Genomic DNA, 230,026 nt, shown 5'->3' on the forward strand with positions numbered 1-230,026 from the left:
CCACTGGCTGACGCGCCGTCGGGTCACGTCGGGTAGCGGGCGGCCATTGGCAAGCCAGCGGAAGGGCGCCCGGCCGCCCTGGAGCTTCAGCGTCAAGGGCGTGATCTCGCCGTCCCCATGCGCGCCAAGCTCCACGCGGGCGCCTTCCGGCGGGAACACGATCCGCGGCGCCGCTTCACGGGCCGAGGCCGAAAGCAGCCCGTTCGCCGTGACCGAGAAGCGCCGCTGGCTGATCGGCAGATCGGCCTGGACAAGCCGGACGGCGCCCGCGGGCGGGCCGGGCAGGGGTGTTATCGCGATCCCCGCCTTGGCAAATCCTTCGAACAGAATCGGCGCCGCCGCACCATAACCGGTCAGGCCGGGCACGGCGCCATTGTCGGCCCTGCCGACCCAGACACCGAGCACATAGCGGCCGTCGAAGCCTACGGACCAGGCATCGCGATAGCCGTAGCTGGTGCCGGTCTTATAGGCGATGCCGTGCCGGCGGCTTCCCGCCGGTGGCAGCACGTCGGAGAGTATGTCGGCGACATGCCAGGCGGCGACCGTCGACAGGAGCGGTTCGCCGTCGATAGGACCGGGGACGCCTTCGATGCCGTTGCCGAGGCGCACCGGCCAGCCCTGGTTCGCCAGGCCCGCATAGAGCTGCACGAGCTCGCGAAGCGTGATGCCGACGCCGCCGAGGCCGATCGCAAGCCCCGGCGCCTCGTGCGGCGGCAATTTCGGCCTGACGTCGGCGCGCCGGAAGCGCACCATCAGGCGCGACGGACCGATGGCATCGAGCAGGCGGATCGCCGGCACGTTCAGGGACAGTTGCAGCGCCTCGCGCACGCTGACGTCGCCCTGATAACTCATGTCGAAATTGCGCGGGCGGTAGCCGAAGAAGTCCGCCGGCCGGTCTTCGATGATCGTCTCCTGGCTGACGAGACCCTCCTCGAAGGCAAGACCGTAGATGAAGGGTTTCAGCGTCGATCCGGGGGAGCGGGTGATCCGCGTCATGTCGATCCAGCCCGAGCGGCTTGCGTCGAAATAGTCGGCCGAGCCAACCTCGCCGACGATCTCGCCGGTCCTGCTATCGGCCATGACCATGGCGACCGACACCTTGGGGCCGAGCCTTGCAGCACCTTCGCGGGCGACGCCTTCGAGGCCGCGTTGGATATTGCGGTTAAGCGTTGTCGGATGCCGGCGCCCCGCCGGATGCTTCCGTCGTGCCGCCTCGGCGAGATGGGCAGCATGGGCGGGAAGCTGCAGCCGGCGCGTCGGTATCGCGGTCATCGCCGCCCGCTCCGCTTCGCCTTCGCCGATGACCCTGGCGACAGCGGCGCGGGCGAGCACGCGTTTGCGGGCTGCTTCGGCAGCGGCAAGATTGCGGTCGGGCCGGCGCCTTTCCGGCAGTTGCGGCAACGCGACGAGCAGTGCTGCCTCTCCAGCCGAGAGGCGGCGCGGCTCCTTGCCGAACCAGGCGAGGCTTGCCGCGCGCACGCCCTCGAGATTGCCGCCATAGGGCGCATGGGTCAGATAAAGATCGAGAATCTCGTCCTTGCCGAGGCGCCGTTCGATCTGGATGGCGCGCGCCACCTGCCGAAGCTTCGCCGCCAGCGTGCGTCTCTCCCGCGGCTCGATAAGCCGCGCCACCTGCATGGAGAGCGTGGAAGCGCCGGAAACGACATGGCCGCTGGTGATGAACTGCAGCGCGGCACGAGCGAGCGCCAACGGATCGACCCCGTGATGTTCGCGAAAGCGCTGGTCCTCATAGGCGATCAGCATCGCGATGAAGCGCGGGTCGACGTCCTGCGCGGTCGTCTTCAGCCGCCAGAGGCCATCCTTGGTCGCGAAGGGGCGCAGGAGGTGGCCGTCTCTGTCGAGAACTTCGGCCGAGACCGTTTCGGCCTCGGAGAGCGGCGGCGGAAAGGCCCTGTCGGCCCATTCGAGGGTGAAGACTGCGAGAGCGGACAGGATCACGACAAGGGATATGGCGACGATCGCCCGGCCGCGTCTGGATGGGTCGCGTGGGGCTGCTGCCACAATGCCTTTGCGGTTCGACTTTCGCCGAGAGAACATCATCCTGCGTCCTACTGGGCTGCCTGCACCTCCATGCGGCCCGTCGCCGTGCGCGCCGAAAATTGCGGCCGGTACATGTCCTCGACGCTCGCGGCCGGATGGTCGTATGTGCCGGGCGTCACCGCGCGTACGACATAGGCGAGGGTGATTTCGCGGTTGTCGCCAGCCGAACGGTCGAAGGCGGCCACGAAGCGGTCGCTGCGGAATTCGGTATGGGCAGCCTCGACCTGGCCGATCCATTCGAAATTCGAAAGCTGGGCACTGTCGACGAGGCTTGGGTTGTCGATCTCGAATCCGGCGGGCAGGAGGTCGGTGATAAGCACCCGGGACGGCCAGTCGTTGCTCTCGGTCACCTTCAGCACCGCGACATAGCGCTCGTTCTGCCGGGCCTCGCTGACATTAGCCGCCGTTCCGTCGAGCGTGTAATAGCTCCGCTCGATGGAAAAGCCTTCGCCGCCGGCCGAGAGCGGCTGGGCTGGCGCCGCCACCGTCGTCACAACGGCGGAGACCATGTCGGTGCCATCGTTGCGGATAACGACCGGGTGCTCGATCAGCGCATCGCCGGTCATGCGGGCGGCGTAACTGCCCGTGCGCGCTGCGCCGTTGACCTCGATCCTCATGTCTTCGTCGCCTCCCTGGATTGCGCGTGCGGCCAGGAGCATCCAGGTCTGTTCCTGAGTGCTCGTGTATCTCGCCTGCTGCCATTCGCGGGCGACGACCCTGGAAAGCTCGGGAATGATCGGCGGCACGGGCCGGCTCTCGGCTGCCAGCGCAAGCACGGCCGCGCCGTCGCGAAGCGAAGAGCCGTAGTCGGAGCGGGCGAGGCTGACATTGACGAGCCCAGTCGACATGTTGGCCGCGGCCGCGAAGATATCCTGCGAGCGCCGGGCGTCGCCATAGAGCGCGAGCGCCGCGGCGATATGGGCCTTGGCGAGCGGGGTCGGGAAATCGCCGAGCATCGTGTCCGCATAATAACGCAGATCGCTGATCGCGGCCTTGCGGTTGCGCGCCAGGACATAGAGCGCATAGGCGATCTCGTTGCCGCGGTCCTTGACGTTGGTCTCGTAGCTCAGCGCGTTCTGCAGGTTTTCGAGCGCCTGCACCATCGATTGTTCCGGCACGTCGAACTTCTGCTCCCGCGCGCGGGTAAGGAAATCGGTGACGTACGCATCGAGCCAGAGATCGCCGGAGCCGGGGCTCCAAAGGCCGAAACTGCCGGTGGAGGATTGATAGGCAAGGACCCGATAGATCGCCTCCTGCACGCGCTTCTTGACGCCCTCGTCGTCGGCAAGCCCGGCTTGCTTGGCAAGATCGCTGAGATAGAGCAACGGCAAGGCGCGGCTCGTCGTCTGCTCGGCGCAGCCATAGGGATAGCGGTCGAGCGTCATCAGAAGCGCCGGGACGTCGAAGGCGGCCGAACGCGTCACGTTGAGGCTGACCGAAGCGCCCTGCAGCAGGCTGTCGGCGAGCAATTGCTCGTCCACCGTGAGGCTGCTGCCGGCGGCGACATTGACGACATGACGCTGAGTGACCGGCAGGGCTGCCGGGCGGACAGGAATGTTCAGCGTCTGCTCCAGCGACAGGCCCGAGGCGTTTGAGAGCCTGACGGTGACGAGACCCTCTCCCGGATACTGCCCGGCGAGCGGCAGGGTAAGAGCGGATTTGCCGCCGGCGCCGAGGTTCACCATTTCGGCCGCTGTCTGTTCGACGGTGACCGGGCCGTTGGTCGTGACCTGCAGTTGATAATCGCCCGCCGGCCCGTCGGTGTTGGCGATATCGAGCCGCAAGTCGGCCCGGTCTCCCGGCGCCAAGAACTTCGGCACGCTTGCGGTCACGACGACCGGATCGCGGATGACCACGTCCTTCACGGCATGGCCGACGCCGGACTTCGTCCAGGCGACCGCCATGATCCGCGCCGTTCCGTTGAATTGCGGAATGTCGAATCGGACATTCGCCATGCCTTCGGCGTCGAGCTTGATGGCGCCCGAGAAGAAGGCGACGAGCTTTTCGGTCGGGGGGCTGCCCTGGAGCGGCATTTGTCCGCCGTCGCCGCCCGTGCGCAGCCGGCCGGTCGCGCCGAGCGAGCCGTCGATCAATCGTCCGTAGAGATCGCGCATCTCGAGCCCGAGCCGCCTCTGGCCGAAATACCATCCGTCCGGGTCCGGAGCCTCGTAGCGCGTCAGGTTCAGGATGCCGACATCGACTGCGGCAACCGTGACATAGGCGTCATCGTTGGCGCCGGCGCCCCGTACCTGAAGGCCGATATCGAGCGGCCGGCGCGGCTCGGTCTTCTCGGGCGCGTCCAGGCTCACGGCGAGCTTTCGCTCCGCGGAATCGACGGCCAGCCACTTGATGCCGATCGCCCGCATGGGCATGCGGCTCTCCTGCGCTTCGCCCGGGCGGTAAAGCGTCGCGGTGACATAGGTGCCCGCACCCCAGTCGGCCGTCACCGGCAGTTCCACCTCGCCGCCGGTTTCGGCAATGGCCGCGGTCTTCGTCGTCACCAGGGTTTCCGTGCCGACAGTCACCAGCAGTTCGCCGGCAAAGCGCGGCGAGACCTTGAGCTTCGCCGTCTCGCCGACCGCATAGTTTTCCTTGTCGAGTGCGATCTCCAGCCCGTCCGGGGTCTCCGTCGAGGTGGCCTCGACATACCAGCCCGCATCGAACTCAACGCTCGAAGCCGGCCCGTCGAGGGCCGCCGCCTCGATCTCCAGCCGATAACGGCCCCAGCCGACCGGGACGGAAATTTCAGCCCCGTCCTCCGTCACGTCGGCCGAGCCGCTCGCCACCTGTTTCGTGGAGACGACCGGCTCGTATTTCCAGGCGGTGCCGTCGCGATACCACTGGTAGTTTCGTTCGACGCTGATCAGCTTCCAGGGGAGACCCGGCATCGCGGTCCTGGTGCCGTCCGCGCCGACGGCGATGACGTGGAATTTCCCGACAGAATTTTCGGCGAGGTCTCCGGAGAACTCCGGCTTGATGCCGATCATCGGTCCCTCGGGTTTCACCGGCAGGGTCAATGTGCGCTCGACCGCGCGGCCGCCGGCCTCGCGCATGCGAACCGTCACACTGGCGTTGAGCAGCTGCGTCGTTCCGGGGACCTCGGTCAGATCGACGTCGAAAACCGCCTTGCCGTTTTCATCGAGCGGCTCCAGACCTTCCAGCGGCAGGCGCGTGTCCTCGCTTGCCTCTTCGTCGGCGAGGCCGAAGAAATAGCCGTTGAACGCTTCGCTCCGGCGCGTCGGCCTGACGGCAATTTCGCCTTCCAGCGTCAGGCCCGCGGCGGGCGCGCCGTAGAGGTAGCGTCCGTCGACGGCGACTTCGACCGGGGTGCCGACCTCGATCGCCTTTGCTTCGCTCGTCAGGTCGAACTCGGTGCGGTCCGGCACGAAATCGTCGACGAGGAACTGCTTCTCGGCGATCGCAGATCCCTTCGGATCGGTGAATATCTGCATCGTCCAGGTGCCGCGCATCGCATTTTCTGGGACCGGCAGATCGAGCGTGTGCCCGCCGAGCTTGCCGCCGTCGCTGACGAGGCGGCGGTCCTCGACGCCGTCCGGGCGCAGGAAAACGAAGGTCAGCGGCAGCTTCTCGATCGCGGCACCGTTGACGTCGCGGGTGAGCGCTGCGGCATGAACGGTTTCGCCCGCGCGATAAATGCCGCGTTCCGTCCAGGCGAAGACGTCGATCGCACCCGGTGCGGCGCGTCCGGTGACGCCTCGGTCGGAAAGGTCGAAGCCGGCGCGCGTCATGTCCAGGAACACGTAGTCGTCGCTACCCTTTCGGGCGGTGATCGCCGCCGGCGTCATGCTGGCCGTGCCGCGGATCAGTCCGGCGGAAAAGGTTGCGCGCCCTTCCGCATCGGTCGTCGCCGTCCCGAGCACCTCATTGTTCTTGGCGACCAGCTGCAATTCGACCTCTGCAAGAGGCTTGGCGCTCGCAAGCGAACGCGCGAAGACGGTAAGCCCATCCGTGCCTGCAAAGGTCGATATGCCGATGTCGGACACGACGAACCATTGCGTGGCGCGGGCGTCCCAATCCTGTGTAAGCCCGGTTCCGGAGCTCGCCGTCAGCACGTAGACGCCGGGCTTGCGCTGCGGCAGAGCCTCGTCGACCGGAAAGCTCGTCACCACTTCTTTGTTAAGCTCGGTGGCGATGTCGATGCTGCCCTGCCAGACCAGCTCGCCGCTCTCGTCCTTGATGCGCTCCTCGCTGTAGCCGTCGAGTTGGGTCAGGAACTGGGAGCTCGTGAGCAGCGAAGAGATGTTGCGGTCGCCGATACGGTAGAGCTTGAGCTTGGCGCTTTCCGTATTGACCGAGACGATCGGAATGCCGCGCCGCGCAGTCGAAGGCAGAACGAAGCTGTCGCCGGTGAAGCGGACCATCGGCCGGCGGTCCTTCACGTACACGTCGAGGCTGATGGGGATCTCGATGACTTCCTCGACGGAGGAGGGCAGGCCCTGCCTCAGCACGAGTTTGTAACGTTTGCCATGCGCCAGGCCTTCGACGCAGATTTCGCTGCCCTTGGCTTCCACCGCCTTCGGCGCGGCGCCATCGAGGGTTACGAAGGAGGAATAATCGGGACCGTTCTTCAGTAGCGGCTCGGAGAATTGCACGCAGGCGCGGGGGCTGGCGCTGTCTGCATCGACCGTGTGGCCGGTGACCCGAAAGCCCTGCCGTGCCTTGAGATCGAGATAAGCCGTCTCGACCGACTTTGCCTGCACGAGTTCGAGGCTCGCTTTGTAGGCCCGGAGCGCGGCACGATAGTTCTGCAGCTTGTCGAGCGCCTGGGCGAGAATAGCCAGCGCATGCGCGCGACTTTGCGCGGTCCGCGTCAGTTGATAGCCGTTAAGCGCGGCAAGGGCGGCTTCGCTCGCCAGGTCCGTGCCGCCCGTATACCGGTTGGCGGCCTCAGCCGCCTCCAGCCACAACGCGCTGTCATCCGGCGTTACCGCAAGCGCACCGCGGAAGGCCTGGAGGGAGGCGACGAAGTTGCCGGCCGTCAACTCGCTGCGCGCCGCCTCGATGAGGCCGTTGACCCCGAAACCCTGCTGCTCGTCGGCCAGAACGAGATTCGCCTTTACATCGCGCGCCTGCTGAAGGAGGTCGTCCGAGACGAAGTCAAGGCGCGGCGGTGCCCCGATGTCGGCTTCGCCCGCGGCGGTTTCGACGACCTTGCCGGCGAGGGCCCCCGGGAACGTGTTCAACTGGTTGAAGTCGGACTTGAGGAAGCACCACTTCACCTTTGGATTGTAGGTGAAGGCCCTGCAGGAGCGGTCGGCGATGCAGGCACTCTGGCATTGGTCGAGCGATACGTTCTGCTCGGTGCGCAGATCGAAGCCGAAATAGTCGGCATCATTGGTAATCTCGATCCGGCGTTCCGGCTCGGCCGCTGCGATCGGCATCCCCAGGGAAACGAGTGTGAAGAGAAGAGTGGAAAGACCGAGAAACGCGCGCATAGACAAAAGTCCCCCCGACGCTGGCCGCTTCGATTGTACATCACTCTTTCAACCTTCGCCGGGCGTTGTCAATCGAGGAAACGGCGAGTTCAGGGGACACCCTATGGCTGTGCGGCGCCCGGTGTGCCTTGAAGCACGAGCCCATAGGCCAGCTCGTCCGTCCAGCTTCGCCCCGGCGGATCGCTTGCGGGCCGAGGCAGTCCTGTGATATTTCTCACAGATTAACATTGCGCAAAATGCTTTCTTTATAAATTGGAAGAGCCATGGCCAGCCGCAGGGAAACACGCATCGCCACCTTGTCCGACGCGCTTTCGGCGCGGCGCGTCGTGCATCTGAAAGAGGCGGCGGCGCTGCTCGGCGTATCGGAAATGACCGTCCGGCGTGATGTCGCCGACCATCCTGGGCTGTTCGGATATCTGGGCGGCCATATCGTCCCGGCCGCCGAGATCGAGAGCGATGCGCCCTACGAACTTGCCCGCGCGGCCGACAGTCACGCCGCCGCCAAGCGGCAGGCCTGCATTCATGCCGCCCGGCACATTCGCCCGGATGAGACGATTTTCATCGATTGTGGTACGACGCTGGAATATCTGGTCGAGCTGATACCGGACGATTACGCAGTTACGGCGATCTGTTATTCCCTGAACACGGCCGACAGGCTGACGCGGAAGAAAAATCTCCGCATGGTAATGCTGGGCGGCGTCTATCACCCGTCGTCGGCTTCGTTTTCCGGTGCGCCCGGCATCGAGACGCTCGACCAGCTCGGCATCAATGTCGCCTTTCTTTCGGCGGCCGGGATAGACCCGGCGAGGGGAGCGACCTGCGTTCATTTCCACGAGGTGCCCGTCAAGCAGAAGGTGATTTCGCTGGCGCGCGAGAATTACCTCGTCGCCGACAGCAGCAAGCTCGGCAAGCTGAAGGCGGCTTTCTTTGCTCCACCCGGTGCTTTCCGGTCGCTTATCACGGAAGACGGCGAAACCGCGCTGACGCCTGTGCCTGGAAAAGTATGAGCGCGCGCAACCAGCCTTGACAGGCGGCGGAAATGATGAAAGTTTAACAAATATCGTGTTAGAAAAATAACATTCTGGTGTTCGCTCTTGAAGCGCGCCGCCGGTGGTCCGGGTAGAGGGGAGAAATCGGTTGGAAGACCTTGCTCTGAGAAGCGCGGCGGTGCACCCCGCCGGCGCGGGCCACAACTGGCCGCGCAATGACGGTGTCGAGCTCGACCTGTCCTGGGTGCTCGATCAGCGCGTCAATCTCTCTGCGGCAGAGCGCCGCGTTCAGACGCTGCCTGGCCGGCGCACCGTCAAGAAGGATGCGCAAGCCGCCTGGCTCTTGAAAGCCGTCACCTGCATCGATCTCACGACGCTCAACGGCGACGATACGACCGAGCGCGTAAAACGCCTCTGCGCAAAGGCGCGCCAGCCGGTGCGTCAGGACATTCTCGAAGCGCTCGGCATGGGCGATCGAGGTATCACGACCGGCGCAATCTGTGTCTATCATCGCTTCGTTTCGACCGCGGTGGAGGCCCTGGAGGGCTCCGGAATTCCGGTGGCGGCAGTGTCCACGGGGTTTCCGGCAGGTCTCGTTCCCCATGACGTCAAGCTCAGGGAGATCAAGGCCTCGGTTGCCGATGGTGCTCGGGAAATCGACATCGTCATTACCCGCGAGCACGTACTGACCGGCAATTGGCAGGCGCTCTACGACGAAATGCGCGATTTCCGTGCGGCCTGTGGCGATGCGCATGTCAAGGCCATCCTCGCGACCGGCGATCTCAAGACGCTTCGCAACGTCGCGCGGGCTTCGCTCGTCTGCATGATGGCGGGCGCCGACTTCATCAAGACGTCGACCGGAAAAGAAGGGGTGAACGCGACCCTGCTCGTCACGCTCGCCATGCTCAGGATGATCCGGGCCTATGAGGAGCGAACCGGAATCAAGGTCGGCTACAAGCCGGCCGGCGGCATCTCCGTCGCGAAGGACGTGCTGAACTATCAGTTCCTCATGAAGGAAGAGCTTGGGCGGGAATGGCTCGAGCCCGACCTTTTCCGCGTCGGTGCATCGAGCCTGCTCGCCGATATCGAGCGACAGCTCGAACATCATGTCAGCGGCGCGTATTCGGCCCTCAACAGACACCCGATCGGATAATCAGATGAGCGTTGCCACTTTCTTCGACGATATGTCCTATGGCCCGGCCCCCGAAGCCGACACCGAGGCGCGCGCCTGGCTCGCTCGGCATGAAGGCAAGTTCGGCCATTTCATCAACGGCGCCTCTGTCGGATCGGTTTCCGGCAAGACGTTCGACACGTTCGAGCCGGCGACGGGCAAACTGCTCGCGAAAATCGCACATGGCGGGCGCGACGACGTGAACGCGGCGGTGGAGGCGGCGCGCAAGGCGCAAGGCCCGTGGGCCAAGCTCTCCGGACATGCGCGCGCCCGACACCTTTATGCGCTCGCGCGAATGATCCAGCGCCATGCGCGCCTGATCGCGGTCGTCGAAGCGCTCGACAACGGCAAGCCGATCCGGGAAACGCGTGACATCGACATTCCGCTTGCCGCTCGCCACTTCTATCATCATGCCGGCTGGGCACAGCTGCAGGAGACGGAATTCGCCGACCAGGTGCCCGTGGGCGTCGTCGGACAGGTCATCCCCTGGAACTTCCCCTTCCTGATGCTCGCCTGGAAGGTTGCCCCGGCACTGGCGCTCGGCAATTCCGTCATCCTGAAGCCTGCGGAGTTTACGCCCTTGACGGCGTTGCTCTTCGCGGAGTTTGCCGCTGCAGCGGGTCTCCCCGCAGGCGTGCTGAACGTGGTGACGGGCGAGGGCGAGACGGGGGCGCTGATCGTCGAACACGAGGATATCGACAAGATCGCCTTTACCGGCTCGACCGAAGTCGGACGCCTCATCCGCGAGAAGACGGCGGGGAGCGGCAAATCGCTGACGCTGGAACTCGGCGGCAAGTCGCCCTTCATCGTCTTCGACGATGCCGATATCGACGCGGCGGTCGAGGGCGTCGTGGATGCGATCTGGTTCAACCAGGGCCAGGTCTGCTGCGCCGGTTCACGCCTTCTGGTGCAGGAGGGCGTGGCGCCGGTCTTTCATGATCGCCTGAAGCGGCGCATGGAGACGCTCCGCGTCGGTCATCCGCTCGACAAGGCGATCGATATGGCGGCGATCGTCGCGCCGGTGCAGCTCCAGCGCATCGAAGAGCTGGTGGCGAAGGGTGTCGCCGAAGGCGCTTCGATGCATCAGCCGACGATCGAACTGCCGAAGGGCGGCAGCTTCTTTCGGCCGACGCTGCTGACCGGGGTCCAGCCGACTTCCGTCGTCGCGACCGAGGAAATCTTCGGGCCGGTGGCCGTGTCGATGACCTTCCGCACGCCGGAGGAGGCCATCCAGCTTGCAAATCATAGCCGCTACGGCCTTGCCGCCAGCGTCTGGAGCGAAACGATCGGTCTTGCCCTGCATGTTGCCGCCAAGCTTGCGGCCGGCGTCGTCTGGGTCAATGCGACCAACCTCTTCGATGCATCGAGCGGCTTCGGCGGAAAACGCGAGTCCGGCTTCGGCCGCGAGGGCGGGCGCGAAGGCTGCTACGAATATCTGAAGCCGAAGGCCTGGATGGGGCGCAAGCTGCGCGCCGAGTACGGCTTGCCGCCCCGAAGCAGGCCGCCGGTGATTTCGCCGTTCCGGCGCTCGACCGCACTGCCAAGCTCTTCGTCGGCGGCAAGCAGGCTCGGCCGGACGGGAACTATTCGCGGCCTGTGCTTTCCCCGAAAGGCAAGGTGATCGGCGAAGTCGGCGAGGGCAACCGCAAGGATATCCGCAATGCCGTCGTTGCGGCGCGGGGCGCCACGGGCTGGTCTTCGGCAACTGCGCATAACCGCGCCCAGATCCTCTATTACATCGCCGAGAACCTGAGCAGCCGCGGGGCGGAATTCGCCGACCGCATCGCCGCCATGACCGGGGCTTCGGCAGCCAATGCCCGAGCGGAGGTCGAAGCTTCGATCGCGCGGCTCTTCAGCTACGGAGCCTGGGCGGACAAATACGAAGGCACCGTGCACCAGCCGCCCTTGCGCGGCGTCGCGCTGGCCATGCCGGAACCGCAGGGCGTCGTCGGCGTCATCTGCCCCCCGGAAGCACCGCTGCTCGGACTTGTCAGTCTCGTTGCACCGCTGATTGCGGTCGGAAACCGGGTGGTCGCCGTGCCGAGCGAAGCGCATCCTCTGGCTGCGACCGACTTCTACTCGGTCCTCGAGACCTCGGACGTGCCGCCGGGCGTCATCAATATCGTCACCGGATCTGCGATCGAACTCGCCAAGGCACTCGCAGCGCACAACGACGTGGACGCGCTATGGGCGTTCGGCTCGCCGGAGCTTTCGACACTGGTCGAGAAGCTGTCCGTCGGCAATCTCAAGCGTACCTTCGTCGATTACGGCAGGGCGATCGACTGGACGAATCGCTCGGCCGCCGAAGGGCAGGCGTTCCTGCGGCGAGCGGTCGACGTCAAGAATATCTGGATTCCCTACGGCGAATAGCATCCCGCTCTTGGATGAGCGGGTGGTCGTCCCATCGAAGCGTGGAGAAAGAGCAACAGGCTGTTGACGGCGCGCGCCAGAAACGGCCTGATGCGACCGCGCTTTGCAGTGGAGGAGGACAGGAATGCTCAAGAATATCGACCCGGCTCTCAATGCCGATGTGCTGCACGCGCTGCGATCGATGGGCCATGGCGACACGCTGGTGATTTCCGATACCAATTTCCCATCGGATTCCATCGCGCGGCAGACCACGCTCGGCAAACTGCTGCACATCGATAATGTTTCGGCGGCGCGCGCGGCAAGGGCGATCCTTTCAGTCCTACCCCTCGACACGCCGCTTCAGCCTTCGGCCGGGCGCATGGAAGTCATGGGGGCGCCGGACGAGGTCCCGGCAGTGCAGCGGGAGGTGCAGGCCGAGATTGACCGCGCCGAAGGGAAGCCCGCTCCGATGTACGGCATCGAGCGCTTTGCCTTCTACGAGGAAGCAAAGAAGGCCTATTGCGTCATCACCACCGGCGAGACCCGCTTCTACGGCTGCTTTCTTTTCACCAAGGGCGTCGTTCCGCCGGAAAACGTCTGAGCCGCGCGAGGTTACGCCCATGGCCGAGCTCAAGGTAAGGACGCGGGAAACTGGCGCGACCGCCGTCGTCGGCCGCACCGGCTTTCCGCATGTGAGATCGCTGACCGGCGGCGAACTCGATATCGTCACCAGTCCTTCGCAGCCGGGATTCGGGCCGCTCGACCTTCTCTATGCATCGCTCGCGAGCTGTCTGGTGCTCAGCGCCCGCATCGCCGCGAGCCGTTTCGGCGTGCTCGACCGGCTCGCGGAAGTTTCGGTCAAGGTGACCGGTGAGAAGGCCCATGACGAACCGTCGCGGGTCGCACGGTTCCACATCGCCTTCGTTATCACGGGCGAATTCGACGACACCGTACGCCACGCCATCATGGAGGCGGCGGAGGAGGAGATCTGCACAGTCAGCAACACGTTGCGCGGCAGTCCGGATTTCGTAAGCACTGTGTCGGCTTAAATAAAAGTCAAACTGAGGGAGAAGAGTCCGCAATGACGCGTCCGGCCTATCGATTCAATTCCATCATCGTGCGTTCGCCGTCACGATCGGTCGTCAACGGCTTGCGCGCGGAGGATCGCGGCAGCCCCACCTATGAGGGAGTGAAGGCCGAGCACGACGCCTATGTCGAGGCGATGCGCGATGCCGGCGTGAAGGTCACGGTCCTGCCGGCGCTCGAGACCTTTCCGGACTCGATTTTCGTGGAGGACCCCGCTCTGGTCTTCACAGAGGGGGCGGTCCTGCTTCGGCCGGGAGCGGCCACGCGCGTCAAGGAAGTCGAGGAAATCGCGCCGACGCTGCGTGACATGTTCGAGACGGTGCTCGAGCTGCCGCAAGGCTATGCGGACGGCGGCGACGTGCTGACGACGCGGGAAAGCGTGATGATCGGCCTGTCGGCGAGAACCGACAAGGCGGGCGCGGCGGCGCTGCAGGCCTGCCTCGAGAAGCTCGGGCGCAAGAGCGAGGTCGTCGCGACCCCGGAGGGCGTCCTGCATTTCAAGACCGACTGCTCGCTCCTCGACGACGAGACGATCCTCTCCACCGATCGTCTTGTACGATCCGGCGTCTTCGGGAAGTTCCGGCAGATGATCATTCCGGAGGGCGAAGAGCCGGCGGCCAACGCGCTGCGCGTCAACGACGTGGTCTTGGTCGGCTCCGATTTTCCCAGGACGATCGAGATGCTCGACAAGGCGGGCTACAGGGTCGTGCCGCTGAAGACCACGGAAATAGGTAAGATCGACGCGGGGCTTTCCTGCATGTCGCTGAGGTGGTTCAGCGAAAAGGCTTGACGGGAGCCGGCGAGGACCGCGTTCCACATAAGATCGATAGGCCGGATGCTGCCCCTCATCCCGCTGCCGCGACCTTCTCCCCGTCCGAAACGGGGAGAAGGGACAAGCGGCGCGGCCACAGTTTTCCAGCGGAGTTGAAGCATGAGAAGGGACCCAAGGGTCCCTTCGCCCCCGCTTGCGGGGAGAAGGTGCCGGCAGGCGGATGAGGGGCAATCCCCCGACGCTACGCCGGCGACAGATCTCCGAACACCGTGGGGATGAGTTCCGATACGGTCGGGTGGATATGCACCGCGCGGGCGATCGTCGTGTAGGGCTTCTTCGCATACATCACGTCAAGAATGCTCTGGATCGCCTCGTCGCCGCCCGTTCCGAGAATCGATGCGCCGAGGATGTCCTTGGTTTCCGCATCGACGATGACTTTCATGAAGCCCTGCGTCTCGCCCTTTTCGACTGCGCGGCCGACCCGTGTCATGGGGCGCGTCCCGATCAGGAGCTTGTGACCTTTCTTGCGGGCCTCGGTTTCGGTCATGCCAGCGCGGCCGAGCGGCGGGTCGATATAGAGGGCGTAGGTCTGGATGCGATCGCTCACCCGGCGCGGATCGTCGTCGATGAGATTGGCGGCAACGATCTCGAAGTCGTTATAGGACGTGTGCGTGAAGGCGCCGCGGCCGTTGCAGTCGCCCATTGCGAAAATATGGGGAACATTGGTGCGCAGGCTGTCGTCGACCTCGATATAGCCCCGTTCGTCGGTTTTCACGCCCGCCTTGTCCAGGCCGAGATCATCCGTATTAGGGTGGCGGCCGGTTGCAAGCAGCACATGCGAGCCGGTCACCTCGGGCTCGCCCGACGTGCAATCAACGCCCACGACGATGCCGTCCGCATGGTTCGAGAAGCGGATGCATTCCGCATTCGCGCGTATTCGAATGCCCTCGTTCTCGAGGATCTCACGGATTGCGTCGGAGACCTCCGGATCCTCCCGCCCGATCAGCCGCGGGCCCTTTTCGATGACGGTGACGTCGGAGCCGAAGCGGCGGAACATCTGGGCGAATTCGAGCCCGATATAGCTGCCGCCCACCACGACGAGATGTTCAGGCAGCTCGTCAAGGTCCATGATCGAACTGTTGGTGAGATAAGGAATCTCGTTCACGCCGGGCAGATCGGCAACCGCGGCGCGGCCGCCAACATTGACGAAGATCCGCTCCCCCGAAATCAGTTCGTCGCCGATGCGGACGTCACGCGGACCTTCGAAACGGGCGTGGCCCTCGAAGACGGTGCAGTTCTTCATACCCTTGAGCCACTTCTCGACGCCTGAGCGGGCATCGAGCCGGACTTTTTCCTTTCGCGCCATGACGCGACCGAAGTCGACCGAGACGGGTCCTGTCGTCATGCCGTATTCGGCTCCGCGTCGGGCCGTGTGGATCGCATAGGCGCTCGCGACCATCGCCTTGGTCGGCATGCAGCCGGTGTTGACGCAGGTGCCGCCGAAGAGCTTGCGCTCGATGAGCGCGACGGTCTTGCCCGTATCGGACAGCCGTCCGGCGAGTGAAGGTCCCGCCTGGCCGGCACCGATGATGATCGCATCGAAATGCTTGTTCATGACAACCCCCGAGGAGATGCTGGCGCCGGGCGGAAGAGTGGTCCACATTACGTCCGATTGCAATGCGCATCGACGGCGACGCGCGCCGCCCGATCCGGAGGGCGCCATGGAACGGATATCAAGTGCAGACAGCTTAAGCTCGATTTTTTCCGGAAAGCTGACATATATGGAACGTCTTGGCCGGACGCAGCGCGGAAAGCGTGATCAAAATTCGAGGTCAAAACCGAGGGAGACAATCATGCGACTGAACTTCACCAGGACACTGATCGGTGCCGCCATTGCGCTTGCACTCACCACCGCGGCTGCCGAAGCCGACGTCGTCGTTTCCTCGAAGATCGACACGGAGGGCGGCGTTCTCGGCAACATCATCCTCTCGGTCCTGAACGCCAACGACATCAAGACGACGAATCGCGTGCAACTCGGCGCCACTCCTGTCGTGCGCAAGGCGATCATCGCCGGCGAAATCGACATCTATCCCGAATATACCGGCAACGCCGCCTTCTTCTTCGAGAAGGCCGACGACCCGGCCTGGAAGGATGCGGCGAAAGCCTATGAAGAGGCGAAGAAGCTCGACTATGACGCCAACAAGATCGTCTGGCTGACGCCGTCGCCGGCCAACAACACCTGGGCAATCGCGCTGCGCAAGGACGTTGCCGAGAAGAACAACCTCAAGACCCTCTCGGATTTCGGCAAATTCGTTTCTGACGGCGGCGAGGTCGTGCTCGCGGCTTCGTCCGAATTCGTCAATTCCGCCGCCGCCTTGCCTGCGTTCCAGACGACCTATTCCTTCAAGCTGAAACCGGAACAGCTCATCACGCTCTCCGGTGGGGATACCGCCGCGACGATCGCGGCTGCGGCAAATCAGACGAACGGCGCCAACGCGGCAATGGTCTACGGCACCGATGGAGGGATCGCGCCCTCCGGGCTCGTGGTTCTCGAGGATGACAAGGCCGTCCAGCCGGTCTATCAGCCGGCGCCGATCATCCGCGAGGCGGTTCTCAAGGAAAATCCGGCGATCGAAGAGATCCTGAAGCCCGTCTTCGAAAAGCTCGACCTCACCACCCTGCAGGAGCTCAACGGCCGCGTGCAGGTCGGTGGCGAGTCGGCCAAGGCCGTTGCCGAGGACTTCCTGAAGGCGAACGGCTTTCTGAAATAGCTTGACGCCGGGGAAGGGCGCTGGTCCGATAAGCCTTCGACCGCGCTCTCCCTCATCCTGCGTCGAACGGACGGCTGAATGGCGATTGGCATCATCCAGAAAAAGGAACGCTTGGCCTTCCGTTTCGACAAGCTCGGCCTGATCATCGCGATCCTCGTTCTCTATGGCGCTTTCGTTGCGCCTTTCGCGACGTTTCGTGCAAACCGGATCATTCAGGGCGAAGCGCGGGCCATCCTGGAGGCACTTCCGCCGCCGCTCGGCTACGGGCTCCTCGCCCTCGTGGTCGCCGGCGCCGCCGTCGCGTTTATGAGGACGCCGCGCCTCTTGCGGATGGGCGTGGCACTGGCTGCGCTGGCAGCTCTCGCCCTTCTGATCGGGGTGGCAGCCGATCACCTGACGCCGCCCGACAACAGCTTTGCACGCGTGTCTCCGGCTTCCGGCTTCTGGGTCCTGGTCTTTGCCTTCTCATTGTTGCTCGCGGACGCCTTGACCCGCCTCAACCCGGGGCCTGGTCTGCGACTTTTCGTTTTCGCGGGCGTCCTCGTCCTCGCTGGAGGAATGCTCGTCACCGGCCGCTGGGACGACCTTTCGATCATGAAGGAATATGCCAACCGCGCCGAACTGTTCTGGACCGAGGCGGGCCGTCACGTGACGCTGGCGCTCGGCTCGCTTGCCGCGGCGACCGTCGTCGGATTGCCGCTCGGCATTCTCTGTCACCGCGTCGAACGGTTGCGGGCCGGCGTGCTCAATGTCCTGAATGCCATCCAGACGATCCCTTCCATTGCACTTTTCGGCATTCTGATCGCGCCGCTCGGCTGGGTCGCGGCGAATGTTCCCGGCGCTGCGGCGATCGGCATTCGCGGCATCGGGGCCGCCCCTGCATTCGTCGCGCTCTTCCTCTACTCCCTGCTGCCTGTCGTCGCGAATACGGTCGTCGGGCTTGCCGGCGTGCCGCACGCGGCCACCGACGCGGCGCGAGGCATCGGCATGACGGATCGGCAGCGCCTGGTCGCGATCGAGTTTCCGCTGGCCTTTCCCGTGATCCTGACCGGCATCCGCATCGTGCTGGTGCAGAACATCGGGCTTGCGACGATCGCCGCCCTTATCGGCGGCGGGGGTTTCGGGGTTTTCGTCTTCCAGGGGTGGGTCAGACGGCGATGGACCTTGTGCTGCTCGGTGCCATTCCTACCGTCGTACTGGCCTTTACCGCCGCAATCGTGCTCGACGCCCTGATCGAGATGACCATGCCGAACCGCAGCCGAGGCAACGCCGCATGATCGAAATCGAGGGAATAACCAAGCGCTATGCCGATACGGCAGTCGTGAGCGACGTGTCGCTGACGGTCGCGCCGCATACGGTCACCGTCGTCGTCGGAACCTCCGGCTCCGGCAAGACGACGCTCCTCAGAATGATCAATCGCCTCGTCGAGCCGACGGCCGGGACGATCAGGATAGACGGGGAGGACAATCGGTCGATTCCCGGTTTCGAGCTGCGCCGGCGCATCGGCTACGCCATTCAGGGCCATGGCCTCTTCCCGCACAGGACGGTCGCGCAGAACATCGCGACAGTGCCGACGCTGCTCGGCTGGGAAAAAGCCCGCATCGATGCCAAGGTCGAGGAGCTGCTGAAGCTGTTCCAGCTCGATCCCGCGGAATTCGGACCGCGCTACCCCCACGAGCTTTCCGGCGGGCAGCAGCAGCGGGTGGGCGTTGCAAGGGCACTGGCGGCGGAGCCCAACGTGCTCCTGATGGACGAGCCCTTCGGCGCGCTCGATCCGATCATCCGCGCCAAGGCGCAGGACGACCTCGCCGCCATCCAGAAACATTTCGGCACCACGATCATCCTCGTCACGCACGACATGGAAGAGGCCTTCCATCTTGCCGACAGGATCGCGGTGATGGACAAGGGCGAGGTGGTGCAATATGCCACGCCCGCCGAAATGCTCGTCAGGCCCGCCACACCTTTCGTCGAGACGCTGGTCGGCGCCAGCGAGCGTCCATTCCGGCTGCTGGGCATCGAGACAGTCGGCGAGGCGGTCGAGCCCGGCTCGGCCGAGGGTCGGCCGGTCCCGGAGGTTCTCAGCCAGCGTGACGCGCTGTCGGAGCTTCTGTGGACGGGCCGTTCGGCACTGCCGGTCGCCGCGGCGGACGGCGCGATCCTGGGCAAGATCACGCTCGAAGCGATCGTGAAGCGTGCGGCGAGGCGGCAGTGATGGTCACCCTGCCCAATCTGTTTCGGCTGACCGTGCTCGCCGTATTGCTGGCTTTCCTGCTGCAGCCCGCCTGGTTCGAGCCGCTGCTTAAACCTCTGGTGCAGGAGAACGCGCCGGCCGTCTACAACCAGGGCAGCCTGTTCTGGCTGACGGTCCTGCACTTGCGGACTGTATTCGTCGCGACCGTGGCCGCGACCCTCGTCGCTGTATCACTGGCCATCATCGTTACGCGGAAGGCCGGCGCCGAGTTTCTGCCGCTCTCGCGCAGTCTCGTGAACATCGGCCAGACGTTCCCGCCGGTGGCGGTCCTCGCGCTTGCGGTCCCGATTTACGGCTTCGGCGAGAAGCCGACCCTGATCGCCCTTTTCCTCTACGGCCTTCTGCCGATCTTCGAAAATGCCCTGACAGGTCTGACGACGCTGCCGCCGACGGTGATGGAGGCCGCACGCGGCGCGGGAATGACCGGGCGCCAACGCCTCTTCAGGATCGAACTTCCGCTGGCGCTGCCGGTGATCCTGACGGGCATCCGCCTTTCCGTCGTGATCAGTCTCGCGACGGCGACGATCGGCTCGACCGTCGCGGCCAAGACGCTTGGCGAGGTCATCATCGCAGGGCTTCAGTCCAACAACCTCGCCTTTGTCCTCCAGGGCGGCTTGATCGTCGGCGCGCTTGCCGTCCTCATTCACGATGCGCTCCAGGGGCTTGAACGGGCATTCGCCGGTCGAGCGCACATCTGAAGCGCCTCGCGTTCGGTTGAATTGACGGGATGCGTCAGGCCGCTGCGCTAAGCTTGACGCCCGACGATGAAAATGAATTTCACAATCTGCCGCAATTTCCGATTTTTTATTGACGAGGTGAAAATTCTGTCCCAGTCTACGAAAATAATTACGCCGAGACAAGGGAACAGCGCGAGCATGAAAGTCGGGATAATCGGACTCGGATTCCGTCTGGGGTATCTGGGCTATGTCTTCAAGGCGATCGACGAAGCGTTCGAGATCGCGGGATATGTTGATCCCGAACCAGCCGGCCTTGCCACGCTTACCGAAAAAGGCATTTCCGCCGGCAGGACCTACGCCACGCCTGAAGAGCTGATCGCCGGCGAAGAGCTCGATCTCCTGATGATCGGCTCGCCGAACCACATGCATCTCGATCATATCCGCATCGGCCTCGAGGCCGGCATCAAGGTCTTCTGCGAGAAGCCGATCGTCAGCACGATCGAGCAGAGCCTGGAACTTGCGGCGCTGCTTTCGAAACACGGGCCCGACCGGCTGATGGTCGGTCTCGTGCTGCGTTATGCGCCGCTCTATCGTGACCTGCGCGCTGCGCAAGCCGCGGGAACGCTCGGCGACGTGGTTTCGATCGAGGCCGCCGAGCACATAGAGCCCTATCACGGCGCATTCTTCATGCGCGACTGGCGCCGCTACGGACGTTATGCCGGAAGCTTCATGCTCGAGAAATGCTGTCACGATCTCGATCTCTACAATGGCGTGGTCGGCGCGCGCCCGGAACGCGTCGCCAGTTTCGGCGGCCGCAAGAGCTTCATTCCGGCCAATGACCCCAGCCGCGACGGCGTCAACGACCTGCAGCTTTTCCACCGAAAGCCGAGCGGCTGGCTCGGATCCGACAAGGTCTTCGACAGTGACGGCGATATCATCGACTATCAGGTCGCCATCGTCGAATATGCCAACGGCGTCGCGATGAACTTCCACACCAACCTCAACGTGCCGGATCAGTTCCGCCGCTTTTGCGTCGTCGGTTCGCGCGGCATGGCGGAAGGCGACTTCATTCGCGGCTATCTGGACGTGCACGAGGTGCTGTCGGGCAGGAAGGTCGTCGAGAAGCGCTACGCCAAAGAGACGGCGCTTTCGCAACACTACGGCGCCGACGAGCAGATGGCAGCCGAGATCATCGCGCATGTGCGGGATGGCGGTCCCCTGCCGGTCTCACCGCTCGACGCGCTGGAAGCGGGCATACTGGCGCTGTCCATGGACGAGGCGCGGATGAAACGGACGGTCGTCGATCTTCGGCCCCTCTGGGACCGCTTCGACGAAGCCCTGCATGCCCGTGCGGCTTGAGAGGGGGAGGGGATGAGCGTTCGGCGCAGCACGATCATCTTCGCCTGGATCCTGCTTCTTCCGGCCGTTTTCTACGTGACGGTTATCGTCGCCTATCCGCTGGTCGATACCTTCATCCTGTCCTTCACCGATGCCTCGCTGAAGAAGACGACCAATTGGGTCGGCACAGCCAATTACGACAAGATCTTCAACGCCACCTTCGCGGAAGTGATCCTCCGCACCTTCGTCTGGACCGCCTTCTCGGTGACGATCAAGATGATCATCGGCACATTCGGCGCCGTGATGCTGAACGCCGCAGTGCCGGGGCGGGCGCTTTTTCGCCTGCTCACCATGCCGCCATGGATCGTGCCCATGGCGATCGGCATCTTCATGTGGGGCTGGATGTATAACGGCCAGTTCGGGATGATCTCCGGTATGCTCCAGAACTGGGGGCTGGTGGACGGTCCGGTCGCCTTCCTGGCGCATGGCTCCACCGCCTTCTGGGCGACCATCGTCACCGACGTCTGGATCGGCGTGCCTCTGGTAACGCTCTATATGCTCGCCTCGATGCAGGCGATCCCGCAGGATCTCTACGAGGCCGCCTGGACCGACGGAGCAGGGCGCTTCTACCGCTTTCGCCGCATCACCCTGCCGCTCCTCGTGCCGTCGATGATCACCATGTCGATGCTGTCGCTGATCGCCACCTTCAACTCGTTCGACATCATCTGGATACTGACCCAGGGCGGGCCGAACGGCGACACGACCACGATGATCATCGACACCTACCGCACCGCGATTGGTTCGAAGAAGTACGGGAGGGCGCGGCGCGCGCCGTGCTGATCTGCATCTTCCTGTCGATCTTCTGCATCGCCTATTTCCGCGTCACGCACCGCCTTGCCACGGGAGAAAGCCGATGAGCCAGCCCGCAATGATCAACCGCTATCGCTGGTACGAGCTCGTCGGCATCTATGCGGGCATCTTCGTCTTCCTCACTTTCATCCTCGCGCCGTTCGTCGAAGGCTTCCTCGTATCTCTGAAGCCGCTGAGCCGCCTTTTTTCCTCTCCCTACCGCTTCTGGCCAGAGGACGGCTCCTTCGAAGCCTATCGCACCATGTGGGTGAGCGTGCCGGGCTTCGCCCGCTATATCTTCAATTCCTTCTTCATTTCCATCATCGTGACAGCCGTCGTGCTGGTGCTGGTGGTGCCGGCGGCCTATGCCTTTGCGCGCTTCAGGTTCCGCGGCAGCGGGGCGCTGCTTGCCGCTTTCCTGGCGGTCAACATGTTCTCGGGCGCCGTGCTGCTCATCCCCCTCTTTCGGCTGATGCGCAGCTTCGGCGTGCTGAATACCTATTTTGCCATGATCGTGCCGGGTGTTGCCTTCCTGATCCCCTCTGCTATCTGGCTTCTGCGCACCTACATGATGCGCATCCCGCGCGAGCTGGACGAGGCAGCCTTCGTCGACGGTGCGAGCCATTTCTACACGCTTCGCCGGGTGATCCTGCCGATCGCCATGCCGGGTATCACCGTTGTGGCAATCACGACCTTCATCGGCTCCTATGCCCAGCAGTTCATTTTCGCGCTGACCTTCAACTCAAAGAGCGAGTACATGCCGCTGCCCGTGGGCCTTTTCGCCTATTTCGGCCGGCAGGAGGTGGTCTGGAATGAGCTCATGGCGGCGAGCTTCGTCGGCATCGCTCCGGCCGTGATCGTGATTTTCTTCCTTCAACGCTATCTCGTCAGCGGCCTGACCGCCGGCGCGGTGAAACAATAAGCAACCATTAAAACAGGGGAGTTCATCAGTGACTATTGCTTGCAAAGCTACCTTTTTCACGCTTGCGCTGCTCGGATCGACCGCTCTCGGCAGCATCGCCGCACAGGCCGCGGACCAGGAAATCAGCTGGATCTATTGCGGCGACACGATCGATCCTATCCACGAGAAATACATCAAGGAATGGGAGGGGAAGAATCCCGGCTGGAAGGTCACGCCCGAAGTCGTCGGTTGGGCCCAGTGTCAGGACAAGGCGACGACGCTTGCCGTGGCCGGGACGCCGGTCGGCATGGCCTATGTCGGATCGCGCGCGCTCAAGGAGTTCGCCGAGAACGAATTGATCGTTCCGGTCCCGATGACCGAGGACGAGAAAAAAGGCTACTATCCGAATATCGTCGACACGGTGACATTCGAGGGAACGCAGTGGGGTGTCCCTATCGCGTTTTCCACCAAGGCGCTCTACTGGAACAAGGACCTTTTCAAACAGGCCGGTCTTGATCCGGAAGTCCCGCCCAAAACCTGGGCCGAAGAGATCGCCTTCGCCAAGCAGATCAAGGAAAAGACCGGTATTGCGGGCTACGGACTTCCGGCCAAGACCTTCGACAACACCATGCACCAGTTCATGCACTGGGTTTACACCAATAACGGCAAGGTCATCGACGGCGACAATATCGTCATCGACAGCCCGGAAGTCCTTGCCGCCCTGCAGGCCTACAAGGACATCACCCCCTATTCGGTCGAAGGGGCGACGGCTTACGAGCAGAATGAAATCCGCGCCATCTTCCTTGACGGGAAAGTCGGCATGATCCAGTCGGGCTCCGGGGCTGCCGCCCGACTGAAGGAAACGAAGGTCAATTGGGGTGTAGCGCCGCTGCCGCTCGGCCCTTCGGCCAAGGGTGAAGGCACCCTGCTGATCACCGACAGCCTTGTGGTGTTCAAGGATACGGGTGTCGAGGAGAAAGCGATCGAGTTCGCCAAGTTCATCACCTCTCCCGGCCCGCAGGGCGAGTACGAGTTGCAGGGCGGTGCAGGTCTGACGCCGCTTCGGCCGTCTCCGAAGGTGGACGAATTCGTCAAGGCCGATCCGTCCTGGAAGCCGTTTATCGACGGGATAGCCTATGGTGGTCCGGAGCCGCTCTTCAAGGACTTCAAAGGTTTCCAGAACACGATGATCGAGATGGTCCAGTCGGTGGTGACCGGCAATGCCGAGCCGGCGGATGCCTTGAAGAAGGCGGCCGCCGACCTAGAACAGTACAAATAAACCCGCCGGGACCGCAGGGCCTCGGCTCGGCGGTCCCGCCTTCCCTATTGGTGGAAATGCCGCTGCGCCGGTGGCCGGAGACAGATTATTGGGACAGCTCACTCTCAACAAGGTTCAGAAATTCTACGGCACCTACGAGGTGCTGAAGAGCATCGAGCTCGAAGTCGGGAATGGCGAATTCGTGGTCTTTGTCGGACCCTCCGGCTGCGGCAAGTCCACGTTGCTCAGAATGATCGCGGGGCTTGACGAGACGACCGCCGGCGACATCGTCATCGACGGGAAGCGCGTCAACGATCTGCCGCCGGTCAGGCGGGGCATCGCAATGGTCTTCCAGTCCTATGCACTCTACCCGCATATGAGCGTGTTCGAGAATATCGCCTTTCCGCTCAGGGTCGAGAAAATGCCCGAGGAGAAACTGAAGGCGAAGGTCGAGCATGCCGCCCGCATATTGCATCTCGACCAGCGGCTGGAGCAGAAGCCCGGCATGCTTTCAGGCGGCCAGCGCCAGCGTGTGGCAATCGGGCGGGCGATCGTGCGCGAGCCGAAGATTTTCCTCTTCGACGAGCCTCTGTCGAACCTCGACGCGGCATTGCGCGCCGACATGCGCATCGAGCTTGCGAAACTGCACCGGCAATTGAAGGCGACGATGATCTACGTCACGCACGACCAGGTCGAGGCGATGACGATGGCGGACCGGATCGTCGTGCTGAACGCCGGTGAGATCGCCCAGACGGGAGCGCCGCTCGAGCTCTATCACAAGCCCGCCAATATATTCGTCGCCGGCTTTATCGGGCACCCGAAGATGAATTTCCTGCCGGTCGCCTGCACCGGCGTCACGGAGGCCGGCGTGGAAGTGGACTACAAGGGGCAGACTGTCCTTGTGCCGGTCATGCCCCGCGCAGGCATGGCCGGCCGAACCCTGACGCTCGGAGTCCGGCCGGAACACATCCAGATGGGTGCCGCCGACCTGACGCTGACGGTCACCCCATCGGTAATCGAGCGTCTCGGCGCTCACACCGTGGCCTATGTGGCGCTCGACGGGGAGGGCGAGAACTATTGTGCCATGCTGCCGGGAACGCTTGCGATCCGTGCGGACGAAACGATCAGGACCGGCATCCGCGCCGCCGACTGCCATCTCTTCGACGAGAACGGGGTCGCCTTCGAGCGCCGGGTCGAGATGACCGACATCGACATGGCCCTCTTCGACCCGGCGGCGTGATCGTGAGCACGACGATCAGACTGCTTGTTATCGACGATGTCGCGACCTTCCGCAGCATTCGGCTGGAGGCGCTTCGGACGGAGCCGGCCTCCTTTGCCAGCAGCGCCGAAGATTGGGAAAAGCTGCCGGACGAGGAGTGGCGGCGCAGAACCGTCGGCAACCCCGTCTTCGTTGCTTTCCAGGACGATGTCCCAGTCGGCATCACGGGGCTGATGCGTCAGAGCGCCAGCAAGATGGCGCATCGCGCGACGCTCGTCATGGTCTATCTGCGCCGGGAACATCGCGGAACCGGGCTAGCGAGGCGGCTTCTGGATTCTGTCGCGGATTACGCACGAAATGAGGGCATCAAACAGCTGGAGCTTGCCGTCAGCGCCGACAACCCGACGGCGATCCGATTTTACCATCGCGAGGGCTTTTCTGTAGCCGGCCGCATTCCAGGCGGTTTTCTTCACGAGGGCCGGGAGATTGACGATGTCATCATGGTGAAACGCGTCGCCGATTGAGTGCCGGCCCGCCTCGCGTGCGGGCCGCCCCCTCGCGCACGAGGTGGGGACCAGCAGTCGCGAAAGGGACATTGACGTCGCCAATAATCGCGCGAAAATCGGTGGCGTATTCGGGCTGTTTTGGTGAACTCGGATCGGGAGGCGGGAATGTCGGAAACAACCGTCAACGTGCGTTATATGGTGGACGACGTCGAGGCTGCGGTCGAATGGTACACGAAGCATCTCGGCTTTTCGCTTCTCTCCAACCACGCTCCCGCTTTCGCGGACGTCAGGCGGGGTGCCCTGCGGCTGTTGCTGAGCGGCCCGTTGAGCTCTGCGGGACGGCCGATGCCGGACGGCGAACGTCCTTCGCCGGGCGGCTGGAACCGGATTCATCTCATCGTCGACGACCTGACTGTCGAGGTCGAGCGCCTGCGCGTCGCCGGCGTCAGGTTTCGCAACGACGTCGTGACCGGACCCGGCGGATCGCAGATACTGCTGATCGATCCCTCCGGCAATATGGTGGAGCTGTTTCAGCCAGCGGCTCGCTGACCGCTGCGGGTTCCGAGTCGAGAGCGGTTCACTGTTCCTGTGAAACAGTGAAACGCTATAGCCCTTAGAAGCTACGTGCGCCCGAAAGATGCCGTATCCACGGTCCCTGTCGAGAGGGCGAATGGCACGGTGCGCCCACTGCATGTTTCCTTTGATCGTAGCCGATCAATGGACAAAAACATGCAGCAGCTCAAAGTGCTACAGCGACCTTTGCGTGTCTCGGAAGGCGCGACGCTATAGGAAAACTTTTCGGAGGGCTGCAATCTCTCCTCACCTCATCCTTGTGCTCGTCACAGGGATGAGAGTAGCGCCGCGTCTGCGGCGCGGGAAGCGTTCTTTCAGCCCAAGGACTTGGTCTGGCTGGATTCCTGTGACAAGCACAGTAATGAGGGATTCAACAAGCGGCGGCGGGTATTCGGTCTCAACAGGCCTGAGGGCCGTGCAGTCGGCAGAGCTAGGCCATAGGTCGTTATCGGGATTCAGCGATCCTTTGGCTTTGCGGAGACGGTCTCGTTGTCCTTTTCTGATCGGCTATTCGCCCTGCGCGGCATCCAGAGCGTCGATGATGGTCTTGAATGGCAGGATCAGGCTAAGGGGGCTGCTGTCGAGCAGCGGCATTGCGCCGAAACGCTCGTACCAGCACGCCGCCTTCTCGTCCTTGGCGTCGATGGCAAGCGCCACCCCGCCGACCTGCGCGGCAACGGCAAGCGCTCGCGCACCGGCTGCCAGCAAAAGATCGCCGCCAAGCCCCCGACCCTGCAGCGGAAGCGCCACCGCCAGACGGGCAAGCCGATACACGGCGACCTCGTAGCGGCCCAATCCTTTGGTCAGGGGGGCGGGGACTTTTGCGAAGGCAATTGAAGCGGGGCTGATGGAATAGTAGCCGAGTATGGTTTCGGGCGCGGTTGGAGCCACCGCCACGAAGGTCTTGGAGCCGCCGCCTTCGTGGTTCTGACGGGCGTGCCGGCGTAGATACTCGTTCAGTTCCGGCGTGCCGCAATCGAACGCCTTGCGGTCATGGTGGCGCCCGATAGGTTCCTCCCGCCAGTCAAGCACTCTTGCCGTCTCGTGCGATACGGCGGCGGGCTGCGGCGAGCAGAGCCGGCGTCGGGGCCGGCGGATTTTCCAGAAGATCGAGCACGCGCAGGGAATCCCGCTCCGACAGCGAAATACGTTCCGCGTTCTCAACCACCTCGCGCGCGGCCGGCAGGACAGCGCGCATGATGAAGCTGGTTACGTCCAGCCGCTCATGGGCGGCGGCGGCGGTGAGAAGCCGCTTTTCGTCGCGCGTGGTGCGCAGTTCGATGCGGTCGTCACGATTAGCTTGCATCTGGGCCATAACGATCTCCTATATGTACGGATAATAGCCGTACCATAGAAGAATATCAAGATGACGCTCAACGGCCCTAGCCCGTGCAGTCGGCGGAGCCAGGCCATAGGTCGCTCCAAGGACGCACGGTCCGACCTGAAATTATCGGGATTCAGCGATCCTTTGGCTTTGCGGAGACGGTCTTGGTGTCGCCTTCGCGAAGCGGCTTCGCCAGCTCGTCAACCTCGCTCTGGCGTTTTGCCGCAACCAAAGGGTCCTTCGATTTGAGCGAAGGCACGAAGATCGCCGCCAGAACACCGATCGGCCCGAGAAGACAGCCGATGAGCAGCCAGAGCAGACTATGGCCGCCTCTGACCGCCGCGACGACGGCGGTAACAATGGCGCACAGTATCCAGAATTCTAAGATCATTGGCTCTCGTTTGCAGCCTTCAACAATTCGGCTTTCGGTTTACCCGGCCGACGCGCGCCGCGCAGGCGTGTTCGGGCTGTGCGCGCCAGATTCCAGCGCCGTTCGATTTGGCAGTTTGCTGCGCGGATGCATAGAGGCCTTTGTTGTCCGTGTCGCGATCGACTGCATTCCCGGACTCGATCAACCAGCGGTTCACGTCCTTGCCATCCGCCCGGAAACACGTTCCGACGAAGCGGCCGTAACGATCCCGTCCGGCAAACTCGCAGCGGGTCGGACGGGATGCCGACAAGAATGCATCCAGGGCCGAGGCCGATTCCTTGCCGCACCGATAATCTGCTCCTCTTTCATCGAGGCAGACCTGCCACTCTTCCGGCGCGTCCACACTGTTAAGTTGGACGCGTTCGCCCGCGATTTCAATAGTATCGCCGTCGATCACCGAGGCGTGACCAATGATCGGATCTGCGGCCTCGGCGTTATGGGTCATAAGAAGCGTCGCCAGAGCGGCGCCGAGTGCCCGCGCGCCGGCAGAGACCGGTCGTGCCGAGTGCGGTGCGCGCCTGCCGCCGGCAGCTACCGCGCTTTTGATGCCGATCATGCCCCATCCCCGTCCAGCCGAAATACCCGAACAGGCTAACCCAGGTGGGTGCCATTCACATCCTTCAAAACTATGGGTGAATGCCACCGCGGCGTGCATAACGGCGTGACTGAGCGCGTGTAATCGCGCGACTTTTGCTCGTCAGGCGGATGATTCGCGATGCCGCGCGGTCAGAAGACGAACATATAGAGCAGGATAATGACGATGAGGGGAACGCCCATCAACCAAAGAATAATGCCTTTCATCTCGACCATCCATGTTGTTGCCGTCGAACTGTAACGCGGCGTGCCGCAAACCGTTCCCGCGGCCGCGCCCTGGCGGTAACAAAAGGGCGGGACGACTCGTCCCTTTTCTCAACAGTCGGGCTCGTCTGACTATTCGGCGGCTCCTGCGGGAGCGGCTCTCGGCTTGCGTGCTCGCGCCATTTCCAGGAGCCTCCGCAACAGCGATCGCTCCGTCAGAAGGACCAGAACCGTGTAGATCACGGTGCCGATGACCGTTCCGGCGACCAATTGCAGAACGGCGTTCGGCACATGGGCGCCGAAATGCTCGAGCAGGAAACGGACGACGAGCGCCATCAGCAGCGCCGCGATCATCGGCCGGCTGGATAGGAACAAGCCCTTGACGAAGGGTGTGCTGTCGGCACGAAACACCACCCAGGAGTATCCGACAAGCGTTACGGCATTGACGATGCACAGCCAGATCATCGCCTCCACCAGCGAGCCGTCGATGGCTCCGTAGGCGACCGCACCCGTTGTCGCAATCGCGCGAATCAGCGCCCACCAGAACAGGACGGCTCCCTGGCCGACCCCCTTCAGATAGGGGATGAATGTGCTGCAGGGGGTGAGAATCCCTTTCGATAGCGCGAGAAGTCCGAGGACCGGCCAGGCATAGGCCCATTGGCTCCCGAAAAGTACGAGCATCGCCGGCTCGGCAAGTGCCCAGAGGCCGAACATCATCGGCGCCAGCAGAACGGTGGTCACCTGAGTGCTAAGCATCAGCGCCTGTGATCGCCGCTCGCGATCATGCATCATCTGGCCGAAGGTTGGGAACAGCACCCCCATGACGGCGGAGAGGACGACCTGGTTCGGGATGCTCGCGAACCGGTTTGCCGCCGAATAGGCGCCGGCGTCGGATAGCCCGAGATAGCGGGATATGACGACCATCGGGGATTGGAAGGTGATGAAGTTCGCGATCTCGGAGCCCATCATGCCGAAACTGAAGCGGCTGAGCGCCAGAACGCGTTGCAGCGAGAATACGAAGCGCGGTGCGTAGCGGGAAACGGCATAGAGGCCGGACAGGCGCACCAGCGCGGAGACGAAAAGCTGGGCGAGCAGCGACCATATGCCGAAACCGAGCAGCGCCAGAAGGACGGCAATGACGGCACCGAGCGATTCGGAGATCATGCTCCAGACGGCGTCCTTGCGGAAATTCATCCTCCGGACAAGCAGCGAATAGGCGACGTCGCCGCCCAGCTGCAACGGGATCAGCAGGCTCATGATCCTTAGCAGGTAGGCAGCCTCCGGCGCGCCGAGCAGCGTGGCCAGAGGCTCGGCAAATACGAACAGTCCGAGCGCCATCATGAGCGCGATGGCGAGGTTTGCCCAGAAAACCGAGTGCACGGTTTCCATCTCCTCATCCTGTTGGATGACGAGTGCGGAGGTGAGGCCGGCGCCGCCGATCATGGCGAGGAACTGCACCACGGTGAGCGCAACGGCGACGGCGCCGAACTCCTCGGGAGACAGAATGCGGGCCAGAATCGGCACCGTGACAAATTTAAGCCCGAATGTCCCTGTCTTGGAAAGAACGCTCCAGCCGACGTTGCGCGTTACGGTTTTTGCGTTAACGGTTGGGGTCATTGGCGAGGATTCCGTGAAAGTCCTTTGAAGGAGGAATGCAAAGGACAAACTCTAGATATACGGCCGCGACCCGGTGGGAGGAGACCACGCAGACTCTTTTAGAGAAACCGCAGGGGCGAAAAGATGGCGAAGCTCACAGTTGTCATTCCGTACTACCAGAAGGAACCCGGAATTCTCCGGCGCGCGCTGGCATCCGTTTTTGCTCAGACGCTCGAGGATTTCCACGTTCTCGTGATCGACGACGAATCCCCTATCCGATAGCGGACGAGCTTGCCGGGCTCGCCCAGGAAAAAGGGAGCGCATCACCGTCATCCGCCAGCCTAACGGCGGGCCGGGTGGCGCGCGCAATACCGGTCTCGATAATGTTCCTGCCGACAGCGACTTCGTCGCTTTCCTCGATTCCGACGACGTCTGGACGCCGGATCATCTCCTGAACGCCTATCAAAGCATGACGCGTTTCGACGCCGACTGCTATTGGGCCTCGATCACGGGCGGCGACGCCTTCTACTATCATTTCGGGGTCGCGGATCTCGAAAAGAGCGAGACGGTCACGCGCCTCTCGGAAAGTCCGCTCGTCGTCGAGCTCCCCGAGCTTCAGGACGTCATGCTGAAGAACTGGAGCTTTCTTCACATGTCCTGCATGGTGATCGGGCGCAAGCTCTTCGAAAAGGTGCGCTTCGAGGCCACGCTCAAGCTTGCGGCCGAGGACGTGCTCTTCTTCTGCGACTGCGTCCTCGCATCCAAGCGCGTCGTTCTTTGCGATGCAGCGGGCGCGGTGCGCGGCGAAGGGCTCAACATCTTTCATTCGATCGATAACGACTCGCCTCAGTTCCTGAAGCAGCAGTTCAACACCTGGGTTGCACTCGACACGCTCGAAGGCCGATATCGTCACCGGCCAAAGGCGATGGAGGCGATCCGATCCTACAAGCATACGGCGCGTCGGCAGGCGCTATGGAGCCAGGCACGCCGGATAAAGCGCAGGAAACTGCCGCAATTCGATCTTCTTGCCCGCTGGCTCTGGCGAGACCCGCGATTGATCGGCAGCGCCGCCGAGTTGGCGGTTGGAAAACTATCCCGCTAACTTCCTTCGGCCCGATCGGGCACGCGCTGCTTGCGCTGACAACACCCGGAAATCAAGCGACGACACTCGCCGCGGCGCGTGTCGGGTCGCCTCACATTACAAACGGAGACGGTCATGAAGCCGTATTATTGGGAATCCCAGCACGGAAATTTTGGTGACGACCTCAACCTGTGGCTTTGGGATTTCCTGCTGCCCGGTTTTCGCGAGGTCCACCCGGAGACGCTGCTCGTCGGGGTCGGAACGGTCTTGAACCGCGCACTGCTGCCCGAGGCCACCCATAAGCTCGTCATCGGCAGCGGTTTCGGCTACGGCACACTTCCCGACATGAGCGACCCTAAGGAATGGGATATCCGCTCGGTCCGCGGCCCGCTGACGGCTGCGAAGGTCGGCGTGGCTCCCGAGCTCGGCATCATCGATCCTGCGGTGATGGTCGCTGACCTTCCGGAGTTTCAAGACCTTCGAAAGATTTATAAAAGAAGCTTCGTACCACACTGGGAATCGGCGATCGCCGGATTGTGGCCGGCGATCTGCGACGCGGTCGGGCTCAACTATATCGACCCGCGTGGCGAGGCCAAGGACGTCATCCGAAAGATCGGCCAGTCGGAGCTCATCGTCGCCGAATCCATGCACGGCGCCATTCTGGCCGACGCGTTCCGCGTTCCCTGGACCGCGGTCAGTACGTCGCACAGCATCAACAGTTTCAAGTGGAACGACTGGGCCCAGACCCTCGGTGTCACCTATCGCCCCCGCCGGGTGCCGGTGTCGACGCGGGCGGAAGCCATGATCAAGGGTGCCCGTTTCTGGGGCATGGATTTCCAGGCGAAAGAGCCGCAGCCGGAGGACCCGAACCGCCGGCAGATCGACGGAGACCTGGCCGTCGCCGAGCGTGAACCACGCCAGACTTCATTGCGCGCTGCCGCCAAGCGAGCGCTCGCTGCGCCGGCGACGCTGGCGCTGTGGCAGGCAAGCCGCGCGGCGCCGCAATTGAGCAGGGACAGTGCGCTGGCAGAGCGCAAGGAGCGTTTCCGCACTGTGCTCGACGGCATACGCCGGGATTATTTTTGAGGCTGATCCACGGCGAGAGTCTCGAGCAGATAGCGCACTTCGCCCTTTCCACCGAGAGCGAGGGGCGCGGGCGAACCGGACGGACGAAAACGTTCGGTCTTGTCCGCAAGAATTCCGCCAACGATCGCCGGCAGTGCGGCCGGATGGGTCAGGGCGTAGCCGATTGCACGACCAAAGCCCTGCTGATTCTTGAGATCGAGAAAATGCCGTAGTTCGTAGCGGTCGCGAATGTGCCGCTCATGCCGGCGGACCGCCGCTTCGCCGTCGCTGCTCAGGCGGCTCCCTGCGAGAATTGCACGGTCCGCCTCATAGAGACGCTTGAGGTCGATCGTCCGGTGACTGCCGCTCAGCGAGTTGCCGCGGACGACGGCGGCATAGCCGCAACTGTGGATGATCTTGTAGCGTGCGCCATTGGCGAGGGCGCGAGCGTACAGATCGTAATCTTCACCGAGGCGCAGTGTCTCGTTGTAGCGCAGGCCGTGCTGGTCGAGGAAGGCGCGCCGCATCAGCGGTTTCAGAAAGCCGATTTCGCCGCGCCGCAAGCCGCGCCGCGAGATGTTTCCTTCGACGAAGCCGACAAGATCGATGAGCCGGGGAGTAGGGTCGAATCGGTCGATCCTGCCGTGCGCGTTTGCCGCCTGCGCGGCATCGATGAAGGCGATGTTGTCGGCGACGAAGTCCCAGCCGTCCTGCGAAAGCAATTGGCCCAGACGTCCCGGAAAGAAGAAATCATCCGCGTCGAGCACACCGATAAGCGGAGAATGCGAGATCGCAATCGCATGATTGCGCGCGGCCGCGGGGCCGCGGTTTTCTTCGAAGCGAACGACATTCAGCCGCCCCGTTCCGTCATCCGCAGCGCGTGCCACCGAAGCGGTATCATCGGTCGAGCCGTCATCGATGACGACGACTTCTGCCGCCTCCGGTTCGGCAAGCGCCGAAGCAATCGCGCGTGCGATGGTGTCGGCGGCATTCTTTGCGGCAATGATGATGCAGACGTCCGTCGGCGCGGCTGCGGTCATGTGAGGCCTCCAGCAAGTTATCGGCTGCCGCGCCTCAAGGGCGCGAAGGTGCCGAACCATGCCGCGCGATCATGTCGCAAACGCGTCAGGCGAAAAATTTTTTGCAAGTGCGAAGGAGAGCAGCGTCAGCCGCTCAGGAATTGAGATGATGAGGCCGGTTCAGTCTGCGCAACGAGACCTTCCCCGGTTGCTTCTCATCGTTGGCGGCTTCGGCCGTCACGAACTGCTTCTGAGAAGAAAGCCTGCGGCGCTCCCGTGCCTCTTTCCATACGAGGAACAGGACGGCGACGAAGTAGCCGACCTGAATAAGGACTGCGCAGATCAGGGTCTGAATCGCCGTCGAGGCGAGCGATCCGTTGAGGTAATAAGTTGCAACGGCAAAAGCCGCCAACGCGCCGATCATGCTCAGAAAAACACGCGGTGCGAACATGGCGCTAACCTACCTTCGGGTCTGCGATTGGGAACCTCATTAGAGTTGTTGCCCTCTCCTCCTGCCCGGCCACTATATTAGCGCCCGCTTTTCTCTTCAACCAGGAAACGCTACTTTGTTGCAGTCGAGCATACATCGGAAATCTTTCCGCCGTCTTTAAGCATTGGCTCCATTTCGCACAATTCAAACGGGTGTGATCACGGATAAGTTCCCCATTTCGAGGGCAGTTTGCCGCATGGAATGGATGCGGAGCGAACGCGGTCGCCGTGCCCCTAAAATTGCAGGGCCTTTCGTAAAGCTGTCTTGCACGCTGCCTCTAACGGCGTGTAGCCGGCCCTTTTTTCCAATCAACTTTTGTTACACCTGTTTGGGCGGGTAGCCCGAGCAACTGTGCGCCGCAATAAAATGTTGCAATGCAAAAACTGTCGAGGAAAGTTGCCGCGCGTCAATTTCGGGCGCCAGTGGTCCGCCGTCCGCCAGTGCAGAATGATGCGTCTATTAACAATACTTTATAATCCGAAATAACTAGCCCTCGATGATGTTTCCGGTGTGCGATGCCGCGGGGAACTATCCTGACCCTGATTTGCGCTCTCCGAAATTAACTCTTCGTAATATTTCGCGACTTTAGCTGGCTTGAAGCCTCTGGGGGAAGGGCGCCGGAGGGCTGCCATCATTCCGCCTTTAAAAAACAAATTCTGACCACACACTCACGTTAGATGAGCCCGCGTCCCACGGGACCGACAATCGCCAACGTAAATGGAGTCACCTCTATGAAGTCCGCGACTCGCTCGGCCAGTTCGCCGTTTTTTATCCCCGAGGAAACCGGGGCAGTCCGACCGATCGGGGGCATGGCAAAACGCAGTTTCGACATTCTTGCCGCCTCCGTGGCCCTCCTTCTCTTCAGCCCGCTCTTTTTGCTCATCATGGCCCTCGTCAAGTTCTCGGACGGCGGCAGCGTCTTTTATGGCCATCGTCGAATCGGTCACAACGGCCAATCCTTCAAGTGCCTCAAATTCCGTACGATGATGGAAAAGGGCGACCAGGTCCTGGAAGAGTTTTTCAGGAACAATCCCGACGCTTATGAAGAATGGCGTACGACACGCAAGCTTCAGAATGATCCGCGTGTCACCGTTGTCGGGACAGTCCTGCGTAAGCTCAGCCTCGACGAGTTGCCGCAACTCCTCAACATCATTCGCGGTGAAATGAGCGTCGTCGGCCCCCGTCCGGTGGTCGAAGACGAACTCGAACTCTATGATTCGGCCGCCGTGTTTTATCTGCGTTCGCGTCCCGGCCTGACGGGGCTCTGGCAGATCAGCGGCCGCAACGACGTCTCCTACGCCACGCGCGTCGCTTTCGACACGCAATATGTCCAGAACTGGTCGCTTTTCGCCGACCTTGTCATTGTCTTCAAGACGATCCCTGCCGTCTGCCTCTCCCGCGGCAGCTACTGAAATCTTGGCGCCGGCCCGGCACGGGCAACGTCGAGCAACGGAAATATTCAAAAATGCAATCGAATAGACGATCAGCGAAATCCGCTGGTTCCCGCATGGCTTCCTATTTTACCCGCCTGGCGCTCCTTGCTGCACTCGCAGCCTCAGGGGCGTCGCTGGCGTCGGCCGATGAATACCGGCTCGGCGTCATGGACAAGCTGCGGGTTCGCGTGGCCGAGTGGCAAACCGCCGAAGGAACGGTCCGCGACTGGTCTGCCGTCAGCGGCGACTATACGGTAGGCCCATCCGGCAACCTTTCCCTGCCCTTCGTCGGCGATCTGCGTGCCTCCGGCAAGACGACGCAGGAGGTGGCCGAAGAGATCGGCGTCAAGATGCAGAAGCTTTTCGGCCTCAGGGATCGCCCATCCGCGTCGGTGGAGATGGCGCAATATCGTCCGATCTATCTCTCCGGCGAGGTGCAGACGCCGGGAGAATACCCCTATGCTCCCAACTTGACGGTCTTGAAGGCCGTCAGTCTCGGGGGAGGGCTGCGGCGGGCTGATAACGGCCAGCGATTCGCGCGCGACTACATCAATGCCAGCGGGGAATCCGCGGTGCAGGTTGCGGAACGCAGCCGCCTGCTCATTCGCCGCGCGCGACTGCTTGCCGAAATCGGCAAGCGCGACACAATCCCCATGCCCGAGGAGCTCAAGAACGTTCCGGACGCCGACAAGCTGCTCGCCAGCGAGATCGCGCTTATGGAATCGCGTGACAAGCGCCAGAAGCGTCAGCTCGATGCGCTTGCCGATCTGAGATCCCTTCTTCAAAGCGAGATAGAAGCACTCGCAAAGAAAGCCGAAACGCAGGCGCGCCAGCTCGAACTTGCCACCGAGGATCGCGACAAGGTCGACAGCCTTGCCGAAAAAGGGCTGGCGCTCAGCCAGCGCAAACTGTCCCTCGAGCAGCGGGTCGCAGACGTTCAGGCGTCACTGCTGGACATCGACACCGCATCCCTCAAGGCAAAGCAGGATGCGAGCAAGGCGGCGCAGGACGAAACGAATCTCCGCAACGACTGGGATGCTCAGCTCGCTCAGGAACTGCAGAACACCGAAGCCGAGCTGGACACGCTGACGTTGAAGCTCGGCACCAGCCGGGATCTCATGACCGAGGCGCTGCTGCAGTCGGCGGATGCCGCCCAACTCGAAGATCAGGCCGCCGAGATTACCTATTCGATCATTCGCGACAAGGACGGCAAGCCGACCGAAATCGCCGCCGACGAGAACACACCCGTGCTCCCGGGCGATGTCATCAAGGTGAATACTGCCTTGGCAATGCGGTGAGGCAGGCATGAGGATATCCAAGGCGAGCCTTGTCAGACCTGGAGCGAATGAAGTCTACGGCATCTTCGCCTTGGCCTTGTCGCTCTTCGTCTTTGCCTATTCGGCGCGCTTCGGACAGGTTTCTATCCTCGCCTATTATGGCCTGTGGCTGCCGCTCGTCCTCGTGGACTACCGCAAGGTTCTCGGCAACTACGCCAGCTATCTCTGGATATTCGCTTTCACCATCTTCGCCTGCATTTCGATCTTCTGGTCTGCGGCCGCGTCCTTGTCGCTGCGCACCGGAATACAGTATCTGAGCCATGTCGTCTGCGCGCTCATCGCGATGCGCACGATCGACATCCGCACGCTGACGCGCGGCATGATTGCGGGCGCCGCAATCGTGCTCCTCTATTCGCTGCTCTTCGGTACCTATCATTACGATCCGCTGGACGGCACCTACAGCTTCGTTGGCGCATTCGCGTCGAAGAACCAGTTGGGCTTCTACGCCTCGCTCGGCATCTATTTCGCCTTCGCGGCCGTCTTTGTGCTCGGGGAAAAGGGGCTGTGGATGGGCGCAGCAGGGGTTGCCGGATTGCTTGCCGCCTATTGCCTGCTGACGTCGCAATCGGCGACCTCCGTGTTGACGACCGCGGCCGTCATCGGTCTTTGCCTCGGGATGCGGGCGATCACGGCTTTGCGTCCCGCGAGCAGGAAGCTCCTCTTCATTGCCGCGTCGGTGTTCGGCGGCGTTGCCGCCGTCGCGATGATCTATGCCGGCGGCGTCGATCTGATCCTCGGCGCCTTCGGCAAGGATTCGACGCTCACCGGGCGCACCTATCTTTGGCAGCAGGGCATCGAGGCGGCGAAGGCGTCGCCGCTCTTCGGCGTCGGCTACCAGGCCTATTGGGTGCAGGGCTTCTCCGAGGCCGAGCGTCTATGGGAGGAGTTCTATATCGGTTCGCGCGCCGGGTTCCATTTCCACAACACCTTTATCGAAGCGGTCGTGGAGACGGGCCTGGTCGGCCTGATCCTGCTTACCATGGTGCTGGTCATAGCGCTCGTCGGCCAGTTGAAGCGCCTGCTCGCCGAGGATCGCGACCCGGAGGCGATGGTGCTCTTCGGTGTCGGCGCGCTGCTCTTCGTTCGTGCCTTCGTCGAAATCGATATTCTCACCCCCTACCACGTCGGATCCTTCCTTTTGTACTTCACGGCGGGGAAACTGACGATACCGCGTCGCCGGCAGGCAGCGACCCTGCTCTGGCCGGCAGGATTCCATCCGGCGCCATACGGGCGGTCTTTCGGCCCGATGATGCCGCGGCCGGGAGACGGCCATTGAAGACGATCTACGGTATTCAGTATCTTCGCGCGGCTGCGGCAATCGCCGTCGTGCTCTTCCATGCTGCGGAAAAGACAGGCTATCATTTCACGATCGGAGCCGCCGGCGTCGATGTTTTCTTCGTCATCAGCGGCTTCATCATGTGGGTCATCAGCGACCGCCGATCCGTGACCCCGGTGGAATTCATCGCCGATCGCTGCCGCCGCATCGTGCCGGTCTATTGGCTCGCGACCGCCGTGATGGTCGCCGGGGCACTGGCGGGTCTGTTCCCCAATCTGGTGCTGACACTGGAACATGTTCTGGCGTCGCTGTTCTTCGTGCCCGCGCGCTCGCCGAGCAGTGGAGAGATTTGGCCTGTGCTGGTGCAGGGCTGGACGCTCAATTTCGAGATGCTCTTCTACGCGGTCTTCGCCGGCTCGCTGTTAATGCCGCGCAACTGGCGGCTGCCCGTCGTCACAGGGCTGTTCCTTGCCTTGGTGATCGCGGGCCGCGTGGTCGCCTTCGACGATCCGGTGATGCTGACCTATACGCGACCGGTCATTCTGGAATTCGTCGCAGGCATGATCATCGGGGAATTCTGGCTGAAGGGCAGGGTACCGCCGCTCGCCGTCGGATCTGCGCTGCTCGCCTGCTCGCTCGGCGGCTTCGCTCTCATCGGTGTGCTCGGCCTGCCATTCGACGAACTGACGACCGGGCCGCTGGCGGTTCTGCTCGTCACCGGGGTGCTTTCGCTCGAGGTGAACGGCTGCGTGCGGGCGCTGCCGCTGCCGGGGCTTCTAGGAGACGCCTCCTATTCGATCTATCTGTGGCACACATTTGCGATTTCTGTCGTGGCCAAGGCAGGCCTTGCGATCGGTCTCGGCGCACCCGCAACGATGTTCGCGGGGGTTCTTTCGGGAACGCTCATAGGGATCGCTGCCTATATGATGCTCGAACGCCCGTTGCTCCGGCGCGGCCGCGCCCGGCGTGTCACGGCGGGCCCGGCACGCCGGGCGGCCGAATAGAGCAGCTCCAGGAAAAGCCCGAACGGTTTACCTGGAGGACCGGGCTGCCCCCATCGTTTCCGGCAGCCACGGTCGCTGGTCGGGAAGATCAGCCGCCCTGATTTCTGCGCGAGTGCCAGTTCCAGGCCAATTCGGTGATCGCCGCGAGATCATATCGCGGCTCCCAGCCGAGAACCTGACGCGCCTTGTCATTGTTGGCGACAAGCGTGGTCGAGTCGCCTTCCCGGCGCTCTGCGTAGCCGATGTTGAACGGTCGCTTGGCCACTTTTTCGATCGCGTCCAGCAGCTCCTTCACCGTGGTACCGGTGCCGGTCCCGAGATTGAGTGCGACGCTCTCGCCACCCTCCAGGAGATAGTCGACCGCCCGCACATGGGCATCCGCCAGATCGAGGACGTGGATATAATCGCGGACGCACGTTCCGTCGCGCGTGTCGTAGTCGGTGCCGAAGACCTTGAAGCCTTCGCGCCGCCCAAGTGCCGCATCGATGGCGAGCGGGATCGCATGGGTCTCAGGCTCGTGCCATTCGCCGATGCGGCCCTCGAAGTCTGCGCCCGCGGCATTGAAATAGCGCAGGATGACCGAGCGAAGGCCCTTGTAGAGACCGTAGTCCTTCAGCGCCTGCTCGCAGATCCACTTGGTGCGACCATAGGGATTGATCGGCGCCTGCTTATGGCTCTCGTCCATCGGCACGCTGTCGGGTAGTCCGTAGGTCGCGCACGTCGATGAGAAGACGAAGGCATCGATGCCCGCGGCAAGCGCCGCAGACAAAAGGGTCAGCGTGCCGATGACATTGTTGTCATAGAAGGCGGCCGGGTCCTTGACCGACTCGCCCACCTCGATCATCGCCGCGAAATGCAGGATCGCCCGCGGCTTGTGCCGGGCAAGAACCTCTTCAAGACGCTGCCGGTCACGAATGTCGCCCTTTTCGAGGACGCCCCATTTGACGAATTCCTCATGGCCGTTGGAGAGGTTGTCGTAAACGACGGGTTGGTAACCCTTTGCCGCAAGCTGAAGGCAGGTATGCGAGCCGATATAGCCGGCGCCGCCGACCACGAGAATGTTGTTGTTCTGCACGGGCAACCTCTGAGGATGATTTCTGAAATTCGACAGGGCAGGCTTTGCAATGAATAGCGGCGAAATTTCCAACACATTATGAAAGTTCTGCAAAATCGCGGCATTTTCAACAGCTTCGCGGCGGGGACCCCAGACTGAACCGACGTTCGATCCCGGATGCCGCGGGCAATTGGCCGCATGACGCGCCGTGATCGGCAAACTGTTGCAAACTTGCAGCACGCCGGCTCTGCTTGCAGGAAAATACAATATTGGCGCTTGGCGCGCGCCGCGTCCTCAACTATAAGCGGTCCTCCGGCAATCAGATTAGGGAGGTTACGATGCAGGCATTTTCTTCTCCCTACGGGGCGGATCCACGATCCTGACCTTCTGACGCAAGCGTTCGCGCTTCTTCGCAGCAGGCAGGAATTGTCATCGCCCCACCGCTTCTTCTTAGAAGCCGGCGATCCGCTGATGCCGTTCTGACCCTTTCCCCAACGGCATTTTCACGCTTTCGAAATATTGAGGCCGGTGCGCTCGTCACCGGGCAACACCTATGGCATTTACTCGTTTCACGGCGCGCAACCGCGCCTTCCGTAGCGTTTTTCGATTCTCCTGGGCCCATTGGAAGAAGCAGCCGGTGCGGCTCGCGGCTCTACTGTCAACCGTGCTGCTTTCGACGCTCGCCGATGTGCTTACGCCGCTCTACTCCGGCCGGCTGGTCGACGCGGTGATTTCAGGTGCGGCGAGCGACGAGGTTGCCTGGAACGCGGCGATGGCGGCCTTCATGATGCTGATGGCCCTGTCGTTCGGAGCCATCATCCTCAGGCATGTGACCTTCATGGGTATCGTCAGCCTCACGCTGAAGATGATGTCGGATATCGCTGCGGCCGCCTTTCATCACATCCAGCGGTTCTCCAGTGACTGGCATGCCAACAGCTTCGCCGGTTCCACGGTCCGCAAGGTCACGCGCGGCATGTGGGCGCTCGATCTCTTGAACGATACGCTTCTCGTCGCGCTTTTCCCTTCTATCGTCATGCTGGTCGGGTCCACGGCGCTGATGGCCTGGTACTGGCCGATGATGGGGGTGATCATCGGTCTCGGCTCGATCGCCTTCATCGCCGTTACCGTTTCCCTGTCGCTCGGCTATGTGGCGCCGATGGCGAGCCTTGCCAACAGCTGGGACACACGGCTTGGCGGGGCGCTCGCCGATGCGGTCAGCTGCAATACCGTCGTAAAGGCCTTCGGTGCGGAAGGGCGCGAGGACGCGCGTCTCGCCAAGGTTCTCCGCAAATGGGAGAACCGGACGCGTCGTACCTGGTCGCGCGGCACGCTCAACGGTACGGCGCAGGGCGCAATGCTGCTCGTCCTGCGCGCGGCCGTGATCGGCTTTGCCCTCCTGCTCTGGGCGAGAGGGCAGGCGACTGCAGGCGACATAACGTTCGTGCTCACCTCGTTCTTCATCCTGCAGGGTTATCTGCGGGAGGTGGGGATGCATATCCGCAACCTGCAGCGGTCGATCAACGACATGGAGGAGCTCGTCGCCATTCACGGCCAGCCGCTCGGCGTCGAGGACCGGCCGGGCGCAAAGCCCATCCGCATCACCGAGGGCGAGATCGAGTTCCGCGATGTGACGTTTCACTACGGGGCCCATCGCGCACCCCTCTACGAGGGATTCTCGGTCAATATTGCGGCCGGCGAGCGTGTCGGTCTCGTCGGGCATTCCGGTTCCGGCAAGACGACGTTCATCAAGCTGATCCAGCGGCTCCATGATTTGAATGCCGGCGAGATCCGCATCGACGGACAGAATATCGCCGACTTCACCCAGGCGTCGCTGCGCCAGCAGATCGCCATCGTGCAGCAGGAGCCGATCCTGTTTCACCGCTCGCTTGCCGAGAATATCGCCTATGCACGGCCGGGAGCGACGCAACGCGACATCGAGGAGGCGGCAAGGCTTGCCAGCGCGCATGACTTCATCGCCGCCTTGCCCAAGGGCTATGGGACGCTGGTCGGCGAACGTGGTGTGAAGCTCTCCGGCGGCGAGCGCCAGCGGGTGGCGATTGCCCGCGCCTTTCTGGCGGATGCACCCATCCTCATCCTGGACGAGGCGACGTCGAGCCTCGAACTCGGAGTCCGAGGTGCTGATCCAGCAGGCGATGGAGCGACTGATGACGGGGCGCACCACGCTCGTGGTCGCACACCGGCTTTCCACCGTGCGTGCGCTGGACCGGCTGCTGGTCTTCGATCGGGGCCGCATTGCGGAAGAAGGCGATCACGGGGCGCTCATCCGCGTCAAGGGCGGCATCTATCGCAGTCTCTTCGAAAGACAGGCACTGGAGCTGACGAAGGGGCTCATTCTCAGCGAGGGATGAGGCCACAAGCCCGGGCAAACGGCCGGTCGACCGCTGCGAGCAAAGATGCAGCGATCGACCGGTCGTGTAGACAGGCGCACGGCTCGGCAGGCAGGGCCGCGCCAATTTCAACGAGTTACAAGGTCTTGGGCCAGCCTGAGGCCCGAATGCCGCAGTCACTCTTGCGGCAACGGAATCAACGTATTCGTCGTGCTTTTGGTCGGCTTCTCGCCCGGAACATGGGACATGGTCTTCGTCCGGCTCTGCAGTCCGTCGTCCGTAACCTTGGTCTTGGTCTGTGACTTGCTGAACGTTCCTTTGTCCATGGCCTGAGCCTTGGACTGTCCCTGCAGCTGGGAGGGATTCTCGTTTACCTTCGTCTGGCTCTTTGCCTTTCCTTGCGAGGTTGCTGCGCTTCCGCCGACGCCGATCGACGATGTCGTTCCGTCATCGGTTCTGCATGTGCCGGCCGTTCCCAACGTGCTGGCTGAGGTGCCTCCGGCCGCGGCACTTCCGCCAGATCCGACAGTTCCGGCGACATCGCAGTCCTGAGCGTGCGCTGGTACGAAGGCAGCCGTTGCCGACATCACGACGGAAATTGCGAGTATCGTTCTTCGAAGCATCACAGCTCCTTTCATTTTTTCGGCTGGATGATTGCGCAGGTTCCATCCGACCGGCGCGTAATGGTGGTGCCATCGGGGCGGGTCACGCTCGCGGTCGCAAAGCTCTCTCCGCCGGAGGATCCGCTCGTCGCCGACGATGCGGAACTGCTACTGGCAGACCCACTGCTCGCTGACGCGCCGCCGCCAACCGTCGTGGACGAGGATACGCTGCCAGACCCCGCTGTGACCGACGACGAAACGCCGCCCCCTTCCGACTGTTCTTGTTCGATGACCATGCATGTCGAACCGTCATCGAGTTTGATCTCTTTCGCCACGGCATGGTCCGGGGCGACCATAGCAGCCGCGAACAGTGCCGTGACAGCCGGGATTAAAAATGAACTGGAGGTCATCGGAGCTCCTCCTTTTGAAAAACGCTGGCTTCGGAGGGCGCTCCGAAGCCAGCCGAGTTGACGTCAGCAGGACGGTTTGTTGCCCTTGGAGGCGTCCTGCTTGGCGAGGCCAGGAGGACAATTCTTGTTGCTCTCATCATCCTGGGCGGCGTCGCGGGCGCTGTTTTCATCGCCCTGGACACTGCCGGTGGTCTCATCCGATGTTCCGCCACCCGACCCAGCGGCTGAACCACCGGTTCCAACGGAGCTGCTGGAGCTTCCGCCGCCTGCGGAAGAGCCGCCGGTGCCAAGGGTCGAAGCGGAGCCGGCGCTACCCGAGCCGGCGGCCGATCCGCCCGTCCCGACCGAGCTGCTTGACGTACCGCCGCCGGCCGAAGATCCGCCCGTTCCCAGTGTCGATGCAGAGCCGGACTGGCAATCGCTGGTGTTCGGATCGCAACCGCCACCAGCCGAACTTCCGCCCGTTCCGACGGTGCTGCTCGAGGTCCCGCCGCCGGCGCTGGTGCCGCCGGTGCCGATCGTTGTGCTCGATTGCGCGAACGCGCCGAGGGTGGTGCCCGCGAGAAGGCCCGCCGCGAGGGCCGTCCTGATGAAATACCGCATTGGAGTTCCTTTCCTGACGTTGATGTCCTTGAGGCTGCAACCTGCCTACCAACCCAAACCCGCGTAACGTGTTCCGGGCTGGGACTTCGGACCGAAGGGATGCCGGCACATAGTCTGGAAGACGATCGGACCTTTGTCGGTTCGGCGCGTGCATAGGTCCGAGCGGCGCTTGCGAATGGAACCGGGCTGGCATGCGGTTCGTTTTGTGCCCTTGGTTTTCGGGCAACCCTTTTCAACAAACTGACAGTGCTTGCTCCCGGGGGGAGCCCTGTGGCTCTGTTTTTGATTTTTGGCCGTTGGACAATCCGTTCCTTCCATACCGGTCGGCCATTCACAAACGGTCCTCTATGGCCTAGAAGGCGCGCAGTAGAACTCCGGTCGCAGCCTACCCGGTCAAAACAAGGACACCTGTCATGAAGACAATTGTAATCTGCTCAGGCGGATTGGATTCCGTTTCGCTTGCGCACAAGGTCGCGGCTGAACAGTCGCTTTCCGGCCTCCTGTCGTTCGATTACGGCCAACGGCACCGCAAGGAACTGGATTTCGCCGCCGCCTGCGCCATGCGCCTCGGCGTCCCGCACCAGATCATCGACATCCGCGAGATCGGCCGCCATCTCACCGGATCGGCGCTGACCGACGATTTGGACGTGCCGGACGGGCACTATGCCGAAGAGACGATGAAGGCGACGGTGGTGCCGAACCGCAACGCCATCATGCTTGCCATCGCCTTCGGCGTCGCTGCAGCCCGCAAGGCGGATGCGGTCGCGACCGCCGTGCATGGCGGCGACCACTTCATCTATCCCGATTGCCGGCCGGGTTTCATCGACGCTTTCCAGGCGATGCAGAACCGCGCGCTCGACGGATATGCGGATGTTGCGCTCTATGCGCCCTATGTGAACGTCGCCAAGGCCGACATCGTAGCGGACGGAGCCAGGCACGGCACGCCTTTTGCCGAGACATGGTCCTGCTACAAGGGCGGCGCGCACCATTGCGGGCGCTGCGGCACCTGTGTCGAGCGGCGCGAAGCCTTTCACCTCGCGGGTGTCCCTGATCCGACGAAGTACGACGATCCGCTTTTCTGGGTCGCGGCGACCGGCTCCTTCGTTGCCGAAGAGGTGAAATGATGTTCCGCATCACCAAGGAATTCCATTTCTCCGCCTCGCACCAGCTGAAGAGCCTTCCGGCCGAGCATCAATGCGCCCGGCTGCATGGGCACAACTACATCGTCGAGGTCGAGCTTTCCGGCGAAAGGCTGAACGAGCATGGATTCGTTCGCGACTATCACGAGCTCGCACCGCTGAAGGAATATATCGACGAGTGCTTCGACCACCGCCATCTGAACGACGTGCTCGGGCACGATCGGGTGACGGCGGAATGCCTGGCGCAGCATTTCTACGAATGGTGCAGAGCCCGGCTACCCGAGACGACGGCCGTTCGCGTCAGCGAGACGGCAAAGACCTGGGCGGAGTATCGCCCATGATCCACACCCGATCCGACGAAATCCGCGTTAGCGAGATCTTCGGACCGACGATCCAGGGGGAGGGGGTGCTGATCGGCCTGCCGACGGTATTCGTCAGGAGCGGCGGCTGCGATTTCCGTTGTTCCTGGTGCGACAGCCTCCATGCCGTCGACAGCAGCTACCGGCATGAATGGCAAAAGATGTCGACCGAGGAGGTCTGGCAGGAAATCGTTCGGCTTTCGGGCGGAGAAGCTGTGATGGTGTCGCTATCGGGCGGCAACCCGGCAATACAGCCGTTCGGCGATCTGATCGCCCGCGGGCTCGAAAAGGGCTATCGATTTGCCCTGGAAACGCAAGGTTCGCTTGCCCGCGACTGGTTCGCCGCTCTCGACGTTCTGGTGCTCAGTCCCAAGCCGCCCTCGAGCGGGATGGAGACCGACTGGGAAGCCTTGGACGACTGTCGCCGCAGTGCTGGGAGCAAGCCGCAGACGGTGTTGAAGTTCGTGGTCTTCGACGAGACGGATTATGCCTATGCGCGGGCCGCCGCCGCGCGCCAGCCGGATCTGCCCGTCTATCTGCAGCCCGGCAATCATACGCCGCCGCCCGCGGACCAGGCGGACGCGCCGATCGATATCGACGGCGTGATGGAGCGGATGCGCTGGTTGGTCGACAGGGTCGTTGCAGACCGCTGGTTCGGGGCGCGGGTCCTGCCGCAACTGCATGTCCTCATCTGGGGCAACAGGCGGGGTGTTTGAAGCAGCAGTCGCGCGTCTGGTCAGGCCGCAGCACGGCTGATCCGACTTCAAGGCGCACCGCGTGCGGCCACCTCCAGGCCCGAAACGCCACCGCCGAGGCGAACCGGCTTCAGGGCCGGGCCTTCGGCGTCCTTGACGAGATGGAGCACGCGAGAGAACTGCACTCCGTTCCGCGGCGTTCGGCCGATCTTGATTACCGCGGTCTCCCGCAGGTCGGCCTCGAAGATCGAAAGTGCCCGTTTCAGGGCATCGGCGTCCATGGTCTCCAGCGCTTCGTCGATGACGACCCAGCGGGGTTTCTGCACGAGAAGCCGGGCGAAGGCCAGGAGGCGCTGCTCGTCGTCGCCGAGTTCGCGTTCCCAACGGGCCTCGCGATCGAGCGAAGTCGCAAGGTGGTCGAGCCCGACCTTCGAAAGCGCAGTCACGAGCACTTTGTCGGGAAAACTGTCGGCGTGCGGATAGGCAAGGGCGTCGCGCAGCCGGCCGCGGGGGAAATAAGGCGCGCGAGGAATGAAGGCCACGGTTTCGCCGGCAGGCATTCCCACGCGACCGCTTCCCCAGGGCCAGAGCCCGGCGAGCGCGCGGAAGACCAGCGTCTTCCCGGCACGCGGATCGCCGATGATGTTGACCCGTTGACCGGGGGCTATCTCGATACGAGACTCTGCCAGCCTGGTTCGCCCCGAGCGGGAGACCACCTCGAGGTTCTCGAACGTCATGGTGGCAGTGTCGTTCTCGACGAAGTCGATACGCTTTTCGTCGCCATGCAGCGTGTCTGCGGTGATCAGCGCGCGGCGGAAGGCGGCAACGCGCAGCAGCGTTGCGCGCCAGTCCGTTATCGCACTTACATTGGCGACGAACCATTTCAGCGACGAATGCACCTGATTGAACGCCCCCACCGCCATCATAAGGCCGCCGAAGCTGATGTTTCCCGCGAAATAGACGGGCGCCGCAACCAGAATCGGCGCGACGACCGTGACCCAGCCATAGCCGTCCTGAACCCAGGCAAGATTGATTTCGGCTCGGAATATGTTGCGCGTGGCGTCGAGCACGGAGGAGAGGTCGAGTTGCAGACGCCGTCGCTCTCCAGCCTCGCCGCCAGCAAGCGAGATGCCGTCGATATGCTCGTTGGCGTGCATCATCGAGAAGCGAAGATCGGCCTCGCGGGCATAGCGCTCGCCGTTCAGAACGATCAGCCGGCGGCCGACGAGCCAGCTCAGCCACGACGCGGAGCCGGCGTAGAGGATTGCAGCCCACACCATGTAGCCCGGAATTTCGAGCGATCGTTCGCCGATCTGGAAGGCAAAGCCCGCTGAAAGGGACCAGAGGACGCCAACGAACGAAATGAGCAAGATCGACGATTGCAAGAGGCCGAATCCGAGGCTGGTCGTGAGATCGGCAAGGTGTCCGGCATCCTCCTGCATGCGCTGATCCGGGTTCACGCCGATCGTGCCGGCATTGGCCAGTCGGAAGGCACGTCGCGGCCGCATCCACTGGCCGATCAAGTCCAATGTCAACCCTTCGCGCAGCTTCAAGCGCACCATCTGATTGAGCCATTGCTGGGCGACGTTGAACACCAGAAGGACGCCGGCGAGCAGGACGAACAGCATGAGCTGATAGAAGAAGCTGTTGAGATCACGCCGCTCGATCGCGTCGAAGAAGGGCCGGTACCAGCGATTGAGAACGATCTGCCCGATGGCGGTGACGATGATTATGGTGAAGCTGCCGGCCGCGAGCCACAGGATAGGCTTCAAAACCGGCGAGTCGACGAAGGCGTGCCGCATCATCTCGAACTGCTGCCAGATACTGCTGCCTTCCGGTGGGGCGGTGGGCGTTCGGGCCTGAGCCTCATTACCGGTTTGGTTCTTCATCTCCAATTTCTCCTCGGCGCACACGGCATCCCAGTCTAATCCGCGAAAAGCGCGAACGGAAAAGATCCGGGACGTTGTGTTTACGGTCGCCTCTGTGGCTTGAACAATCTGCCGGCCGGAGCAAGTGCCGTATGGCAGCGCCCGGTTTCATGCTCGGCGGCGGCGGTCCGACAAGTGGAGATTCAGTGCCGAGCAACAGTCGGTACGAAGCAAATAGGCCGTTAAAAATCTGTAATAGAGCTAAATTAGAAATCCCCATACTGCTCAATGTATGGACAACGGCGCCGCCTGAAAACCGGATTTTGATCCGTTCCTGAGACAGTCGGACCCCACCCGTTTCCGGAACGGCATCGCTGAGCATGCAGCCACGACGTGCGACCCTTTGAATGTATTCGAGATTTTCTTCTGCAACTGTCGCATGGGAAGTACCTGACAGCTCCCACCGCCTATACAGTAAACTTTTGTGATCTACGAGGCCTGACCGTTATCGCCGCCGGACATTTGCCCGTCGTCAGCAATATTTGAGCGCGGTTCTCGGGCCGGTGGCCGAATCGGGACATCGCAACCCCACGATGCCGAAATCGACATTCCGGTGCTCGACTGGCGCTTCCGGTGCACAAGAGCGATTTCGGCTTGTCCATGTTACAGCGATGACATAAAACGTTACCGCCGTCCTGCAGCGCCGCGCGTCTCACGCGCACAAAGGTTGCTGCAGCACTTTTATCTGTTGCATGTCTTTTCCCTTGAATTGCGGTTCAGGGGGCATGCAGTGACGCGTGTCGACCCGTACTCAACAGCAAAATTCGTAAGAATTTTCATGCCAAGAGAAGGAGACATTTATGTCTATTTCACCCTCCAACATTGGCGACAAGGAAGCCGCTCCGATGCCCAACGGCGACATCGCCGCTCGCGTCAAGGCCGCGCGTGAAGCGGTCGGCTACAGCATCGAGGATCTCGCGGTCACCTGCGGCCTCGCCGTCGTCGAAATCAACGATATCGAGAACGGCACGGAGTTCAGCCCGGCGAAGCTCAAGCGCGTCGCCGGCGCACTGCAGGTGCCGCTTTCCCATTTCCTGCCCACGGAAATGTGAGATCGGCAGAACGAGGTGCGCGGTTCCGCCACCCTCTGCCGGAAGCGCTCAGCACCGTGACCCGTTGTAATCTGGCCCGGCCGGCTCATACGCCGGCCGGGCTGCCATGAAACGGGTGAAGGCCTTTTATCTTCTGGATGAGCTGCGTGCCGTTGAAGGGTTTTGCCAGGCGAGGCAGGGCACGAAATCGTTCAGGCAAGTCAAACACGGTGTAACCGGTCAACAGAAGCACCGGCACCTCGCGCTCCATGAGTTCATCGACAAGTGGATAGGCGAACTCGCCTCGTAGGTTCAGGTCAAGGGTCGCGATATCGAACGGGTGTGCGCGGACTGCGGAAATCGACTGTGCGAGGCTCGTGAATGGGCCGATCACCGAATAGCCCGCCGCGACGAGATCGTCTTCAATCTGAAGCGCGACAAGAAACTCGTCCTCGACGACGAGCACACGGCATCGGTCGCCGGGGTTCATCCCGGAGCTCCGCGCGGATAAGGAACGTCGATCGTACAAACCAGGCCTTGCGGCGCAAACTCGAGATGCACTTCACCGCCAAGATCAGAGGCGAGGATCCGCTCGAGCAACAGACGCCCGAAACCGTTGTGCTTGGGCGCAACAACCGCCGGTCCGCCCGTCTCGCTCCAGCATATCCGCAGCCGTTCACTTGCCACGTCGATCATCCACTCGATATCGACTTTTCCGCTCTTGACGGAGAGTGCCCCATGTTTCGCGGCATTGGTTGCAAGCTCGTGCGCCGCCATGCCGAGGGTGAGCGCATGCTTGGGCGGCAACATCGCCGGCGGCCCCGCAAGGGTCACGTTGGTCCTGCCGTCGTCCTGATAGGGTGCCAGTTCGTCGAACAGCACGGTTTTCAGGGAAACTCCAGACCAGCTCGCCTCCGCCAGGCGCGTATGCGTCTGCGCGAGCGCCCTTATGCGCGCATCGAAGGAACGGTGCGCCGCGGTGGCGTCCGGATTGGTCGAGAAGGTCTGTCGTGCGATCGAGCCGACGATCGCCAGCGTGTTCTTCACGCGGTGGCTGAGCTCGGCGACGAGGAGATTGCGCTGCGCTTCGGCCTCCCGGCGCTCCGTGATGTCCATGCAGACGCCGATCAGACGCCTTTTGGGGCCGTTGCGCGGCGAAAGCTGTCCGAAAGCCTCGATCCACCGGATGGCCCCATCGGGGAACTGAGCACGGTAGACGACGTGGTAGTCTCCCTCTGCTTCGATCGCCCTGGCCATCTCGCGCTCGATCAAGGGAAGATCGTCCGGGTGTACGTCGCGCTTGAAGTCGGCCAGCGTTCCACCGAACGATCCGGGCTCGATACGGTGAAGCGCCTCCAGCCCCGGCGACCAGATCACCTCACCCGTTTCGAGGTTCCACTCCCAGGCGCCCATATGTCCGGCATCCAGTGCGAGCTGCAGGCGCCGTTCGCTTTCCTGGAGCGCCTCCTCGGCCTGCTTGCGTCCGGTGATGTCGACAGCGGCAGCGACGGCTCCGACCACTTCGCCTGTGACGTCGCGCAGCGGAGTCGCGTTGCCGAAGATATGACGGGAGCTTCCGTCGTCGAAGCGTATTTCCTGCTCGAAGTTCTGCACCTCTTCGCCGCGCGCCGCCCTTTGTACGGGCATCTCCTCCGGCGACAATGCGCGCCCTTCCGAGAAAACGCGGAAGTTGGTGGGGTGCTCGCCGGGAGGCGCCGACATCGAAAGGTTGCTGTCGTGCGGTAGCCGCAAAATCTCGTAGGAGCTGTTATTGCCGCTGATGACGCGGCAATCCGGCGTGCGCGCCATCCAGATCAAAGCCGGGACGGCCTCCATGATCGCGGCCAACTCGGCCGCGCGCGCCCTTTCGTTCGCCTCGTTGCGGCGCAACTGCTCTTCCGCCTGGCGCCGCGCATATTCGGCTCTCATGCGCTGAATGCTGAATCCGAGTTGCCGCGCGATGGTAAGCGCCATGCCGATCTCGGTTTCCGCAAACTGATGTGGCCGGTCGTAATAGGTCATGAATTTGCCTATCAGCCTGCCTTCCGTGACGAGCGGGAAAAAGCCGAGCGCGCCAATACCTTCGCCGACTATGCTCTCCTTCAGCTCTCGCGAGATTTCCGTCTCGTCGATATTCTCGACGAAGATCGGCTCGGGTTCGTTCGCTCCCGTATGCCAAGGGGAGTGTCCGTCGACGGCGCGCTGGTAATGCTCTGAAAGGCCGCGGGCGGCGACGAACCGCATGGTCCCGGAATCGTCGAAAAGCAGAATCGACGCACGGTCGCAATTCAACGCGCCCTGGATGGCGTCCAGTGTCGCCTCGTAGACTTCTTCTATCCGTTTGGTACGCTGAACCCTTTCGGTCAGACGATACAGTGCGGCCTGCTCACGAAAGCGCGCAGCCAATGCCTCTGCCGCGCTTTTCGTCTCGGTGATGTCGCGGGCGATCTTGGAGGCGCCGATGATACGGCCGGTTGCATCCCTGACGGGCGAAACGGTGAGCGAAATATCGACGAGAGTCCCGTCCTTGCGCCGGCGCTTGGTCTCGAAATGGTCGACCAGTTCGCCTCTACGAATGCGTTCGAGAATGCCGGGCTCCTCGCTCAGACGTTCCGGTGGTATGAGGAGGGTGATCGACTTGCCGATAACTTCTTCCGCCGTATAGCCAAAAAGCCGCTGCGCGCCGCGGTTCCAGCTGGTGATGATCCCGTCCAGGTTCTTCGCGACGATCGCATCGTCGGAAGATTCGACGATCGCGGCGAGATAGCGGGAACTGCGCTCCATATCCTTCGCGCCGCTGAGGTCCACGAGAAGATTGACGGCTCCTGTCAATGCGCCCGTGTCGTCGAAGATCGGCGTCGGATGCGGGAGAAGCGGGACCGAGGTGCCGTCCGGACGGACCGCGATAAGTTCTTCGCCCCTTATCGGCCGCCCTTCTTTCAATGCGCGCGCCATCGGGCACTGGTCGTGCGCAAGAGGCGAGCCGTCCGGCCGCCTCAGTTGCCAACTGACGCACCAGCGATCCTTACCGAGCTCCGGCTCGCGCCCCGCAACGGCCACCGCCGCGGCGTTGCAGTAAGTGACGATACCTTCAGCGTCGGTCGCGTATACCGGCACCGCGAGTGCGTCGAGCACGGCCCGATAATCGGTCGCCTCTGAAGTCGTGACATCGTCGATCGTCGTTTTGGGTAGAATTTCTGCGCCGTGCATGTTCCCTCCGCAGCCGCCGCCAACTTCAAAGAACGCAGCCATCGCTGCTTTGTTCCGCGCCCGTCCCCAAACTCTTGGGGGTTATTAAAACGGCAGCCCCGTCTAGATTAGGCCTGAGGACGCGATCAGCGCCGGGGTGAGCGGAGGAAACCGAACATCAAACCGGAGACATTTCGATGAGCAAAACCGTATTGAACGCCGTGGGAACGCCGCTTTACTACAGCGGCAGTTCGACTGCTTGGTTCTCCGCCACCGGCTCTGGCCCCACGCTCCATGGCACTGCCGGCAATGATTCCATGTGGGGCGACAGCTCCGTGAACGTCACCATGATCGGCGGCAGAGGCGACGACATTTACTACCTATATTCGTCGATCAACCGGGCATCGGAAGCGGCCGGCGAGGGCGTCGACACGATAAGCACGTGGATGAGCTACACCCTGCCGGCGAACTTCGAGAACCTCACGGTTACCGGAAGCGGTCGTTTCGCATTCGGCAACGATACGGACAACATCATAAAGGGCGCGTCGGGAACGCAGACGATCGACGGGCGCGGCGGCAACGACGTCCTGATCGGCGCGGGCGGTGCCGACACCTTCGTGTTTGCGCGAGGCAACGGAAGCGACCTGATTACCGATTTCAACTATGACGACATCGTACGCCTCGACGGCTACGGCTTCACGTCGTTCGAGCAGATTCTGTCCAATGTGGCTCAGGAGGGCGCCGATCTCCGGCTCCATCTCGCCGATGGCGAGAGCCTGGTATTCGCGAACACCACCGCCGACGAATTGCAGGCGCACCAGTTCAGGCTAAGCCTCGACCGCTCCGTCCTGTCTCAGAGTTTCTCGGACGAGTTCAATACGCTTCAGCTCAGAAACGGTACAAGCGGAGTCTGGGACGCCAAATTCTGGTGGGCGCCGGAAAAAGGAGCGACGCTTTCCAGTAACGGCGAGCAGCAATGGTACATCAATCCGAGCTATGAGCCGACCGCTTCCGTCAACCCCTTCTCCGTCCATAACGGCGTGCTGACGATCACGGCCGCGCCGGCGTCGGAGGCGATCCAGGCCGAGATCAACGGCTATGATTACACGTCCGGAATGCTGACGACCTACTCGTCCTTTGCCCAAACCTACGGCTATTTCGAAATGCGCGCGGACATGCCGGACGACCAGGGCGTCTGGCCGGCCTTCTGGCTGCTGCCCGCCGACGGTTCCTGGCCGCCGGAACTCGATGTCGTGGAAATGCGCGGACAGGACCCGAATACTGTCATCGCCACGGTGCATTCCAACGAAACGGGCTCGAGAACGAGCATCGAAAATGCGGTGAAGGTCGCAGATGCGAGCGGGTTTCACACATACGGGGTGCTTTGGACGGAAGAAGAGATCGTCTGGTATTTCGACGATGCGGCGATCGCGCGCGCCGATACGCCTTCCGACATGCACGACCCGATGTACATGCTCGTCAACCTGGCGGTCGGCGGCATCGCCGGCACGCCCAGCGACGGTCTCGCAGACGGGTCCGAAATGAAGGTCGACTACATCAAAGCCTATTCGCTCGACGCGGACTGGCAGATCTGAACCAGGGAGTGCGAAGGCCGGCAATCCTGCGGCGCTGCAGGCTGCCGGCCTTCGACTAACTATTTCTGGATGCAGGTATCCGCGGTCTCCTTGGTGCACTCGTCGAGGCCGGTGAAGACCGGGTCTTCGACCGGTTTGCCGGCGATCAGGTCCAGCATGACCTGCGGGGCCTTGTAGCCCATTTCGAATGGCCGCTGCCCGACGAGAGCGGTGACCAATCCTTCCCTGGCGATGGCGACCTCCTCGCCGATCGTGTCGGCAGCGCCGATGACGAATTCGTTCTTGGCGATCTTGTCGGCCATCGGCTTGAACAGATCGCGATAGGGCTGTGGCGCGCCGAACAGCGGCCACCCGCCCATGATCCCGAAAGCATCGAGGTCGGGATTGGCGGCAAGGATGTCGGTCATCGCCTGCACGCCCTTGGCGCCGTCGTCATTGGTGAAGACTGGGCAGCCCGCCACTTCGGTCCAGTTGCCTTCGCCCTTGAGTTCCGCCAGGCCTTTCTGGCCGGTCAGGGCGTCCCGCATGCCCTGGGCGCGGCGCAGAATGTTGTCGGCGCCGGGATTGCCCTCGATGGTGCAGATCTTGCCGCCATCGGGCTTGGCCTTCTTGATGTACTCGCCGATGCGGTAGCCCATCAGATAGTTGTCGGTCCCGAGATAGGTCTTGCGCAGGGCAGAGTCTTCGGCGGCGAGATCCGCATCCACGGTCATGACCGGAACCGATGGATTGGCGGTCTTCAACGTCTGGGCGATGAGCTTCGCATTGGATGGCGAGATGGCGATTGCGGCGGTTTCAGCCTTGCCCAGCATGTCCTGAACGATCTGCGCCTCGCCGGCCTCATCCGAGGTCGAAGCCGGACCCGTGTAGAAGCACTCGTATTCCGAGTCCGGATTTTCCTTGTTCCACTTCTGGCAACCCTGGTTGATCGCTTCGAAGAAGGGATTGTCCAGCCCCTTCACCACGATGACGAGCTGTTTCTTCTGGGCCATGGCCGTTCCGGCGCTGAGTGCCAGAGCGGCAACGGCAAGCAATAGTGCCTTCCTCATTCCTTCCTCCCTTGAAACAAGCGGACACGCGCGTGCCCGCGCCTTGAAATATCAGAGTTTCGGGTAGGCGGCGGCGTCGCGCAGCCGTCGATCCATCGAGGCATTGAAGAGCGGCCGGTCGCGCGCGGATCGTCAAGCAGCGCCGCGATGAGGTCCGCCTGACCCTGTCCGTGCCCCGGGGACAAGGATCAGCATGCTCTCCTCCCAGCACCAGCTAATATCCGCGCGAACGGCACGTCAACGACTATTTGTATGACAATATGCGTTTCAGCGTATGTGCGGAGCGATTTGTAGGACTATTGATTGACGCTTTCCCGCGCATTTGCGTAAATGGAAGCGGTCGCCTTGCCGGGAGAGCGCGAGAGCGGGGGCAAGCGACCGAGGAGGCGGCCCGCTGCTTCGGGAGGCTAAACGGCTGTGGCAGTTCTCGAACTCGTCAATATTTCCAAGCATTTCGGCGCCATTCAGGCGGTCAGCGACGTGTCGCTCTCGCTCGACCGCGGCGAGGTGGTCGGGCTCATGGGCGACAACGGCGCCGGCAAGTCGACACTGGTCAAGATGATGGCCGGCAACTTCCGGCCGAGCCATGGAACGATCCGGCTCGACGGTGCGGAACTCGTGATGCATCGCCCGGTCGAGGCACGGCAGCACGGCATCGAGATCGTCTATCAGGATCTGGCGCTTTGCGACAACCTCACGGCTGCTGCAAATGTCTTTCTCGGGCGGGAGATCAGGCGCGGCATCGGGCCGCTGCGCATACTCGATTACAGGGCGATGTACCGCCGCGCCGGCGAGATTTTCAAAGAACTGAAGTCGGAGACGCCGCCGCGCAACCTGGTCAGGCAAATGTCGGGCGGTCAGCGGCAGGCGGTTGCAATCGCGCGGACGATGCTTTCAGAGGCCAAAATCGTGCTCATGGACGAACCGACGGCGGCCATTTCGGTGCGGCAGGTGGCCGAGGTGCTGAACCTGATCCGCGAGTTGCGCGACCGGGGCATCGCCGTCGTGCTGATCAGCCACCGTATGCCGGACGTCTTTACCGTCGCCGACCGGGTGATCGTTATGCGGCGGGGCAGGAAGGTTGCCGACAAGCCGATCGCCGCGAGTTCGCCGGAGGAGGTGACGGGCCTGATCACCGGCGCCATCGAACAGGTGTGAACCATTCGGAAAGAAAGCGAAGGTCGACAATGGCAATTACGCTCGATCGAGCAGTCGGACAGAGAGACCGCGGATGGCTCTCGTTCCTGTTGGCCAGCCAGGCATTCTGGGTCCTGGTGGCGGTCATCCTCGCCTGCCTCTTCCTGTCGGTTGCCACCGACTCCTTCGCAACGGCCAAAAACCTCTACAACATCACGCGCAACTTCACCTTCGTCGCGATTATCGCGCTCGGAATGACGCTGGTCATCATTACCGGCGGCATCGATCTGTCGGTGGGGTCGGTTCTCTGCCTGTGCAGCATGGTGCTGGCCGTGGTTATGCATGCCGGCTACGGCATAGAGGTGGGTATTGCCGCCTCGATCGGCACGGCGCTGGTCGCCGGCGCATTCAACGGGGTCATGATAGCCTATCTCGGCTTTCCACCTTTCGTGATCACCCTCGGAATGCTCTCGATCGCGCGAAGCCTGGCGATGGTTGCCTCCAACAATACGGTCGTATTCGAGTTCGGCCCGGACCACGACACGCTCCTGGCTCTTGGCGGCGGCGCCTGGTTCCTCGGCATCGCCAATCCGGTGCTCTACATGATCGTCCTGGCGCTCCTCACCGGCTTCGTTCTGCGCTGGACGAAGTTCGGCCGCTACGTCTTCGCCATCGGCGGCAACGAGCACGCCGCGACGCTCACCGGCGTTCCGGTGAGAAGGATCAAGGTTGCCGTATACATGATCTCCGCGCTCGCGGCGGGGATTGCCGGCATCATCCAGACCGGCTGGCTCGGCGCCGTGACGACCAATATCGGTGCAGGAATGGAGCTTCAGGTCATCGCTGCTGCCGTCATCGGCGGCGCCAATCTTGCCGGCGGCGCCGGCACGGCTTCCGGCGCCCTGATCGGAGCTGCGCTGATCGAGGTGATCCGCAACAGCCTCGGCTTGCTCGGGATTAACGCATTCTGGCAGGGCGCCTTCATCGGCGGCGCCATCGTGCTCGCGGTGCTTTTCGACCGGATCCGAAACTTCCGGCAAAGCGAATAGACGAGGGAAGGCGGGCCGACGCGGCCCGCATTCAAGAACCGGTTCGCCGGCTCAGCCCTTGGCGAGGATTCGCCGCATCTCTTCCATGGCGGCTTCACGCTGGGGGTCGCGTCCGTCGGCATAGGGCAGGGGAAACGGAACGGTTACGTCCGGCTCGACGCCGCGCCCCTCCAGCCGTACGCCGTCATCGATCACCGCGTCGGAAACCGCAAGCTCCAGAATGCTGTCGTCCGGCAGGATATAGGCGCGGCCTGCGAGAAGCGCCCCCGCCGTGCGCGCCCCGACGAGCGGGATTCCGTTGGTCTTCAACGCATAGGCGAAGAGTTCGAGGCCGCTTCTCGATCCCTCGTCTATGATGGCGACGATCGGGCGTCGCCAGCGGACATTGGCGAGCATATCCTTGCCGTTGCGGGAGATCAGCCTGAAGTTCGGCGTATCGCCGACGAAGAGCTCCGCCGCGTCGGGCGGACCGCCGCCCCAGCGTCCGCGCAGATCGACGACGACGCCATCGGCGTCCTTGAGACGGCCGGTCGCCAGTTCCCGCGCCGCGATGTCGAGACCGTCGGGACTTGAAAGGGTCCAAAGACGCAGATAACCGATGCGCCGCCCATCGCTCTCGTTGACGGACACGCTGTTCTCGATCGCCTTTTCGAATGTGGGCAAGGGCCGCAGCCGTTCGACCGCGACACTGGCCGTGAAGGGCTGTGCGTCGCGATTACGGCGCAGGCGGATCTCCACCTCTTGTCCGATCCTGTCGCGGAAGGATTCGATTTCGCGATACGGCGCGCCATCCACCGACAGAACCTCGTCGCCCACCCGGATACCCGCCTTGTCCGCAGGCGAACCGTCATAGACGTCGCTGACGAACAGCAGGCCGTTTTCCCTTCGGGCGACCATGCCGACCCCGGCATAGCTGGCCCGGCCATCCGGCGGGAACAGCCGCTTCATGTCGTGGCGGATAGCGTAGCGGAATATGTCGGCGAGTTCGTAATAGGCAATCGTATCCCGCGTGAAGCGAGCCGTATGCGACGCGTTGAGGCTCGCGAGGACTCTCTCGACCGCAGCATCGACCCGGGGCTCCGTGCTCTTCTCGTTCAGCGGGTCTACGCCATCGAGTTCCTGCCGTACCGCTGCGCCGAAGCCGTCGAGCGCTGCGGAATCGTGAAAGTTGTCGACGACAAGCGTGACGACACGGTCGAATATCGGATGACCCGAGCGCGGCAGGTCGAGGCCGAAGCCCTGGGCAGGAACGAGGAGAAGCAGGAACCCGGCCAACAGGCCCCCGGGCATCTTCGCGTGCATGGATCGATCTCCGTTCTCCGGGGATCATACCGGCACATCGGCGACTGCAGTGAGGCCTCTCTCAACAACATTCCGTGAGGTCGGCGAGAGCGGCATAGTCTCTCCTTTTCATGGAACACTTGCCCATCGCCAAAGTTGTAGGCCAGGCTGCCGATGACATACGTAAAGGCGGGGAAATGGTCGTTTATCTTACAGGCCTGGTATCGCTGCTGCTCGCCGCTCTCAGCCTCGGCCCCTCCTTCGCCCATGTATTGGAGGCGCCGCCCCGGCTGTTCGTCTGGGCGCCGGAACTGTGGCGCGAGGCGACCGTCTTCAACGGCCAGTTCGCGCTTTTTGCAAAGGTCGGCGCGCCGCTCGACGTCACGACGATACTGGCGGCGTGCTTTCTTTCCTACCTGCTCGCCAATGAGCGGCCGGCGTTCTGGTTCGCCCTCGCCGGCGCGGTTTTCTTTGCTGGAGCGCTGGCGGCGTGGTTCACGCTGGTCGCTCCGGCAAATGCGATCCTGGCCACCTGGAAACCAGGCCCGATCCCGCCGGACTTCGAAGCGATACGCCTCAGATGGGAGACGGGCCACATGGCCGTCGCCGCGTTGAAGGTCCTCGCCTTCGGGTCGATTTCTATCGCCCTGCTGGCACCGCGCCTTGGCAGTGGCACATAGCGCAGTCCTCAGAGAGCTATCGCCGTTGCGAGCAATACGAGGCTGGCGAGGCCGAGAACGGCCCGTACGACATGGGATCGCTCCCAGCGGTCCCGCAGGACGGTCCAGTCCGCGTTTTCCGCGGCCGTCGAAGCGCGTTGCGCGCCGAAAGCGAAAAAGCGCGCACCCGTTCCTCCCAACTGCGTATCCTTGAGCCAGAAGTTGTTCACGGGGTGCGTCAGGATCCAGTACGCCGCGTGCATCGCCAGCAGCCCGGCGAATGCCCCGGCCGTCAGCCAGAATGCCGTCGTCCCGCCGGGCATCAGGAAGAGGAGAGCGGCAGTAAGAAGCAGGGCCGCCGGCTCTGCTGCGCCCCCGATGGTGAAGCCCGGATAGTAGATTGCCTGCATCGCCAGATATTGTTCTTTAGGCAATCGCAATTTGCCGGGCAACTCGAGTGCATGAGCAAGGGCCAGTGCCGTTGCTATCGCGACCAGGACGATCGTGAGAACTTCTACCGTCACGAGCATTAAGTCGATCCGATTTGCCTGCTGCAGGTTCCTCGACTTGCGTGTTTCCCCAAGACGCGCAGCGCCGCAGGGTTGTGGCCCGAACCCCGGAGCGCCGATTCGGTTCCATCAATCCTCGGGCTCGAAGTGGCCGGCGGCATCGACCACCGGAAATTGCGCTGCGTGGTGGCAAGCAGTGTGTCGATGGCGTCGTCGATGGTCCCCGATCGGTTAAGGGTCGCGAATGGCTTCACCAGTCACAAAAGCTTCAGGGAGCCTTCACCAAACTGTCGTGCCCCTCCGCTATCTGTCGCCGAAGTAAATGCAATTTTAAATGCAGGAGAGGCAGAGCATGTCATCGAAATTGCAAACCATTCTGGCGGCCAGTGCGGTCGCGCTTTTCTCCACCGTCGGGATGGCCTATGCCGACACCAAGGTCACCTTCTGGCACAGCTTTAAGAACGGACAGGGTGAAGCGCTTGAGAAAGTCATAGCGGGCTTCGAAGCCGCCAACCCGCAAATCGATATCCAGGCCGAATTCATCGGCAATTACAACGATATCGTTGCAAAACTTCAGGCTGCTATCCCGGCAAACCGCGCGCCCGACGCCGTCATTCTCGAAGTGACCCGCTACGGCCTGTTCGCCAACAGCAACATTCTGACGGACCTTACCCCCTATTTCGACGCCGATCCGCTGAAAGACAAGCTTTACGACTACGCCCGCGAAGTCGGCGTGATTAACGGCAAGACCTATATCGTCCCGTTCAACTCCTCGACGCCGGTCCTTTACTTCAACAAGGATGTGTTTGAGCGCGCAGGGCTGCCGGCCGATACGCCGCTCAAGACGTTCGACGATATCCTGGCGGCGGCCAGGACCATCAAGGAGAAGCTCGGTTCCGAGGGAATTTCCGGCATTGCGGCTCCTGGCCAATTCGCCCGCTGGGGTCTGGTCATGGCCAATGACAGCGATCTCGTCGATTCCAAAACCGGCGAAATCATGCTCGACAAGTCGAATACGATCGAAGCCTATCAATGGATGGCTTCGCTCGTACATGAGCACAAAGTCGCCTCGCCCGACGGCGTGACTGAGGAGGACAACGGCCGTGACGCCTTCCTCGCCGGCAAGGTCGGCATCATGCTGAACTCGACCGGCAATTACACCAGTTCGAAAAAGGCGCTGGGAGACAAGCTCGCCGTGCGGCCGATGCCTTGCAATAAAGTTTGCGCCGTTCCGATCGGCGGCGCCGGAATTGGTATTTTCGCCAAGGCCGATCAAGACGTGAAGGATGCCGCTTATAAGTTCGTTAGCTACGCCGCCTCGGCTGAATCCAATGCGGTCTGGTTCGCAGCAACAGGCTATATGCCGCTCAACAAGGACACGCCGAAGCAGCCGGTCGCGATAAAGGCGCTCGAAACCCAACCGGGCATTGATGTCGCCATTAACTCGCTGCCTTATGCTCGCGGCCGCGCCCGCACCACCGTCGTCACCTGGATGCGCTCCACCGAATACAAGATGTGGGAAGCCATGGCGCTCGGTCAGCGCGGCGTCGAAGAGACGATGAAGGACTTCGCCGAGCAGACGCGTAAGCAAGACAAGCGCCTCAGCAACTGATCGTTTCTCCAGCTAATGCCGGCGGGCTTCCTCTCACAGTCCGCCGGTCCGGTTTCATCGCCATGCTCCGCAAAATAACGCCTTATCTCTTCGTCGCGCCGCTGATGATTTTCATCGCGGTCTTTACTTATATTCCGATCGCCACCAGTCTTAATCTCAGCGTCCGGGAATGGAATTTCCTGTCGCCGGACATGCCCTTCGTGGGACTGAGAAATTACGAAGCGCTTTTCAATTCCCGCGAATTCTGGAACTCGCTCTGGATCACGACGCTTTTCGCCGTCCTCTCGGTGCCCATCAGGCTGGCGCTGGCGCTTCTCATCGCAAGCTATCTCATCTCGGAAACATTCGTTTCCAGACTTTTGCGTGGCGCGATTTTCCTTCCTTACGTCACGTCGACCGTTTCCATCGCGGTGATCTTTTCCTGGGTCTTCTCCACCGATTACGGCCTGGCGAATGCGCTGCTCGTGAAACTTGGCTTCGAACGCCTGCCCTGGCTTCAAAATCCGTCCCTCGCACTCGGCGTTCTCGTCCTCGTCAACACCTGGAAACAGATCGGCTATGACATCGTCATCTATATCGCCGGTCTTCAGGCAGTGCCGCGCGAGCTTTACGACGCTGCCGCCGTCGATGGCGGGCGGCGGCTCCATGTCTTCCGCCGCATAACTCTGCCGCTCGTCATGCCCACCACCTACTTCCTTCTGGTGATCTCGGTGATCGAGGCGTTCCAGGTCTTCACTATCGTCAGCGTCATGACCCATGGCGGGCCTGCCGGAGCGACTGATCTTCTTGTCCACCAGCTCTACCGCATCGGGTTCGTACTGTTCGATATCGGCAAAGGCTCGGCGCTCGCCGTACTGCTCTTCATCATCCTGATCGCCCTGTCGCTGATCAAGTCCCGCGTCATTGGCCGGAAGGTGCATTATGAAGCCTGAAAACCCTGTTCTGCTCGGACTCGCACTCGCGATCGGCCTTCTTTTCCTCTCACCGGTCTTTTATTCCATCTGGATTTCGTTCCAGACGGCGGACGCCTATTATGCTGGCGGGCTGGACTTCACATTCGCCAATTACACGCTCGCGATCGGCCAGTATAATTTCGCTCGTTATCTGTTTAACAGCCTTCTGGTTTCGGGCTTGGTGACGGTGCTCAGCATCGCCTTTTCGACACTCGCCGCCTTCGCCTTCGCACGATACCGCTTTCGCGGCGGCGATATTCTCTTCGCCGCAACGGTGGCGACGCTGATGATTCCGAGCCATATCAGCCTCATTCCCAATTACCTGACGCTTGCCAAGGCCGGACTGCTCGACACCTATGCCGGTCTCATCCTGCCGGCGATCTCCAACGGCTTTGCCGCTTTCTTCCTGCGGCAATATATCCGGGGCATCCCGAAGGCGCTGGACGAAGCGGCCTATATGGACGGGGCGACACCCCTGCAGGTTCTGTGGCGGGTGATCGTGCCGATCTCTCGCCCAGCGATCTCCTCAATGGCGCTCTATGTCTTCATTACCGAATGGAACAATTATATCTGGCCGCTGGTCGCGGTCGGCAAGGAAGATCTCTTCACCCTTCAGGTCGGGCTGGCGCGGCTTTATCGGATCAACCCCGGCGAGGGGCTGGTGGACTGGCCACTGGTCATGGCCGCCTCGACGATCACCATCCTGCCGGTGCTTCTGGGCTTCCTGCTGGTCGAGCGCCATCTTGTGCGCGGCATCACCATGGGCGCGGTAAAATGATCACGGATATGAAAATGACACGCATCGCTTCCCATCGCGGCGGCACGCTGGAATATGGCGACAGCACGCCGCAGGGCTTCGCGGCTACGGCGAAAATGGCGCTGGAAGAGGTGGAATTCGACGTTCATCCCACGGCCGACGGGGCAATCATCGTCCATCACGACGCAACGCTCGACCGCACCACGGATCGCTCCGGGGCGATCGCTTCTCTCAGCGAGGCCGAGGTGCGGGCGGCGGTCATCGATTACGGTGCCGGCGGCCATCCTCTCACGCTCGAGGAGCTTTGCACTCTTTACCGCGACAGCAGCGTGAACTTTCGATGCGAAATCAAACCCGGCGCAGATGGCCTGCCTTATGCCGATTTCGTGCCGCGCGTGGTCGAAACGCTTGCCCGCGGCGGAATGCTGCCACGGACCGGTTTTTCCTCCTTCCTGGTGGAATCCGTGGACACTATCGCCGCTGCGAGCGAGCGGCCGCGCCTATGGCTGGTGAGCCCGCCGGTGCTGCGCCAGATCGGCGCCGACGCCGTCATCGAAATCGCGAGGCTGCATCATATCCCGGAAATCGGCGTGCATGTGGACACCGCCGATGCCGCGCTGATGGCTAAGACCAAGGCGGCTGGACTCGATTTCGGCTGCTGGGCGGCGCACACGGCCCATCAGATCAAAAAAGCGCTCGACCTCGGCGTCAAAGTCCTCACCACCGACCGGCCGACCCTCGCCATCGCCATTCGCGAACATCACCAGAAGGAACAGGGCCGATGAGCGGCATTTCGCTTCGTAACATCAAAAAATCCTATCCTTCCGGCCCGGAGATCCTGCACGGGGTTTCCATGGACATCAAGCCGGGAGAATTCGTCGTCATCGTCGGGCCGTCCGGCTGCGGCAAGTCGACGTTGCTGCGCCTCATCGCCGGGCTGGAGCGATGCGACGAGGGAGACATCGAAATCGGTGGCAAGCGGGCGAACGACCTTGCGCCGCAGGATCGTGACATTGCCATGATCTTCCAGAATTACGCGCTCTATCCGCATATGACAGTGCGCGAAAATATCGCCTTCGGACTGGAACTGCGCGGCATGCCGAAAGCCGAACGCAACGCCCGCGCCGAAGACGTGGCAAAGACACTGCAACTGACTGACTATCTCGACCGCAAACCGGCCGCGCTTTCTGGTGGCCAGCGTCAGCGCGTTGCCATGGGCCGCGCCATGGCGCGCAACAGTTCGGTCTTTCTGATGGACGAACCGCTGTCGAACCTCGACAATGCGCTGCGCGTCGCCATGCGCACGGAAATCAAGGAGCTGCACCGCCAGCTCGGTGCCACGATCGTCTATGTCACCCATGATCAGACGGAAGCCTTGTCGCTGGCTGACCGCATCGCCGTGCTGAAGGACGGCGACCTGTTGCAGTTCGACACACCGGAAGCGATCTACGACCAGCCGCAAAACCGCTTCGTCGCAAGCTTCCTCGGCGCGCCGGCCATGAACTTCCTGCCGGTGGAGCAATTGCCCGTCTGGAAAGGCAAACCGGGGATCACTGCGGGGCTGAGGCCGGAATTCATGACGGTCTTCGCCGAAGAACCGCGCCAGGCCGCCCTACCAGCAAGGCTTGTCCTGTCGGAAATGACCGGATCGGATGTCGTTCTTCACTGCGAAAGCGCGGCCGGCAGACTGACGCTGACAAGCCCCCGCAAAGATGTGCCGCGTGGTGCGACAGAACTCTGGGTCGGCTACGATCTTGACCGGGCCGTATTTTTCGATTCCCAGAGCGGGAAACGCGTGGATCTATCAATCGCCGGTCGCGAGACCGTCTGCTGAGCACGAAAGCCAATTCATGGACAAACAGGGGGCATTTCCACCGCCTCTGGGCGACCTCATCAGCCGCAACGCCAGCAGGCTGACGGCTGCGGATACGCGCCTGCTTGACGTTCTGACCGGCGATCCCGTTCGTGCCGCCATGGAAAACGGCAAGGAAGTTTCCTTGCGGGCCGGCGTGCATCCGGCCTCGGCGGTGCGTCTTGCCCGACGCCTCGGCTTCAAGGGCTACCCCGAATTCCGAAGTTTCCTGCAAGGCAATCTGATGGAAGGCGGCGGGGAGGATTTCGAGAACCCGGCCGCCCGCATGGCCGCCCGGCTGATGCGAGCCGAAGAGGGTGGCATTCTATCTTCCTTGCTCGACAGCGAGATCGCCGCTCTTCAACGGGCGCGCCACAGTGTTTCGGATGCGGATATTCGCGGTTTTTCCGAAACACTGCGGGACAGCCGCCGCGTTTTTGTCTTTGCGCGCGGCCATTCGGCGGCGCTGGCGGCGCTGATCGCGCTGCGGCTCAACCGTTCCGGCTACCGAACCGCGGACCTCAGCAGCCAGATGCACCAGCTCGCCGAAGCGCTCTCGATACTCGAAGAAGGCGACGCACTCTGGCTGCTCGCTTTCCGCAAGGCCTCGCCACTCATCCAGCAAGTTTGCGAAATTGCCGCCGCGAAAGGGGCCAAGGTGCTGGCGTTGACCGATCTGCGCGGCGCCCGCATCGAGCCTCCACCCCATCGCCAGATCCTGATCTCGCGCGGCGCACCGGGCGAATCCCAGTCGCTGGTCGTGCCGATGACGATAGCAAATGCAGTGATCCTCGATCTCGCCGCCATAGACGAAGGGCGCTCGCTGGCCGCGCTCGCGGATTTCAAGGCATTCCGCGCTCAATCGCCGCTTTCGCAAGCGCTTTTGTAAACGCTCCGATGAGCACCAAAGGCGCGCGGAACGCGTTCCTCGACCGTCGGAGCGCCGATTCGGTTCCATCATTCTTCGAGCTCAGCCTCGGCTTCCGGTCTGCCGCAGGTGGCCGAACCGGAAGCGGCCCGGGGCGGCCGCGCGCACCATCATCATCTCGCCGATCGTTTCGTGCGTCATCAGCCCGACGAGGCGGTCGGAGCCGTCCAGGACGGCGAGGGCCGGCGAATGGGATTCCTGCATGAGCCGCAGGCTTTCCTCGAGGCGTTTGCGATGATGGATCGTCGGCAGGTTGCGGCGCATCGCGGCGACCACCGGTGTCGATGGGCCTTTCTCCTTCAGAGCGCGGATCATGTCGTCGCGCGTCAGCAATCCCTCGAAGTGGCCTGCGGCATCGACCACCGGAAATTCGCGCTGCGTGGTGGCAAGCAGCGTGTCGATGGCGTCGTCGATGGTCGCCGACCGGTCAAGGGTCGCGAATTCGGTGATCATCACGTCTGAGATCATCACGCTGCCGGAGATCTCGCGGATCTGGGCGTTCTGGGCTTCCGCCGTTGCGGCCAGATAGACGAAGATGGCGATGAAGATGAGAAGAGGATTGTAGAACAGACCGACGAAGCCGAAGACGAAGGCAAGGCCCTGGCCGATCGTTGCGGCGATCTGGGTCGCACGCGACCAGCTCAGCCGCGAGGCGAGAGCGGCCCGCAATACGCGGCCGCCGTCCATCGGGAAGGCGGGGATCATATTGAAGAGCACGAGGAAAACATTGACGCCGGCGAGCCGTGCCAGAAATCCGCTCTGGGGGTCTTCGACGCCCGCTATCTGCTCCATGCCCGCCGAGCTGCCGAGGATTGCGATGAGTACCGCGGCAATCGCCACATTGACCAGAGGACCGGCGATGGCGATCACGAATTCCTGGCCGGGCTCTTCCGGCATGCGCTCGAGTCTGGCGACGCCGCCGATCGGCAGCAGCGTTATGTCCGGCGTCTTGATCCCGAAACGGCGTGCCGCGGCGATGTGGCCGAACTCGTGGAGCACGACGCAGACGAAGACGGCGACTATGAAAGCAATCCCCTCCATCGCAGCCGGCGTGCCGCCGATCCGGTAGTGCATCAGCCATATCCAGATCAGAAGCAGCGCGAAGGTCACGTGCACGCGAATTACCGTGCCGGCAATCGTTCCGATACTGAAGGACCAAGCCATGAGCGATATGCTCCGTCCAGTTCTCAGGCCCGCTGAGGAAGCGCCGTTCCATCATGACAGTTGCTGCCGCGCCACACAATCGCAGGTGCCCTTAGCCGTCTAATCGGTTGGCCGGGGGATCGTTCCGCAGGCGGTGGCGAGACGAGGCCAAGGGCGAAAAATCGAGGGAGGCGTTCGCGTCTGTATCGGATATTTTGATATAAAACAAAACTCTTGAAATAAAAAATCATACAATTTAGCTTCATCCAAAATCGACTTCAATAAACGAGGAAACACCATGCGAGCGAAGGCTACCCTTAATCGGGAATATACAATCTCGTCCGTCGACAAGCGGGTCTACGGCTCGTTCCTGGAGCATATGGGCCGTGCCGTTTATACGGGGATCTATGAGCCCGGCCACGAAAATGCGGATAAGGACGGCTTTCGAACCGATGTTTTGGATATGGTGCGCGATCTCGATATGCCGATCGTCCGCTATCCCGGCGGCAACTTCGTTTCCGCCTATCGCTGGGAGGACGGTATCGGGCCGCGCGAGGAGCGTCCGGTGCGCCTCGATCTCGCCTGGCGCACGCGCGAAACCAACCAGGTCGGCGTCAACGAGTTCGCCGATTGGGCAAAGCTTGCAGGTACCGAGATGATGCTGGCGATGAACCTCGGTTCGCGCGGTCTCGACGACGCACGCAACTTCCTCGAATACTGCAATCATCCCGGCGGCACCTATTGGAGCGATCTGCGCGCAAAGCATGGCTACAAGGAGCCGCACAATGTACGCATCTGGTGCCTCGGCAACGAGATGGACGGACCTTGGCAGGTCGGCCACAAGAGTGCGGCCGAATACGGCCATCTCGCCAACGAGGTGAGCAAGGCCTTCAAATATTTCGACAAGACGCTGGAAACCGTCGTCTGCGGCTCCTCGAACGACAAGATGAAGTCCTACCCGGAATGGGAGGCGACGGTTCTCGAAGCGAGCTACGACAGCGTCGACTACATCTCGCTGCACAAATATTTCGGCAACGAGGAGCAGGACACCCTCAATTATTATGCCAAGGCGATCGAGCTGGACCGGTACATAGTCACGATCGGCGGCGTGATCGACTACATCAAGGCGAAGAAGCGTTCGAAGCGCGACGTCAAGATCTGCTTCGACGAGTGGAACGTCTGGTATCACGACCGCAAGGAGGACGGCGAGCGGATCGCCAGCTGGGACTGGCCGGAAGCGCCGCCGCTGCTGGAAGAGCTCTACAATCTCGAGGATGCGATCTTCGTCGGCTCTCTGCTGAACGTCTTCATCCGGAGATCGGACCGCGTCAAGATCGCCTGCATGGCACAGCTCGTCAATGTCATAGCGCCGATCCTCACCAAGGCCGGCGGCCCCGCCTGGCGGCAGTCGATCTACTATCCACTTCAATATGCCTCGAAATACGGCCGCGGCACCGCGCTCACCGTGGCGCAGTCCGGCCCCACCTACGATTGCGAGGTGGCTCAGGACGTGCCCTATCTCGACCTGTCGGCGGTGCTGCACGAGGACGGCAAGTCGATCGCCGTCTTCGCGATCAACCGCAGCCTCGACGAGCCGCTCGGCCTCACCCTTGATCTGCAGGGCTTCAAGGGGCGGAGATCGTCGAGCACCAGATGCTCGCAGGCGACGACCTGAAGGCGCGTAACTCGGTCGAGGATCAGAACCGCATCGTTCCCAAGGCTGGCAGGGAACTCGCCATCGACGATGCGGGGACGCTGGTCGGTTCGCTGCCGCCGCGCTCCTACCACTTCGTCCTTTTGTCCGTCGCTTCTGCATAAGCCTTTCCGGCCCGGGCGGCCGGGTGACGCCCGGGCCGGAATTCACTATCGGGGAGGTTCAATGTCCGGAATCAAATTGACCGGCGTCAGCAAGTCGTTCGGCGCCGTGAAGGTGATCCATGATGTCGATATCGAAATAGGGCAGGGCGAGTTCGCTGTCTTCGTCGGGCCCTCGGGCTGCGGGAAGTCGACACTCTTGCGCATGATCGCGGGGCTGGAGGAGACGACCGGCGGCGAAATCAGGATCGATGCCGAGGACGTCACCCACAGGGAGCCATCGAAGCGGGGCGTCGCCATGGTCTTCCAGTCCTATGCGCTTTATCCGCACCTCTCCGTATTCGACAATATGGCGTTCAGCCTTTCCATCGCCCGCCGGCCGAAGGCGGAGATCGAGCAGAAGGTCAAGGCAGCCGCGGAAATCCTTCGGCTCTCGGACTATCTGAACAGCAAGCCGAGCCAGCTTTCGGGCGGCCAGCGTCAACGGGTCGCAATCGGGCGTGCAATCGTGCGCGAGCCGCGGGTCTTCCTTTTCGACGAGCCGCTTTCGAACCTCGATGCCGAGCTCAGGGTCAAGATGCGCATGGAGATCGCCAGGCTGCACCGCCAGATCGGGGCGACGATGGTCTACGTCACCCACGATCAGGTCGAGGCGATGACGCTGGCGGACAGGATCGTCGTGCTGAAGGCCGGCGTCGTTCAACAAACGGGTGCGCCCCTCGAGCTTTATCGTAATCCGGACAACATGTTCGTTGCGGGCTTCATCGGCTCGCCTGGCATGAATTTCCTGAAGGCACGCGTCGTTCCCGGCGGCGGCGACAGGCTCACGATCGAGCTCCACGACGCCCCCGGAGTTCCGTTCGAAATTCCGGCTCGGGCGGGTGTCGCCGCGGGCGAAGAGATTTTCATCGGGGTGAGGCCGGAGCACATCACGCTCGGCGAACGGGAGGGCGGCGTCGGCCTGGACGTGACGGCCGAGTTCATCGAGGAACTCGGCGGGACCGGTTACCTGCACGCCCTCACGACAACGGGGGAGGAAATGACCATCGAGTGCCGCGGCGATGAGCGGCCGCATCCCAAGCAGGCGGTCCGCCTGACCTTGGCACCCCAGGAGATGTTCGCCTTCGAGGGAAGCGGCGATCGGCTCCGTTGAAAGCGGTTCGGATGGGACCCCATCCGGGCGAGGAGCAATGCGGCGCAAGCCGGTGGATTGAACTTCAAAACAGGAGGAGAGAGACGTGAAGAAGCTACTGAAACTTGCCCTTGCGGGTGCTCTGGCGATCCTGCCTTCGGCAGTTGCCCATGCACAGACGGACATTACCTGGTGGGACTTCCTGAGCGGCGGCGACGGCGTCCGCATGAAGGCGCTCATCAAGGAGTTCAACGACACGCACCCGGACATCCGCATCAACGCGACCACGCTCGAATGGGGCGTACCCTTCTACAGCAAGGTCCAGACGGCGGCCGCCGTCGGCCAGCAGCCCGACATCATGACCTATCATCTGTCACGCTTCCCGCTTGCCATACCCTCGGGCGTTCTGCGGCCACTGGCACCTGAAGAACTCGAGGCAGCCGGAATCAAGAAGGAAAACTATGTCGAAGCGAGCTGGAACTCGGCTTCTGCCGACGGCAAGACCTATGGCATTCCCTTCGACGTGCATTCGGTTGTCCTCTACTACAACAAGAACATTCTGAAGGAGGCGGGCCTGCTCGGGGACGACGGCCTGCCGAAGGGCCTGGACGGGCTCGACAACTTCAACGCCGCCCTCGAAAAGATCAAGGCGACCGGCAAGGTCCAATATCCGCTTTCGCTCCACACCGACGAAGGCGGCTCGATGTGGCGGGTGTTCTACACGCTCCTTTCCCAGCAGGGCGCCAAATTCATCGAAGGCGAGGAGATCCTGCCCGGCGAGGCCGGCGTCAAGGCGCTGACATCGATGGCCAACTGGGTTTCGTCCGGCTATTCGCCGGAACTCATATCCTATGAGGCTTCGATCGCTCTTTTCACCTCCGGCAAGGCGGCCATGCACATCAACGGCGTTTGGGAAGTGCCGACGATGGTCGATCTCGAGAAGAACAACGATCTCGGTTTCGAATGGGGCGCTGTCCAGATCCCGGTTCTGATGGGACAGCCTGCAACCTGGGCGGACTCCCATGCCTTTGCCGTTCCGAACAGCGAAGAAAAGCCGATCTCGCCGGAGAAGCTGAAAGCGGTTCTCCAGATCATTGCCTGGATGAACGAACACAGCATCTCCTGGGCCGGTGCCGGCCACATTCCAGCCTATAAACCGGTGACCGAGAGCGCCGAATTCAAAGCGATGCAGCCGAATTCGACCTACGTCAAGCTCGCCGACACCGCGGTCTTCGATCCCGTCTCTCCGCTGGCCGGCGTTGGCGGACCGATCTACGAGGCGACGCAGAATTTCATCGTGCCTGCCTTGAACGGCCAGCTCGATCCGGCGGATGCCATCGAGCAGATGCGCGAAGAACTGAAGAGCCAGATGTAACGCGAAAATCAACGAACCGGCCGGCCACTGCGCCGGCCGGTGGTTCGTACATTCGGCAACGGGGAGGACTATTTCGGTGATGACGAGCGAGAGACGGAGCAAGACTCTGACCGCGGTTCTGATGATCACACCGTTCGTGATCACCTATCTGACGGTCTTCGCGTATCCCGTCTACAAGATGTTCGCCTTGAGCTTTACCAACGCGCCGCTGATCGGCGAAGGCGAGTGGGTCGGCTTCGACAATTATCTGAAGCTGCTCAACCAGAAACTGTTCTTCACATCGGTGTGGAACACGGGTTATTTCGTCGTGCTCACCGTCGTACCCAACACGCTGATCGGTCTCGGTCTGGCGCTCATGGTCGTGCGCCTCAGAGGTTGGCTTCAAAGCCTCATCCTGGTGCTGTTCTTCCTGCCCTATATCCTGCCTGTCTCGGTCGTGACGCAGATCTGGGAGTGGGTGCTCGACCAGCAATTCGGGATTGCGCAACATGTCATCGAATTCGTCACCGGCAGGCGCATCAGTGTCTTTCGCGACCCTCTGTGGGCAATGCCTATGGTGGCCCTCGTCACCGTCTGGTGGACCAACGGCTTCAATCTTCTGCTTTTCATAGCCGGCCTGCGCAACATTCCAGCCGACTATTACGAGGCGGCAATGCTCGACGGCGCGACGCGGTGGCAATGCTTCAAGCGCATCACGTGGCCGCTGATCTGGCCGGTCACCGCGCTCGTCCTGACACTGCAACTCATCCTGCAGCTCAAGATTTTCGATCAGGTCTATCTGATGACGGAAGGCGGTCCCTTCAACTCGACCTACGTCCTGCTTCAGCTCGTCTATCGCGAGGCGTTCCGCCTCAACCACGGCGGGCTCGGCTCGGCTGTGGCGGTCTTCCTGTTCCTGATCATCGTGACCGTATCGGTGCTTCAGTACCAGCTTCTGCGCGTGAGGGGGCGCTGAGCGATGCAACGGAAATCCATCGGCAATATCCTTCTTCTGCTTCTTACCCTATGCGTCGCGTGCATGTGGGCGTTTCCCCTCTACTGGGCGGCGGTGACGTCGATGAAGCCGGAACAGGAGGTCATCAGCAAGACGACCTTCATCCCCGACGTCTTCAACTTCTCGGCCTATTATTTCGCTTTGTTCGAGACCAATCTCGCAACCTGGTATGTGAACTCGCTCGTCACCTCGATAACCGTCACCGTGGTCGTCATCCTGATCAGCGTAATGTGCGCCTATGCGCTGTCGCAGATCGTCTTTCCGGGCCGGCGGCTCCTCTACGGGATCATTCTCGCGAGCTTCATGGTTCCCTCCCAGGCCCTGGTCGTTTCGCAATTCGTGCTGATGTACCGCTTTGGCCTGATCAACAGCTGGGGCGGCATCATCCTGCCGCAGCTCATCGTCCCGGTGGTCGTGATCGTCTACAAGCAATTCTTCGACTCCGTGCCGAAAGAGCTGCGCGAGGCGGCGAAGCTCGACGGCTGCGGCGATTTCCAGATCCTGTTCCGCCTTTATCTTCCGCTCAACTGGGGGATCACGACGGCGCTGGCGATCATCACTTACATCATGGCCTGGAACGCCTTTCTCTGGCCGTTCCTCGTGACGAATTCGGAGGAGATGATGACGGTGACCGTCGGTATCACGCAGGTCGACGACGCCTTCGGCGTGAAATATGCACGCGACATGGCCGTCGCAATTCTCGCGGCGATGCCGGTCGCGCTCGCCTATCTGCTCTTCCAGAAGAGGGTGACGCAGGCGCTGATGCTGTCATCCGGCATCAAGGGCTGAGCGGGCGATCCGCGGCGGTTTCGACCGCCTCGGATCGGCATTCGTGAAACGAAACAGTGCGACAATTGGCGGAGGGGCGTGTTATCAGCGCAGATCACGCCTGAGCCGGAGCGGCAGTAGCAGAGTATGGAGACGAAGCTTCTTACAGTGGACCCGATCAAGGATGCGGATGTCGTCCAGGCATTGGGCTCGGCAACGCGCATCGAGATGCTCAACCTTCTGCGCCTGAAGGGGCCTCTGAACGTCAACGAGATCGCGACCCATATGGGCCTGCCGCAATCGACGACGGCGACCAACCTCAAGTCTCTGGAGAGAGCCGGCCTCATCCAGACGCATACGATGAAGGCGACCAAGGGCAATCAGAAGATCTGTTCCAGCATCTACGGCGAGATCCTCATCCGTTTCGACGACCGCACCAATCTTGCGGACGACGTCGTGACCGTCAGCATGCCGATCGGCCTTTTCACCGAATTCGAGGTTGAAGCGCCCTGCGGACTCTGCTCGGTCAACAACGTCATAGGCATGCTCGACGTCCAGGAAGTCTTTCTCGATCCGCAGCGCATGCAGGCCGCACTGCTCTGGTTCACGCGCGGCTATGTCGAATACAAGTTTCCGAACAATGCCAAGGTCACGGGACGGACGGTCCGGAAGATCGAGTTCTCCGCCGAACTGAGCTCCGAGACGCCGGCCACCAACGCCAACTGGCCCTCCGATATCTCCATCTGGATCAATGGCATCAAGGCCGGCTACTGGACGTCGCCCGGTGATTATGGCGACCGGCGGGGCATGTATTCGCCGGCCTGGTGGAAACTCAGCGGCTCGCAATACGGCAAGCTCAAGACCTGGTCCATCGACGACCGCGGTACATGGATCGACGGCGCGATGGTGTCGACTCAGACGATAAATTCCCTCGGCATACCGGATCATCATTCGATACGGTTCCGGATAGGCATCGACGAGAAGGCGGAGAACCCCGGAGGGCTGAACATCTTCGGCAAGGGTTTCGGCGATTTCGATCAGGACATCGTCATGACGATCTATTTCTAGGATCGCGGTGTCGGGCAAAGGGTAGCGCCGGTTCGTGGCCTCGACATGCCGGTCCCGGAGGCGACCACATGCAATGCGATGCCCAAGTTCTTCTAATGGCTCGCGCAAGTTCTTGTCGTTTGTGAAATGCGCACAGGGCTCATAAGCATGTCCCGTCCGTTTGCCTCGTCCGGTTGCTGTGCGCCGGGCATGCGCCGCAGCTTCGGCGCGCCCGGCCTGACGGACGGCCGCACCCGCCATGCGGGAGATCCAAACGAACACGAGGCTAGACACCTGTCATGACAAAGATTTCCGCGACGAAATTCGCAATGGCTGCGGCTGCTTTGCTCTGCTGCGGAGCCGGTGCACACGCTGCCGAGCGAAGCGATGAAGAACAGCTTGCACGCGTAGTGGACGAGACGATCCGGCCGCTGATGAAGGAGAATGGCGTTCCGGGAATGGCGGTCGCGGTAACCGCCCGCGGAAAGAGGTACATCTTCAATTACGGCCTCGCGTCGAAGGCGAGCGGGCAGAAGGTCACCGACGAAACGCTGTTCGAGATCGGCTCGATCAGCAAGACCTTCACGGCGACGCTCGCATCCTATGCCGAAGCGCGTGGGGATCTGGTCCTGTCCGATCCTGCCGGCAAATACCTGCCGGCGCTCGCCGGAACGAGCTTCGACGAGATCAGCCTTCTCGATCTCGGGACCTATGCCGCCGGCGGACTGCCCTTGCAGTTTCCCGATTCCGTTGCCGATCAGAAGAGCATGATCGACTACTACAGGGGCTGGCGCCCGACCTATGCCGCCGGCACGTACAGGCGCTACTCGAACCCGAGCATCGGCCTCTTCGGCTATCTCGCCGCAAAGAGCATGGGCGAACCCTTCGCCGATCTGATGGAGAAGAGGATATTCCCGGCCCTCGGCCTGACGAGCACCTTCATAGCCGTGCCGCAGGACCGGCTGGACGACTATGCCTATGGCTATTCGCAAGCCGGCAAGCCCATCCGCGTCACGCGCGGCGTTCTCGACTCTGAAGCTTACGGCGTAAAGACGACCGCGGCCGATCTGATCCGCGTCGTTGAGGCGAACATGGATGGCACGAGCCTGGACGAGACGATGCGGCGCGCGATCGCCGCAACGCACACGGGATATTTCGAGGTCGGCGCCATGACGCAGGGACTCGGTTGGGAGATGTATTCCTATCCCACGAAGCTCGACGATCTGCTTGCCGGCAATTCCAGCCAGATGGCGCTCGAACCGCACAAGGTCACCAGAACTCGTTCCACCCGCGGCGCCCCGGGAAAACGTGTGGATCAACAAGACCGGCTCGACCAACGGGTTCGGCGCCTATGCAGCCTTCGTCCCGGCCGAGCGCATCGGCATCGTAATGCTAGCCAACAGGAACTACCCGATTCCTGCCCGCGTGAAAGCCGCATACCGAATCCTGTCGACGCTCGAGAGCGACCCCGGATCGGCAGACGCCCGCTGACGCCGGCCGCCATCGTGCCGCGCTCCGATCGGGCGCGGTGCCAGACCCGCATGACGAGAAGTGCGGTTCTCGACGCCTCGGTTATTCAATAACCCCTCGGGGGTACAAACAGGCAGATCGTCTTCCCATAGGCTTTGCCCGCCGCAGAGCACCAGTGGTACTCGCCGTCCGGCGACATTCGGACCCTGCTGTCGGCATAGGGGAGGACTTCGCCAGTTGCTCTGACGATATAGCCTTGCGGTCGCTCGCTGATCGCGGTCTGCGCGACCTGGCGGCAATCCATTGTTGAACAGCAGGCGCTCGGATACTGCCAACCGCTTGGAGCGTCGTGGGCAAAGGCCGTCGTTGCGGACAGCCCGGCGAGTAGGAAGAAAAATCCGCGCATGGGGTCTCCTTTCAGGAGCAGTCACCGATCCGGACTGCAGCCGGCAGGTTCCTACGGCGGCGTGTGCCCAAGCGCAGAACCCGCCCAGCACTTTGCGTGCTCCATGACATTGCCCCGCAATCTGCTCGGATTTAAGGAATCATGCAGCAAGCTTCAAACCTGCGGATCGGTAAAATGATCCACCTCGGCGGGGCTTATGTCAGCCACGACTTTCGTCGCCATTGACGAGAAAGCCGTCGCTTTCGCCCTCGACCAGTTCCATCGGCCAGACCGCGTTTACCGGCGCTTGCGGATAATGGTGCTTGAAGGCAGGCATCGTCGACAGAAGCGTTTCCGCAAGCGCTATGCCTAGGTTGCGCAGCGACAAGCGAAAGCAGGTGAGCGGCGGCGAGAGAAAGTGTGCATGCGGGCTGTAGCGCCCGATCACCGCAATGTCGCGGCCCGGCCTGACGCCCGCTTCGGAGAGGCCCTGGTAGAAACCGATGGCGATCGTCTCATTGACGAGCAGGGCCGCCGTCGGTCGGTCCTCGAGCGCCAGGAGCTCGCGCGCGATCTGATAGCCGCCGGTCTCGTTCGGCGTCGATCGGAAGATCAACTCTTCCTCCAAGGGAAGGCCATGCGCGGCAAGCGCTTCTCGGCAACGGTCGACGAAGATGTAGCCGAGGTTGGCATCGTCGTGCGGACGGGTGACCGCGATGCGGCGATGTCCGCGCGCAACCAGACGGTCGATGGCGATCTGCGCCATCCCCTCGAAATCGAGGTCGAGCCAGGGGCGGCCGGCATCCGTCAGGCTTCGGCCGAGCGTTACGAAGGGGATATTGCGTTCGGCCAGAAACTCTATGCGCGGGTCGTGGCGCCGCGTTGCCGAAAGGATCAACCCGTCGGCAAAACCGCGCGCGACGACGCGGCGCAGGTAATCGGTCGGATCTTCCTCCGACGAGCAGAGCAGGGCAACGAGGTCAAGCTTGTGCCTGGCGAAAACCGCCTGCACGCCGTCGAAGACGCTCATGAAGAACGTGTCGCCCTGGCCGGTGATCTCCGTTCCGGTCTGCATCATGAAGCCAATGATGTTGGTGGTGCCCTGCCTCAGGCTGCGGCCAGACTGGTTCGCCACATAGCCGAGCCTTTCAGCCGCCTCCAGAACACGCCTGCGCGTCTCCTCATTGACGTCGGGGCGGCCGTTCAGTGCGCGCGAAACGGTTCCGATCGAAATATCGAGATGTTGCGCCAGGCGCCGAATTCCCTTCATGCGAAGCGCTTTTCCTCTCTGGTCACCGGTGACTCGACCGGCAATCGACACGAGCGAGATACTGTGCAGTTGAACCGGTCAGGCGGCCATAAGCAGTCCGCCATTTCCCGGCGCCGGCCCAGTTTTCCGAATCCCTATTGACATGTTTCGGAAAGTCCGCATAGTTCCGTAAACGTTTACGGTGGCTGAAACAAGCCGGAAACGCAGGTTTGCGGGAGGAGAATGGTGATTTTGCGCGCAGTTCTGTGCGGGTGCGGAGCTATGGCCAAAGGTTGGCTCAAGGCGATCGCCGCGGACCGCGAACTCCAGTCGGCAATCCGGATCGTCGGGCTTGTCGACGTGAACCCCGAAGCGGCTCGTGCGCTCGCGGCGGAGTTCGAGATCGAAGACGCCGTTATCGGTTCGGACCTCGATAGCGTGTTGACGGAAGCGGCACCCGACATCCTCTTCGACATTGTCGTACCGACGGCGCGCCGCGACGTGGTCGCCACCGCGCTCAGGCATGGCTGTCACGTGCTGAGCGAAAAGCCGATGGCGGCCTCGCTCGAAGCCGGCCGCGAGCTGATCGAACTCGCCAGGAATGCGGGCAGGATCCATGCAATCGTACAGAACCGCCGCTTCATCTCCGGCATACGCCGCATCCGCCGCTTTATCGAAAGCGGCGCGATCGGCGATCTGACGGGCATCCATTGCGACTTCTTCATCGGCGCGCATTTCGGTGGTTTTCGCGAAGAGATGGAGCATGTGCTGCTTCTCGACATGGCGATCCACACCTTCGATGCCGGCCGGTTCATCGCCGACAAGACGCCGCTCGCCGTATATTGCCACGAAGAAAACCCGCAGGGCTCCTGGTACGCGCACGGCGCGGCCGCCACCGCGATATTCGAGCTTTCCGACAATGTGACCTTCACCTATCGCGGTTCCTGGTGTGCCGAAGGAGCCAATACGAGCTGGGAAAGCGAGTGGCGGATCATCGGCACCAAGGGCACGCTGCTCTGGGATGGCGCCGAGGCGCTGAGCGCCAACCGTGTCGCCGGCAGCGAGGGCTTCTTCCGTCCACTCCTACCGGTCGAAGTTCCCGAACCAGCCGATCCGCTTGAGACGCACGGGCATGCCAGCGTCATCGCCGATTTCGTCGCTGCGGTCCGATCCGGCACCAAGCCGGAGACGGCGGGCGACGACAATATCAACAGCCTTGCCATGGTCTTTGCGGCGATCGAAAGCGCCCGCACCCGGCAACGCGTGACAATCTGAAGTGAGGCATCTGATGAGCAATCCAGCCAAATCCATCCGCGTCGGCACCATGATCAGCGCCACAAAGGGCGAAGCCGCGAAGCGCATAGGCGAGATCGCCAATCTGGGTTTCGAAAGCTTCGAACCCTTCTTCTGGCAGACCACCAACGGCCAGGACCTTGCCGAACTCGGCAAGCGCTGCCGTGAGGCCATCGGCGACCGCGACATCACGATCTCGACGCTCGGCATGTTCGGCAATCCGCTGGAGGAGACCGACATCGACCTCCAGAGCCTGCAGGGCTGGAAGGACTGCATCGACAACGCTCACCATTTCGGCGCGACATGCGTCGCCGGCTTTACCGGACGCATCCGCAACCGGCCGCTGACCGACAGCCTGCCGCGCTACCGCAAGGTCTGGCGCGAGCTCGCCCAGCGCGCCGCCGACAAGGGCGTAAAGATCGCCTTCGAGAACTGCGCCATGGACGGCAACTGGGCGACCGGCGACTGGAACATCGCTCACAATCCGGACGCCTGGGAACTCATCTTCAACGAGACGCCGGACGATAACATCGGCCTGGAGTGGGAGCCTTGCCACCAGATGGTCTATCTGATCGATCCGCTGCCGCAGATCCGCAAATGGGCGCACAAGATCTTCCATGTGCACGGCAAGGACGCGACGATCCGCTGGGACGTCATCCGCGAGCACGGCATCTTCGGCAAGGAGAAGTTCGTCTTCATGCGCACGCCCGGGTTCGGCGACAGCAACTGGACCGACATCATCTCGGAACTCCGGCTTGCCGGCTGGTCCGGTTCGATCGACATCGAAGGCTGGCATGACCCGGTATATCGCGATGCGCTGGAAATGACGGGCCAGGTGCACGCTCTGAATTATCTGAAAGGCTGCCGCGGCGGCGACTTCGTCGCCGATCCGGCCTGAGACATGCCCGACGGCCGGCACGGGGGCGCCGGCTGCGGAAAAACCCGAAAGAGGAGGAGTCCATGGGTATCCGTAAATTTGCAATGCTGGGCGCGTTCGCCCTTGCCAGTGTTTCCCTGCCGGCGTTTTCGGCAAGCGCCGAGGACGTCACGATCAGCGTCTGGTCGCTCGACCGGGACATCCAACCGGCGCCTAACTTGATAAAAGATTTCAACAAGCTGAACACCGGCATTAAAGTGGAATATCGGCAAATCCAGTTCGACGACGTGGTAAGCGAAGCCATGCGCGCCTATTCGACGGGGCAGGCGCCGGACATCATCGCTGTCGACAATCCCGAACACGCGCTCTTTGCGTCCCGCGGTGCATTTCTCGATCTGAGCGAGATGATCGCGAAGTCCTCGGTCGTCAAGCCGGAGAACTACTTCAAGGGGCCTCTCGCCTCGGTGACCTGGGACGGCAAATATTACGGCATTCCAAAGGCCACCAACACGATCGCCCTTTACTACAACAAGGACATGTTCAAGGCGAAGGGCCTGGACCCGAACAAGCCCCCGCAAACGTGGGACGAGCTCGTCGAGGCGGCGCGCAAGCTGACCGACCCGGCTCAGAACGTCTACGGCATCACCTTCTCAGCCAAAGCCAACGAGGAGGGGACATTCCAGTTCCTGCCCTGGGCGCAGATGGCCGGTGGCGGTTACGACAACATCAACGCCGAGGGCGCGGTCAAGGCGCTCGACGTCTGGAAAACGATCATCGACGAGAAGCTCGCCTCGCCGGACACGCTGACGCGTAGCCAATGGGACGCCACCGGTACTTTCAATTCCGGCAACGCGGCCATGGCGATCTCCGGCCCCTGGGAAATCGATCGCATGCTCGAGGAAGCGAAGTTCGATTGGGGCGTAGCGCTGCTACCCGTACCGGAAGTCGGCGCCGAACGCTCTTCGGCCATGGGTGATTTCAACTGGGCGGTCTTCGCAAATACCGAGCATCCGGAGGAAGCCTTCAAGGTTCTCGAATATTTCGTTTCTCAGGACGACCGGATGTTCAAGGACTTCGGACAGCTGCCGCCGCGCTCCGACATCGCTATTCCGGCGACCGGCGAACTGAAAAAGGACGCTGCACTCCAGGTCTTCGTGGAACAGCTGAAATATGCGAAGCCCCGCGGCCCCCATCCCGCGTGGCCGAAGATCTCCAAAGCCATTCAGGACGCCATCCAGGCGGCGCTTACCGGGCAGATGAGTTCCAAGGAAGCGCTCGACCAGGCGGCCGAGAAGATAAAGGCGGTTCTCGGCTGATTGTCGCGACGATCCGCCCAGGATTTTCTCCCGAGAGAGGCGATCCCCGGCTTCGGCCGGGGTCGCCGCTGCACAGGCCGCGCGAGACTCGGCCCAAGGGACAGGTGATCGCCAATGAAAAGAATTCTATCGAGCATAACGGATGGCAGGGGCTTCGATATCGGTCTTGTGAGCTTGCCGCTCGCATTCCTGTTCATCCTCTCCGGGCTGCCGCTTGTCTACAATGTCGTGATGAGCTTCCAGGAAGTCGACATGTTCAGCCTCGGCAGCTTTACGCGGCCGTTCGTAGGCTTCAAGAATTATATCGACCTTTTCGCTCAACCCGAAACCTGGCCCATTCTCCTCAACACGGCCATCTTCGTGACCGCCTCGATCGCCGGACAGTTCCTCATAGGCTTCGGTCTCGCGCTCTTCTTCTGGGTCAATTTCCCCGGTGCGTCGTGGCTGCGCGGCCTCTTCCTCGTCTCCTGGGTCATGCCGGGCCTCGTTGTCGGCGCCATCTGGAACTGGATTCTCTCCGGCGATTTCGGCGTTCTCAATTTTCTGCTGCGGGAAACAGGCGTGATTTCCGGCAACATCTTCTGGCGTTCGGACCCGAACTATTCGCTCTGGGCCGTGATCATCGCCAATATCTGGCTCGGCACCTCATTCAACATGATCCTGCTTTCGGTCGGCCTGTCAGGTATTCCGAAGGACCTCTACGAGGCGGCCGAGCTCGACGGTGCCAATGCGTTCCAGCGCTTCTGGACGATCACTCTGCCGATGATGCGCTCGACGATCGGTGCCATTGTCGCGCTGGGGCTCATCTTCACTTTGCAGCAGTTCGATCTCTTCGCCGCCATCACGTCCGGAGGACCGAACAACACGTCCAATGTCACGCAATACTGGGCCTGGGACCTTTCCTTCCGTCAGTATGATTTTGCCAAGGGCGCGACGATCTCGGTCATCATGATCGTCTTCGTGATGTTCGCCTCCGTCGTCTATGTCCGCTCGACGCGTCATGAGGTCAGAGGATGAGTGACACTTTCCGCAACCGGTTGATGCTGGCTGTCGCGCTCGTGCTCGCCGCCATCTATCTCTTCCCGCTCTACTGGATGTACATCACCGCCCTGAAGACCGGCTCGGCGATGTTTGCGACCCCGCCGAAATTCTGGCCGAGCGAACCGCAATGGAGCATCTACGCCTTCGTCTGGGAGAGCCGCAACATGGCGCGGTATCTCTGGAATTCGCTCGTCATCGCTTTCGGCTCGGTGGCGCTGATCGCCGTGCTCGGCGTCGGTTGCGCCTATGTGCTTGCGCGCTATCGCAACGTCTGGGTGGACATCGGACTGTTCCTCATCCTGATGCTGCAGGTGTTGCCCGCTTCCCTGATGGTGACGCCGATTTTTGTCGGCTTCTCGCAAGTGGGCCTCCTCGATACGCCGCGTCTTGCCGTGATCTTGGCGATCGCTGCCAAAAGCATGCCCTTCTTCGTGGTTCTCGTCCGCGCAACCTTCATGAGCGTGCCGATGGAGCTCGAAGAGGCAGCGCTCGTCGACGGCAATTCGCGCATCGGCGCCTTCTTCAACATCGTGCTGCCGCTCGCCCGCAACGGCATTCTCGTCAGCGCGATCCTGATCTTCATGCAGGCCTTCGGCGAATTCGTCTATTCGAAATCGATGATCCAGGCCGTCGAGCTGCAGCCCGCAAGCGTTGGCCTTAACACCTTCATGGGCCCGAACACCAATGAATGGAACAATATCATGGCGTATGCCACGATCTATGTGACGCCCATCCTTGCCGCTTTCATCCTCTTGCAGCGCCGCATCGTTTCCGGCCTCACTTCAGGAGCCCTCAAATGACCCTTCAGATCGAGCTCAACGGCGTCAACAAGTTCTACGGTTCCTACCACGCACTCAAGGACATCGATCTCGCGATAGAGGAGGGGACCTTCGTCGCCCTTGTCGGGCCTTCCGGCTGCGGCAAGTCCACGCTCCTGCGGTCATTGGCCGGGCTCGAGAAGATTTCGGCCGGTGAGATGAAGATCGCGGGGGCGCGGATGAACGACGTTCCGCCGCGCAAGCGCGACGTCGCAATGGTCTTCCAGTCCTATGCGCTCTACCCCCATATGACGGTGGAGGAGAACCTGACCTACAGCCTGCGCATACGCGGCGTGAAAAAGGCCGACGCATTGAGGGCGGCGGCCGAGGTGGCGACGACCACCGGCCTTTCCCATCTCATGAAGCGCTATCCTCGCGAACTTTCGGGCGGGCAACGCCAGCGGGTCGCGATGAGCCGCGCCATCATCCGTCATCCCAAGGCATTCCTCTTCGACGAGCCCTTGTCCAATCTCGATGCGGCGCTGCGCGTGCATATGCGCAAGGAGATCCGGGCGCTGCACGACCGGCTGGGGGCGACCTCAGTCTATGTGACGCACGATCAGATCGAGGCAATGACCATGGCGGACCATGTCGTCGTCATGCGCGACGGCGTCATCGAGCAGCAGGGCCGCCCGCTCGATCTTTACGACAGGCCGGCCAACCGCTTCGTTGCCGGGTTCATCGGCTCGCCGGCGATGAACTTCATCCCCGCGGTCGTGCAGGACGACGGCGGCCACCTGGCTCTGGACCTCGGCGCAACAAAAGCGAGGCTCTCGCTCATCGACCCGGTATCGCCGGGGGCGTCGGTCACCGTCGGCATTCGGCCCGAACACATCCGCATCGTCGGCGCGGGGCAGGGTGCCTTCGACATTCCCGTCGGCGTCGTGGAGTCGACCGGCTCGGCCACCTACATAACTTCGGCGACCCAGCCGGAACTCATGGTCGTGGAGACCGGACGCTCCGCTGCATCGGGCGGGGAGCTTATCGGTCTGGCGATAGACCCGAAGCAATTGCATCTCTTCGATGCGGAAACGGGCAAGCGCCTCGAACCCAAAAGAGCGCAATTGGACGCCCAAATTACGCCTCGCGCCGCCCCTCATCCCGCTGCCGCGACCTTCGCCCCGTCTTGACGGGGAGAAGGGGCAAGCGGCTGCGTCACAATCCTCTCAGCGGGTCGCAAGTGAGGCGGAGAGTCCGCGAGTCCCCTTCGCCCCGCCTGCGGGGAGAAGGTGGCCGGCAGGCCGGATGAGGGGCCATCGCGTCGCTAACTCTCCCGCCCCTTCAGATCCATGATCAACCGCTCCTGACCGACGCGGATCACATGCTCCATCGCGCTGCGTGCGCCTTCCTCGTCGCGGCGCCGGATCTCCTCGACGATGCGGATGTGCGCGATCGCGACCCGGTCGATCTCCGTTTCATCGGCTGTCGGGCTGGTGAGCTGAAAAACGCCCATCAGCGCCGCCTCGATCAGGCTGCCGACCGTTCGCATGAACGGATTGAGGGAGGCCTCCAGGAGGCGGAGGTGGAATTCGAGATCGGCGAGCGCCAGCGTGTGGGGGCTGTGGCCGGCATCGCCCATCGCGACGGCAAGCCGCATCATCCGCGCAATGTCCGCGTCGCTCGCGCGGCGTGCTGCCAGTGCCGCCGCATAGGGTTCGAGGGCCAGCCGCACCTCGCTCACATGACGCAGGAAATCCTCGTCGACACCGGCACCGAAATGCCAGGTGAGCACGTCGCTGTCGAAGAGGTTCCAGTGAGTCCGGGGCAGCACCCGGGTGCCGATGCGGGCGCGGGCGACGACAAGGCCTTTGGCGGCGAGCGTCTTCATCGCTTCGCGCAGCACGGTGCGCGATACGTTGAAGCGCGCAGCGAGATCGGTGTCGCCGGGTAGCGTGTCGCCGACGGAAAACTCGCCGCTGACCACCGCCTGGCCGAGTTCGTCGACGACGAGCCTGTGGCTCGTGCGTTTGCCCCGTTGGCTACCGAAGATTCCCGGCATGGCGCGCGGACCCCGCGGCTACGCCCGCTGCCGTTCGGGGCGCGACAGGTGGATGATCCCCTTCTGCAGCAGGATGAAGGCAAAGAGCAGGAGTCCGATCAGGATCTTCGTCCACCAGCTCGAAAGCGTGCCGTCGAACGTGATGTATGTCTGGATGAGACCCTGGATGAGGATGCCGACCAGCGTTCCGGCAACGAAGCCGGATCCGCCGGTGAGCAGCGTCCCGCCGATAACGACGGCGGTGATTGCGTCCAGCTCGACACCGACGGCGGCCAGCGAGTATCCGGCGGAGGTATAGAGTGAGAAGACGATCCCCGACAGGCCGGCCAGCAACCCGGACAGCGCGTAGATACGGATCGTGGTGGCAGCGACCGGAACGCCCATGAGCTTCGCCGTCGCCGTGCCGCCGCCGAGCGCGTAGATATTCGTGCCGAAGCGGGTGCGGTGGGCGATGAGAACGCCGACCGCGAAGACGAACAGCATCAGGCCGCCTATGAGGGTGATGCGCCCGCCGCCGGGCAACTTGAAATAGAGGCTCTTCAAGGTCGTGTAGAAGGGATGCTTGATCGGAATGGAGTCGATCGACAGTACGAAAGCCATGCCGCGGGCGAGAAACATGCCGGCGAGCGTAACGATGAATGCCGGCATTTCGAGATAATGGATGATCGCGCCCATCAGCGCTCCGAACAGCGTCGTGATGGCCAGCAGCAACGCGAAGGCGACGAGCGGATGCATGCCGCCTTGCTCCAGTACGACGGCCAGAAAGACACCGGCAAATGCGATCACAGCGCCGATCGACAGATCGATGCCGCCCGAAAGGATGACGAAGGTCATGCCGACGGCGGCGATGCCGAGGAAGGCATTATCGGTCAGAAAGTTTCCGATCACGCGGGTCGAAAGCATGTTCGGATACTGCGCGACGCAGAGCGCGTAACTTAAGACAAAGATCAAGATCGTTGCCGTAAGTGGAAGATATTTCTGCTTCATTTCGCTTCTCGCTCGGTCGGCTTGCCGGCTGCCTTCGGGATACTCAGAAACGAGACCCCCGTGCGGAAGCGCGGTGACTGGAGCACCAGGATGAAGATGATGATCGCTGCCTTGATGATGAGGTTGAACTCGGGCGGGAAGCCGGACAGGAGAATGCCGGTATTGATCGCCTGGATGATGACGGCGCCCAGCACAGACGCCGCAATGCTGAAGCGGCCGCCGAGCAGCGACGTGCCGCCGACGACCACCGCAAGGATGGCGTCGAGTTCCAGCCAGAGCCCGGCATTGTTGGCATCGGCACCGCGGATGTCGGCGGCGGCGATGATGCCGGCGATCGCGGCGCAAAGGCCCGAGAGCACGTAAGCGGCCACCAGGAGGACGGGCGTGAGCACGCCCGAGAGCGTGCTTGCCTGGCGGTTGATGCCGATCGCCTCGACAAGCATGCCGAGTGCCGTGCGTCGAACGAGGAGCGCAACGATGAGGCCGAAAACCAGCCAGATGACGATCGGCATGGGCAGGCCCGCAAAGGAACCGCTACCGATGAAGATCAGACCGGGGTGGTTGAAAGTGAGAATGGTCCCCTCGGTGATGAGTTGGGCTATGCCGCGCCCAGCCACCATCAGCACGAGTGTCGCGATGATCGGTTGGATGTCGAGGAAGGCGACCAGAACCCCGTTCCAGATGCCGCAGATGATGCCTACCGCGAGCGTGGCGAGGAGGGTCTCTGCAAGCGAATGCCCGGACGTGATCAGCGAGGCGGCAACCGCGCCGCAGATCGCCATCACAGCGCCGACGGAAAGATCGATCCCCTTGGTGGCGATGACCACGGTCATTCCGATCGCCAGAAGAACGACGGGCGCGCCGCGGTTGAGGATGTCGATCATGCTTCCATACAGCCGGCCATTTTGGATCTGCAGGTTTAGAAAACCGGGAAAGACAATTGAAATCGCTATGACAATTGCCGTCAATGCGATGAGCTGCGGCAGCAGGCGGCCGGCGTAGGTCCGCATAATCGGAATCAAGACGCTTCCCTCCCGTTGGTCGCAGCGATCGCTTCGACGATCCGATGTGCAGTCAATTGAGCGCCATCGAGTTCGGCGACGTGGGCGTGGTCGCGAAGGACGACCACCCGCGTGCTGTAGGCGACGAGTTCTTCTATTTCAGAGGAGATGACGATGAGCGACATGCCCTTCTCGCGCAGGCTCTCGATGAGCCTGATGATTTCCGCATGCGCCCCGACGTCGATGCCGCGCGTCGGCTCGTCGAGGATGAGCAGCTCCGGTTCGGTCGCGAGCCAGCGCGCCAGAATGGCCTTTTGCTGATTGCCGCCGGAAAGCAGCCTGATCGGTTTCTCGCGATCCGCGGTGCGGATATCGAGTGCCCGGATGTAGTGGTCCGCGAGACGGTTCTGCTCCGCGCGGGGGATCGGGCGGGTCCAGCCGCGCCTTGCCTGAAGGGCGAGCACGATATTCTCGCGCACGGACAGATCGCCGACGATGCCGGCGGTCTTGCGGTCCTCCGGGCAGAAGCCGAACTTCTGCCGGATTGCAGCACGCGGCGAGGAAAGATCGACGGTCCGGCCTTCGATCTCGGCGGTACCGCTATCGGCACGGTGGGCGCCGAAGAGAATTTCGGCGGTTTCCGTCCGCCCCGAGCCGAGCAGGCCCGCCATGCCGACGACTTCGCCGGCGCGGACATCGAGATCGAAGGGGTCGATCTTTCCGCGGCGGCCAAAGTTTCGAAAGCGGTAGCGTGGCTCACCCGCGACCGGGTCGGAATGGGCGGAATGGATCTCCGTCGCCAGTTCGCGACCGATCATCATTGCGATCAGCTCGCGCCGGTCGAGATCGGCCGCGTTGCGCGTGCCGACCAATTGCCCGTTCCGCAGAACGGTGATGCGATCGGAGATGGCGTAGACCTGCTCCAGGAAGTGGGTGATGAAGATGATGCCGAGCCCGCGTCCCTTAAGGCGCCGCACGATGCGGAAGAGCATCTCCACCTCGTGTGCGTCGAGGCTCGCAGTCGGCTCGTCCAGGATCAGAACCTTGCCGGAAAGATCCACGGCCCGGGCGATGGCCACGACCTGCTGTATCGCTACGGAATAGCTCGCAAGATCACGGGTGACGTCGATGTCCAGTTCGTATTCCGCGAGCAGTTCCCGCGCCTTGCGGTTCATGGTGCGCGTGTCCACCATGCCGAAGCGGCGGGGCTGCCGTCCGAGAAAGAGGTTCTCGGCAACGGTGAGGTTCCCCAGCAGGTTGACCTCCTGGTAAACGGTCCCGATGCCCAGCCTCTGGGCATCGAACGTGTCGCGCGGGTCGGCCTCGGTTCCGTCGAGCAGCATGCTGCCGCCATCCCGGCGATAGGCGCCGGTCAGGCATTTGATGAGCGTCGACTTGCCGGCGCCGTTCTCCCCGAGGAGCGCGTGAACCTCGCCGCGCCGCAGATGAAAATCCACCTTGTCCAGCGCCTTCGTGCCGGGAAAGCCCTTTTCGATCCTTGTGGCCGAAAGGATATTGTCGCTGCTGGTCTGCATGGCTGCCGTCTCTGGAATGCCGCCTGACGAACGAGCGGGCGTCCGTTCGATGGGAATGGCCCGCGGCGGCTGCCGCGGGTTCTAGCTCAGTGCGCTCGGCCCGATAATCGGTGCCGATTTTTCGGGCCGAGCACTGGCGGGATCAGTAGCCGAGGCCCTTCTTTTCTTCGTAGACCTTCATCGGATCATCGGCCTGCGTGTAGAGCTTCGATTCCGTCTGGATCCATTTCGGAGGCTCTTTGCCGTCCTTGAGGAAGGCGGCAAGCGCGTCGAAGGCGGGGCCTGCCATGTTCGGCGTGAGCTCGACCGTCGCATTGGCTTCGCCGGCAGCCATCGCCTGGAAGATATCCGGAACAGCGTCGATCGAGACGACGAGGATGTCCTTGCCGGGCTTCAGACCGGCTTCCTTGATCGCCTGAATCGCGCCCACCGCCATGTCGTCGTTATGGGCGTAGAGCGCACAGATGTTCTTGCCACCGTCCTCGGCCTTCAGGAAGCTTTCCATCACTTCCTTGCCCTTGGTCCGGGTGAAGTCGCCGGTCTGGCTGCGGACAATCTTCAGGTTGTCGTTGCCGGAAAGCGCCTGCTCGAATCCCTTCTTGCGGTCGATCGCCGGCGAGGAGCCGGTGGTGCCCTGAAGTTCGACGACGTTGCACGGCTTGCCCGCGACGGTATCGACAAGCCATTTGCCGGCCACGCTGCCTTCGTGGACGAGATCGGAGGTGACCGCCGTCAGGTAGAGATCGTCGGAGGCGTCGACGGTCCGATCGAGCAGGATGACCGGGATCTCCGCGTCCTTGGCCTCCGCCAGGACTTCATCCCAGCCGGTGGCGACGACCGGAGCGAGAAGGATGGCATTCACCCCTTGCGCGATGAAAGAACGGATCGCCTTGATCTGGTTTTCCTGCTTCTGCTGCGCGTCGGCGAATTTGAGGTCGATGCCGCGCTCTTCCGCCTGCTGCTTCGTCAGGGTCGTTTCGGCTGCACGCCAGCCGGATTCCGATCCGATCTGAGAAAAGCCGACGACCAGTTCGGCGGCCGAAGCGCTGCCGAAAGTGCAGGCAGCAAGGATCGTTGCACTCGCAAGTGCCTTCACGATTTTCATGATTTCCTCCCAAAGAAAGCTGCTCTTCCATGCAGCTGATCGAGAAAAAATCATACTATATTACTTTTGTAAACTCACTTTTGCTGACGACGGGACGCGCCGGTGGATTCGCCCACAGATCGTGCAGTGCGCGAGACCGGAAGTGCATGCCGGCGCGCGGTCAAAGGACCGCTAACGTGCGGTTCGGAATGGTCCCGCGGTAGAGTTCGTGGATTCGCAGTTTGTTTTCCAGCGCGATGATGATCTCTTCGCTGAAGTCCACACCGCAAAGCGCCGCTATCTCGGGGAGACCGCCCGGCGTGAAGACATTGGCTTCCAGCACCTTGTCACCGACTATATCGAGCCCGACCAGGAACATGCCGTCTTCGATGAGCTTGGGGCGAAGCCGTTCCGCGATCTCGAGAATCTGAGGCGTAACGGTCGCGGCTTCCGGCTTGCCGCTCACATGCATGTTCGAGCGTACGTCGCCCTCGGCGGGAACGCGCCGGAAGGCGGCGTAGACGCCGTCGCGCTCGAGCGGCCTGCCATTCAACAGGAACAGACGAATATCCCCGGCGACCGCGTCGGGAATGTAGTTCTGCGCGATCAGGTAGCCGCCGCCGCTGGCGACCTCGAAGATCTGGTTGAGATTGGCCTCGTCCTTGGAGTTGATCTTGAAGACGTTCTTGCCGCCGGAGCCTTGCAAGGGTTTCAGGATAGCCCCGCCCGGATGATCCTCGATGAAGCTGCGGATCTCCTCGATGCTTCTCGAGATCAGGCTGGTTGGCCGGATGATCTCGGGGAATTCCTGAAAATAGAGCTTGTTCTGCGCGAGCGACAACCCGTCCGGGTCGTTTACGACCAGAATGCCGCGCGCCGCGGCGAGCCGCCCGAAATTCGTGCCGACATAGACTGCCCAGGGCCGCGTGTCCGCGTCTTCGGAAGGGTCGTTCCGCAGGAAAAGCACCTGAACCTCACGCAAATCGAGCGTGGTGATCTGCGCCTGCTCTCCCTTGAGCGCTGTGAGCAGCGTCTCCGGCTTCTTCGGCTTCGTGCCTTTCAGCGTCGTTGCGCGGATCAGGAGGCTGTCGTCGGGGCGCAGCACGAAATCGCCCGGCGTGACGTAGCAGACCTCGTGACCGCGTGCGAGCGCCGCGAGCGCCAGCCATGTCGTCGTGTAATAGGGGGCTTCGCCTTCGATGGAGTTGACGAAAAAAGCGATGCGCATGTGAGCCGCTCCTATTGCCGCAGCATATCGAGTGGAGCCATCCGCTCGCGCGCTCTGGCAAGCCGCGACGGCGCTTCCGGACCATCCAGAAACATGGGTCGAACCGAAGGACCGCCGAGCAGACCACGGGCATGAAGTTCCTGCATGACGGCAAAATGGGAGGCGGCGATCTTGCCCATCCAGAAGGGCTCAAGCGCGCCCCCGGCTGCGAGATGATCGAGGAGTTCCAGAAGGCCCCGCAGGTAGATCGCGTCCTTGACGAGGCCACCGCCGCGATATACCCGCAGAACGACGTTGAAGGCGTCCGCCCTCTGGAATCCGTGTTCCTTGACGAGCAGGCGGTACACCTCCGGCAAGGACGCGCCATCGATCATCGCGGCGCAGGCGAGCACACGGGCGGCGAGGAGACGCAGCCGCTCGCCGGTCATTCCCCCGAAAGATATTCCGCGAAGACCGCAAGGCCCTCCTGCATTCCTTCATACCCGGCAAGACCGGAGCGAAACAGGCGAAGCCCCTGCGCCGATCCATTGAAATAGGTCAGGAGGTGAACGCCGATTTCGTGGCTGAGGATCGGATCGACACGACCGGGCTCCATGACCGTGCTGCGCGCGATCAAAAGCCGCCTTCCCGAAACCAGCAACCCGGCGGGAAGATCGTCCCGCACCTCCACGAGCGCTTCGAAGCCCGCATACTGCCGGGCATATGCGGCGATCATCTCGCCCGCCCGCATTTCGACGAAACGGCTGTCGGCACGGCGTTCGGCGGGCGCTTTCGGGTGCGCGGCGATTTTCCGGGTGCGGGCGAGGATCTCTTCGGCCGCGCGCAGGAGGTCCGGCTCGACCGGACCGTACAGTGCACGGCCGAACTCGATGAACTTCTTCGTTTCACGGGCGGAGAGCATCGTCAGCTGCAGATCGACTTCCTGCTGCTTTTCACGGTAGAGCTGATAGAGCACCGGGTCTTCGAGGTGATCGAAGGGGATCGAGAACAGCGTCTTCTTTGCGGCTTCGATCTCGATGATCAAAGGCCGGTAGAGGAAACGCGGCGCGCGCGCGAAATCGCTCGCCGCGAATTCGCTCCAGGCGGCTTCCGCGTTTATCGGCGTGACGGCGAGAAGAAAATCGAAGCTCGAGGCGACTTCGTCGACGCTGCGGTCGGTGCGCTCCACGGCATCGATGAATGCCTTTCTGCCGAGGGCGCGATGGGTCGGGAATTCGAGGCTGCGCGTCGACCGGGCGAAGGCGGCGAAGGCGTGCAGGGCGGCATCGAAGATGCTCGCGATCAGCCGCTCGCGCACTTCCGGGAAGATCCGGCCGGAATTGCGCTGCCGGTAGACCGGAGCGAAACGAACCCGCATCGAGGGGAATGGCAGATCGAGCGTCTCTCCCTCCAGTGCGGAATCCTGCGGCCGTTCATGGAGCTCGACCCGCGGCGTTCGGAACTTCGCGGGGATCGCTTCGACGGCCTCGACGAAGGCCATTGCTGCGGCTCGGATATTTGCCTCGGCCCCGGCCATCACTTCGACCTTGAAGGGCGGCAGCAAAGGCGCATGGTCGGTCAGGAGCTCATCCTGCGCGAGTTCGTCCATTTCGAGCACCATGAAGGCGCCGAAGCGACGCTCGAGCAGTTTTCCGATTGCGGCGACGATAGGTTTCGCCGTGGCAGCATCCGGGGCGAGCAGGTGGGAGGCGTTCGCGCGGACCACTTCGCGCGCAACGGGTGCCCCGTCGCTGCCGGCCAAGTGCACGCAGAGAAAGGGCAGGGCGCGGTCGATGTGGAGGCGTCCGCCGCCTTCGAACTCCTTGCGCACGGCCCTGCCTGCCTCGATTGCGACCAGCGCCTCCGCCAGCCAATCGGGAGGATCGACCCCGGCCTCGATGGGTATGCGCGCAAGCTTCATCGACCCTGCTCCAAAGCGTCGTTGAGTGCCGGCAGCGTCGAGGCGAGCAATCTTCTGAGCGCTGCGAGCACTTCGGGGCGCGGCTCGCCCGTCCACTCCTCCATGAAGACCTTCTTGAATTCGACGGCGATGGCACAGCCCGTGTCGGGGAAGTGCTCATGGATGAAGCGCGTCTGTTCGCCCCGCCCCTGAAAGGCGATGTTTTCGCGCACGTCCAGTGGCCGGCCGGGAAAATCGAAGGAGCGAAGCGCCGCCATGAAGCTGTCGACCACGTGCGCCCATTTTCGGCGGTCCATCGAGATTGTGCCGATATTGATGTCCGGCGCATCGGTCGAAAGCGTCGGCTCGGCTTCCGGTCCGGCACGGCGATGATTGTAGCTGTGAACGTCGATGACGACAAAGCGTCCGTGGCAGCGTTCGATACCGGCAAGGAACGATGTCAGCATCGCATAATACTCGTCGTGCATGGAAAGGGATGCATCGACGAGGGTCTGCGGCGGTTCTTCCGCCCACAAGTCCAGGCCCCAGGCCTGTTCCGGCCGCAGGTAGACTGCGCCGCCGCGGGGACGATTGATGTCGACCTCGAACCGCGAACGATGGACGATGATCCGATTGGCGAAGTCGCGGATCAGGAACTCGGTGAAGGGATCCTCCTCCCGCAGACGTTCTTCTTCGGAAATCGCGAAGATGCGCCGCACCGCGGCACGCGTGGCATGGCCGTCGTGAATGGCGGTCGCGACGACAGGCGTATCGCCACGGTGCTGGGTCCACCAGGCGGATGTGGCGGATGGCGTCAGATCCAGCAACTGTTCAGAGGCAAGATTCATGTCCGTCGCTTCCGCGGGCGCGTTCACGGATTAAAATTCCGGATCGCGATTTCGGTTCCAGGCGCCTCAGGCACGATTGATCGTCGGAAGGAGGAGTTCCACTTCGCGCTGCATCTGCGGCGACAGCGTCTCGATGTTCGTCCTCCAGAAGTCTTCCGCCTCCTTGGGCTCGTTCTCCCAATTCCTGACCGATGTCTGGTTATCGTCGATGACCACCCGGCGATGGCCGCCGAGGCGCAGGTACTCGGTCGCAAGTTTACGCGCGTTCGTCAGTTCCATGGCTCTACTCCAGGTCTTGAGTTTCGCGACGCCAGCCGGCTGCCACATATTCGAAAACGCTCCGGGCTTCTGGACGTTCCCGGTCCATTGCGACTTTGATCCTGCTCCCGATTCTACCGGTCCGGAGGCAAAATCCGGTTTGACGCCAACGACTAAGCCATCAGTCTCATGACGTCAGAAGCCGGTAGGCCAGATAGGCGACGGCGAAACTTGCAGCAAAGCCGAGCGCCACGAGGAACCCGTTTCGGAGCAACAGGAGCGAGCCCTTCATGAACGGATAATGCCTGACGCGATGGCATCCTTCGCGTCAGGCGTCTTTCGTCAAAGGCCGCAGAAAAATCTTATCCGTTGTCCGATGCGTTCCTCATGCCGCCTCGAGGCCGACTTTCTTGGGCTCGCCTTGCGGGGTGGGGGCGGTCTGCCTCAGGACACCCGGAAGGTTCTGGTAAATGTCGAGATAATCGCGTGTCATCCGTTCGGTAGTGAACCGTCTCTCGAAGCTTTCGCGAACCTTACGCCTGTCGAGTTCCAGCACCCGTTCGAGGCTTTCGATCGCTTCGTCGACCGTGTCGACCAGGATCCCCGACACGCCGTCGTCGATCACCTCCGGCGCCGAGCCATAGCGGAAGGCAAGCACCGGAGTGCCGCAGGCCATCGCCTCGATCATCACGAGGCCGAAAGGTTCCGGCCAGTTTATCGGAAAAAGGAGTGCTGCCGCATTGCCGAGGAAGTCCGCCTTCTGGTTTTCGTCTATCTCGCCGATGTATTCGACGTTGGAATGGCTTGCGACGAGAGGTTCGACGACTGCTTCCCAATAGGCGCGATCCTGGGCGTCGATCTTCGCAGCGATCTTCAGAGGCATGCCGGTCCGTGCGGCGATTTCGATCGCGCGGTCGGGACCCTTCTCCGGTGCAATGCGCCCGAGGAATGCCAGATACGCGTCAGATCGTCTTTCCCGCAGCGCCAACACCGTCGGGTCCAGTCCATGCAGCACAGTGCCCCTCCAGTTGACCGGCGGCATCGGCGCTCGCTGGTGCTGCGATATCGAAACCAGGGGGATATCGGGGAAGGCGAGATAGAAGGGTTGCAGATCGGGCAGATCGAGGCGTGTATGAAGTGTCGTCACCGTCCTGTCGGCGAAATCTCTGATCAGGGGGAAATGCAGGAATTCGATATGGAAATGCAGAACGTCGAACTGAGGCGCGCGGCGGCGGACCTCTTCCAGCATTGCGATGTGATGGGGAAGGAAATCTTGAACTTTCGGATTGAGCCTGAGCGCGACATCGCAACAGGGCACCAGCTCGGCACTTGTAAGCGAATCGCCGCTGGCAAAAAGGGTCACGTCATGGCCCAGCCTTACGAGTTCTTCGGTCAGGCAATGGACGATTCGCTCCGTGCCTCCGTAAAGCTTCGGCGGGACGCGTTCTGCAAGGGGTGCGATCTGCGCAATTTTCATCGCTCAACTCCTGATATCGAGGGGCGTCGGCAGGACGTACCTCGGCGATAAAAAGGATGTTCTCACCCCTGCACAATTGTCGGAGAGCCGCTCTTGTTCCGGAGTGCCGGCTGTGTTTGCAGAGTTGGACCGCGCGCACGCACCTGCGGCTGCATGGCCGTCCGCCTTACAGCCGCAGGGAAGCTGTGCGCGCCACTTCTGGTAGCGATGGCGTGACGATAATAACCAGGGGTTTTATGATGATGTCGACCAATGAAGAGACCTGAGAACCCATGACCGCAGCTTACGCCGGCCTCTTCCTCGTCGCCTTCGGGGCAGCCACCGTCCTGCCGTTCCAGTCCGAGCCGTTGCTGGTGGGGCTGCTCGCTTCAGGCAAGTTTTCGCTCGTGGCACTTATCGTCGTGGCTAGCCTCGGCAATATCCTCGGAGCCGTATGCAATTGGTTCCTCGGGAGGTTCATCGATCGTTTTCACGACAGACCATGGTTCCCGGTGAAGGAGGCGTCGCTTGAAAGGGCAGGCGGATGGTACCGGCGTTACGGCCGCTGGACCCTGCTTCTCTCCTGGATGCCCGTTTTCGGCGACGCCTTCACCGTGATCGCCGGCGTCTTGCGCGAGCCGCTCTGGTCCTTCCTGATCCTCGTCGCCATCGCCAAGACGGGCCGATACGTCTTCCTTGCCGCGGCCACTCTCGGCGCCAAAGCCGTTCTCGGTTTCTGAGGCGCTCGCATTTGCTATATCCGGACGCCTCTCAGTCTCAGTGAATTGGCGATTACGCTGACCGACGAAAGGGCCATTGCCGCCGCTGCGATGATCGGTGAGAGCAGGAGGCCGAAGCTAGGATAGAGAATGCCTGCGGCGACGGGGACTCCCGCAGCGTTGTATATGAAGGCGAAAAACAGGTTCTGGCGGATGTTCTTCATCGTCGCATGGCTTAACTGCCGTGCCCGGGCGATTCCCTGAAGGTCGCCTTTGATCAGGGTCACGCCTGCGCTCTCGATTGCCACGTCCGTCCCGGTCCCCATGGCAATGCCGACATCGGCCGCGGCGAGCGCGGGGGCGTCATTGACACCGTCTCCAGCCATGGCGACGATACGTCCGTGCTGGCGCAGGCGCGCGACGATTTCGCTTTTGTGATCCGGAAGCACTTCGGCCTCGACTTCTTCGATCCCGAGTTTGCGTGCGACGGCTTTGGCGGTGGTCTTGTTGTCCCCGGTGAGCATGACGACACGGATGCCCTCATTGATCAATGTTCGCATGGCATCGGGGGTTGTCGCCTTGATGGGATCGGAAATCGCGAAGAGACCGCCCGCGCGGCCGTCGATGGCCACGAAAATGACGGTTGCTCCTTCGCCGCGAAGACGTTCGGCTTCTTCCGCAAGGGCTGACACATCGACGCTTTCTTCTTCCATGATCCGGTGGCTGCCGATGATCAGCTTCCGGCCATCGACCGAACCCGTGACGCCTTTGCCGACCGGGCTGTCGAAATCCTCCGCCTTGCCGAAGGTTAGACCGCGCGCCGCCGCGGCGTCGACGATTGCGTCTGCCAGCGGGTGCTCACTCCCCCTTTCGAGGCTTGCGGCCAATTGGAGAAGCTCATTCTCGCCCAGCCCTTCGGTCGCGACGATCGACGTCACCCTGGGCTTGCCCTCGGTGAGCGTTCCTGTCTTGTCGACCACCAGCGTATCTACTTTCTCGAACCGCTCCAGTGCCTCGGCATTCTTTATAAGCACGCCCAAACGCGCGCCGCGCCCTACGCCGACCATGATCGACATCGGTGTGGCGAGACCGAGGGCGCAGGGGCAGGCGATGATGAGCACCGCGACAGCAGCGACAAGGCCGTGAATGAATCGCGGCTCCGGTCCGAGCCACATCCAGGTGGCGAAGGCGGCGACGGCGGTCGCGATGACGGCGGGAACGAACCAGCCGGAGACCTCGTCGGCCAGACGCTGGATAGGGGCGCGCGAGCGCTGCGCTTCGCCTACCATCCGCACGATCCGCGACAGCATGGTATCGCGTCCCACCTTGCCCGCCTCCATGACGAAGCCACCCGTCTTGTTCACGGTGCCGCCTATAAGGTGATCGCCGGCTTCCTTGGTGACCGGCATGGATTCGCCGGTGATCATCGACTCGTCCACCGAACTGCGGCCTTCGATGAGCTTGCCGTCTACAGGCACTTTCTCGCCCGGCCGCACGCGCAGCCAGTCACCGACGGCCACGGCTTCCAGGGGTACGTCCACTTCGTTACCCTCACCTTCGATGCGGCGAGCGGTCTTGGGCGCAAGGTCGAGCAACGCTCTTATGGCGCCGCCCGTCTGTTCCCGGGCGCGCAGCTCCAGAACCTGGCCGAGCAGGACCAGCACCGTAATCACGGCAGCCGCTTCGAAATAGACCGCAACCGCTCCGCCGTCGGAACGGTACGTTGCCGGAAACTGGCCCGGCGCTGCTGTTGCGACGACGCTGTAGACCCAGGCAGCTCCAGTGCCCATGGCGATCAGCGTGAACATGTTCAGGTGCCGCGCGATGATGGACCGCCATGCCCTTTCGAAGAACGGCCAGCCACCCCACAGGACCACCGGCGCGGCAAGGACGAGCTGCAGCCAATTCGACATTTGCGGCGTGAGGAGCATGTGTAGATCGACGAGATGGCCGCCCATCTCCAGTATCAGCACAGGCATTGCCAGGACGAGACTGATCCAGAACCGCCGACGCATGTCGGCGAGTTCCGGGCTCGGTCCTATTTCGTTAGTCGCGATTTCCGGCTCCAGCGCCATGCCGCAGATCGGGCAGTTCCCGGGGCCGACCTGTCTTACCTGCGGATGCATGGGGCAGGTGTAGATCGCTTCCTCTGTCTGAGCGGGGACCGCGCGCTTTTGCGTGCGGGCCTGGTTCTCGTCCTGCGCATTATGGCGGTGATGGTGGTGTCGATCCCCATGATCTTTTTGATCTGCCATCGAAGTCTCCGTTCCGAGTTGGACGCTATTTCAGCGACGCGACGCCGAAGCGGGGATTGACCTCGGTATTCACCCGGGCGGACCCGTTCGCGATTTCTTCGATGATCGGGCAGTCCGGCCGATCGTCGCCGTGACAATGGCCCGCGAGATGCTTGAGCGTCCGCGTCATTTCCTGGATGGCGGCTATCTTGCGTTCCAGTTCCGCGATGTGTTCCAGGGCGACCGCCTTGACGTCGGAACTCGCCCTGGACCGATCGCGCCAGAGGGCAAGCAGTTCCTTGATCTGCTCCACCGAAAACCCCAGATCGCGTGCCCGGCGCACGAAGCGAAGCGTATGGACGTCGTTGTCGCCGTAAGTCCGATAGCTGGACGCGGTTCGAAGGGCGGGACTGATAAGCCCGATCTGTTCGTAGTAGCGGATCATTTTGGAGGAGACGCCGCTGGCCTTGGAGGCTTCGCCGATATTCATGTGTTTCTCCTTTTCTGCGAGCGTCGATTGCGGCCGCCCGGTCGCCCTCGCACCTGCGCCTTCATGCCGGGTTGACCGATTTCAGCCGCAACGCATTGCCGAGGACGAAAACGCTCGACATCGCCATGGCCGCTGCCGCGAAAATCGGCGAAAGCAGGATGCCATTCACCGGATAAAGCACGCCGGCTGCGACCGGTATGAGACTGACGTTGTAGGCGAATGCCCAGAACAGATTCTGCTTGATGTTCAGGATCGTCGCCTTGCTGAGCGCGATCGCCTTCGCAACGCCGTTCAAGTCGCCGGACATCAGCACGACGTCGGCGCTTTCTATCGCGATGTCGGTTCCCGTCCCGACGGCGATGCCGACATCCGCTTCGGCGAGAGCCGGCGCATCATTGATGCCGTCGCCGATGAACGCCACCGAGCGGCCGTCCTGTCGAAGCTTTCTGATCGCCTCGACCTTGCCTTCCGGCAAGACCTCGGCGACGACTTCGTCAATGCCGAGCTTTCTGGCGATCGCCTCTGCAGTGCGGCGGTTGTCCCCGGTGATGATCGCCACTTTGAGGCCGAGCTCATGCAGGGACTTGATCGCCTGAGGCGTCGTTTCCTTGACCGGATCCGACACTGCGATGATCGCCGCCAGCCGCCCGTCGATGGCCGCATAGAGCGGCGACTTGCCACTGGCGCCGAGCCGCTCGGCCTCGGTCGAGAAACCGGAAACGTCGATCCCGTTCGTGGCGAGCGCTCGGTCCGCGCCGATCAGCACCTGCCGCCCGGACACCGATCCGCTTACGCCAAAGCCGGGCGTCGCTTCGAAGCCGGCGACCGCGGCCGTCGCGATCCCCTTGGACTTTGCCGCCGACACGATGGCCTCCGCGATCGGATGCTCGGAAAGCGTTTCGAGACTCGCGACGAGGAAGAGCACTTCGTCGGCCTCGAAGCCCTCTGCAGCGACGAGGTCGGTCAGTTCCGGGCGGCCCTTCGTCAAAGTCCCGGTCTTGTCGAGCGCGACCACATCGGCGTCGCGCAGGCTCTGGAGAGCCTCTCCCTTGCGGAACAGGATGCCGAGTTCGGCGGCGCGGCCGGTACCGACCATGATCGAGGTCGGGGTCGCCAGGCCCATCGCACAGGGGCAGGCGATGATCAGGACCGCGACAGCATTCACGAGGGCGAATGAGAGCGCAGGCGAGGGGCCGAAGGCGTACCAGGCGGCAAAAGTCAGCACGGCTGCGAGAATCACGGCCGGAACGAACCATCCGGTAACCCTGTCGACCAGGGCCTGGATCGGCAGCTTCGAGCCTTGGGCGGCTTCGACCAGTTTGATGATCTGCGCAAGCAGCGTGTCATTGCCGACCTTGGTGGCCTTGAAGGTGATGGACCCGGTCTTGTTGATCGTGCCGCCGACCACCGCGCTCTCGGTTGTCTTCTGGATGGGAAGGGGTTCACCGGTGATCATCGACTCGTCGACATAGGAGCTGCCGTCGATAACCATGCCGTCCACGGGGATCTTCTCACCGGGCCTAATGCGGATGACGTCACCGGCCACGACCTCGCTGATTTGCGCCTCGACGAATTCGCCGCCGCGCAGCACGAAAGCCGTTTTCGGCTGCAGGCCGACGAGCCGCTTGATCGCCTGACTCGTGCGACCCTTCGCCCGTGCTTCGAGATAGCGGCCGAGGAGGATCAGGGTGACGATCACGGCAGCGGCCTCGTAGTAGACATTCGCCGTTCCCGAAGGCAGAACGCCGGGGCTGAAGGTCGCCACGACCGAATAACCCCATGCGGCGGTGGTCCCGAGGACGACCAGCGAGTTCATGTCGGGCGTCCAGCGCAGAAGGTTCGGCACGCCCTTCCGGAAGAACCGCAGCCCCGGTCCGAAGAGGACGAACGTGGCGAGTGCAAACTGAAGGTACAGATTGTTTCGCATGCCGATCGTACCCATGATCAGCTCATGGACGCCTGGAATGAAATGTGACCCCATTTCGACCAGGAAAAGCGGAAGGGTCATCAGCGCCGAGATCGTCACGGCGTATCTGAGAGAGCGGAGCTCGGTGGCGCGGTGATCCTCTTCGCCTGCCGAAGCCTCGGCGGCCTTCGTCTTGCGAAGCTCGTATCCGGCACCGCGGACTGCAGCTTCGAGGGCGGACATGTCGACGGTTCCGGAAAGCAGGCGCACGGTCGCCTTCTCCGTCGCAAGGTTAACGGCCGCATCCGCAACGCCGGGGACGGCCTTCAGCGCCTTCTCCACGCGAGAAACACAGGAGGCGCAGGTCATGCCTTCGATCTGGAGTTCCTCGGTGGCGATCCTCGGCGCGTAGCCGGCTTTCTCGATCGCGCGCAGCACCGCAGGCGTGTCCGGCTCTCCATCGAACCGAACCGTTGCCCGTTCCGTCGCCAGGTTGACATTCGCAGAGGCCACGCCCGGCACCGCGGTGATCGCCTCTTCGACGCGTCGGACGCAGGAGGCACACGTCAGGCCCTCAATGCCGAAGTCGGTGGGAATCGGAATCGGTGTGGATTTTTCAATCTTTTTCAGTGCAGTCATCGGAAGGTCCTTTCCAAACTGCACCCTTCATAATCCTTCCAATAATGGGAAGGTCAAGCACCTTTGCGTGTTTTCTTCCCTCCACGGCAAGCAGCAGCGGGAAGTGCGTAGGGTCTTCGGCTCGGAAGGACGCCGTATCAAATACTCGGAGCGGTTCGGTGAAACACCGAACCGCTCCAACCTCCGGCCTTACGGGGCATTCAGATGCCTTGGCCGCAGCAGGCATTGCCAATGGAAGCCTTGTAACCGGCATTCTCAATGGCGGCGACAAAGGCAGCGGGACCAATGTCGGACTCGATCGATGCGATTTTCGCCCGGAGATCAACGGTGACCTTGGCGTTCGGATCGACTGATTTCACCGCCTTTTCGACGGTGCCGGCGCAGTGGCTGCAGGTCATATCGGATATGCTGATATCGTACATGGAACACCCTTGCTTCACGAAACCGCCACAGCATGCATCTTCCAACGATGTCAGGGTCAAGGGAACGCCCGGACTTTATTTTCGGGCGCTACGGCCCGTTCACCGCCACTTCAGCGGTGTTGCCGCTTCCCGCCAGCCGTTGCCCTCCATGCAAGGGTCGGCTGGCCGGCATTCATCTGCGACAGCGGCAAGCCAGCCGGGGTGCTGACATCGAACTTGCGCGCAGCCCTTATCATCCGGGCCGCCCCGAATGGCCGCTGGCTTCATTCGACGACGCAATCGTCAGCCTTCGCGGCGGCTGTCTGCTCGCCTGACTGCTGAGCTTCGGCATCCTGCTGCGACGTGGCGAGGTTCTCGTCTCCTCCGCCCTGTTGGTTAGCCAGAGGCATCGTCTGACCGTCCTTGCTCGCAGCATTGTTCCCGGTTTCCAGCGGGGCTTTGGTTCCGTCCTTTGCTATCCCCGGCTTTTCGGCATTGATGGAGGCGGTGGTGTCCGCCGAAGTACCATCTTTGCAGGCGGCCGTGGCTGTACCGGATGCGAGGCCCGCAATCGAAATTGCTGTAAGGATCGTAGCGAGTACCTTCATTGTAATCTCCTTTATCTCGGAAGCAGATGTGTGAAAACCAATCGGCAGGCCGATCGTTCCATCGCTTGCGCGGACCAGGGATTTAAAGCTCAGGAAGCGTGATCTCACTTCGGACTTGCCGATCCGCGTCAGGTCGGCTACCCATCAATTTGATTATTGTAGGAAGATTGAAATATGGAAGAGCGACAAGCCCGATCGTCCTTCGCCGCCCTGTCGCAGGAGACGCGCCTGGGAATTGTGAGAACACTCGTCGTTGCGGGGCCGGGGGGCATGGCTGCGGGCGCGATAGCAGAAAAGATGGGCGTCTCGCCCTCGAACGTCTCCTTCCACCTGAAGGAACTGGAACGGACCGGATTGATCGCGCAGAGGCGCGAATCACGCTCGATCGTCTACAGCGCCAGCTACGAAACCCTTGCCGATCTTGTGAAGTTCCTGATGGAGGACTGTTGTGTCGGACACGCCAGCGTACGTGCATCCTTGAACGGGCCCAAACCGTGTAGCGTGGCATCCTCCGGGCCGGCCGAAGGCGGGAACGGCTGATATGAAGTCCGGGATCCCCGCAGGCATCGTCGCCGCACTCGGCCTCACCCAGATCATCGGCTATGGCACGCTCTATTACAGCTTCAGCATTCTAGCGCCCGGAATGGCACGCGACCTCGGCCTGACCGTCGAGCAAGTGTTCGGCGTGTTTTCCGCTTCGCTGCTGGTGGGTGGCCTTTCGGCTCCTCTCGTTGGGGGATGGATGGATCGGTTCGGCGCCGCGACGATTATGACTTCCGGCTCGGCCGTCTCCGCTCTGGCTCTTTTGCTGTGCGCCTGGTCTCCCTCGACGGCCGTGTTCGGCATTGCCATAGTCCTCCTGGAAGTGGCCTCCGGCATGGTGCAATATCAGGCGGCCTTTGCGGCACTTGTGGAAATTCGCCCCAAGGCGGCTTCACGCAGCATCACCTATCTGACGTTGATCGGAGGCTTCGCTTCGACGATCTTCTGGCCGATTGCCGCAACCCTTGGAGAGTTTCTCTCGTGGCGCGAAATCTACATCGCTTATGCGGCGTTGAACCTGCTCGTCTGCCTCCCGCTGCATCGCTGGATCATGCGAAGCCGGACGTCTGCAGCGATCGAATCTGCCGGCCTGGACCGGGAAGCGATTGCCGGCGCGCTTCCGGCACAGGCCAGACGGCGTGGCATGCTTCTCGTATCGTTAGCCTTTGCCCTACAGGGATTCACACTTTCCGCGATACTGACGCATATGGTTCCGATGCTGGGAACGATCGGCTTCGGTGCGGCAGCCGTGATGATCGGCTCGCTCTTCGGACCGTCGCAGGTTCTGAGCAGGCTCATCAACATGACGTTCGGCGCAAACTTGCTGCCGCCCATGCTCGCGACCCTGTCCGCCACGCTCATCGTAGCGGGTGTCGTCATCCTCGGTCTTTCCGGAACCTGGCTGCCCGGGGCTGTGGTCTTCGCGATCTGTCTCGGTCTCGGATCGGGCATCAACAGCATTGCGCAGGGATCGCTTCCGCTCTGGCTTTTCGGATCGGCCGGTTACGGTGCGATAACGGGAAGAATGGCCGCCGCACGGCTGGCGGCGGGCGCGATGGCACCCTTTGTCTTCTCCGTCCTGATGGAACGTTTCGGCACTGATGTCGCCTTGTTGGCCAATGCCGGCCTCGGCGCGGTCGGCATGGGCGCCTTCGTGGCGGTGGCATCGGCCGCCAAGCGTCGGCCGGATGCTCTCACTCTTTGACGCTGCGTTGCCTCAGCCGGGTTCGGAGTCGACTGAGGTTCAGTCGGTGAATTCGGCGACCACCCCCGGCTTGACCATCGCCGCCAGTTCCTCGGCGTCCCAGTTCGTCAGACGAACGCACCCGTGTGACTGGGCTTTATCGATCAAGGACGGTTCGGGCGTGCCGTGGATTCCATAGGTGGGCTCCGTCAGATCGATCCAGACGGTTCCCACCGGATTGTTGGGGCCTTTGGGAAGGGTCAAGGGCTTGTTGTTGTCGCCCTGCTTGAAGTTGACATCGGGGTCGTATTCGTAAGGGGGCATTCGCGCGACCCCCTTTACCTTGTGGATGCCCGTGGGGGAGGGGGTCCCTTCGCTGCCGATGGAGGCGGGATAGGCAGCGAGCGGTGAACCATCTTCGGCGAATGCCAGAACTTGCCCCGTTCGTTTGCGCACTTCTATCCTTTTGACCGCGCCTTCCTTCGCGGCGCCGGGCTTTGCAACCCAGACCGTCTCCCCGACGGTAAACGACGCACCTGGATTCAGCGCCTTCAGAAGGTCGACGTCCATGTGAAACCGTTCGGACAACCTCTCCTCGACGCTCGTATAGCCGAGGTGATCCATCTTGGCCTGCTTGGAATAGTCGTCGGGAATCTCATCGACGAGATCCTTGGCATCCTCTTTCGTGATGACATAGGACTGGATGACAGGCTGATCCTGCGAAAGCCGGCTGACGACTTCAGGGTCCAGCCTTCCATCGACGGGAAGACGTTGCATGGCCTCGAATCCCGCAACGGCCTTGGTTACATTCTCGCCGTAGTAGCCGTCGATTACCCCGGGAGAGGCCCCCGCGCGATCCAAGAGGATCTGGAGATGGACGATGGCGGGATCCGGGTCAGGCGGCTCTTTCGGCGGCCTTTCCGGCGCGATCCCGGCAATCGGCGCGTTGTTGACGGCTTCCGGCTGAAGGTCTTCAGCGCTGGCGGTGGAATGGAGGCCCAATGACAGGGCGGCTGCGACAAGGATGATGTTCTTCATGAACATCAAATGGCCAGCCGGCCCGACTTGTTCCGCCCGCTGATTTCCTTGCCCTTGGCAGTGGATGCGGCGTGCGTCTCGCACGCCGCACGGGCACAAGGCCGTCAGAGCGCCGCTTTGATCTTCTCGGCGGCTTCAGGCGAGACCCACTTCGACCACATGTCTTCGTTCTCTTCGAGGAAGCGCTTCGCACCTTCTTCACCGCTGGCCTGATTGTCGGTCATCCAGGCCATGAGCTGGCTGACGGTATCGTTGCTCCAGGAGCGCTTGGTCAGATAGTCCATGACCTCGGGACCGACCCGCTCGGAGAAGGGCTTGGCAACCAGCGTCACGATCGTGTCGACCGGCCATGCATTCGGCTTGGGGTCGGAGCAATCCGCTACTGTGTTGCAGCGCTTCCATTCGGCCGCGTCATGGGGCACGCCGGGGTCCAGCTTGACCATCTTGTATTTGCCGAGCAGGGCGGTAGGAGACCAGTAATAGGTAAGAAGACCCTCCTTGCGTTCATAGGCCTTGGCGATAGCCCCGTCCAGGCCGGCAGCAGAGCCGGTGTCGACCAGGGTGAAGCCCGCCTTCTCGCCGTCGAACGCGCTGAAAAGCTGCGTCGTCACCACCGTGCCGCCCCAGCCTTGCGGTCCGTTCAGGATCGCGCCCTTGCTGGGATCCTCGGGGGCCGGAAAGAGCTCGGGGTGCTTCAGCGCGTCGCCTATCGTCTTGATGTCGGGGTGTGCGTCGGCGAGGTATTGGGGGATCCACCATCCCTGGACGCCGCCGTCGGGCAGCGGTGAGCCGACTGTGATGATACGACCGTCGTCCTGGCCCTTCTTGACGACATCGGGCAGGAGGTCGATCCACGCCTCCGGCGCGATATCGGGCTGGCCCTTTTCGGCCATGGAGGTGATCGTCGGCACGGTGTCGCCGATCGTGATCTCGGCACTGCAGCCGTAGCCTTCATTGAGAATGAACTTGTCCAGGTTGGAGAGGACCTCGGCACTCTGCCAGTTCATGCTGGCAATGGTGACGCTCCCGCACTCGGCGGCATTCGACGCCGATGCTCCTACGATGAGGCCAAGCATCAGACATGTCGACGCAAGCAGCTTTCTCATTACACTGTTCCCTCTTCTTTTTTTGCGGCGTCTTATCGGAAGAGCAGGGTGCCGCGTCTGCCCGCTCCTGCCTCGCTCGTTCTTTATCGCCCTCTATCGCTATCCGGAGTAGCCGTGCCGGGCGAAGAAGCGATCAAGCTCTCTCTGCTCCGGAGCTTGTCCGGTGAAGATCTCCACATATTCCGGAATGCGCTTCATCCGCACGGATACGTCTTCCTTCGTCTGCATCGAGATGTAGCCGATCTGCACGAGATAAATCGTGCGCGCACGCACATCGGCCCGCGCCTCGCCATGCCCGAACCGCAGGAACATGCGCGTGAGCGCGTCGAGTCGCTGCTGATCGGCGCTTTGGACTTCCGCAAGAATTTCAGGCGACTGCAGGGCCCAGCTTCGCACCGCGAACTCGAACTGAGAATCGAAGAGACCGCCATCAAGCCAGCAGTCGAAAACGTTGAGCATCGCTTCGGCAATCGTCTCGGCATAGGCCTCGGACTGTCTTACCAGATTGCCCGTGTTCTTTTCGCGCCAGCGCGAGACGAGCCTGTCGAGCAGTTCCTCGCGGTCCTTGAAAAACCAGTAAAAGCTCGTCCGCGACAGATTGAGCTTCTTCGCAAGCGGCTGGATCTTCACCGCATCAATGCCGGCATCGAGCAGGGATTCGTAGGCTGCTCCAAGCCAGACATCCGGGGAACCGCGCCAGCCGCTGTCGCTCGTGATGTGCTCCATCGTCGCTATTTAGCAGATCGACGGGTACCCCCGCAAGAAAAATGTACATCAGTGTCTCCGACCCTGACTTCAATGCCTGTTTTGTTGACACATGTGTACATTTTCCCTTACGCTGCCGCCACGTCCAAGCCGGAGCCCCGCAAATGCCGAACGATCCCCTCCTTCAACCGTACCAGCTGAAGCACCTGACGCTGCGCAACCGCATCATCGTAACGGCGCACGAGCCGGCCTATCCGGAGGACGGCATGCCGAAGGAGCGCTATCGCGCCTATACGGTGGAGCGCGCGCGGGGCGGCGTGGCGATGACGATGACCGCCGGTTCGGCGGCCGTCTCGAAGGACAGCCCGCCGGTCTTCAACAATCTGCTTGCCTACAAGGACGAGATCGTGCCGTGGATCCGGGAGATGACCGACGCCGTGCACGAGGAGGGGGCGGCGATCATGATCCAGCTCACTCATCTCGGCCGGCGCACGCGGTGGGACAAGGGAGACTGGCTCCCGGTCGTCGCTCCCTCGCATCATCGCGAAGCGGCGCATCGCGCCTTTCCCAAGAAGATCGAAGACTGGGACATCGACAGGATAATCAAGGATTTTGCCGATGCGGCCGAGCGCATGAAGGCCGGCGGTATGGACGGCGTCGAACTTGAGGCCTACGGTCACCTCATCGACCAGTTCGCCTCGCCATTGACGAACGAACTCGATGGTCCTTACGGCGGCTCGCTCGACAACCGCATGCGCTTCTGTTTCGACGTTCTGAAGGCGATCCGGGCACGTGTCGGAGACGAGTTCATCCTGGGCGTGCGATACACGGCCGATGAATGCCTTCCCGGGGGGACGGACAAGGCGGAAGGTCTTGAGATCTCGAAACGTCTCAAGGGAAGCGGACTTATCGACTACCTGAACATCATTCGCGGCCATATCGATACCGACCCCGGACTGACGGATGTGATCCCTATTCAGGGCATGGCCAATTCGCCGCATCTGGACTTCGCCGGCGAGATCCGCGCAGCGACGAATTTCCCGACCTTCCATGCAGCGAAAATCCCCGACGTCGCGACCGCGCGCCACGCGATTGCGTCCGGCAAGGTCGACATGGTCGGGATGACCCGCGCCCACATGACCGACCCGCACATCGTCCGCAAGATCATCGAGAAGCGGGAGGACGACATTCGCCCCTGCGTAGGCGCGAACTACTGTCTGGACCGCATCTACCAGGGGGGCGCCGCCTATTGCATCCACAATGCTGCGACCGGACGCGAGCTGACGATGCCGCACAGCATCGCGAAGGCACACTGTCGCAGGAAAGTGGTCGTCGTCGGGACAGGACCGGCCGGTCTCGAGGCGGCACGCGTGGCGGGGGAGCGTGGCCACCAGGTGGTTGTGTTCGAGGCGGCAAGCGACCCCGGCGGCCAGGTCCGCCTGACTGCGCAGAGCCCGCGCCGGCGGGAAATGATCAGCATCATCGACTGGCGCATGAGCCAGTGCGAAAAACTCGGCGTCACCTTCCATTTCAATACCTGGGCGGAAGCGGAGACCATTCAGGCGGAAAATCCTGACGTCGTCATCATCGCCACCGGGGGGCTTCCGCATACGGAGGTGCTGTCGAGGGGCAACGAGCTGGTCGTGTCGGCGTGGGACATTATTTCCGGCGATGTGAAGCCGGGCACCAACGTCCTGATCTTCGATGACGCCGGCGACCACGCCGCTCTGCAGGCCGCTGAATTTCTCGCCAATGCCGGCGCAAGGGTCGAGATCATGACGCCCGACCGCTCCTTCGCGCCGGAGGTCATGGCGATGAACCTCGTGCCTTACATGCGTTCCCTGCAGAAGCTCGATGTGACCCTTACCGTCACCTACCGTCTGGAAGCGGTCGAAAAAAGCGGCAATCAACTGGTCGCCCATGTCGGCAGCGACTACGGGGGTATCTCCAAACAGCGGACCTTCGACCAGGTGGTCGTCAATCACGGAACCATCCCGCTCGACGATCTGTACTTCGAGCTGAAGCCCTCCTCCAGCAATCTGGGCGAGATCGCGCACGACCAGCTGATCGCCGGGGAACCGCAATCGGTCGTCCGCAACGCCGAGGGCAAGTTCCAGCTCTTCCGGATCGGCGATGCGGTCGCGGCGCGCAACACCCACGCCGCGATCTACGACGCCCTCCGCCTTCTCAAGGATATCTGACGCCACGCAGATCCACCGGCGTGTTCCCACCTTGAGGCGGGGACTGGAATCTCTCCTTTTCCTCGTCTCTGTGCTCGTCACAGAGATGAGAGCAGCGCCGCGTCCGCGGCGCGGGAAGCGTTCTTTCAGCCCAAGGACTTTGGTCTGGCTGGATTCCTGTGACAAGCACAGGAATGAGGAAACCAAACAAGCCGCGGCGGCTGTTCCAAATCTCAATAGGCCTTGGCGCGGGAGACGCAAGTGCCCTTTCAACGCCGGAAATCAGTGAATGTTGAATTCGCCATCCACCTGCCGCCACTCGTTCGGGCCGATCAACCGTTTGTGGGTGAACCGCACGGAGTGGAGCGGCCCGTCCAGATTGGTCTGCCAGAAATCGAGGAACTTTCGCATCTGGGGAAATTCCGGTGCGACGTCGTAATCCTGCCAGACATAGGTCTGCAGGACGGATTCGAAATCGGGAATGCGGTAGAGGATATGCGCGGTCGTGAGACCGTAACCGTTGAGCTGGCGCTCGAGATCCGATGAAAATCGCATACTTCATCTCCGTTACATATCATTGGCCGGCTCCCGGCCGATCTTGCGAGGCCCCGGCATGACCTTAACGTCACAGCGAAATTCAGGTTCCTTTCCAGTCTGTTAGCAGCCGCGTCGAAGCGCTGCTGATTTTTTTGCAGGGACCTCTTGAAATCCATTTTTTGCCCAACCAGATCAACCCGCGCGAAGTGCTCGAACGAGGCTTCGCACCCGTCCGGATTGGTCATCCGGTCCGGGATGGGGAACAAGATCATCAATGTTTGTCCATGGAGGAAAACATGGCGTTTCGACCGCTTCATGATCGTATTCTCGTCCGCCGCGTCGAGTCCGAAGAGAAGACCAAAGGCGGCATCATTATCCCCGACACTGCCAAGGAAAAGCCCCAGGAAGGCGAAGTCATCGCTGTAGGTCCTGGCGCGCGCAGCGAACAGGGTCAGATCCAGCCGCTCGACGTCAAGGTGGGCGACCGCATCCTGTTCGGCAAGTGGTCCGGCACCGAGATCAAGATAGACGGCGAAGATCTGCTGATCATGAAGGAAAGCGATGTCATGGGAATCATCGAGGCCCAGGCCGCCGAGAAGATAGCCGCCTGAAAATGCGAAGATACAGTCAACAAGCTGCCTATTGAGGAGTGAAGAAATGGCTGCGAAGGAAGTCAAATTTCAGACCGACGCACGCGAGCGCATGCTGCGTGGTGTCGATGTGCTGGCCAATGCCGTAAAGGTAACCCTCGGCCCGAAGGGCCGTAACGTCGTCATCGACAAGTCGTTCGGTGCGCCGCGGATCACCAAGGACGGCGTCTCCGTCGCCAAGGAAATCGAACTCGAGGACAAGTTCGAGAATATGGGCGCGCAGATGCTGCGCGAAGTCGCATCCAAGACCAACGACCTTGCCGGGGACGGAACGACGACTGCAACCGTGCTCGCACAGGCAATTGTCCGGGAAGGTGCCAAGGCCGTCGCCTCCGGCATGAACCCGATGGACCTGAAGCGCGGCATCGATCTCGCAGTCGATGCGGTCGTGAAGGAATTGAAGAACAACGCCAGGAAGATCTCCAAGAATTCCGAGATCGCCCAGGTCGGCACCATTTCCGCCAACGGCGACACTGAGATCGGACGCTACCTCGCCGAGGCCATGGAAAAGGTCGGCAATGAAGGGGTGATCACGGTCGAGGAGGCCAAGACGGCCGAGACTGAACTCGAGGTCGTCGAGGGCATGCAGTTCGACCGCGGCTATCTCTCGCCCTATTTCATTACCAATCAGGACAAGATGCGCGTGGAACTGGAGGATCCCTATATCCTCATCCACGAAAAGAAGCTTTCCAACCTGCAGGCCATGCTGCCGGTGCTCGAAGCCGTCGTCCAGTCCGGCAAACCGCTCCTTATCATCGCCGAGGATGTGGAAGGCGAGGCGCTCGCCACCCTCGTGGTCAACAAGCTGCGCGGCGGCCTTAAGGTTGCGGCCGTCAAGGCGCCCGGCTTCGGCGACCGCCGCAAGGCCATGCTGGAAGACATCGCCATCCTGACCGGCGGCACCGTCGTCTCGGAAGACCTCGGCATCAAGCTTGAAAGCGTCACGCTAAACATGCTCGGCCGGGCCAAGAAAGTCTCGATCGAAAAGGAGAACACCACCATCGTCGACGGTGCGGGTTCGAAGACCGAGATCGAGGGCCGTACCACGCAGATCCGCGCCCAGATCGAGGAAACGACCTCCGACTACGATCGCGAGAAGCTGCAGGAGCGCCTTGCCAAGCTCGCCGGCGGCGTCGCGGTGATCCGCGTAGGCGGCTCTACCGAAGTCGAGGTGAAGGAAAAGAAGGACCGCGTCGACGACGCCTTGCATGCGACGCGGGCGGCAGTCGAGGAAGGGATCCTGCCCGGCGGTGGCGTCGCATTGCTGCGGGCGGTCAAGGCTCTCGACGGCCTTAAGACCGCCAACAACGATCAGCGCGTCGGGGTCGATCTCGTGCGCCGCGCTATCGAAGCCCCCGTCCGCCAGATTGCGGAAAACGCCGGAGCCGAGGGCTCTATCATCGTCGGCAAGCTGCGCGAGAAGGCGGAGTTCTCCTATGGCTGGAATGCCCAGACCAACGAATATGGCGATCTCTATGCCATGGGCGTCATCGACCCGGCCAAGGTCGTCCGCACCGCGCTTCAGGACGCAGCGTCGGTCGCCGGTCTTCTCGTTACGACCGAAGCCATGATCGCAGAAAAGCCCAAGAAGGAAGCCGCACCGGCGCTTCCGGCGGGGGGCGGCATGGACTTCTAAGCGATCGGTCAGGCCCGCCCTTGCCCTCGGGGGCGGGCCTCCCTTCCGGGTGGAAAACATACTTTTCCTCATACCGCTCGAACGTATCGGAGAACTGCAATCTCTCCTCTTCATCATCTCTGTGCTTGTCACGGAGATGAGAGCCGCGCCAACGTCTGCGGCGCGGGAAGCGTTCTTTCGGCCCAGGGTCGCCCCGATCTAGTCCTGGTTCCGGAACGCCGCCTCTCCGGCGTCCGACACCTCGACCCACTTCTTGTCCGGCTCGGCGTCTTTGACGTAGCTGTCGTGCCAGTTCCACCACTTGTAGGTCGGGGTCTGCGGATAGCCCTCGGGCGAATCCTCCCAGACTTCCTGCCGGCCGAGCGGCGTGATGTCGAGGTAATTCCACGTGCTGCCCATCTGCTCGTCGCCGCGATTGTTGATGAAGTAGGTACGGAAAACGCGGTCACCGTCGCGATAGAACACGTTCGTGCCGTGCCACTCGTCCACCCCGAAATCGGCGTCGAAGCTGTCTGTCACCGTAAACCACGGGATCTGCCATCCCATGCTCGCCTTCAGTCGGGCGATATCCGCCTGGGGCGCCCGCGAGACGAAAACGAGAGTTGTGTCACGGGCGTTCAGGTGGGCGAGGTGCGCCACCTGATCGGCCACCATGGAGCAGCCTCTGCAGGCGTGGTCGGGCCAGCCGAAAACGCCCGGTTCAAAGAAGGCGCGGTAGACGATCAGCTGACGGCGACCGTCGAACAGGTCGACGAGGCTGACCTTCCCCGCGGGGCCTTCGAACGCATATTCCTTCTCTACAGCCATCCATGGCATCCGCCGGCGCTCGGCGGCCAGCGCGTCTCGCGCCCGGGTCAGTGCCTTTTCCTTGACGAGGAGCTGCTCGCGCGCAGCCTCCCAGGCCTGCGGCGGGACGACGGGTGGCGTGTGCATCGGTTTCGTCATGGCTCGGCACCTCCAGTTTGTGCGCTTTGGCAATCTGTACGCATTGGCGCCTCTTGAAGGCGCGATCCCGACCGCGCCATCGCCTGGCCGTCGGGCTCGAAGTAGTTTGGCACCGGAACGCCGATGGTGGGAGTAACAAGTGTGGCGCCATTCCATCGGAGCTGCTGGCGGCCGCGTGGCATTCCGACATATCGCGTGAGATCCCCTGGACATGTCGATCGAGCGGGACTGACCTAGATTACGTTGGTGCATTGGAAGAACGTGGCCGCGAATGATCGTATTCCTGGATTTCGAAGCATCGTCTCTGAACAAGAAAAGCTTCCCCATAGAGGTCGCCTGGGTCTTCCAGGACGGCTGCTCGCGTTCCTATCTGATACGGCCGGCTCCGGATTGGATCGACTGGGACGACGAAGCCGAGGAAGTCCATGGCATATCGAGGGAACTGCTTCGGGCGGAGGGGCTCCCTGTCGCGTTCATCGCCGAAGAAATGATCCGTGAGCTTGCCGGACACCAGCTCTATGCCAGCGCACCCTCCTGGGACGGCAAATGGCTGAGCGTGCTGTTGAGAGCCGCCGGGCTGCCAAGGCACGCTCTACGGCTGAAAAGGTCCGACGAGGCCTTCCTCGATGCGGCACGGCGCAAGATGGGCGAGAGGTTTTCGGATAGGGAGATATCGGACCTGGTCCTCGGCGTCATCGGCGCAACCGGACCGTCGCCCGTCCATAGAGCGCTTCCCGATGCGCGCCTCGAGCTGGATCGATTGAGGCTGGTCGCCGAGGCGGCGGCGGAGCGTGCCGGATCGGTGTAGCTCGTGCTCGCGTCCTCCAGTTTATGGCGCAGCGGCTTTACATTTCTTTACATTCGCCCAGAACGGTCGAAACGTTGTCGAGTTAGCTTTTCTCCATCGCAGCAGGTGCTGCGGAGCAAAGGAGACTGGCAATGGACAACGAAGAAAAGGACCTGTCGGGCCCGGGCGCCGGCAAAGCCGTTTCGAAAGGATGGGGACGGCACGCGGCGATCGGCGGCCTCGCGGCCGTCGCGGCCGTCAGCGCGGTGGGATTTGCAGCCGCGCGCAGCGACGATTTCGGCTTCGGCATGGGCCGTTTCGGCATGGGCGGCCATGTAATGCAGGCGCATATGGGAGGTGGCGGCTTTATGGAACACCGGATCGGCACCATGCTCGACGAGCTCGATGCGACACCCGAACAGGAAGACAAGCTTTGGGACATCATCGATAATGCCCGCGCCGAGATCAGGCCGACTTTCCGGGACTTCCGCGAGACGCGCGAGGAGGTTATCGAACTCTTGGGCGCGCCGGGCATCGACCGGGCCGCCGCCGAGAAACTTCGCAGCGAACGCATTGCAGCCATTGACGAGGCCTCACGCAAGATGACGACCGCGCTGCTCGACGCGGCCGAAGTGCTGACGCCGGAGCAGCGCGTCAAGCTCGTCAAGCATTTGAAAGAGCGCAGGGGCCACGGCCGGTGGTAAATATGAGTCGGGCAGAAGATTGAGCGGAGCGCAGGGATGGCGGAACGGGTCTTGATTGTTGACGACGACACGCGCCTGTCCGCCATGCTCTCCGACTATCTCTCCGGAAACGGCTACACCGTCGATACCGCGGCGACCGCCACGGCGGGCATCGCCGAGCTCGGGCGCCGCAACCCTGACGTCGTCATCCTCGACGTCATGCTGCCGGATTTCGACGGCTTCGAAACCTGCCGACGCATACGCGCGGTATCGGACGTCCCCATCCTGATGCTCACGGCCAAAGGCGAGGAGACGGATCGCATCGTCGGGCTGGAGCTCGGGGCTGACGATTATCTGCCCAAGCCCTTCAATCCGCGCGAGCTTCTGGCACGGCTGAAGGCTATTCTGCGCCGCCGAAACGGCAGCGCCGCGGTTACGCGGTCCCTTCGCTTCGGACGGCTGGAGATCGATCCCGGTTCTCGCTCCGTCAGGATCGACGACCGCGAGTGTACGCTGACGAGCTACCAGTTCGACCTGCTTGTGGCCCTCGCCGAAAATCCCGGCCGCACGCTCTCGCGCGAACAGTTGATGGATGCGGTCAAGGGCGAGGAGCTGGATGCTTTCGACCGCTCGATCGACGTTCACATCTCGCGCATCAGGGCGGCCATCGAGAGCGATCCGAAACATCCGAAGCGCATCATAACAGTGCGCGGCGCCGGCTATGTCTTCGCCCGCTATCAGGACGATATGAGATAGAGCGATGCGCAGCCGGCTATTCCTGAAAATCTACCTGACACTGCTCGCGAGCCTTGCTGCGGTTGCCGTCGCCAGCGCCGCATTCGTATGGCTCGGGCAGGGCGAGGAGGAATCCGGTTGGCAAAGCCAGCGCGCCCGGTTCGTCGCCGCGCTCATTCCGCCGGACATGGACAACCGGACCGTCGAGGCGACCATTGAGCGGTTTTCACGCACCTTCAATGCCGACATTGCCGTATTCGACCCGCGCGGCGGGCTGATCGCAAGCGCCGGCAGCCCGCTTCCGCGCGACATTCTCGACCAGGCTTGGCGCCACGGCCCGGGCAATTTTCACACCATGGTGACCGAACTGCCCGACGGCCGTACCGTGGCTGCGCGCATGGAACGGCCCTTGCGTCCCTCCGGCCGCAATCCGCTCGCCTACCTCGTTTTGATCGCCGGTGTCATCGGGCTGGCCGCCTATCCGATGGTGCGTCACCTGACCCGCCGGCTGGAGCGGCTGCGCGTGGGCGTGGATGCCTGGGGCAAGGGCGATCTAGTGGCTCGCGTGCCGGAAGACGGCAGCGACGAGGTGGCGGCGGTGGCCAAAAGCTTCAACAGAGCCGCCGACCATGTCGAGCGGCTGATCAAGTCGCACCGGGCGTTGCTCGCAAATGCGAGCCATGAATTGCGCTCGCCGCTTGCGCGCCTGCGCATGGCGATCGACCTCTACGAGCAGGCGCCGAATGAGGATCGTAAGCACGAAATCATCCGTAATCTTTCCGAGCTGGACACGCTGATCGAGGAGATCCTGCTGGCCAGCAGACTGGACCACGTCGAGAACCTCGATGCGCTGGAGTCCGTCGACCTTCTGGCTCTCGTCTCGGAAGAGGGCGCGCGCAACGATGTCGAGGTTTCCGGAATGCCTGCGATCGTCGCAGGCGATGCTCGCCTGCTTCGCAGGCTCGTGCGCAACCTTCTGCAGAACGCGCTGCACCACGGCGGTCCACCTGTCACAGCCGCTGTCGCGCCGGCGGACGGTGCTGCGATCCTCAGGGTCCGCGATCACGGGCCCGGCATAGCGGATAGCGAGAGGCACCGCGTTTTCGAGCCATTCTACCGCCCTTCGGGACGCAGCGAGGCTGCGGGCGGCTGGGGTTTGGGACTGGCGCTGGTGCGCCAGATCGCCGAACGTCACGGCGGCGCCGTCCGCTACGAAGCTCCGCCGGACGGCGGCGCCTGCTTCGTCGTGACGCTGCCGGTGCAAAGCAGGCCTGCGAGGGATCGGTAAGGCGCCGGAACTCTTTCGAAAGATCCGCGTACCTCGACGCGGCAGTTGGAATGCGGCAAAGTGGCGTCACGCTGAGCCGTTGACCGCCTCGTGCAAGTACGCGCTACCGCCAATACAAGCCGTCACTTCACCAAACTGTATATTTTGCAAATATTCGAGCAATGCTAGCGTTCCCGAAGCTTGGGTCAGCTGTAGATTGAAGAAGAGGGGACAGCCATGGGCGGGAAAGCGCTTGCGGACACGGCGGCCCACATTCGTCGTTTGCAGCGGGGCTTGTCGCCACCCCTTGTTCCGGAGGTGTTTTCGGATGATACGCGACTGGTCGGCCGGTGGTGGAACAAACCGTTCGAGTATGATCTGCCGCCGCTGAAGGATCATGTGCTCTCTGCGAAATACTCCGGGCAGGGCATGGCCTCGGTGAAGATCGGCGGTCAGACGATTTCCGCTCCCGCGGCGATGGGGACGATCACGTTGGCACCAAGAGGCCACGGTGGATTTTGGCGCGCCGACGGCCCTGTCGAGGTCTCGAACATTTTCCTGGGTCACAAGCGCCTTCTGGCCAGCGCGGATCAGGTGGGAAATGGCCGAGAGCCCGAGCTGCTTGACCGCGTCAACTTCAACGATCCCAAACTGTTCACCATCATGGCCTTGATCAACGACGAGATAAATTCGGGAGACGCGATCTCCCACTTGTACATCGATCAGCTCCTCGACCTTGTCTGTCTTCAGCTCCTCAGGGCTCATTCCGCAACTTCAATGCCTATCTCGCCTGGACCGCAGCGTGGTCTTTCGGGTTGGCAGGTCAAGCGCGTCACCGGCTATATGCGCGAGAATATGGCGGAGGATATCCGGATTCAGGAACTGGCGGACCTGGTAAACTTGAGCCGATTCCACTTCTGTACGGCCTTCCGTATGGCCACCGGACAGACGCCATACGGATGGTTGACTCGCCAGCGCATCGCCTACGCCAAGACGCTGCTGAGAGATATGAAGCTGCGCGTCAACGATATCGCTCTGGCCGTGGGCTATGAAACACAATCCGCTTTTGCCGCTAGCTTTCGAAAAGCGGTGGGGATCACACCGACCGAGTTTCGCCGTCGGCTCTGACAGGCTTCCACCGGTCTCATCGGCGGAATGCCTCAGCGATGCCTGTATTTGCGCAGCTTGACGGCTGATGGCTGACTCACGCCGCAGTCCTTGATCGTCACAGCAAGATCCGAACAATTCCGAAAGACCGGAACAGTGAAGCCGCGGCGCACGTCCTATCCTCTATCGCCATTACTGAGCTGAAGGGGACCTTTCATGACTGACGAAACAGCAGACACGCATCCGCCAGGTCTTGCCATGTCACGCCGAGAAGCGCTTCAGGCAACCGCCGGAGCCGTGGCCTTTGCGGCGCTGCCGCTCCCAGCCGAGGCAGCTGCGGGTTCAACCGCAACGCCCGCGCCTGACACGCACACGCTGCCGTTGGAAGTGACCGTGAACGGTCGCGTCCATCAGCTGGTCGTCGATCCCCGCTTGTCGGTTCTGGATATGCTGAGGGAGAGGCTCTCTCTGACCGGCACCAAAAAGGGGTGCAACCAGGGTGCGTGCGGGGCCTGCACGGTGCTGATAGACGGCCAGCGCGTCAATGCCTGCCTGGCGCTCGCCGTCATGCATGACGGCGCGAAGATCACGACCATCGAGGGCGTCGCGGAAGGAGAGGCGCTGCATCCGCTGCAGGAGGCCTTCATCGAGCATGACGCCTTTCAATGCGGCTATTGCACATCGGGACAAATCATGTCGGGGCTCGGCTGCATCAGCGAGGGTCATGCGTCCTCGACCGAGGAGATCAGCTACTGGATGAGCGGCAACATCTGTCGCTGCGGGGCCTATCCCGGGATCGTGGCGGCCGTCGCCCAGGCTGCCAAGGAGGATCGTACATGAGACCCTTTGAATTTCAACGGGCGGCCAGCGAGTCCGAAGCGATCGCCGCAGCCGCTGCCGGAGCCAGATATCTTGCCGGCGGGACGACCCTCGTCGACCTGATGCGCGAGGAGGTGGAGACGCCGGAAAAGATCGTGGACATCAATCGGCTGCCGCTGAATTACATCCGGGCTACGGATGAGGCGATCGTCATCGGCGCGCTGGCGCGCATGTCCGAGGTCGCCGCCAATCAGGACGTGCGCAGATTGCAGCCGCTCATTTCGGAGACGTTGATCGAGGGTGCATCGCCGCAGCTCCGCAACGTGGCGTCGATCGGCGGCAATCTGCTGCAGCGGGTCCGCTGTCCCTATTTCCGAATGCTGGACGCGCCTTGCAACAAGCGCGTACCGGGCTCGGGATGCTCGGCAATCGACGGCCTGAACGCCGGCCATGCAATTCTCGGCACCAGCGAGCACTGCGTCGCCACACATCCATCCGACCTGGCCGTTTCTCTGGTCGCGCTGGGCGCGACGCTCTCCTTGAAGGGGCCGCGCGGTGAGCGAACCATTCCGGTAGAGGAGCTCTTCCGGCTTCCGGAGTCGACGCCTCATCTCGAGCACACGCTTGAACCAGGCGAACTCATCGTGGAGGTCCAGATCCCAAACGGCCCCTATGCGAGAAAGGCGCGCTACCTGAAGGTCAGGGACCGATCCTCCTACGAGTTTGCCCTCGTATCGGCGGCGGCGGCTCTTCATGTGGAGAACGGAACAATCCAAGAGGTCCGCATCGCTGCGGGGGCGTGGGCACCCGCCCGTGGCGCATGAACGCTGTCGAGCAGGCGCTGGTGGGAAAACCCGCCGCTCGCGCCAGCTACGAGATCGCGGCGGCGATTTCGACCGAGGAGACGCGTCCTCTCTCCCAGAACGGGTTCAAGGTGAAACTCCTTCCCGCAACGATCGTACGAGCACTCGAAATGGCAGGAGATGAGGCATGACGACGGCTATCGGTAAATCCTTGTCGCGCATCGACGGCCGCCTGAAGGTCACTGGCCAAGCCACATACGCGGCCGAGTTCAACCAGGAAGGCCAAGCCCACGCAGTCATCGTGGGCAGTACTGTCGGGCTCGGTCGAATGAGAATCGATTAACAGCGCAGCAGTCGAGAAAATGCCGGGCGTCGTGGCTGTCATAAGCCACATCAACGCGCAGCGGCTTGCCTACAACGAACACCGAGGACCTATCGACCCGCCGGCGGGAGAACGGCTTCACGTGCTGCAGGGCTCCGAGGTACGCTTCTTCGGAGAACCGGTCGCCATCGTCGTCGCCGAGACGCTCGATCAGGCGGAGCATGCGGCCAACGCCCTCAAGATCACCTACTCCGCCCGCCAGCCGCAGGTCGATGCACATGCCGGCGAGCGGGTCATCCCGGCCGTCGCGCGCCGGCCGGGTGCCCGGGCCGAAGCCGATCTCGCCCGCGGAGATGCCGACAAGGCGCTCGAAACCGCGGCCGTGAAAGTCGAGGCCGAATATGTCATTGCGCGTGAGAACCACAATCCGATGGAGCCGCACGCGACGATCGCCGCCTGGAACGGCGACCGCCTGACGCTCTGGAGCAAAAGCCAGTTCGTCGTCAACGAGCAGGCGGAGATCGCCGCCATTTTCGGGCTTCCGCCGGAGAACGTGCAGGTGAACTGCCCGTTCATCGGCGGCGCGTTCGGCACCAGCCTGAGAACCTGGCCGCACGTCACCCTGGCGGCTCTGGCCGCGCGGCACGTCAACCGTCCGGTAAAGCTCGTGCTCACCCGTAAACAGATGTTCTTCGCAACGGGGCATCGGCCTTACACGCTACAGCGCATCGCCCTGGGGGCGCAGGCCGACGGCAAGCTCATCGGTATCGTCCACGAAGGGGCAGGGGAGACGAGTCGTTACGAGGAGTTCATGGAGGCGCTCACGTCCGTGACGAGCTTCATGTATTCCTGCCCGAACGTGCGCACGAGCTATCGTCTCATTCCCCTGGACGCCAGCACACCGACCTATATGCGGGGCCCCGGCGAGGCGAGCGGTATCCACGCGCTCGAATGTGCGATCGACGAACTGGCCTACAAGCTTCAGATGGATCCGATCGACTTGCGACGGATCAACGAGCCGCAGATCGACGAAGGGCGGCAGGTTCCGTTCTCCAGCCGATCGATGCTGAAATGCTACGATCTCGGAGCCGAGCGCTTTGGCTGGAGTCGCCGGACGCCCGAGCCAGGCTCGATGCGGGACGGGCGCCTTCTGATCGGTTATGGAATGGCCAACGCCTCTTATCCATGCCTGTTTGCCCCGGCAAACGCCCGAGTAAGACTTCTCCCCGACGGGGCGGTGGAGGTGGAGGCGGCGGCAAGCGACATGGGGCCGGGCACCTACACCTCGATGACGCAGGTCGCCGCGGAATATCTGGGAATTCCCGTCGAGCGAATCAGGTTTTCTCTTGGCCGCTCCGATTTTCCGGCGACGCCGCCCCATGGTGGGTCGATGACCATGGCGTCTGTCGGCTCCGCGATCAGAGCCGCATGCCTCGATCTTCAGGCGAAGGCGGCCGTGCTTGCCGCAAAAGCCGGAGGCAATGCGGGGCTTGCCGGGCAATCGCCGGAAGCGCTGGAATGGCGCGATGGCATGCTGTTCGTGAAAGGCCGGTCCGATCGAGGCGTCACCTATGCCGAGCTCGTGTCCTATGGCGGGGAGAGCCCGCTCGTCGGGGAGGGGACTGCCGCCCGTGACGGCGAAACCGGACAGAAATATTCCATGCATTCATTCGGCGCGGTCTTCGCCGAAGTTGCCATCGATCCCGACGTGAAGACGATCAAGGTCAGGCGAGCCCTTGGCGCCTACGGAGTGGGCCGGGTCGTCAACCCGAAGCTTGCGACGAGCCAGTGTATCGGAGGCATGATCGGCGGCATCGGCATGGCCATCATGGAACGAACGGTGCTCGACAGGCGCAACGGGCGTCCGATCAATGCGCACATGGCCGATTATCTCGTGCCGGTGAACCTCGATACGCCGCAAATCGAAGCCCACTTCGTCGATGAGGAAGACACGATCGTCAACCCGCTGGGGGTAAAGGGGCTCGGTGAAATCGCGCTTGTGGGAATGTCGGCGGCGGTTTCGAACGCCATTCATCACGCGACCGGAAGGCGGGTGCATGAACTGCCGACAATGATCGAGAGCCTGCTGTAGAATGTAGCCGCTTTCTTCTCCTCATTCCTGTGCGCGTCACGGGAATGAGGGTCGCCGCTTCGGCGCTGTCTCTTGCTTCCTTCACGCCGAACCACCAGGCGGCACCACTTCCACCGGCTCCAATTTGCCGCTGAAGAGCGGCCGCCCGGCATAGAGGCCGCCGACCAATTCGAGCTCGAGCCGCTTCTCGTCCCGTTGCCGAACCTTCTCGATGATTTCGGCGACCTCGGGCAGATCCGCTCCCAAGGCCTCCAGTGTTTTCTGCCCGAGAACCAGCGAGGATTCGAACGTCTCACGAATGTGGAAATCGGCGCCCGCGCCGATAAGATCCAGCGCGTGCCGCCGGTCCGAGGCACGCGCGAGAACCGGGACGAGAGGGAACTCGGCCTTGATGAGCTCTACGATTTTCGTGGCGTCGTCCGCCTTGTCCACGCAGACCACGATCGCATTAGCGCGCTCGGCGCCCGCCGCATGGAGGATGTCGAGGCGCTTGCCATCACCGTAATAGACTTTGAAATCGAATTCGCGGGCTGTGTTGATCATCTCCACGTCGGTATCGATGATGGAAATGACGTGACCTCGTGTAAGAAGGATCTGGCTCACGATCTGGCCGACACGGCCGAAACCGATGATCAAGACATTGCCGCTGAGGTTCTCGGGCCGCTCGACGCCATCCGTCGACAGCGGAATGTTCCTCTCCACGAGGCGCAGCGCCGCGATCAGCAACGGCGTCACCATCATCGAGACGATGATGATCGCCGTCAGTATGGCGTTCTCTTCGCCGCTGATGATGCCGGTGCCGAGGGCCGCGGCGTAGAGCACGAAGGCGAACTCGCCGCCCTGCGCCATGAAAACCGCACGCTCGATCGCCTCCCAGTTGGACGCCCTGAAGAGCCGCGCCACCAGGTAGATGACGATGGCTTTTACGACCATGTAGGCGGCCACGTAGAAGAGGATCATCGCCCAGTTGCGAGCGATGACGCTAAGATCGAGCGACATCCCGACCGCAAGAAAGAAGAGGCCGAGCAGAATGCCCCGGAACGGTTCCACATCAGCCTCGAGCTGATGCCTGAACGTCGACTCCGACAGCAGGACACCGGCGAGGAACGCACCCATCGCCATGGAGAGACCGCCGAGCTGCATGACATAGGCCGACCCGAGCACAACCATCAGCGCTGCCGCCGTCATCACCTCCCTGGCCTCGACGCTTGCAATGAGGCCGAAAAGCGGATTGAGCAGATAACGCCCGGCGAGGACCAGGCCTGCAATCGAAGCAAGCCCGATCGCGATGGAAAGCCAGTCGATCCCCCCGGACGCGGCAACGCTTCCGGGCACGATCGGCGCGAGGAACGCGACCAGCGCAAGCAAGGGCACGAAGGCCATATCCTCCACGAGGAGAATCGACACGATGCGTTGTCCCTTCGGAGCCGCCATCTCTCGGCGTTCCTCCAGCAACTGCATGACGATCGCAGTCGAGGTGAGCACGAAGCCGGCGCCGGCGACGAAGGAGGGGGCCACCGGAAAGCCGGTCAGAACGCCGACGCCCGTCAGAAGTATCGCGCAAAGGGCGACCTGTACGATGCCCAGCCCGAAAATCTCGCGGCGAAGCCCCCAAAGGCGAGAGGGCCGCATCTCCAGTCCGATGATGAAGAGGAACATCACCACGCCCAATTCGGCGACGTGAAGAATGGATGACGGCTCCTGGAGCAGCCGAAGGCCGAAGGGGCCGATGGCAATCCCGGCGGCGAGATAACCGAGAACAGAGCCGAGCCCGATACGCTTGAAAAGCGGAGCCGCGACGACGGCCGCTCCAAGCAGGGCGATAACCGGCAGCAGGTCTATGCCGTGGAACTCAGCAGCCATATTTCGCTCCGAATTTCCAGATGACGGGCGCCTCGTAGAGCGGCACCAGCGACCGTTGAGGCCGGGACATCCTTCCACTCAACCGGGTTTGAATCAAGCGCGAACGCTTTCGACAGAACCTCAATTCGCTGCACGTCACGCTCGCTCAATCTCCCACGCCGTCAGCCGACGTCCGCCTTGAATTCGGACGTCGGCACGATCACCTCAGACGGTCGGAACGGTGCCTCCGTCGATGACGAATTCGGCGCCGTGGATCGCGGCCGCACGGTCCGAGGCCAGATAGGCGATGAGGTCGGCGACTTCGTGGGGGTCGGCCGGACGACCGATCGGGATCCCGCCAAGGCTGTCGAGGACTAGCTGCCGTGCTTCTTCGATCGTACCACCATTGGCCGCCTGTAGACGTTTCAGCAGGTCGACGGAGGACTCCGTCATGATCCAGCCGGGGGAGACGACATTGACCCGAACCCCCTTGGGACCAAGCTCCTTGGAGATGGACTTGCTGTAGGTCCTGAGCGCCGCCTTGGCGGAAGCGTAGGCGGTGGTGGCATCGGGCAGGGGAAGCACCGACTGGATGGAGGTAACGTGAACCACCGCGCCGCTGCCGCGTTCGATCATCTGCGGGATCAGAAAACGATCGAGGCGGACGGCAGCCAAGAGGTTGAGGTTCAGTTCGGACAGCCAGTGGTCGTCTGTAAGGGCAGTGAAGCCTCCGCCTGGTGTCGACGATCCACCAAGAACATGAGCCAGGACGTCGATGCCGCCAAAGCGCTCAAGGGCGGCCTTGGCCAAGGTTGCTGCCCCCTCGGACGTCTTCAGGTCTGCCCGGACGAACTCGACGCTGTCGACGGACTCTGGTGTTCCGCGGGCTGAGGTAATCACGCGGGCGCCTCCTGCCAGGAAGCGGTCAACAGTGGCGCGGCCCGCGCCCTTGGTGCCTCCGCTGACCAGCACACGCTTCCCCGCAAACTCGGTTGGATCCACTTTGCTGTTCATGCCGTGATCTCCAAAGCCTTTATCCCGTCGTTCTCGAGGGAAAACCGATAGGTGAAACGGATCGGGCTGCCTTTGAAGTCACCGTGGACGGGTCCTTCAACCACGACCTGAAGGTTTTCATGACGCACACTGTCCGGAGTGAAGATCGCCTTCACACCTGCAGCCTCGACGAGCAGGTTCCGCAGTTCGGCATGGCCTTCGTAACGACGTCCGTTGTCCAGCACGACCGTATCCGCGCTGAATGGCTTCAGCATGCCGTCAACGTCGAGAAGTGCGTTGGCTTTGACATAGTCCGCGATGGGTCTGGGTAATGGCGGGATCATGAGTGTCTCTCCTTTGCTTGCAGAAAATCTAGCACTCAGATATTGGTCACATAAGTGGGATTAACTTGCATGCGCTGATGAAGGGATCGGGACAATGGAGCAGGCCAGCCTGAAGGAACTGGAAGCTGCGGTCGCCATCGCCCGGCGCGGGACGTTCCGCGCCGCTTCGATCGATCTCGGTATCTCGACCACCGCGCTGAGCCATACGATCGGCAGGCTGGAGTCGGCACTGGGAGTCAGGTTGTTCAACCGCACCACGCGGAGCGTTTCGCTGACGGATGCGGGGCGCCTGTTCATTCAACATGTCGCTCCGTCGTTGCAGGATCTCCACGCCGCACTGGAAACCGTGCGCGAGCAGCGCGAAACACCTTCCGGAACGATCAGGATCAACGCGGCACCATTCGCCGCGCGCGCGATCATCTCGCCGCTCGTGCTCGAGTTCGTGCGCCGATATCCTGACATGAACGTTGACATCGTCACGGAGGGTAGGATGATCGACATCGTCCGGGACGGGTTCGACCTGGGGGTCAGAGTCGCAGGACTTGTTCCCAGCGACATGATCGCCGTTTCGCTCGGTCGGCCTCAACGGCACGCTGTCGTAGGGTCTCCTGCATATTTCGAGAGGCACTGTGTCCCTGTGGTGCCGCCGGATCTCCTTACCCACAAGTGCATCCGCGTCCGGCTACCTGACGGCTCGACGTACCGTTGGCGGTTCGAGAAGGACGGCGAGCAGGTTCAGATCGACGTCGAGGGACAGATCTCGCTCGATGAAGCCAGCCTCACGCGGGCTGCTGTGCTCGCAGGTGCGGGCATCGGCTACCTGTTCGAACAGGACATTCTTCCGGAGATCAAGACGGGGCGGGTCATCCGAGTGCTGGAAGACTGGACACCGCCGTACCCGGGTCTCTGCTTGTACTACCCCGGAAGGCGGAATCTTTCGGCAGGTGTTAGAGCTTTTCTGGAACTCGCTCGTGAGCTTGCGCGGCGAGATAGTGATTAACGAACCCGAGTTGCAGTGATCAGGTGCAAGGCAGAATTACCCCTCGTGACCGCCGCTGCTGAGAGCTTGCGATCGAATGTCGCCAGTTGCCCCCCACGCGCCTTGGCGAGCGCAAGGAGATAGGTATCAGTTACCTGCCCCGAAGTTAGGATTTTCGTGGGAGCGATATCACCTGAGCCGACAAGGCTCACATCGTCCGGCCAAAAACTGTGACCGGGGAGCGACCGCATTTTGCCGACGATCTCCATCACGAGTGACGGTGAACCGGGAGAATTCGGATATTTGGGATTGCCGACAATCCGGATGACGCCGTTTTCGGTAATGGGGCAGGTAGCCCACGCGGTCTGACCCGTCGCCGCGAACCATTCGTGCGCATCGTCATGGGCAACATGGCCCGGATCGATTAAGGCAATCAGCACATTGACGTCGAGCAGGAAAGTCACGGCAGTTCGTCACGCAAGGCGTTGACGATCTCGAGCGTCACTGGCGGAGCATCCGGCTGAGGTGATAAGAGAGGAATTCCATTGCGCTCGCCGCTGCTGCGCGGTCTGCGCAAAGAACGTCTAGCCAGTTCGGAAATGACTTCGCCGACGCTCCGGTGCTGCTGGGCTGCCATCGCCTTTGCGGCGATCAGTACATCGTCGTCGATTGCCAGGGTCGTTCTCATACCGGCCTCATTGCGCATCAGTCATCACGCATCATATAAAGGACGAGGTCGGCCTTCTCAAGGTGGAGGCGAAGGGACGCAGTCATTGGTCCGATCCGCTCACGGCGGAAAAAATCACAGTCTCACCTCTCTGCGCGAAACACGGGTCTCCGCGTGAGGCAGCGCTCCCGGCGGTTCGGTTGGTGAGTATGTTTTTGCGTTACGCTTCCGATTGGCGAACGTAATAACATCACCCATGCAGTCGCTGTCGATCACCGAGGACGCGATGACCAACACTTGTCTGGAATTCAGGAACCTGACGCTTGGCTACCTTGGCCACGCGGCCGCCGTCAAACCGCCGGGAGAGTGACATTCTTACTTTGCAGAAACAGGACACTTTAACTTTGCGGCTACATGCAATGTCACAGCTATTTAAAGATGAGACAAAGTAGTCAACTTAGAAACGCGACAACATCCTATCCATTATTACTGCATTTGCAAGTTGCTATATTTACAAAGTACGGAGACGCAAGCCGCCGGCCGGGTGGAGCTGGTCAGGGTTGCGCAGCCCGGTCGGCGGCGGATGGCTCCAGCTGCAAGATAAACTTTAGCTTTGACATCCCGATCACTCCGCCGCTTTCAGCTGCGCAAGGGCTTGCTGGCGCTTGGCGATGACCACCGGATCCTTGGTAAAATCCGTCTTCCGGCCAGGCTTCGTGCCGCGCTTTTGATAGCCATTGCTCTGGCTGCCGTCGCGAATGCCGAACATATGGTCCGTTTGGCCGGTGCGGCGCGGCCCGCCCTTGCTGCGCTGTTGCTCTCGTCCGGCCTGCATTTCGGCCACCACCGCCAGCATGTCATCAAGGCGCTTGTTCTCAACCACCTCGCAGCGGTGCACCGAGCGCAGCGTGTCGAAGGTTCTGTAGGGCAGGGACGTCCCCTCATGGGTGACCTCGAGGCGACCGTCGGGATAGTCGCAGACAATGACCTTCTTGCCGGCCAGCGCCGTGGCGAGGTCGGTCGGATCGAGGATGAACATCACCTTGTCATACCGCAGCGTCAGCGACTGCGACAGCTTGCGGATCTCCTTGCGGCACATCGCGCCATCGAGGTTCTCATGCGCGGCAAACGGCCGGTGCATGTCCTTCGGATTGCGCGGCGCCTTGCCAAAGCGGCGATTGAAGTCGGCCATGAACTCCGGCGCATAGGCATTCGCCGCGGCGATCGTGTCGATGCCGCGCAGCCGCAGTTCCTTGACGAGGCGATCCTGCAGCGTCTGGTTGGCGCGCTCGACGCGTCCCTTGGCCTGCGGGGTGTTGGCGCAGATGATGTCGATGTTGAGTTCATAAAGGGCTCGTCCGAACTGCGTCAGGCCACTGGTTCTGTCCTTCTTGGAAGCATGGGTGGTGCGGAAGACGCCATGCTTGTCGCTATAGAAGGCGATCGGCTTGCCCCATTGCTGCAGGTAGGCCTTCGTCGCGTGCAGATAGTCGAAGGTGTTCTCCGATCCGGCGAAGCGTAAGTGCAACAGCTTGCCGGTGGCATCGTCGATATAGACGAGCAGGGCGCATTTGGGACCGCGGTTCTCGAACCACCAATGAAGCGAGCCGTCGATCTGAACGAGTTCGCCGAAACAATCGCGCCGGCCGCGCGGCTGGAAAACCCGCTTCTTGCGCTCGCGTCGCGACACCCAGAGGCCGACTTCCATCATCCACTGACGCAGCGTCTCCTTGCTGACGGCAATCCGGTGGCGTTCCAGCAGCTTCTCGGCGGCCAACGTAGGTCCAAAATCCCCGTAATGCTCACGCACCAGATCGAGCACCAGGTTGCGGAAATCCTCGCTATGACGCCGGTTGCTCGGACGGCCGCGCTTCTTCGACACGAGACCGTCGGCGCCGTCCAGGTCATAGGCCTGCAACAGCCGGTGGACCTGACTGCGGCTGAGACGAAGCAACGCGGCCGCCTCGACGACGGTCAGGCTGCCACCGCGAATCCGCTGTATGAGTTCAAGACGATGCAATTCCTTCTGCGACATGGTGATCAAACAAGACATGACGACTCCGAACGCTCATGGTCTCAACCACGCTTCACGTCGCCAGTCTTCCTTCCAAACGTTGACGTTTGACCAGCATCCCGAGAGGCGACGACTGTCGCATCTCTAACTGGCTCATATGTCGCATCTCTAAACTGCCGCTACATGCAAAAATCAGATAATCTATCTTATGGAACACAACGCAGGTTTTGTTTCCGTTGCTTTGCTCAATGACAACAAGATGCTTGGACCTGATCCGCATCTTCACGACGCGATAGCGCGCGCAAGACAAATCTTGAAATGCTGAAGCGAGTCCACGCACCAAGTCCGCCTCAGGGATTTACGCAACAGAAGGCTATCCTGGGCCGCTTCTCTGACTGGACGCACTTCGCTGCCAGCTCGTACCTTTCCGATCCGCACGGCACATTGTACCTTCGGGTCGGTAGCAACGATTCCATAGAACGCCTGTGATTACAGGCGTTTCCAGTCACTCACTCACCCAGTTTCGGAGCCGAAACCGCACTCTTTGGAGCTTTGGTATGGTTAACGGGATCTGCTTGATCCTCGTTCGCCACATGTAGCCACCCGAAAGCTTGAACTCCGAAGCTACCTCCAGCGCGCGGTCCTGGCGCGCTTCGACGCCTTCAGGCTGGCGGTGTGTGAGCAAGGTGCGGTCACGCTCGCGGATCAGTTCGGTTATTTGCGGCTCGTAGGCGGCGAAAATTGCCGTCAGCCAACGGTTCACGAGATAAGACGGCCGCGGCATCTGCACGTCGAAGCGCGGCAAAAGAGCGATCGTGCCTTCCGCGCCGAGCCAGTCATCGCCGACCACCCACTGGTTCACCGTGAAAAGCCGCAGGAGGCGTCCGTGAGCGTCGACCCCCACAGCCGCAAGATGGTGGATCGGCCCTTGCGGTCCTTGCGGTCGCAAGAAGCAGTGGAAATGGCCGTGTTCTTCCGCTCCCTCTTCAGCCGGGTGGCAGTGATAGAACCATTGAGCGCCGCTCGTCGGGTCGAACACATCGCCTGTCGGGTAGTGGTCCCAGGCCTTGATTTCAGCCGTGTCGCGAAAGGTCTCGCTGAGCACGTTGAGACCGCCCTTGGCGAGCAAGGTTTCGCAGTAGGCGATCTCGCGGCGCGCGAGTTCTATGGCTTGCTCAGCCATTTTCCCGGTCCGGCAAGGGAATGGGCGGCGGAGGCGGCGGAAGCTTCTTGCTCTCGGTCGGGAGGGGAACCGGCGGCGGCGGCGGCGCGAGCTTGGGTGCCGCTGCCGTGCAGGGTGCCCCGGCGGCACAAGGCGCGATGGGCACTGGCGCGGGCGGCGGAGGTGGTGCCGCGAGCGGAGCTCCGGCGGCGCAAGGCGCACCGGCCGCACAAGGCGCGGCAGCGGCGCACGGGGCACCTGCGGCACAGGGCGCCGCCCCTCCCGCCGAACCGGAGGCCGCTGCCGGCTGGGCGCGCGGAACGGGATGACTGTGGTGATCGACTGCCACAGCGGCGGTCGCTGCCGCCAGCGCTGCACCGAAAAGAAGCGTGTTCCTTGTCGTCATTTCTTCTTGAACCCGTCGAGACCGAAAAGCGGACGCATCCAGACGCCGACGAACGAGCCGACAAAGGCAGTCGCAAACCACAGCCAGCCATGCAGGCTGCCCGAAGCGATGCCTGAGAACAGCGCGCCTATATTGCAGCCGAAGGAAAGCCGTGCGCCATAACCCATCAACAGACCGCCGACGACGGCCGCGAGCATGGAGCCAAACGGAATTTTTGCCTTCGGCGCGAATTTTCCGGCAAGACTCGCGGCGGCTGCCGCGCCAAGAACGATACCGAAATTCATCACCGATGTAACGTCGGCGAGGACGCTTGCATTGAGCGCCGCTTGCGGCCCCGGCCAGCTCCAGAACTCCCACGTCGCGACCGGAACGCCGACCGCCTGCGCCGCCTTGGCCCCCCACAGACCGAAGCCGAACGTGACCGACCAGGGATGGCCGGCAAGCAGCAGCGTGGCGACGTTGAGCAAAGCCATGAGCAGCCCTGCCCCCACCAGAGGCCATGGACCGTAAAGCAGCCAGGCCCAACCCGCACGCGACGGTTCCGGCTCCCTTTCGATATTGCCATGCGCGCGCCACTCGATCAGCGCCGTCGCCAGGGCAACGAGGCCGAGCCCTGCGAGCGTCGCGAGGATGGCAGTGCCGGTCCCGAGCTGCCGGCCGAGATCGATCGTGCCGAAGGATGGAAGGGTCAGCCACCACGGAAGATGCGCCGAGCCGATGAGCGCGCCGACGATGAAGAAGGCAAGCGTGACGAGCATGCGGGCCGAACCGCCGCCGACGGTGAACAATGTGCCCGAACCGCAGCCGCCGCCAAGCTGCATGCCCAACCCGAACATGGCAGCCCCGACGAGTACGGAGACCCCGACCGGCGCCAGCGCGCCGACGAGCGGCTGGCCACCGAGGCTGCCTGCCGAGATCAGCGGGATCATGGCCAATGCCGCCACGCCGATCATCAGCATCTGGGCGCGGATGCCGCGCCCGCGACGTTCGACCACCATCCGGCGCCACCCGCCCGTGAAACCGAAGGAGCCGTGATAAAGAGCGACCCCCAACATGCCGCCGACGACGAAGAGGGCCGCCTGCCGCAGATCGATCAGTTGCGCGATGACGAGGAAGCCTATCAGCAGTGCGCCGCCGGCTACGAGCGCCGGCCCACGGTCGACAATCGCCGGCGGCAAATATCGCGAACGATCAAAGGAAATGTCGGTCATTTCGAATTCCTGCCGCTTGTGCGGCATTGGTCAAATCGCGAATGTCCGCAGCTTGCGGACATTCGCCTGTTCTTCCGCTACAGCGGATCGGTCCCGGTCCGCTGGCGTCAGGTGCCCGACTTGTTTTCGACGGGGCGCGCCGGGTCGGCCGTCCATTCGGCCATCGAGCCGTCATACATGGTGGTGTTCTTGTTGCCTAGCACCTCGGACAGGGCGAACCATGTTACGGATGCCCAGTGCCCCGTGTTGCAGAAGGCTATGTTTTCCTCTTCCGCAGCCAGACCGGCGGCCTCGGTCAGGGCCTTCACAGTTTCGGGTCGGGCGAAAAGCGCGTGGTCCTGACTGTAGAGCTTGGAGTGCTCGATATTGATCGATCCAGGAATAGTGCCGTTGGCGCGCACGACCGGGCTCTTGGACTTGCCCTCGTGCTGCTCGGCCGGCCGGCCATCGATGAGCTTGACGCCGGCCTTAAGCGCGGCAGCGACTTCCTCGGTCGTCGCCAGCAGTTTTTCCTGCGGCTCGGCGTGGAACGTCGCCGGTTCGGGCTTTACTGCCTCGGCGGAACGGGCCCCGCCGGCGGCGTCGTACTGCCGCCACCCGCCGTCGAGGATCGAGACTTCCTCATGGCCGAGATATTTGAACGTCCAATAGACGCGGGTCGCGCCACCGAACTCAGTCGAATCCGTACCCCAGGGCACGATGACGACGTGATCGTCATCGTCGATGCCGAGATCGCCGATCAACTTGGTGATCTGCTCCAGCGGCGGCAGCATGCCGGGGACGCCACCCACCTCGGTACGCCAACCGGCGCTCGCATAGGGGGCGACCACCGCGCCCTGTATATAGGGCTTGTCGCCAAGTTCTGTCTCGGCGACCTTGTCGCGGATGTCGAGGATGACGACGTCCTTATCGCCGGCATGCGCCTTGACCCATTCGGCATCTACGAGTGGACTGATGTCGGCAGCCAGCGCTGAAGAGGCGAGGAAGGACAGCGTGAAGGCAAATGATGCGATGCGCATTTCGTGAGGCTCCCGAATTCATATGTGAACCTCATCTATCCCGCGATGTACGTCGAGTCAGGACATGGTTTGGCTGGAGATCCGCCAACTCTTGGAAAATCTTTCTGTACGGTACCAGCGATGCGGTAAGCCGCGTCGAGGACGCCCCGCCGGGAGCGTCCGCTGCTCCTGTGCAGCTGCATTGTCTCCAGTCGTTTCCTTAGAACTTGTGGCTCAAGCGCAGCGAACCGGCATGACTGTTGTAGGTGTCCGAGAATGAGCCGTTATATTCCACGCGGAGACCGAAGCCGCTATCCGTTGCAAGATCGATGCCCGCGGTTACCCGCCCGACCACGTCTGCCAGCGGCACCTCGCTGTCGAACATGCCGATCCCGGCCGGAGCACCGGCCAGCCGGGCCGAGGTATCCCAGCTGTCGACCGTGCTGAAGCTCACTCCTGCGCCTGCAAACGCCCGCATCACCGTCGTTTCGTTCACCTCGACCCGCGTGCCGACCTCGACAGCCGGGGTTGCGTGGAAGCTCCATTGGCCGGCGTCGTCGACCAGAAGGTCGAGCGCGCCGGTTCCCGCCTCGCGATAACCGCTGGCATGCGAGTAGATCAGATCGAGATCGATCAGAGGCCGCACATAATAGGGCTCCTGCGCGAAGGTATAGGCGGCGCGTACCCGGGTGCTGAGGTTGTAGATCTCCGGATCGCCCTCGGCCTGGCCGGCGAAGCCCGGAATGCGGATCGTGCGCGTGTTGTCGTACCAACCATAGCTGCCGGCGACGGCGCCAGACAGCAGCCATGGGCCGATCTCATGCTTCAGCGAGGCGCCGGCATAGATGATGTCGCCGTCGGCGTTGACCCGGCCGTCGTCGCCGCGAATGGAACTGCGGTCATAGCCGCCGGCGAAGCCGACGAACCAGTCCGGCGACACCTCCACCTGGGCCCCCGCCCGAAGAGCGTAGGTCGTCGTATCGAAGCCCGACACGCCGCCGCCGGCCTTCTGGTCCAGTGTTTGTGCGCCGGCCTGGCTCCACATGCAACTCGTCTCGACCAGAGCCGAGGTGCCATCGGCAAACATCGGGCAGCTCAATAGCAGGTCGAGACGCTGCTGCGTCATGGCGATGCTGCCGGCCGCGGCCGCGCCTGAAATGCCGGGCGACATGTCGGAGAGAGCAGCCGCGTAGTCGCCGGAATCGTGGTCGGCCAGAGATCCGAGCGTGCCGAAAAGCGTGCCGAAGGAACCGCCGCCGGCGTCCCAAACCTGCTGCAGATGACCGGCGACGTTGTTCTGGTCTTCGTTCAGCACGGCACCGGGATCGGTGAAGTGAGCCGAATCCGCTGAAACCGACAGCTCATTTCCCGCCCGGCTGATGGAATAATCGAAGATCGACAACTCGGCGCTCAACGAATGGTCCAGGGCGCCTTCGACAGTGAGGAACGGCAGGCTGATGTCTGGCAGGACGCTGATGGCGTTCACCGTCAACTTGCCGGCGAGCGTGGCGTCGCCGTCGATGATCAGCCGGTCCATACGGAAGCCGGCGAAGTCGGCGGTGATCCCCAGCAGCCCACCTGCGTCCTGCGTGAGGTTGCCTGTGATCCGGGTGCCGTCGATACCGCCGGAACGACCGATCGTGAGGCTGCCATGATTCATTACGTCAGCCTCGTAGATCTCCGCATCCGCCAGCAGGCCGCCTGCCTCGTTGACGACGGAGACCGCCGTGTCGCCGCCCAAGCGGGCCACCCTCGACATTTTGGCCGCGACGGGCAAGGCTCCTTTCACACTGCCGCTGATCGTACCGGCGTTGTTCACCATCAGGGTGCTGTCTCCGGGCGAGTTTACGCCGGCGGTATATTGAACGGCGACGCCCGAAGCGGCCGAGACGCTGCCTCCGGAGTTGACGGTCAACACGTTGTTTTTACCGGCCGAAACCCAGATGCCGGCGCCGTTGTCGCCGGAACCGCCGGTGACAGTACCACTGACGGTCACATCGACCGTGCCGTTGTTGTCCGTTCCTGCATCGCTCTGCGCGAATATGCCGATCGAGTCCTTGCCGGACGCCTGAATAGTCCTGCCGGCAGCGAGGCTGACGGTAACATTGCCGCTCTTGCCGTCCGAGGAGAGATTTCCGTTGGAACCGATAAAGGCACTCGTCGCATTGCCGCCGAAGCCGCCGCCGCCCCCGATCGACTGCGCCAGCACGCCGAAGGCGTAGTCGCCGCGCGTGAAGATGCTGCCGTCGGCCGTGACGGCGACGTTGCCACCATCACCGTAGCTGCCGGGGCTGTTGCCGGTGAAAGAGAGCGGTGCACCAGAGGCGGCGCCGCCAACACCGCCGCCGCCGCCGATCGACTGGCCGACAAGGCCATGGGCGGCTATGCCCCGCGTCGTGATCGAGCTCTGGCTCGTCAGGTCGACCGTGACTGCGCCGCCGTCTATTGTTCCACCGCCCGAGCCGCCCACCACCAGCGAGGCAATGCTGTCGGCCTCGCCAGCGCCGCCGATGCCGCCGCCGCCGCCGATCGACTGGGCGACGAGGCCGAATGCCCGTGCGCCCGAAGTGTTGAGAGTCGTGCCGACGCTGAGATCGACTTCGCCGCCGCTGCCGCCGACACCGCCGCTGCCGCCGACAACGAGATCGATCGTGTGGCTGTGCTCTTTTTCGGCGGCGGTGCTGCTTCCGGCGCCGCCGACGCCGCCGCCGCCGCCGATCGACTGCGCTACGATGCCGTGCGCGTCATCGCCGCTCGTCGAAAGGTTGATCCACCCCTTCGCAGTGACCGTACCGCCGCTGCCGCCGGCACCGCCGCTGCCGCCGAAGCCGCCGCCGACCGTAATCCTGCCTGCCGCCTGGTCGGAACCATCGCCGCCCTGCCCGCCGCCGCCGCCGATCGACTGCAGCAGCACGCCATAGGCGCTGTATCCCGCGGTGCTGATGCTGTTGCCATGATTGTCGTCGAAGGTGACGTCGACCGCACCGCCATTGCCGCCCGCACCGCCACTGCCGCCGACACCGACGGTGATGTTTGCCGTTGCCTGGCTTCCGGACGCGGTGGAGGTGCCGCCCGCACCGCCGCCCCCGCCGATCGACTGGGCGACGATGCCGTCGGCCCAGTCGCCCAGCGTGGCGATGCGACCGGCATGCGTCAGCGTGACCGCGTTGCCGTTTGCGGCCGTCCCGCCAGTGCCGCCGTCGTCGATGGTCGCGCCGACACTGACTCCGAAGCAGTAGCCGGATTCACCATCGCCGTCGATGCTGGAGCAATCGCTCTCTCCCTCGTCGTCGAGCGGCTCGGAACCGTCGGAAGTAGCCTGCCCCACCGAGCCGCCCAGCCCGCCGCCACCGCCGATCGACTGCGCCAATACCCCGTCGGCATCGGCGCCAAAAGTAGTGATCTTACCTGCGGTGGTGACGTCGACCGTGCCGGCCGAGCCGCCGCTGCCGCCGGTGCGGCCAAGCGAAACGTCGACAGATGCGGAGAAAGCGCCGCTGCCCTCTTCCGATTCTTCGGCTTCCTCGCCGCCGCCGGGCAGACTGGCGCTGGCCGACAGCCCGACGCTGGCGCCCTGCGAAGTCCCGCCGCCACCGCCGATCGACTGAACGAGCACGCCGCGCGAACCGGACCCGCTGGTCTGCAGGCTGGTTCCGCCGTCGAGCGTCACAGTCGCGTTCCCGGCGCCGGCGCCGCCGCTGCCCGATCCGCCGATCCCGACTTTTGCCGTCAGGTTGAAGCCGCTGCCGATCTGCTTGCTGTTGACACTGCCGACGCCGCCATTGCCGCCGCCGCCGCCGATCGACTGCGCCACGATCGCATTGGCATAGTCGCCGACCGTCGCCACCGAGGCGCTGTCATCGAGATCGACCGTGACGGTACCGCCATTGCCGCCGCCGCTGCCCGAGCCTCCGACCGAGACGCCGATGTCGGCGCTGACCGTGTCCACCGTGCCCGCCGTCGCGGCCATCGACGACGCGCTGCCGCCATTGCCGCCGCCGCCGCCGATCGACTGCGCCACGAGGCCATGCGACGAAGCGCCTTTCGTGGAGACCGCGGTGCTGCCGTCGAGCGTCAGTGACACCGCGGCGGCGTCATGGGACGATCCACCGCTGCCTCCAACCGCCGTGGAGACGCTCATCGCCAGGGAGACGTCCTCACCGGTCGGCACCGCCACGGTGAGGGCGTCGGCAATCGAAGAGCCGCCACTGCCGCCGCCGCCGCTGATCGACTGCGCGAGCACGCCGATGGCATCGGTCACGTCGCCGTCGTCCTGTCCGGTCCAGATGGAACTGTCGGTCAGATGCACTGTAACCTTGTCGCTGTACCCGCCGTTGCCACCGGTACCGCCGACGGCGACCGACGCGGTGAAGCCGAGACCTGCGGAATAGGAGCTCGCGGTACCGCCGGTGCCGCCGCCGCCGCCGATCGATTGCGCCACGATGCCCGCGGCGTGCGAGCCGCCGGTCATCAGGCTGAGGCCCTGGAAGCCGACATCCACGGTATTTGCATAGCCGCCACCGCCACCGCCGCCCCCGATCTGGAAGCTGCCGAACCCGGCATCGCCGCCCGTGGCGTTGCCGCCATTGCCGCCGCCGCCGCCGATCGACTGCGCGAGAATGCCGACCGCTCCGGAACCCCCGGTCGCGATCGTGACGGGCTGCGGCGCTCCGGAACCTGCGGAGCAATCGCTGCTGGGATTCGCATTGGTGACGCAGACCCATCCGCCGCTACCGCCACCCGAGGCACTGCCGCCGACGCCCAGCCCCGGAACCGCAACCGACATATCGATCACATTGCCGCCATTGCCGCCGCCGCCGCCGATCGACTGCGCCATGATCGCATGCGCCATTTCTCCCTGCGTGGTGACCGAACCGCCGGACAGCAATATGTTGGCATGAGTACCGTAGCCGCCGGCGCCGCCCGAGCCTCCGACGCCCGCGATGCCTTCAGCACCGCCACCTGAACCGCCGCCGCCGCCGATGGATTGCGCCATGATGCCGATCGCCGCGTCGCCGGCGGTGCTGATGGCACCCGAGCTCCGGACCTCGGCAGTACCGCCGTAGTTGGCGGCGCCGCCGGTACCTCCGATAGACAGCACCCCGCCCGCCGTGCCGGCAGCGCCGCCGCCGCCGCTGATCGACTGCGCGATGATGCCGTGCGCGGAATAGCCGGTCGTGGTGATGATTCCGGTATGCTGGACGCTGGCCGTCTCGGCCTTCCCGCCGTCGCCGCCATCGCCACCCAGCTCGAGCGTCAGCCCGTCGGCGATGCCGCCGGTGCCGCCGCTGCCGCCGATCGACTGTACCAGGATGCCATAGGAATGGTCGCCCGAGGTGTCGATCGTCCCGCCAGCATTGTTGATGGTGGCCGTATTGCCATCGCCGCCATTGCCGCCATTGCCGGCACCGCCGCCGAGCACGTCGGTGAAATCGCCGCCCGTGCCGCCGCCGCCGCCGATCGAATGCAGGGTGACCGCAGCCGAAAAGTCCCCTGTCGTCGTGATCCTGGAGCCAGCAGTGACATACGCGCCGACACCGCCGGCATTGCCACCGTAGCCGCCGCCGCCGCTCGTTCCGACAAGGGCCGTGTCGTCGCCGCCATTGCCTCCCTGACCGCCGATGCTTCCCCCAGCAGGCCGTAGGCCTCGAGGCCGTCGGTCTCGATGGAACCGCCATAGACGTTGATCTGAATCTCGCCGACGTCGCCGCCTTTACCGCCGGAGCTGTCCTTCTCGCCGCTGGCGCCGTCGCCGCCTCTACCGCCCTGGGCCAGCCCGACGACGCCGGCGACATAATCGCCTTTCGTCGAAACCGTGACACCCGATTGGACGCTCAGGGTCGAGTTGAACGCAGAGCCGTTCCCGCCACGACCTCCGGTCGTTGACTTGGTGCCGGCGCCGCCATCACCACCCTGACTGATGGCAACGATGCCGCCGGACAGGTCGTTCGGGCCGGAGCCGGTGGCGACCACGGTGATGTCGGAATAGGTGTCGATGCTGAACTGGTCGCCGTCCGCGCCGGCGCCGCCATTGTCGGATGAATCCTGAGAGGCCGTGCCATAGGAGCCTTGGCTGAACGCATAGATGCCGCGCACGCTGTCGGCACTGTTCGAGTAGATGTTGATCGCACCGACCGAGGCATTTCCGCCGGTTGATCCGTTGGTGATGCGGATGGCGCCACCTGCCCCACCCGCGCCATTGTCGTGCCCCCCGCCTGGCCGATGGATTGGGCGGCGAGACCCCAGACATAGTCCAGCCCGTTCAGCGGGTTGGTCGCGCTGCCGAGATTCACCTGCCCGGTGTTGGTGATGCTGATGCTTCCGCCGCTACCGCCGCCCCCGAACTGGTCGCCTGCCGCGCCGCTGTTCTGGTTGCCGCCGGTGCCACCCTTGCTCACGGCATGGATGCCGGCCATGCCCCTGGCCGTATTGGAGCTGAGCGACTCTACGCTCAGCGCGCCGTAGTTGGTGATCGTCAGCGCGCCTCCGGACCCGCCTGCCCCACCATTGGACTTGTAATTGTCGTTATCCCCGTCCCCCGAGCCGCCGAAGCTCGTTGCGGAAATCAGGCTGCCGATCGAGCCTGGATCCGTCGAGGTGGTCAGGGTTATGGGCCCGTAATTGGTGATCGTCACGGCGCCCCCTGCGCCGGCGCTTCCCTCGTCGACGCCAGCGCCTCCCATCGTGTATGTCATGATGACACCGCCGACGGAATCCCAGGGCATGGTGTAAGGGAGACTGGCGCCGGCCGTGTACGAGGCCTGGGTGTCGATCGTTATGTTCGCTCCGGGATCGCCGTTCTTCTCATCCTTGTCATCGACACCACTGTCGCCCCAACAGGCCGACCATGTGTATCCATAGTCGACCTGGCCGATCGTCTGGGTTGCACTTCCATTGCAACCCGCATACGCCTCGCCGGCCAGGGCCGCCCCGCCGAGACCCACGGCCAGCACGAACAAAAAATGCGAGGTGTTCCGCTCGGACGGAAGCGCCGCTTGGTCGCCGGGCCGGAATGCTGTGAGCGAAGACCTCGGCCGGGCTTTCCTGCTTCTGGTGGCGTGCTTCATCCGATGTATCCCCCGAAAATGGCGCCCGTACAGCGAGACACGGCGGCAAGCCTTGCACCGCCATGTTCAACGTGCGAGTGTGCGACGCACTGAATATGCGACTCCTCATAGGTATTAATGATGCGCTCTCCGCGCATGGACACGCCCTATTCGATGAACCGGTCGATCTACTCGGTGAAGAGACCAATCCAGCCCGGGGATGACGGCAATTAGGGAATTACAGCTTCGATGGTTGTCATTGCCGAGCCCGATCCTCGTCGCGAGCTGAGTGGAGGCCACATCGCGGATCCGAGCTCCGGGCGGAGCCGGATGACGCGAAAAACCGACAGGTCGGGCACCGTTCTGGTGGGTGCGCTCGGTTCGTTCTGGCGGGCGCAGACGGCCGGCTGGCTCTTCGGCGCGCTGTTTGCCGTCGTGAGCCGTATTCTCGCATTCGAGGACGTGGCGTTCGCGTTTGCATTGACCGCCGTTCTCGAGCCGCTCGGCTTCGCGCTCACCACCCTTGCTTACCGGGTATTTCGCCACCGGATCGGCGGCGTCACGCTGACGGTCGTCGCGGTCGCCCTGGCGCTCTCGATTGCCGGTGGCCTGCTGCAGATGCTGATCGCCAACGGAATAAAGGACATCCTGCAGCCGAACATCGATCCGGACTACGGCGCCAACGGCTCGGTGATCCCGGCGATCTACTATACCCTGATCTTTCTGGGATGGTCTCTTGCCTATCTCTGGATCAAGGCGGATGCCGACGCGAGAAAGCAACGGATCCGGCGCCACCGGGCCCGCGAGGAGGCGCTGCGGGCCGAGCTTCACCAGTTGCGCCTGCAACTCGATTCGCACTTCCTGTTCAACGTGCTGAACACCGTCGCGATGGAGATTCCCGAGGAGCCGGACACGGCGCTCGAGATGATCCACCGGATCACGGCCTATCTGCGCTATTTGCTCGAGAACCAGACGCGTCGCATCTGTCCGCTCTCGGACGAGATCGAAGCAATGCTCGCCTACATCCGTATCCAGGAGCTGCGGTTCGAAGGCCGCCTCGATTTGATGGTCGAGGTGGACCCCGCGGCCCGGTCGATCGCCGTGCCGCATCTCATTCTGCAGCCGCTGGTGGAGAATGCCGTGAAGCACGGACTGCGCTCGTCGGCCAGCCGTTTCGCGGTCGGCATCACCGTGGAGCGTCGAGACGCCGACCTCGTCATCGAGATCAGCAATCCCGGCAGGCTGGAAGCGGGCGAACGTGACCGCCCGGCCATCGGTCTCGCCAACATTCGCCGCCGGCTGGAACTGCACTATCCGCTCGGTCACGCATTGACACTGATCCAGGCCGGCGACAACGTGATCGCGCGCCTGATGCTGAGGGGGGATGCATGCTTCGCGTGATGGTTGTCGACGACGAGCCGCCGGCCCGGCGAGGGCTGAAACGTCTGATCCAAGCGCACCCGGATGTCGAAGTCATCGGCGAAGCCGGTTCGCTGGACCAGGCGCAGCAACTGACGCATGCCCTGCGGCCAGATGCGATCTTCCTCGACATCGATCTTGGCGACGATAACGGATTCGGCCTAATCAAGCGGCTCGATCAGGTGCCGGCGATCGTCTTCGTGACCGGACACGGCACCTACGCGCCGCAGGCGTTCGACGTCGCAGCGCTGGATTTCCTGCTGAAGCCCGTGGAGCGGCAACGTCTGGCATTGACCCTGGACCGGCTGCGGCGCTATCGGCGCGCGCACGACCTTGACGGCAAGATCGAGGACACGGCAACAGCGCCGGTAGCCACGCCCGACAGGAGACGCCTGCACATCAGGATGGCGGGCCAAACAGTCGTCCTGCCGACAGACGGGATCGCCATGCTCGCCGCCGAAGCGGACTTCACGCGCATCGTGATGGCGGATGGGCGGGACTATCTGGTGTGCCGGCTGCTCGGCCAATGCGGCGCAGACCTTCCGACGCCGCCATTCTTCCGCGTCAGCCGCTCCCTGATGATAAATCTGGATCGGGTGGTACGCGTGAGAACGCACGACAAAGGGCGCTCGCTCCTGTCGCTCGGGCGGTCCCTTGCGCCCATCATGCTCGGTCGAGTCGCCACCACGCGCTTGCGGCGTGCGCTCGACGGAGTCCAGCGAGTGAAAACTGTATCTGACGGGAATGACGCTCCCGCTTGACCGATCAGACCGGCGCCGTCGGAGACTGCTGCCGGCCTTCAATAAATGACTGCATTGAGTGTTACGTATACAGGCGAGCCCGCCTCCAGCTGTGTGCTGCCGCGCGCAATCAGCCAGCCGTCCGCACGCTCCAGACGCGCCACGATCCGCCGCGTCGGAGAAGGCGTCGCGCTTGCAGGCGACGGCAAGGAAAATGCTATCGACTTCGATTTTCCGTCGCTTTTGATACGCGTTTGCGTGGCGCGACGCCGCGTCTCGTCCTGAATGGCAGGGTCGTCGAGATAAATCTCGAGATGACCTTCCGGGATGACCGCGCTACCCTCGAAGGTGACTGCACCGCGGATATCCGTCGATTGCGCGGCGACCGGCCCGGCGACGGCGGCGACGGCGGCAGCTCCGACGGTCAAGAGTACCGTGCGGCGGTCGGTAGGGCGCTTCATCACACACTCTCCCTGGAAGCCCCGCGAAACGCGGCGCTGCGGATGGGGCGCCTGAGGCGCCCCCGTCCGTGCGTCAGATGATAATGAAGTCGGAGGCCGAAAGCCTCAGATTCGTGCTCAGCTGCGCAAACTGAATGGCTGCAACGTCTCCGCCGCCATCGGCGTCATAGGACAAGGCGCCGCTGTCCGTGTCGTATATGATGCGGTCGTCTGCGTCATGGGCGACACCTCCCGCGCTTCCGTAAAATGCGCCCAGGGCGAGAGTGCCTTCGCCACCCACGCTTTCGAAAACGAGGTTGTCCAGCAGGATCGTGTCGTCGAGGACATCGAAGTCCTTGATCCAGTCGACATTGCCGTTCCCAAGCGCCGTCGAGAAGCGGAATGTATCCTCTCCCGCGCCGCCGGTGAGCATGTCTGCCGCCAGTCCGCCATCCAGCAGATCGCTGCCTGCGCCGCCGATCAGGGTGTCCGATCCCGCGACGCCCGGCTGGGCCGGAGCCGGAGGGAACTCGACCGACACATTAAGCTCGTATGACGAGCCTGCCGGCACGGCTTCTGCCCAGCCGTCGCCCGGCGCCGTGGGCGACCAGCTGCCTTCCAGTATGTAATAGGTTCCGGTCTCCTGAGCCACGAATACCAGGCTCGAATCCCGGTTGCTGGCAGAGCCCGGATCGCCGCCGCCGTCATCGTTCTGAGCGACGATGTTGCCGGCGCTGTCGAGCAGCCTGACCCAACTGTCATGGACGTTCGGATCGGCGATACCGTCGATGTCGATCGTAATCACCGTACCGGCCGCCAGATCGATCTTGTAGTATCCGCCCTGGCCGTTGCCGGTGGCGTTGACGGTCGTATGAAGGACGGTGGTCGAGTCGAAGATATCGGGGTCGCTGGTCAGGGAGAAGTTGTCGGAGATGTCGAACGCGGCCGCGATCGAATTGTTCGTCGCGTCCGGTCCGAGCGTCGCGTAGCCGGTTCCCATACCCGGGCGTGGCGGCGCGTCCCCCTGATAGGCAAAATCGCCGAGCAGGGTGTCGTCGCCGCGGCCGCCGTCGATCGTGTCGTTGCCGCCCTGGCCGGTCAACACGTTGGCCGCACCATTGCCGGTCAGCCGGTCATTGAACCCCGATCCTGCGAGATTCTCGATGGAGATATACGTGTCTCCGCCGGACCTGCCTCCAGTGAGACTGAGCCTGACGCCGCTCGCCGCATCGGCGTAGTCTGCCGTGTCGCTGCCGGCGCCGCCGTTCAATCTGTCGGCGCCGCCGCCGCCGGTCAGCGTGTCGTCGCCAGCACCGCCGGCGAGATCGTTGGCCTGCGCATTGCCGATGAGATGATCGTCAAAGGACGAGCCGACGGCATTTTCGAACCCGACCAGCATATCGTGCCGGATAACCGCGCCTCGCCCGACGATCTGCACCGGCCCATCACCGTCGCCGCCGCTGGCAGTGCCATTGGCAAGATCGATGGTGACGCCGTCAGGGCTACCCGCATAGACGACCGTGTCGATACCGGAACCACCATCCAGATAGTCCTGACCGGCGCCGCCGATGATCGTATCATTGCCGGCCTCGCCATACAGGATGTCGCCATCGTTGCCGCCATCCAGGGTGTCGTTGCCGCCGCCGCCATTGAAGTAATCTCCGCCGCCCTGGCCCCAGAAGTGATTTGCGGCGGATGTGCCGATGAAGCGGTCGATGCGGTCATCGGAACCGATCAGGTTTTCGATGCTGTAGAAAGTGTCGCCCGAGGCGGTGCCGCCGCTGGCGACGTTCGTGGCAAGATTGACGAGCAGCTGAAACGGACTTTCTTTGCTGAAATCGACGGTATCGATCCCCGCGCCGCCCCTGAATATATCGACTCCGTCCTGGCCGCTTAGCGTATCGTCGCCGGCGCCGCCGTCGAGAATGTCATTGCCCTGGCCGCCGAGGATCGTGTCGCTGCCGGCTCCGCCGTAGAGCGTATCGTTGCCGTCATCGCTCTCGGTCTGGTCTTCGAGGTCTTCGACGTCGATCGTATTGTTGATGTCGCGGCTGGCAAGCGAGTCGCGGCCCCCGATAATCAGGTCGTCACCACCCTGACCAAAGATCGTGTCGTCGCCGGCGCCTCCGTCGAGGGTATCGTTTCCGCTGCCGCCGAAAATGATGCTTGTCATCGTGTTGTCGCCGACGCTGGGCGGGGACGCGCCGCCCCCGCCAGGCTGCGTCGTCGACTCGTCGGCATAGATGATGTTTTCGACGTTGGCGATTTTCCTGATTTTCAGGTTCCTGGACAGGAGGATGACGGTGTCGTTGCCGCCGTTCACCTCCTCACGAACGATGTCGTCAAGCGAATCGACGAAGTAAGTATCGTCGCCGCCATTGCCGGCCATGCGGTCGCCACCGCCCCGGCCATCGAGCGTGTTGGCGCCGTCATTGCCGATCAGAATGTCGTCGAAGCTGCTGCCGATGCCGTTCTCGATGTAATAATCGGTCCCATCCGCATTGTGGCCGGCGAAGATCGACACGTTGTTGCTGTGACCGTTGACGCTGGAGAACTGACCGGCGCGCAAGTCGAGGATCGTACCCGCGGTCGAGCCGGAGAAGTCGATCGTGTCGGTTCCGCCCGTATCGTGGATCGCGAAGCCGATGTCATGCTGCATGCCCGAGGAGGTCAACTGATAGCCGTATTGCGTGCTCCCGAAGCCGTAGACGTTATCCCCCGTGTTGAGCTCGATGTGCTGATAAGTGCGCAATCCGTTCTCGTCGACGGTCGAGAAAAAGCGGCGGATGACCGCCTCTATGTCGGCCATGAGGGGCGTCGAGGCAGACCAGCGGCTGGTTTCCCCGACATCGATCCCGTCGAAATAGGACATCACGCTGTATTGCTGGCGATCATAAGTCCAGGTCGCATTGTTCAGATAGTTGATCTGCACGCCGCCGGGACCGCTGTAATTGTAAAGTCCGGGATGGTTCAGTCCGAATTCATGGCCGAACTCATGGATGAAGGAATCGAAGACATAGCCGCCGATGTCCGTCTTATTGGGTTCCGTGTCGTGGAAACGCTGCCCGATGCTGACATAGCGGTTGCTCGAATAGGCGCTGCCATCGTCCTCCTCGCCGAGCTCGGGGCTGACGACCTCCATCCAGTCCGTCGTGCTGTCGAACGGTGCGTCGTCGACGATCTCGAATTTTAGAGGGGTGACGGACGCCCACATCTGCAACGCGCCGATCGCGGCGGCTTTGTATTCGGGGTGATCGTTGAGCTCGTAAACGTTGATCCTCAGCGTTCCCGCAGCCAGTTCCGGCGTCAGACTGCGGGGCAACGCCCCAAGGTAGTCGAGAAAGGACTCATAGTCCTCGCTCTTGCCATAAGGGTTATCCGGCGTCTGATCGTTGATCCACCAATTGTCGCTGGTCTGGCTAGGGTTCGGCATCTTAAGCTTCCCTCTCTGACGATTGTGCGCATTTACGGCTTTGCCGTTCTGCAGCTGCCAATTTTCCACCCCGCACGCTTGGCGTGCGCCTGCCCGTCAGCCCCACCTGAAATAATGAGATTGGAAACGTCGACTTGTCACCCCCACAAAGCCGGGGGTGACGTCACCTTAGCCGGTGCGGCGGTCAGTGCGGAGCGGCGGCCGCCGCACTCTGCGATACACGCCGCCAGCCCTGTGTGCGGGCAAGAAGAAGCCGCGATACAAACGCATGAAGAAGTTTTGCCGCCACATTGGTGTAGAAGATCATCATGCCCATCGCGGCCGCCGGCGCTATGTCGCCCGCGTCATCCATGTTCAGGATGGCAACCGAGGCGAGCTTGGTGTCCGTGGCATAGAGGAACACCACTGCGGAGACCGTCGTCATGGCGTTGACGAAGAGATAGATCGCGATCTCCAGCACGGCAGGAAGGCAGACCGGCAGTGTGACCCGGAAGAAGAGCTTGTAGAAAGGTATCTTCAGAGAACCCGCCACAGCCTCGAACTCCGGATCCAACTGCTTCAGCGCGGTGAGCGCCGTCAGATGGGCGACGGTGTAGAAATGCGTGACCGTGCACAGCACCAGAATGGTCATCGTGCCGTAGATGCCGTGAAGCGGGTTTGCGGCATTGTTGAAGAAGAAGATATAGGCAAGACCCAGCACCATGCCCGGCACGGCCATCGGGAGCATTGCGAGCATATGAAAGGTCGCCCGGCCGAGCCCGAAGCCCTTGGTCTTTTCGACCATGTAGGCGCCGGTGAACACGATCAGCGAGCCGATCACAGCCGTCATGAGAGCGAGCCGGATCGAATTGTAATAGGCATCCCAGCCGCCGCCATCCATAAGGTCGAAGGCATAGTTGCGCAGCGACGGGCTGAGGTCGTATGGCCAGAATTTCACGATCGCCGCAACCTGGCACATGCCGATCATCCCGAGGACGAAGACCGCGACCAGGGAGCAGAATGCGAAACAAGCCGCATCGAAACCGCGCCGCGGCTTCGGCTCGTAGGGGACGGCGCGCGCGGAAAGCAAAGCCACCTGCCGGCGCTGCGTCATGCGATCGACGACGAAGGCCAGAAAGGCCGGAACGAGCAGGATGACCGACACGACGGCGCCCATTTCGAAATTCTGCTGACCGATCACCTGCTTGTAGATGTCGACGGCGAGCATCCCATATTGCCCGCCGATCACCTTGGGCAGGCCGAAATCGGTTATGACCAGTGTGAAGACCACGAAAGCTGCGGAGATCAGGCCGTATCGGGCACCGGGCACGGTCACCGTCCAGAAGGTCCGCCACTTGCTTGCGCGAAGCGATGTCGCCGCCTCGTAGTGACGGGCATCGGCGACCGAGAGAGCCGTCGATATGATCAGAAATGCGTGCGGCAGCGTGAAAAATACCGAGCCCACGACGATTCCGAGCGGGCCATAGATCGAATGGCCGAACAACAGATCGTTAAAGACGCCCTGATTTCCGAACAGGTACACGAGCGCGATGCCCGGCAAGAGGGACGGAACAAGGATCGGGATCGTGACGATGAGCTTGAACAGCCCCTTCCCCGGCATCCGGCTCCTGTTCAGGGCATAGGCGAGCCCGAAGGCGACGGCGAGCGTGACTGCGGTGCTGATCAGCGCCATCGTCACCGAATTCCTGATCGAACGGACGAGCGAAGGTGTTGAAAAATACTCGGCGAAATTGGAAAGTCCGATCGAGCGCGAGGGCCGCAGCATTACCCTGCGGAAATTGTTGCTGTCATATTCCTGCCACTCGGTACCGCGCACCAGCTTCGAACCGGCAAGAAAGTGCGCCTCGTCGCTCGTGCCGCGAATGCGATATCTGACCGGGCTGCGGAAGCTGAAATCCGGGAAGAGCTTCGCCGCCTGCAGCCGCCCATCGGCGCTGGCCTTGAGCTCGCTTTCCGGGAAGGCGGCGACGGCGGCATTGAGCGCCGCAGCGGTAACGGCATCGCTCCACCCCTGCCCGCTTTGGTCGCTCACTTGGAACTCGAACTGGCGGAGATCGAACGTGTAGGTGGAGAACGATTTCGACAGCATCACGAAGAGCGGTAGTGCAAGAGCGACGACCAGATAGATGCCGACGACGAGCATGACTGCGCGTTTGAGCCTGTCGTCGCCGGAAATCTGCTGGCGAACGGCTCGGCCGGGCGGAAGGAAATCGACAGCAAGCGTCATTCGCGTCAGGCCTTTGCAAAAAGGAGCAGGCGTTCCTGCGGGATTTCGACCTGGATGGCGCTGCCGATCTCGATGCTCAGGCGGCGAACCGCGTTTGTCGAGAAATCCGCGACGAGCGCCTTCTCTTTCAGGCGCGGGGCTGAGAGCCGTGTGCGCCAGAACATGCCGAGAAACTCCATATCCTCCACATGGGCGTCGATGAGATTGTCCGCATTGCCGACGGCATCGAGCCCGGTCGCCCGATGGGCGGCGGCGCCGTGCGGGATGATATCGGCTGGACGGACAGCGGCTACGACCGCCGAACCCGGCGGTAACCGATGCTCGGCACAGGCAAATCGCGTGTGACCGATTTCGACTTGCGCGCCCTTCCCGACCGTTGCGGGGAACTGGTTGGTCTCGCCGATGAAGTCGGCGACGAAGAGTGTCCTCGGGTGGCGATAGATCTCGGTCGGCGTACCGACCTGTTCGATGCCGCCATGATTCATGACGACGATCCGGTCTGCCATGGAGAGCGCCTCTTCCTGATCGTGCGTAACCATGATCGTGGTGACGCCGAGCTTGCGCTGCAGCTCCTTGATCTCGTGTCTCAGATGCACGCGCACCTTGGCGTCGAGCGCCGACAGGGGCTCGTCGAGAAGCAGCAGGCCCGGCGAGATCGCCATGGCGCGGGCAAGTGCCACGCGCTGCTGCTGTCCGCCGGATAGCTGGGCCGGATATTTCCGGCCCTGACTGCCCAAGCCGACGAGTTCCAGAAGCTCAGAGACGCGGGAGGCGATTTCATGCCGCGGGCGGCCGATATTCTCGAGCCCGAAGGCGATGTTCTTTTCGATGGTCAGATTCGGGAAGAGCGCATAGAACTGGAAGACGATGCCATAGTCCCGCTGCGCCGGCGGCAGCCTGGAAATGTCCTGCCCACCTTGCCAAATGGTGCCCCGCGATTGGATGTCGAGGCCGGCGATGGCCCTCAGAAGCGTGGTCTTTCCGCAGCCGGAAGGTCCGAGGAAACAGATGAATTCGCCCTCCTTTACCTGAAGGTCGATGTCGCGCAGCGCGACGAAATCGCCATAGGCCTTCCAGAGGCCGCCGATTTCGAGGAATGGCCGTCTTTCGATCTGATGGATAGCGGAGGCGGGCATGGCCGGCTCCGCGGGGGCTGTTGCATGTTTCATCCGCAAGCTCCTGGGCAATAGGCATTCGATGAGGCTTGACGGGAACGCCCGCGGCTAAGCGCCGAACATTCCCGTGAGATGCATGCGGATCAGGACTTGGGCTCGGATTTCGCGTCGTAGCGCTTCTGCCATTCCTTCAGAATGCGAGCGCGATTGTTTGCGGCCCACTCGAAGTCGTTCTCGATCATCTTGTCGGCGACGTTGGCGGGAAGATTTTCGATCGGCTTGGCGACGCCGGGATAAGCCACGACGGCATAGCCGACATTGTACATCTCGTTGGCTTCCTTGCTGACCGACCAGTCGACCAGCGTTTTCGCCGCCTCGAGGTTGGCCGTCCCGGCGATGATCGCCGTGGCCTCGGCTTCCCAGCCCGATCCTTCGGAAGGAAAGATGATGTCGATGGGCGCGCCCGACGTCTTCGCCTTGGCACCCGGGAATTCGAAGGATACGCCGATGACGGTTTCGCCTGATGCCGCCATCTTGCAAGGCTTGGAGCCCGAATGGGTATAGGCGGCGATGTTCTCGTGCAGGGCGTCCATGAAAGACCAGGCTCCCTCTTCGCCGAACGTCTGAAGCCAGGCGGAGACGTCGAGGAAGCCTGTGCCGGAGGAATTGGGATTGGGCATCACGATATGGCCCTTGTATTCGGGCTTCGTGAGATCCTTCCAACTGGTTGGCGGTGTCAGGCCGAGCTTCCCTGCCTCCACCGTATTGTAACAAAGAGCCGCCACATAGGCGTCCATACCCACCCAGCTCGGCGGCTTGTCGCTATCCACGAAACGGGTGTCGAGCGCCTCTACGTTCTTCGGAGAATAGGGTTCGAGCATGCCCTCGGACTTCAGCAGCAGCAGCGATGTCGCAGCCACGCCCCAGACCACGTCGGCCTGCGGATTGTCTTTCTCCGCCAGAAGCTTGGCCGTCATCACACCGGTTGAGTCGCGGACCCAGTTGATCTTGATGTCCGGATGAGCCTTTTCGAATGTCTCCTTGTAACGGTCGAGGTCGACCGCTTCGATGGACGTGTAGACGGTGAGCTCCGTCTCGGCATAGGCGGAAGATGTGAGGATGAGGGCAGTCGCTGCGCCCAGGAATATCTTTGAAAACGGCATGCTAATTCCCCTTTTTGTTGGCATTCGAATTGGCAAGCTCTTGTGGCGGTATCGGCGACTTGCGCGCCTGGAAATCCGCCCTGCCTGGGAAATCTGCGGGGGATAGATCGATAAGTAGAATCTATTTATTTTATATAAGTATTGTCTCAGCTTATATAGCTTCGCGTGTGCTCTCGAAATGGAAGGAGCGGCCATCGGGCCGCTCCTTCCTCTGCTACGGGGGCAGATTTCCTTACGGCCAGGGCAGCGAGAAGGTCTTGACGTTGGTGAAGCTTTTCATCGCCTCGATCACGCCTTCCTTGTAGCCGTTTCCGGAGTCCTTGATGCCGCCGAAGGGCGACATTTCAATCCGATAGCCGGGCACTTCCCAGATGTTGACCGTTCCAACCTTCAGACCGGCTATGTATTTCTGCATCCGGCGGTAATCATTGGTGCAGACGCCGGAGGAGAGGCCGAACGCCGTGGAGTTCGAAAGGGCGATCGTTGCCTCGTCGTCGTCGGGAACCCGCACGATCGGTATGATCGGACCGAAGGTCTCCTCCAGCACGAGGTCCGACTGGTGCGGCACCCGATCGACGACGATCGGCGGCAGGAGCGCGCCGCTTCTCCCGGGATGGTAGAGAATGTCGGCTCCCCCCTCCGCCGCACGCATCACCCTCTCTTCGAAAAGTGCCGCCGCCTTTTCGTGAATGACGGTCCCGAGATCGGTAGAGCGATCCATCGGATCCCCGAAACGCAAGCGCTTCGCCCGTTCGAGAACCATCGGCACGAAACGGTCCGCGACGCTCTCCTGGCAGAGAATGCGTTTGACCGCCGTGCAGCGCTGGCCGGAATTCTTCGTGGCCCCGGCGACCGCAAGCTCGGCCGCCCTGGCGAGGTCGTCGTCGGACAGGTCGTTGAGGATGATCAACGGGTCGTTGCCGCCGAGTTCGAGTACCTGGCGCTTGTAGTGCGCGTTGGCGGCGATCAATTTCCCGACAGGAACGCTGCCCGTGAAGGTGACGAGATCGACATGCGGATTGGTGATCATTTCCATGCCGATATCGCCAGGCCAGCCGGTGACGACCGAAAGCATTTCCGGCGGCAGGCCGGCCTCGTAAAGAATGTCGGCGAGCAGCAGCGCCGTCATCGGCGTGAGCTCGGTCGGCTTCACCACCACGCAGTTATTGGTGGCAATCGCCGGTGCGACCTTGTGCGCCACCATGTTCAACGGGTGATTGAACGGGGTGATCGCCGAAATTGCGATCAGGGGTTCGCGCATCGTAAAAATCTTGCGCGCCTTCCCGTGGGGCGTGAGGTCGCAGGAGAAGATCTCGCCGTCGTCGCGGATGCACATCTGGCCGGCAAGCGTAAAGACGTCGAAGGCGCGCCCGACTTCATAGAGCGAGTCGGCCTTCGAGATGCCGAGTTCCAGCGTGATGACGTCGGAAATCTCCTCCTTGCGGGCGGCCAGCGCCTCGGCGGTCGCCAGCAGGATTTTCTGCCGCTCGTAGCGCGTGAGCTTCGGCTGATAGGCGGCCGCGATCGCAAAGGCTTCTCTTGCGTGTTCGGCGCGGCCGGCGGGTACGGTGCCGACGACAGTGTCGTTCCAGGGATAGCGGACTTCTATGCGATCGTCCGTGTCGATAAGGCGCCCGGCTATGCGCATCGGTTCGTGGCGCACTGCGATTGTGACCTCCGCCTTCGTCATAGCGCGCCCTCCGCACCGGCCTCAGCCGCCGCCGTGACCGCGTAGAAAAACGCATCGAAGTTGCGAAGACGGGGCGCGTTCGGGAGTTCGGGCAGCCCGCGGTTGACGATGAAGGGAACCTCCTGCTCTGTCAGCCCTCCATGGGAGCGCAACGGTTCGTCGAGTGCGGCCAGGTCGTGCCGGTGCTCGCTGGTGCCGAGCGTCTTGTTTTCGGATGAAACGAGGACGATGTCGCCGATGCGGTCTTCCGGCAGCTCGAAGCGCCGGCACGCCTCCGAGCGGTCGAGCACGACGTCGATGCCTTGGATCGCTTTCAGCCTTGCCATGATCTCGCCGCGGTCGCATCCGTCCGGAAGATAGGCGGTGGCAAAGGACCCGAGCGCGCCGTGATGCACGACATAGGGGTCGGTGATCGGCAGGATGACGCGGGCCGCATCCTTGCCGAGCCATTCGTCGAGCAGCTCCTGAACATAGATGACGTCGGGTGAGCCGTCCGCCTTGTGCTTCGGCTTCATGCCGTGATCGGCGGTGACGACGATGGCTGCTCCGAGCCCGTCCAGTTCGGCGAGATACCGGTCGAACATTTCGTAGAAGGAATTGGCTTCGGGAACGCCGGGGGCATATTTATGCTGAACATAGTCGGTCGTCGTCAGATACATGATGTCGGGGCGAAACTCCCTGAGCAGCTTGACGCCCGCAGCGAAGACGAATTCCGAAAGTGCTGCCGAATAGACCTCGGGAACGGGCCGGCCCAGCCAGGCGGAAGCATTGTCGATTCCGTGCTCCGCGCGGGTCGCCTTGTCCGATTTTTCGGACGAGAAGCAGACGGCGCGCTCTTCGTCGAAACGGAGCCCTTTTCCGAGCAGCGCCCGCAACTTGTCCTTCGCCGTGACGACCGCGACCCGGGCACCTGCATCATAGAAAGCCTGGAAAATGGTGGGCGCGCGCAGGAACTTCGGATCGTTCATCATCACCTCTTCGCCCGTCGACGGCTCATAGAGGTAGTTCCCGCAGATCCCGTGGACCGCCGGCGGGCTGCCGGTTGCGATCGAGAGATTGTTGGGATTGGTAAAACTCGGGATGACGCTGTGCGCCAGCCGCACGGCTCCCCGTTCCTTGATGCGCTTCAGCGCGGGCATCAGCCCGGCGTCGATCGCTGCATCGAGATAGGCGGGCTCGCATCCGTCGAGGCAGATCGCAATTGCGGGCACGCGGGGCCATGGATAGCGGCGGCCATTCACCGTCACCGAAATCTTGGACATCTGGTTCATCTGTTGTGCTCCTGGAGGGGGATCGGTCAGGCGGCGAGGCGGGCGCGCTCGGCGAGCGCAAGCGCCGGTGGGGTGGCGGTGTCGACGCCCATTTCCGCAAGGCTCTCGGCGGCGGCGGCAACCACCTTTTCCATCACCTGCGCGTCCATCTGGCCGATGCAGCCGATCCGGAAGCTGTCGACGACGGTGAGCTTGCCGGGATAGATGATGAAGCCCCTCGCCTTCATCAATTCGTAGAAGCGCTCGAAATTGAAGTTCGGATGGGCGGGGCTGAAGAAGGTCACGATTATCGGCGAGAGCCACTCGTCACCTAGCAGTGTCTCGAAGCCGAGCTGGCGCATGCCGGCGACCATGACGTCGCGGTTGTTCGCGTAGCGCGCGCCGCGTCCGGCAACGCCGCCTTCCTTGCGATGCAGCCGCAGCGCCTCGAGAAAGGCGGCGACGACATGGGTCGGCGGAGTAAAGCGCCATTGGCCCGTCTTGTTCATGTAGGCCCATTGCGCATGGACGTCGAGACTCAAGGAATGGCTGCGATCCTTGGCAGCCTCCAGTTCCGACTTGCGCGCGATGACGAACCCGAAACCCGGAACGCCTTCGATGCATTTGTTGGCGGAGGAAACGATCGCCTCGTAGCGGAAGTCATCGACACCGGCGGGCACAGCGCCGAAGGCGCTCATGCTGTCGACCAGCAGCTTGCGGCCGCGACTGTAGACTGCCTCGGAAATTTCCTTGAGAGGATTGAGAATGCCCGAGCTCGTCTCGCAATGGACGACCACGACATGGGTGATTGCCGGATCTGCGTCGAGAGCGGCTGCAACCTCGCTGCCGCGCGGAGGCATATAGTCGCCCTTGTCGATCGAGACATGCGTGCGACCGAGATATTTGAGCGTCTGGCCGATGCGCTGACCGTAGGCCCCGTTCATCAACACCAGAACCTTGCCGTCGCGGGGAATGAAGCTGCCGAGCATGGCTTCCACCGAGACGGAGCCGCTCCCCTGCATGGGGACGCAGTCGTATTCGCCGCTTTCGTCTCCCGCAATCGCAAGCAGTTCGCGACGCAACTCGGCCGTCATGCCCCGGAAGTCGCCGTCCCAGGACCCCCAGTCGCGCAGCATCGCCTCCTTTACGGAAAAGGCGGTGGTCAACGGCCCAGGCGTCAGCAGGTACGGCTCGCCCAATCTCGGCGCTTCGAGAACTTCATTCGTCTTTGAATCTGCGGGCATCTGGTTTCTCTCCTTTGAGAACTGCCGGGACATGGCGAGGATGGCGATCCCATATGTATCTGTAAAATCGATATTTCATATTCATTCATAGATTTGGCTTATCAACCTTTGACAAGCGCAAGACGGCTCTCGAGCAGATCCCCCCGCTGTTTCAGGATTGGATAGGCGAGCGTGGCGAGAAGGGAGTTCACCTCCTTGAGCGCCCGTGCGACTTCGAGGTGCATGTTGCTGGACTCGACGCTTTCCGGGCGCCCTGCCCGCAATCTCGCCAGATGCCGTTCGTGACTTTCCCGTACGAGCGCGCGTACCCGCTCCTTCTCCCGAACGAGCTTTCGCGCCATCGCCGGGTCATCCGACACCAGCAGATTGAAAGCGAGACGCATGTTGTCGCGCACGCTGGCGTGAAGCACCTTGAGCTCGGTCCAGCCCTCGTCGGAGAACTTGTTGCCGTTCTCCAGCTTGTCGCGGGCGATTTCGACCAGGGTCTTGGACACGATGTCGCCGGCATGTTCGAGATTGATGGCGATGTCGATGAGTTCTACACCCCGCCGCGACTGACGCTCGTCGAGCACGCCGCGATGGATGGCTGCGAGATAGAGCTTGATGTCGCGGTGGGCGCGATTGACATATCCGTCGAGCCGGCGGATCTCCTCGATCTTCGCCGGGCTCGGATGCTCCAGGAGCTCCATCACCGGACAGAGCATCCGCTCGACCACCTCGCCCATGAACAGCACCTCGCGCGTCGCGGCGGCGAGGGCCGTGTCGGGGCTGTCGAGCAGAGTCCGGTCCAGCGCGCTGATTCTCCGGGCAAGCGTGTCGCCGTCTTCGGAGCTCTTGAGATCCGATTTGATGAGAGAAGTAACGGCGCCGGCGGCAAGCTGCGAAAGCGGCAGGCAAAAGATCGCGAGGCAGGCGTTGAAGGCCAGATGAAAATGGACGAGCTGCTCCGCCGGGGTTGCGCCAAGATGTCGAAGTTCTGCCGACAAGGGGACGATCGCCGGCAAGGCGATCAAGGCGCCGGAGGCCCGGAAAAGGAGATTGCCGGCCGCGACGCGCCGCGCCTCGGCTGAAAACCCGCGCGTGAGCCACATGGCGATCAACCCGCTGCCGAGATTGGCGCCGAGAATCAGCGGCAGGCCTGCCTCGACGGGCAGAAGCCCCTGCGCGGCGAAACCCAGGATGAGGATCAGGACCGCGACGCTCGAATGCACGATCCAGGTGAAGAGCATCGCCGCCACGAAGGCCGTCACATGGTCCTCCGCGAGATAGCCGACGATGGCGGGCAACACGTCGCTCTGTTTCAACGGCAAGGTCGCCTCGCCGATCAGCTTCAGCGACATGAGGACGAAGCCGATGCCCAGCAGCATGCGGCCGAGCTCGCGGGGCTTGTCGCTTCTGCCCTTCAGGTAAAGCAGTCCGCCGGCCGCAAGCAGGAGCGGCGACAGCCAGCCCAGGTCGAAGGAAAGAACGCGAACCACCAGCGCCGAGCCGAAATCCGCTCCCAACAGAACGGCAAGGCTGGTGTTGAGGGTAAGATAGCCGCTTGCCGAAAGACCGGAGGCGAGCATCGCCACGGCGGTCGAGCTCTGCAGCAGGACCGCAAGGACCGTGCCGCTCGCGGCGGCGTAAATGCGAGGCTTCCCTCCCCTCGCCAGCACACGCTTCAACGACGTGCCATAGGCGTTCTCGACGCCGCTGCGGACGAGATGCACCGCGTAGAGCAGCAGCACGGTCGCGCCGGCCAGATGCAGCGAGAGAGTAACGAGAGCCATCTTCAATCTCTCCGGAATATCGATCCGAGGACCGTCACTTTTCCCTTTACATAAATCAAATCGTTCGTTTCTATCGTTTTATCAGGTCAGCTTATGATTGGGAGAGGCCATGCGGTACGTCCAGCTTCGCGCGTTCCACAATGTTGCAGTTTGTGGAGGCTTCTCCCGTGCAGCAGAGGCGCTGTTCCTCACGCAGCCGGCCGTGTCGGATCAGGTCCGCAAGCTGGAAGAGGAATATGACGTGCTCCTCTTCAACCGGAACAAGAAGCAGGTGACGCTGACCCAGGCCGGTCACCAGCTGTTGGAGATCACCCGACGCATGTTCGACACCGAGCAGCAGGCGCTCGATCTGCTATCGGAATCGCGCGCATTGCGGGCCGGCACGCTTCGCATCGTCGCCGACGCCGCCCACCATCTGCTTCACATCCTTGCGGCCTTTCGTCAGAAATATCCGTCGGTTCAGATCTCGCTGAGGGCCGGCAACACGGAAACGGTCATCACCAGCCTCTATTCCTACGAAGCCGACATCGGCGTGCTCGGCGAGGTTCCCGAGAGCCGGGAGTTCGACATCGTCAAGCTGAACTCGACGCCGATCATCGCTTTCGCATCGAGCGAACATCCGATCGCCCGGCGAAGCACCGTCAGCTTCGAGGAACTCTCGGGCCAGCCGCTGGTGATGCGGGAACGCGGTTCGAAAACGCGGCAGAAGCTCGAGGATTTCGCGGCCGCCGCAGGCGTCACCCTGAAGCCGGCCATCGAAGCGGAGGGCCGGGAGGCCGTGCGGGAGATCGTCGCGGCCGGTGCCGGGGTGGGCTTCGTCTCAGCCGCGGAATTCGGCCGGGACGGACGTCTCGCGCCGATCGAGATCGTCGGCGCCGAAATGCTGATGGACGAGGCGTTGATCTGCCTGAAGGAGCGCAGCGGCGGAAAGCTCGTGCGCGCCTTCTTCGAAAATGCCCGCTCGCTGGCGGAGAGGTGAATGGAGCTGCCCGCTTCAGGCGGCGGCTCGCTGCTCCCCGGCATCCGCCCGCACGCGTTCTGACTTCGGATCGTAGGGGCACTTCAGGTGAGCGGTCGCCGGGTGGCGCTCACCGGCAAGGTCGATCTGGAACCTCCCGTTTGCGATGAACTCGCGGTCGACCCCTTCTCCATGTTCTATGAGGCCGAGCGCAACGGAACGCCCGAGCGTGTGGCCATAGGCGGCTGAGCGGACTTCGCCGACAGGTTTGCCGTCACGCAGGATGAGCTCCCCGCCCCAAAGCATCGGCTCGGGATCATCCAAGGTGAACTGCACGATGCGTCTGACGGGGGCGCCGACCTGCTTTGCCCGGATCAAAGCCTCGCGGCCGATGAATCCGCCCGGCTTGTCGAACGACACGGCGAAGGCGAGCCCCGCTTCGTGAGGATTGATGTCAGGCGTCAGTTCGCGGCTCCAGGCGCGAAAGCCTTTCTCGATACGGAGCGCCTCGAGAGCGTAATAGCCGCAATCGACGAGCCCGAGATCGCGCCCCGCCTGGTGCAATGCCTCGTAAACGCCCACGGCAAATTCACTGGGCACGATCAGTTCCCAGCCGAGTTCGCCGACATAGGTCATTCGGTTGGCGTAGGCCGTCGCATAGCCGATGTCGATCTCGCGGATGGTCGCAAAGGGAAAGCCTGCATTCGAGAGGTCAGCGGACGTGATCCGCCCGAGTATGTCGCGTGCATTCGGTCCCATCAGGGCCAGCACCGCGTAAGCCGATGTCACGTCGGTGAGGGTGACGTGGGCGTCCGGTGAGGTGTTCCTGCGGATCCAGTCGGCGTCGTGCACCGCCTGCGCGGATCCGGTGACGATGAGGAACCGGTCGACGGCGAGCCGCATCACCGTCAGGTCGCTTTCATAGCCGCCCCGTTCGTTGAGCATGCCCGTATAGACCGACCGGCCGACCTCGACATCGACGTCCGCGGCGCAGATGCGGTTGAGCGCCTTCGCTGCGTCGGGCCCCTGCACGAGAAATTTGGCAAATGAAGTTTGATCAAATATCCCGGCAGCTTGTCGCGCCGCGTTCATCTCTCGCTTTACCGCCTCATGCCAGTTCTGCCGACCGAAGGCATAGTCCGTTTCCGGTATTTGGCCTGCTTCGGCAAACCAGTTCGCGCGCTCCCAGCCCATCTTCGAGCCGAAGCATGCACCCTTGGAGGCAAGCCGGTCGTAGAGCGGCGAGCGCCGGAAGGGTCGCGCTGTGTGCAGCTCGCGGTTCGGCCATGGCATGGCATAGTGCAGTCCGAGCGTTTCCTTCACCCGGTCGTGCAGCCAGCGCGGATTGTTGTTGAAGCTCGCGAAGCGGCGAATGTCGACCGGCCAGAGATCCATTGTCGGCGCACCGTTGGCGATCCACTCGGCAAGAGACCGCCCGGCGCCGCCGGCGCTGGCGATGCCCATGGAATTGAACCCGGCGCCTACATAGAAATTCCGCAGTTCCGGTGCCTCGCCGAGAATGAAATTATTGTCCGGCGTGAAGCTCTCCGGCCCATTGTAGAATTTCCTGACCTCGGCCGTTTCGAGCTGCGGCACGCGCACCAGCGCGTTCTGCATCAGGATCTCGAACTGGTCCCAGTCATCTGCAAGCAAGGCGAATTCAAAATCGTCCGGAATGCCGTTCATGCCCCAGGGCTTGGCTTCCGGTTCGAAGCCGCCCATGACGAGACCGCCGACTTCCTCCTTAAAATAGATGTAGCCGTCCGGGTCGCGCAGCACCGGCAGGTCGGGATGCACCCCCTCGATCTTTCCGGTGACGATATACATGTGCTCGGCCGAGTGCAGAGGGACCGTCACGCCGCACATCAGCCCGACCTTGCGCGCCCACTGGCCGGCGCAATTGACGACGATTTCAGCGGCGATATTCCCCCCATCGGTCTCGACGCCACGGACCGTCCCGTCCTTAACCGTGATGCCCGTCACGCGCACGCGCTCGATAATGCGGGCGCCGCGGTTGCGCGCCCCCTTCGCCAGCGACTGGGTGAGGTCCGTCGGATTGGCCTTGCCGTCTCCGGGAAGCCAGACGGCTCCTACGAGATCGTCCATCGCCATCACCGGCCAGAGATCGGCGGCTTCCCGCGGTGAGATCACCTCGACGGCAACCCCTTGCGCCCGCGCCGATGCTGCGGTCCGCTTCAGCACGGTCATGCGATCGGTCGTGCGCGCCACGGCGAGCGAGCCGCAATTCTTCCAGCCCGTCGCAAGGCCCGTCTCCGCCTCCAGCTCGCTGTAGAGCTGCGTCGAATATCGGATGAGGCCGGTCATGTTGGCATGGCTGCGCAACTGCCCGACAAGGCCGGCCGCGTGCCAGGTGGTTCCTCCGCTGAGCTGCCCCTGCTCCAGCAGGACCACGTCGGTCCAGCCAAGCTTTGTGAGATGATAGGCGACCGAGCAGCCTATGATGCCGCCGCCGATGATGACGACCCGCGCCTGTGTTGGAAATTCCTGCGCCATGAACCGACCTCCCAATGGACTGGAGTCAGCATAGCCAGGGACTCACAAAACGCAACATAAGATGCAACAAAATGCAACATCATGCGGGGGCGACGATGACGCGGGGGCCTTTTCGCTCGAGTGCTTCCGAGATCGTCGGGGGCGGCGGCCTATCCACGATCACACCGGTCGCCTGATGAAACCCGGGTATTCGAAGGGGAGTCAGCCGCCCGAACTTCGAACTGTCGAGGACGAAGTAGGCCTTGCCCGCCATGGCGATCATGCGCGAACGCTGCTCGGCGCCGTTGCGGGTGAAGTCGGTAACCTCGCCGTCAGGAGAAAGCCCTCCCCCGCCGAGAAAGGCGATGTCCACTCGGAAGCGTCCTATTGCTTCCAGCGCGTCGAGGCCCACTGCCGCCTCCTCGGCAGGATCGATCTCGCCACCCAGCATATGCACCCGGACTTGCGGCTGGCGGCACATGTGCAGCGCGATGGCGAGGCCGGTGGTGCAGATGGTCAGATCACGCGGACCGCTCAATGCGTGCGCGACGGCCAGCGTCGTCGTGCCGGAGTCGAGAAAGACGACCATGCCGTCCTTCACCAGTTCGGCCGCCCTCCGGCCAATCGCTGCCTTCGCGGCGGCGTTTTCCCCGCTTCGCAGGACCAGCGCCGGCTCGGTCGCTTCGAACAGCGTGGCGCCCCCATGCACGACATCGAGTTGGCCGCGATCGGCGAGCAACTTCATGTCCCGGCGGATCGTTTCGCGCGAGACGTCGAAATAGGCGGCAAGCTCGGCAATGCTCACCGAACCTTCGGAAACGACGCGCCTCAATATTTCTTCGTGGCGGCGCGGCGCGAGCGCTCGGGTGTTCGGCAACTTGGACATGTGAACAATGTTGCAATATTTGCGGCCCCCCGCAAGAGACGTCACGAACGCGAAGCGTCGGGTGCAACTACAATGCAGGTGTCGGCTGAGGGAGAAGTGACACCGTAAGCCAATTGCGATGTCCCACTTGAACCCTCGAACATGGTTGGCGATGACCAAAATGGGGCCGACTGCGGACTCTCCGGTCCTGGAAAATGCCCAGCCGATAGCTGCCGTTCGGCAAGCGACCTTCATTGTCGCCGTTCGAAGTGCCGCCACCCGGCCCGATGGCGGACAGTCCGCTCCCGAGTAGCCAGCGAAAGCCGCCCTTTCCAATTACGATCCGGCGCGCTGACTTCGGCCCTGATGCTTTATCCCTTTACGTATCCTCGACCTTCAACGATCTTTCCGTCCCGAACGCGCATGATGTTTACCCCTCGAACCCGGTCCGCCCGGCTATCGCCCCAACGAAGCCGCCATCGGATGATCCCCCGATCCTCGCTGGCCCAAATCTCCTCGGCTTCGAAGACGAGGTTCGCAGAGGATGCAATCCCCTTCCAGAAGTCGAGGCAAGCTTCACGCCCTACGTAGCGTGCGCCATCCGGTGCGGGCGCCGTGTTCTCAAGGACGCAGCCCTCACCAATCAGATCATCGAGGTCTTCCGGGCGGTGCTTCTCAAACGCGTTATGGAAGCGTTTCACGATTTCGCGGGTAGTTTCGCTATCGGTGGTCATCTTTTTACCTCTTGAGATCAGGGCCTAGAAAGGCTTTTCGGACTTGTTGGTGCGATAAAGGCTTACGGCCACCTCCCGGGGTTTTCCGCGCGGACCTCCCCTCGCGACCTTGCGCCAGGCGTCTAGCGTGGCCTGATCGCGCCAGCACTCGAAGAGATTGACGCGCTCCGGATCGACCGCGTCCGCGCTTATCGAGAAGTCGACACAGCCGTCATAGGCTCTCGCGCGTTCGACCATACTCTTGAAGGCTTCCACGGAGCCGTCCCGCTTCTCAGCGTCGGTCCGGGTATAGCCGGCTATGATAATCATGAGCTTTGCTCCCTGAAACGTGGATGGGTTGCTGCTGTCACTCAGGAAGCGGCGCCGACTGGCCGGGAATTTTTGAATAACCCAGCGCCTCGACGATCAAGCCGTCCCGGACGTGCATCAGGTTGATGCCCCGGAGCGAACCCCCGTAGCCGAAGTTAAAACGCCAGCGGATGATCGCCCGGTCGCCCATTGCGATCGTGTCTTCGACGTCGAAGTGAGCAGTCCTGTCGGCGGCCAGAACCTCCCAAAACGCGAGACAGGCGTCATAGCCTTCGTATCGCGTTCCATTGGGTGCGGGCTGAATGGACTCCATCACGCAGTCCGGGGCGATCAGGTCTTTGAGGATAGCGGGCTTGTGATCGCGGAACGCCTGGTTGAACCTGCGCATGATCTCGGCTGTCTCGATCGTTTGCATAATCTCCTCCTAGTCAGACAGGTCTGTCTAGTTGCAGTATACAGACCTGTCTGTTAGAGTCAACCGCATGAAAAAAGCCATGTCGCCGACCGATTCCAAGGCAAGCGCCGCACGCCGCCGCTTGCTCGATACCGCCACTAGTCTTTTCTATACCGAGGGCATTCGTGCAGTCGGCATCGACCGCATCATCGCGGAGGCGGGCGTGGCCAAGGCGACGTTCTACAATTACTTCCCATCGAAGGATGACCTCGTCCTCGCCTATATCGAGGAGCAGGACCGGCTTGGGCGGGCGGCAGTCGCAGCGCTGCCGAAGCAGCCTCCACGGGACAGGATCGCCGCTATCATGGGGCGCATCAGCGAGGCCGTGGTCGCGGGAGGTTGGCGTGGATGCCCGTTTCTCAACGCGGCGGCCGAATATCCAGCCCCTAAAAGTCCCGTGCGGCAAGCCATTGAAGCGCGGCGCGCCTGGTATTACGGTGTCCTCCGGGACCTCCTTCAGGCCGACGGCGATCCGACCCCTTCCGTTACTGCCTCGTTGCTTGTCGCCGTATCAGACGGCTTGCTCGAAGCCGCATACCTTGACGATCCGGCGGCCGTTCCCGCCCTTGTAGGCGAAGCGCTGGATAGGTTGCTGGTCCGACTTTGAGGAAGTCGGATGGGCTCAAATCTGCCGAAATTCGTGAACTGTGCGCCGGGGACTTTGCCGCCAATCAGGGGCAGCTCTCCGACTCGCCTGCCCAATAGCGGCCAGTCCGATCCAGTGACCGCAATGGGTCCTCTTGGTGTCGCAGATGCTCCCGGCACTGCGACACCCGATCCTATGAACTATAAGAGGCGGACGGACATGCCCCCGTCAACGATCATGGGACTACCAGTCATGAACTGGGACCGATCCGAGAGAAGAAAGAGTGCCGCTTGAGCGATCTCCAAAGCCGAAGCCATTCTCTTTATGGGGTGCAGGTCAGAGACGAACTTTAAAGCTTCAGGATTACCTTCGCCACCTGCCGGGGTGACTGTCCCTCCGGGCAGCAGCGCGTTGATACGGATGCCCTCTCTGGCATGCTCAGCGGCAAGCGATTGGACAAGCCCATTCAACGCTGCCTTGGACGCGGCATAGGCTGCCATGCCTGGTAGTCCGCCGTTGCTGAACCCGACGAAAGAGGACGTGAAGACAATAGAGCCGCCGCCTTGCTCCTTCAGAATTGGAACCTGCGCCTTGGCCGCCCAGAAGGCGCTGGTTAGGTTTGTCGAGATTACTCTGTTCCAGTTGTCAATGGACATGTCAGGTACCGCCACCATGTCACCCACCACGCCTGCGTTGTTAAAAGCCCCGTGCAGGCTGCCGAAACGCTCCAGGGCCAATTCGGTCAGCACACCTGCATAGGCTTCATCCAGTACATCACCCGCACGGTACACGACGCTGCCGCCGCCTCTGGTGATGTCCTCGGCAACCGATTGAAGTTCATCAGATCGTCGCGCGGCCAGAACGACATTTGCCCCCTCGGATGCAAACAATCTGGCGGCGGCTGCTCCGATACCACTGCTGGCTCCGGTCACGATCAAAGTCTTGTTAGCCAGTTCCATTTTCATCTCCTGTTTATGATGCAGGAGATGGCTATTGCGCCCTCAGGCCGGTCGCCACCCGTTTCCTGTCTCAGCAGAAGTCCGCTTCGGCCAAACGCGGACGCATTTGCCCAGCAACTGGCCTTGATGGGCACAAGATTGTCCCCTTCCGCGGTGCCCGTCATTGCTGTTAGGGGGATGACCTCCCCTTGGTGTCACGGCGGCCGCAATCTCGCAGCCCGCTTTTGGTGCATCAGACGGCCCTGCATTTCGCCCTCTCCTTGAACCGACACCACGCACGCGATTAATTTGCGATTTGTGGTATTTTGTGGAGCCCTGAGATGGGCAGGCGCGGCGAAACTGGCGTCAGGCGGCCTGAACCACGGTCACGGCAATCATATGGAAGACGTCGGCCGCACTGCAGCCGCGCGAAAGGTCGTTGGCGGGCCGTGAAAGCCCTTGGAGGATCGGGCCTATTGCCGTCGCGCCGCCGATCCGCTGGGCGATCTTGTAGCCGATATTGGCAGCGTCGAGGTTCGGAAACACGAAGACGTTGGCCTCCCCGCGCAGCGCCGAATGCGGCGCCTTGGTCAGACAGACGGCCTCGACGAAGGCGCTGTCGAACTGCAATTCGCCGTCGATGATAAGATCGGAATCGGCGCGCCGCGCCATGCCGGTCGCCTCGACGACCTTCGAAACGCGCTCGTGAGCGGCGCTGCCGCCTGTCGAGAAGGAGAGCATCGCGACTTTTGCCCGTTCTCCGGCAAGCCTCTCAAAGGACTTGGCCGACATGCGCGCGATGTCGGCGAGACCGGCGGCGTCCGGGTCCACGACCAGTCCGCAATCGGCAAAGACGAAGGCCCCCTTCCTGGCGTGATAGGGCTCGCAGAGCATCATGAGGAAGAAACTGGAGACGAGCCCGACGCCGGGCGCCCTGCCGATCACCTGCAATGCGGCACGAACGGTGTCTGCGGTGGTTGCGACCGCGCCGCCGACAGTCCCATCGGCCATTCCTTCGCGCACCATCATCGCGGCGAAGGTCAGCGGTGACAGAACGGCGGCCCGAGCCGCGGTCTCGTCGACGCCTTTGCTCCTTCTGTGCTCGAGATAGGCGGTCGCGAAATCATCGGTAAGCGGAGAGCACGCCGGGTCCTCGATCCGGAATTCCTGCGGGATTGCGTCCAGGGCTGCGAGCCTCTGCGCAACCACCTCGCGGTTTCCGACCAGCGTAATCTCCGCCACGCCTTCCCGCCTCGCCTGCACGGCGCCGGCGACGATCCGCGGGTCCTCGCCTTCCGGAAGGACGATGTGCCGCGGCGCTTTCCTGGCGGCGTCGATGATGCGATCGAGAGGTTTCATCAGCTGTGTCCCAGATAATACATGCCGGCGAGTATGAAGACGGCGATGAACAGCGTTTCGGCCACGACGAGGGCAACGGCATCTCCGCCGACTTCGAGGACGCGGCGCAGCGACGTCTTCATGCCGACGGCCACGATGCCCGCCAGCAGTGCCCATCTGGATATGGCCATCCCGACCTCGCTTGCGAGCACCGGCACCAGCCCGGCGGAATTGAAGCCCGCGAGAACGAGGAACGCCAGGACAAAGCCCGGCACGAGCGGCGCGCGCTTTCCGATGGACGCGCCCTCCTGCGGAACGCCGCGCAGGGCGAGGGAAAAGATCAGCACCACCGGCGCCAGCATCGTCACCCGGATAAGCTTGACGAGCGTCGCGGTCTCGCCCGCCTCCGGAGAGACCGAAAAGCCGGCTCCCACCACCTGGGCGACATCATGGATCGTGCCGCCGAAAAAGATGCCGGTGGCTTGGCCGTCAAGCCCGAGATACTCGGCGACGATCGGATAGCCGATCATCGCAAGCGTGCTGAGCACGGTCACCGACAGCACGGTGAAGATAAGATTGCGCTCGGAAAATTCGTTGCGGGGCAGCACGGCGGCGATGGCCATGGCGGCCGAAGCGCCGCAAATGGCGACCGCGCCGCTGGTGAGAAGGGCGAGACGCCAGCCCCGGCCAAGCAGGCGGGCGGCCAGGAGGCCGAACAGGATGGTTGCCACGATCGCCGAGACGAGCAGCAGAATGGTGCCGGCGCCGAGGCCGATCAGAAGATCGACGCTGATGCGCATGCCGAGCAGCGCCACACCGATCCTCAAGATCAGCTTTGCCGAAAGCTCGATGCCCGCGACGCAACGTCCTTCTTCCGCCAGGAAGTGGAAGGCGATCCCCAGCAGCAGCGCCATCAGCATCGCCGGCGCCCCGTAATGCTCCGACAGGAACTGGGCAGCCATGGCGACGGCGGCCGTCACCAAGAGACCCGGTCCATAGGTCGACAGGACGGCTGATAGGGATTGCTTCCGTCGCTCGGTTTTGGGGATCGCGTCCATCTTTTCTTTCCGTTGAGTGAGCTCGGCGGCGACCACCGCCGAGCGAGTCGCGAGAGCTTCTTACATAGGTCGCTGGGTGCGCATGTCGGCGCGGTCGATGCCGGCCACCGCTACCGGCTTCTTCATCGCATCGCGGCGGAAGGGCTCACCGAGTTCCTGGTTGAGGATAACCTCGACGAAGGTGGTGATCCCCCTGGCCTGGTCCTCGATCGCCTTCGCAAGTGCCTCGGTGAGTGCGGCCGGCGTGTCGACCGTTACGCCCTTGAGGCCGCAGCCATCTGCAACCTTGGCGTAGCTCAGGTTCGGATTGAGCTCGGTGCCGACGAAGTTGTTGTCGTACCAGAGCGTCGTATTCCGCTTTTCCGCCCCCCACTGGTAGTTGCGGAAGATCACCATGGTGATGGCCGGCCAGCCCTCGCGACCGATCGACGTCATCTCGTTCATCGAGATGCCAAAGGCGCCGTCCCCGGCAAAGCCGACCACCGGCACGTGCGGGCAGCCGATCTTGGCGCCGACGATCGACGGGAAACCGTAGCCGCAGGGGCCGAACATGCCCGGTGCCAGATATTTCCTGCCCTGTTCGAAGCTCGGATAAGCGTTGCCGATCGCGCAGTTGTTGCCGATGTCGGTGGAGATGATCGCCTCCTTCGGAAGCACGGCCTGGATCGCCCGCCAGACCTGGCGAGGCGACATGCGATCGGGCTCGCGCTGGCGTGCGCCGACGTTCCACTCCGTGCCCGGATCGTCATCCTCATGGTCCATCGACGAGAGCTGCTGCAGCCAGGCCGAGCGCGTCTGGTGGATCAGCGCCTTCCGTTCTTCGCGGCTTGCGTCGCCGGCGGCCGGCGCAAGCTGCTGAAGAATCTGCCGCGCCACCTGCTTCGCGTCGCCGCAGATGCCGACCGTCACCTTCTTGGTCAGGCCGATCCGGTCGGCATTGATGTCCACCTGGATGATCGCCGCATCCTTCGGCCAGTAGTCGATGCCATAGCCAGGCAGCGTCGAGAAGGGATTGAGCCGCGTACCCAGGGCGAGCACGACGTCTGCCTTGCTGATCAATTCCATCGCCGCCTTCGAGCCGTTATAGCCCAAGGGTCCGACCGACAGACGGTGGCTGCCGGGAAAGGCGTCGTTGTGCTGATAGCCGCAGCACACCGGCGCATCCAGCTTCTCCGCAAGTGCCATGGATTCCTGGATGGCGTTGCCGATGACGACGCCGGCGCCGTTGAGAATGACCGGGAACTTCGCTTCCGAAAGCAGCCGCGCGGCCTGGGCGATGGCCGCGGGGCCGCCCGCCGGCCGCTCGAAGCGGACGATGCGCGGCAGATCCACGTCGATAACCTGCGTCCAGAAGTCCCGCGGGATGTTGATCTGCGCCGGTGCACAACCGCGCCATGCCTTTTCGATGACCCGGTTAAGGACCTCGGGAATGCGGCTCGGATCGCGCACTTCCTCCTGATAGCAGACCATCTCCTCGAACATAGCCATCTGGTCGACTTCCTGGAAGCCGCCCTGGCCGATGGTCTTGTTGGCGGCCTGCGGCGTGACCATGAGCAGTGGCGTATGGTTCCAGTAGGCCGTCTTCATGGCCGTGATGAAACCGGTCACGCCGGGGCCGTTCTGGCCGATCGCCATCGACATCGTGCCGGTCGCACGGCTGAAGCCGTCGGCCATCATGCCGGCATTGGTCTCGTGGGCACAGTCCCAGAACCGGATGCCCGCCTTCGGAAACAGGTCCGATACGGGCATCATCGCCGAGCCGATGATCCCGAACGCATGCTCGATGCCATGCATCTGCAGGACTTTTACAAACGCCTCTTCGGTCGTCATTTTCATGTCATGTTCCTTTCGCGTTGAGGGTAAGGCCGACCGGGCGGCTAAAGAATTTCATCCTTGAGGTAGTACCAGCGATACATGCCCCACTGGCCGAGGCGTCTGAAAGGCGTGAGCAGGCCATGGCTCGGCAGCGGCGACGTGAAGATCGGCAGATCGAGGGCGCCGCCCTTGCCCGCCACCATCTGGGCCATGCGGCGGCCGGCCTGGGCGGAATACATGACCCCGTTGCCGCCATAGCCCATGGCGTAGAACAGCGGCTGCTTCGGGTCGGGGCGGAAGATGCGCGGCATCATGTCGTGGCTGACATCGACCCAGCCCCACCAGGAGTAGTCGATCGTGATCCCCTTCAGGATCGGGAACTTTCGGTAGAGCCCTTCGAGCAGCCGATCGAGATGTTTGGGGTTGACCGCGTCGCGGCCGGTAATGGCGCTGCGGCTGCCGATCTGCACGCGACCGTCCGGCAACATCCGGTAGTAGTGGCGCAGCGTGCGCGTATCGGTGAGCGGGATCTGCGTCTTGAAGTTCAGTTCGGCGCGTTCTTCCTCGGTCAGCGGGCGTGTGACGATCGAATTCGAGAGGATCGGCATCAGCCTGTGCCGCGTCAGCGTATGCAGGTCCGGCGAGGTATAGCCTGCCGTCGCAATGCAGACGGCGCGCGCACGAACGGTGCCGCCCGGCGTCGTCAGATGATAGGCTCCGTTTTTCCAGTCGCAGCCGAGAACGGGACTTGCCGTGTGGACCCGCGCACCGAGCTTGCGCGCCAGACTGAGGTAGCCGAAGGCGAGCTTGGCCGCGTGGATGCCCATGCCGTCCGGTTCGTACATCGCCCCCCTCGCCTCCTCGTCGCGTACGAAGTCGCGGTGGACCTCATCGCGGCCGACCATGCGCGAGCGGTAGCCGAAAACCTCGTTGAGAAGCCGCGAACTCGGCTTCGAGCGCCGGCAACACCTTGTCGCGGTGGGCGATATAAAGATGGCCGCCGTCCTGAGGGTCGCAGTCGATCTCGGGCGAGCGGATCAGGTCCCGGAAGAGATCGAAGGCTTCGCTGATTTCGCCATGCAGCCTTTTGGCGACATCGACGCCCCAGCGCTCGATCCATTGCGAACGCTTGAGCCGGCCGGCGGAGATCTGCGCCTGACCGCCGTTGCGGGTGCTGCAGCCCCAGGCGACGCCATTGGCTTCCAGCACCGTCGCCTTGATGCCATGCTCCTGGGCCAGATGGATCGCGCAGGAGAGCCCGGTGTATCCGGAGCCGACGACAGCGACGTCGACGTCCATATCGCGTGTGACGGGTCCGTCGTCGGCAGGCGGAGTGCCGGCCGTGCCGATCCAATAGGTCGGCGCATAGTCCTTGCCGTCGCCCGGATTAGGCGCGCGGATCGGATCATAGGTCGGATCGAAGGGCTTCCGCGATGCGATCGGTCTGGCCAGTTGATGTTCCATGTCGTGATCCTGCCCTGAGGCTCTCAGTATCTCGGCTGCGGTTCGATGAGCGGCCGGTTCTTTCGGAATGCCTGCTTGCGGACGATCTTTCCGTCGCGAAGCGTGAAGAGATCGCAGCCTTCCGCGACGATGCGCGAGCCGTCCTCATTGGTGCCTGAGAACGTCCACTCGGAGACGGCGCGATCAGCGTGGACGAAGTGGCTGTGATGATCCCAATGGGCATCCCGCATTGCCGTCCATACACCTGAGAAGGCATCGGCAATCGCCGCAGCGCCGACGATGCGCTTGCCGCAGGCCTCCGGCCCGGCAACGGCGTTGAAGACGCAATCGGCGGCGAAAAAGGCCATGACGTCGTCGATGTCGTGCCTGTTGAAGGCGTCGAAAAGCTTTGCGAGATCTTCGGCAGTCATGTCGAAATTCCTTTGTTCATGCCTGGGCATAGCTTCGCCGGGCGGGCGGCCCTAAGCCCGTTGAAATGGGTTGGAAAAGGTTGTCCGGGGCGCCGCCGACTACGTCCGATCGGCTGCCGTCACACTTTGCCCTTCCAGGGAATGAGCGCCTTTTCGAGGTAGCGGATCATGAGATCGAAGGCGAAAGCGAAGACGCCGATGACGACGATGCCCATGATGACCGTATCGCTGGCGAGATATTCGGCGGCATTCAGCACCATGAAGCCGAGGCCACGATGGGCGGCCACCATTTCGGCGGCGACGAGCGTGGTCCAGCCGACGCCGATTCCGATACGCATGCCGGTGAATATCTCCGGCAGGGCAGCCTTCAGGATCACATGCCTGATCACCTGGGCTCGCGTCGCGCCCATCGCATAGGCCGCATGGATCTGTTCCGTCGAGACCGAGCGGACACCGGCTCTGGCGGCGATCGCCATCGGCGCGAAGATCGCCAGATAGATCAGGAACACTTTCGGGAATTCGCCGATGCCGAGCCAGATGATGATCAGTGGCAGATAGGCGAGCGGCGGCAGCGGCCGGTAGAATTCGATGATCGGGTCGAAGAGACCGCGCACCACCCGGTTGACGCCCATGAGGATGCCGACGGGAACGGCCGTGACGAGTGCCAGTACGAAAGCTCCGAGCACGCGGCCGAGACTTGACAGGGTATGCTGCGCCAAAGTGGAGTTCGAGACGCCTTCCGTAAGCGCAATCACGAACTTGTCCCAGACGGCGAGCGGCGACGGCAGGAACAGCGGCTTGATCCAGCCCATTTCGGTCACGAGCAGCCAAAGCGCGATGAACGCAAGGGCCGTGAGCAGGCTGATGTGGCCGCTCATGCCGTCGCCCGGCGCACCGTAGATCCTGCCCGGACGAACCGGTTTGCTCTTTGCGACACCCTCAAGCATGGAGGATCTCCGGGTTCCCGGACTGGCGCTCGTCGCCATAGATGATGCCGAGGATTTCTTCACGCATGTCGATGAAGTCGCGGCTGGATTTGATTGCGCGTGCATTGCCGTTCTCCAGGAAGCGTTTGTTGAAATCGAGCTCGTAGGTATGGGTGATGCGGCCCGGACGGGGTGACATCACGATCAGCCTGGAGCCGAGGAACAGCGCCTCCTCGACGCTGTGGGTGATGAAGAAGAACATCTTGTTGGTGAGTTGCCACACTTCGAGCAGCAATTCCTGGATGGTCTCGCGCGTCAGCGCGTCGAGGGCAGCCATCGGCTCGTCCATGAGCAGCATCGCCGGATCGCAGGTGAGCGCGCGGGCGATGCCGACACGCTGCTGCATGCCGCCGGAGAGGTGATAAATCATGTGACGGTGGAAATCCTGCAGCCCGACAAGCGCGAGATTTCTGGTCGCCAGGTCCCGCCGGGTCGCCTTGTCGACACCCCTGAGCTTCAATCCGAACTCGGTATTGTCGATGACGTTAAGCCAGGGGAGCAGCGCGTGCTTCTGGAAGACGACGCCACGGTCGGCACCGGGGCCGGTGATGCGGCGGTCGCCCAGCATGATTTCCCCGGCGCTCGGCGCCATGAACCCCGCCATCAGGTTGAGAAGCGTGGTCTTGCCACATCCGGATGCACCGAGGGCGACGACGAAATCGCCGCTTTTGATTTCGAGATCCACGCCCTTGAGCGCGATGACCGCCTGGTCCGAATAGAGACCGGGATAGGTCAGACTGACATTGCTGACGTTAAGCGTTTCCATGTCGCAGGCCTTCCTGGAAAGTGCTGTGTCGAGGGTATCAGCGGCGCTCCTGACCGCGCACGGCGCGCGGGCGGGAGCGCGCGTCGTCTGCTACTTGGAGGCTTCTTTCGCATATGAGCTGTTGACGAAGGGCGCGTAGTCGTCGAGCGCGGTGTCGATCTGTTTCTGATCGACCAGAAATTTGGCGCTCGCCTCCAGCGCCCGGACAGCGCCGCCGCCAAGCCACTGATCGGAGACCTGTTCGTCGACGGTCGGGAAGGACAGGAGGTTCAAAGCCTGGACGATACCCTCGGCGTCGCCGCCGATCAGCTTGACCATGCCCTGGACCTGCGGCGAGTCAGCCTTCCAGCCGCTGCCATTCGCCTTGTAATCGGCATAGGCGTCCGCGAGCACCTTGGTGAAGGCGGCCATGAATTTGGGGTTTTGCTCGGCCCATTCCTTGTCGGCCACGAGGCCGTCGAAGGTCGGCACGCTCGCCGCGCCGATCGCCTCGGAATCGGAGATGACCTTGCCGCTCTTCAGGAGTTCCGACAGCGCCGGTGGCCATACATAGGCGGCATCGATATCGCCGCGCTGCCAGGCTGCGACGATCTGCGGCGGCTTCATGTTGAGGATGTTCACTTCCCGCGGATCGGTTTTCCAGACCTGTTCGAGGCCGACCAGCAGATGGAAGTGCGACGTCGAGACGAAGGGAACGCCGACATTCTTCCCCTTCAGGTCTTCCGGCTTTTCGATGCCGGAACCTTCTCGGGCGACGAGCGCTTCCGACTTGCCGATATTGTCCAGGATCCAGAAAAGTTCGAGCCCGACGCCGCGGGTCGCCGCGGCAGTCGTGCCGGTCGAACCGATGACGCCGATCGGCACGTTTCCGGAAGCGAGGGCGGTCGAAATGTCACCGCCGGAACTGAACTGGCGCCAATCGATCGTATAGCCGGCTTCCTTCGCTGCGGCATCGAAACGACCGTCGGCGATCGCCGAGATGAACGGGCCGACGATCTGCTGGTAGCCCACGACGACGCTGGTTTCCGCCTGGGCGGCGAAGGAGGTGAGGACACCGGCGGCGATGGCCACGGCTCCGGATAAGTGCTTGAAACTTCTAAGGTGGATCATGTCGTTACCCTCTTGGTTATGTCGCCCCGCTTTTTGCGGGGTCGCGCCGTACATTGAATGACGGTCTTTGCTTGCCGAATAGAAATATGCCCACGTCCCGGATTGCCTTATATCCAGATAGGAAGTTAGATGAGTCCAGTTGGATGAGGTGAACAATGGCGGGCTCGACGGTCTCGGAAACGATCTTCTTCCTCGACCGGGCCAGCCAAACGGGCCTGCAGGCGCAGATCCGTGAAACGATCGTTTCGGCCGTATTGTCGGGCCGCCTGGCGCCGGGCGCCCAATTGCCCTCCAGCCGCAAGCTTGCGGCCTATCTGAATATATCGCGGATCACCGTAACGCTCGCCTATCAGGAGCTCGCTTCCCAAGGCTATGTGGAGGCGGCGAACCGGAGCGGCTACCGGGTCGCCGGCAAACCCCCGACGACAGCAATCGCGATGCAGGCCGCCCATGCTGCGGCCGATGCGATCGACTGGTCGGCCAAGTTGCGCTCGACCTTCATCGTGGCCAAGCAGATGCGTAAGCCCCTCGACTGGCGAGCCTATCCCTACCCGTTCCTTTACGGTCAGATGGACCCGTCACTGTTCGATCTCACGGCCTGGCGCGACTGCGCGCGACGGGCGCTGGCCCGCGAGGATTTCGAGCTGATGGCGGGCGACTTCGCGGCGGCGGACGACATCCAGCTCGTCAACTATATCTGTTCGCGCACCTTGCCGGGCCGCGGCATCCGTGCGAACCCCGACGAGATCCTGGTGACGGTGGGCGCGCAGAACGCCCTCTGGATCGTCATCCAGCTCCTGTTGCGTCAGGGCGCCCATGCGGTCTGCGAGAACCCCTGCCATCCCGACATGAGTGCATCGCTTCGCTTGAGCGGCGCCGGGATCACCTTCGTCGATGTGGACAGGGACGGCCTGCCGCCCGCCGCGCTTCCGCAAGAGGTCGATGCCGTGTTCGTCACGCCCAGCCATCATTCGCCGACCGGCGCGACGATGCCGATCGAGCGACGGGCGGCCTTGCTCGAGGCGGCCGCCTCCAAGGACTTCATAATCGTCGAGGACGATTACGAGTTCGAGATGAGCTTTCTGGCGCCCCCTTCCCCTGCCCTCAAGGCCTTCGACCGCAGCGGGCGGGTCTTCTACATCGGCAGTTTCTCCAAATCGCTGTTTCCCGGCCTGCGTCTCGGCTATCTGGTGGCACCGGCTGCCGTGATCCGGGAGGCGCGGGCACTACGGGCGCTGATGTTGCGGCATCCGCCGGGACACCTCCAGAGAACGGCCGCCTATTTCCTGGCGCTCGGCCACTATGATGCCGTGCTGCACCGGATGCGGGAGGAGTATCATCGCCGCCACATCATCATGGACGCCGCCCTCCGGGATGCCGGATTGAAGATTGCAGGATCTGCGGCTTTCGGCGGCACGTCCTTCTGGATCGAGGGGCCGGAAGGTCTCGATGCGGACCTGCTGATGAACGCTTTGCGCAAGGACGGCGTGCTGATCGAATCCGGATCCCCCTTCTTCCCGCAGGACGACGGACCGTGCCGCTTCTTCCGCATGGGCTACTCGTCGATTGCACGCAACCGCATAGCCGACGGCGTGGCTCTGACCGCGGCGCGGATCGGGGAGCGGGGGTAGGATGGATCTCCAGACGACCCCCTGCCGTTCATTCGGTACGCTCTTGCTAAGCCGGGGGCGGGCAGGATTGCGAAGCGCTCGGTATCCGCCTAGCAATGATGCCCGCGACGGTTTCGTCAGCAATGCGCGAGAGCTCTTCCGCTGTCGCGCCATCACGCGCCTGCACCGACATGCCCTGCTGTACGGCGGATAGGTACAGGGCGAGCCCCTCTGCTTCGGATCGGTCAAGCCATCGAGACAAGGCATTCGCAATACGGTCGCGTAGCGCTCGCCGACGTTTGCCGAGCTCGTGTGCGAGTTCCTGCTGCTCGTCCGCAGCTTCGACCAAACCGGTCGAGATCATGCAGCCGCGCTCCTCGGCCGTCACTGCACGGATCGCCGCATCGAGTAATCCTTTCAGCGCCTGCTCCAGCGTCACAGCGCCTTCCATGCCGTCGAGCGCACCGGGTAGGCCTGCGTAAAGGTCGAGCGCTTCCCGGTAGAGGCCCGCTTTGCTCCCAAACGCCGCGTACAGGCTTGGCGGAGCGATGCCGATCGCGCTCGTCAGGTCGGAGATCGACACGCCCTGATACCCGTAGCGCCGAAACAGACGCATCGCGGTCTCAATTGCTTGATCTCGATCGAAGCTGCGCGGGCCTGCGGAGCGGCGTTGGCGAGGCTTATCCATAACGATCACTAAACACAGCTTGACGCCGAAAGGCAATGCGTTAGTTTGTAGCGATCACTAAACATAAGGAGCGCAACGTATGACCCGTCCACCATTCCCAAACATCAAGGGGTTCGGCTCCGTCCACGGCGTCCCCAGCCTGCCGCCGGGCTTCATCGACGTATTCGAAAGCTACCGGGTGCCTACCGGAGAGATCGAACTCCATGCCGTTATCGGTGGCGAGGGCCCGCCGCTGCTGCTCCTCGGGGGCTGGCCGCAGAACTGGTACATCTGGCGTGACGTAATGCTGCCGCTGGCTGAGCGCTTCACACTCGTCGTGCCTGACCCGCGCGGGCTCGGGATCTCGGATAAGCCGGAAGAAGGCTATGACAAGGGGACACTAGGCCGCGACGTGTTCGGGCTGATGACGGGGCTTGGCCACGAACGCTTCGCGCTGGTTGGCCACGATTGCGGCATGTGGGTAGGCTATGCGATGGCAGCGGACCAGCCCGAGCGGATCGCGCGGATTGCGCTGGGTGAGGCGATAATCCCTGGTGTCGCCGTCTCCCCGCCGCTGATCTCCGACGATCGGCAGCTCAGCGATTTTCTCTGGCACAACAATTTTTGTCGCGTGCGCGGGATCAACGAGGCGCTTGTAGTAGGTCGTGAGGAGATATTCTTCGACTACCAATTCACCAAGATCCCCGTACCCAACCCTATCCCAGCCGACATCCGTGCCTTCTACATCGACCTAATCAAGCGCGATCGCCGGACGCTACGTGCGAGCTTCGATTACTACCGCGCCATCGACGATGACATTCCGGCAAATCGTGAACGGATGAAGAACTCGGCTGACCATGCCGGTGCTAGGCTTCGCCGGCGAGTTAGCCTGCGCGGGCGCGGTGGAGGAGCAGCTTCGCCAGGTTGCTGACGATGTTCGCTGTACCATAATTCCGGAATGCGGGCATTTCGTGCCGGAGGAAACACCGGACGCGCTATTGGCACTGTTGAGGCCCTTCCTCGAGCCTTATCGCACGCACGCCAGTTGATCTGTATGTGCGTGACGTTCATTGCCGATGGCGAACGTCACGCATGCTGCGGACGCGACCGGGCCCCTTGCCGGCTTATCACTGGCACGCTGGCCGAAGCCCGAGGGCACCCAACCGGCGAGGCGAAGTGGTCACCTGGCTGTTCGCATCGGCTTCGATTACAGCGTCGGCAGAGGCGCGCGGAGACTCCTGGGGCAAACTGTGCCCGATGCCGCCAGGACGCGGTGGCAGCAGGTCATGACAGACCGTTTCTTCATGGTGCCGGGGATCAGCAGGATGTCCGGCGACCGCTGCAGGAGCCGCGCGTGCCCCACTTGCATTGGAGTTGCCTCCAACCGGCGCGACTTCGGAGCGCGTTTCAGCCTGTAGCGGGTTGAAGCCGCCCAGCGGGAACCAGGGGCATTAGCCGGATCGACGAAGCAGCCACCCGGGGCAGTCATAGTCTTTCTCGTTACTTGTAACATTTGAAGTTGCGCATGATGCTGGGCGGTCTATACTCGCGACCCGAACGAGATTCAGAGCGAGATAGTAGAATGGAACGTGTCGTGGACGCGGTCATCGTGGGCGCGGGTGTTGCGGGTCTAAGCGCCGCTTTATTCCTCGGTAGAGCAGGCAGGTCCGCTATCATATTCGATGGAGGCACAACCCGGATCGAAAGCGTTGCGGAAGTCCGCGAATACCTCGGCTTCGATGGGTTGCCGCCCAGGAGCTGCTTGCCCGAGCCAGCGCTGAGGTCCAACAATACGGGGTCGAGATCATACGCCAGCGAGTAACGTCGGTAACACCACGCGCCGACGGCCTTTTCGAGGTGCATCACGGCCATTCGGTAAGGATGGCTCGCACCGTTGTTCTTGCAACCGGACTGATAGACAAACTGCCGCCGCTTTCAGGATTGCCCAAGGTCTGGGGAAGAGATCTTCGTGTCTGTCCATGCTTCGATGGTTATGAGGTCCAAGGAAAGCGCTTCGTGGTCTTCGGAGTGCCCGACAGGCTGGTCCACATGGCATCATGGGTGTGGATGTGGTCTCGCGACGTGACGGTGGTTTCCGAGCATGCGTTCACCGACGTCGATCTCTATCGCCTGCGACTTTTGGAAATCGAGGTGATTGCCGACGAGGTGACGGGATTGGTTCACGGCGGCGAGCGACTTGAAGCGCTCACGACACGCAAGGGGAAATCGATCGCCTGCGACGCCGCCTGGATTGCTGCTGACATGGTCGCGGCCTCCGATCTCGCAGCTAGCCTATGTGATGTTGACGACATGGGCCTGGCTCGGACCGACAGCGCCGGACGGACGAGCCGACCGGGGATTTTTGCCGTCGGAAACGCCGCCGATCCCGCCGCTCATCTCGCTCACGCGTCCGCTGCGGGCACCAATGTTGGCCCGCATGTCGTCATGTATCTGCTGGAGAGAGAAATAGAGCGGCGAACGGCCGATCAGAGGAATGACGGCTCGGTTGACATCTCACGAAGAGCATCATGAGAACCGACAGCCGCTTGTCCCGCATGCTCCACGTCCTGCTGCACATGGCCCGCCATGATCGCCCATATACATCCGAGCATATCGCCGGAATGCTTCAGACGAACGCCGTTGTCGTTCGTCGGACCATGGCTGGCTTGCGCGCCAACGGCTATGTTCGATCTGTCACTGGACAGGGGGCGGCTGGACGATTGCCTGCGACCTCAACAAAACGACCTTGCTGGATATTCATCGGGCAGTCGGCGGCCGTCATATCTTCGCGATTGGCCTGGACAACGACAATCCATCCTGCGCGGTCGAACGGGTCGTCAACAGCGCAGTCGCGGATGCGCTGGATCGAGCCGAACGGCTGCTGATCGGCAGATTGGGCGAGGTCACACTCGCCGAGTTGGCGGAACAGTTTGATGCCATCTGCCACGCCGAACTCAAACAGTAGCGCCATCGGAGGATGTCCGTTCATGGTCTGAGACTCGGCCCGAAGCCGTTGCTAAAGGTTCCTGAGGCCGACGCGACACCGACGTTACCCTGCTGTCACGCCGGCATCCCACCGATATAGCGCATCGGGCATCTTCTCCTGACAGTCGGTTCCGTCCGTCTCACGAATCCTGACGAAGCCGTTTCGCTCGTAGAAGGCGATCGCATCAACATTCGCCTGGAAGACCCAGAGCTGAAGATGGTCGAAATGGTCCTGCGCCTTCGCAATCAGCTTCCGGCCGATCCCGCGGCCCGTATAGCCAGGCAGGAGGTAAAGATGTTCCACCCAACCTTGCTTGAAGGCGCAGAAGCCGACGACGAACTGCTGTTCGTCAGCCACCCACACATCGCAGTCTCGGAACACGATGTTGCGGAAGTAGGCCTTGTCTTCCTCAAAGGTGTGCAGATCTGGCAAGTAGGGGAGAAAGGCTTGGCGCGACCTCCGGAATACAGATGCCACAGCCTCTGGTTCAGTAGATCTAGCCCGACGAATCTTGATGCTGCACGGATCGGAACTCATCGCTTATGAATTTACCCTCGGTCTGGATGGGCGATCGACCCTGTGAGAATCGCGCTATCGATGTTCAAGTCAGTGTCGATGATTTAGGGAGCATTCATCGACGCCAGCAGAGCGCCATGGCTGAAACTCTTCGGGCAGTCCGAACCGCCCTGGCGGCCTGTCGGCAGTAAGCGCCTCCTTGCGCCTGCCCGGGGGCATCGGCGAAGAACTCCTGCTCGTTATCCGATCCCGGCCCGGTCCCCCGTCCAAGGTCACGACGCCAGACGCTCTCTATCACGTCTTAACAGTCGGGTCACGTTCGCGCCTCCAGCGCATGTGAAGGATCGGATACGGTCGACCCTCTGAATCCGTGTCCGATCGTCCCTGCTGATCAAAGCCCATGGCTTCATAGAAGCCTTTTGCGGAGGCGTTCTGCTCGTTGACGTCGACGGTCGCCTCGCTCCGGGGTGCCAGAAACGAATGCAGAAGGAGCTGCCCGATGCCTTGACCCCTACTGTCAGCGTGGACGAACAAGGCATCGACATGATCTCCAGTCGTGCCCATGAACCCATGGGCGGTGTCATCTGCGTCAACCGCAACTGTAAAATCTGCGGTTGGCAGGTACGACTTCGCGACGAGCTCGCTGAACTCGTCGAAGTCTTCCGCCGAGAGAAACTGGTGCGTCGCCAGAACCGACGTGCGCCAGATCTCGAAGTTGCGCGCAAGGTCTTCGCATTTCGCCGCTCTCAAGGTGAACATGCGGTGTCCTTGAAGAGGTGCAGCGCCGCATATTGCAGGAGCATAATGGTCTTGCCGTCGCGGATCCGGCCGTCGGCGATCATCCTCAGCGCCTCTTCGATTGTCGGCTCCAGACATTCAATGTCTTCGCCTTCGTCCGGGTCGCCACCGCCCTCCGATACTTGATCAGCGGCCGAATAGGCTCCGACAAAGAAGTGAAGCCGTTCCGTCACCGATCCAGGGCTCATGAACGCTTCGAACACCTGACTGACATCGGTGACGCGGTATCCGGTCTCCTCCTCCACCTCCGCCTTGATCCGCTCTTCCGGGGTTGCCTTGTCCAGAAGGCCAGCGGGTGTCTCGATCAGAAGATCGTCATACCCGTTGACAAAGGCAGGGTAGCGGAACTGCCGGGTGAGCAAGACCTTTCGGCGCTGCAAATCGTAAAGCAGGATCGTTGCGCCATTGCCGCGATCGTAGGTCTCCCTGCTCTGTCTCTGCCACTCTCCGTCCCTCCGACGGAAGCTGAAGGTCGTCTTCTTCAGGACATACCAGTCGTCCGACAGGGTGGTCACCTGCTCGACCCGAATCCGATCTGCAACCGACATACACGTTCTCCATCACATACTGCACGATATTGCATGATATTTGTGTTCGTGCAATATGTGGAGCATAGGCGACGGACGCATCATGGGGGGCGCGTTAAGGCGAGCTTCCACGTTCGGGAAATTCCTGCAGTCACTCCCGAGGCTGCATTGCAGAGCCGCCACGGGCTGGAGCCAGGGATTCAATTGCAGCGGTTATTGCCAGGTTTGCACTATCTGAAAAGGAAGCGTCCACATGCTGACCACTGAGCGCAAGGCGCTGCTCCTCGACGCCCTCGGCAAGGAAGGCCGGATCGTCGCGAAAGAGTTCAGCCGGAAGCTGGGCCTATCCGAGGACACGATCCGGCGAGACCTTCGGGAGCTTGCTGGCGAAGGACTACTTCAACGCGTGCATGGCGGCGCTCTCCCCGCCTCCAAGGCACTCAAAGACCTTCCCACGCGCCGAAATGTGTCCGTCAACGACAAGGCCGAGATCGCCAAGGTCGCCGCCGGCATGGTCAAGGAAGGACAGATCGTCTTCCTGGATGGAGGCACGACGACAATCAGGCTCGCGCGCGTCCTCCCAAAGGCCTTGAAGGCGACGGTCGTGACCCATAGCCCCGACGTCGCAACCGCTCTTCTTGATCATCCGGGGGTGGATGTGGAGCTTATCGGCGGTCACATCTACAAGCATTCGAACGTCTCCGTAGGCGCCGTCGCCATCGAAGCAATTTCGCAGATCCGCGTGGATCTCTACTTCATGGGCGTGACCGGTATCCATGTAGAGCACGGCCTGACGACGGGAGACCGCGAGGAGGCGGCGGTGAAGCGGGCGATCTGCCGGCAGGCTGCGGAGACGGTCGTGCTTGGCTCGAGGGAAAAGCTCGGTGCCGTCTCCGCGTACAGCGTCGTTGGCTTCGATGACGTCGACGGGCTTATTGTGAGCAGGAAGTGTCCCGAGGATCTGATCACCCCTCTTCGCGATCTAGGCATGCAGATCATATCGTCGTAAATGGCGGACAGTGGCGGAAATGAAGGCTCATTCCTGTCGCAAGATTCGTCGCTTCATGGCCAAAACACCAGCTTCCAAGCTAAGCCGGGAGCCCGTCACGCCATCTCAAGGTGCGAAGATTCCGTTCCCTGCGTGATAAGCGGCGCGGGAGACTTCGCATGCGGGTGGGAAGCGTTAAGTCGCCGAGCCACGATATCGTGGTTGAGCCACAGGACGGGACCGGAGGGTTCGGAAGATTCGCCGAAAATCAGCTGCCCGGTTGCCTTCACGACGAGACCGCTCAGGAGATCGCTGATCATCAACTTGCTATCCCGATGCATCCGGGTGATTTCGTTGGACGTTCCGATGGTCAAATCGGCCTGTGCCTGGCTGTTTGCCATGGGCCATGCCGAAAACTCATAGAACGGGCGCATGACCTCGCTGGCCTGCATGTCGGTGATCTTCCGGAACACATCCTTCATGGTTAAGCCGTCTGCCAGAAGCTGCTCGCAGGCCTGCCACTGTTCGTCTGCCCATTGGCCACCGTTTTCTTTCTTCAACGCAAGCAGCAGCGGTATCAGGGGCAGTTCGATACCCGTGAACACATCGGACGAATTGGTCCGGATTTCGGGACAGTTATAGACAGTTGCCTTGATGCCTTTCGCCCAGGCTTCCTCTGCAATGCCTTCGAGCCGCATCTTGGCATAACCCTGGGTGTAGTTGGTGTAGGTCTGCCAACGATAGCTTCCGTCAATGAGGATCGCCGATCCGTGGTAACCATAGGCCGTATATCGTATTTGACCGCCCGAAGCTTCCACGCGCTCGCGAATCGCCGCGCTGAAATCAATGAGATGGCGAAAGGTGTTTGCGGAGACGTCGTCAAAATTCTGCAGGATGAGTTTTCCCATATCACTGTCGAGCAAGGTCTGCGACGACATGTGGCGGGTTCCGGTTCCCTTGTAGATTCGATTGGCGACGACCAATAATACCTTCGCCTTCGGGATGCCTCCGGCCATTGTGTGGGCGAAGAAAACATTGCGGCCAGCGGCGATCATTCCGTCGAGAACGGTCATGACCTTTGCAAGCGACTCCGTAAAACGCGCAGTGGCGATGTCGCGGCATTGCCTCACATAGTCCCAGTCGAGCTTGTCGTGTTCCCAGCTCTCAAGCGTCATCTTTGCCAGGAGATCGGTGGGAGTTGGGCCGCCTACGGGCGCATCGAGATCGAATCCCGCCATAAGAGGTATGTTGATGATCCTGCCGCCCAGCCGGGCCTCCGCCGAAGACAGTTCCTCGGCGTCGAGCGGCCGAAGCGCGTTGTTCTCGTCGCGCCGCCCGACGGTGATCCCGACAATCTCCATTCCAGCCCGCCGGGCTTCCTCGAGCAAACCGGTGGCGTATCCGCGGCCGAACAGTTCGCCGAAGAGTACGAAAACATCGCCTTTACGGAAGACCGTGTTCTCGGAAAGACGATTCAGTGCAACCGGATTTTCCATGCTGTCAGCTCTTTGATTCGTGTGTCGTCGAGCAATGGCTCATACGAGCGTCGCAAAGACATGACCGCACTGGCACCGAATGGGAACTCATTTTCGGTGACCGTTCATTTCAAAACGTGAAGTCGGTCTCTGCTGTTCCTGCAATGCGGCGAAATGCCGAGGCCGTTGGAGATCGGCGCGCCGATACCGAAACGAGTGCGGCTTTCGGCGGCACGTCCGTCTGGATCGAGGGGCCGGAAGGTCTCGATGCAGCTTCGGGTGGCATCGGTGCGGCAGCGGCACTAGCAAGCGGAGCGCCGTTGACAGCGCTGTTTGCTGGCGGCTCGAAGTTTGTGGGTATCTTCTTTCCGCAAGGCGATACCCTTGTTGAGCGCACCCCAGGTAGAGTGTCTTCACACCCGGATTGAAGGCGGTGATAAAAAGGACCCATGGGCATCAAGAACTATCTAATCGAAGGCGGCTCGGGTACCGGAAAGACGTCTGTCGCTACCGAACTGGAGCGGCGGGGCTACCATGTCGTCCATGGTGACCGCGTTTTGGCCTATGTCGGCGACCCCGAGACAGGCCAGGCGCTCGCAGGACCACCCGAAGGCGCAGACCGCATCGCTTGGGGATACGCGCACTGGATCTGGTCTGTCGAGAAGGTCCGCGCTATTGCTGCCGACACCACCCATCCTGCCACGTTCTTTTGTGGCGGCTCGCGCAATTTCCACAAATTCCTGGACCTGTTCGATAAGGTTTTCGTGCTCGACATCGACGTTGAGACGTTGAACCGACGACTGGATGGGCGGCCGAATGAGCCGGGCTTCGAGCCGGCCGAGCGGGCCCTGGTACTCCGCTATCATCGTACCCGGAAGTATCTTCCTGCCGGCATCGATATCGACACGGCGAATACCGTCCCAAGTGTCGTCGACGCGATCCTCGCTAAACTCACCTGAAGCCCGGCAGGTTTGTGATAGGGAGGGAAGCAACTGATTGTTGCGAGAAAGCCGCTAGCTGCCGTACGGCTCACTGGCGGCGGTGTCGGCTTCACCGGGCTTTCTGATCGGAGCGGGCGCCAAGCAGACGCCGTTCGCATTCGCGGTACGCGCTGAGGATCGACAGGTCTACTCAGGCGCAACCTCAAGGCGCTGTTTCAGAAGCCAGTCCCAGAGCTCGGGATCGTTCAAGGCGGCCCGCTCGACGCCCGAGTGGTCCACGCCCTCCAAGACACTCAGACGAGCATTACGCTTCAGACCCACAAGCCGCTCATAAAGCACGACTGAATCCGACAAAGGGATGACTTCATCGTTCGTGCCGTGGAACACCCAGAAGGCTGCCTTTTCATTTGTTCTGCTAAGGTAGTGGCGATTGCCGCCGCCGGCGATCGGAACGACAGCGGCGAATGTTTCGGGAAACTGTTCTGCCATGGCCCAAGCAGCGAAAGCGCCGCGACTGAACCCCACGACATAGACACGCGCGCGATCGACGCGATACTTCGACATAACCTCGTCGAGCGCCGCCTCGACTTTCTCGATCGGATAAAGCAGCTCTTCACTCGGATTCTGAGGTGAAAACACCAGGAAGGGGAACTTCTTTCCCTCCTCGATCAATTTCGGAATGCCACTCGATCTGACTTTCTCGATATCGGTCCCGCCCTGATCGCCGCCGTGTAGCCACACGACAAGCGGATACGCGTTGCTGGACGACGCATAGTCGTCCGGCGTGTAAATCAGATAGTTGAGATCATTCTTTATGCTGGTGCTCGATCTCGCTGCCAACTGCTCTGCATGCGCCACGCCTGCACTGCCCATTCCAATTACGGCCGTGAAAGCCAGTGCCATGATGTTCCGCGTCATTCGACCACCTGCTTCATAATGTTGCCTGCAAGCATCAAATGGAACCGAAAAACGAGAACTCAAGCCTCCCTACCCCGGGGATGGAACCGTCGCCTCGGGGAAGGATTGTCGCGGAACGCCGCGGCAATCCCGGAAGCGCGACCTGACAGCCCGGTTGTCGAGTGAAGAATTACCTCCGGCGTGGCGAGCAATCACTGGGTCAGGCCGTTCTCTCCTTCTCGTAGAAGGGCAGACAGGTCGAGCCGAGCGAGCGGGTCCTGCCGCCACGTTTCCTCGATCGCATCCACCCGGTCCGGATAGAATGCCATGTGCTCCTTGATCTCACGGACCGCTTCATGCGGATTCTCATAGGTCCAGACGGCATTCTTCGAGCGTTCGCCACCGGCCGCGATGCTGTAATAGGACGCATCGCCCTTGTAGGGGCAATAGGTCCCATGATCGGTGCGCGCAAGCAGCGACATGTCGACGTCGCTGCGGGGGATGTATTGCACGGGCGGATAGGACGCCTCGCGCAATGTGAGCGCGTCGCGCGTATCGGCCACGATGCGGCCATCGAGCCTGACTACAACACGCCGGGGATTGCGTTCGACAGTGATCGGATGGTCGGGGCCTGGAATTCTGATCGGCTTGTCTGACATGAGCGTTCGCCTTCAGGTGGTTGCACCGCCCCTTAGATAGGGTCACGCCTCCCGCTCCCCAAGGGCCGCACCGCCTCGACGGGCTGGGATGGCTTCCGGTCCGGCCAAACAAAATCATGAACCATCGGATATCTGAAAGAGTTGGAGCGGATGCGGGCGGAAACGGGCATGCGCCTTTCCTTGATCCCGCTTGATGTTTAGCCAGATTGGAGATGCCGGCAGATGATTGCGAGAACAGGTGGGTGCCTTTGCGGCGCGCTGAGATATGAGGTGCGCGGAGAACCTTTGCGGGTGGGACTTTGCCATTGTGCGGACTGCCGCAAGGAAAGCGGCTCTTCTTTCGTGACCTTCGCCGTCTGGCCCACCCGGGCTTTCAAGAGCTCTGGCGAAGTCAAGATATTCGCCGGCCGTGGCTTTTGCCCCGACTGCGGATCGCGGCTCTTCAACCCGGGAGAAGAGGAAACCGAAATTCGCGTCGGGTCACTGGACGACGCCCCGGCCGCCCTCAATCCCCAATACGAGATCTGGGTCGTCCGGCGCGAAGGGTGGTTGCCTCCCCTTCCGGTGCCGCAATATCCGGGGGATCGAAGCCGAAGCTAATATTTTCTCGCGCGCTGATTTTTGTTGTTGTGTGTTCTTTTTAAAATTGACGCGCGATAAGTTTTATGATGTTTACTCCCTGCCAAGGTCAGGGACGGGAGGGCCCGCCTGCCTGGTTGCAAACGTTGAAGGCCCGCCGTTTCCAAGGGAGGAAACCATGAATATGCCCCGCATTCTCAAAACTCTCGTCGCCGGCACCGCGCTCACCTTGCTGGCATCCGGCGCCTTCGCCGACGGTATCGGCGCATCGCTCCTGACCCAGCAGCACCCGTTCTACATTGAGCTCGCCGAGGCGATGAAAGCCGAAGCCAAGGAAAAGAATGTCGCGCTCGAAGTGGCGATCGCCAATCAGGATCTCAACAAGCAGCTCGCCGACGTCGAGGACTTCATCGTCAAGGGCGTTGATGTAATTGTCATCTCACCTGTCGACAGCCAGGGCGTACGCGCGGCCATCGCAAAGGCGGAAAAGGCCGGCATCAAAGTGATCACCGTCGACGTTCCGGCCAATGGGGCGACGGTGACGTCGCATATCGGCACCGACAATTTCACCGGCGGCGTGAAGGCGGGCGAGCTCATGGCCGAGGTTCTCGGAAACAAGGGCAAGGTCGCCATTATCGACTATCCGACGGTTCAGTCGGTGGTCAATCGCGTCAACGGCTTCAAGGAAGCGATCGCCAAGCATCCGGAAATGGAGATCGTCGCGACCCAGACGGGCATCACCCGCGCAGAAGCCCTCGCCGCCGCACAGAACATGCTGCAGGCCAACCCCGACATTACCGGCATTTTCGGCTTCGGCGACGATGCGGCCCTTGCCGCGGCCGTTGCCGTCAAGGCTGCCGGACTGGAATCGCAGGTCAAGGTCATCGGTTTCGACGGCATGAAGGAAGCACGCGATGCCGTCGACGGCAATCCGGTAATGGTCGGCGTGATCCAGCAATTCCCGGACCAGATGGGCAAACAGGCGATCGACACCGCCGTAAAGGTTGTCGCCGGAGAGACGGTGCCGGCCGAGCAGCCGATCGTACCGGGCGTCTACACCGGGAAATAGGTCCCTCCCAGGACGGCTGCCGCCTGCTGGCGGCGGCATACCACGGGCGTATCCGGCGCATGCCGCCGGATACGCTCCGGTCCGGCTGAAGGAGGCCCGCCATGCATGGTTCCGCTGCGGATACCATTCTCAAGATCACCGATGTCACCAAGTCCTTCGGGCAGGTCGCCGCCCTCAAGGGGATGCGGCTCGAGGTCCGGCGCGGCCGGGTGCATACACTGCTCGGCGAAAACGGCGCCGGCAAATCGACCTTGATGAAGATTCTCGCCGGCGTGCACGGGGCAACGTCGGGAGAGATCGTTCTCGACGGGCAGCCCTACCGGCCCGCCAACCCGCAGGAAGCCGCCTCGCTCGGGCTGGCGATCGTCTTCCAGGAATTGAGCCTCTGCAACAATCTGACGGTCGCTGAGAACATCCTCGCCACGCGCGAGCCACGCCGTTTCGGCTTCATCAACGACAAGGCGCTCGTCGCAGAGGCGCAACGGATCGTAGCCGACCTCGGACTTCCCATCGACGTGACGGAGAAGGTCGGCAATCTCTCGATCGCCCAGCGACAGCTCGTCGAGATCGCCAAGGGCCTGAGCCATGATGCCAAGGTCGTCATTCTGGACGAGCCGACTTCCTCGCTCAGCGACAGCGAGGCCGAGATCCTCTTCGAGATCATCGGCCGGCTGAAGCAGCGCAACGCCGCGGTCATCTATATTTCGCACCGCATGGAAGAGATCATGCGGCTCAGCGACGACATCACCGTCATCAGAGACGGCGAATATGTCGCGACGCATGCGCGCGACGAAGTCACCATCGAGACGCTGATCGCATTGATGGTCGGGCGCCGCATGGACGAAATCTACCCGCCGCCGATGCACCGTGTGGCGGCGGACGGCGCCCCGGTCCTTGCAGTCGACCGGTTGACGCGCGAAGGCGAGTTTCACGACGTGTCCTTCCACGTGCGCGCCGGTGAGATCCTCGGCTTCTTCGGCCTTGTCGGTTCGGGCCGCTCGGAGGTGATGAACGCGCTCTTCGGCATGAAGAACGCCGAAGGCACGGTTCGCCTCGATGGCGAGTCCGTGCGGTTCCGTTCCCCGGACGAGGCCATCGCCCGCGGCATCGGTTTCGTGACGGAGAACCGGAAGGAAGAGGGCCTTGTCCTCGGCCACAGCGTCGAGTGGAACATATCCATGGCGGCTCTCGCGAACTTCGCCGGAGGTTTGGGCTTCATCCGCAACGGCGCGGAACGGGCGGCGGCATCCGACCAGGTCGGGAAGCTCTCCATCAAGACGAACTCGCTGGAAACGCCGGCGGGGGCCCTCAGCGGCGGCAACCAGCAGAAGATCGTGCTCGCCAAATGGCTGCTCACGCGACCCAGGGTGCTGATCCTCGACGAGCCGACCCGCGGCGTCGACGTCGGCGCGAAATTCGAGATCTACAAGATCATCCGCCAGCTGGCGGCCGAGGGAACGGCAATTCTGCTGATCTCCTCCGACCTGCCCGAAGTCCTGGGAATGAGCGACCGCGTGGTCGTCATGCATGAAGGCGCGCCCGGCGCCACGCTCGAAGGCTCCGCCCTCACTCCAGAGACGATCATGGCTCACGCGACAGGGTTTCAATCATGACACAGAACACAGCAGCCAAAGCCGCCCTCGTTCGGGCTCTCAAGCAATATGGCGGCATCTTCCTTTCGCTGGTGATGCTCTGCATCGTCTTTTCCTTCTTCAACCCGCGCTTCATGACGGTTGTAAACTTCATGAACATCCTGCAGCAGGTCGCCGTTGTCGCGATCGCGGCCTTCGGGATGACGTGGGTGATCCTGCTCGGCGAGATCGACCTTTCCGTCGGCTCGATCATCGCGGTGGCAGGAATGGTCGGGGCGCAATGCTTTGCCTTCGGGATGGGTTTCGTGCCGGCGATCGCGCTGACGCTCGTTGCCGGCGCCCTGATGGGAATGCTGAACGGGGTGCTGACGGCCAAGCTGCTCTTGCCGTCCTTCATCGTCACCGTCGCGACCATGGGTATCTATCGCGGCATGGTGAGCCTGCCCACCAACGGCGCGCCGGCCATGATCGAGAACGAAACCTGGACCGCAATCGGCACCGAGAGTTTCCTGGGGCTGCCGATCATCATCTGGGTCGTCGCCGTCCTCTTCGTCATCAATCAGATCGTGCTCAGCAAGACGAGCTTCGGCCGGCGCGCCTATCTGACCGGCGGCAACCGCGAGGCGGCCGTCTACTCCGGCATCAAGGTCGACCGGCTGAAGATCCTGATCTTCATGATCTCCGGCGTGATGGCGGCCATCAGCGGCATTCTGCTTTCCTCCCGCCTGTTCTCCGCACAGACCAATGCGGGCATGAGCTACGAACTTGACGCCATCGCCGCGGCCGTTCTCGGCGGCACCAGCCTTGCCGGCGGCGTCGGAACCATGGTCGGCACGCTGATCGGCGCGCTCATCATCGGCGTGATGAACAACGGCATGAACATGCTCTCCGTCCCCTACTTCTATCAGCTGATCGTCAAGGGCCTGGTGATCCTCGTCGCCGTCTGGCTCGACGTCCGCGCCAAGCAGGCAAAGCGCTGAACCCCGACACGAGTGACATCCACATGCACAAGATACTGACGATCGGCGAGATTCTCGTCGAGATCATCGCGACCGAGAAGGGTGACGGGTTCCGCCAGGCGACGCCGCTCATCGGCCCCTTCCCTTCAGGTGCACCGGCCATATTCATCGACCAGGCCGGGAAGCTCGGTCAGCCATGCGCGATCATCTCCCGCGTCGGAGGGGATGATTTCGGCACGGTCAACCTCGAACGCCTCAAGGGCGACGGCGTCGACATTTCCGGCATCGAGGTCGATCCGCTCGCCACGACCGGCAGCGCCTTCGTCCGCTACCGGCCCGATGGCAGCCGCGCTTTCGTCTTCAACATCCGCGACAGCGCCTGCGGCAAGATCATGCTCGACGAGCGAATGACCCGGCTCGTCGGCGAATGCAGCCATATCCATGTCATGGGCTCGTCGCTCTACGCGCCGAGCGTGGTCGAAAGCATTCTCGGCGCGATCGGGATCGTCAAGGCGGGCGGCGGCACCGTCTCCTTCGATCCGAATCTTCGCCCGGAAATCCTCAAAAGCCCCGGCATGCGCGAGGCGCTGCTTACGGTGCTCGCCGAGACAGATCTCTTCCTGCCGAGCGGAGACGAGCTTTTCCTCTTCACCGAAGCCAAGACGGAAGGTCAGGCGGTCGCGGAACTCCTCGCATCCGGCATCAAAGCCGTCGTCGTCAAACGCGGCGCAGCAGGCGCCAGCTATTTCGATGCCGCGACGGCGCTCTCCCTGCCGGGCTTCCCTGTCGAGGAGGTCGACCCGACCGGGGCCGGCGATTGCTTCGGCGCCACCTTCGTCAGCTTCTGGCTCAACGGGGCGAGCCCCCTCGAGGCCCTTGAATTCGCCGCCGCTTCCGGCGCCCGCGCCGTCATGCACTTCGGCCCTATGGAAGGCGCTTCGACACGCGCGGAACTCGAACGATTCATCAGCGAGCAACAGGCCTGATCATGCAAGAGAACTATCTCATCGACATCGCCCGGTGGAGCAAGCGCCCCGGTCCGCGCGGCATACCGTCGATCTGTTCCGCGCACCCGCTCGTCATCGAAGCCGCCATGCTGCGTGCGCGCCGGGAGAATACGCCGGTGCTGATCGAGGCGACCTGCAACCAGGTCAATCAGGACGGCGGCTATACCGGAATGACGCCTGAAGATTTCACCCGCTTCGTCGGCGCCATCGCCGACCGGATCGCGTTCCCCGGGAGAAGATCCTGCTCGGCGGCGACCATCTCGGCCCCAATCCCTGGAAGCATCTGCCCGCCGCGGAGGCGATGGCCAAGGCAGAGGCGATGATCGCGGCCTACGCGAAAGCAGGCTTCACCAAGCTGCATCTCGACACCAGCATGGGATGCGCCGGCGAACCGACGGCCTTGCCCGATGCCACGACGGCGGCCCGCGCGGCGCGGCTGGCGGCCGTCGCCGAAGACGCCATCGGCGGCCGTGGGGGCGTACTCCCGGTCTACATCATCGGCACCGAAGTCCCGATACCTGGTGGCGCGCTCGAAGAGCTGGACACCCTCGAGGTGACTGCTCCCGAAGCCGCCATCGAAACCGTGCGCGTCCATCGCGCGGCATTCGATGAAGCCGGCGCCGCCGGTGCCTTCAGCCGCGTCGTGGGCGCCGTCGTCCAGCCGGGCGTGGAATTCGGCAACGAGAACGTCATTGCCTATGATCGTGCCAGGGCCGAAAAACTCAGCGCCACGCTGGGCCAACTTGACGGGATGGTCTTCGAGGCCCATTCCACCGATTACCAGACGCCTGATGCGCTTCGCCAACTGGTCGCCGACGGCTTCGCGATCCTGAAGGTCGGACCCGGCCTCACCTTTGCTCTTCGTGAAGCCCTCTACGGCCTCGACCAGATCGCTGCCTTTCTCTTTCCGGGCGCGCGCGAGCGGACGCTTGCCGAAGTCACGGAATCGGTGATGCGCGAGGAACCGGCGAACTGGGGCAAATACTATCACGGCTCGGCGGACGAGCAGCGCCTCCAGCGGCACTTCTCCTATAGCGACCGCATACGCTATTACTGGCCGCATCCGAAGGCCGCTGCAGCCGTGGACGAACTCATGTCTCTGCTCGACGGCGTTGCGATCCCGGAAACGCTGATCAGCCAGTTTCTCGCCGGCAGCTACGCGCGCGTTCGCAATGGCGAGGTCGCTCCGCAGGCCAAGCCGTTGGCACTTGCCGCCGTCGACGCCGTTCTGCAGGACTATTTCGCAGCGTGCCGGGTCTAGATCAAGACGTCAGAGCGGGATGCGGGCGGAAAGCCGCGCACACTTTTCCTCAACCCGCTCTAGCGGAAGCTCCGTGATCGGTGAATATTCCGAAAGACCAAATCAGATGAGCGGGGACGCTTCGACCGTGACCAGACAGATCAAGACGATGGAGGATTTTTCGGAGTTCGTCGGACTGTCGCGCCCCACCGTCTCCAAATATTTCAACGACCCCTCATCGGTGCGCAAGAAGACACGCGACGCCATCGAGGCGGCGATAAAGCAATCGGGCTTTCGGCCGAACATCTTCGCCGTCAACCTGAACCGCCGCCGCACCAATATCCTCGGGGTCATCGTGCCCAACTCGACGGACCCGTTCTACATGGCGCTGACGCGCCGCATCGAGCATATTGCCGATCAGGCGGGGTTCCTCGCCTTCGTCCTTTCCTCGGACGGCAGGCCCGAGATGGAAGAACGGGCGATCGAAACCTTCAAGTCGATGAACGTCGCCGGCGCGATCATCGCGCCGCTCGGCGTCCAGTCGCATCACCAGAAGCTGAGCGCGCTCGGACAAAGCATACCGCTGATCTATGTCGACTCGCCGCTCGACGACAGTTCCTCCTTCGTCGGAACCGACAACCGGCAGAGCTTCAGGCTGATGGTCGACTATCTCTGCCGTTCGGGTGGCCCGCCCTGCTATCTCGGCATGCCCCCGGTCAACAACAACGCCATGGCGCGCCAGGACGCTTATGTCGAGGCCATGCGGCAGCTGAAGATGAAGCCGGCGGTCGTAGAGACGACGGCATATGCCTCCTGGGACTTCGAGAAGTTCGGCTTCGACGAGACGCTGCGCATCCTGTCCAGTGGCGGTTTCCCGACGCAAACCGTTCTTTGCGCGAACGACCGCGTCGCCTTCGGCGTCATTGCCGCCGCGTTTCAATCCGGCCTGAAAGTCGGGCGGGATGCCGACAGCGATCTGAGGGTCGCCGGGCACGACGACCATCCCTTGTCCCGCTACACCTGTCCGCCACTGACCACGGTCGCGCAGAACTACAACGAAATCGGCAGGCTGGCGATCGAACTGCTCCTGTTCAAGCTCGGCGAGGCTTCGGGTAACGGTGAAGCCTTTCGCGACGACGAACGCATTTTGCTGAGCGCGGAGATCATGTTGCGCGGTTCGGCTTAGAACTCACCTGAACTGCGCGCATGGCGCAAGCGCGAGCGCCCCAGAGCCGGTCCACAGGACGCCCGTCAGGGCCAGGACCGTCAGAAGGCGCCCCGCGCGGATCAGGAAAGGCTGGTCGTCTCCCGGATCGGCACAGCGAAGCGCTTGCGCGAGCTTTCCCGGAAAAGAGAAGGCCAGCAAGAGTGCTCCGGCCGCGGCGAGTGTGGCCACGACGATGGATCCCGGAACGATGGTGGTCGCCCACGGCCCCGCGGCGGTGCATGCCACGGCGTGGAAAGTATAGACGGCAAGCAGATGTCCACCCCAAAGGATCGGCCCGGCCAGAAGGAAGAGAATTGCGCCGGCAATGGGTGGTTCGCGGACGGGATCGTTCATGACGCACCTATCCGATCAGTCGCGGGAAGCCGTGAATCAGTCCGAGGCCCAGCAGCGACTGGGCGACGGCGTAGTGATAGAGCAGCGCGTAGCTGTCGTAGGTCACCCGCCGTACGGCATCCAGCTTCCCGGCCAGATGCCGCGCCATCGCGAACAGTCCCATGATCAGCAGGGCGAAGACGAGTTGAGCGAAGAGAACGGCGCCGAGATAAACCATGGCTCCGTAGGCGTTCCCATCGGGGCTCAAGCCGGTCGCCAAGTGCCCCCGGAGTTCAAGTGCGAACGCACCCGTCAGGCAGGCGAGCGAAAGAAGCAGAGCGGCCGCCATTGCCACGCGCGATGCCGAGAACATCCCCAGCCTGCGGCTGACAAGCCATAAGATACCCGAGCCGGCAAGAAGCAGCGCCGCGGACCCCAAGGGCCAGCGAAGGGGCGGTGGTTCCGGAGAACCGGCCGGTGCCCAGACCTCCGGCGAGACGACCCAGAGGAACAGGTAGGAAAAGACATAGGCGAGATAGAGGGACGCCGCAACGAACATCAGGACCACCATCGCCCACCAGGAATGCGACGTCGGTCCGCTCATATAGGTGGGAAGGCGAACGCCCTTGGCGATTTCGATCATGCCTTTCGAAGGCCCGGGGTCGAGCCCCCAGGCCCAGACGAGGATGAAGGCGATGGCGAGGACTCCGCAGATCGTTGCGATCGTCACCATCTTGACCGTCAGCAGCAGGAAGAACGCCGCCGTGAAGACGGCCGCGAGGAAAGGCGGCCAGCCGGGGCCGGGCATCTGGATGACATATTGCGGACGGGCATGGATCGGCGAGGTCACGATCGTTTCCCGCCAGCCGGTCGGAGCGTTTGGAAGATAGTGATGGCCGTCGCGTACCTCCTGAGGGAGGCTCGGCCGGTCCCAGAGCGGTTCGCGACTGGTGATGTGAGGGATGCTTCGGGTGGAGTAGACGTCGTTCGGCAGCCATTCGAGCGTGCCCGCCCCCAAGGGTTCTCGTGAGGTCCGTTGCCGGGGCGGAACTTCGCGGCGAGATCCACCAGAAAGACGAGTACGCCGGCGGCAAGCACATAGGTCCCCACGGTTGAGATGACGTTCAGGGTGTCCCAGCCCATGTCGCCGGGATAAGTCCAGACCCGCCGCGGCATGCCTCTGAGACCGGTCAGATGCATCGGCAGAAAGGTGACGTTGAAGCCGATGAAGATCAGCCAGAAAACCCACCGGCCCAGCCGTTCCGAGAGCATCCGGCGGCTGAAGAGCGGCATCCAGTAATAGATCGCCGCAAACAGCGGGAAGACGAACCCGCCGATCAGCACGTAGTGGAAATGTGCAACCACGAAGTAGGTATCGTGTACCTGATGGTCGAAGGGCACCATGGCCACCATGACGCCGGTAAGCCCGCCAAGGGTGAATATGAACAGGAAGCCGAGAATGAACAGCGATGCGGTCGTTATCCGGAAGCGCTCCCGTCCCGCGGCGATGGTCGCGATCCACGAAAAGACCTGGATGCCCGAGGGAACGGCGACCGCCATGCTGGCGGCGGAGAAGAAGGCGAGGCTCAGCGCCGGAATGCCTGTCGTGAACATGTGGTGCACCCAGAGCCCGAAGCTGAAAAAGCCCGTGCCGATCAAGGCGACGACGATCAGGTGATAGCCCACGAGCGGCGTGCGGGCCATGGTCGGTACCATCATCGAGACGAGACCTGCGGCCGGAAGGAAGATGATGTAGACTTCCGGGTGCCCGAAGAACCAGAAGAGATGCTGCCAGAGCAGCGGATCTCCCCCAGCGCGGCGGTGAAGAAGGGCCAGCCGAACGCCCGCTCGATCTCCAGCATCATCGTCGCCAGGATCACTGCCGGGAAGGCAAACATGATCATGCTGGCGAAGATCAGCATCGTCCAGGCGAAGATCGGCATCTTGGCGAGCGACATGCCCGGCGGCCGTGTCCTCAGCGCGCCAACGACGATCTCCACCGCCCCGGCGATCGCCGAAATCTCGATGAAGCCGATGCCGAGCAGCCAGAAATCGGCGTTGTCACCCGGCGAATATTCCATGAGCGTCAGCGGCGGATACATGAACCAGCCGCCTTTCGGCGCGAGGTCGTAGAAGATGGTCGAGAAGAAAACGAGCCCGCCGACCACATAGGCCCAGATCGCGAAGGCGCTCAGGCGCGGAAAAGGCAGATCGCGCGCCGCCAGCATCTGCGGCAGCAGCATGACGCCGAGCGCCTCGACCGCCGGCACGGCAAAGAGGAACATCATCGTCGTGCCGTGGACCGTGAACATCTGATTGTAGAGGTCCTGGTCTATGAGGCGATTGTCGCCGAGGGCGAGCTGCGTGCGCATGACGACGGCCAGCAGACCGGCCATGAGGAAGAAGAGAAACGCGACGCCGATGTAGAGAAGACCGATCACCGTATTGTTGACGGCCGTCACCAGCCGCCAACCGCGCGGCGTCGCCCAGATGCGCTCCAGTTCACGGACCTCGCCTTCGGGCCGGGTATCGGGATTTGGCAGTTCCATCATCCGCCTCCACCGCCAGTGTCGCGCAGGAAATAGAGGACGACCAGCCCCGCCAGGTAAACGCTGAGGACCGCGAAGGAGTCGTAACCCATCCTGAAGATCGTCCGGTCCCGCCGTTCGACCAGCCCGATGAAGAAGATCGCCGTGACCGTGATCGCGATCAGCGCTGCAAAGGCTTCGAAGCGCCCGGCGCCGTTCATCACCGCGTCGGCACCTCCGGTGATATCGACGATGAAAAGAAGGAAGAGATCAATGAGGTTCGTACCGAAGATATCCGACATGGCCATGGTATAGAGGCCGGCACGCGTGGCGCTGAACACCGTGCTGACTTCCGGCAGCGACGTCGCAATCGCCACGAGGACCGCGCCGATGAAGCTCTGGCCAAGTCCGGTCGCTTCGGCGATCGCATCTCCCGAACGCGACAGCAGATAACCCGCGACGATGATGACGGCGCCGCAGCCGGCAGTCGCCCAGCCCACCTCGCGCAGCGATTTCTTCTTGCTGTCTTCGGCCTCCTTCCGCGCCCTCTCTTCCTCCTTTTCGGGCGTAACCTCCTCGTCATTCGCGATCCAGGGCTTGTCGCGCTTCGAGCGTGACAAGACCCACATGCCGAAGCCCGTGACCGCTGCAAGCAACCACATCCACACGCCCGAGAAAAGCACCGGCACGTCCCCCACCACGATCGAGGCGGCGACGATCGACAGGAGAAGGATCTTGAAGCCGCCCTGCAGCATGACGACCGGGTCGGGAATGACCGAAGTCAGTGCCTGGCGGCCGATCAGCATGTCGGCAAGGGCAAGGATCGCCACCTGCATGGCGATGCCGCCCAGGATGCTGTTGACCGCGAGACTGGCATCACCGCTGAGCGACGAGGTCACGCCTACCGCCAGCTCCGGGAGCGAAGTGATGCCGCCGAGAAGCACGACGCCGATGAAGGCCTGGCCTACGCCCGTCTTCTCGCTGATCGCATTGGCATAGCCGGTGATCCTGACGCCAGCCATCCAGACTGCCACGGCCGCCCCCGCGAAAATCGCGAGATTCAGCCAAAGTCCGAGGCCGGCGAAGTCAAGCATAGGTCACCTCAACTGGTCCAGATAGGCGGCGAGCTGCCGCAATTCGTCGTCGGTGAAGATCTCGTATGGCGGCATCAGATTTTCCGGCTTCACGTGCTGGCCGTCGCGGATCCAGCGGACGAAGGCGGCGACATCGTTCTCGAGCGTGGCAGCGGCAAGCGAGTGCCGGCTGCCCACATGCGTGAGATCGGGGCCGATCGTACCCCGGGCATCCGTGCCGCGGACCCGGTGGCATGCGGCACAGCCGGAGGAGAGGAACAGCGCCTGCCCTGCGGCCTGATCCTGTTTCGCAGCCGAGGCGTCGCCGGCCTCACCTGCCAGCCAGGAGGAAAACTGATCTTCGTGCATGGCGATCACGTAAAAGGACATGAAGGCATGCGGCCCGCCGCAATATTCCGCACATTGGCCGCGACTGATGCCGGCCTTCGTCGCTTGAAGCGTCAGCGTGTTGGTATGGCCGGGGATCATGTCGAGCTTGCCGGCGAGCCGCGGCACCCAGAAGCTGTGAATAACGTCAGCCGATGTCAGTTCCAATTCCACCGGCCGTCCGACAGGCAGCCTGATTTCGTTGGCGCTCTCGATGCGGCGACCGGTCTCGTCGACATAGGTCACCCGCCACCACCAGCGCTCGCCTACGACCTCGATGCGCAATCCGCCCTGCGAACGGGCCGCAGTGGTGCCGGGCGCCATAAGATAGAAGCCGTAGCCCAGCAGGACGCTGAGAGCGAGGATCGGGAAAACGAGACCGCCACCGATGACCACCCTTTCGCCCGCGATGCGGGCACGCCAGCGCTCACCGCCGAAAAGCGCGACCGCCGTGATCAGGCAGACCCCGACGAGAATGGCGGTAGAGAACAGGATCAGCAGCCAACTGAGCGTGCCGATGCGCTCGGCTTCCGCTCCGGAAGGATCGAGCGCAGACTGCAGCCCGGCGCAGCCCTGCAGCGCGAGAGCGCTTGCCACCGCGAAATATCGGGCGAGCCTCATCGGTTCGCCTCCGTCATCGGCGCTGTGGCGCTTCCCGGAGGCAGTGAGCCCAGATAGGCGGCGACGTCTTCGATCTGCGCTTCGTCCAGTGCGCCGGCAACCGCCGTCATGATCCTCCCGTAGGGGGTCCCGATCCGCCCGCCGCGCCGCCAGAGCCGTATCTGCTCCTCTATGTACTCGGCATGCTGGCCGGCGAGGACCGGAAACTGCTGCGATTGACGTCCGGAATGGCAGCTCAGGCAGGCCGGTACGCCCTGATGCGCGATGCCGCGCCTGGCTATGGCTTCGCCGCGCCTGAGTTGCTCAGGGTCAGGTGGCGCCGATTGGTTTCCGGCGGTTGGCTGAAGCGCCGAGTAATGCGTTGCCAGCTCCCGCATGGCGTCCTCTGACAGAAGGTCGGCGACCGGTTCCATGGCACCGCTCGCCCGGGTCCCTTTCGCATACTCCTGGAGACTGCGCAGGAGATAGGCTTCGGGCAGTCCCGCGAGCCGCGGTACACGGTCGCCGTTCGTGCCTGTGCCTTCGCGTTCATGGCAGCGCCCGCAGGCGGTCAAGGCGCTGCCGCTCACGGATCCCTCATCTCTACTCGCCTGGCTGCGCGTGAGGCCTGCCAGGTCGGGATAATTGCCTGCCGTTGCGGGCAGGCTTGCGAGGAATGCCGTGACGGCCCAGACTTCGTCGTCGCGCCGGGTATTCGGCCATGCCGGCATGCCGGTATATTTGAGGCCGTGCTTGACGATCCAGAAGATCTCCTCCGGCGGGCGGCGCTTGCCGATGTCCATCAGATCCGGAGGCGGGGGCAGCATGCCGCTGACGATCGGATTTATCTCTTCGCCGGGGCGATTGTGGCACGCTACGCACGCACCTTCGAAATGGGATGCCCGAGTCGGATCATGCCGTCGTCATCGAGCGGCGGAACTTCGATCGTAAAGCTTCGGTTGGCGATCGATCGTTCGCGGATCAGCGTCAGGATCCATGTCGTAATCCGCAGGTGGTCCTTGGAGGCCGCGACGTTGTAGACACCGGACCAGACGAACACGACGCCCGCGGTCACGAGCAGCACGGCGCCGACCCCGACGATTTTCGCAACGGCCGTCCAGTGAAGGTTTCTCAGGTCCACGCTGCTGCACCTGCTCTGGATCCGGCCTCGTCTTCCTCCATCGTCAAAAGCCAGCGCGCGGCAATCACGATCCCTGCGAGAACATAGGTCACAGGACAGGCGACCAGCATGATAAGCCCCGCGAGCTGCTGATCGGCCAAAGTTGCGTTCAGGGTTCCAGTTGCATGCGCCGTGTGGGATGCAGCGAAAGCGGGGTAGAGCGCTCGCGGCGCGAAGACGAAGAGTACGGCGAGAAGACAATAGAGCTTGCTGGTCATCAGAAGGGCAACGATCGGTTGCCAGGAACGCTTGCCATGAAGAAGCAGGACCGCCCGCCAGAACAGGAATGCGGTCAGGAACAGGCTGGCATTCATGAGTAAATGAACTGTGGGAAATTCCAGGGCCCGCTTGAGAAATGGCGGCGCATGCCAGGCCCAGAGGGCGGCGATCTGCGCAAGTGTCGCAAGCGGCAGAGCCCACCCGGCGATTTCCCGCCGCTGCGGCCGACCCCAAGTCATTGCGACTGCAGCCAAGGGCGCGGCGAGGTTCATCAGCAGGATGTGCACTGCCATATGCGTCGCCAACGGCCCCATCACGCCCCCTAGTCCTCCGAGCGGCTGACCAAGACCCCGCCGGTCAGGTTTCAGAAAGGTCGCCGGCGCAGGCCGCCGGTCGAAACACGGCATCGAATTACTGTGTCGCAAGGCGAAACTGTTTGGGGTGCTTCATGGTTCCAATCCGCACCTCCTGTGGTTGCGTAGACGGTCGAACCGCCCGCCGCGAGCGCTCCCGGAACAAATGGGCGGGCCCGAGGTTTCAACGGTCGACCGAACAGGAGGCGCCGATGAATCTAAATTCCGCATCGACTGCCGCGACCGTTACCACCCCGGTCCATTCGTTGCTCGTGCCGTTTCCGGTCGTCTGTTTTACGCTCGCCCTTCTGACCGATATCGCCTTCTGGCAGACGGGACATATCATGTGGCAGAACTTCTCCGCCTGGCTGCTCTTTGCCGGCATCATTGCCGGCGTGATTGCCGGTCTGGCCGGTGTGTTGGAGTTCCTGTTTCGAAGGGAGCGGCGTAGGCAAGGGGCGGTTTGGCTCCATGTACTCGGCTACGTCCTCGTCTTCGGTCTCGCCTTCGTCAACAACCTCGTCCATGCCGCCGATGGCTGGACGGCTGTGGTACCCTACGGGTTGATCCTCTCCGCGGCGACGGTGCTTCTGACGATCCTCTTCGCTTTGCTTGGCCGCGCCACCCTCTACAGGCAATCCGGAGTGAGCGGTTATGAATAGCTCTGCCTTCTTCCGTGCAAGATTCCTCATCGGAACCGGCGTTCTCCTCCTGGCGCTCGCAGGCTGCAGCGATGACGGCGCGGATTTCGATGTTTCGCAGCAGATCGGCCCCGATCCGGTCTTGCCGGAACCGACATCGGAACTCATGCCGGACATGAAAATCGCCGAGGTCGTCGGCTGGCAGGACGGCACGACACCGAGCGTTCCCGACAATCTCGTCATTGCCGCCTACGCGAAGGACCTTGCCAATCCGAGGACCGTCCATACGCTGCCGAACGGAGACGTTCTCGTCGTTCAATCGCGCGAACCCTCGGGCAAGCCGATAGAGCGGCCGAAGGACATGATCCGGGGTTGGATCATGTCCATGGCCCACGGCGGTGGTGCCGGCCCCGAAAAGGAAAGCAATCTGATCACGCTGCTCCGCGACACCGATCGCGACGGAACGGTGGACGAACGCCACGACCTGCTGACGGGGCTCAATTCTCCTTTCGGAGTGGCCTGGCACGACGGAACGCTTTACGTGGCTGCGGCCGATGCGATCCTCGCCTATCCCTATCAGCTCGGGCAGGCGGAGATCACCGGCGAGCCGCGGGTTCTAACACCGCTTCCGGGTGGCCCGATCAACCATCACTGGACCAAGGATCTGGCCCTCAGCCCCGACGGGCGCTACCTCTATGCCTCCGTCGGTTCCAACTCGAACGTGGCCGAGCGCGGGCTCGAGGCCGAAAAGGGCCGCGCTGCGATCTGGCAGGTAGATCGGGAAACGGGTGCGGCCCGCGTCTTCGCGTCCGGCCTTCGCAACCCGAACGGGTTGATCTTCCATCCGGAGACCGGCGTGCTCTGGACGGTCGTCAACGAGCGTGACGAGCTGGGGCCGAATCTGGTGCCGGACTACATGACCTCGGTGCAGGAAGGCGCTTTCTACGGCTGGCCATGGAGCTATTACGGCGCCCACGTGGACGAGCGGGTCCATCCGCCGAGGCCCGACATGGTCGAGAAAGCGATCCCGCCGGACTATGCTCTTTCCAGCCACGTCGCCGCCCTGGGCCTGGTCTTCTCCAACGGCTCCGCCTTGCCGGAGCCCTTCGCAAACGGCGCCTTCATAGGCGAGCACGGGAGCTGGAACCGCAGCAGCTTCAACGGCTACAAGGTCGTCTATGTCCCCTTCGAAAACGGCCGGCCGGCCGGGAAGGCTCAGGACGTCGTGACCGGCTTCATCGAAGGCGATCAGGCACGCGGTCGTCCGGTCGGCGTTGCGATCGACGGGACCGGGGCGCTGCTTGTTGCCGACGACGCCGGCAACACCGTCTGGCGCGTCGCCGGAGCCGACGGCAGGGTCACACCGAGCCCGGTCGGTACGGACGGACAGGGGGATAGCGCGGTCACCAGCGAAGCCGGCCCGCCAGCGGGTGAGACAGGAGGAACATCCGGACGGGCCGCTCCTCCCGCAACTGGTGTCACGCCTCCGGAGCCGCCGCAGACCGATGTCGCGCCGGCTACTCTGCCGAGGGCTACGGAACAGGGATCACCGGAGCCACAGCAATAATTCCCGATCTAATCCTCGGCGTCGCCGACCGTGTCGGCGACATAGGCATCGCGCTTTCCGAGCTCCTTGGGCCGCCCTGTCGTTGAATCCCTCGCCGTCTGATGTTCCAGCTCGGCATTGAGTTCAGCACCGATGATGACGATCATCGTGGATATCCAGATCCAGAGCATGAAGCCGATCAGCGTGCCGAGAGCGCCGTAGGTGGCATTGTAGTTTGCAAAATTGTCGATGTAATACGAGAACGCCAGGGACGCGACGAGCCAGCAGATCGTGCTCAGGGCTGCACCCCAGGTAAGCCACCTGAGTTTGGCCGGCTCCCGGCTAGGACCGTAGCGATAGATCAGGGTGATGCCCGCCGCTACGAGCAACAGCATCACGGGCCAGCGCACGAACCTGAGGAGACCTTCCAGTTCCAGGTGGAGAAAGGCCAGCACTGCCGGCAATATGGCAATGGCCGCGATGAGGACGGCGGTCAGGATCAAACCGGCCAGCGTGAAGCCGATGCTTAACAGTGCCAGCCGGACGAAGCCGCGCTTTTCCGTCTCGTCATAGGCGATATTCATCGCTTCGAAAAGGGCGCCTACGCCGTTGCGCGCACTCCAGAGAGCGAAGAGCAACCCGCCTATGAAGCCGAGGCTCAGGCTGGACGTTTCCTGGGACGTCAGGGTTTCCAATTGATCGGTCATCATTTGAAGCGACTGCGCCGGGAGCACGGTGGCGAGCAATGTAGCCTGCTCGGCGATCGCGGCCGGATCGGAAACGAGACCGTAGATGGAGACGAGCGAGCCGAGCGCTGGAAATATGGAGAGGAGCACATAAAAGGTGACGCCGGCGGCAACGAGCGAAATCCGGTCCTCGCTGATCTGTGAAACCACCCGCCAGAAGACGTCACGCAGACCCCTCGCTGGAATTTCGCCCGGGCTGTCGGCCGCGCGTCCCCTGCCCCCCTCTTGAGCCTTTTCGTCAGTTCCCCTCTTTGCATCACCGGATTTCATCTGCTCTTCCTCACGGGTTCGAAAGTCCGCCGTGCCGCTGATCGGGCTTGCCGATGGCGGGCGATCGCGGGTGGCATTCGAACACGCCAGGCGATGGCTTGTTCCTTGCGATGCCCCCTATTGGGGCGCGAAGCCCTTACTTCACGGCGCGACTTATTTTCTCATAAGAAGTGCTCCATGCTCTCGTGACGCGTTTTCGGATTTGAAAAGAACTGAATCATGAAACCTGCGACGCTGCGCCTCACCGCCATATTTTTGTCTGCGGCTACTCCGTTTCTTCCGGCAATCGCGGGGAATGTGCAGCACGAAAAGGGAAAAGTTCGAAGTCAAAGCCTGGCCATGAAGAAATTCGTAGATGCCAATCCCGACTGCCTCGAGTTCAATGATCAATGCTCTGTTTGTTCGTTGATCGACGGAGTGGCCGAGTGCTCCTCGCCCAAGATCGCATGTGTCAAGGGGGAGTATCGTTGCACGATGAGATCGAAATAAGTGGCACCTACATTGGCTGACGAACCGGGATTTCCAGCTTGGCACCGCGTTGTCATCTCGGAATGATGCTTATTCCCCCGTCCGCCTCGAGAACAGCGAATTTGATCTGGTCGAGGCGAGCCAGACCCTGCTGCTCTCGGGCCGCGACAAGTATGTCCTCGATGTTGACCCGGGCTCTTCTCACGGCGCGTTCGTCGACCTTCCCGTCGGCGATAAGCACCGTCGGCGTGCCGTCGAGAAACAGGGCGATCTTCGGCGACCATTGCTTGACGTAGGAGAGAACGATATCGACGCCGAAAAGCGTCAGGATGAGCAATGTTGCGTTGACGATGGAGAAGTCGTCGCCGAGCAGCGCCTGCTGAGTCGTCTCGGCGATGATGAGGAGCAGCACGAAGTCGAAGGTGGTCATCTGTGCAACCGTGCGCCGGCCGGAAAGCCGGAGCGCGGCGAGGAGTATAAAATAGATCGTAATACCGCGAACGACGGAGTCCATGACGTATCTCCTAGGGCCAGACGATCGTCCGCACCTCCTTTACCGGCTCGTCATCGATACTTGCCCGGTAGGAAACGACACCCGGAGTTTGGGCACGGAGGTGCAGAGTCAGCACGAGGGGCTGCCGCGAAGCGGACCGGAAGCGGTATACCAGCCCTTCATCGCCTGCTTCAGCAGAGAGCGGTGGCGGATCCATATCCTCCACCTGAAAGCTTTTGAAGAATTCGGGCGACAAGGTCAGGCGACGTTCGTTCTCGCCGCCGGCCAATGAAGCGTTCAGCGTCTCGGAAGCCTCCCAACGGCTGAAACGGGGCATATCGACGGCGCCACCGGCGAATGTCACGGTCTGCCTCTGTAGCCAGCCCCTTGAGCCGGTAACGCCCAGGACGGCGGCAAGCAGCGTCAGTCCAAAAACGATCCATGCGACGCGCTCTACTTTCCAGAAAAACTCCTGGAACGTGCGATGCTCTTCGATCTGCAATCCGTCCGGTCGAACTGGTGGTTGATCCAAAGCTTAGACCTCGCCCTTGAGCTTTGTAGAATGGCTGAACGGGCGGAAATGTTCCGTGAACCACCCTGTATGACGGCCCGCTTCCTTGCGTCGACGTCCGCCGCAGAACTCAAGCAGTGTCCACGCAGAAGGCAGCAGCCCGCGCCGCGCCGGTTCGTCGAAACGGGCGGCCTGGAATCCAGTTCTCCTACGACCGCATCGAATAGAAGGAGACGGGCGGCAACCGGAAATCGGCTGGTTGCCGCCGAGGACGAGAGGGCGTTTAGATGTGCTTCGTCCCGGGCCTGGTAATGGATGGCGTGGCAGCGCCGTCCTCCGCCTCGGGGTCCATGCCGACCCGATGATGATAGACGAGCTCCCCGCCTTTCCAGCCGGTGTAGAGAAGTAGCAGGACGGTGGCGAGAGATAGTAGAAGGCCCCAGGGCCAGACGGCCTCGACGGAACCGTTCGCGTAGCGCAGCCAAAAACTGGCGACCGCGAGGAGTACGACGACAACGTTTCCGATCATGTGCTTCCAGGCGTCGTCGATCGCCCGAATAAGGGCGTTTCCGAGGAAATCCGTCAGTCCGGCGAGAGCGGCCAGGGCTGCCATCACGATGGCTGCACCGAGCGACCACATAGATACGTCTGCCCAGAATGAATTTCCGTTCGCAAGATACACGATGTCACATATGAACGTTGCGACAAGAAGCGCGATTGGAAAGGGAACGAGCATCGGATGGATCGGATGCCCGCCGATCTTCGCGCTGGCCGCCAGACCCAAGAGGTCACGATCTGCCATGGCATAGTCCTCCAGCACCGCAAGTCCCGGTGATCCTGAAATGCGTAAGAAGCGGCGATTGTTCCTTGGCGATGCGAACCGGCGCATGCCGCGGCTGATCAATCAGCCGCCTTGCCGATGGTATCGGCCACATGAGCGCCGCGCTCGCCCAACGGGAGCGGCTTGCCCGTCGTCGAATCTACCGCCGTCTGGTGTTCGAGTTCGGCGTTGATGAGTGCGCCGATGAGGAGAATCATCACCGAGATCCACACCCATGTCATGAGACCGGCAAGCGCGCCGAGAGCGCCGTATGTCGCGTTGTAGTTGGCGAAATGTTCCAGATAGTAGGAAAAGAGCCATGAGGCGGCCAGCCAAAACAAGGTACTGAACACCGCGCCCCAGTTCAGCCACCGCAACTTCGCCCGCTCGCGGCTCGGCCCGAAACGATAGATGAGGATGGTGCCGAAGGTAACGAGGAGGAGTACCACCGGCCATCTCGCCGCTCGGGTCACGAGCTCGACCCAACGATCGACCCACACATAGGCCAGTACGGCCGGCACGACGCCGATCGCCGCGATCAGCGCCACCGCGAAGAGGAGCGCCGCGAAGGTGAACGCGATGCACAGGAGGGTTCTCGACAGAAAGCCTCTCTTTTCCCTTTCTCCATAGGCGACGTTCATCGCGTCGAAGAGGGCGGCAATGCCGTTGGCTGCCAACCACAGTGAGATTGACAGGCTCACGAAGAAACTGATGCCGAGAGTGGAGGGCTTCTGCGTCGTCAGGGTCTCCAGCTGGTCCATGATCAGCCCGTAGGAGTCCGCCGGCAGAATCACCTGCAGGATACCGACATGGGTGCCGATTTCCGACGGGTCCGCGACGAGCCCGTAGATCGAGACGAGGGCACCCATCGCGGGAAAGAGCGACAGCAGAAGGTAGAAGCTTACCCCCGCGGCTATCAGCATGACCCGCTCTTCGCCAATTTCGGAAAGCACCCGCCAGAAGACGTCCCGCATCCCCTTGGCGGGGATATCCGCGGGCGTGTCGGCTGCACGCCCCCTGCCCGGCTCCGCGGCCTCCAGCTTTTCGGCAAGTTCGATTTCGTTCGCACCCATGAATCAACGCCCGCCCGGTGACGGAACCCGGCTTTCGCCTCGCCGCATGCCTATCCAACGCCGCGGAAAATAGCTTGTTCCGGGACGCGACGGCTCAGAGGCGGTGCGCCTGCCCGCTTTCCGAGACGCCGAGAAGCGCATTGATGAGCCGGTGGACCTTCAGCGCCTCGCGCCCGTTGACGCGCGGTTCGCCATTCCCCTCGACGGCATCGAGAAAGTCGGCAAGGACCGCACGGTGATGGTGATGCGGGAATGCCATCGGATCGGCGCCGGCACCACCCGCGGCCTCATCCTCGACCGAGAAATCCGTTCCGTCGTGGAAGGAAACGGCAAGCAGCCGGCCGCCCAGACGCGCCATGCCGCGTGTCCCGATTATATCTATCTCGTCCGGATAGCCGGGATAGGCGCAGGTGGTCGCGCTCACGGTGCCTATCGCGCCGCCCGCGAAGCGGATCGCCGCCATCGCCAGGTCTTCGGTTTCCATGCGGTGGATTCCGCTCGTCGCCGCATAGGCCTTGACCTCTTCCGGCAGGCCAGTGAGCGAAACGAGAAGGTCGAGGGTGTGTATGGCCTGGGTGAGAAGCACGCCGCCGCCGTCGCGAGCCCGCGTACCCCGGCCCGGTTGATCGTAATAGCTCTGCGGCCGCCAGTTGTGCAGCCGGGCCGAAGCACTGACGATTTGGCCGAGGCGGCCTTCATCGATGAGCCTCGCAAGTTCCTGGCTGACCCTGCGAAAGCGGTGCTGAAGCACGATGCCGAGTTTTATTCCGGCGCGCTCGGCCACCGTCACCAGGGCTTCCGATCGCTCCGGGGTGATCTCCAGCGGTTTTTCGAGAAGCACATGCTTGCCCGCTTCGGCCGCCTGCCGCACCAGATCGAGATGCGTGCTCGGCGGCGTCAATATCATGACGGCCGTGATCGACGGATCATGGAAGATCGTCTCGGCGGAGTCGCAAGTCGCGAAACCATAGGCCTCGGAAAAGGCGGCCCGCCTGGCGGCCGTGGGACTGTACGCGGCAGCGACGTCAACTCTCTCCTCAAGGTCCAACAGGCTTTTGGCATGCGGGCCAGCCGCCATGCCGAGTCCGATCACGCCGATGCGCGTCTTTTTCATTCCGTCACCCCCTCAGCACAGTTCCTCCGGACCTCTCTCTACATCCTGCAGCGATGCGCGGCAAGAAAGTCATCATACAACTTCATGAAGTTTGTATGTTGACAATATATTTACAAGCCGTAGCCATAGAGCACCTGTTGGAGGAGCGGGAGAGTGATGAGGGGACTGATCGATCCAGATCTGTTGTTTCCGGCCGAAGAGCGCACCCGTGCGCTGGCCCGGAGGCTATATGCCGAAGTAAGCGGTCTGCCGATCGTCAGCCCGCACGGGCATACGGAGCCGCGCTGGTATGCGCTGGACGAACCTTTTCCCGACCCCGCCCAGCTTCTCATCGTGCCGGACCATTATGTGTTCCGCATGCTGTTCAGCCAGGGGATCAGGCTGGAGGAGCTCGGCGTTCCGGCGCTCGACGGTTCGCAGGTCGAGACGGATGGCCGCGCGATCTGGCGGCGCTTCTGCGAAAACTACCATCTCTTTCGCGGCACGCCGACGCGGCTTTGGTTCGACTATACGCTCTCCGAGCTTTTCGGCATCGACGAACTGCCCTCCGCCGCCAGTTCGGACCGGCTTTACGACCATGTCGCCGACTGTCTGAGGCGCCCGGATTATCGCCCGCGCGCGCTCTACGAGCGGTTCAATATCGAGGTGATCTCCACGACCGACAGTGCCCTGGACGATCTGGGCTGGCACGGCAAGATACTGGAAAGCGGCTGGAAAGGACGGGTCGTCCCCGCCTACCGTCCCGACGCGGTGGTCGATCCGGATTTCCAGGGTTTCTCGACCAATCTCGACAAGCTCGGCGACATCACCGGCGCCGATACCGCAACGTGGTCGGGCTATCTGGACGCCCATCGCTCCCGCCGCGCCTATTTCAAGAATTTCGGCGCGACCTCGACGGATCACGGCCATGCGACGGCAGACACGGCCAACCTTTCGCAAGCGGAGGCCGCGGCACTGTTCGACAGGGTGCGGCTGGGCAAGGCGGATGCCGACGAGCGGCGCTTGTTCCGGGCGCAGATGCTGACCGAGATGGCGAAGATGAGCCTGGACGATGGGCTCGTAATGCAGATTCATCCGGGCTCGTTCCGCAACCACTCGCCCGCGATCCTGGCAAAGTTCGGCCGCGACAAGGGCTTCGACATTCCGGCACGCACCGATTATGTGACCGCACTCAAGCCGTTGCTCGACGCAGTCGGGCTCGATCGCGATCTGACGGTCATTCTCTTTACGCTGGACGAGACGAGCTATGCGCGCGAGCTGGCGCCGCTTGCCGGCGTCTATCCCGCGCTGAAGCTCGGACCCGCATGGTGGTTCCACGACAGTGCGGAGGGCATGCGCCGCTTCCGTGAGATGACCACCGAGACGGCGGGCTTCTACAACACCGTCGGGTTCAACGACGATACAAGGGCGTTTCCGTCCATCCCCGCGCGCCACGACATTGCGCGCCGGGTCGACTGCGCATTTCTCGCGCGTCTGGTCGCGGAACATCGCCTGCGGGAGGATGAGGCGTACGAGCTTGCGCGGGACCTTGCCTATGGTCTCGCCAAGGGGGCGTACCGGCTCTGAGAATTCACATCATGCAAACGGGAGGAAAAGCATGAAAATCCTGGTCAAACTGGCGGCCGGTCTGTTGGTCGCCGCTTCTTTCATAGGCAATGCAGCCAATGCTCAGACGGTGCTGCGTTCATCCGATACGCATCCGGACGGCTATCCGACGGTCGAGGGGGTCAAATATTTCGGCGAGCTGGTCAAGGAGCGCACAGCCGGCCGCTACTCCGTCGAGGTCTATCACTCCGCGCAGCTCGGAGAGGAAAAGGACACGATCGAGCAGGTGCGCTCCGGTGTCATCGAACTGAACCGCGTATCGATGGCGCCCTTCAACGGAACGGTGAAGGAATCGATCGTTCCGGCGTTGCCCTATCTCTTCCGTTCGGAAGAGCACATGCACAAGGTGATGGACGGCGCGATCGGCGATCAGATCAAGAAGGCCTTCGAAGGCGCCGGAGTGGTGGTGCTTGCCTTCTATGACGCCGGCGCGCGTTCCTTCTACAACAAGCAGAAGCCGATCAATTCGGTTGAAGACATGAAGGGCCTGAAGTTCCGCGTCATCCAGTCGGACATCTTCGTCGATATGGTGGCGGCACTCGGGGCGAACGCTACGCCGATGCCCTACGGCGAAGTCTATTCGGGCATCGAAACGGGCGTCATCGACGGCGCGGAAAACAATTTTCCAAGCTACGACACCGCCAAGCATTTCGAAGTGGCCAAGAACTTCTCGCTCGACGAACACACCATCCTTCCGGAGGTATTCGTCATGAACAAGGCGGTCTTCGACAAGCTCACGCCGGAAGACCAGGAGATCTTCAAGCAGGCAGCGAAGGATAGCGTTGCCAAGCAGCGCGAGCTCTGGGCTGCCAAGGTGAAGGAGTCGCGTGCGAAGGTCGAAGCGGCCGGCGCGAAGATCACCACACCCGACAAGCAGGGGTTCATCGACGCGATGAAGCCGGTCTACGAAAAGCACGTCACCGATGAGGTCCTCAAGAAGATGGTCGAGGACGTTCGCGCGGTGCAGTGACGAGTCAGACGGGCAGGCCTGCTGTGCCCATGCGCGTTGGAGCGGGATAAGGAAAAGCCTGTGCGGTTCTCCGCCCACATCCCGCTCTAATCAATTGAAATCGATGACGTTCATGATTTTAGTTCGACCCGACCCAGGATCATCGTAATCGAGCGCAAAGGCCGCGGCAGAAGCCTGCCCGTCCCTTTCAATAGGAATGAAACCTTGTCCAACGGATTGGCAAAATTGGGCCGGGGCCTCTCGTGGCTGGGCACCCTCTCGCTTTGGATGGCGGGTGTGGGCCTCGTCGCGATGACGCTCATCGTCGCCTGGCAGGTGTTCTGCCGCTACGTGTTGAACAACTCGCCGAGCTGGACCGAACCCGGCGCCGTCATGCTGATGAGCTGGTTCATCTTCTTGGGTGCCGCCGTCGGGGTGCGCGAAAACTATCATCTCGGCTTCGACGTGCTGCTCTATCTCGTGCCGAAAGGCGGCAAGATCTGGCTGCGCATGATCTCCGATCTCGTCGCGCTCGCCTTCGGGATCGGCATGATCTGGTATGGAGGGCAGCTCGTGGCTCTCACCTGGAACACCATCCTGCCGTCGCTGCAGATTTCCGGCGGCTGGAGCTATGTGCCCCTCGTCGCGGGCGGCGTGCTCATTTGCCTGTTCGCGCTGGAGCGCATCGTCCTGCGCCTTGCCGGGGAGCCGATCGACGATCTTCTCGACGAAATGCCGCCGGCGGAGGTTGCCGCCGAACTCGACCCTGCTGAAATAAAGGCCTGACCCGATGGACATGATGATCCTCTTCGGCGTGTTCACGCTGCTGATGCTGATCGGCACGCCGATCGCCTTCTGCCTCGGCGTCGCGTCCTTCGCGACGGTTCTCTATCTGGGGCTGCCGCCGCTGGTGATCTTTCAGCGGCTCAATTCCGGCATGAGCGTGTTTTCGCTGCTTGCCATTCCATTCTTCATCTATGCCGGCGATCTGATGGTGCGTGGCGGAATCGCCCAGAAGATCGTCGCCTTCGCGGCCTCGCTGGTCGGGCACATCCGGGGCGGGCTCGGTCAGGTCAACATCGTCACCGCAACGCTGTTCGGCGGCATTTCAGGATCGGCCGTGGCGGAAGCCGCGGCTGTGGGCGGGCTGATGATCCCGCAGATGAAGCAGCGCGGTTACGGCGCGGACTACGCCGTCAATGTCACCTCCATGGCGGCCCTGATCGCGCTGATGCTGCCGCCTTCGCACAACATGATCATCTACTCGATCTCGGCAGGCGGAAAGATCTCGATCGCGGATCTCTTCACCGCCGGCATCCTTCCCGGCCTCCTTTACGCTGCCGCACTGATGACTACCGCCTATTTCGTTGCACGCCGGCGCGGCTATCCGACGGAGGTCTTTCCCGGGTTCGCCCGCGTCGGGCGCTATCTGCTGGTTTCGACGCCCGGCCTCCTGCTCATCGGCATCATCTTCGGGGGCGTACGTTCGGGCGTGTTCACCGCGACCGAGAGTTCCTGCATCGCCGTCCTCTATGCGCTCGCGGTGACCGTCTTCGTCTACCGGCAGATGACCTGGCAGGATTTCGTGCAGGCAACCTTCGCGGCCGTGCGCACGACGGCCATGGTCCTGCTCATCATCGGCATGGCGGCCGCCTTCTCCTGGCTGATGGCCTTCCTCAGAGTGCCCGCAGCGCTGATCGACTGGATGAACACGATCTCGGAAAATCCGATCATCATACTCCTGTTGCTCAACGTCCTGATGCTGTTCCTCGGCACCTTCATGGACATGGGCCCGACCATCATCATCTGCACGCCGATCTTCCTGCCCGTCGCCATGGCCTACGGCGTCGACCCGGTTCATTTCGGCGTCATCATGATCCTGAACTTCGGCATCGGCCTCAATACGCCGCCGGTGGGCGCCGTGCAGTTCGTCGCCTGTGCAGTCGGGAAAATTTCCGTCTGGCAGGCGATGCGCAGCATATGGCCGTTCTACCTGGCGGGGTTGATCGTGCTCGGGCTCGTCACCTATGTTCCGGCCCTTTCGCTATGGCTGCCGGCCGTCTTCAAAGGGTGACAAACCGCATGGACCTTCTGACCGAACGCAAACCGAAGCTTTCCGAACGCGTCGCGAACGCAATAAGGGAGCAGGTTCTGAAGGGCGAAATACAGCCCGGGCAGAAGCTGCCGACGGAGAGCCGGATGAGCGAGTTCTTCGGCGTCAGCCGCACGGTGGTGCGCGAAGCGATCGCAACCCTTGCCGCGGACGGCCTCGTGGAGCCGCGGCAGGGTGCCGGGGTTTTCGTCATGGACCACCCGACGCTTGCCTTCGGCTCGATCAGCCTCGACGTCGGCAACAAGATCTCCCATGCGCTCAACGTCATCGAGGTGCGGATGGGGCTCGAGATCGAGAGCGCGGGTCTGGCAGCGCTTCGGCGCAATGGCGCCCAGGAGGCCCAGATCCAGGAGGCCTTCTTCGAATTCGATCGCCTGCTCGAGCGCGGCGAGGCAACCGGAAAGAGCGACTTTGCCTTCCACCGGGCGATCGCGGCCGCGACCAACAATCCCTATTACGTGGAGGTTCTCGATGCGTTGGGTCTGCGGGCCATCCCTTGCGACGTCGCCTCCCCCTGGGGGACGGAAAGCGTGCTGTCTCGTGCATATCAGGAAAGCCTCCAGCGCGAGCATCTGGCGATCCTGAAGGCGATTTCCGAAAGCGATCCGGAAGCTGCCCGTGCCGCCATGCGCGCCCATCTGACCGCGAGCCAGGAACGCTACCGTGTCCGGTTGAGCGGACAGCAGGCCGCCTGGGGCGCCGCCAAGCGCGGCGTCTGATTGCCCATCTCAAGAGCGTTTTCGCTGCCTATCGAAGCAGCGGAACGCTTCAACACTTTGAAACGACGCACTCCTGGACGCAAACCGTTACACGTTTTTCCTGGAAGTGCCCCAATCCGAGGACCGTGAGCCGATGACCGCAAGCCATATCGACTACACCATTCGTTTCGCCGTCGACCCGGCAACAGCAGCCCGCATGGACACCGATGCCTTGCGCGCGAATTTTCACATTGGCGATCTGTTCCGGCAGGGGCGGATCTCGCTCACCTATAGCCATTACGACCGGATGATCGTGGGCGGTGCCGTGCCGGTCGACAAGCCCTTGGCTCTCGAAACCATCCGTCCGACGGGTACGGCGCGCTTTCTCGAGCGGCGCGAGCTCATCGCCGTCAATATCGGCGGCCCCGGCCGTATCGAGATGAATGGCGAAAGCTTCCGTCTCGAGCCGCGCGACATGGCCTATGCCGGCATGGGAGAGGAGGTCACCTTCTCGTCCGAGGACCCGGCTGCGCCCGCCAAATTCTACCTGCTCAGTGCGCCCGCTCACCAGGCGCTCCCAAGGCGCCATATCCGCATCGGCGACGCCAAACGGCTCGACCTCGGCAGTGCGGCCACCTCTAACGAGCGTTCGATCTTCCAGTTCATCCACCCCGAAGGGGTGAAGACCTGCCAGTTGGTCGTCGGCATGACACAGCTTGCCCCCGGATCGGTCTGGAACACCATGCCGTGCCACGTGCACGACCGGCGAATGGAGGCGTATCTCTATTTCGACCTCGATGACAGCGCCCGCGTCCTGCACCTCATGGGCGAGCCGAGCGAAACCCGGCACATCGTGATGGCCAGGGAAGAGGCCGTGCTTTCTCCGCCCTGGTCGATCCATTCGGGCTGCGGAACCGCAAACTACGCCTTCATCTGGGCCATGGCCGGCGACAATGTCGACTATACCGATGTGGAGATGGTGGCGATGGAGACGCTGCGATGAGCGTACCGTCGCGCTTCAGCCTGGCCGGCCGCCGTGTCGTCGTCACCGGTGCCAATACCGGGATCGGACAGGGTATCGCGGTGTCGATCGCGAGGGCGGGCGGCACGGTTATCGGCGTGGGCCGCTCCGCCATGGACGAGACCGAAAAGAAGGTCACCGACGCCGGCGGAACTTTCATTGCAGCCCATGCCGATCTTGGCGATCGCGAAGCCACCCGCTCCCTCATCGACGGGTTGTGGAACGAGCATGGCACCCTGCAGGGCCTGGTCAACAATGCGGGGATAATCCGTCGCGCCGACGCGGTGGATTTCACCGAGGCCGACTGGGATGATGTCATCGATATCAATCTGCGTTCGCTGTTCTTCCTCAGTCAGGCCTTCGGCCGCCGGGTCATTGCCGAGGAAAGCCGCGGCAAGATCGTCAACATCGCTTCGCTGCTGTCATTTCAGGGCGGCATCCGCGTCGCTTCCTATACCGCGTCCAAACACGGAGCCCTGGGCATCACCCGACTGCTGGCATGCGAATGGGCTGCCAAGGGCATCAATGTGAATGCCGTGGCCCCCGGCTACGTCGTCACCAACAACACGGAAGCTCTGCGCGCCGACGAAAAGCGCAGCGCCTCCATTCTGGAACGTATCCCTGCCGGGCGCTGGGGCACGCCGGACGATATAGGCGATGCGGCGGTCTTCCTGCTTGCACCGGCCTCCGACTACATGCATGGCGCCGTCGTTCCGGTCGACGGCGGCTGGCTCGCCAGATAGGAGAAAACGATGGACACGAAACTTTTTGCCCGTGGCGACGACGGCGAATGGACAGAGCTCGGACAGGGCAATCGGCGCCGGGTGATCCTGCATACCGACGAGCTGATGCTGGTCGAATTCGCCTTCGAGAAAGGCGGAATCGGCGCACTCCACTCACACCCTCATGTGCAGGGAAGCTATATCGCAGAGGGCAGGTTCGAAGTCACCGTCGGCGAGCACACGCAGGTTCTTTCGACCGGCGACAGTTTCATTGCTCCGTCGGGCGTGGTCCATGGCGTAAAGGCGCTGGAGGCCGGCCGGCTGATCGACAGCTTCACGCCGCACCGCGCCGATTTCCTGAAATAGAGCAGTTCAAGGAAGCGGTTTTCCGTCTGCAACCGCGCAGCCGCAAGACTTGAAGCCGTCGCGTCCCGCCTGCGTCGGGCATTCCGGTTCGACGCCGCTCACCCCTCGCGCAAGGCAAGAGCACGTCCAGTCATCCTCTCGGGGATGGCTGCCGTCGTTCCCCGTTCTACCAAAGGGCCATCCACCTTGATCGTCATCGGGCGCGGGTTCTTTCCGTGTATCGCCATGTCGATCAGCATTTCCGCCGCCTTCTGACCCATTTCATAGTTCGGCAGCACCAGCGTCGAAAGCGGCGGATGCGTGTAGCGGGCGAGTTCCTGGTCGTCGTAACCCATTACCGACAGGTCCTGCGGCACGCGAAGCCCGCGCTCCGAAGCTGCTTCGAGCGCCCCGATCGCCATCAGGTCGTTGCCGCAGAAGATCGCGGTCGGCGGATTGTCGATGGCAAGCAGCTCGAGTGCAGCCTCGTAGCCGCGCAAGGGCAGCCAGTCGCCATTGCGCACCAGGGATTCGTCATAGGCGATATCGGCGGTGGCCAGCGCCTGCTTGTAGCCTTTGAGCCGATCGATTGCGGCATCCATCCACGGTTCGCCGTTGATGAAGCCGATACGCTGGTGTCCGAGAGAAGTCAGATGCGCCGTCGCCGCGAAGCCTCCGGCGACCTCTCCGGGTACGATCGCCAGGTGCTGGCGCGGCTCGGCATAGCAGTTCAGCAGAATGGTCGGAATGTTCGCCAGTTCGCGCGGAACGCTCACCTTTCGTGTGAAGATCGTCGCATAAATCACTCCAGCGATTGCCGGATCGCGCAATACAGCGCGCAGCACGGCGCTCTCAAGGTCGGGGTTGGAACGGGTCGCGTGCGCGGAAACGAGCAGGCCCTGTTCGAAGGCGTAGTCGCGAATTCCGTCGAGGCTGACCACCGGGTGCGGACTGGTCGATATCTCGTCTACTATGAAGGCTATCGTATCCTTTTCGATCGCGGGAGCGCGGGCGAGATCCTGCCGGGTATTCGGCAGCCTGTACCCGATCTTTCGCGCCGCTTCCCGCACGCGCGCCCTTGTTTCGGCCGAGATGCGGGCTCCGGACATTTCATTCAGAACGAGGGAAACGCTCGATTGCGAGACGCCGGCGATACGCGCCACGTCGGTCATGGTCGGCCGGCCGCCGCCCGCTTCCTTAGTCGACGCACCGCCCCCATTGCCCTTTGCCATTTCGTTCCCCAGTCCGGCGCTGCAACGCCGCATTCAATTTGTGCACGTGCTAATAACTTTAGCCTTGACTGCTAATAATATTAGCGCAAGGTTTTCCCGTGTGAAGCATAAAGTTGCTCGCAGCCGGTAGAGGAGTACCGGCAAACCGGGAGGAGAGAACACGATGAACAGGATTTCACGTCGCGCGTTCATGCTTGCGGCCACGGCGGCCGGCGCAATCGCCGTCGCCGGCACCGTCGCTTTCGCGGAACTGCCCAAACTGGCGCAGAAGGAGACCTATAAGGTCGGTTTCGCGCAAACGGAATCCAACAATCCCTGGCGTATTGCCCAGACAAACAGCATGAAAGCCGAGGCCGAGAAGCTCGGCCATCAGCTCGTCTACACGGACGCCGCCGGGTCCGCGGCCAAGCAGGTGGCCGACGTCAACTCGATGATCGCCCAAGGCGTGGAACTGATCTTCCTGGCGCCGCGCGAAGAGAAGCCGTTGATCCCCGCCGTCATGGCCGCCAAGAAGGCCGGCATTCCCGTCATCCTGCTCGACCGCAGCGTCGATCCGTCGCTTGCCAAGGCCGGCGAGGACTACGTGACCTTCATCGGCTCGGATTTCATCGAAGAGGGCAGGCGCATCGCCGAGTGGCTCGTCAAGAATGCCAACGGCAAATCGAAGATCATCGAGCTCGAGGGTACGACCGGCTCGTCGCCGGCCAACGACCGGAAGAAAGGTTTCGACGAGACGATCAAGGCGGCAGGCGGCTTCGAGATCGTCGCTTCGCAGTCGGGCGATTTCGCACGCGACAAGGGCCGGCAGGTCGCCGAAGCCCTGTTGCAGGCGCATCCGGATGCCGACATCGTCTATGCCCATAACGACGAGATGGCGATCGGTGCCATTGCCGCAATAGAGGCGGCGGGCAAGGTCCCGGGCAAGGACGTGCTGGTCTTGTCGATCGACGGCGGCAAGGAAGCGGTGCAGGCGGTCATCGATGGAAAGATCGCCGCGGTGGTCGAGTGCAATCCGCGCTTCGGGCCCAAGGCCTTCGAGACGATGCTGCGCTATGCCAAGGGCGAGAAGATCGACCCCACGGTCATAAACGAGGACAAGTTCTACGACGCGTCAAACGCGGCTGCCGAACTCGCCAACGCCTACTGACATCCTTCGCCGGCCGGCCGGATCGCTCCGGCCGGCTGGCGAAGTCCGCAATCGCTGCGAAATCGGCCGCGATATAGACAGATCGGCATCGGGAGGACTTATGCTTCTGTCCATGCAGGGCATCTGCAAGTCGTTCAACGGCATTCCGGCGCTTCGTGCGGCTTCTCTCGAAGTCGGCGAAGCCGAGGTCATGGCACTCGTCGGGCAGAACGGCGCGGGCAAGTCGACGCTCATCAAGATATTGACCGGCGCGTACCGCCGCGACGAGGGTGCGGTCGTCTTTGCGGGAGAGGACGTATCCTTCAGCATGCCGGCGGAGAGCCAGGCCCGAGGCATTGCGACGATCTACCAGGAGATCAACCTCGCCCCGCAGCGCTCCGTCGCCGAAAACATCTATCTGTCGCGCGAACCCCGCCGCTTCGGCATGATCGACCGGGCCGCGATGCGACAAGGCGCCGCCGACGTGCTGCGGACCTTCAATCTGGAGATCGACGTCGATCAACCTGTCGCCGGCTTCAGCGCCGCTACCCGGCAGATGGTTGCCATCGCGCGCGCCGTGACACAGAAGGCACGGCTCGTCATCATGGACGAACCGACCTCTTCCCTCGACGAGCGGGAAGTCGGCATCCTTTTCGACACCATAAGGACGCTCAAACGCGGCGGCGTCTCGGTCGTCTTCATCGGCCATCGTCTCGACGAGCTCTACCGGATCTGCGACAGGGTCACCATCATGCGTGACGGCAAGACCGTGGCGACGGCCGCAATGGCGGACATGCCGAAGCTCGCACTGGTGCGCCATATGCTGGGCAAAGAACTCGCGGCCTTCGAAGCGATCGCCAAGGACGCCGACGAGGGCGCACAGCGACCGGTGCGGCTATCGGTCCGGAATGCGGGCGCCGGCGTCCGCGTGCGGGATGTGAGCCTCACGGTGCGCGAAGGCGAGATCTCCGGGCTTGCCGGCTTGCTCGGCTCCGGCCGAACCGAAACGGCCAACCTGATTTTCGGCGCCGAGCGGCTGCAGCGCGGCGAAATTCGCTACGATGGCGAAGCCCGCTCCTATCGCCAGCCCGCGGACGCAATTGCCGACGGCATCGGGCTCGTCGCCGAGGACCGGAAGGTCGACGGCATCATTCCCGATATGAGTATTCGCGAAAACATGACGCTCGCGCTTCTGCCGAAGCTCGCCCGCGCCGGTATCGTCGATCGCGCCCGCCAGGATGAAATCGTGGTTCGCTACATCGCGGCGCTGGGCATCAAATGCACCTCGCCGGACCAGCCTATCAAGGAACTTTCCGGCGGCAATCAGCAGAAAGTCCTGCTCGGCCGGTGGCTCTGTACCGATCCCAAGCTGCTGATCGTCGACGAGCCGACCCGCGGCATCGATATCGGCGCCAAATCGGAAATCCTCCGCCTCCTGCGCCGGCTCGCCGACGAGGGCCTCGGCGTGCTGATGATTTCGTCCGAACTCGAGGAATTGCTGGCGGCGGCCGACCGGGTAACCGTGCTTAGCGACGGAACCTCGGTCGCCGTGCTGCCGCGCAAGGAATTGAGCGAGGCTGCGCTCTTTGCCGCCATGGCACATCAGGTGGAGTAGCATGACGACGATCGAGACACAGGCGACCGCAGGCACCGTCCCCTCCGGCAAACGTTTCTTTAGGCTCGCCGGGCGTTACGGCACCGTCGCCGCCTTTCTGGCCCTGATCCTGTTCAACGTCGTTTTCACTCCGAACTTCCTGTCGCTGCAGACGCTCAACGTCAATCTCACCCAGGTCGCCACGATCGTGATCGTCGCCATCGGAATGACGCTCGTGATAGCCACCGGCGGCATCGATCTTTCGGTTGGCTCCCTGATGGCGATCGGCGGTGCGCTTGCGCCGATGATCTTCATGGGGACGCTGTTTCCGGTTTCCTCCATGCCCGTGGCCGTGGCGCTGGCCTTCGTTCTGCCGGTCGTCGCCACGGGGCTGCTCGGTCTTTTCAACGGCCTGCTCGTGACCCGCTTCGCGATCCAGCCGATCATCGCGACCCTCGTGCTGTTCATCGCAGGCCGCGGCATCGCCCAGGTGATGACCAACGGCAACCTGCAGGTCTTCCGGAACGAAGGTTTCCAATTCATCGCCCTGGGGCGTGTCGCCGGCATTCCCGCCCAGGTGATCCTGATGATTGCGATCGCGGCGATCGCCTGGGCGGCAATCCGCTACACGGTGTTCGGGCGGCAGGTCATCGCGGTCGGAGGCAACGAGAAGGCCGCACGCCTCACCGGCATACCCGTCCACCGCGTCAAACTGCTTGTCTACACGATCAGCGGCGCGCTTGCCGGGGTGGCGGGCCTCATCGTCGTGGCGCGCAACTCCGCAAGCGACGCGAACCTCGTCGGCCTCGGCATGGAGCTCGACGCGATCGCCGCAGTCGCCGTCGGCGGCACGCTTCTGACCGGCGGGCGGGCAAACATCGTGGGCACCGTGATCGGCGCCCTGGTCATCCAGCTGGTGCGCTACACCCTGCTGGCCAATGGCGTGCCGGACGCGGCCGCCTTGATCGTCAAGGCTGCACTGATCTTACTTGCGGTGTTCATCCAGCAGCGCGCCGGAAAGTCGTGAGGGAGAATGCCGATGAACTCACTCCTCAAGGCTCTTGCCCTCAAGTCCCCCGGCGATATGGCCCGCCTCGGCGTCATCCTGGCGCTGTTCGGCCTCATCCTGTTCGGAGCGCTGCGCTACGAGAACTTCCTGTCGCAATACAACATCCTGAGCTTCCTGCGTTACAACTCCATGTTCGCGCTGATCGCGCTGGGCATGGCCTTCGTCATCATGACGGGAGGCATCGATCTCTCCGTCGGCGGTACCGCAGCCATGGCGAGCGTCGTCGCAGCGCTTCTGTCGCCCTATCATTGGGCCGCAGGTCTCTTCGGCGGCATCGCGGCGGGTCTTGCCGTCGGAGCATTGAACGGTTTCACGGTGACCGTCATGCGCATCCAGCCTTTTATCGCGACGCTCGCGACAATGCTGGCCGCCTACGGAACCGGCTTGCTGCTTGCGGGAAACCAGTCCGTCTCCGTTTCCTACGACAGCGGCTTCACGGCGATAGGTCAGGACGACTTCCTTGGCTTTCCGATTCCCGCCTGGATCGCCCTTCTCGTCTATGTTGCCGGCTGGCTGGTGCTCGAACGCCTGCCTGTCGGCCGCCATGTGCTGGCGATCGGCGACGGCGAAGCGACGGCCGCATTGATGGGCCTCAAGGTGAGGCGGACGCTCGCCGCCGTCTATGTCGGCTCCGGCGCGCTGGCGGGGCTCGCAGGCGTCATCCTCGCCTCGCAGTTCGGTGCCGGCCAACCGACCGAGGGAGTCGGCTGGGAACTCTTCGCGATCGCCTCCGTAGTCGTCGGGGGTACGCTTCTGACAGGCGGTTCGGGCTCTGTCGGGGCGACGTTTGCGGGCGCCCTTCTGCTCGCGATGGTGTTCAATATCCTGAATTTCGAGAACGGCCTCGGGTGGATTTCCCTTTCGGCCTATTGGCAATCCGTCATCCGCGGCGGCTTCCTGCTGATCGTCGTCGTTCTTCAGGCGCGATTGATGTCACGCCGAACAGGCGAGGAACGCATCTGAGATGCGGCCAGGGTGAAGCCCGCGACAATGCGAAGCAAGAGGAGATGTGATGACTACGACAGCAACACATGAAAACCGGTCGGCCTACGATTTCAGCGCGTCCGTCGAAGCCTTGCAACGGGAGGGCATTACCGGACTGAAGAGTGCCTTCTCGCGCGAGTGGGCCGAAACCATGCGTGAGGACATGATGACGGCCTTCTGGTCGGCCATTCAACGGCCGGGTGGCGCCGTCGGCCGTGGCCCGCGCCGCTGGTACGTCGAGATCCATCCGCAGGATTTTTCCGGCTTCGTCGACCTCGTCACCCATCCGTGGGTGGCCGGCATGTGCGAGGCGGTGCTCGGTCCCGACTACCAGATCGTCGAGATCGGCTTCGACGTGCCGTTCCAGGGGGCGAAGTACCAGCCCTGGCACCGCGACTTCCCCTCGCCGCCCGAAACCTATGTCGAGCGCCGCATCACCTCGCTTGCCTTCAATCTCACCGGCGTGGACGTGACGGAGGACATGGGTCCGTTCGAGATCGCGCCCGGCACCCAGTGGCTCGACGGCAGGGAGTGGAAGCATGAAATGTTCCCGCCCAAGGAGAGGTGGCCTGAGTTTCAGGAGCTCGCGACGCGCAAATATCCGAAGCTGGGAGACGTTTCGTGCCGCTCCGCGCTCACCATCCATCGGGGTACGGAACATGCTTCGCCGATCGCCCGTCCGGTCATGGTCCTCGGCGTCGACGCGCCCGGCGCCGGCCACGCCGAACTGCACGACATGATGGTGACGCAGGAATACTTTGATGCCCTGCCCGTTCTGGTGAAGCAGCACCTCGTCTGCAGTGTCGTTGAGGAACTGATCCCCGTCACGCAGAAGCACGACATCGAAGGTCTGGTGATGGGCTCGACACCGACCTGAGGATCCCACAGCTCGCTTTCGCCGGAATTCAAAGCGCAACCGTCGCCAGGCCCGGCAGGACCTTGTCCAGGGTCAGCGGGAACTCGCGAACCCTTACTCCGGTGGCGTTATAGACCGCATTGGCGATCGCCGCGCCGGCACCGCAAACGCCGAGCTCTCCGAGGCCCTTTGCGCCGAAAGGGTTGGCCTTGTCATCGCTCTCCTCCATGAACACGACATCGAGGTCGGGAACGTCGCTGTTGACCGGAACGTGGTACTCGGCAAGGTCATGATTGACGAAACATCCGTGGCGGTGGTCAAGGACGGATTCCTCCATCAAGGCTGCGCCGAGACCCCAGATCATACCTCCGAGTATCTGTGAACGCGCCGTCTTCGTGTTGAGAATACGGCCTGCGCCGATCACGGCGAGCAAGCGCCTCGCACGAACCTCTCCCGTGTCGCAGTCGACGCTCACCTCGGCGAAATGCGCGCCATACGAATGCTGCGAGAATGCGCGGTAGCTCTCGGTGCTCGCACCGGCCTCGACCGAGCCCGTGGCGTCGAGCCCTTCGGGTGCGACGCGTCGCATGAATTCCGGCAACGCTTCCGTCCGTTCGCCGAAGCGGATCGCTCCTGCGACCATCGTGACGTCGTCAGTCCCGGAATTCTGGTCGGATGCACCATCTTGCGTACGCAGCGCGGCCACGATCTTGCGTTTCAGCGCCTCGCACGCACGCAAGAGGGCCGTCCCGGCACTTGCCGCTCCCCAGGAACCGCCGGAGCCTGCGGTCAAGGGAAAGCGGCTATCCCCAAGCTCGATCGTGACTGCCGCAATCGGAACGCCGAGAGCATCGGCGGCTATCTGCGTGAGGATGGTGTAGGTCCCCGTACCGATATCGGTCATGTCGAGGCGAGCGGTCACTCGCCCCTCCGCATCGATCCGAACCGAAGCCGCCGCGGCCCCGATGTAGTTCGGCCGGATCGCAGCCGCCATGCCGAGGCCAACCAACTTCCGGCCTTCGCGCAGGCTGCCCGGTTCCGACCTGCGCCGCTCCCAATTGAAGCGCCGCGCGCCCTCCTGCATGCATGCCACGAGGTTACGCGTGGAAAACGGCACCCCGCGCTCGGGATCGAGATCGGGCTCGTTGCGGATCCTGAGCTCGATCGGGTCAAGACCCAGCCGCTCGGCCAACTCGTCCATGGCGCATTCCAGCGCGAGCATGCCTGGCGCCTCGCCCGGAGATCGCATCCACTCGCCTCTGTTGAGGTCGACTGGAACGAGCCGGTGGCGGGTCAGGCGACTGGGCGCGGCATAGAGCGAACGGGCGAAGACCGCCGTCTGCTCGCAGAATTCCTCGACGCGAGAGGTTGCCGACCAGACATCGTGTCCGAGAGCAAGCAGTTTTCCGTCGGGGCTCGCGCCCAATCGAACGTTCTGGAGCATTTCCGCACGGTGCCCGGCATTGGCGAACATCTGCTGGCGCGTCAGGGCGACCTTGACGGGTCTTCCGAGAATGCGCGCGGCCAGAGCCGCGAGCACCGAATCGGCATGGACAATGAGTTTGGAGCCGAAACCACCGCCGATGTAACGGCTGATCACGCGCACGCGCTCGAGAGGAATGCCGAGGGTCGCGGCGAGACCGGCACGAAAGTTCGAGAGGGTCTGGGCCGAGGTATGGATCGTCACGTCGTCGCCCTGCCAGATCGCCAACGTCGCATGGGGCTCCATCGGATTGTGGTGCTGATAGGGCGTACGGTAGGTCATGTCGATCCGCACCGCCGCCTCGGCAAAGGCTGCATCGAAATCGCCCACTGCAATATCCGTATCAAAGCCTGCATTGGTCCGCTGCGGTGCGTAGGCCGCTCCGCGGCGCTCTTCGAGGCCGAAGTCGCCGGCTGCTTCGTCGTAACGCACCTTGATGAGGGCCGCAGCGGCGCGTGCTGCCTCGAAGGTCTCGCCGACCACAAGAGCGATGGGCTCGTCATAGTGGCGAATGCGGTCGTCGCGGAGCACGGGTCGCGCACGGGTGAAAACATCGCGCACGGACGGCGTGACGGCTGGACCAAATTCCGGTTGCGGCGGTGCATTCAGATGCGTCATCACGTGAAGGACGCCCGGCGTTCGTTCGGCCTGGCCGGTTTCGATTTCCAGAATGCGACCCTTGGCGATGCCCGCACCCAGCACAAAACCAAAAGCCGGAGGCGGGCCCTCCGCAACTTCGTAGGCATAGGTGGCGGTGCCGGTAACCTTGACCGGTCCATCGACGCGGTCGATGGGTCTGCCTATGAGGCTGCCGCCACCGCTTGTGGTATTTCGCTGCGCCTTATCCGTCATAGTGTCCACCAGTTTGCTCGGATCATGCTTGTTCGGCCACGGAGGCGAGCGTGTAACGCACCGTCCGCTTGCCCAAGGGAATCTTGAAGTCGTTGCCGCCATATCCGGCGGCTCCCGTCAGGGCGGCCTCCGCGGCGTCCGTCAGCACATGGTCCGATAGTGCCGCATCCGCGAGCCTGCTCTCGGTTTCCAGGGCCCGCCAGGGTTTCGGCGCAACGCCGCCCAAGGCGACACGAGCGGTTCGCACCCGATTGCCGGAAACCTCGATGATCGCTGCAACGGAAACGAGGGCGAACGCGTAGGAGGCGCGGTCGCGCACCTTGCGATATGCCTGCCGGCCCGCGGGTGGTGGCGGCAGAGTGACGCCGGTGATCATTTCGCCGTGGGCAAGCACGGTCTCCTGGTGCGGCGTCGTGCCAGGCAGCCGGTAGAGATCTCCGATCGGGATCGAACGCGTTTCACCTCCCGGTGAGACGGTTTCGACTGCAGCGTCGAGCACCGCCATGGCGATCGCCATGTCTGAGGGATGCACCGCAATGCACGCCTGGCTCGTTCCGATGACCGCATGCATCCGGTTGAAGCCCTTGAGTGCGGCGCAACCGGCGCCCGGTTCTCGTTTGTTGCAAGGCATGTTGCGGTCGTAAAAATAGGGGCATCTAGTACGCTGGAGAAGGTTGCCGGCTGTCGAAGCCTTGTTTCGTATCTGGCCGGAGGCGCCCGCCAGCAGCGCCTGAGACAGAACCGGGTAGCGTGACCTGACGATCGGATCGGCGGCGAGATCGCTGTTGCGGACCTGAGCGCCGATATGCAATCCGCCCTCCTCGGTCGGCTCGATACGGTCGAGTCCCAAACGGCCGATGTCGACGAGATGATCCGGGCGCTCGATACCCAGTTTCATCAGATCCAGGAGATTGGTGCCGCCGGCGATGAAACGTGCCGCCGGCCGACGCGCCACAGCCGCAACGGCCGTCTCCACTGTGTCGGCCCGCTGATAGGAGAAGGGCTGCATGCTTCATGACCTCTCTGCCGCATCGCGAATGGCGGCTACGATGTTGGGGTAAGCGGCGCAACGGCAGAGATTGCCGCTCATGCGCTCACGAATTTCGGCATCGGTGAGATTGGCGGAGGCGGCCGCAACATCGGCGGTTGCGTGGCTCGGCCAACCTTCGCCGACCTCCCGCAGCATTCCGACTGCGGAGCATATCTGTCCGGGAGTGCAATAGCCGCACTGAAAACCATCGTGTTCGATGAATGCCGCTTGCATCGGATGAAGTTCGTCCTCACCTGCAAGCCCCTCGATCGTGGTGATCTCATCGCCTTCATGCATCGCGGCGAGCGTCAGACAGGCATTGATCCGGCGTCCGTTCACAAGAACGGTGCAGGCTCCGCATTGACCATGGTCGCAACCCTTTTTCGAACCGGTGAGACCGAGATGGTTGCGCAAGGTGTCGAGCAGCGTGGTCCGCGGATCCACATCCACCGCGATGTTACTGGAATTGATGTTGAGCAGCACCGGCAGCGTGGACGCCGGGCCTGTAGACGGTGCGCCAGCAGCACCGGTTGCAGCGGCACGCCCGACGGGCAGGCCGGCGATGAGGAGCAGGGTCGTGGCTGCACCGCCCTCGAGCACCGCCCTTCGCGTCGGTCCATTGTCCTTTTGCGTTTCGTCCATGAGTCATCTCCGGATTCGACTGCGAGGTAGATTCCCACCGCCTGGAACGCGCCGAGCGGCGCGCATCGACAGGAGACAACATGGCCGCCGACGCCTGCCATTTCTTTCAGGAAATCGGCGGGATTATCAGGATTCCGGAATAACTTTCGACCGATAGGCGTGCGGGGTGACGCCTCGCAGGCGCTTGAATGTCGTGGTGAAGTGGCTCTGGCTCGAGAAGCCGCAGGTCAACGCGATCGCGCTCAGCGTCGTGTCGGTCTCGCACAGGAGCACCTCCGAGCGCCGGATGCGTTCCTCGAGCACATAGGCGTAAGGCGCGAAGCCGGTCGTGACTTTGAAGCGACGCGCAAAAGAATCCGAGGCAACACCGGCGACATCGGCCAAATCGCCGAGGGAAATGTCGCTGTCCAAGTGTGCGTCTATATAGTCACGGACCCGTTTGACGACGCGGCTGCCGAGGGAGCCATGGCGGGGAGCCGGTACAGGCTCGTCAGCGAAGCCACGTATCCGCAAAGTGACGAGTGCAATCAGATGTTCCATATAGGCCGAATCGGGGATATGGCCGTTGGATATCTCGCTGCTCAACGATTGCAACAGCGCGCTGATCACATTGTCGCTCTTGTTTATCAGGACCGGCAAATCCTGCAGGTGATCGCTGGCGGGAGAGATAGACCGGGGTTTGATCCACAGGGCGGAATAGATAAGGTCGACGTCGCGATAGGCACCGAGGCGTTCCACCCCCGCGGGCACGAACGTTATCGCACCAGATCGGTCCCGCCCCTCATAAACCATCTTTCCTTCGGATCGGATGGAGGTCTGCGATGTGGCGCCTTCCTCCGTCAGGACGAGTACGTGATGCGGCGCCGTCCAGCGAAGTTCGGCTTCCCGGCACGCCCACCGCCGACGATCGAAAACGACCGAGGAACCGGCCCAGGAAGCTGTCGTGGGCTGCGCCGGCTGCTCTCCGGCAGTCCGAATTCGCCCACTACCGAAAAGCGGCCTGAAAGACATATCTATCGTCCTGTGTTCTACCGAACCAAAACCGCGCCGGCGCCCACGCGCCATCGCCACGCCCCCAGGGTCCTCACCTTCTCGCCCGCACGAACTCTCCAGCATCCACGCCGGTTGCGCCACCAAACCATGTTCAAAGTGTCGTGTAGTGGCTCCCACCAGCCGAGACCAACTGGAACGATCGGGACAATTCCTCGCATGGTGCGCCCGTTTGCACCTGGCTGTCGCAACGTCTTTCGGTGAGATGCGTTATCTTTCGACAAGTCTGTCCGACTGGACCCGAACTACCCCAAACGAGCGAAAACGCGATGGCGAAGAGTGTTTCCGTAGCTGAGGAAAAGGAGGCTCCAGACCGCCTACTGACGCCGCGGCGTTCGCGGACATTGGCAATCCTTGTCGCGCTCGCCGCGGGATTGGTCGTCTGCTACTTCCTCGCCGTGCCCTTCCTGCCCGCTCTCACATGGGCGCTCGTGCTCACCGTGATGTTCCGGCCGCTGCATCGTCGGATCGAAAAACGCTTCCGCTACCCGGAAGCCGCCGCCGGGGCGACCGTGGCGATCGCCGTCTTCGTCGTGGCTGTTCCGCTCACCTTCATGGCGGAACGGTTGGTAAACGAGGCTGCCAAGGGGGCACAGATCGTCGAGGAAGCGGTGAGGTCGGGTAAATGGAGCGATGCGCTCGCCAACCATCCGCGCCTTGCACCGGTCGTCGTCTGGGTCGAAACGCAGCTCGATCTGGCCGGGATCGCAGGCAGCGCGACCAGTTGGCTTACCAACTTCAGCGCCTCGTTCGTGCGTGGGTCGGTTGCCCAGATCGTCGACGCCATCCTGACATTTTATTTTCTGTTCTATTTCCTGCGTGACGGCCAGCAGGCACTGGGCGCGCTGAAGGAATATTCCCCTCTCAGCTCGCAGGAGATGAACCGGCTGTTCACGCGGGTAAACGAAACGGTGCAGGCCGTCGTCTTCGGCACGGTGGCCGTTGCTGCCGTACAGGGCGCGATGGGCGGCCTGATGTTCTGGTTGCTCGGTCTGCCGGCGCCCGTAGTCTGGGGCCTCGCCATGGGCTTGCTCGCCATCGTGCCGGTGCTCGGCGCCTTCATCGTCTGGCTTCCGGCCGCGCTGTCGCTGGCCCTGGGCGGCGAGTGGGGAAAGGCGCTTATACTCGTCGCCTGGGGCGCCGGAGTGGTCGCGACCATCGACAATCTTCTCTACCCCATCTTCGTGGGAGATCGCCTGAAGCTCCACACGCTGACGGCCTTCATGAGCATGATCGGAGGCATAATCGTATTCGGGTCGGCTGGGCTGGTGATCGGCCCGGTAGCCTTCACGGTAACGCTGCTGCTCCTGGATATCTGGCGCCGGCACAATTCGAACCCCGAGGTTTGAGGCGCCGGAAAGGATCGAAACCCCACGGCGCACGACCGTGGACGACGAGAATGGCCCGCCTGAAGAATCAGACGGGCAGCTTCATCAGGCAAGCTGTCAGGCGAGGATCACCACGATCTCCAGCGACGAAGGTTCGACGATGACGATCCGACCGTCGGCGAGGATGAAGAACAGATAACCTTCATATCTCGGCACGATCTTCACGATGCGGGTCGGAAGCGGCTTCAGCTTGACCTTGACAGTTTCCGGTACTGCCACTCCGACGGATACGTCGAAGTCGACGTCGATCGGCTCGACGTTCTCTTCCTTGATGATCTGCGTGATTTCGGTTTTCTGCTCTACCGTCACGTCGACATCTCCGGAAGAGCCGGAGGACTGACCCTGCTCGGTCGACTGGGACTGGCCTTGAGCGGGTTCCTTGGTTTCGCCCTGCGCGGGCTGCTGCTCGGAGTCCTGCTGCTTGGTCTGCGTGTCGGTCCCCGTCTCCCCGCTTTGCGAGCCGCCTTGATCCTGCTGCGTGCCTGTTTCCCCCTGCTGGTCCTGCTGCTGCTGGTCAGGCTGCTTCTGTTGATCTTGCTGATCCTGCTGCTGGCCCTGGTCGGCCGGTTGCTGCTGATCGGCGGGCTGTTTCTGATCTGCCGGCTGTTGCTGGTCCTGGCCCGTCTGCCCGTCCTGCTGTGTCGCACCCCCTTGAGCATCAGGCTGCTGATCCTGTTGCGCGCCGCCCTGCGGACATTCCGTCCCGGCCGGGCAATCGGTGGATTGCCCCTGTGCCGGCTGTTCCGTCTGTGCAAAGACCGGGGTGGACGCAACCCCGAGGCTCAAAGCGAGCGCACTCTTGATAAGGATACCCTTCATCGGATGTTCTCCATTCGAACGTCCCTTCGAGTAGCCAACCGCGGATTGACAGGATTGTTCCCTGGCAACCCCGCCTGTGCAGAGTAGGAGCGGGATGAGGAAAGTGTGTGCGCACTTCCGGACGGGAAGACGCTACACACTTTGCGTTGAAGCACTCTAAGCCTGGATGCCGCCCGCCCCGGCCCCACCGGAACGGACCGGTCCTTCGAACAGTCCCAAATCGTCGCGGCTGAACGCGGCAAGCGTCCATGCCACAGGATCGGCTGCGTCTCGCGGGTAATAAACCAGCCTGTCCGGACTGTTGATCCGGCGCATCGCCTCATGGTCGATCACGCCGGATCTTGCTGCTTCGGCCGCCCGTCCCCGGTCACCTTCGAACGCGTCGTCGACGAGTTCGTGCGTGAGCATTATCCCTTTGCGGGGAGACCACGGCCATCCTCGCGGGTCAACATGACCACGGCGACGCCGAGCTCTTCGGCCACTTCCTGCTCGGCCAATACCTCGAACACTGACATTGGACCCTCCATCGATGTCCCGGCGGCGGCGGCGCTACCGCAAAGGCGTCGTCGCTAGCCGTCGTCAGGCATGTGGGAATCGACGCCAAGGGTTTGAAGATTGTTGCGAACCTCCAGCACCCCGGGCACGGCCTCCACCGCTGCCACGAGCCGGCGCGCCATCGCCAAGGTTTCGACAGCACCCTCCAGGGTTACGATGCCCTTGTCGGCGCGCACGTCGATGCTGTTGGGCTCGGCTTCACCGCTTTGGCTAAGCAGATCCGTGATCACCGCTTCCAGTTCGTCGCTGTCGATGCGGTCAGGCGGCAGAGGACGACCATTGTCCGGGGAATTTTCCTCAAGACCGTCTGCGCCGGCCTCATCCACGATGAAGCCCTTTCCGCGGTCCTCATCGAAATTCGCGCCGGTAGCGCCATAGCTTCTGTTTTCGGGGCTGATCGATGTACTGCCGCTACCATCCGCGTAGGGCCATCCTTCGCGAAGATCGCGCTCCTCATAGTCGCGATAGTCCTCGTCGCGCGAGAGCGCCTTATCCTTACGGGGCACTTTCATTGCGATCTCCTTTCATTCTGCAAAGGTCAAACAAAACCGACAGGCTTTTGTTCAATCCGGCTTGCGGTGACATGACCCATTGGCGGGTGCGATCACTGGTAACCAACCCCGGTTCCCGTTGTTCCGCTCCGGGTCAGACGCCACGGCAGATCGAGCGTGATGGCACGGTCGACGAGCCGAGGCCTGGACAAGAATTACGAAGGAGAGCTGAACTCGATCTGATTGGCTATGCCGCAGGCGCCGCCGTTGCAGGGCCGTCGGGGACAGACAGCCTCAGGGGCCCGTGGCCTTCCCCAGCTGCACCGACGCCTTCTTTATAGTTTCTTCGCCGTGCCCCGCCGCGGGCCGGCGCCGCGGGGCGGAGCCTTGGCCTTATCGGGGCCTTCATTTCCGATGCTCCCGACGCCCCCGGCCGGTCCGCGGTCGGGCTGCATTCCACCGGGCTGCAGGTCCGAGGCAAGATCCGACTGAGCCTCCGCATCGATCTCCCGAGCGGCTTCGTGCCAGTACCGCTCATGGTCTCCGTGACGTCTTCCGTCATTTTCCCACAGCTCATAGGCGCGTGCGCGGATGCGCTTGTCCCGTTCATTGTCGGTGGTCATGGCTGAGCCTCCTGAGCGAAACGCAGGTTAGTGCCGATCTGCCGGCTTCGGAACTCCCATCGCGAGCATAGGCGCGTACCTCCGGCGGCGGAAGCCAAGATCGACTATCCGTGGTTTGTCGGGCAAATATCTTCGCCTTCATCAAGGGGAACAATCGTTAGGCATGAATCGAGACCCGTCAAGGCGGGTCTCGACCGGCGTTTGCTGATCACCAATTCCACGTCTGGCGGCCGTACCAATCGTCTATGTCGCGCCTTACGCGGTCCTTCTCGATTCCGTAACGCTCCTGGATCTTTCCTTCGAGCTGCTCGCGGCTGCCGGAGATCTGGTCCAGATCGTCGTCGGTGAGCTTGCCCCACTGCTCCTTGACCTTGCCTTTGACCTGCTTCCAGTTACCTTCAACACGATTCCAGTCCATGAGTAATCCTCCTGGTTCAATTGTATCGAAGATGGAACTCATGAGAACGCATTTGGTTCATCGAGCCGGCCGCGATCGTGCTTTCCGGGAGACCGGACGTCGGACGTGACGTTACAGACACAAAGTTGTGTTACCCAGGGAACTCGACCTTGCGGGGCTTCTCTGCTTCTATCGTGCGAGGACTGTTTCCAATCTATCCAAAGCGGGGCGGACGATGGTTTACGATCGGGATAAGAAGCGCATGCGTCGCCGTCACGTGCTCCGGTTTTTCGCAGCACTCGCTCTGCCCGCCCTCCTGCTCGGTTCCGCCATCGCGGCGGCGGAATGGGCCGCGCCCGATCCGCCCGCGCGTGCCGACGCCCAACAGGCGGCAGCCCGGCAGTAAATCGTTTCGGTCTGGAAGTGCGTGCGGCTTTCCGTCCGCGCTCCGCCCTAACGGGCTTCACTCGAAATGCTCCCGACAAGCCGCCTTACGGTTCGCTCCACCGAATCCTGCCAGGCTGGCATGGCCCGGCCGAAGGCCGCGGTGAATTTGGCGCTTGACAGCGAGGAGTTGGGAGGGCGGCTTGCAGGTGTCGGAAAGGCCCCTGTCGCGATGTCCCGAACATGCGCCCAGGGACCGCCTTCGGTACGGCTCGCCGAAAGAGCATGCCGCGCGAAATCGGCGCGGTTTACGACGCCCGTGCCAGCGAGGTGATAGAGGCCGAAGGCGGCGTCCTGATCGGATTTCGTCAGCCGCGCCGAAATATCGAGGATGGCATCCGCAAGGTCGATCGCCGATGACGGATTTCCGCGTTGATCCGCGACGACCGCGATATCCTCGCGCTCCTCTGCGAGCCGCAGGATGGTCTTGACGAAGTTCTTCCCGAAGGAGCTGTAGACCCAGCCCGTGCGAAGG

General features: G+C 62.5%; 189 protein-coding genes and 20 pseudogenes (2 of these 209 cut by a window edge). 102 read left to right on the forward strand and 107 right to left on the reverse strand.

Annotation, left to right across the window (positions count from 1 at the left end):
* Together pbpC and N0Q91_RS29745 are read right to left on the reverse strand one after the other, a co-directional pair.
* Positions 1-2,061 carry the 5' portion of a penicillin-binding protein 1C gene (pbpC, locus tag N0Q91_RS29740; RefSeq protein WP_275599041.1) on the reverse strand. Its footprint begins 84 nt before the window's first position, so only the first 2,061 of its 2,145 coding nucleotides appear in the window; its start codon is at positions 2,059-2,061; the stop codon falls past the left edge of the window.
* Between the two features lie 8 nt (positions 2,062-2,069).
* Positions 2,070-7,517, reverse strand: a complete 5,448-nt coding sequence (locus N0Q91_RS29745; protein WP_275599042.1) for an alpha-2-macroglobulin family protein — start codon at positions 7,515-7,517, stop codon at positions 2,070-2,072.
* Positions 7,518-7,780: 263 nt separating this feature from the next.
* On the opposite strand from N0Q91_RS29745, the gene N0Q91_RS29750 reads away from it, so the two are divergent.
* The 6 genes and pseudogenes from N0Q91_RS29750 to N0Q91_RS29775 all read left to right on the forward strand — a co-directional run bounded on the left by N0Q91_RS29750 (position 7,781) and on the right by N0Q91_RS29775 (position 13,902).
* Complete coding sequence (locus N0Q91_RS29750) at positions 7,781-8,524, forward strand: DeoR family transcriptional regulator (RefSeq protein ID WP_275599043.1); 744 nt, start codon at positions 7,781-7,783, stop codon at positions 8,522-8,524.
* Positions 8,525-8,654: 130 nt separating this feature from the next.
* Entirely contained in the window at positions 8,655-9,659 is a 1,005-nt protein-coding gene (deoC, locus tag N0Q91_RS29755) for a deoxyribose-phosphate aldolase (RefSeq protein ID WP_275599044.1), read from the forward strand.
* 4 nt (positions 9,660-9,663) lie between these two features.
* A pseudogene (locus tag N0Q91_RS29760) lies at positions 9,664-12,047 on the forward strand (aldehyde dehydrogenase family protein).
* A 124-nt stretch (positions 12,048-12,171) separates the two neighbouring features.
* Complete coding sequence (locus tag N0Q91_RS29765; protein WP_100670404.1) at positions 12,172-12,627, forward strand: RbsD/FucU family protein; 456 nt, start codon at positions 12,172-12,174, stop codon at positions 12,625-12,627.
* Between the two features lie 19 nt (positions 12,628-12,646).
* Positions 12,647-13,075, forward strand: a complete 429-nt coding sequence (locus N0Q91_RS29770; RefSeq protein ID WP_018097042.1) for an OsmC family protein — start codon at positions 12,647-12,649, stop codon at positions 13,073-13,075.
* A 32-nt stretch (positions 13,076-13,107) separates the two neighbouring features.
* A complete protein-coding gene (locus N0Q91_RS29775; protein ID WP_102762391.1) occupies positions 13,108-13,902 on the forward strand; it encodes a dimethylarginine dimethylaminohydrolase family protein in 795 nt (264 codons plus the stop codon).
* Between the two features lie 223 nt (positions 13,903-14,125).
* Here the strand turns inward: N0Q91_RS29775 and N0Q91_RS29780 are convergent, their stop codons facing one another.
* A complete protein-coding gene (locus N0Q91_RS29780) occupies positions 14,126-15,499 on the reverse strand; it encodes an FAD-containing oxidoreductase (protein WP_275599045.1) in 1,374 nt (457 codons plus the stop codon).
* A 238-nt stretch (positions 15,500-15,737) separates the two neighbouring features.
* On the opposite strand from N0Q91_RS29780, the gene osmF reads away from it, so the two are divergent.
* From osmF to N0Q91_RS29835, 11 genes and pseudogenes are all read left to right on the forward strand, one after another.
* The gene (gene osmF, locus N0Q91_RS29785) at positions 15,738-16,655 is read left to right on the forward strand and encodes a glycine betaine ABC transporter substrate-binding protein OsmF (RefSeq protein ID WP_018097039.1); all 918 of its coding nucleotides are present in this window, start codon (positions 15,738-15,740) and stop codon (positions 16,653-16,655) included.
* Positions 16,656-16,733: 78 nt separating this feature from the next.
* Positions 16,734-17,932, forward strand: a pseudogene (locus tag N0Q91_RS29790) (ABC transporter permease).
* Entirely contained in the window at positions 17,929-18,867 is a 939-nt protein-coding gene (locus N0Q91_RS29795) for an ABC transporter ATP-binding protein (RefSeq protein ID WP_018097037.1), read from the forward strand. The pseudogene N0Q91_RS29790 and the gene N0Q91_RS29795 overlap by 4 nt, the downstream one beginning before the upstream one ends.
* The gene (locus N0Q91_RS29800) at positions 18,867-19,604 is read left to right on the forward strand and encodes an ABC transporter permease (protein WP_275599046.1); all 738 of its coding nucleotides are present in this window, start codon (positions 18,867-18,869) and stop codon (positions 19,602-19,604) included. Before N0Q91_RS29795 ends, N0Q91_RS29800 begins: the two co-directional genes overlap by 1 nt.
* A 177-nt stretch (positions 19,605-19,781) precedes the next feature.
* On the forward strand, positions 19,782-20,942 hold the full coding sequence (locus N0Q91_RS29805) for a Gfo/Idh/MocA family protein (protein WP_275599047.1): 1,161 nt from the start codon (positions 19,782-19,784) through the stop codon (positions 20,940-20,942).
* A gap of 12 nt (positions 20,943-20,954) precedes the next feature.
* A pseudogene (locus N0Q91_RS29810) lies at positions 20,955-21,838 on the forward strand (carbohydrate ABC transporter permease).
* Positions 21,835-22,692, forward strand: a complete 858-nt coding sequence (locus N0Q91_RS29815) for a carbohydrate ABC transporter permease (RefSeq protein ID WP_100670384.1) — start codon at positions 21,835-21,837, stop codon at positions 22,690-22,692. The pseudogene N0Q91_RS29810 and the gene N0Q91_RS29815 overlap by 4 nt, the downstream one beginning before the upstream one ends.
* 28 nt (positions 22,693-22,720) lie before the next feature.
* On the forward strand, positions 22,721-23,950 hold the full coding sequence (locus N0Q91_RS29820) for an ABC transporter substrate-binding protein (protein ID WP_275599048.1): 1,230 nt from the start codon (positions 22,721-22,723) through the stop codon (positions 23,948-23,950).
* Positions 23,951-24,038: 88 nt separating this feature from the next.
* The gene (locus N0Q91_RS29825; protein WP_275599049.1) at positions 24,039-25,169 is read left to right on the forward strand and encodes an ABC transporter ATP-binding protein; all 1,131 of its coding nucleotides are present in this window, start codon (positions 24,039-24,041) and stop codon (positions 25,167-25,169) included.
* Between the two features lie 2 nt (positions 25,170-25,171).
* A complete protein-coding gene (locus tag N0Q91_RS29830; RefSeq protein WP_275599050.1) occupies positions 25,172-25,672 on the forward strand; it encodes a GNAT family N-acetyltransferase in 501 nt (166 codons plus the stop codon).
* Between the two features lie 147 nt (positions 25,673-25,819).
* Positions 25,820-26,203, forward strand: a complete 384-nt coding sequence (locus N0Q91_RS29835) for a VOC family protein (RefSeq protein WP_102762399.1) — start codon at positions 25,820-25,822, stop codon at positions 26,201-26,203.
* A 531-nt stretch (positions 26,204-26,734) separates the two neighbouring features.
* Here the strand turns inward: N0Q91_RS29835 and N0Q91_RS29840 are convergent.
* The 5 genes from N0Q91_RS29840 to exoT form a co-directional block, all read right to left on the reverse strand.
* Positions 26,735-27,259 carry a GNAT family N-acetyltransferase gene (locus N0Q91_RS29840; RefSeq protein ID WP_100670374.1) on the reverse strand — a complete coding sequence of 175 codons (525 nt, stop codon included), beginning with the start codon at positions 27,257-27,259 and terminating at the stop codon, positions 26,735-26,737.
* On the reverse strand, positions 27,252-27,542 hold the full coding sequence (locus N0Q91_RS29845) for a type II toxin-antitoxin system TacA family antitoxin (protein ID WP_018097027.1): 291 nt from the start codon (positions 27,540-27,542) through the stop codon (positions 27,252-27,254). Before N0Q91_RS29845 ends, N0Q91_RS29840 begins: the two co-directional genes overlap by 8 nt.
* 142 nt (positions 27,543-27,684) lie before the next feature.
* Complete coding sequence (locus N0Q91_RS29850; protein WP_018097026.1) at positions 27,685-27,942, reverse strand: hypothetical protein; 258 nt, start codon at positions 27,940-27,942, stop codon at positions 27,685-27,687.
* Between the two features lie 19 nt (positions 27,943-27,961).
* Positions 27,962-28,537 (reverse strand): thermonuclease family protein, encoded by a 576-nt coding sequence (locus tag N0Q91_RS29855; RefSeq protein ID WP_275599051.1) that lies wholly within the window; start codon positions 28,535-28,537, stop codon positions 27,962-27,964.
* Positions 28,538-28,911: 374 nt separating this feature from the next.
* Positions 28,912-30,396, reverse strand: a complete 1,485-nt coding sequence (gene exoT, locus N0Q91_RS29860) for a succinoglycan biosynthesis transport protein ExoT (protein ID WP_275599052.1) — start codon at positions 30,394-30,396, stop codon at positions 28,912-28,914.
* 123 nt (positions 30,397-30,519) lie between these two features.
* Here exoT and exoW point away from each other — a divergent pair.
* Together exoW and exoV are read left to right on the forward strand one after the other, a co-directional pair.
* Positions 30,520-31,477, forward strand: a pseudogene (gene exoW, locus N0Q91_RS29865) (succinoglycan biosynthesis glycosyltransferase ExoW).
* A gap of 114 nt (positions 31,478-31,591) precedes the next feature.
* Entirely contained in the window at positions 31,592-32,542 is a 951-nt protein-coding gene (gene exoV, locus N0Q91_RS29870; protein WP_275599053.1) for a succinoglycan biosynthesis protein ExoV, read from the forward strand.
* Here the strand turns inward: exoV and exoU are convergent.
* Positions 32,533-33,561, reverse strand: a complete 1,029-nt coding sequence (exoU, locus tag N0Q91_RS29875) for a succinoglycan biosynthesis glycosyltransferase ExoU (protein WP_100670364.1) — start codon at positions 33,559-33,561, stop codon at positions 32,533-32,535. The two genes, exoV and exoU, sit on opposite strands and share 10 nt — an antisense overlap.
* 133 nt (positions 33,562-33,694) lie before the next feature.
* Entirely contained in the window at positions 33,695-33,991 is a 297-nt protein-coding gene (gene exoX, locus N0Q91_RS29880; protein WP_004434938.1) for an exopolysaccharide production repressor ExoX, read from the reverse strand.
* 770 nt (positions 33,992-34,761) lie between these two features.
* Between exoX and exoY the strand changes: the two genes are divergently transcribed.
* From exoY to exoZ, 4 genes are read left to right on the forward strand one after another with little or no spacing between them, the layout of a single operon-like run.
* Entirely contained in the window at positions 34,762-35,442 is a 681-nt protein-coding gene (gene exoY, locus N0Q91_RS29885; RefSeq protein ID WP_100670362.1) for an exopolysaccharide production protein ExoY, read from the forward strand.
* Positions 35,443-35,495: 53 nt separating this feature from the next.
* Complete coding sequence (gene exoF / locus N0Q91_RS29890; protein WP_275599054.1) at positions 35,496-36,761, forward strand: exopolysaccharide production protein ExoF; 1,266 nt, start codon at positions 35,496-35,498, stop codon at positions 36,759-36,761.
* 7 nt (positions 36,762-36,768) lie between these two features.
* Positions 36,769-38,076, forward strand: a complete 1,308-nt coding sequence (locus N0Q91_RS29895; RefSeq protein WP_275599055.1) for an O-antigen ligase family protein — start codon at positions 36,769-36,771, stop codon at positions 38,074-38,076.
* Entirely contained in the window at positions 38,073-39,080 is a 1,008-nt protein-coding gene (gene exoZ / locus N0Q91_RS29900) for an exopolysaccharide production protein ExoZ (RefSeq protein ID WP_275599056.1), read from the forward strand. The genes N0Q91_RS29895 and exoZ overlap by 4 nt, the downstream gene beginning before the upstream one ends.
* Positions 39,081-39,168: 88 nt before the next feature.
* On the opposite strand, the gene galE is transcribed toward exoZ, so the two are convergent.
* Positions 39,169-40,155, reverse strand: coding sequence for a UDP-glucose 4-epimerase GalE (gene galE, locus N0Q91_RS29905; RefSeq protein ID WP_275599057.1), 987 nt, complete (start codon positions 40,153-40,155; stop codon positions 39,169-39,171).
* A 532-nt stretch (positions 40,156-40,687) separates the two neighbouring features.
* Here galE and N0Q91_RS29910 point away from each other — a divergent pair.
* Positions 40,688-42,503 (forward strand): annotated as a pseudogene (locus tag N0Q91_RS29910) (ABC transporter ATP-binding protein).
* A 155-nt stretch (positions 42,504-42,658) separates the two neighbouring features.
* Here the strand turns inward: N0Q91_RS29910 and N0Q91_RS29915 are convergent.
* The 3 genes from N0Q91_RS29915 to N0Q91_RS29925 all read right to left on the reverse strand — a co-directional run bounded on the left by N0Q91_RS29915 (position 42,659) and on the right by N0Q91_RS29925 (position 44,097).
* Positions 42,659-43,105: a hypothetical protein gene (locus N0Q91_RS29915; protein ID WP_275599058.1), complete on the reverse strand. Its 447-nt coding sequence runs from the start codon at positions 43,103-43,105 to the stop codon at positions 42,659-42,661.
* 11 nt (positions 43,106-43,116) lie between these two features.
* Positions 43,117-43,494: a hypothetical protein gene (locus N0Q91_RS29920; protein ID WP_275599059.1), complete on the reverse strand. Its 378-nt coding sequence runs from the start codon at positions 43,492-43,494 to the stop codon at positions 43,117-43,119.
* A gap of 63 nt (positions 43,495-43,557) precedes the next feature.
* Positions 43,558-44,097, reverse strand: coding sequence for a hypothetical protein (locus tag N0Q91_RS29925; RefSeq protein WP_018097010.1), 540 nt, complete (start codon positions 44,095-44,097; stop codon positions 43,558-43,560).
* Between the two features lie 413 nt (positions 44,098-44,510).
* Between N0Q91_RS29925 and queC the strand changes: the two genes are divergently transcribed.
* From queC to queE, 3 genes are read left to right on the forward strand one after another with little or no spacing between them, the layout of a single operon-like run.
* Positions 44,511-45,221, forward strand: coding sequence for a 7-cyano-7-deazaguanine synthase QueC (queC, locus tag N0Q91_RS29930; protein WP_275599060.1), 711 nt, complete (start codon positions 44,511-44,513; stop codon positions 45,219-45,221).
* Complete coding sequence (gene queD, locus N0Q91_RS29935) at positions 45,221-45,577, forward strand: 6-carboxytetrahydropterin synthase QueD (protein ID WP_275599061.1); 357 nt, start codon at positions 45,221-45,223, stop codon at positions 45,575-45,577. Before queC ends, queD begins: the two co-directional genes overlap by 1 nt.
* Positions 45,574-46,311, forward strand: coding sequence for a 7-carboxy-7-deazaguanine synthase QueE (gene queE, locus N0Q91_RS29940; RefSeq protein ID WP_127712266.1), 738 nt, complete (start codon positions 45,574-45,576; stop codon positions 46,309-46,311). The genes queD and queE overlap by 4 nt, the downstream gene beginning before the upstream one ends.
* Before the next feature lie 47 nt (positions 46,312-46,358).
* On the opposite strand, the gene N0Q91_RS29945 is transcribed toward queE, so the two are convergent.
* Positions 46,359-48,179, reverse strand: a complete 1,821-nt coding sequence (locus N0Q91_RS29945; protein ID WP_275599062.1) for an ABC transporter ATP-binding protein/permease — start codon at positions 48,177-48,179, stop codon at positions 46,359-46,361.
* An 839-nt stretch (positions 48,180-49,018) separates the two neighbouring features.
* Here N0Q91_RS29945 and N0Q91_RS29950 point away from each other — a divergent pair.
* Positions 49,019-49,270, forward strand: a complete 252-nt coding sequence (locus N0Q91_RS29950; protein ID WP_018097005.1) for a helix-turn-helix domain-containing protein — start codon at positions 49,019-49,021, stop codon at positions 49,268-49,270.
* Between the two features lie 85 nt (positions 49,271-49,355).
* On the opposite strand, the gene N0Q91_RS29955 is transcribed toward N0Q91_RS29950, so the two are convergent.
* Positions 49,356-49,739, reverse strand: coding sequence for a response regulator (locus N0Q91_RS29955; protein WP_100670348.1), 384 nt, complete (start codon positions 49,737-49,739; stop codon positions 49,356-49,358).
* A complete protein-coding gene (locus tag N0Q91_RS29960) occupies positions 49,736-52,459 on the reverse strand; it encodes a PAS domain S-box protein (protein ID WP_275599063.1) in 2,724 nt (907 codons plus the stop codon). The genes N0Q91_RS29955 and N0Q91_RS29960 overlap by 4 nt, the downstream gene beginning before the upstream one ends.
* Positions 52,460-52,635: 176 nt before the next feature.
* On the opposite strand from N0Q91_RS29960, the gene exsH reads away from it, so the two are divergent.
* The gene (gene exsH / locus N0Q91_RS29965) at positions 52,636-54,033 is read left to right on the forward strand and encodes an endo-1,3-1,4-beta-glycanase ExsH (RefSeq protein WP_275599064.1); all 1,398 of its coding nucleotides are present in this window, start codon (positions 52,636-52,638) and stop codon (positions 54,031-54,033) included.
* A 59-nt stretch (positions 54,034-54,092) separates the two neighbouring features.
* Here exsH and N0Q91_RS29970 read toward each other — a convergent pair whose 3' ends face one another.
* Positions 54,093-55,082, reverse strand: coding sequence for a sugar-binding protein (locus N0Q91_RS29970; protein WP_004434499.1), 990 nt, complete (start codon positions 55,080-55,082; stop codon positions 54,093-54,095).
* Between the two features lie 417 nt (positions 55,083-55,499).
* Between N0Q91_RS29970 and N0Q91_RS29975 the strand changes: the two genes are divergently transcribed.
* Together N0Q91_RS29975 and N0Q91_RS29980 are read left to right on the forward strand one after the other, a co-directional pair.
* A complete protein-coding gene (locus tag N0Q91_RS29975; protein ID WP_018097000.1) occupies positions 55,500-56,240 on the forward strand; it encodes an ATP-binding cassette domain-containing protein in 741 nt (246 codons plus the stop codon).
* Positions 56,241-56,269: 29 nt separating this feature from the next.
* On the forward strand, positions 56,270-57,268 hold the full coding sequence (locus N0Q91_RS29980) for an ABC transporter permease (RefSeq protein ID WP_004434515.1): 999 nt from the start codon (positions 56,270-56,272) through the stop codon (positions 57,266-57,268).
* 51 nt (positions 57,269-57,319) lie between these two features.
* Here N0Q91_RS29980 and N0Q91_RS29985 read toward each other — a convergent pair whose 3' ends face one another.
* Complete coding sequence (locus N0Q91_RS29985) at positions 57,320-58,570, reverse strand: S41 family peptidase (protein WP_275599065.1); 1,251 nt, start codon at positions 58,568-58,570, stop codon at positions 57,320-57,322.
* Between the two features lie 176 nt (positions 58,571-58,746).
* Between N0Q91_RS29985 and N0Q91_RS29990 the strand changes: the two genes are divergently transcribed.
* A complete protein-coding gene (locus N0Q91_RS29990; protein WP_275599066.1) occupies positions 58,747-59,229 on the forward strand; it encodes a DUF1772 domain-containing protein in 483 nt (160 codons plus the stop codon).
* Between the two features lie 8 nt (positions 59,230-59,237).
* Here the strand turns inward: N0Q91_RS29990 and N0Q91_RS29995 are convergent, their stop codons facing one another.
* Positions 59,238-59,738: a DUF1772 domain-containing protein gene (locus N0Q91_RS29995; RefSeq protein ID WP_275599067.1), complete on the reverse strand. Its 501-nt coding sequence runs from the start codon at positions 59,736-59,738 to the stop codon at positions 59,238-59,240.
* Between the two features lie 120 nt (positions 59,739-59,858).
* Positions 59,859-59,974: pseudogene (locus tag N0Q91_RS30000) on the reverse strand (site-2 protease family protein); the annotation flags it as partial.
* Between the two features lie 95 nt (positions 59,975-60,069).
* Here N0Q91_RS30000 and N0Q91_RS30005 point away from each other — a divergent pair.
* The 6 genes from N0Q91_RS30005 to N0Q91_RS30030 all read left to right on the forward strand — a co-directional run bounded on the left by N0Q91_RS30005 (position 60,070) and on the right by N0Q91_RS30030 (position 65,780).
* Positions 60,070-61,329 carry an ABC transporter substrate-binding protein gene (locus tag N0Q91_RS30005; RefSeq protein WP_275599068.1) on the forward strand — a complete coding sequence of 420 codons (1,260 nt, stop codon included), beginning with the start codon at positions 60,070-60,072 and terminating at the stop codon, positions 61,327-61,329.
* Between the two features lie 62 nt (positions 61,330-61,391).
* On the forward strand, positions 61,392-62,261 hold the full coding sequence (locus N0Q91_RS30010; protein ID WP_275599069.1) for a carbohydrate ABC transporter permease: 870 nt from the start codon (positions 61,392-61,394) through the stop codon (positions 62,259-62,261).
* Positions 62,251-63,060, forward strand: a complete 810-nt coding sequence (locus tag N0Q91_RS30015) for a carbohydrate ABC transporter permease (RefSeq protein WP_275599070.1) — start codon at positions 62,251-62,253, stop codon at positions 63,058-63,060. The genes N0Q91_RS30010 and N0Q91_RS30015 overlap by 11 nt, the downstream gene beginning before the upstream one ends.
* Positions 63,061-63,074: 14 nt before the next feature.
* The gene (locus N0Q91_RS30020) at positions 63,075-63,824 is read left to right on the forward strand and encodes a glycerophosphodiester phosphodiesterase family protein (RefSeq protein ID WP_275599071.1); all 750 of its coding nucleotides are present in this window, start codon (positions 63,075-63,077) and stop codon (positions 63,822-63,824) included.
* Positions 63,821-64,873 (forward strand): ABC transporter ATP-binding protein, encoded by a 1,053-nt coding sequence (locus N0Q91_RS30025; protein ID WP_275599072.1) that lies wholly within the window; start codon positions 63,821-63,823, stop codon positions 64,871-64,873. Before N0Q91_RS30020 ends, N0Q91_RS30025 begins: the two co-directional genes overlap by 4 nt.
* Before the next feature lie 16 nt (positions 64,874-64,889).
* Positions 64,890-65,780, forward strand: a complete 891-nt coding sequence (locus N0Q91_RS30030) for a MurR/RpiR family transcriptional regulator (protein ID WP_275599073.1) — start codon at positions 64,890-64,892, stop codon at positions 65,778-65,780.
* 81 nt (positions 65,781-65,861) lie between these two features.
* Here N0Q91_RS30030 and N0Q91_RS30035 read toward each other — a convergent pair whose 3' ends face one another.
* Positions 65,862-66,983, reverse strand: coding sequence for a site-2 protease family protein (locus tag N0Q91_RS30035; RefSeq protein WP_275599074.1), 1,122 nt, complete (start codon positions 66,981-66,983; stop codon positions 65,862-65,864).
* A 277-nt stretch (positions 66,984-67,260) separates the two neighbouring features.
* On the opposite strand from N0Q91_RS30035, the pseudogene arfA reads away from it, so the two are divergent.
* The 7 genes and pseudogenes from arfA to ampC all read left to right on the forward strand — a co-directional run bounded on the left by arfA (position 67,261) and on the right by ampC (position 75,584).
* Positions 67,261-68,780: pseudogene (arfA, locus tag N0Q91_RS30040) on the forward strand (arabinosylfuranosidase ArfA).
* A gap of 61 nt (positions 68,781-68,841) precedes the next feature.
* Positions 68,842-69,930, forward strand: a complete 1,089-nt coding sequence (locus N0Q91_RS30045; RefSeq protein WP_275599075.1) for an ABC transporter ATP-binding protein — start codon at positions 68,842-68,844, stop codon at positions 69,928-69,930.
* Between the two features lie 85 nt (positions 69,931-70,015).
* Positions 70,016-71,284, forward strand: coding sequence for an ABC transporter substrate-binding protein (locus N0Q91_RS30050; protein WP_275599076.1), 1,269 nt, complete (start codon positions 70,016-70,018; stop codon positions 71,282-71,284).
* A 79-nt stretch (positions 71,285-71,363) separates the two neighbouring features.
* Positions 71,364-72,239, forward strand: a complete 876-nt coding sequence (locus N0Q91_RS30055) for a carbohydrate ABC transporter permease (RefSeq protein WP_275599077.1) — start codon at positions 71,364-71,366, stop codon at positions 72,237-72,239.
* Positions 72,240-72,242: 3 nt separating this feature from the next.
* A complete protein-coding gene (locus N0Q91_RS30060; RefSeq protein WP_004434537.1) occupies positions 72,243-73,067 on the forward strand; it encodes a carbohydrate ABC transporter permease in 825 nt (274 codons plus the stop codon).
* Positions 73,068-73,193: 126 nt separating this feature from the next.
* Entirely contained in the window at positions 73,194-74,114 is a 921-nt protein-coding gene (locus N0Q91_RS30065; RefSeq protein ID WP_275599078.1) for an ArsR/SmtB family transcription factor, read from the forward strand.
* A 278-nt stretch (positions 74,115-74,392) separates the two neighbouring features.
* Positions 74,393-75,584 (forward strand): annotated as a pseudogene (gene ampC, locus N0Q91_RS30070) (class C beta-lactamase).
* An 85-nt stretch (positions 75,585-75,669) separates the two neighbouring features.
* Here ampC and N0Q91_RS30075 read toward each other — a convergent pair.
* Both N0Q91_RS30075 and N0Q91_RS30080 read right to left on the reverse strand, forming a co-directional pair.
* A complete protein-coding gene (locus tag N0Q91_RS30075) occupies positions 75,670-75,969 on the reverse strand; it encodes a hypothetical protein (RefSeq protein ID WP_100670339.1) in 300 nt (99 codons plus the stop codon).
* Positions 75,970-76,168: 199 nt separating this feature from the next.
* Positions 76,169-77,218, reverse strand: coding sequence for a LacI family DNA-binding transcriptional regulator (locus tag N0Q91_RS30080; protein WP_100670338.1), 1,050 nt, complete (start codon positions 77,216-77,218; stop codon positions 76,169-76,171).
* 261 nt (positions 77,219-77,479) lie between these two features.
* Between N0Q91_RS30080 and N0Q91_RS30085 the strand changes: the two genes are divergently transcribed.
* From N0Q91_RS30085 to N0Q91_RS30110, 6 genes are all read left to right on the forward strand, one after another.
* Entirely contained in the window at positions 77,480-78,472 is a 993-nt protein-coding gene (locus tag N0Q91_RS30085; RefSeq protein WP_275599079.1) for a Gfo/Idh/MocA family protein, read from the forward strand.
* 13 nt (positions 78,473-78,485) lie between these two features.
* Positions 78,486-79,388, forward strand: a complete 903-nt coding sequence (locus N0Q91_RS30090) for a sugar phosphate isomerase/epimerase family protein (protein WP_275599080.1) — start codon at positions 78,486-78,488, stop codon at positions 79,386-79,388.
* A 62-nt stretch (positions 79,389-79,450) separates the two neighbouring features.
* Positions 79,451-80,683 carry an ABC transporter substrate-binding protein gene (locus N0Q91_RS30095; RefSeq protein WP_275599081.1) on the forward strand — a complete coding sequence of 411 codons (1,233 nt, stop codon included), beginning with the start codon at positions 79,451-79,453 and terminating at the stop codon, positions 80,681-80,683.
* Between the two features lie 114 nt (positions 80,684-80,797).
* On the forward strand, positions 80,798-81,700 hold the full coding sequence (locus tag N0Q91_RS30100) for a carbohydrate ABC transporter permease (RefSeq protein ID WP_100670334.1): 903 nt from the start codon (positions 80,798-80,800) through the stop codon (positions 81,698-81,700).
* The gene (locus tag N0Q91_RS30105; protein WP_004434577.1) at positions 81,697-82,524 is read left to right on the forward strand and encodes a carbohydrate ABC transporter permease; all 828 of its coding nucleotides are present in this window, start codon (positions 81,697-81,699) and stop codon (positions 82,522-82,524) included. Before N0Q91_RS30100 ends, N0Q91_RS30105 begins: the two co-directional genes overlap by 4 nt.
* Positions 82,521-83,672 (forward strand): ABC transporter ATP-binding protein, encoded by a 1,152-nt coding sequence (locus tag N0Q91_RS30110; protein WP_275599082.1) that lies wholly within the window; start codon positions 82,521-82,523, stop codon positions 83,670-83,672. The genes N0Q91_RS30105 and N0Q91_RS30110 overlap by 4 nt, the downstream gene beginning before the upstream one ends.
* Positions 83,673-83,806: 134 nt before the next feature.
* Here the strand turns inward: N0Q91_RS30110 and N0Q91_RS30115 are convergent, their stop codons facing one another.
* The 10 genes and pseudogenes from N0Q91_RS30115 to N0Q91_RS30160 form a co-directional block, all read right to left on the reverse strand.
* Positions 83,807-84,541 (reverse strand): FadR/GntR family transcriptional regulator, encoded by a 735-nt coding sequence (locus tag N0Q91_RS30115; RefSeq protein ID WP_018099140.1) that lies wholly within the window; start codon positions 84,539-84,541, stop codon positions 83,807-83,809.
* Between the two features lie 18 nt (positions 84,542-84,559).
* A complete protein-coding gene (yjfF, locus tag N0Q91_RS30120) occupies positions 84,560-85,528 on the reverse strand; it encodes a galactofuranose ABC transporter, permease protein YjfF (RefSeq protein ID WP_275599083.1) in 969 nt (322 codons plus the stop codon).
* Positions 85,525-86,538 carry an ABC transporter permease gene (locus N0Q91_RS30125; RefSeq protein WP_375341905.1) on the reverse strand — a complete coding sequence of 338 codons (1,014 nt, stop codon included), beginning with the start codon at positions 86,536-86,538 and terminating at the stop codon, positions 85,525-85,527. The genes yjfF and N0Q91_RS30125 overlap by 4 nt, the downstream gene beginning before the upstream one ends.
* A gap of 8 nt (positions 86,539-86,546) precedes the next feature.
* Positions 86,547-88,064 (reverse strand): galactofuranose ABC transporter, ATP-binding protein YtfR, encoded by a 1,518-nt coding sequence (ytfR, locus tag N0Q91_RS30130; RefSeq protein ID WP_275599085.1) that lies wholly within the window; start codon positions 88,062-88,064, stop codon positions 86,547-86,549.
* 142 nt (positions 88,065-88,206) lie between these two features.
* Positions 88,207-89,169, reverse strand: a complete 963-nt coding sequence (gene ytfQ, locus N0Q91_RS30135) for a galactofuranose ABC transporter, galactofuranose-binding protein YtfQ (RefSeq protein WP_004434596.1) — start codon at positions 89,167-89,169, stop codon at positions 88,207-88,209.
* 160 nt (positions 89,170-89,329) lie between these two features.
* Positions 89,330-90,376 carry a glutathione synthase gene (locus tag N0Q91_RS30140; protein ID WP_275599086.1) on the reverse strand — a complete coding sequence of 349 codons (1,047 nt, stop codon included), beginning with the start codon at positions 90,374-90,376 and terminating at the stop codon, positions 89,330-89,332.
* 11 nt (positions 90,377-90,387) lie between these two features.
* Positions 90,388-92,276: pseudogene (locus N0Q91_RS30145) on the reverse strand (flavohemoglobin expression-modulating QEGLA motif protein).
* On the reverse strand, positions 92,273-93,130 hold the full coding sequence (locus N0Q91_RS30150; RefSeq protein WP_275599087.1) for an N-formylglutamate amidohydrolase: 858 nt from the start codon (positions 93,128-93,130) through the stop codon (positions 92,273-92,275). The pseudogene N0Q91_RS30145 and the gene N0Q91_RS30150 overlap by 4 nt, the downstream one beginning before the upstream one ends.
* A gap of 39 nt (positions 93,131-93,169) precedes the next feature.
* A complete protein-coding gene (locus N0Q91_RS30155) occupies positions 93,170-93,382 on the reverse strand; it encodes a hypothetical protein (RefSeq protein ID WP_018099148.1) in 213 nt (70 codons plus the stop codon).
* Between the two features lie 364 nt (positions 93,383-93,746).
* Positions 93,747-94,838 carry a glycosyltransferase family 4 protein gene (locus tag N0Q91_RS30160; protein ID WP_102764468.1) on the reverse strand — a complete coding sequence of 364 codons (1,092 nt, stop codon included), beginning with the start codon at positions 94,836-94,838 and terminating at the stop codon, positions 93,747-93,749.
* A gap of 272 nt (positions 94,839-95,110) precedes the next feature.
* Between N0Q91_RS30160 and N0Q91_RS30165 the strand changes: the two genes are divergently transcribed.
* On the forward strand, positions 95,111-95,557 hold the full coding sequence (locus N0Q91_RS30165; RefSeq protein WP_018099151.1) for a YqaA family protein: 447 nt from the start codon (positions 95,111-95,113) through the stop codon (positions 95,555-95,557).
* Positions 95,558-95,571: 14 nt separating this feature from the next.
* Here the strand turns inward: N0Q91_RS30165 and N0Q91_RS30170 are convergent, their stop codons facing one another.
* The 5 genes from N0Q91_RS30170 to N0Q91_RS30190 form a co-directional block, all read right to left on the reverse strand.
* Positions 95,572-97,791, reverse strand: a complete 2,220-nt coding sequence (locus tag N0Q91_RS30170; protein WP_275599088.1) for a copper-transporting P-type ATPase — start codon at positions 97,789-97,791, stop codon at positions 95,572-95,574.
* Positions 97,792-97,816: 25 nt separating this feature from the next.
* Entirely contained in the window at positions 97,817-98,260 is a 444-nt protein-coding gene (gene cueR / locus N0Q91_RS30175; RefSeq protein ID WP_026169068.1) for a Cu(I)-responsive transcriptional regulator, read from the reverse strand.
* A gap of 61 nt (positions 98,261-98,321) precedes the next feature.
* Positions 98,322-100,805 (reverse strand): heavy metal translocating P-type ATPase, encoded by a 2,484-nt coding sequence (locus tag N0Q91_RS30180; RefSeq protein ID WP_275599089.1) that lies wholly within the window; start codon positions 100,803-100,805, stop codon positions 98,322-98,324.
* A gap of 200 nt (positions 100,806-101,005) precedes the next feature.
* A complete protein-coding gene (locus tag N0Q91_RS30185) occupies positions 101,006-101,227 on the reverse strand; it encodes a heavy-metal-associated domain-containing protein (protein WP_275599764.1) in 222 nt (73 codons plus the stop codon).
* A gap of 263 nt (positions 101,228-101,490) precedes the next feature.
* A complete protein-coding gene (locus N0Q91_RS30190; RefSeq protein ID WP_018099156.1) occupies positions 101,491-101,814 on the reverse strand; it encodes a hypothetical protein in 324 nt (107 codons plus the stop codon).
* Between the two features lie 174 nt (positions 101,815-101,988).
* Here N0Q91_RS30190 and N0Q91_RS30195 point away from each other — a divergent pair, with 174 nt between their 5' ends.
* Both N0Q91_RS30195 and arsK read left to right on the forward strand, forming a co-directional pair.
* Positions 101,989-102,354, forward strand: a complete 366-nt coding sequence (locus tag N0Q91_RS30195; protein ID WP_100670321.1) for an ArsR/SmtB family transcription factor — start codon at positions 101,989-101,991, stop codon at positions 102,352-102,354.
* Position 102,355: 1 nt separating this feature from the next.
* Complete coding sequence (gene arsK, locus N0Q91_RS30200) at positions 102,356-103,561, forward strand: arsenite efflux MFS transporter ArsK (RefSeq protein WP_275599091.1); 1,206 nt, start codon at positions 102,356-102,358, stop codon at positions 103,559-103,561.
* 39 nt (positions 103,562-103,600) lie between these two features.
* Here the strand turns inward: arsK and N0Q91_RS30205 are convergent, their stop codons facing one another.
* The 3 genes from N0Q91_RS30205 to N0Q91_RS30215 form a co-directional block, all read right to left on the reverse strand.
* The gene (locus N0Q91_RS30205) at positions 103,601-104,584 is read right to left on the reverse strand and encodes a L,D-transpeptidase family protein (protein WP_275599092.1); all 984 of its coding nucleotides are present in this window, start codon (positions 104,582-104,584) and stop codon (positions 103,601-103,603) included.
* Between the two features lie 98 nt (positions 104,585-104,682).
* Complete coding sequence (locus tag N0Q91_RS30210) at positions 104,683-105,684, reverse strand: ABC transporter substrate-binding protein (protein WP_275599093.1); 1,002 nt, start codon at positions 105,682-105,684, stop codon at positions 104,683-104,685.
* Between the two features lie 99 nt (positions 105,685-105,783).
* Positions 105,784-106,410 (reverse strand): TetR/AcrR family transcriptional regulator, encoded by a 627-nt coding sequence (locus N0Q91_RS30215; protein ID WP_018099161.1) that lies wholly within the window; start codon positions 106,408-106,410, stop codon positions 105,784-105,786.
* Between the two features lie 143 nt (positions 106,411-106,553).
* Between N0Q91_RS30215 and N0Q91_RS30220 the strand changes: the two genes are divergently transcribed.
* Positions 106,554-108,590: an NADH:flavin oxidoreductase gene (locus N0Q91_RS30220; protein WP_275599094.1), complete on the forward strand. Its 2,037-nt coding sequence runs from the start codon at positions 106,554-106,556 to the stop codon at positions 108,588-108,590.
* 261 nt (positions 108,591-108,851) lie between these two features.
* Here N0Q91_RS30220 and N0Q91_RS30225 read toward each other — a convergent pair whose 3' ends face one another.
* The gene (locus N0Q91_RS30225; RefSeq protein ID WP_018099163.1) at positions 108,852-109,124 is read right to left on the reverse strand and encodes an usg protein; all 273 of its coding nucleotides are present in this window, start codon (positions 109,122-109,124) and stop codon (positions 108,852-108,854) included.
* 278 nt (positions 109,125-109,402) lie between these two features.
* On the opposite strand from N0Q91_RS30225, the gene groES reads away from it, so the two are divergent.
* Both groES and groL read left to right on the forward strand, forming a co-directional pair.
* Complete coding sequence (groES, locus tag N0Q91_RS30230) at positions 109,403-109,717, forward strand: co-chaperone GroES (RefSeq protein WP_026169069.1); 315 nt, start codon at positions 109,403-109,405, stop codon at positions 109,715-109,717.
* A gap of 46 nt (positions 109,718-109,763) precedes the next feature.
* On the forward strand, positions 109,764-111,392 hold the full coding sequence (groL, locus tag N0Q91_RS30235) for a chaperonin GroEL (RefSeq protein ID WP_275599095.1): 1,629 nt from the start codon (positions 109,764-109,766) through the stop codon (positions 111,390-111,392).
* A 198-nt stretch (positions 111,393-111,590) separates the two neighbouring features.
* Here groL and N0Q91_RS30240 read toward each other — a convergent pair whose 3' ends face one another.
* Positions 111,591-112,337 carry a DUF899 domain-containing protein gene (locus tag N0Q91_RS30240; protein ID WP_018099166.1) on the reverse strand — a complete coding sequence of 249 codons (747 nt, stop codon included), beginning with the start codon at positions 112,335-112,337 and terminating at the stop codon, positions 111,591-111,593.
* A 271-nt stretch (positions 112,338-112,608) separates the two neighbouring features.
* On the opposite strand from N0Q91_RS30240, the gene N0Q91_RS30245 reads away from it, so the two are divergent.
* The 8 genes and pseudogenes from N0Q91_RS30245 to N0Q91_RS30280 all read left to right on the forward strand — a co-directional run bounded on the left by N0Q91_RS30245 (position 112,609) and on the right by N0Q91_RS30280 (position 120,952).
* Positions 112,609-113,145, forward strand: a complete 537-nt coding sequence (locus N0Q91_RS30245; RefSeq protein WP_275599096.1) for a 3'-5' exonuclease — start codon at positions 112,609-112,611, stop codon at positions 113,143-113,145.
* Between the two features lie 131 nt (positions 113,146-113,276).
* Entirely contained in the window at positions 113,277-113,828 is a 552-nt protein-coding gene (locus N0Q91_RS30250) for a Spy/CpxP family protein refolding chaperone (protein WP_275599097.1), read from the forward strand.
* A gap of 36 nt (positions 113,829-113,864) precedes the next feature.
* Positions 113,865-114,563, forward strand: a complete 699-nt coding sequence (locus tag N0Q91_RS30255) for a response regulator (RefSeq protein WP_275599098.1) — start codon at positions 113,865-113,867, stop codon at positions 114,561-114,563.
* A 4-nt stretch (positions 114,564-114,567) separates the two neighbouring features.
* A complete protein-coding gene (locus tag N0Q91_RS30260; RefSeq protein ID WP_275599099.1) occupies positions 114,568-115,830 on the forward strand; it encodes a sensor histidine kinase in 1,263 nt (420 codons plus the stop codon).
* A 216-nt stretch (positions 115,831-116,046) separates the two neighbouring features.
* Positions 116,047-116,937: a helix-turn-helix domain-containing protein gene (locus N0Q91_RS30265; RefSeq protein WP_275599100.1), complete on the forward strand. Its 891-nt coding sequence runs from the start codon at positions 116,047-116,049 to the stop codon at positions 116,935-116,937.
* Positions 116,938-117,132: 195 nt separating this feature from the next.
* The gene (locus N0Q91_RS30270; RefSeq protein WP_275599101.1) at positions 117,133-117,756 is read left to right on the forward strand and encodes a (2Fe-2S)-binding protein; all 624 of its coding nucleotides are present in this window, start codon (positions 117,133-117,135) and stop codon (positions 117,754-117,756) included.
* Positions 117,753-118,729, forward strand: a pseudogene (locus tag N0Q91_RS30275) (FAD binding domain-containing protein). The gene N0Q91_RS30270 and the pseudogene N0Q91_RS30275 overlap by 4 nt, the downstream one beginning before the upstream one ends.
* Positions 118,726-120,952, forward strand: a pseudogene (locus tag N0Q91_RS30280) (xanthine dehydrogenase family protein molybdopterin-binding subunit). Before N0Q91_RS30275 ends, N0Q91_RS30280 begins: the two co-directional pseudogenes overlap by 4 nt.
* Positions 120,953-121,033: 81 nt before the next feature.
* On the opposite strand, the gene N0Q91_RS30285 reads toward N0Q91_RS30280, so the two are convergent.
* The 3 genes from N0Q91_RS30285 to N0Q91_RS30295 form a co-directional block, all read right to left on the reverse strand.
* The gene (locus N0Q91_RS30285; protein ID WP_275599102.1) at positions 121,034-122,815 is read right to left on the reverse strand and encodes a monovalent cation:proton antiporter-2 (CPA2) family protein; all 1,782 of its coding nucleotides are present in this window, start codon (positions 122,813-122,815) and stop codon (positions 121,034-121,036) included.
* A 204-nt stretch (positions 122,816-123,019) separates the two neighbouring features.
* Entirely contained in the window at positions 123,020-123,808 is a 789-nt protein-coding gene (locus N0Q91_RS30290; RefSeq protein ID WP_018099177.1) for an SDR family oxidoreductase, read from the reverse strand.
* Entirely contained in the window at positions 123,805-124,131 is a 327-nt protein-coding gene (locus tag N0Q91_RS30295; RefSeq protein ID WP_102763395.1) for a nuclear transport factor 2-like protein, read from the reverse strand. The genes N0Q91_RS30290 and N0Q91_RS30295 overlap by 4 nt, the downstream gene beginning before the upstream one ends.
* 94 nt (positions 124,132-124,225) lie before the next feature.
* Here N0Q91_RS30295 and N0Q91_RS30300 point away from each other — a divergent pair, with 94 nt between their 5' ends.
* The gene (locus tag N0Q91_RS30300) at positions 124,226-125,131 is read left to right on the forward strand and encodes a LysR family transcriptional regulator (protein WP_275599103.1); all 906 of its coding nucleotides are present in this window, start codon (positions 124,226-124,228) and stop codon (positions 125,129-125,131) included.
* Here the strand turns inward: N0Q91_RS30300 and N0Q91_RS30305 are convergent.
* The 7 genes and pseudogenes from N0Q91_RS30305 to N0Q91_RS30335 all read right to left on the reverse strand — a co-directional run bounded on the left by N0Q91_RS30305 (position 125,128) and on the right by N0Q91_RS30335 (position 138,635).
* A complete protein-coding gene (locus N0Q91_RS30305; RefSeq protein ID WP_275599104.1) occupies positions 125,128-125,574 on the reverse strand; it encodes a TA system VapC family ribonuclease toxin in 447 nt (148 codons plus the stop codon). The two genes, N0Q91_RS30300 and N0Q91_RS30305, sit on opposite strands and share 4 nt — an antisense overlap.
* Positions 125,571-125,798, reverse strand: a complete 228-nt coding sequence (locus N0Q91_RS30310) for a CopG family transcriptional regulator (protein WP_080636789.1) — start codon at positions 125,796-125,798, stop codon at positions 125,571-125,573. The genes N0Q91_RS30305 and N0Q91_RS30310 overlap by 4 nt, the downstream gene beginning before the upstream one ends.
* 604 nt (positions 125,799-126,402) lie before the next feature.
* Entirely contained in the window at positions 126,403-127,830 is a 1,428-nt protein-coding gene (locus N0Q91_RS30315; RefSeq protein WP_275596165.1) for an ISNCY family transposase, read from the reverse strand.
* A 565-nt stretch (positions 127,831-128,395) separates the two neighbouring features.
* Positions 128,396-128,974, reverse strand: a pseudogene (locus N0Q91_RS30320) (DUF6969 family protein); the annotation flags it as partial.
* A gap of 381 nt (positions 128,975-129,355) precedes the next feature.
* Positions 129,356-130,570 (reverse strand): YeeE/YedE family protein, encoded by a 1,215-nt coding sequence (locus tag N0Q91_RS30325; protein ID WP_275599106.1) that lies wholly within the window; start codon positions 130,568-130,570, stop codon positions 129,356-129,358.
* 107 nt (positions 130,571-130,677) lie between these two features.
* Complete coding sequence (locus tag N0Q91_RS30330; RefSeq protein WP_275599107.1) at positions 130,678-131,589, reverse strand: sulfurtransferase; 912 nt, start codon at positions 131,587-131,589, stop codon at positions 130,678-130,680.
* A gap of 199 nt (positions 131,590-131,788) precedes the next feature.
* Positions 131,789-138,635, reverse strand: a pseudogene (locus N0Q91_RS30335) (autotransporter outer membrane beta-barrel domain-containing protein).
* Positions 138,636-138,863: 228 nt separating this feature from the next.
* Here N0Q91_RS30335 and N0Q91_RS30340 point away from each other — a divergent pair.
* A complete protein-coding gene (locus N0Q91_RS30340; RefSeq protein WP_102763301.1) occupies positions 138,864-140,015 on the forward strand; it encodes a sensor histidine kinase in 1,152 nt (383 codons plus the stop codon).
* Positions 140,003-140,794, forward strand: coding sequence for a LytR/AlgR family response regulator transcription factor (locus N0Q91_RS30345; RefSeq protein WP_275599109.1), 792 nt, complete (start codon positions 140,003-140,005; stop codon positions 140,792-140,794). Before N0Q91_RS30340 ends, N0Q91_RS30345 begins: the two co-directional genes overlap by 13 nt.
* Positions 140,795-140,832: 38 nt before the next feature.
* Here N0Q91_RS30345 and N0Q91_RS30350 read toward each other — a convergent pair whose 3' ends face one another.
* From N0Q91_RS30350 to N0Q91_RS30390, 9 genes are all read right to left on the reverse strand, one after another.
* Entirely contained in the window at positions 140,833-141,234 is a 402-nt protein-coding gene (locus tag N0Q91_RS30350) for a hypothetical protein (protein WP_275599110.1), read from the reverse strand.
* A 73-nt stretch (positions 141,235-141,307) separates the two neighbouring features.
* Positions 141,308-144,646: a M10 family metallopeptidase C-terminal domain-containing protein gene (locus tag N0Q91_RS30355; RefSeq protein WP_275599111.1), complete on the reverse strand. Its 3,339-nt coding sequence runs from the start codon at positions 144,644-144,646 to the stop codon at positions 141,308-141,310.
* 184 nt (positions 144,647-144,830) lie between these two features.
* Positions 144,831-146,873 (reverse strand): putative 2-aminoethylphosphonate ABC transporter permease subunit, encoded by a 2,043-nt coding sequence (locus N0Q91_RS30360; RefSeq protein WP_275599112.1) that lies wholly within the window; start codon positions 146,871-146,873, stop codon positions 144,831-144,833.
* 5 nt (positions 146,874-146,878) lie between these two features.
* Positions 146,879-148,042, reverse strand: coding sequence for a putative 2-aminoethylphosphonate ABC transporter ATP-binding protein (locus tag N0Q91_RS30365; protein WP_275599113.1), 1,164 nt, complete (start codon positions 148,040-148,042; stop codon positions 146,879-146,881).
* 89 nt (positions 148,043-148,131) lie between these two features.
* Positions 148,132-149,151, reverse strand: coding sequence for a putative 2-aminoethylphosphonate ABC transporter substrate-binding protein (locus N0Q91_RS30370; RefSeq protein ID WP_275599114.1), 1,020 nt, complete (start codon positions 149,149-149,151; stop codon positions 148,132-148,134).
* 232 nt (positions 149,152-149,383) lie between these two features.
* Positions 149,384-150,841, reverse strand: a complete 1,458-nt coding sequence (gene phnY / locus N0Q91_RS30375; protein ID WP_275599115.1) for a phosphonoacetaldehyde dehydrogenase — start codon at positions 150,839-150,841, stop codon at positions 149,384-149,386.
* Positions 150,838-152,112: a phosphonoacetate hydrolase gene (gene phnA / locus N0Q91_RS30380; RefSeq protein WP_275599116.1), complete on the reverse strand. Its 1,275-nt coding sequence runs from the start codon at positions 152,110-152,112 to the stop codon at positions 150,838-150,840. Before phnA ends, phnY begins: the two co-directional genes overlap by 4 nt.
* A gap of 26 nt (positions 152,113-152,138) precedes the next feature.
* Positions 152,139-153,335 (reverse strand): 2-aminoethylphosphonate--pyruvate transaminase, encoded by a 1,197-nt coding sequence (locus tag N0Q91_RS30385; RefSeq protein ID WP_275599117.1) that lies wholly within the window; start codon positions 153,333-153,335, stop codon positions 152,139-152,141.
* A 101-nt stretch (positions 153,336-153,436) separates the two neighbouring features.
* Positions 153,437-155,107: a Na/Pi cotransporter family protein gene (locus N0Q91_RS30390; RefSeq protein ID WP_275599118.1), complete on the reverse strand. Its 1,671-nt coding sequence runs from the start codon at positions 155,105-155,107 to the stop codon at positions 153,437-153,439.
* A 109-nt stretch (positions 155,108-155,216) separates the two neighbouring features.
* Between N0Q91_RS30390 and N0Q91_RS30395 the strand changes: the two genes are divergently transcribed.
* On the forward strand, positions 155,217-156,086 hold the full coding sequence (locus tag N0Q91_RS30395; RefSeq protein ID WP_275599119.1) for a LysR family transcriptional regulator: 870 nt from the start codon (positions 155,217-155,219) through the stop codon (positions 156,084-156,086).
* Between the two features lie 15 nt (positions 156,087-156,101).
* Here the strand turns inward: N0Q91_RS30395 and N0Q91_RS30400 are convergent, their stop codons facing one another.
* The 5 genes from N0Q91_RS30400 to N0Q91_RS30420 all read right to left on the reverse strand — a co-directional run bounded on the left by N0Q91_RS30400 (position 156,102) and on the right by N0Q91_RS30420 (position 160,881).
* Complete coding sequence (locus N0Q91_RS30400; RefSeq protein WP_275599120.1) at positions 156,102-158,579, reverse strand: GcvT family protein; 2,478 nt, start codon at positions 158,577-158,579, stop codon at positions 156,102-156,104.
* Positions 158,580-158,658: 79 nt separating this feature from the next.
* The gene (locus N0Q91_RS30405; protein ID WP_102762618.1) at positions 158,659-159,444 is read right to left on the reverse strand and encodes a DeoR/GlpR family DNA-binding transcription regulator; all 786 of its coding nucleotides are present in this window, start codon (positions 159,442-159,444) and stop codon (positions 158,659-158,661) included.
* A 350-nt stretch (positions 159,445-159,794) separates the two neighbouring features.
* Positions 159,795-160,157 (reverse strand): nuclear transport factor 2 family protein, encoded by a 363-nt coding sequence (locus tag N0Q91_RS30410; RefSeq protein ID WP_275599121.1) that lies wholly within the window; start codon positions 160,155-160,157, stop codon positions 159,795-159,797.
* A 24-nt stretch (positions 160,158-160,181) separates the two neighbouring features.
* Positions 160,182-160,466: a putative quinol monooxygenase gene (locus tag N0Q91_RS30415; RefSeq protein ID WP_018098768.1), complete on the reverse strand. Its 285-nt coding sequence runs from the start codon at positions 160,464-160,466 to the stop codon at positions 160,182-160,184.
* Positions 160,467-160,503: 37 nt separating this feature from the next.
* A complete protein-coding gene (locus N0Q91_RS30420) occupies positions 160,504-160,881 on the reverse strand; it encodes a nuclear transport factor 2 family protein (protein ID WP_275599122.1) in 378 nt (125 codons plus the stop codon).
* 67 nt (positions 160,882-160,948) lie between these two features.
* Between N0Q91_RS30420 and N0Q91_RS30425 the strand changes: the two genes are divergently transcribed.
* On the forward strand, positions 160,949-161,527 hold the full coding sequence (locus N0Q91_RS30425) for a TetR/AcrR family transcriptional regulator (RefSeq protein ID WP_275599123.1): 579 nt from the start codon (positions 160,949-160,951) through the stop codon (positions 161,525-161,527).
* A 179-nt stretch (positions 161,528-161,706) separates the two neighbouring features.
* Here N0Q91_RS30425 and N0Q91_RS30430 read toward each other — a convergent pair whose 3' ends face one another.
* The 9 genes and pseudogenes from N0Q91_RS30430 to tauA form a co-directional block, all read right to left on the reverse strand.
* Positions 161,707-162,465, reverse strand: coding sequence for an SDR family oxidoreductase (locus N0Q91_RS30430; RefSeq protein WP_275599124.1), 759 nt, complete (start codon positions 162,463-162,465; stop codon positions 161,707-161,709).
* A 345-nt stretch (positions 162,466-162,810) separates the two neighbouring features.
* A complete protein-coding gene (pta, locus tag N0Q91_RS30435) occupies positions 162,811-163,803 on the reverse strand; it encodes a phosphate acetyltransferase (protein ID WP_275599125.1) in 993 nt (330 codons plus the stop codon).
* Complete coding sequence (locus tag N0Q91_RS30440) at positions 163,803-164,840, reverse strand: YeiH family protein (RefSeq protein WP_102762613.1); 1,038 nt, start codon at positions 164,838-164,840, stop codon at positions 163,803-163,805. Before N0Q91_RS30440 ends, pta begins: the two co-directional genes overlap by 1 nt.
* 60 nt (positions 164,841-164,900) lie before the next feature.
* Positions 164,901-166,676, reverse strand: coding sequence for a sulfoacetaldehyde acetyltransferase (gene xsc / locus N0Q91_RS30445; RefSeq protein WP_102762612.1), 1,776 nt, complete (start codon positions 166,674-166,676; stop codon positions 164,901-164,903).
* Positions 166,677-166,717: 41 nt separating this feature from the next.
* A pseudogene (locus tag N0Q91_RS30450) lies at positions 166,718-168,119 on the reverse strand (NAD(P)/FAD-dependent oxidoreductase).
* Between the two features lie 23 nt (positions 168,120-168,142).
* A complete protein-coding gene (locus N0Q91_RS30455; protein ID WP_100670281.1) occupies positions 168,143-168,529 on the reverse strand; it encodes a nuclear transport factor 2 family protein in 387 nt (128 codons plus the stop codon).
* Positions 168,530-168,648: 119 nt separating this feature from the next.
* Entirely contained in the window at positions 168,649-169,476 is an 828-nt protein-coding gene (locus N0Q91_RS30460; protein WP_018098776.1) for an ABC transporter permease subunit, read from the reverse strand.
* The gene (locus N0Q91_RS30465; protein ID WP_102762609.1) at positions 169,469-170,281 is read right to left on the reverse strand and encodes a taurine ABC transporter ATP-binding protein; all 813 of its coding nucleotides are present in this window, start codon (positions 170,279-170,281) and stop codon (positions 169,469-169,471) included. Before N0Q91_RS30465 ends, N0Q91_RS30460 begins: the two co-directional genes overlap by 8 nt.
* Before the next feature lie 90 nt (positions 170,282-170,371).
* Positions 170,372-171,391, reverse strand: a complete 1,020-nt coding sequence (gene tauA / locus N0Q91_RS30470) for a taurine ABC transporter substrate-binding protein (RefSeq protein WP_100670279.1) — start codon at positions 171,389-171,391, stop codon at positions 170,372-170,374.
* A 155-nt stretch (positions 171,392-171,546) separates the two neighbouring features.
* On the opposite strand from tauA, the gene pdxR reads away from it, so the two are divergent.
* The gene (pdxR, locus tag N0Q91_RS30475) at positions 171,547-173,022 is read left to right on the forward strand and encodes a MocR-like pyridoxine biosynthesis transcription factor PdxR (protein ID WP_102762608.1); all 1,476 of its coding nucleotides are present in this window, start codon (positions 171,547-171,549) and stop codon (positions 173,020-173,022) included.
* A gap of 46 nt (positions 173,023-173,068) precedes the next feature.
* Here pdxR and N0Q91_RS30480 read toward each other — a convergent pair whose 3' ends face one another.
* Positions 173,069-173,725, reverse strand: coding sequence for a TetR/AcrR family transcriptional regulator (locus N0Q91_RS30480; protein ID WP_375341902.1), 657 nt, complete (start codon positions 173,723-173,725; stop codon positions 173,069-173,071).
* A 43-nt stretch (positions 173,726-173,768) separates the two neighbouring features.
* On the opposite strand from N0Q91_RS30480, the pseudogene N0Q91_RS30485 reads away from it, so the two are divergent.
* From N0Q91_RS30485 to N0Q91_RS30500, 4 genes and pseudogenes are all read left to right on the forward strand, one after another.
* Positions 173,769-174,717 (forward strand): annotated as a pseudogene (locus N0Q91_RS30485) (alpha/beta fold hydrolase).
* A gap of 533 nt (positions 174,718-175,250) precedes the next feature.
* A complete protein-coding gene (locus N0Q91_RS30490; protein ID WP_275599126.1) occupies positions 175,251-175,490 on the forward strand; it encodes an FAD-binding protein in 240 nt (79 codons plus the stop codon).
* The gene (locus N0Q91_RS30495) at positions 175,475-176,200 is read left to right on the forward strand and encodes an NAD(P)/FAD-dependent oxidoreductase (protein ID WP_345774948.1); all 726 of its coding nucleotides are present in this window, start codon (positions 175,475-175,477) and stop codon (positions 176,198-176,200) included. Before N0Q91_RS30490 ends, N0Q91_RS30495 begins: the two co-directional genes overlap by 16 nt.
* Positions 176,197-176,633: pseudogene (locus tag N0Q91_RS30500) on the forward strand (RrF2 family transcriptional regulator). Before N0Q91_RS30495 ends, N0Q91_RS30500 begins: the two are co-directional and overlap by 4 nt.
* Positions 176,634-176,717: 84 nt before the next feature.
* Here N0Q91_RS30500 and N0Q91_RS30505 read toward each other — a convergent pair.
* The 3 genes from N0Q91_RS30505 to N0Q91_RS30515 form a co-directional block, all read right to left on the reverse strand.
* The gene (locus N0Q91_RS30505; RefSeq protein WP_275599128.1) at positions 176,718-177,191 is read right to left on the reverse strand and encodes a GNAT family N-acetyltransferase; all 474 of its coding nucleotides are present in this window, start codon (positions 177,189-177,191) and stop codon (positions 176,718-176,720) included.
* Positions 177,192-177,464: 273 nt separating this feature from the next.
* Positions 177,465-177,929: an acetyltransferase gene (locus N0Q91_RS30510; protein ID WP_275599129.1), complete on the reverse strand. Its 465-nt coding sequence runs from the start codon at positions 177,927-177,929 to the stop codon at positions 177,465-177,467.
* Positions 177,917-178,516 (reverse strand): NUDIX domain-containing protein, encoded by a 600-nt coding sequence (locus N0Q91_RS30515; protein WP_275599130.1) that lies wholly within the window; start codon positions 178,514-178,516, stop codon positions 177,917-177,919. Before N0Q91_RS30515 ends, N0Q91_RS30510 begins: the two co-directional genes overlap by 13 nt.
* Before the next feature lie 232 nt (positions 178,517-178,748).
* Here N0Q91_RS30515 and N0Q91_RS30520 point away from each other — a divergent pair, with 232 nt between their 5' ends.
* Positions 178,749-179,504, forward strand: coding sequence for a DeoR/GlpR family DNA-binding transcription regulator (locus tag N0Q91_RS30520; RefSeq protein ID WP_275599131.1), 756 nt, complete (start codon positions 178,749-178,751; stop codon positions 179,502-179,504).
* 95 nt (positions 179,505-179,599) lie between these two features.
* On the opposite strand, the gene N0Q91_RS30525 is transcribed toward N0Q91_RS30520, so the two are convergent.
* The gene (locus N0Q91_RS30525; protein WP_275599132.1) at positions 179,600-180,979 is read right to left on the reverse strand and encodes an enoyl ACP reductase FabMG family protein; all 1,380 of its coding nucleotides are present in this window, start codon (positions 180,977-180,979) and stop codon (positions 179,600-179,602) included.
* On the opposite strand from N0Q91_RS30525, the gene N0Q91_RS30530 reads away from it, so the two are divergent.
* Together N0Q91_RS30530 and N0Q91_RS30535 are read left to right on the forward strand one after the other, a co-directional pair.
* Positions 180,961-181,386, forward strand: a complete 426-nt coding sequence (locus N0Q91_RS30530; protein WP_127709561.1) for a hypothetical protein — start codon at positions 180,961-180,963, stop codon at positions 181,384-181,386. The genes N0Q91_RS30525 and N0Q91_RS30530 overlap by 19 nt on opposite strands.
* A gap of 21 nt (positions 181,387-181,407) precedes the next feature.
* Complete coding sequence (locus N0Q91_RS30535; RefSeq protein WP_102762601.1) at positions 181,408-181,917, forward strand: DEAD/DEAH box helicase family protein; 510 nt, start codon at positions 181,408-181,410, stop codon at positions 181,915-181,917.
* Positions 181,918-182,085: 168 nt separating this feature from the next.
* Here the strand turns inward: N0Q91_RS30535 and N0Q91_RS30540 are convergent, their stop codons facing one another.
* Together N0Q91_RS30540 and N0Q91_RS30545 are read right to left on the reverse strand one after the other, a co-directional pair.
* Positions 182,086-182,817, reverse strand: coding sequence for a carboxylesterase family protein (locus N0Q91_RS30540; protein ID WP_102762600.1), 732 nt, complete (start codon positions 182,815-182,817; stop codon positions 182,086-182,088).
* Between the two features lie 191 nt (positions 182,818-183,008).
* Positions 183,009-183,455: a DUF427 domain-containing protein gene (locus tag N0Q91_RS30545; protein WP_275599133.1), complete on the reverse strand. Its 447-nt coding sequence runs from the start codon at positions 183,453-183,455 to the stop codon at positions 183,009-183,011.
* Positions 183,456-183,677: 222 nt separating this feature from the next.
* Here N0Q91_RS30545 and N0Q91_RS30550 point away from each other — a divergent pair, with 222 nt between their 5' ends.
* The 7 genes and pseudogenes from N0Q91_RS30550 (at position 183,678) to N0Q91_RS30580 (ending at position 191,087) form a co-directional block, all read left to right on the forward strand.
* Entirely contained in the window at positions 183,678-184,055 is a 378-nt protein-coding gene (locus N0Q91_RS30550; protein WP_100670271.1) for a GFA family protein, read from the forward strand.
* Positions 184,056-184,212: 157 nt separating this feature from the next.
* Positions 184,213-185,103: a substrate-binding domain-containing protein gene (locus N0Q91_RS30555; RefSeq protein ID WP_010975799.1), complete on the forward strand. Its 891-nt coding sequence runs from the start codon at positions 184,213-184,215 to the stop codon at positions 185,101-185,103.
* 101 nt (positions 185,104-185,204) lie between these two features.
* The gene (locus N0Q91_RS30560; protein WP_275599134.1) at positions 185,205-186,716 is read left to right on the forward strand and encodes a sugar ABC transporter ATP-binding protein; all 1,512 of its coding nucleotides are present in this window, start codon (positions 185,205-185,207) and stop codon (positions 186,714-186,716) included.
* Positions 186,713-187,675, forward strand: coding sequence for an ABC transporter permease (locus tag N0Q91_RS30565; protein ID WP_100670268.1), 963 nt, complete (start codon positions 186,713-186,715; stop codon positions 187,673-187,675). Before N0Q91_RS30560 ends, N0Q91_RS30565 begins: the two co-directional genes overlap by 4 nt.
* 23 nt (positions 187,676-187,698) lie before the next feature.
* Entirely contained in the window at positions 187,699-188,640 is a 942-nt protein-coding gene (locus tag N0Q91_RS30570; RefSeq protein ID WP_275599135.1) for a tagatose kinase, read from the forward strand.
* Positions 188,641-188,642: 2 nt separating this feature from the next.
* A pseudogene (locus tag N0Q91_RS30575) lies at positions 188,643-189,922 on the forward strand (D-tagatose-bisphosphate aldolase, class II, non-catalytic subunit).
* A gap of 106 nt (positions 189,923-190,028) precedes the next feature.
* Complete coding sequence (locus tag N0Q91_RS30580) at positions 190,029-191,087, forward strand: LacI family DNA-binding transcriptional regulator (protein WP_275599136.1); 1,059 nt, start codon at positions 190,029-190,031, stop codon at positions 191,085-191,087.
* A 3-nt stretch (positions 191,088-191,090) separates the two neighbouring features.
* Here N0Q91_RS30580 and N0Q91_RS30585 read toward each other — a convergent pair whose 3' ends face one another.
* From N0Q91_RS30585 to N0Q91_RS30610, 6 genes and pseudogenes are all read right to left on the reverse strand, one after another.
* Positions 191,091-191,462 carry a hypothetical protein gene (locus N0Q91_RS30585; RefSeq protein WP_100670265.1) on the reverse strand — a complete coding sequence of 124 codons (372 nt, stop codon included), beginning with the start codon at positions 191,460-191,462 and terminating at the stop codon, positions 191,091-191,093.
* Positions 191,463-191,469: 7 nt separating this feature from the next.
* A pseudogene (ctaD, locus tag N0Q91_RS30590) lies at positions 191,470-193,990 on the reverse strand (cytochrome c oxidase subunit I).
* A complete protein-coding gene (locus N0Q91_RS30595) occupies positions 193,990-195,063 on the reverse strand; it encodes a sodium:calcium antiporter (RefSeq protein ID WP_100670263.1) in 1,074 nt (357 codons plus the stop codon). The pseudogene ctaD and the gene N0Q91_RS30595 overlap by 1 nt, the downstream one beginning before the upstream one ends.
* 3 nt (positions 195,064-195,066) lie before the next feature.
* Positions 195,067-196,050: a cytochrome c oxidase subunit II gene (locus N0Q91_RS30600; RefSeq protein WP_102764288.1), complete on the reverse strand. Its 984-nt coding sequence runs from the start codon at positions 196,048-196,050 to the stop codon at positions 195,067-195,069.
* Positions 196,047-197,170: pseudogene (locus N0Q91_RS30605) on the reverse strand (c-type cytochrome). The gene N0Q91_RS30600 and the pseudogene N0Q91_RS30605 overlap by 4 nt, the downstream one beginning before the upstream one ends.
* Positions 197,161-197,742 (reverse strand): cytochrome c oxidase assembly protein, encoded by a 582-nt coding sequence (locus N0Q91_RS30610; RefSeq protein ID WP_234819198.1) that lies wholly within the window; start codon positions 197,740-197,742, stop codon positions 197,161-197,163. The pseudogene N0Q91_RS30605 and the gene N0Q91_RS30610 overlap by 10 nt, the downstream one beginning before the upstream one ends.
* A 251-nt stretch (positions 197,743-197,993) precedes the next feature.
* Between N0Q91_RS30610 and N0Q91_RS30615 the strand changes: the two genes are divergently transcribed.
* Positions 197,994-198,443 (forward strand): DUF2231 domain-containing protein, encoded by a 450-nt coding sequence (locus N0Q91_RS30615; RefSeq protein ID WP_275599138.1) that lies wholly within the window; start codon positions 197,994-197,996, stop codon positions 198,441-198,443.
* A complete protein-coding gene (locus N0Q91_RS30620) occupies positions 198,436-199,989 on the forward strand; it encodes a PQQ-dependent sugar dehydrogenase (protein ID WP_275599139.1) in 1,554 nt (517 codons plus the stop codon). The genes N0Q91_RS30615 and N0Q91_RS30620 overlap by 8 nt, the downstream gene beginning before the upstream one ends.
* A gap of 8 nt (positions 199,990-199,997) precedes the next feature.
* Here the strand turns inward: N0Q91_RS30620 and N0Q91_RS30625 are convergent, their stop codons facing one another.
* The 6 genes from N0Q91_RS30625 to N0Q91_RS30650 form a co-directional block, all read right to left on the reverse strand.
* Positions 199,998-200,984: a YihY/virulence factor BrkB family protein gene (locus N0Q91_RS30625; protein ID WP_198516631.1), complete on the reverse strand. Its 987-nt coding sequence runs from the start codon at positions 200,982-200,984 to the stop codon at positions 199,998-200,000.
* A 541-nt stretch (positions 200,985-201,525) separates the two neighbouring features.
* Positions 201,526-201,966, reverse strand: a complete 441-nt coding sequence (locus N0Q91_RS30630; protein WP_018098814.1) for a DUF421 domain-containing protein — start codon at positions 201,964-201,966, stop codon at positions 201,526-201,528.
* Positions 201,967-201,976: 10 nt separating this feature from the next.
* A complete protein-coding gene (locus tag N0Q91_RS30635; RefSeq protein ID WP_100670254.1) occupies positions 201,977-202,477 on the reverse strand; it encodes a hypothetical protein in 501 nt (166 codons plus the stop codon).
* A gap of 262 nt (positions 202,478-202,739) precedes the next feature.
* Positions 202,740-203,258, reverse strand: coding sequence for a DUF2231 domain-containing protein (locus N0Q91_RS30640; protein WP_275599140.1), 519 nt, complete (start codon positions 203,256-203,258; stop codon positions 202,740-202,742).
* A 98-nt stretch (positions 203,259-203,356) separates the two neighbouring features.
* Positions 203,357-204,349 carry a YihY/virulence factor BrkB family protein gene (locus N0Q91_RS30645; protein ID WP_100670252.1) on the reverse strand — a complete coding sequence of 331 codons (993 nt, stop codon included), beginning with the start codon at positions 204,347-204,349 and terminating at the stop codon, positions 203,357-203,359.
* Between the two features lie 94 nt (positions 204,350-204,443).
* Entirely contained in the window at positions 204,444-205,463 is a 1,020-nt protein-coding gene (locus N0Q91_RS30650; protein WP_275599141.1) for a Gfo/Idh/MocA family protein, read from the reverse strand.
* A 156-nt stretch (positions 205,464-205,619) separates the two neighbouring features.
* Here N0Q91_RS30650 and uxaC point away from each other — a divergent pair, with 156 nt between their 5' ends.
* From uxaC to N0Q91_RS30690, 8 genes are all read left to right on the forward strand, one after another.
* Positions 205,620-207,029, forward strand: a complete 1,410-nt coding sequence (uxaC, locus tag N0Q91_RS30655; protein WP_275599142.1) for a glucuronate isomerase — start codon at positions 205,620-205,622, stop codon at positions 207,027-207,029.
* Between the two features lie 31 nt (positions 207,030-207,060).
* On the forward strand, positions 207,061-208,038 hold the full coding sequence (locus N0Q91_RS30660; protein ID WP_100670249.1) for a TRAP transporter substrate-binding protein: 978 nt from the start codon (positions 207,061-207,063) through the stop codon (positions 208,036-208,038).
* Positions 208,039-208,242: 204 nt separating this feature from the next.
* A complete protein-coding gene (locus N0Q91_RS30665; RefSeq protein WP_275599143.1) occupies positions 208,243-208,803 on the forward strand; it encodes a TRAP transporter small permease in 561 nt (186 codons plus the stop codon).
* A 4-nt stretch (positions 208,804-208,807) separates the two neighbouring features.
* The gene (locus N0Q91_RS30670; RefSeq protein WP_100670247.1) at positions 208,808-210,091 is read left to right on the forward strand and encodes a TRAP transporter large permease; all 1,284 of its coding nucleotides are present in this window, start codon (positions 208,808-208,810) and stop codon (positions 210,089-210,091) included.
* Between the two features lie 8 nt (positions 210,092-210,099).
* Entirely contained in the window at positions 210,100-210,849 is a 750-nt protein-coding gene (locus N0Q91_RS30675) for a FadR/GntR family transcriptional regulator (protein ID WP_018098823.1), read from the forward strand.
* Between the two features lie 133 nt (positions 210,850-210,982).
* Positions 210,983-211,831 carry a 5-dehydro-4-deoxy-D-glucuronate isomerase gene (kduI, locus tag N0Q91_RS30680; protein WP_275599144.1) on the forward strand — a complete coding sequence of 283 codons (849 nt, stop codon included), beginning with the start codon at positions 210,983-210,985 and terminating at the stop codon, positions 211,829-211,831.
* Positions 211,828-212,592 carry a 2-dehydro-3-deoxy-D-gluconate 5-dehydrogenase KduD gene (gene kduD, locus N0Q91_RS30685; RefSeq protein WP_275599145.1) on the forward strand — a complete coding sequence of 255 codons (765 nt, stop codon included), beginning with the start codon at positions 211,828-211,830 and terminating at the stop codon, positions 212,590-212,592. Before kduI ends, kduD begins: the two co-directional genes overlap by 4 nt.
* A gap of 9 nt (positions 212,593-212,601) precedes the next feature.
* Positions 212,602-212,937 (forward strand): cupin domain-containing protein, encoded by a 336-nt coding sequence (locus tag N0Q91_RS30690; RefSeq protein ID WP_100670244.1) that lies wholly within the window; start codon positions 212,602-212,604, stop codon positions 212,935-212,937.
* Between the two features lie 98 nt (positions 212,938-213,035).
* Here the strand turns inward: N0Q91_RS30690 and N0Q91_RS30695 are convergent, their stop codons facing one another.
* The gene (locus N0Q91_RS30695) at positions 213,036-214,148 is read right to left on the reverse strand and encodes a LacI family DNA-binding transcriptional regulator (protein ID WP_275599146.1); all 1,113 of its coding nucleotides are present in this window, start codon (positions 214,146-214,148) and stop codon (positions 213,036-213,038) included.
* A gap of 163 nt (positions 214,149-214,311) precedes the next feature.
* On the opposite strand from N0Q91_RS30695, the gene N0Q91_RS30700 reads away from it, so the two are divergent.
* The 5 genes from N0Q91_RS30700 to N0Q91_RS30720 all read left to right on the forward strand — a co-directional run bounded on the left by N0Q91_RS30700 (position 214,312) and on the right by N0Q91_RS30720 (position 219,798).
* On the forward strand, positions 214,312-215,295 hold the full coding sequence (locus tag N0Q91_RS30700; protein WP_275599147.1) for an ABC transporter substrate-binding protein: 984 nt from the start codon (positions 214,312-214,314) through the stop codon (positions 215,293-215,295).
* Positions 215,296-215,395: 100 nt separating this feature from the next.
* Positions 215,396-216,889, forward strand: coding sequence for a sugar ABC transporter ATP-binding protein (locus N0Q91_RS30705; protein WP_100670242.1), 1,494 nt, complete (start codon positions 215,396-215,398; stop codon positions 216,887-216,889).
* Between the two features lies 1 nt (position 216,890).
* On the forward strand, positions 216,891-217,895 hold the full coding sequence (locus N0Q91_RS30710; RefSeq protein ID WP_275599148.1) for an ABC transporter permease: 1,005 nt from the start codon (positions 216,891-216,893) through the stop codon (positions 217,893-217,895).
* Positions 217,896-217,907: 12 nt separating this feature from the next.
* Positions 217,908-218,900 (forward strand): ABC transporter permease, encoded by a 993-nt coding sequence (locus tag N0Q91_RS30715; protein ID WP_275599149.1) that lies wholly within the window; start codon positions 217,908-217,910, stop codon positions 218,898-218,900.
* 49 nt (positions 218,901-218,949) lie between these two features.
* The gene (locus N0Q91_RS30720; RefSeq protein ID WP_275599150.1) at positions 218,950-219,798 is read left to right on the forward strand and encodes a phytanoyl-CoA dioxygenase family protein; all 849 of its coding nucleotides are present in this window, start codon (positions 218,950-218,952) and stop codon (positions 219,796-219,798) included.
* A gap of 28 nt (positions 219,799-219,826) precedes the next feature.
* Here N0Q91_RS30720 and N0Q91_RS30725 read toward each other — a convergent pair whose 3' ends face one another.
* From N0Q91_RS30725 to N0Q91_RS30740, 4 genes are all read right to left on the reverse strand, one after another.
* The gene (locus N0Q91_RS30725; protein ID WP_275599151.1) at positions 219,827-222,112 is read right to left on the reverse strand and encodes a xanthine dehydrogenase family protein molybdopterin-binding subunit; all 2,286 of its coding nucleotides are present in this window, start codon (positions 222,110-222,112) and stop codon (positions 219,827-219,829) included.
* Between the two features lie 22 nt (positions 222,113-222,134).
* Positions 222,135-223,121: an FAD binding domain-containing protein gene (locus N0Q91_RS30730; RefSeq protein WP_275599152.1), complete on the reverse strand. Its 987-nt coding sequence runs from the start codon at positions 223,119-223,121 to the stop codon at positions 222,135-222,137.
* A gap of 3 nt (positions 223,122-223,124) precedes the next feature.
* The gene (locus tag N0Q91_RS30735) at positions 223,125-223,784 is read right to left on the reverse strand and encodes a 2Fe-2S iron-sulfur cluster-binding protein (RefSeq protein ID WP_275599153.1); all 660 of its coding nucleotides are present in this window, start codon (positions 223,782-223,784) and stop codon (positions 223,125-223,127) included.
* A gap of 126 nt (positions 223,785-223,910) precedes the next feature.
* Positions 223,911-224,795, reverse strand: coding sequence for a helix-turn-helix domain-containing protein (locus N0Q91_RS30740; RefSeq protein WP_275599766.1), 885 nt, complete (start codon positions 224,793-224,795; stop codon positions 223,911-223,913).
* A gap of 308 nt (positions 224,796-225,103) precedes the next feature.
* Between N0Q91_RS30740 and N0Q91_RS30745 the strand changes: the two genes are divergently transcribed.
* Positions 225,104-226,183: an AI-2E family transporter gene (locus tag N0Q91_RS30745; protein WP_275599154.1), complete on the forward strand. Its 1,080-nt coding sequence runs from the start codon at positions 225,104-225,106 to the stop codon at positions 226,181-226,183.
* Positions 226,184-226,279: 96 nt separating this feature from the next.
* On the opposite strand, the gene N0Q91_RS30750 is transcribed toward N0Q91_RS30745, so the two are convergent.
* The 5 genes and pseudogenes from N0Q91_RS30750 to N0Q91_RS30770 all read right to left on the reverse strand — a co-directional run bounded on the left by N0Q91_RS30750 (position 226,280) and on the right by N0Q91_RS30770 (position 229,128).
* Positions 226,280-227,041: a DUF1236 domain-containing protein gene (locus N0Q91_RS30750; protein WP_275599155.1), complete on the reverse strand. Its 762-nt coding sequence runs from the start codon at positions 227,039-227,041 to the stop codon at positions 226,280-226,282.
* Positions 227,042-227,197: 156 nt separating this feature from the next.
* Positions 227,198-227,556: pseudogene (locus N0Q91_RS30755) on the reverse strand (hypothetical protein).
* A 54-nt stretch (positions 227,557-227,610) separates the two neighbouring features.
* The gene (locus tag N0Q91_RS30760; RefSeq protein WP_275599156.1) at positions 227,611-228,108 is read right to left on the reverse strand and encodes a BON domain-containing protein; all 498 of its coding nucleotides are present in this window, start codon (positions 228,106-228,108) and stop codon (positions 227,611-227,613) included.
* A gap of 314 nt (positions 228,109-228,422) precedes the next feature.
* Complete coding sequence (locus tag N0Q91_RS30765) at positions 228,423-228,710, reverse strand: DUF2934 domain-containing protein (RefSeq protein ID WP_275599157.1); 288 nt, start codon at positions 228,708-228,710, stop codon at positions 228,423-228,425.
* 208 nt (positions 228,711-228,918) lie between these two features.
* Positions 228,919-229,128 (reverse strand): CsbD family protein, encoded by a 210-nt coding sequence (locus tag N0Q91_RS30770; RefSeq protein ID WP_003528984.1) that lies wholly within the window; start codon positions 229,126-229,128, stop codon positions 228,919-228,921.
* A gap of 241 nt (positions 229,129-229,369) precedes the next feature.
* On the opposite strand from N0Q91_RS30770, the gene N0Q91_RS30775 reads away from it, so the two are divergent.
* A complete protein-coding gene (locus N0Q91_RS30775; RefSeq protein WP_198516656.1) occupies positions 229,370-229,513 on the forward strand; it encodes a hypothetical protein in 144 nt (47 codons plus the stop codon).
* 47 nt (positions 229,514-229,560) lie between these two features.
* Here the strand turns inward: N0Q91_RS30775 and rfbD are convergent, their stop codons facing one another.
* Positions 229,561-230,026: the 3' portion of a dTDP-4-dehydrorhamnose reductase gene (rfbD, locus tag N0Q91_RS30780; protein WP_275599158.1), read on the reverse strand. The gene runs 437 nt beyond the window's last position; 466 of the gene's 903 nt are visible here — the last part of the coding sequence; its start codon lies beyond the right edge, outside the window; it ends in the stop codon at positions 229,561-229,563.

Source organism: Sinorhizobium prairiense (assembly GCF_029201645.2).
GTDB classification, from domain to species: Bacteria; Pseudomonadota; Alphaproteobacteria; order Rhizobiales; family Rhizobiaceae; genus Sinorhizobium; species Sinorhizobium meliloti_A.

Coding starts and splice junctions, on each gene's coding strand:
- N0Q91_RS29745 (WP_275599042.1), bottom strand. CDS start 7,517: ATGCGCGCGTTTCTCGGTCTTTCCACTCTTCTCTTCACACTCGTTTCC.
- N0Q91_RS29750 (WP_275599043.1), top strand. CDS start 7,781: ATGGCCAGCCGCAGGGAAACACGCATCGCCACCTTGTCCGACGCGCTT.
- N0Q91_RS29765 (WP_100670404.1), top strand. CDS start 12,172: ATGCTCAAGAATATCGACCCGGCTCTCAATGCCGATGTGCTGCACGCG.
- N0Q91_RS29770 (WP_018097042.1), top strand. CDS start 12,647: ATGGCCGAGCTCAAGGTAAGGACGCGGGAAACTGGCGCGACCGCCGTC.
- N0Q91_RS29775 (WP_102762391.1), top strand. CDS start 13,108: ATGACGCGTCCGGCCTATCGATTCAATTCCATCATCGTGCGTTCGCCG.
- N0Q91_RS29780 (WP_275599045.1), bottom strand. CDS start 15,499: ATGAACAAGCATTTCGATGCGATCATCATCGGTGCCGGCCAGGCGGGA.
- osmF (WP_018097039.1), top strand. CDS start 15,738: ATGCGACTGAACTTCACCAGGACACTGATCGGTGCCGCCATTGCGCTT.
- N0Q91_RS29795 (WP_018097037.1), top strand. CDS start 17,929: ATGATCGAAATCGAGGGAATAACCAAGCGCTATGCCGATACGGCAGTC.
- N0Q91_RS29800 (WP_275599046.1), top strand. CDS start 18,867: ATGGTCACCCTGCCCAATCTGTTTCGGCTGACCGTGCTCGCCGTATTG.
- N0Q91_RS29805 (WP_275599047.1), top strand. CDS start 19,782: ATGAAAGTCGGGATAATCGGACTCGGATTCCGTCTGGGGTATCTGGGC.
- N0Q91_RS29815 (WP_100670384.1), top strand. CDS start 21,835: ATGAGCCAGCCCGCAATGATCAACCGCTATCGCTGGTACGAGCTCGTC.
- N0Q91_RS29835 (WP_102762399.1), top strand. CDS start 25,820: ATGTCGGAAACAACCGTCAACGTGCGTTATATGGTGGACGACGTCGAG.
- N0Q91_RS29845 (WP_018097027.1), bottom strand. CDS start 27,542: ATGGCCCAGATGCAAGCTAATCGTGACGACCGCATCGAACTGCGCACC.
- N0Q91_RS29850 (WP_018097026.1), bottom strand. CDS start 27,942: ATGATCTTAGAATTCTGGATACTGTGCGCCATTGTTACCGCCGTCGTC.
- N0Q91_RS29855 (WP_275599051.1), bottom strand. CDS start 28,537: ATGATCGGCATCAAAAGCGCGGTAGCTGCCGGCGGCAGGCGCGCACCG.
- exoT (WP_275599052.1), bottom strand. CDS start 30,396: ATGACCCCAACCGTTAACGCAAAAACCGTAACGCGCAACGTCGGCTGG.
- exoV (WP_275599053.1), top strand. CDS start 31,592: ATGAAGCCGTATTATTGGGAATCCCAGCACGGAAATTTTGGTGACGAC.
- exoU (WP_100670364.1), bottom strand. CDS start 33,561: ATGACCGCAGCCGCGCCGACGGACGTCTGCATCATCATTGCCGCAAAG.
- exoX (WP_004434938.1), bottom strand. CDS start 33,991: ATGTTCGCACCGCGTGTTTTTCTGAGCATGATCGGCGCGTTGGCGGCT.
- exoY (WP_100670362.1), top strand. CDS start 34,762: ATGAAGTCCGCGACTCGCTCGGCCAGTTCGCCGTTTTTTATCCCCGAG.
- exoF (WP_275599054.1), top strand. CDS start 35,496: ATGCAATCGAATAGACGATCAGCGAAATCCGCTGGTTCCCGCATGGCT.
- N0Q91_RS29895 (WP_275599055.1), top strand. CDS start 36,769: ATGAGGATATCCAAGGCGAGCCTTGTCAGACCTGGAGCGAATGAAGTC.
- N0Q91_RS29915 (WP_275599058.1), bottom strand. CDS start 43,105: ATGCTTCGAAGAACGATACTCGCAATTTCCGTCGTGATGTCGGCAACG.
- N0Q91_RS29920 (WP_275599059.1), bottom strand. CDS start 43,494: ATGACCTCCAGTTCATTTTTAATCCCGGCTGTCACGGCACTGTTCGCG.
- N0Q91_RS29925 (WP_018097010.1), bottom strand. CDS start 44,097: ATGCGGTATTTCATCAGGACGGCCCTCGCGGCGGGCCTTCTCGCGGGC.
- queC (WP_275599060.1), top strand. CDS start 44,511: ATGAAGACAATTGTAATCTGCTCAGGCGGATTGGATTCCGTTTCGCTT.
- queD (WP_275599061.1), top strand. CDS start 45,221: ATGTTCCGCATCACCAAGGAATTCCATTTCTCCGCCTCGCACCAGCTG.
- queE (WP_127712266.1), top strand. CDS start 45,574: ATGATCCACACCCGATCCGACGAAATCCGCGTTAGCGAGATCTTCGGA.
- N0Q91_RS29945 (WP_275599062.1), bottom strand. CDS start 48,179: ATGAAGAACCAAACCGGTAATGAGGCTCAGGCCCGAACGCCCACCGCC.
- N0Q91_RS29950 (WP_018097005.1), top strand. CDS start 49,019: ATGTCTATTTCACCCTCCAACATTGGCGACAAGGAAGCCGCTCCGATG.
- N0Q91_RS29955 (WP_100670348.1), bottom strand. CDS start 49,739: ATGAACCCCGGCGACCGATGCCGTGTGCTCGTCGTCGAGGACGAGTTT.
- N0Q91_RS29960 (WP_275599063.1), bottom strand. CDS start 52,459: ATGCACGGCGCAGAAATTCTACCCAAAACGACGATCGACGATGTCACG.
- exsH (WP_275599064.1), top strand. CDS start 52,636: ATGAGCAAAACCGTATTGAACGCCGTGGGAACGCCGCTTTACTACAGC.
- N0Q91_RS29970 (WP_004434499.1), bottom strand. CDS start 55,082: ATGAGGAAGGCACTATTGCTTGCCGTTGCCGCTCTGGCACTCAGCGCC.
- N0Q91_RS29980 (WP_004434515.1), top strand. CDS start 56,270: ATGGCAATTACGCTCGATCGAGCAGTCGGACAGAGAGACCGCGGATGG.
- N0Q91_RS29985 (WP_275599065.1), bottom strand. CDS start 58,570: ATGCACGCGAAGATGCCCGGGGGCCTGTTGGCCGGGTTCCTGCTTCTC.
- N0Q91_RS29990 (WP_275599066.1), top strand. CDS start 58,747: ATGGTCGTTTATCTTACAGGCCTGGTATCGCTGCTGCTCGCCGCTCTC.
- N0Q91_RS29995 (WP_275599067.1), bottom strand. CDS start 59,738: ATGCTCGTGACGGTAGAAGTTCTCACGATCGTCCTGGTCGCGATAGCA.
- N0Q91_RS30005 (WP_275599068.1), top strand. CDS start 60,070: ATGTCATCGAAATTGCAAACCATTCTGGCGGCCAGTGCGGTCGCGCTT.
- N0Q91_RS30010 (WP_275599069.1), top strand. CDS start 61,392: ATGCTCCGCAAAATAACGCCTTATCTCTTCGTCGCGCCGCTGATGATT.
- N0Q91_RS30015 (WP_275599070.1), top strand. CDS start 62,251: ATGAAGCCTGAAAACCCTGTTCTGCTCGGACTCGCACTCGCGATCGGC.
- N0Q91_RS30020 (WP_275599071.1), top strand. CDS start 63,075: ATGACACGCATCGCTTCCCATCGCGGCGGCACGCTGGAATATGGCGAC.
- N0Q91_RS30025 (WP_275599072.1), top strand. CDS start 63,821: ATGAGCGGCATTTCGCTTCGTAACATCAAAAAATCCTATCCTTCCGGC.
- N0Q91_RS30030 (WP_275599073.1), top strand. CDS start 64,890: ATGGACAAACAGGGGGCATTTCCACCGCCTCTGGGCGACCTCATCAGC.
- N0Q91_RS30035 (WP_275599074.1), bottom strand. CDS start 66,983: ATGGCTTGGTCCTTCAGTATCGGAACGATTGCCGGCACGGTAATTCGC.
- N0Q91_RS30045 (WP_275599075.1), top strand. CDS start 68,842: ATGTCCGGAATCAAATTGACCGGCGTCAGCAAGTCGTTCGGCGCCGTG.
- N0Q91_RS30055 (WP_275599077.1), top strand. CDS start 71,364: ATGACGAGCGAGAGACGGAGCAAGACTCTGACCGCGGTTCTGATGATC.
- N0Q91_RS30060 (WP_004434537.1), top strand. CDS start 72,243: ATGCAACGGAAATCCATCGGCAATATCCTTCTTCTGCTTCTTACCCTA.
- N0Q91_RS30065 (WP_275599078.1), top strand. CDS start 73,194: ATGGAGACGAAGCTTCTTACAGTGGACCCGATCAAGGATGCGGATGTC.
- N0Q91_RS30075 (WP_100670339.1), bottom strand. CDS start 75,969: ATGCGCGGATTTTTCTTCCTACTCGCCGGGCTGTCCGCAACGACGGCC.
- N0Q91_RS30080 (WP_100670338.1), bottom strand. CDS start 77,218: ATGAAGGGAATTCGGCGCCTGGCGCAACATCTCGATATTTCGATCGGA.
- N0Q91_RS30085 (WP_275599079.1), top strand. CDS start 77,480: ATGGCCAAAGGTTGGCTCAAGGCGATCGCCGCGGACCGCGAACTCCAG.
- N0Q91_RS30090 (WP_275599080.1), top strand. CDS start 78,486: ATGAGCAATCCAGCCAAATCCATCCGCGTCGGCACCATGATCAGCGCC.
- N0Q91_RS30095 (WP_275599081.1), top strand. CDS start 79,451: ATGGGTATCCGTAAATTTGCAATGCTGGGCGCGTTCGCCCTTGCCAGT.
- N0Q91_RS30100 (WP_100670334.1), top strand. CDS start 80,798: ATGAAAAGAATTCTATCGAGCATAACGGATGGCAGGGGCTTCGATATC.
- N0Q91_RS30105 (WP_004434577.1), top strand. CDS start 81,697: ATGAGTGACACTTTCCGCAACCGGTTGATGCTGGCTGTCGCGCTCGTG.
- N0Q91_RS30110 (WP_275599082.1), top strand. CDS start 82,521: ATGACCCTTCAGATCGAGCTCAACGGCGTCAACAAGTTCTACGGTTCC.
- N0Q91_RS30115 (WP_018099140.1), bottom strand. CDS start 84,541: ATGCCGGGAATCTTCGGTAGCCAACGGGGCAAACGCACGAGCCACAGG.
- yjfF (WP_275599083.1), bottom strand. CDS start 85,528: ATGAAGCAGAAATATCTTCCACTTACGGCAACGATCTTGATCTTTGTC.
- N0Q91_RS30125 (WP_375341905.1), bottom strand. CDS start 86,538: ATGCGGACCTACGCCGGCCGCCTGCTGCCGCAGCTCATCGCATTGACG.
- ytfR (WP_275599085.1), bottom strand. CDS start 88,064: ATGCAGACCAGCAGCGACAATATCCTTTCGGCCACAAGGATCGAAAAG.
- ytfQ (WP_004434596.1), bottom strand. CDS start 89,169: ATGAAAATCGTGAAGGCACTTGCGAGTGCAACGATCCTTGCTGCCTGC.
- N0Q91_RS30140 (WP_275599086.1), bottom strand. CDS start 90,376: ATGCGCATCGCTTTTTTCGTCAACTCCATCGAAGGCGAAGCCCCCTAT.
- N0Q91_RS30155 (WP_018099148.1), bottom strand. CDS start 93,382: ATGGAACTGACGAACGCGCGTAAACTTGCGACCGAGTACCTGCGCCTC.
- N0Q91_RS30160 (WP_102764468.1), bottom strand. CDS start 94,838: ATGAAAATTGCGCAGATCGCACCCCTTGCAGAACGCGTCCCGCCGAAG.
- N0Q91_RS30165 (WP_018099151.1), top strand. CDS start 95,111: ATGACCGCAGCTTACGCCGGCCTCTTCCTCGTCGCCTTCGGGGCAGCC.
- N0Q91_RS30170 (WP_275599088.1), bottom strand. CDS start 97,791: ATGGCAGATCAAAAAGATCATGGGGATCGACACCACCATCACCGCCAT.
- cueR (WP_026169068.1), bottom strand. CDS start 98,260: ATGAATATCGGCGAAGCCTCCAAGGCCAGCGGCGTCTCCTCCAAAATG.
- N0Q91_RS30180 (WP_275599089.1), bottom strand. CDS start 100,805: ATGACTGCACTGAAAAAGATTGAAAAATCCACACCGATTCCGATTCCC.
- N0Q91_RS30185 (WP_275599764.1), bottom strand. CDS start 101,227: ATGTACGATATCAGCATATCCGATATGACCTGCAGCCACTGCGCCGGC.
- N0Q91_RS30190 (WP_018099156.1), bottom strand. CDS start 101,814: ATGAAGGTACTCGCTACGATCCTTACAGCAATTTCGATTGCGGGCCTC.
- N0Q91_RS30195 (WP_100670321.1), top strand. CDS start 101,989: ATGGAAGAGCGACAAGCCCGATCGTCCTTCGCCGCCCTGTCGCAGGAG.
- arsK (WP_275599091.1), top strand. CDS start 102,356: ATGAAGTCCGGGATCCCCGCAGGCATCGTCGCCGCACTCGGCCTCACC.
- N0Q91_RS30205 (WP_275599092.1), bottom strand. CDS start 104,584: ATGTTCATGAAGAACATCATCCTTGTCGCAGCCGCCCTGTCATTGGGC.
- N0Q91_RS30210 (WP_275599093.1), bottom strand. CDS start 105,684: ATGAGAAAGCTGCTTGCGTCGACATGTCTGATGCTTGGCCTCATCGTA.
- N0Q91_RS30215 (WP_018099161.1), bottom strand. CDS start 106,410: ATGGAGCACATCACGAGCGACAGCGGCTGGCGCGGTTCCCCGGATGTC.
- N0Q91_RS30220 (WP_275599094.1), top strand. CDS start 106,554: ATGCCGAACGATCCCCTCCTTCAACCGTACCAGCTGAAGCACCTGACG.
- N0Q91_RS30225 (WP_018099163.1), bottom strand. CDS start 109,124: ATGCGATTTTCATCGGATCTCGAGCGCCAGCTCAACGGTTACGGTCTC.
- groES (WP_026169069.1), top strand. CDS start 109,403: ATGGCGTTTCGACCGCTTCATGATCGTATTCTCGTCCGCCGCGTCGAG.
- groL (WP_275599095.1), top strand. CDS start 109,764: ATGGCTGCGAAGGAAGTCAAATTTCAGACCGACGCACGCGAGCGCATG.
- N0Q91_RS30240 (WP_018099166.1), bottom strand. CDS start 112,337: ATGACGAAACCGATGCACACGCCACCCGTCGTCCCGCCGCAGGCCTGG.
- N0Q91_RS30245 (WP_275599096.1), top strand. CDS start 112,609: ATGATCGTATTCCTGGATTTCGAAGCATCGTCTCTGAACAAGAAAAGC.
- N0Q91_RS30250 (WP_275599097.1), top strand. CDS start 113,277: ATGGACAACGAAGAAAAGGACCTGTCGGGCCCGGGCGCCGGCAAAGCC.
- N0Q91_RS30255 (WP_275599098.1), top strand. CDS start 113,865: ATGGCGGAACGGGTCTTGATTGTTGACGACGACACGCGCCTGTCCGCC.
- N0Q91_RS30260 (WP_275599099.1), top strand. CDS start 114,568: ATGCGCAGCCGGCTATTCCTGAAAATCTACCTGACACTGCTCGCGAGC.
- N0Q91_RS30265 (WP_275599100.1), top strand. CDS start 116,047: ATGGGCGGGAAAGCGCTTGCGGACACGGCGGCCCACATTCGTCGTTTG.
- N0Q91_RS30270 (WP_275599101.1), top strand. CDS start 117,133: ATGACTGACGAAACAGCAGACACGCATCCGCCAGGTCTTGCCATGTCA.
- N0Q91_RS30285 (WP_275599102.1), bottom strand. CDS start 122,815: ATGGCTGCTGAGTTCCACGGCATAGACCTGCTGCCGGTTATCGCCCTG.
- N0Q91_RS30290 (WP_018099177.1), bottom strand. CDS start 123,808: ATGAACAGCAAAGTGGATCCAACCGAGTTTGCGGGGAAGCGTGTGCTG.
- N0Q91_RS30295 (WP_102763395.1), bottom strand. CDS start 124,131: ATGATCCCGCCATTACCCAGACCCATCGCGGACTATGTCAAAGCCAAC.
- N0Q91_RS30300 (WP_275599103.1), top strand. CDS start 124,226: ATGGAGCAGGCCAGCCTGAAGGAACTGGAAGCTGCGGTCGCCATCGCC.
- N0Q91_RS30310 (WP_080636789.1), bottom strand. CDS start 125,798: ATGAGAACGACCCTGGCAATCGACGACGATGTACTGATCGCCGCAAAG.
- N0Q91_RS30315 (WP_275596165.1), bottom strand. CDS start 127,830: ATGTCTTGTTTGATCACCATGTCGCAGAAGGAATTGCATCGTCTTGAA.
- N0Q91_RS30325 (WP_275599106.1), bottom strand. CDS start 130,570: ATGACCGACATTTCCTTTGATCGTTCGCGATATTTGCCGCCGGCGATT.
- N0Q91_RS30330 (WP_275599107.1), bottom strand. CDS start 131,589: ATGCGCATCGCATCATTTGCCTTCACGCTGTCCTTCCTCGCCTCTTCA.
- N0Q91_RS30340 (WP_102763301.1), top strand. CDS start 138,864: ATGGTTGTCATTGCCGAGCCCGATCCTCGTCGCGAGCTGAGTGGAGGC.
- N0Q91_RS30345 (WP_275599109.1), top strand. CDS start 140,003: ATGCTTCGCGTGATGGTTGTCGACGACGAGCCGCCGGCCCGGCGAGGG.
- N0Q91_RS30350 (WP_275599110.1), bottom strand. CDS start 141,234: ATGAAGCGCCCTACCGACCGCCGCACGGTACTCTTGACCGTCGGAGCT.
- N0Q91_RS30355 (WP_275599111.1), bottom strand. CDS start 144,646: ATGCCGAACCCTAGCCAGACCAGCGACAATTGGTGGATCAACGATCAG.
- N0Q91_RS30360 (WP_275599112.1), bottom strand. CDS start 146,873: ATGACGCTTGCTGTCGATTTCCTTCCGCCCGGCCGAGCCGTTCGCCAG.
- N0Q91_RS30365 (WP_275599113.1), bottom strand. CDS start 148,042: ATGAAACATGCAACAGCCCCCGCGGAGCCGGCCATGCCCGCCTCCGCT.
- N0Q91_RS30370 (WP_275599114.1), bottom strand. CDS start 149,151: ATGCCGTTTTCAAAGATATTCCTGGGCGCAGCGACTGCCCTCATCCTC.
- phnY (WP_275599115.1), bottom strand. CDS start 150,841: ATGACGAAGGCGGAGGTCACAATCGCAGTGCGCCACGAACCGATGCGC.
- phnA (WP_275599116.1), bottom strand. CDS start 152,112: ATGAACCAGATGTCCAAGATTTCGGTGACGGTGAATGGCCGCCGCTAT.
- N0Q91_RS30385 (WP_275599117.1), bottom strand. CDS start 153,335: ATGCCCGCAGATTCAAAGACGAATGAAGTTCTCGAAGCGCCGAGATTG.
- N0Q91_RS30390 (WP_275599118.1), bottom strand. CDS start 155,107: ATGGCTCTCGTTACTCTCTCGCTGCATCTGGCCGGCGCGACCGTGCTG.
- N0Q91_RS30395 (WP_275599119.1), top strand. CDS start 155,217: ATGCGGTACGTCCAGCTTCGCGCGTTCCACAATGTTGCAGTTTGTGGA.
- N0Q91_RS30400 (WP_275599120.1), bottom strand. CDS start 158,579: ATGGCGCAGGAATTTCCAACACAGGCGCGGGTCGTCATCATCGGCGGC.
- N0Q91_RS30405 (WP_102762618.1), bottom strand. CDS start 159,444: ATGTCCAAGTTGCCGAACACCCGAGCGCTCGCGCCGCGCCGCCACGAA.
- N0Q91_RS30410 (WP_275599121.1), bottom strand. CDS start 160,157: ATGACCACCGATAGCGAAACTACCCGCGAAATCGTGAAACGCTTCCAT.
- N0Q91_RS30415 (WP_018098768.1), bottom strand. CDS start 160,466: ATGATTATCATAGCCGGCTATACCCGGACCGACGCTGAGAAGCGGGAC.
- N0Q91_RS30420 (WP_275599122.1), bottom strand. CDS start 160,881: ATGCAAACGATCGAGACAGCCGAGATCATGCGCAGGTTCAACCAGGCG.
- N0Q91_RS30425 (WP_275599123.1), top strand. CDS start 160,949: ATGAAAAAAGCCATGTCGCCGACCGATTCCAAGGCAAGCGCCGCACGC.
- N0Q91_RS30430 (WP_275599124.1), bottom strand. CDS start 162,465: ATGGAACTGGCTAACAAGACTTTGATCGTGACCGGAGCCAGCAGTGGT.
- pta (WP_275599125.1), bottom strand. CDS start 163,803: ATGAAACCTCTCGATCGCATCATCGACGCCGCCAGGAAAGCGCCGCGG.
- N0Q91_RS30440 (WP_102762613.1), bottom strand. CDS start 164,840: ATGGACGCGATCCCCAAAACCGAGCGACGGAAGCAATCCCTATCAGCC.
- xsc (WP_102762612.1), bottom strand. CDS start 166,676: ATGAAAATGACGACCGAAGAGGCGTTTGTAAAAGTCCTGCAGATGCAT.
- N0Q91_RS30455 (WP_100670281.1), bottom strand. CDS start 168,529: ATGACTGCCGAAGATCTCGCAAAGCTTTTCGACGCCTTCAACAGGCAC.
- N0Q91_RS30460 (WP_018098776.1), bottom strand. CDS start 169,476: ATGCTTGAGGGTGTCGCAAAGAGCAAACCGGTTCGTCCGGGCAGGATC.
- N0Q91_RS30465 (WP_102762609.1), bottom strand. CDS start 170,281: ATGGAAACGCTTAACGTCAGCAATGTCAGTCTGACCTATCCCGGTCTC.
- tauA (WP_100670279.1), bottom strand. CDS start 171,391: ATGATCCACCTTAGAAGTTTCAAGCACTTATCCGGAGCCGTGGCCATC.
- pdxR (WP_102762608.1), top strand. CDS start 171,547: ATGGCGGGCTCGACGGTCTCGGAAACGATCTTCTTCCTCGACCGGGCC.
- N0Q91_RS30490 (WP_275599126.1), top strand. CDS start 175,251: ATGGAACGTGTCGTGGACGCGGTCATCGTGGGCGCGGGTGTTGCGGGT.
- N0Q91_RS30505 (WP_275599128.1), bottom strand. CDS start 177,191: ATGAGTTCCGATCCGTGCAGCATCAAGATTCGTCGGGCTAGATCTACT.
- N0Q91_RS30510 (WP_275599129.1), bottom strand. CDS start 177,929: ATGTTCACCTTGAGAGCGGCGAAATGCGAAGACCTTGCGCGCAACTTC.
- N0Q91_RS30515 (WP_275599130.1), bottom strand. CDS start 178,516: ATGTCGGTTGCAGATCGGATTCGGGTCGAGCAGGTGACCACCCTGTCG.
- N0Q91_RS30520 (WP_275599131.1), top strand. CDS start 178,749: ATGCTGACCACTGAGCGCAAGGCGCTGCTCCTCGACGCCCTCGGCAAG.
- N0Q91_RS30525 (WP_275599132.1), bottom strand. CDS start 180,979: ATGGAAAATCCGGTTGCACTGAATCGTCTTTCCGAGAACACGGTCTTC.
- N0Q91_RS30535 (WP_102762601.1), top strand. CDS start 181,408: ATGGGCATCAAGAACTATCTAATCGAAGGCGGCTCGGGTACCGGAAAG.
- N0Q91_RS30540 (WP_102762600.1), bottom strand. CDS start 182,817: ATGACGCGGAACATCATGGCACTGGCTTTCACGGCCGTAATTGGAATG.
- N0Q91_RS30545 (WP_275599133.1), bottom strand. CDS start 183,455: ATGTCAGACAAGCCGATCAGAATTCCAGGCCCCGACCATCCGATCACT.
- N0Q91_RS30550 (WP_100670271.1), top strand. CDS start 183,678: ATGATTGCGAGAACAGGTGGGTGCCTTTGCGGCGCGCTGAGATATGAG.
- N0Q91_RS30555 (WP_010975799.1), top strand. CDS start 184,213: ATGAATATGCCCCGCATTCTCAAAACTCTCGTCGCCGGCACCGCGCTC.
- N0Q91_RS30560 (WP_275599134.1), top strand. CDS start 185,205: ATGCATGGTTCCGCTGCGGATACCATTCTCAAGATCACCGATGTCACC.
- N0Q91_RS30565 (WP_100670268.1), top strand. CDS start 186,713: ATGACACAGAACACAGCAGCCAAAGCCGCCCTCGTTCGGGCTCTCAAG.
- N0Q91_RS30570 (WP_275599135.1), top strand. CDS start 187,699: ATGCACAAGATACTGACGATCGGCGAGATTCTCGTCGAGATCATCGCG.
- N0Q91_RS30580 (WP_275599136.1), top strand. CDS start 190,029: ATGAGCGGGGACGCTTCGACCGTGACCAGACAGATCAAGACGATGGAG.
- N0Q91_RS30585 (WP_100670265.1), bottom strand. CDS start 191,462: ATGAACGATCCCGTCCGCGAACCACCCATTGCCGGCGCAATTCTCTTC.
- N0Q91_RS30595 (WP_100670263.1), bottom strand. CDS start 195,063: ATGCTTGACTTCGCCGGCCTCGGACTTTGGCTGAATCTCGCGATTTTC.
- N0Q91_RS30600 (WP_102764288.1), bottom strand. CDS start 196,050: ATGAGGCTCGCCCGATATTTCGCGGTGGCAAGCGCTCTCGCGCTGCAG.
- N0Q91_RS30610 (WP_234819198.1), bottom strand. CDS start 197,742: ATGGGGCCGTTGGCGACGCATATGGCAGTGCACATCCTGCTGATGAAC.
- N0Q91_RS30615 (WP_275599138.1), top strand. CDS start 197,994: ATGAATCTAAATTCCGCATCGACTGCCGCGACCGTTACCACCCCGGTC.
- N0Q91_RS30620 (WP_275599139.1), top strand. CDS start 198,436: ATGAATAGCTCTGCCTTCTTCCGTGCAAGATTCCTCATCGGAACCGGC.
- N0Q91_RS30625 (WP_198516631.1), bottom strand. CDS start 200,984: ATGAAATCCGGTGATGCAAAGAGGGGAACTGACGAAAAGGCTCAAGAG.
- N0Q91_RS30630 (WP_018098814.1), bottom strand. CDS start 201,966: ATGGACTCCGTCGTTCGCGGTATTACGATCTATTTTATACTCCTCGCC.
- N0Q91_RS30640 (WP_275599140.1), bottom strand. CDS start 203,258: ATGGCAGATCGTGACCTCTTGGGTCTGGCGGCCAGCGCGAAGATCGGC.
- N0Q91_RS30645 (WP_100670252.1), bottom strand. CDS start 204,349: ATGGGTGCGAACGAAATCGAACTTGCCGAAAAGCTGGAGGCCGCGGAG.
- N0Q91_RS30650 (WP_275599141.1), bottom strand. CDS start 205,463: ATGAAAAAGACGCGCATCGGCGTGATCGGACTCGGCATGGCGGCTGGC.
- uxaC (WP_275599142.1), top strand. CDS start 205,620: ATGAGGGGACTGATCGATCCAGATCTGTTGTTTCCGGCCGAAGAGCGC.
- N0Q91_RS30660 (WP_100670249.1), top strand. CDS start 207,061: ATGAAAATCCTGGTCAAACTGGCGGCCGGTCTGTTGGTCGCCGCTTCT.
- N0Q91_RS30670 (WP_100670247.1), top strand. CDS start 208,808: ATGGACATGATGATCCTCTTCGGCGTGTTCACGCTGCTGATGCTGATC.
- N0Q91_RS30675 (WP_018098823.1), top strand. CDS start 210,100: ATGGACCTTCTGACCGAACGCAAACCGAAGCTTTCCGAACGCGTCGCG.
- kduI (WP_275599144.1), top strand. CDS start 210,983: ATGACCGCAAGCCATATCGACTACACCATTCGTTTCGCCGTCGACCCG.
- kduD (WP_275599145.1), top strand. CDS start 211,828: ATGAGCGTACCGTCGCGCTTCAGCCTGGCCGGCCGCCGTGTCGTCGTC.
- N0Q91_RS30690 (WP_100670244.1), top strand. CDS start 212,602: ATGGACACGAAACTTTTTGCCCGTGGCGACGACGGCGAATGGACAGAG.
- N0Q91_RS30695 (WP_275599146.1), bottom strand. CDS start 214,148: ATGGCAAAGGGCAATGGGGGCGGTGCGTCGACTAAGGAAGCGGGCGGC.
- N0Q91_RS30700 (WP_275599147.1), top strand. CDS start 214,312: ATGAACAGGATTTCACGTCGCGCGTTCATGCTTGCGGCCACGGCGGCC.
- N0Q91_RS30705 (WP_100670242.1), top strand. CDS start 215,396: ATGCTTCTGTCCATGCAGGGCATCTGCAAGTCGTTCAACGGCATTCCG.
- N0Q91_RS30710 (WP_275599148.1), top strand. CDS start 216,891: ATGACGACGATCGAGACACAGGCGACCGCAGGCACCGTCCCCTCCGGC.
- N0Q91_RS30715 (WP_275599149.1), top strand. CDS start 217,908: ATGAACTCACTCCTCAAGGCTCTTGCCCTCAAGTCCCCCGGCGATATG.
- N0Q91_RS30720 (WP_275599150.1), top strand. CDS start 218,950: ATGACTACGACAGCAACACATGAAAACCGGTCGGCCTACGATTTCAGC.
- N0Q91_RS30725 (WP_275599151.1), bottom strand. CDS start 222,112: ATGACGGATAAGGCGCAGCGAAATACCACAAGCGGTGGCGGCAGCCTC.
- N0Q91_RS30730 (WP_275599152.1), bottom strand. CDS start 223,121: ATGCAGCCCTTCTCCTATCAGCGGGCCGACACAGTGGAGACGGCCGTT.
- N0Q91_RS30735 (WP_275599153.1), bottom strand. CDS start 223,784: ATGGACGAAACGCAAAAGGACAATGGACCGACGCGAAGGGCGGTGCTC.
- N0Q91_RS30740 (WP_275599766.1), bottom strand. CDS start 224,795: ATGTCTTTCAGGCCGCTTTTCGGTAGTGGGCGAATTCGGACTGCCGGA.
- N0Q91_RS30745 (WP_275599154.1), top strand. CDS start 225,104: ATGGCGAAGAGTGTTTCCGTAGCTGAGGAAAAGGAGGCTCCAGACCGC.
- N0Q91_RS30750 (WP_275599155.1), bottom strand. CDS start 227,041: ATGAAGGGTATCCTTATCAAGAGTGCGCTCGCTTTGAGCCTCGGGGTT.
- N0Q91_RS30760 (WP_275599156.1), bottom strand. CDS start 228,108: ATGAAAGTGCCCCGTAAGGATAAGGCGCTCTCGCGCGACGAGGACTAT.
- N0Q91_RS30765 (WP_275599157.1), bottom strand. CDS start 228,710: ATGACCACCGACAATGAACGGGACAAGCGCATCCGCGCACGCGCCTAT.
- N0Q91_RS30770 (WP_003528984.1), bottom strand. CDS start 229,128: ATGGACTGGAATCGTGTTGAAGGTAACTGGAAGCAGGTCAAAGGCAAG.
- N0Q91_RS30775 (WP_198516656.1), top strand. CDS start 229,370: ATGCGTCGCCGTCACGTGCTCCGGTTTTTCGCAGCACTCGCTCTGCCC.